Here is a 226482-nt window from a genome sequence, read left to right on the forward strand (position 1 = left end):
GCAGGCGCAGTCATCACCTCGCTCACTTTGCGTTTCAACACGGCCGCACCGTCCCGCGCGATTTGATGGACGAGGTCGCGTTCGGAAAAGATGCCCAGCACTTGCCCGTCACCGACGACAGGGACGCAGCCGATCCGCCGTTCGGACAATAATTGAACCACGGAAAGAACGCTGTCGTCGGGCCGGACCTGAGTGACTTCGCGTCCTTTGCCCTGCAGAATCGCGGTGATCGTCATGCCCCGTCTCCTTGCCGTTCAGACATTATGTGTCAGTCCCTTGATGATCCCACTTTCGTTCCCCAAAGAAAAGAGATGAGAGATAAACAGGGCCTCGATGATCCTCTGATTGCCGCAACCGCATGGGGACGGTTCCGCCGCATCATGTTGTGGATGGCAGTCGGTGGCGCGCTGTGCGTCGGCGTCGCGCTTGTCTGCTTGCGGATATGGGCTGGACCGATGCCCTTCCACATGATCCTTGCCACCATCATCGGGGTTTGGTTGACCTTCATGCTGGGGACCGGATTGATGGCGCTCGTGTTCCTGTCGAGCGGGACAGGACACGACGATCAGGTCATGGACCCGCTGAAAGACGAGGTATCGATCGATGACTGAAAAAAGGGGTGAACTGGTTCTGCGGGTGGTTCCCGGCATCACCCAGATCAACACCAACGGCCATATTTTTGGCGGATGGATATTGAGCCAGATGGATATCGCGGGCGGCATCGTGGCGGGCCGACTGGCCGAAGGCGCAGTGGCGACCGTCGCGATCGATGGGATGAAATTCATATCACCGATGCTGCTGGGCGATATTGTGACGGTCTATGCGCATGAGGAGCGCCGGGGGCGGACTTCGATGGGCATTCGTGTCGATGTGGTGGCGACGCGCGGGGCGGATCAGCAGCAGTTCGACCTTACCAGCGGCCTCTTCACCTTCGTCGCGCTGGACGACCAGCATCGGCCCCGGATTTTGCCCACGCGCTGAATTGCCACTGGTCGAATATGAAAAAGGGAGCGGCGCTAACGCCACTCCCTTTATTTCTATCCCGCCGCCTTTCTCAAGCAGCAGCTTAGATCATTCCGCCGCTTCGGCAGCCGGGCGCGCGCGGCGAGTGCGCTTGCGCGGCGCTTCCTCTGCGGCGGGCTCGCTGTCATTGTCGGCGCGCGCGATCGATGGCGGCAGGACGGAAAGATCCAGTCCTTCGCTGCCCTCCGACTTCGCTGTATCGGCCTTGCGGGGACGGCCCCGGCGGGCGCGGGGCGCTTCAGGCGCTGCCGCAGCTTCCGCTTCGGGCTGAGGCGCGGGCGAACGCTCCACCACAGGCGCGGGAGCTTCCGGCGCTTCCATTTCCTGTCGTTCGGCTGCTTCATAGGCAGGGCGGTCCCGGCGCGGCCGATCCCGACGATTCCGGTCGCGATTATCCTGCTGATCACGCGGCTGATCCCGGCGACGATCGCCTTCATAGCCACGCTCGAAATGCTGCTGCTGCTGCGGCTCGCCACGATTATCATCGCCCGCATATTCCGGAGCGTCGAAATCATCGCCTTCATAATCGACATTGTCTTCCGGTCGGCGGTAGCGCTGCTGCTGCTCCTCCTGCCGGGCGCGATTGTCGGCCAGCACGCGGAAATAATGATCGGCAAACTGCAGATAATATTCCGCATTAACCCGGTCGCCCGCCATCTGGGCGTCACGAGCCATATTCTTGTATTTTTCCAGAAGCTGGACCGCGTTGCCGCGTGCGCGGTTGTCAATCCGGTTGCCGCTATCGCCACCGCCCCGGTTACCGCCGCTGGGACGTCCGTTATTGTTGTTCCGGCCGCGATTCCGGCGACCGGCCTGCCTGTTGTTGATCAAGAGCTGGTCCTTGCGTTCACTTTGCCATAATTCACTGAAAACATTGGTCAGTCGCTATCCTAAAGCACGGCCTGCTTATCAGGCCGGGTAGGGCTCCGCCGGACAGGGGCTGCGCGATAGCCCTTGCCCTTACGCTGCCAGAGGCGCCTGCGCAGCAGCGCCGTCGTGACTTTGAAGGAGCGGGAAAACGGCCTTTTCTCGGCTAAGCCCCACAGAGCAGATCCTCAGGATAATGCCGTCCCTGCTCCTCATGTAGTGTCTTTGGCGGGATAAACCAAGCAAATTTCACTTGCCCCCGAGCAATTCCGGCGCGTGCGGTTCGCAGGCTGATCAGCACGAGGATCAGGAGCGCTCAAAGCTATGGAGAAGGAGTAACGATCAGGCAACGGTCATGTCCCGCCATATCCTTACGCACGGCCACGCCAAGTCCCTGTTCATGAAGCAGGGCGGACACGCTTTTTCTCTGGTCATGACCGATCTCGATCGCCGCCACGCCGCCTTCGGCCAGCAGCCGGACGATCATGGGCGCGATACGCCGATAGTCGTCCAGGCCGTCGACACCGGCGAAGAGGGCGCTTGCAGGTTCATGCAACACATCGCCCGCAAGGTCGGCGTTGCTTTCAATATAGGGCGGGTTGGCCAGAATGAGGTCGAACCGATCAGCTATCCCCTCAGCCCAGTCGCCCAGTTGAAAGGCCGCGCGCCCGGCAAGCCCGAGATGTTCGGCATTGGCCCGGGCAACGGCGAGCGCGGCGGTGGAGCTATCCACGCCGATGCCCGTCGCCTGCGGCCAGTGATCCAAGGCCGCGAGCAGCAGCGCGCCCGATCCGGTGCCAAGGTCCAGGACGCGTGCCGGTGCGCGGCCTTGGAAATGGTCAATCGCGGCCTCGATCAGCGTTTCGGTGTCTGGGCGCGGGATTAGTACATCGGGCGTCACCCGCAGGCTGATCGTCCAGAAATCGCGCACTCCGGTGATGTAGGCGATGGGTTCGCCTTCAATCCGTCGATCAATCAGCGCGCCAAAGCCGGAAGGCACCGTGAGGTCTTGCTGGCGAAGTAGCAATTCATTGCGACTGATGCCCAGCGCATGGGCGAGGAGCAGTTCCGCGTCGAGACGCCCTGTATCACTGACATTTTGGAGCCGGGCAGCCGCATCGCGAAGCGCCTGGGCGATGCTCACCCGATGCCGTCCAGTTGAGCGAGGCGCGCGGCCTCATCCTCGGCGATCAACGCGTCGATGATTTCAGCGAGCCCCGGCCCTTCCAATATTTCCGGCAGCCGGTGCAAGGTCAGGTTGATGCGGTGATCCGTCACGCGGCCCTGCGGGAAATTATAGGTGCGAATGCGTTCGGACCTGTCGCCTGACCCGACCATCGCCTTGCGCGCACCCGCTTGCTCGCTCTGCGTTCGTTCCCGCTCCGCTTCGTAAAGCCGGGCGCGGAGAACCTGCATGGCCTTGGCCTTGTTCTTGTGCTGCGATCGTTCGTCCTGCTGCGTCACCACGATGCCGCTCGGCAAGTGCGTGATACGCACGGCGCTGTCGGTCGTGTTCACATGCTGCCCGCCTGCGCCCGATGCCCGGTAGATGTCGATCTTGAGGTCGCCGTCGGCGATCTGCACATCGACCTCCTCTGGTTCAGGCAGCACCGCGACGGTCGCGGCAGAGGTGTGGATACGCCCACCGCTTTCGGTGACGGGCACGCGCTGCACGCGATGGACGCCGCTTTCGAACTTGAGCTTGGCAAAAACGCCGATGCCGTTGATGCTGGCGACGACTTCCTTGAAGCCGCCGACTTCAGCGGCATTGGCGGAGATCATCTCCATCTTCCAGCCCTGTGCATCAGCATAGCGCTGATACATGCGGAAAAGGTCACCGGCGAAGAGCGCGGCCTCATCGCCACCCGTTCCAGCGCGGATTTCCAGCATGGCCGGGCGCGCGTCGGCGGCGTCGCGGGGAAGCAGTTGAAGTGCCAGGGCGCGTTCGGCATCCGGCAGCTGACTCTTGATCAGCTGCATTTCCTCCTGCGCCATCTCGCGCATCGCGGCATCCGCCTCGGCACCATCGCCGCCCGCCATATATTCGAGCGCCTGAAGCTCCTGCCGAAGCCGCCGCACCTCATGGGCGGCGCGGGCTACCGGCTCGATCTCGGCATATTCCTTGGACAGCCGCACGAACTCCTCGGGCGCGAGGTCGGCGCGCGTCATCGACGCCTGCACCTCGTCCCGGCGCGCCTCGATCTGCGCGATGCGTTCGGCGGAGATTTGCATCAAAGAGCCGTCAGCTTCCCGACTAGATCGGCCAGCGGCACGGCCTGCTGTTCACCCGAACGCAGGTCGCGCAAACCCGCTTCGCCACGAACCAGTTCATCGTCGCCGATGATGACCGCCCAAGCGGCACCCGAAGCATTGGCGCGTTGCATCCGCTTCTTCATATTCCCCCGAAAACCCATGTCGCACATAATCCCGGCGCGGCGAAGATCAGCGACCAGGCCAATCGCCTTCGCTTCTGCCGCCTCGCCCAGCGGGATCATGACCACTGCGGGCGCGGAAGGTTCCGGCGCATCGATCAGCATCGCAAGCCTCTCTATCCCCGCAGCCCAGCCGACGGCCGGGGTCGAGGGACCACCGAGATTTTCGATCAGCCCGTCATAGCGGCCTCCGCCCAGCACGGTGCCCTGCGCGCCGAGCCGGTCGGTGATGAATTCGAAAGCGGTGTGACGGTAATAATCGAGGCCGCGTACCAGACGGGCATCGCGTTCCCACGCCACGCCCGCCGCATCAAGGCCCGCCGTCACCTTGCCGAAGAAGTCGCGCGCTTCATCGGTCAGATAAGCGTCGATATCCGGCGCGCTGTCCGCCACGGGGCGGTCGCGCGGGTCCTTGCTGTCGAGGATGCGTAGCGGGTTGCGATGCAGACGGTCGAGACTGTCCTCCGACAGCTGATCGCGATGCGCCTCGAAATGGGCGACCAGCGCGGCGCGCCACGCGTCACGGCTGGCCGCGTCCCCCAGCGTATTGAGGTTCAGAGTGACGCCATCGGATACGCCAAGCTCGCGCAGCAACTGGTCGGCAAAGACCAGCAATTCGACATCCGCGCCCGGCTCGCCCGCGCCGATGATCTCGGCATCCAATTGGTGAAACTGGCGGAAACGGCCCTTTTGGGGGCGCTCATAGCGGAAGAGCGGTCCGTGGGTTGCCACTTTGAGCGGCGAATATTGTTGCCAGCCTTCGGTAACATAGGCGCGTGCGATGCCGGCGGTGAACTCGGGACGCAGGGTTATACTGTCGCCGCCACGATCGTCGAACGTGTACATTTCCTTGGAAACGACGTCGGTGCTTTCGCCAAGCGACCGGGCGAACACCGCCGTTGCTTCGAAGACCGGCACTTCGACGCGATGAAAGCCATAGAGCCTGCGGACCCGTTCAAAGGTCGCGACCACATGGGCGAAACGTTCCTGGAACGCTTCCGCCGTGCCCCCCAGCATGTCTTGCGTGCCGCGCACCGGGCGCGGGGTTTCAATTTTCGCCATGGGGATGCGCCTTTAACGGCAAAGAAGGCTCAAGGAAACGCGCTTTTTTTGTCAGATAATTTCGTCGCTGTTCTTCGCGGTGGACGCATAGATTTTGGTTCGTCATGCTGAGTTCATGAGGCAATTCCTGCCACGTCTTTCACGGAGACAGCCATGATCCGCAGCCTTGCTGCCGCTTTCCTGCTTTCCACAGCCATCATCACCCCGCTCGCCGCTCAGGATGCCGTAAGGTCAAGGCCCGCTGCCCTGCCGGTGAATGACGCCAGCCCCGCGCCGCGCGACATCCCCTACCCCGGCGGCACCATAAGGCTGGAGGTGGACGCGACCGACACGACTCAACGAATCCTCCGGGTGAAGGAGCATATCCCCGTCGCGTCGAGCGGCCCAATGACCCTGCTGGTGCCCGAATGGCTGCCGGGCAACCATGCGCCGCGTGGCCAGATCGAGAAGATCAGCGGCCTCACCTTCACCGCCGATGGCAAGCCGGTCGGCTGGAAGCGCGATCCACTCAACGTCTACGGATTCGTCGTCGACGTACCGCAGGGCACGCGAGAAATCACCGCTTCCTTCCAGTTTCTGTCGGCCACGCAGTCCAGTCAGGGGCGCGTCGTCGTCACGCCCAAGATGCTGAATATCCAGTGGGAGTCGGTTTCGCTCTATCCCGCAGGCTATTATACTAGGCAGATTCCGGTTCAGGCCACGGTGACCTATCCCGATGGCTGGCAGGCGGCCACCGCGCTGCGCGGGCGGAAGACCGGATCGACCGTCGCTTATGAAACGATCGACTATGAAGCATTGCAGGATTCGCCGGTATTCGCCGGGCGTTATTTCAAGCCGGTGGACCTGGGCCATAACGTTACGCTGAATATCGTCGCCGATGATGCCGACGAGCTGGAGGCCAAGCCAGACCAGATCGCCAGGCACAAGAAGCTGGTCGATGAAGCGGGCGCCCTCTTCGGCACCTATCATTTCGATCATTATGACTTCCTGTTCGCCATCACCGACGAGATGGGCGGCATAGGCCTGGAACATCACCGATCTTCTGAGAATCAGGTCGAGCCGGGCTATTTCAAAAAATGGGGGGATGGCGAGGCGCTGCTCGATCGCAACCTTTTGCCCCATGAGTTCACCCATAGCTGGGACGGCAAGTTCCGCCGCCCGGACCTGCTGTGGACGCCCGACTTCAACGTGCCGATGCAGGACAATCTGCTGTGGGTCTATGAAGGGCAGACGCAATTTTGGGGCTATGTGCTGGGCGCGCGGTCGGGCCTGTTTTCCAAACAGGAGACGCTGGACGCCTATGCTCATATCGCGGCCAAGCTCGACACGACGCGCGGGCGCGAGTGGCGGCCGATGGAGGATACCACCCACGATCCGATCATTTCCGCTCGCCGTCCCAAGGGCTGGACGAGCTGGCAGCGGTCGGAGGACTATTATAATGAAGGGCTGATGATCTGGCTGGAAGCGGACGCGATCATCCGCAGGCAGACGCGCGGGGCAAAGGGCCTCGACGATTTCGCCAAGGCTTTCTTTGGCATAAACCCCGGCGATTGGGGTCAGGTCGTCTATAATCGCGACGATGTCATCAAGACGCTGAACGGGGTTGCGCCCTATGACTGGGCCGGATTCTTCGCGCGATATGTCGATAGCACGACGCGCGAGACGCCCAAGGGCGGCTTTGCCATGGGCGGCTACAAGCTGGTCTATGGCGACACGCCAAACGCCTTCACCAAGGCCGCCGAGGGCAAGAATATCGACCAGAGCTTCGGCGTTGGCCTGATCGTCAAGGGCGACGGCGAAGTCTCCAACGTCGTCTGGGACAGCGCCGCGTTCAAGGCGGGGCTGGCGGTAGGCACGAAGATCGTCGCGATCAACGGGGACGAATATTCGGGCGAGGTGTTCAAGGCAGCGCTGAAGGCCGCCAAGCCGATGCAGATCATCGTCAAGCAGGACAGATATTACCGCACTTTGACGCTCGCTTATTCCGGCGGCCTGCGCTATCCGCGCCTCGAAAAATCAGGAGAGGGTGAAGGCAGCCTCGATCGGCTGCTCAAACCAAGGACATAATCACCCGCAACGCCAATTTGCATCAAAAGGCTTGAAGTCCATGAATATCGAACTGATCCCGGTTGGGGACGATCCGCCCAACAGCCTGAACGTCATCATCGAAGTGCCGATTGGCGGCGAACCCGTGAAATATGAATTCGACAAGGCGTCGGGCGCGCTGTTCGTCGATCGCATCCTGCATACTCCGATGCGTTATCCGGCCAATTACGGCTTCGTGCCGCACACCCTGTCGCCTGATGGCGATCCGCTGGACGCGCTGGTCATCGCCCGCTCGCCCTTCGTGCCCGGGTCGGTCGTGCGCGCTCGTCCGATCGCCGTGCTCAATCTGGAAGATGAAGCGGGTGGCGACGAAAAGCTGGTCTGCGTTCCCGACAACAAGACCTTCCCCTATTATAGCGACGTCGATGAAAAGGACGACCTGCCCGGCATCGTGATGGAGCAGATCGAGCATTTCTTCACCCACTATAAGGATCTGGAAAAGCAGAAGTGGGTGCGCATCGGCACATGGGGCGGCGCGGAAGATGCGCGCCGCATCACGCTGGAAGCAATCGAGCGCTATCAGGCTGACAAGAAGGCCGCGTAAGCGCCGTCGAGAGAAATAAGGGGCCGCGCGGGAGATATCCTGCGCGGCCCTTTTTGTTTGGTTTATTCCGTCATGCCAGCGAACGCTGGTATCTCAGGATAGGGTGCGCAAGCAGGCCCGAGATCCCAGGTTTCGCTGGGATGACGGCACCCGGCGGAGAATGCTCCCCCTAAATCAGCCGGTCCGCCTCCAGCGCCGCCGCCAGCGAATCGCGCCCGCGCGGCAGACGGGCGTGGAGCCGTGCATCAGCCTCGGCCAGCCGCTCGACCCCGATCGTCAGCTGCTCCTCAGGCAGCGTGAAGGGCAGGCGCAGGAAGCGCTCGAACGCGCCGCTAACACCAAAACGCGGACCCGGCGCAACCCGCACACCATGACTTTCGGCGATCGCGGCCAAGGCAGTCGCTTCGGCGCGCGGTAGCTCGGCCCAGAGCGAAAGCCCGCCCGCAGGCGATTCGACACGCCAGTGCGGCAGATGCCTGTCGATCTCGCCGATCAGATGATCCCGACGGGACCGCAGCAGGTCTGCCCGCGGTCCCAACCCCTCATCGCTGTCGATCAACTGTGCGACGGCAAGCTGCTCCACCACCGGACTGGCCATATCCATTGTCGTGCGCAGGCGGCCGAGCGCCGCGATCGTCTGCGGATCGGCGCGAATCCAACCGACGCGCAGTCCGCCCCAGAAGATCTTGCTCGCCGATCCCATGGTGATGACATGACGCCCCGACGGGTCATGAATCGCCACCGGTGGCGGGGCGGGAAAGTCGAGCCCCATCGCCACCATGGTTTCATCGATAATCAGTGGCGTGTGCGTACGCGTGGCCGCTGCGACCAAGGCGCGCCGTGTCGCGGGGTCCATGCTGCGGCCGGTCGGATTGTGAAAATCCGCGATGACATAGGCAAAGCGCGGGCTTGTCTGGCGGAACGCCGCCTCCATGGCGTCAATGTCCCAACCTTGCGCGGGAAGGCCAACGGGCACCGGAACGACATGCGCGCGCTGCAACGCCTGAATGACATTATGATAGGTCGGATGATCGATCACGGCCCGGTCGCCCGGCCCCGTCAGCCATTGCAGCAACAAGGCAAAGCCCTGCTGTGCGCCGTTGGTGACGATGATCTGGTCTGGACTGGTGGGGCAGCCGCGCCGTTCGAACTGCGCGGCGATCGCGCGGCGCAACGGCGGCAGGCCGAGCGGATCATAGCCGAGGTCGCCCAGAAAGGCCGGCAAGGCTTCAACCGCCGCCTGGCAGGCGCGCCCTACCCCCGGCGCGGCGGGCAGTGCGGCATGAGTCCAGTTGAGGATGTTCCCGCCAATGGGCAGGTCCAATTCAGGCGGTTCGGGATGTATCCGGCCGGGCGGCAGACGCGTGACGCTGCCCGAACCCTGACGGCTTTCCAGATAGCCCTCATCGCGCAACCGGTCGAACGCAGCCGCGATCGTTGTCCGGCTGAGGCCCAGCGCGGCGGCCAGTTCCCGTTCGCCCGGCAGTCGCACGTTCAGCCCTACCCGGCCATCCAGCACCAGCATCCGCAGTGCATCGGCCAGTTGGCGATAGGCGGGTTCGGCGCTCTCGGCGACCCGCCAAGCACCCAGCAGTCGAAGCAGCGAGGGCGAACGAAGAGCAGAATTGGACATGGACGCGACTCTTTCCGATCAGAAACAGAAGTCCACTTAGAAACCACAGGCTATTTTGTAAAAGGCCAATATATTCAGTGCATCAACCGGCCACCAACCGGATCGACGCGCTCGACACCCAGCCGCTAAGGCACGGCCCGGCATAGGCTTGCTTCCGCTCAACCGGCTCGGACAGGCCGCAATCGGTCGGCGGCTGCGGCACGACGACCACCCCAAGCCACTTTTGGTCCAGACTGCGGGTGCATACGAGGGCTCTCGCCCCTTCCGCCAGACGTCCGACCTCCTGCGCCTCGGCAAAAGGCGCAGCACGGATCGCCAGGCCCTGAGCGCCGACGCGCACCGCCTGCCCCATGGCGGCACAGGCATCCAGTCGCGGGCCATCCTCGCCAATGGTGACAGGGCGTGTGATCTTCGCTCCCAACTGGGTTTCGGGCATGTCATCGCGCGGTGCTCCGGCGATGGAGCTGTTGGGCAACTGCTCCAGCACATCACTGCTATCGGAACAGGCGCCAAGCATCAGAAACAGGGGGATGATAGCGCGCATGCGCCCCTGATAGACCGGCCCATCCTCAAGCGGAAGTCGGCATGTTTCGCTTTAGTTTCTTTGGGGCTTTCCCTATATGCTCAGGCATGAGCGAGGAAAGTCAAAACAGCCCCAACACCAACGCCTATGGCGCCGACAGCATCAAGGTCCTGAAAGGCCTGGACGCCGTGCGCAAACGGCCCGGCATGTATATCGGCGATACCGATGATGGCTCGGGCTTGCACCATATGGTGTTCGAGGTCAGCGACAACGCGATCGACGAGGCGCTGGCCGGACATTGCGACCGCATCCTGATCACGCTCAATCCCGATGGGTCGGTCAGTGTCGAAGACAATGGCCGCGGTATCCCTACCGACATTCACAAGGAAGAAGGCGTGTCTGCGGCCGAGGTCATCATGACCCAGTTGCACGCGGGCGGTAAGTTCGAGAACACATCCGACGACAATGCCTACAAGGTGTCGGGCGGCCTGCACGGCGTTGGCGTGTCGGTCGTGAACGCGCTCAGCGAATATCTGGACCTCAACATCTGGCGGGACGGCAAGGAGCATTATATGCGCTTTGCCTATGGCGATGCCGTCGCACCGCTCAAGGTCATTGGGGACGCTCCCGAAGGCAAGAAGGGCACGAAGGTCACCTTCCTTCCCTCGACCGAAAAGGCCCCCGGCGACGGCGGCACCTTCAAGAACCATACCGAGTTCGACTTTGAAAAGCTGGAGCATCGCTACCGCGAACTGGCCTTCCTGAACTCCGGCGTGCGGTTGTTCCTGGCCGATGCCCGGCATGAGGAGAAGAAGGAAGTCGAACTATTTTATGAGGGCGGCATCGCGGCCTTCGTGAAATATCTTGATCGCAACAAGACGCCGCTGATGCCCGATCCGATCGCGATTTCGGGCAGCCGCGACGACGTGACCATCGACGTCGCGCTGGAGTGGAACGATTCTTATTATGAGAACGTCCTCTGTTTCACGAACAACATCCCGCAGCGTGACGGCGGCACGCACCTTGCGGCCTTCCGCGCGGCGCTGACACGAACCCTCAACAATTATGCCGACAAATCCGGCATGTTGAAGAAGGAGAAGGTGTCCCTGACCGGCGAGGACATGCGCGAAGGCCTGACCGCGATCGTGTCGGTGAAGCTGCCCGATCCCAAATTCTCGTCCCAGACCAAGGACAAGCTGGTCTCCTCCGAAGTCCGTCAGCCGCTCGAAAGCCTGATGGCCGACAAGATGGCGGAATGGCTGGAAGAGAATCCGGGCCACGGCAAGATGATCATCCAGAAGGTGATCGACGCCGCCGCCGCCCGTGAAGCTGCGAAGAAGGCGCGCGAACTGACCCGGCGCAAGGGTGTGATGGACATCGCCTCCCTGCCGGGCAAGCTGGCCGACTGTCAGGAACGCGACCCCGCCAAGTCTGAACTCTTCCTGGTCGAGGGCGATTCGGCAGGCGGTTCGGCCAAGCAGGGGCGCAACCGGCATAATCAGGCGATCCTGCCTTTGAAGGGCAAGATCCTGAACGTCGAGCGCGCGCGCTTCGACCGGATGCTGTCGTCCAAGGAAGTCGGCACGCTCATTCAGGCGATGGGCACCGGCATCCGCGACGATTTCAACCTGGAAAAGCTGCGCTACCACAAGATCGTCATCATGACCGACGCTGACGTCGATGGCGCGCATATCCGCACGCTGCTGCTGACCTTCTTCTACCGCCAGATGCCGCAGATCATTGATGCCGGGCACCTCTACATCGCCCAGCCGCCGCTCTACAAAGCGACCCGGGGCCGTTCAGAAGTTTACCTGAAGAATGAAGCGGCGCTGGAGCAGTATCTGGTCGACAATGGCGTTGATTCCATGGCGCTGGAAACGACCGGCGGCATGCGTTCGGGCGAAGACCTGCGTTCGCTGATCGAGCATGGCCGCCGGATGCGCGCAGTGATGCGCTATGTGCCGCGCCGCTACAATCCCGCCATCATCGAGGCGCTGGCCATCAACGGCGCGCTTGATCCTGAACTCGGCCATGACGCGCAGGCGGAACGACTGACGGCGACTGTCAAGTGGATGGACGCGCAGGATGACGAGGGCCGCTGGAGTGGCCGTATCGCCGAAGAAGGCGGCTTCCATTTCGAGCGACTCTGGCGCGGCGTGACCGATCACCACATGATCGAACATGGCTTCATCGGCTCCGCCGAAGCGCGCAAGCTACACTCCATCGCTGCCGAGGAAGCCGACAGCTATCGCACCACCAGCCGACTGGTCACCGCAAAGGCGGCCGCTGCCGCCGAAGAGGCGGGGGAAGACGATTTGCCGGTGGTATCCAAGGGCGCGGTCGTCGTCACCCGGCCCAGCGAATTGCTGGAAGCGGTGCTGACGGCAGGTCGCAAGGGCCTCGCCATTCAGCGTTACAAGGGGCTTGGCGAGATGAATGCCGAGCAGTTGTGGGAAACCACGCTGGACCCCGACAACCGCTCGATGCTGCGCGTCGAGGTTGAGCAGGCGGACGTTGCCGACGAGATTTTCACCCGTCTGATGGGCGATGTAGTCGAACCCCGGCGCGAGTTCATTCAGGACAATGCGCTGAACGTCGCCAATCTGGACGTCTGATCCTGGTAGAGTGAAGCGGCTCTTACAGCCGCTTCAACTTATCAGCCTGACAGCAGTCAACGACCATTTGGACGCTCCACCCGGGGGGTCGCATGTGTTCGTGATCGTTGCGTTTCCGCTGAAGGACAGGCGTAGCGCAACCATCTGGAAGCAGGTGAGCGACATGCCCGATGTGCCGTTGAACGTCAGCGTATCGTTCGGGAAATAGAAGGCGCCACTGAGGGTCGAATTGGAATTGCCGTTGACCTGGCAGCACTGATTGCTCGCCGCCGCCCTGCTGTCCCGATAGATGGTGATGCCGCTATAGGTGCCGCTGGTGGATTGAGAAAGATCGACCTCCGCTCCACCGTTGATATCCATCGTCGCGAAACTGTTCGCGTTATTGGGCGTCGTGCTGGTCAGCACGAAAGTGCAGCCCATGCAGGTAAGATGGCCCTGAGCGCCAACTTGCAGGCCCGCATTATTCGCCCCATTGGCCAGGTAGTAGACGCCCGGCTTCAGCGTCAGGGTGCCTTGGACATTGATCGTTCCATAGCAGCCCGGTGCATAAGGACTTCCGCTGCTGCTATCGACAGTCGCCCCCGAAGAGACATTAATGACATTCCAATTGCTGCCGCTCTTGCACTTCCCATTGGATACATCGCTGGTGCTCGGGTCCAGATTGGTACCCGCGAAGGGATCGGTCAGCGCTGCATGATTGGGCATGAGCATGGTGCCAGCGGCATAGGCGGTGGATGACGGGATGCCGCCCATCGCGACGATCGGCGAAACCTTCACGGTCGGCTGGCCGTTCACGTTCACCGCATTGCTGCTGATCGAATTGGTGCCCGCGCCGCATCCCAGATCGAGTGTCGAGTTGCCCGCAAAGGTGATCCCGGTGTTGTTGCCACTCTCCTTGGCAAGGAAACATACCTTGCCATCGGAAACGACCGCCGCCCGGGCCTCAGCGGCCACGGTGGACGTAGACATGCCAAACAGGGCCATCAAGGCCGTGGGCTGAGTGCTGGCCAAACGGACATACATTGCCGAGGTGTAAGTGGTGCCACCACTGGTAGTATAAGCCCCCGGCGTGATCGTAGACGTGGCTCCGGGGACAAGAGCATTCTGTGTCAGCGCCTTGTTCGCCTGAGCGGTCGCCGCGCTATTGCCCTGGCTCTGATAGAGCGAATAGGCGCCTGCCATCGCCGCGGAGTCGGCCTCCCGCTGCAATTCCCGCTTCACATGCGAAAGCTGCATGGTGTGGACACCAAGCCCCGCCGCGCCGATCATGACGGGAAGCGCCAGCGCCGTCAGCATGAGCGCATTGCCCCGGGCGTCAGACCAAAGCGTGCGAAGACGGGACAAGCAATTGAGCAATGGCATCGTCAGCTCCTCGGCTTTAGCTCGTGACATAGGCTCTGCGCGTTTCGGACAGCGCGATCGTCTTGCTGCCGAGCAGGAAGTTGATGGTGACATTGTAGCCCATCGTTATGGTGACATAGTTGGGCTTCGAACTGGTCGTGAACGTGACGGTCGGCGCAACGATGTTGGCCGAGTTCATCCCGAACTGCTTTGACGCTATTCTTGCCTGTATGTCGGCCTCACTCGGCTTTGGCCACGTCGTTGCATAACGCGCGGCATCCTCGACGGTGCTCCTGAGCCCCGCCTGCGCATAGAAGAGTATCCCCAGCGCCGGAATCCCGATCAGCATTCCCAACAGGACTGGCGCTACCAGCGCGAATTCCAGCACACCGGCGCCACGGCAATCGCACGCAAGCTGATGGAGAAGGCGAAAAAGCCGTGTCATTGGATTCTCAGGACTCCGGTCGCGGAAATCGGCACGACGCCATTCGAGTTGGCCAGCATCTTCGCCAGCGAACCGAGCGCAAAGGATGGCGTGAAGGTCGTTGAAATCTGAATCTGCGTGTAGCGAGCGGTTTCGCCGGAGGCGCAGGGGTTGGCATTGGTGGTCCAGGTTGTCGCCGTGCCCCCGCACTCAAGTGTCTGGGTGACCGTCACGGCACTGGTCGGCACATTCGCCTGCGCTGCCGCCTGCGCCTGAATGTCGGTTGCGACAACGTCCGTGCCGCCCATCCATGACATCTCCAGACCGCGATTGACGGCTTGTTGGATTTTCATCTTAGCCGCGCCGTAACGGGCCGCATCGACCGTGCCCATGAGGATGATGGCCAGGAAAGGCGCAACCAGCGCCGTTTCAACAAGGGCGATGCCTGATGTCTCGGCCCTGAACCTGGCCAAAAGTGCCCGGAGAGACGCCCGATCGGCGGCAGACGTGGGACAACGCGGCGAATCAGCGCTCGCCTCGCTGCACGACAATCGGCCAAACATAGAAGGACGCATTGAAAATCCCCTTCGCTCGGGGATTTTCTACTCAACACATGCTGTTCATTTGCCTAAACAACATGGTTAATCATCTGCTAAGATGCTGTTTATGCTTCGGTATATATCCGAGGGTATATTAATTAACAGTAAAGAGGCGAGGGAAATATGAAGGCATGGCTGTTCGTTGCAGGCGCTCTTCTGCTCGCGGGTTGCGGCCGGAAAGAAGACATGGGTGAACATCGTGCGAAAGATACGCCAGTCGCGGAAACGCCCATTTTGAACCAGCAGGCGGATCATGACGAACCAGCAAATGTCGCCGACGCGCCAACCCCGCAACCTCCCCCGGAAAGAGTGAATACCGCACCGCTCAGCAACGAAACGCGCTATCGCGCTCTGGGAACCGAACCCTTTTGGGCGGTAACGGTCAAAGGCTCGGTTGCCACGCTGGAGCGCCCGGACAAGGCGCCCGTTCATTTCTCCGTCAACCGGACGGATGACGGTCGCGCCGTGCGGTATCTGGCGGACGGATTTTCGATGACCGTGACGGACGGACCATGCAACGACGGCATGAGCGATGCGCATTGGGCCGATCGCGTCGCGCTGTCTTTTGGCGAAGGAACTTTGAAGGGCTGCGGCGGAGTGCGCGAAGACTTCTAATCCGTCCGCATCGCCTCTGCCACCAGCGCTTCGGCCTCCATCAGCAGGGCATCTTCTGCCGCCGCCTGCGCGACCTGTTCGCGGCCGATCAGGATCAGCACCGGCACCGCCAGCGGGCTTACCCGGTCCAGATCAATATGCAGCATCGTTGCCGAAGCGCGATCGATCAGGTCGCCCAGCCGCCCGACATCCGTCATGCGCGCGCGGGCGTCGGCCCAGGCAGCCTTCAACAGCAAATGATCCGGCTGATATTTGCGCAGAACGTCATAGATGAGGTCGGTCGAGAAAGTGACCTGTCGCCCGGTCTTTCGCTTGCCGGGATGCTGACGTTCGATCAGGCCCGCGATGACGGCGACGTCCCGGAACGCGCGTTTCAACAGGCTCGATTGTTCGACCCACTCAACAAATTCATGATCCAGAATGTCGGCGGAAAACAGGCTCTGCGGGTCCGTCACGGGTTTCAGCCCGTAGACGGCGAGCGCATAGTCATTGGATACGAAACCAAGCGGCATCAAACCCTGCGCATCCATCCGGCGGGTGAGCAGCATGCCGAGCGACTGATGCGCATTCCATCCTTCAAAGCTGTAGCAGATCAGATAATGCCGCCCTTCATGCGGGAAGGTTTCAATCAGCAGTTGCCCCGGCTCAGGCAGGGCTGAGCGATATTTCTGCACCTCCAACCACTCCCGCACATCGTCGGGAAAGCGGTGCCATTCTTCCGGCTCGGCCAGGAAGTGCCGCACCCGATCGGCGAGCCGCGTGGACATTGCCATGCGCGTGCCACCCCAGGCGGGCACCCGCGCCTGCTTCGACGTCGCGCGCACCACCAGGTCGGTGACATCCATCCGCACCACCTCCAGCGCGAGGCCGGAAAAGAAGAAACTGTCGCCCGGCCGCAGCGTAGCGGCAAAGCCCTCCTCCACCGTCCCGAGCTTGCGGCCGTTAGCGAACCGGACGTCCAGCACCGGCTGGTCGACGATGATCCCGGCATTCATACGATGCTGCTGAATGAAGCGCGGGTGCGACACGCGCCATATCCCGTCCGCATCATGGGTCAGCCGCTTGAACCGGTCATAAGCGCGCAGGGCATAGCCGCCCCCTTCGATGAAGTGCAGGACGTTGGCGAAGCCCTCATCGGTGAGCGCGCTATAAGGCGTCGCCGATCGGATTTCCTCCAGCAACTCTTGTTCCGCGAACGGCGCGGCGCAGGCGAGCGCCATCACATGCTGGGCCAGAACGTCAAGGCTGCCGGTACGAAAGTCATCGGCATCCCGCTCCCCCGCCTCCACCGCGTCAAGCGCAGCCCGCGCCTCTAGATATTCAAAGCGGTTGCCGGGAATGATGATGGCTTCGCTCGGTTGGTCCAGCCGGTGATTGGCGCGACCGATGCGCTGGAGCAGGCGGGACGATCCCTTGGGCGCGCCCATCTGGATCACGCAATCGACATTGCCCCAATCAACGCCCAGGTCGAGGCTCGCGGTCGCGACGAGCGCGCGAAGCCTGCCATCGGCCATCGCATTTTCCACCTTGCGCCGGGCCTCCACCGACAGGCTTCCATGATGGATGCCGATGGGCAGGTTCGCCTCATTCGCGGTCCACAATTCCTGGAAGATCAGCTCGGCAAGCCCCCGCGTGTTGCAGAAGACCAGCGTCGTCTGCCGCCGCTCGATTTCGGCCATGACCTGCTTGGCGGCATATTTGCCGGAATGGCCTGACCAGGGGATGCGCCCTTCCGGGATCAGGATCGTGACCTCGGGATCAGCGCCCTGCTCCCCCATGACCGGCGTCACACTGTTGATGTCACCGTCAGGCGCAAGCCAGGCCCGATAGGCGTCGACATCCGCCACGGTCGCGGATAGCGCGACGCGGCGCAGTCCGGGATTGATCCTCTGCAACCGCGCGAGCGACAGGCTGAGCAGATCGCCGCGCTTCTGGGTGGCGAAGGCGTGGACCTCATCAATGATCACCGTCCTCAACTGCGCGAACATCAGGAAGCTGTCGGGATAGCTCAAGAGCAGCGATAGCGATTCAGGCGTGGTCAGCAGTATCTGCGGCGGCCGCGCCCGCTGCCGCGCCTTGCGATCCGAAGGCGTGTCGCCGGTGCGCGTCTCGACCCGGATCGGCAGGCCCATCTCCTCGATCGGGGTAAGCAGATTGCGCCGCACATCGACCGCCAACGCCTTGAGTGGCGATACATAGAGGGTGTGCAGCCCCTCGGCCGGTTCTTCGATGAGGTCGGCAAGCGTCGGCAGGAACCCCGCCAATGTCTTGCCCGCGCCCGTTGGCGCGACGAGCAGGGCATGATCCCCTGCCCTTGCGGCTGCCAGCATGTCCATCTGATGACGACGCGGCGACCATCCGCGCGCGGTGAACCATTGCTCCAGCGGTTCGGGAAGGCGTTGGTTCATAGCGATAGATGTAGGAACGCGCGCAGCCCCTGTCACGATCCCCGCGCGATGTCATGGCGATAACATAATTGCCGGAATGGCTGATCTCTTTCCCCTCGAAAGGCGTTACACTCCTGGCATCATAAAGAGGCGGCAAAGGCCGCAAACGCAGGAGAAACAGCGATGACCGGCGAGACAGAGGCCGACCTTTCCGGGGCCGAGCCCCCGCGCAAGCGCCGACGCGCCAAGCCAGCCATTATGGAAATCGGTGGACGCAAGCTGAAGCCCGCGACGCTGATGATGGGCCATGGCTACGACCCGATGCTGTCGGAAGGATCGCTCAAGCCGCCCATATTCCTCACCTCCACCTTCGCTTTCGAAAGCGCCGCCGCAGGCAAGCGGCATTTTGAAGGCGTCACCGGGATCAGGCCCGGCGGCGCGGAAGGGCTGGTCTATTCCCGCTTCAACGGCCCCAATCAGGAAATTGCCGAAGACCGGCTGGCCGTGTGGGAAGAAGCGGAAGACGCCCTGCTGTTTTCCAGCGGCATGTCGGCAATCGCGACCACGCTGCTCGCCCTCGTCCAGCCCGGCGATGTGATCGTCCATTCCGCGCCGCTTTATGCCGCGACCGAATCGCTGATCGGCCGCATTCTCGGCAAGTTCGGGGTGCAATGGCTCGATTTCCCGGCCGGTTCTACGGAGGAGGAAATCAGCGCGGTTATCGAACGGGCAAAATCGCTCGGCCGCGTCGCGCTCATCTATCTGGAGAGCCCGGCCAACCCCACCAATGTGCTCGTGGATGTGGAGGCGGTCGTGGCCCGCCGTGACCATCTCTTCGCCGGAGAGGCGCATTTGCCTCCGGTTGCGATCGACAACACCTTCCTCGGCCCGCTCTGGCACCACCCGCTGGCCCATGGCGCGGACCTCGTCATCTACAGCCTCACCAAATATGCGGGCGGCCATAGCGACCTTGTGGCGGGCGGGGTTCTGGGGCCAAAAGACCTCATCAACACCATCCGGCTGATGCGCAATACGATCGGCACGATCCTCGACCCGCACAGCGCCTGGATGCTCCTGCGCAGTCTCGAAACCCTAGAACTGCGGATGAGCCGGGCTGGCGAAAATGCGGCGAAGGTCTGCGCCTGGCTGAAAGACCAGCCGCAGGTGGAAAAGGTCGTCTATCTTGGCTTCCCCGAAACGGAACGTCAGGCGGACATCTACAACCGCCACTGCACAGGTGCGGGATCGACCTTCTCGCTTTATCTTAAGGGTGGCGAGGCTGAGGCTTTTGCCTTCCTCGATGCGCTGAAGATCGCCAAGCTGGCCGTCAGCCTTGGCGGCACGGAGACGCTCGCCAGCCACCCGGCAGCGATGACGCACCTGTCCGTGCCCGCCGAGCGCAAGAAGGCTCTGGCGATCACCGACAATATGGTGCGCATCTCGATCGGCTGCGAGGATGCCGATGACCTGATCGCAGACTTCGCGCAGGCGCTGCAGGCCGTGGGATGAGCGGCAGTCGACCTTTAGTCCTGGTCGGGCAGCCACTGCTGGCGCCGTTGCTGAAAGTCCTTTCACCCTTCTACGACGCCCGGCCGCTGTGGGAGGAGGAGGCCCAGCGGCAAGCCGATGCCAAGGCCATAGTTTGGGCTGGCGAATTCCCGCTTTCCGTTGCGCTGCTCGACGCCATGCCGCAGCTCCGCCTCATCGCCTGCTTCACCGTCGGCTATGACGGCATCGATCTGGAGGAAGCGGAAAGGCGCGGCATAGCCGTCACGCATGGCGCGGATGCCAATGCGGAGGACGTCGCGGATCACGCCATCGGCCTGATGCTCGCGCATCGCCGCGCGATCGTCGAAGGCGACCGGCAATTGCGCGCGGGCCTTTGGACAGCAGAATCGGACCGGCTTACCCGTTCCATGAATCAGGCCCGGCTTGGCATCGTCGGCATGGGGCATATCGGGCAGGCTGTCGCCCGGCGAGCGGAAGCGATGCGAATGCAGATCGGCTGGTGGGGTCCGCGTGACAAGCCCGGCTTGCCCTGGCCGCGATCCGAAAGCCTAAAGGCTCTGGCCCAGGACAGCGACATATTGCTGGTCGCCGCCCGCGCCGACAGCAGCAATCGCGGGATCATTAGTGCCGACGTCATGGATGCACTCGGCCGCGACGGGCTGCTCGTCAATGTCGCGCGCGGGCAATTGGTGGATGAGGAGGCCTTGAGGCGGGCTTTGCGTCAGGGAACACTGGGCGGAGCGGCGCTGGATGTGTTCCAGCAGGAACCCACCCCCGCCGACCTCTGGAAGGATGTGCCCAACTGCGTCTTGACGCCACATATCGGCGGCGCCACGCAGCAAGCGGTCGCGCGCATGGCCGCGATGGTGTTGGCGAATCTGGAAGCCTTCTTTGCCGGAAAAGCTGTACCCAACCGGGTCGGTTTTCACTGACCCTGCACCTAAGCCCAGTCCACCCGCGTCCACCCGCGCTTCGCCGCCAGTCTGGCGAGCGGCTTATGCGGATTGGAAGCGAAAGGCATGTCGGCGAATTCCAGCATTGGCGCATCGGACACATGGTCGGAATAAGCCCGGATCTGCGCATGGTCACGGTCGATCGCTTCCGCCGCCATCCACGCCTTGATCATCCGCAGCTTGCCGGTGTCGTAGCAATTCTCGCCCGCAATCTTCGCGCGCACATAACGCAGGTCCTGGCTCAAATGGTCGGTCGCGATCACCGCGTCAAACCCCAGCCTGCGGGCGATCGGCTCCACATAAAGGCGGTAGGATGCGGTGGCGAGCACCAGCCGGTATCCATCGGCCCTGTCCCGTGCGATCTGGTCGAGGGCGCCCGCGCGGACATTGGTCGCAACGACCTTGGCCGCATAGCTTTCGACATGCGGCATCAGCCTGGCGCGCTCGACATTGAAACCGATCATCAGCGCCTGATTCAGCTCCTTCAGCCGCTGCCGACTGATGAGCCTCATCACATAGGCGAGCATCAGCAGGATGACGCAGGGCAGCAGCACCAGCCGCCATGGGGCCAGGCCTTTGGAAACATGTATCAGGAAGCCCGTATAGGTGCCCGAAAAGGTCACTGTGCGGTCCATATCGTATATTGCCAGACGGTGCGTCATGCCGTTTCCGAAACTTTTGCGCCTTGCTATCGTTCTACCGTGCGGATGGGCCGTTTCGGCTTGCCGTGCAACCGATAATGGACCACTAAACCGCCTTGATGAACAAAGCCGCCGATCTTGCCGAAGAAACGCGCGATGGCGGTGCTGTCATTCGGCTTCTCGGGCATTTTTCCATTGCCTGCCTGGGCGATCTGCCCGCCCGCCTCGACGCGGTGTCGGGGCCGGTCGCTGCCATCGACCTGTCCGGCATCGACCATATGGACACGATCGGCGCCTGGACGGTCCACCGTACCGCGAAAAGACTGAGTTGCGAGCTAACTGGCGGCAATGAAGATGCCCGGCGCCTGATCGAGGCCGTGGGCAAGCTGGACGAGCCGGTCAACATCAGGCCCGACTATGTTCCCCCGTTACAGCGCGTGGTCGGCCAGATCGGCGAAGCGGTGGTCAATTCCTTCACCACGCTTCTCGGCCTCCTCGGCTTTTTCGGCGCGACCTTGGTCGCAAGCTGGAACGTTATCCGGCATCCCAGCAAGTTCCGCGTCAACGCCGTGGTGCAGAGGTTCGAGGTCGTCGGCGTCTCCGCGCTCGGCATCATCGGCCTCATGAGCTTCCTGATCGGGATCGTCATAGCCCAGCAGGGATCGGTGCAGTTGCGCCAGTTCGGCATGGAGATGCTGACGATCAACCTCGTCGGCCGCCTGACCTTCCGCGAACTCGGTGTACTGATGACGGCGATCATGGTCGCGGGCCGATCCGGCTCAGCCTTCGCCGCGCAGCTCGGCACCATGAAGCTGACCGAGGAAGTGGACGCGATGCGCACCATCGGCGTGTCGCCCATGGAGGCGCTGGTCCTCCCCCGGACGCTGGCGGTTGTCATCATGATGCCGCTGCTCGGCTTCTATTCCTCCATCGTCGCGGTAATCGGCGGCGGGTTCCTGTGCGCCGTCTCGCTGGACATCCCGCCGATCACCTTCATTCAGCGCTTGCGAGAGGTGGTGCCGATCACAGACCTTTGGGTTGGCCTGCTAAAGGCTCCCGTCTTTGGTATCATCATCGCGCTTTCCGGCTGCTTCCAGGGGATGCAGGTGAAGGGTAATGCGGAGGAAGTCGGGCTGCGAACCACGGCTGCCGTTGTCCAGGCGATCTTTTTGGTGATTGTGATCGATGCGTTTTTCGCTGTCTTCTTCACTTGGCTAGGGTGGAACTGATGGCCGAGGAAGAAGAAGCGGCCGCCGAAGAGGCGCGCGTCGACAATGCCGTCGCAAAAAGCGAGATCGCCATCTCCGTCAGGGGCCTTAAGAACAGCTTCGGCGATCAGGTCGTGCATGAAAATCTCGACCTCGACGTGCGTAAGGGCGAGATATTGGGCGTCGTCGGCGGCTCGGGCACCGGCAAGTCGGTATTGATGCGCTCGATCATCGGCCTCCAGACACCTGACGAAGGCGAAATCCACGTATTTGGCGAATCGATGATCGGCCGCCTGGATGACGAGGCGCTGGCCATCCGCAAGCGCTGGGGCGTGTTGTTCCAAGGCGGCGCGCTCTTCTCCACCCTTACGGTGGCTGAAAATGTCGAGGTGCCGATCCGCGAATATTATCCCAATATCGGGCCGCAACTGCGCGACGAGATCGCCGCCTACAAGATCCGGCTGACGGGTCTCCCCGCCGAAGCTGGTCCCAAATATCCCGCCGAGCTTTCAGGCGGCATGAAGAAGCGGGCGGGCCTAGCCCGCGCGCTGGCGCTCGACCCCGATCTGCTGTTTCTTGACGAACCGACTGCCGGGCTCGATCCGATCGGCGCAGCCGCTTTCGACGATCAGACGCGCAAGCTTCAACGGACGCTTGGCCTCACCGTCTTCCTCATTACACATGACCTCGACACGTTATATTCCATCTGCGACCGCGTGGCTGTGCTGGCGGACAGAAAGGTCATCGCGGTCGGCACCATTGATGAGCTATTGGCGACCGATCACCCCTGGATTCAGGAATATTTCAACGGTCCTCGCGGCCGCGCCGCGACGGCGGCCGTGACCCGCGAACGGGAAAAGACGGCGGCACAGCCATCGGACGGAAGGCGATAATATAATGGAAACCCGCTCCAACCATGTGCTGGTGGGCACGGTCACATTGCTGCTGCTGGCGGCGATCATGGTCACCGCCTTCTGGTTCTCTCGCCTCTCCGAAGGCGACAACATGGAATATGACATCTTCTTCAAACAGTCGGTGAACGGCCTCGCCAAGGGGTCGAGCGTCAATTATTCCGGCGTTCCTTCCGGACAGGTCGAAAAGATCGAGCTGTGGAAACGTGACCCCAGCTTCGTAAAGGTGCGCATCTCCGTGAAGGAAGGCACGCCCGTTCTTCAAGGCACCACCGCCACCATCGCGGGCGTTGGCTTCACCGGCGTCAGCGAGATCGTGCTGGACGGCGCCGTAAAGGGCGCGCCGCCCATCGGCTGCCCCGAGGAAAATCCCCTGTCCGCTTGTCCTGACGGCATCCCGGTCATTCCGACCAAGCCAGGGGCGCTTGGCGAACTGTTGAACAATGCGCCGCAACTGCTGGAGCGGCTCTCGACCCTGACAGAGCGCCTGACCGAACTGCTGAACGACAAGAACCAGCAATCGATCGCGGGCATCCTCGCCAATGTTGAGCGCGTGTCGGGCGCCCTCGCCGATCGCAGCCCGGAAATTGCAGCCACCCTTGCCGAAGCGCGTATCGCGGTCCAGCGCACGGGCATAGCGGCGGAACAGATCGGCAAGCTCGCCGCCACCACCGACTCAATGCTGACCGACGAAGGCAAGCCGCTGATGGCCGATTTGCGCAAGAGCGTGCAGTCCGCCACCCGCAGCATCGAAACGCTCGACAAGACGATCGCCGAAGCGCAGCCGGGCGTGCGCGCGTTCAGCAACCAGACCATGCCGGAAGTCAATCAACTGGTGCGCGACCTGCGTGAAATGTCCCGATCGTTCCGCGGCGTTGCCGAAAAACTGGATCAACAAGGTGCGGGGTCGATCGTTGGATCGCCCAAACTGCCCGATTACAAGCGATGAGAGGGACCGCGATGACGTTCCACAAGAAACCTGCCGCCCTTCCCATCATGCTGGCGCTCGCCGCGACGCTGTCAGGCTGCGTTTCCTTCGGCGGGAAGCCGCCCGAACGGCTGCTGTCACTCGACGCGGCGCAGAAGGTCACTCCTGGCACGCTCCGCAGCGCGACCGCGGGGACAACCATCACGGTTGCCGATCCGGAGGCGCCCAAGCTCCTCGACACCGTACGCGTTCCGGTGCGCACGTCGCCCACATCGATCGCCTATGTCACCAAGGTGCAGTGGGCCGACACGCCGCGTCACCTGTTCCAGAAGCTGCTGTCCGAAACCATCGCCGCCAGCAGCAACCGTATCGTGCTAGATCCCGGTCAATATTCGGCAGATGCGGGCCAGCGCCTGATGGGTGACTTGGTCGATTTCGGCCTGGATGAAGCAAGCAACAGCGCGGTGGTCACCTATGACGCCATCCTCGCGGGACCGGGCGGCACCGCGATCGCGCGCCAGCGGTTCACGGCGAGCGCTCCCATAGGCGGCAAGATCGATGCGACGACCATCGGCGCTCCACTCAACAGCGCCGCGAACAAAGTGGCTACCGACGTCGCGGCATGGCTTGCGGCCAGCGGGCGCTAAGCGACGATAGGCCATGCCGAACCTGTATCGGCATGGCGCATGTCGCCTTATTCCAGGCTCTTGCTCACCTGCTCGGTAACGTCCTTCGACAGGCCCGGCTGACCCAAGACCCTCTGTAACTCGCCCCGCATCAGGGCAGCCCTGCCCTCATCGAAGCGCCGCCACCGCCCCAGCGGCGGCACCAGCCGCGCGGCGGTCTGCGGATTGAGCTTGTCGAGCGCGATGATGCAGTCGGCAACAAGCCGATAGCCCTTGCCCGATCGGTGATGAAACGCCCACTGGTTACCGGCGAACGCGCCAAAAAGCGAACGGACCCGGTTGGGATTGGCGAGGGTGAAATCCGGATGCCGCCCCAATTCCTCCACCAGATCGACGGTATCAGGGTGGGAAGCAAAAGCCTGCGTCTGGAACCATTTGTCCAGCGTCAGCGGATCATCCCTGTAGCGGTTATAGAAGATGTCGAGCGCCGCCTCCCGCTCGTCACTGCGGCCGTTGGCAAGGGTCGCGAGAGCCGATTGCCGCTCCGTCATGTTATCGGCTTCGTCAAATTGGGAGAAGGCCAGCGCCGCCCCATCCGTCGCGCCTGAAGCGACCAGATAGACCAGGGCGCCGTTGCGCAGCTTGCGCGCGCCCTTCGCCGCCGAGGACAGCGAAAAGCCGTTCGCCCTGTTTCGCGCGTGCACGTCGCGCCATAGGTGCTCCAACTCGCGGCCGATCCGGCGCTGCAACGCATCGCGAGCCTCATGGATGGCATCCGGATCGACCTGGATCATTTGGTCGCCCAGGTAGGCCTCGCTCGGCAGTCGAATGGCTTCCGCGATGAACGCCCCATCAAGATGCGGGGCGGTGACGGTATCCCGGATCGCCGTGATGATTGCCGCCGCATCCAATGCCTGCCCCGCGACATGGCCAACCAAGGCATTGACCATCAGCTGCTGCATCGCTTCATAGCGGGCGAAGGGATCGTCATCATGCGCGGACAGGAAAGCCAGATCGGCCTGGCTCCTGTCTGTTTCGACGATCACCGGCGCTGAGAAGCCACGATTGATGGACAGAATGGGCGCAGCAACACAGTTCTTGAAGGTGAAGCGCTGCTGCTTCTCCGTCAGGATCAACAGCGTCTCGCCCGAACTTCCGCCGCTGCCGCGATCGAACAAGGCTGTCCGAAGCGGGAGGGCGAACGGAAGCTTTTCCGGCTGGCCCGGCGTCGGCGGCGTGCTTTGCTCCAACAGCAGCTCAGCGGTCTGGGTAACGGGGTCATGCGTCAGGCTCGCCCGGACATGCGGCGTTCCGGCCTGCTCATACCAGCGGCGGAACTGGGTAAGGTCCGCCCCGCCCCCCTCTTCCATCGCCCGGACGAAATCCTCGCAAGTCGCCGCCTCGCCATCGTGCCGCTCGAAATAGAGGTCCGTCGCGGTGCGGAAGCGATCCGGCCCCAGCATCAGCGCGATCATCCTAATCAGTTCAGCGCCCTTGTTGTAGATGGTCGCGGTATAGAAGTTACTGATTTCCATATAGGATTCCGGCCTGACCGGATGGGCAAGCGGACCTCCATCTTCCTGAAACTGCGCCGCGCGCAGCACCCGCACGTCCTCGATGCGCTTGACAGCCTCGCTACCCATGTCCGCCGAAAAGTTCTGATCGCGAAAGACGGTGAAACCCTCCTTCAACGACAACTGGAACCAGTCCCGGCAGGTGACGCGATTTCCTGACCAGTTGTGGAAATATTCATGCGCCACCACCCCTTCGACGCCGTCATAATCGGCATCCGTCGCGGTCTCGGGATCGGCCAGAATGTAGCGCGAATTGAATATGTTAAGGCCCTTATTCTCCATCGCGCCGAAGTTGAAGTCCGCCACGGCGACGATGTTGAAGACGTCCAGGTCATATTCGCGACCATAGACGCGCTCATCCCACGCCATGCTGTTCTTCAACGCCTGCATGGCATGGCCCGTGCGCGGTAGATCAGCTTCCTTCACCCAGATGCCCAGCTTCACCTCGCGCCCACTCATCGTCACGAAGCTGTCGCTGTTGCAGGCAAGGTCGCCCGCAACCAGCGCGAAGAGATAGCAGGGTTTGGGGTACGGATCGGTCCATCGTGCCCAATGCCGCCCGCTGGAAAGTTCGCCCCGCCCGACCGGATCACCGTTGGAAAGCAGGATCGGATAGCGCGCCTTGTCCGCCTCCATTCGAACGGAATAGCGGGAGAGGATGTCCGGTCGATCCGGGAAGAAGGTGATCCGACGAAATCCTTCCGCCTCACATTGGGTGCAAAGCAGCCCGCCGCTGGCATAAAGGCCCATCAGCTTGCTGTTATGCTCAGGAGCAAGCTCCACCAGCGTTTCCACCTGATGAACCCCGCCCGAAAGCGGGATAATCAAGGCGCCGCCATCCGTCTTCCACTCGCCCGAGCCGAGGGCGTGGCCGTCCACCTTTACTTCGACGGGCGTCAGTTCATCTCCGTCCAGCCTCAGCGCGCGATCATGCGCACCATTGCGGCTAACGTTCAGCCTTGCCCTTACCGTCGTGCGCGCGGGGTCCAAAAGGAAGTCCAGCTCAATCTCGGGGACGAGCCAGTCGGGCGGCCTATAGTCCTGACGTCGAACGACAATGGGCGCGGAAGCATTTGCAGATTGTATGTCAGCCATCGCGGCAATCTAAAGCATTTTCCAGACAGGTGGTATCACCCGCTGGCCCGGAAAATGCGGAAAACGAGAGTTAAACCGAGCATTTTCGAGGCAGGGCGGCGGCGTCACCCGCTGACTCAGACAGCGCCGCAATTAAACCCATGCAGTTTTGATCGGGTCATGCTCTGGGCAAGACCCTCGTCAGATGCCAGTGGCGCGCGGCGGATCATGCCACGCTTGCCTGTTCAGATACGCTCGCCGGACAGGCGCTGGCACAGCATGTCGAGCTGGTCGAGCGTCGAATAACGCAACGACAGCGTGCCGCCCGCGCCCTCCCCATGTCCAATGTCCACTTTGACGCCAAGAATATCGGCAAGATGCTGTTCGAGCGCCGCGATATCGGGATCCTTGCTGACCAGTCCCGACGAGGCCCGGCCTCGCGGCGCGGCCCTGTCCCCCTTTTTCGACCGGCGCACCAGGTCTTCGGTATCGCGCACCGACAGGCCCTTGGCCTCCACGGTCTTCGCGAGCGTCTCACAATCCGGCGCACCGATCAGCGCCCGGGCGTGCCCCATGGACAGTTTCTGCTCAACGACTTGTTGCTGCACAGAGGCAGGAAGATCGAGCAGCCGGATAAGATTGGCGATATGGCTGCGCGATTTGCCAACGATCCGTCCCAGCGCTTCCTGGCTGTGATTAAAGTCCGCGATCAGCTTGCGATAGGCTTCCGCCTCTTCGATCGGGTTCAGGTCTTCGCGCTGGATATTCTCGACCAGCGCGATTTCCAGCGTTTCGGCTTCGTCAAAATCGCGGACGATAGCCGGGATGCGGTGCAATTGCGCACGCTGCGCCGCCCGCCAACGTCGTTCCCCCGCAACGATCTGAAATCCGCCGCCATGGGGGCGCACGATGATCGGCTGGATAACGCCACGCTTGCCGATGCTGTCCGCCAGCTCGGCCAAGGCACCTTCGTCAAAATGACGGCGAGGCTGCTCCGGATGCGGCTGGATCAAAGCGACTTCGATGCTCTGAATAGCCTTGGTCGAAGCGGAAACGGCCTGTGGTGCGACCGGCTCTTCTCTCGTTACGTCGCCCAGCAGCGCTGAAAGGCCCCGTCCCAGTCCATGGGGACGCTTGATAACCTTCAGCTTTTCATCATTCTCGTTGCTCAAGCCGCAACCTCCTGTGGGGGCAGACGCGAAATCAGTTCACGGGCGAGGCGCATATAGGCCTCCGAACCAGAACAGCGGAAGTCGTAGATGAGCGCCGGAACGCCATGGCTTGGCGCTTCTGAAAGCCGAACGTTCCGCGGAATAACCGTCGAGAACACCAAGTCGCCCAGACAGGCCCGCACATCGTCCGCGACCTGATCTGTGAGGCGATTACGCCGATCATACATGGTCAGCGCCACACCCATGATCGAAAGCCCCGGATTGAAACGGCCGCGAATGCGCTCCACCGTCTGCAATAGCTGAGAAAGGCCTTCCAGCGCGAAGAATTCACACTGAAGCGGAACGAGCAGGGATTGGGCAGCCACCATCGCATTGATGGTCAAAAGGCCGAGTGAAGGCGGGCAATCGATAAGGCAGATATCCCACCTACCCCCCTGCGCTTCGCTGAGCACCCGCTCCAGTCGGTGGGTCCGTTCCTCATATTCGATCAATTCGATCTCGGCCCCCGACAAATCCTGCGTAGCCGCGATGATATCGAGTTTCGGCACACGGGTCGGGAGGATCGCGTCTTCAATAGCGCAATTCCCGACGAGCAAGTCGTAGCTCGACCAGGTACGATCGGATTGATGGACCCCCAATCCTGTTGAAGCATTCCCTTGTGGATCAAGGTCGATCAACAACACTCTCAGGCCAGTAGCGGCAAGCCCAGTTGCCAAGTTGATCGCAGTTGTGGTCTTCCCCACCCCACCTTTTTGATTCGCAATGGCGATACGGATCATTTGCGACCTTTCTTGCCCCTTGGCGCTACCGACTGCGCTATGATGATTGCGCTTTCCGGGTCGGTGATGCTGCGTTCCACGTGAAACACACCTTGCCACGAGGATCGCGCCGCCTCCAGTTCATTCTGCGCATTACGCCCCTTTGGCAACACCCAAAGGGTTCGATTATCGGACAAATGGAGCGCCGAGGGGAAGAGGCGCTCCAATGGCGCATAAGCGCGCGCACTGATTACCACCGCCGCCCTTGAGGAAGCACCTTCCACCCGCCCGCCGTAAACTTGGGCATTCTTGATGCCGACACTGTCGATCACCTCATTCAGGAAATCTATTCTCTTACGCCGCGATTCTATCATCAGCACGGGCCGGTCGCTCAAGATGGCGATCACTATTGCAGGCAAACCCGCTCCCGATCCGAGGTCGATCCAAAGACCCTCACCCGCGCTATCGGCCAATGTGAGAAGCTGAGCCGAATCCGCAATATGCCTCGCCCAGACATGATCACGCGTGGACTCTGCAATCAAATTCTGCTGATCCATCTCGGACAGCAAGATTTGCACATAGCCGTCCAGCTTCTCCCATGTTTCACGTGAAACGGGGAAATGCTGCTCCAGCCATGCCTTCGCTTCATCCTCCGTCATGCGGCTTGACGCCGAACATGTACCAGCAACGCCGCCAAAGCCGCTGGAGTAATGCCCCGAATGCGGCCCGCAGCCGCCAGCGTATCGGGGCGAGCCTTATCAAGCCTCTCGATCATCTCGCTCGACAGTCCACCGATTGCCCCGAAGTCAAAGTCGGCCGGGATCGACACCCGCTCGTCGCGACGCAAGGCAGCAATCTCTGCCGCTTGGCGTTCGAGATACGGAGCGTAATGGGCGTCCTCCAGGATTTCGTCTCGCACACTCTCGTCCACTGATGTGAGCGACGGCGCCAAAGCGAACAGCAATTCCCGCTGGACTTCCGGAAACCGCGCCCATTCAAACAACGTTCTTCGCGAGCCATCCTGCCGGACATTCGCACCCGCGCGGGCAAGCTGAGTGGCGCTCACCTGCTGCCCCAGCGCCTCATCCACACTGGCGCGCTGCGAAGCCCGCCGATCATAATGAGCGAGCCGATCCTCGCCCAATATGCCATGCACCCGACCAACGTCTGCCAGCCTACTCACGGCATTGTCCGCTCGAAGCCGCAATCGATACTCCGCCCGCGCAGTCAGCATGCGGTACGGCTCAGTCACGCCTTGCAGCACCAGGTCATCGACCATGACGCCGATATAACTGCTCGCCCGATCGAGGATCATCGGCGCATCACCCTTGGCACGCGCCGCCGCATTCACACCGGCAACCAGCCCTTGCGCCGCCGCTTCCTCATATCCCGTGGTGCCATTTATCTGTCCCGCGCAGAAGAGGCCGGGCACGTCTCGCATCTCCAGACTGTGGTCCAATGCGCGCGGATCGATATAATCATATTCGACCGCATAGCCCGGCACCACAATCTCGGCACACTCCAGCCCCACCATCGACCTGACCATCTGCTCCTGCACATCGGCAGGCAGGGAGGTACTGATCCCATTGGGATAAACCAAATGGCTTCCCAGCCCTTCCGGCTCCAGAAAGATCTGATGTCCGTCACGATCACCGAAGCGGATCACCTTGTCCTCGATCGAAGGGCAGTATCGAGGACCGCGCCCCTCGATCGCCCCGCTGAACAATGGCGAGCGCCCCAGCCCCTCACGGATGATCGCGTGGGTCCCCTCATTGGTACGCGTGATCGCGCAGCTCAACTGAGGAAGCTGCCGCCCTGCAGAGATGGCGGACATGGTCCAATCGCCACCGTCAGACGGCTGCTCCTCCAGCACCCCCCAATTTATCGATCGCCCATCCAGCCTCGGCGGGGTCCCCGTCTTCAGCCGCGCGATTGGCAGGCCCAGCCCACGAATCTGAACACCCAGTACCGTTGCCGCCCGCTCCCCGGTTCGACCGCCCGTCAGAGTCTCCTCGCCCCGGAATAATTTGCCGCCCAGAAATGTGCCCGTTGCCAACACGATGGCTGGCGCGGACAAGCGGCGTCCGTCTGCCAGCTCCATCCCATCAACCTCGCCATTCTTCAGCAGCAGCGCCGCAGCCTCACCCTCGATGATTTCGATCCCGCGCTGCGCATCGATCATGCGGTGAATGGCGGCCCGGTAATGTGATCGATCGGCCTGCACGCGCGGCCCCTGAACGGCGGCGCCTTTGCTGCTGTTCAACATCCGATAATGTATCGCGGCGGCATCGGCGGCACGCGCTATCAAGCCATCCAGCGCATCAACCTCGCGCACCAAATGACCTTTGCCTAAACCCCCGATCGCCGGGTTGCACGACATCGCCCCCACCGTTGCTTTTTCGAAGGTGAGAAGCGCGACCCGCGCACCCTTGCGAGCAGCCGCAGCCGCAGCCTCACACCCGGCATGGCCGCCGCCCACCACTATCACGTCAAAAGCTGTCTGCATGCCGCGCCCTTATCAGAATTGGGGCCTCGCGGTCAAAACTGTTCCACGTGGAACAGCGGTCATTTGCCGATGCAAAATCCTGCAAAGAGCCGGTCGAGCATATGCTCGGTGCTTGCCCGCCCCGTCAGCGCATCGATCGCCGCACGCGCATGCCGAAGCTCTTCCGCGACAATGAGAAGGTCTGACTGCGGCAAGGCGTTTTCCAAATGACCGACGAGCAGCGCAACACCCTCCCGCTGCCTTTCATGCAGGGCATATTGACTCTCTCCGGGCAGCAACGCCGCCGCTCGCTCCAGAAGCAATGCGACGAGAGCTTCCATTCCCTCGCCCGTGACCGCCGATATGGGTAGCCCTCTGGTCACCGCGTACCGGTCACATTGGGCAGCAACAATCATTGCGTCGGCGCGCGGTGCTTCATCCGGATCGCCAAGCCACAAAATGATGTCGGCACTGTCCAGCGCCGCGCGAGCCCGGTCCATGCCGATCGCCTCAATAACGTCCGATGCCCCGTCTCTCAGACCGGCGGTATCGGTAAACAGAAAAGCCGTGCCGCCGAGCGCTGCGGGCACTTCTATGCGGTCGCGCGTCGTACCCGCCACATCGGACACAATCGCCGCCTCCCGCCCCACCAGCGCATTCAAAAGCGTCGACTTCCCCGCATTGGGCGGCCCAGCCAGCACCACCCGGATACCATCCCGCAAACGCTCGGCCGAAGGCGCACTTAGCGCCGACCGCACCTCATCAATGAGCGCAGCTATACCGGAGCCGATACGTTCCTCGGCCCCATGTTCAGGCACATCATCCTCATCGGAAAAATCGAGCGCTGCCTCTGCCATGGCGGAAAGATCAAGCAAGCTCCCTTGCCACTGCTCCAGCCGACGAGAAAAATGCCCCTCGGACATAAGCAGAGCCGCGCGCCGTTGCTGCTGGGTTTCGGCGGCGAGAAGATCGGCCAGCCCCTCCACCTCATTGAGATCCATGCGCCCATTCATGAAGGCCCGGCGGGTAAACTCACCCGGCTGGGCCTGCCGCACGCCTTCAAAGGACCTGAGCGCATCCTCCAGCCCCGCAATCACGGCCCGCCCGCCATGGCAATGCAGCTCCGCCAGGTCTTCGCCGGTCGCAGTGCCGGGGCGAGGAAACCAGAGAATGAGCGCACGATCGAGAGGAGCGCCGTTGCGCGGGTCTTTCAGCAAAGCCAGCCGCGCTCGCCGGGGTTCGGGAAGATGTCCCGCAAGCCCCTGCAAGGCGGCAGCAGCAGCAGGGCCACTTATCCGAATGACCCCAATCCCTGCCGGTGGCGCACCACTCGACAGGGCGAAAATCGTATCTGCCATTAACGGATCAGGACTTGTCGCCATTCTTCCCAGCAACGCCAGAAAGGCCGATGTCCATCATCTGCCGGAACAGGCGCATCCCCGCGTCCCCCAGAGGAGAAAAGCTCTTGAACATCGTTTCCATCTGTTCGGCGCTGGCGATGCCGTCAAAGCTGTCCAGCATGGTTTTCACATATTTGTCGTGAATGGGTGTGACATCGGGCAGGCCCAGAAAGGCCCGCGCCTCGGTTGGGGTGCAATCTACGTCGACCGTTACTTTCATCCTGCGCACCTTCAATTGCCAGCGATCGTCGTCATGCCGCAACATGGCCCCTGAACGCAAATAATTTGGGCACAGCAGCGTTGGCGGTTCTGCAAAAGCCGCTTATCCTCAAACACAGTGCAGCGAACGAAAGGACATCCGCCATGGGATCATTTACGCCGATTTCGACCCTTGAGGGCGATGCGCAATTCGACACCTATGTCGCTCGACCCGACGGAACCCCGCGCGGGGCGATTATCGTCATTCAGGAAATCTTCGGCGTGAATGAAGGCATTCGCCGCAAATGCGACAATTGGGCCACCCAAGGATATCTGGCGGTTTCTCCCGACTTGTTCTGGCGCGACACCGCGCATGTCGAACTGGATGCAGACGTTCCGGAACAATTTCAGGCGGCAATCGGCCACATGCAAAAGCTGGATCAGGACCTCGCCATCTACGACATTGAATCAGCGATCAAATTCGCTCGGGCCGAACTGAGTGGCACAGGCAAGGTCGGCGTGGTCGGCTATTGCCTTGGCGGGCGACTGACCTTCATGGCCGCCTGCCGGACGGATGGCGACGCCTTTGTCGGCTATTATGGCGTGGGCATCGACAATCTTCTGGGCGAGCAGCATGCGATCGGCAAACCCGTCCTACTGCACATCCCCACCGCTGACGGATTCGTGCCGCCGGAAGTCCAGAAGACGATGCATGACGGCCTGAAGGACAATCGCCATGTAACCCTTCACGATTATGAGGGGCTGGACCATGGCTTCGCCGCTGAAATGGGCGCGCGCCGGGTCGAGGATGCCGCGCAACTGGCCGATCAGCGCACGGCCGACTTCTTCGCCACGCATCTCTGACCGACGCGCCGCCCATGACACGAGCTTGGCGCATGATCGTCCGCGCGACCGGTGGTCCGGAGGTGATCGAGCGGGAGTATTTCGATCCCGCGCCTCCGGCCGAGGGTGAGGTGCTGATCGCTCAAGATGCAATCGGCTTGAACTTCATCGACACCTATCATCGGTCGGGCCTCTACGAAGCATCGCTCCCCCTCACCCTCGGAGTCGAAGGCGCGGGCTATGTCGCGGCCTTGGGACCGGGTGTCAGCGGGCTGGCGATCGGCGATAAGGCAGGCTCGGCGGGCGGCATGGGCGCCTATGCCACCCATCGCACGGTCGCCGCCGACCGCGTCATAAGGATTCCAGACGAAATCGGCACGGATGAAGCCGCCGCGATGATGCTGAAGGGCATGACCGCCTGCTTCCTTGCGGAGGATATATTGCCGCTGCGGCAGGGTCAGGTCGCTCTCGTCCATGCAGCCGCGGGTGGCGTAGGTTCCGTGCTGGTGCCTTGGCTTCGGGACAAGGGCGTCGTGGTCATCGCCCATAGCGGTTCAGCAGAAAAGGCCGCAACCGTGCAAGCGGATCACAGCCTACACTGCCCGTTACCGGACCTCGCCGACCGGGTGCGCGCCCTGACGGAAGGTCATGGCGTGGACGTCGTCTATGATGGCGTGGGGAAGGATAGCTGGAGCGCTTCGCTTGGCTCGCTCAGGCGGCGCGGCATGATGGTGAGCTATGGCAATGCGTCTGGCCCAGTACCGCCGGTCAGCCTGCTGGAACTCAGTCGCGCTGGGTCCCTCTATGTGACCCGCCCCACCCTGTTCGACTATATCGTGAAGCAGGAGGAACTGAAACATGTCAGTGACCGCCTGTTCGATCGCATGTTGAGGGGCGTCGTTCGCGCCCATATCGGCCAGCGTTTCGCCCTTTCGGAGGCTGCTGACGCCCACCGCGCGCTGGAAGGGCGACAGACCGTCGGTAGCACCATCCTGGTGCCATAGGCGCGCTGAAGAAGTCTGAAACGGGTTGAGCAGGTGACGGGCTCAAGCCCGCCCCTGCTCGCCTCAATCACACAAAGAGGGTCAGAATGCCGACCTGATGGTCGATAATACCCTCATAGATCATCTTGACGGCGACATAGATGATGACGGCCAGACCCAGATAAGCGATCCACCGGAAACGCTCGATATATTTGGCGATGATGTTCGCCGCGATACCCATCAGGGCAACCGACAGGATAAGCCCGATAATCAGGATGCCAGGGTGATCGCGCGCCGCACCCGCGACGGCCAGCACATTGTCCAGGCTCATCGACACGTCGGCAACGGCGACAGCCCAAGCGGCGGCTGCGAAGCTCTTGGCGGGACGCAGCCCCGATATGTCATCGTCGCTGGGATCGTCCGGCGTGTCCGCACCCCGCTTCGGGTGCAGTTCGCGCCACATCTTCCAGCTGACCCACAGCAGCAGCAGGCCACCAGCCAGGATCAGGCCGACGATCTGCATCAACTGCGTCACGACCAGGGCAAAACCGATACGCAGCACCAATGCGGCGATGATACCGATCATGATGACGCGCTGACGCTGCTGCACCGGCAGGCCCGCCGCCAATGCGCCGACGACGATGGCATTGTCGCCCGCCAGCAGGATGTCGATCATCAGCACCTGGCCAAAGGCCGACAAGGCGGCCGGAGAACCGATATTGCTGAAATCGTTGACGATATGCCCCCAAATATCGGCGGGCGAACCCATACCCTGCGCGGCGGCAGCGGCAGTCGTAAGAAGGTCGATCATAACGGCCTGATATAACTCCGCTTACTGGTTCATCGAATCGAAGAAATCTTCGTTGGTCTTGGAATCCTTCATCTTGTCGAGCAGGAATTCCATCGCATCGACCGTGCCCATCTGCATCAGGATACGGCGCAGCACCCACATCTTGGAAAGCTTGGCCTTGTCGACCAGCAGCTCTTCCTTGCGGGTGCCCGACTTGCCGACGTCCAGCGCCGGGAAGATGCGCTTGTCCGCGACCTTGCGGTCCAGCACGATTTCCGAGTTGCCGGTGCCCTTGAACTCTTCGAAGATGACTTCGTCCATGCGGCTGCCAGTGTCGATCAGGGCCGTCGCGATGATGGAGAGCGAGCCGCCCTCTTCGATGTTGCGCGCCGCACCGAAGAAGCGCTTGGGACGCTGAAGCGCATTGGCGTCAACGCCGCCCGTCAGCACCTTGCCCGACGAGGGCACGACGGTATTGTAGGCACGACCGAGGCGGGTGATCGAATCAAGCAGGATCACCACATCCTTCTTATGTTCCACGAGGCGCTTGGCCTTTTCGAGCACCATTTCGGCGACCTGCACGTGGCGCTGCGCGGGTTCGTCGAAGGTTGAGGACACGACCTCGCCCTTCACGCTGCGCTGCATGTCGGTGACTTCTTCCGGACGCTCGTCGATCAACAGGACGATCAGGAAGACTTCGGGATGATTGTCGGTGATCGCCTTGGCGATGTTCTGGAGCAGGACGGTCTTACCGGTGCGCGGCGGCGCGACGATCAGGGCGCGCTGGCCCTTGCCCTGCGGCGAGACGATGTCGATGACGCGGGCCGACTTGTCCTTGACCGTCGGGTCGAGCGTATCGAGCACCAGCTTCTGGGTCGGATAGAGCGGCGTCAGGTTGTCGAAGTTGACGCGATGCCGGACGACATCCGGGTCATCGAAGTTGACGGAGATAAGCTTCGTCAGCGCGAAATAACGCTCGCCATCCTTGGGCGCGCGGATTTCGCCTTCCACCGTATCACCCGTGCGCAGGCCGAACTTGCGGACCTGATTGGGCGACACATAGATGTCGTCGGGACCGGCAAGGAAGTTCGCTTCGGGCGAACGCAGGAAGCCGAAGCCATCGGCCAGCACCTCGATCGTGCCCTCACCCATGATCTGCTCGCCATTTTCCGCCTCAGCCTTGAGGATCGCGAACATCAGGTCCTGTTTGCGCAGGGTCGATGCGCCTTCGACGCCCAGTTCTTCCGCCGTGGTGACCAGGTCGGCGGGTGATTTCTTCTTGAGGTCTTTAAGGTGCATTCGACTTGAGTCCGATGACGAGAGATGAAGATTGGAAATACAAAAAAGGAGAGTCGCCCGGTATGGAAAACACGGGACTCCGGCGCTGGACGGCCGGGATAGACCGTCCGCGTTTAGCGATCAGCCCCCCCCAAAGTCAAGGTGTCGCTTGGCTCTGCCTTGCTGGAAATGCTGGCTCCCGCCGCCTTCATCGGCAAATGGTGCAGCAGTTGCGGCAATGGACGGGCCTTGGCGATCCATGCTATGACTTGGCGCTCTAGCTGAAGAGGCGAAGGGCATGAGAAGGCCTTATCTCGTCCCTGCAATGGCCATCCTGATGATGTGCCCGCCCGCCGCGGGTCAGCCGGTCCCTGCGGCCGATCCGCCCGCCGTGGTCCGCACCCTCTCAACCAGTGACGACCGCGTCTCCATCCCCATCCACATCGATGGACGCGGCCCCTGGAACTTCATCGTCGATACCGGATCGCAGCGCACCGTCATCTCCCGTGATCTTGCCGATCAGCTCGCCCTCCCCCCCCGACGTCACGTCACCATCGTCAGCATGGCGGGCCGCCAGGAAACGCGCACCGTCGCCGTTCCGCGGCTCGGCTATGGCGCGGAAACGGTCGATGACATCGAAGCGCCCGTGCTGGAGGGGGACCATCTCGGCGCGGCTGGGCTGCTCGGGCTCGACAGCCTGCATGCCAAGCGCCTCCTCCTGAATTTCCGCACCGGCCGAATGGAAATCGGCGCCAGCCGTCCCTCATGGCGGGACCCCAACGCCATCATCGTCGAGGCACGGCGCCGCAAGGGGCAGCTGATCCTGCTGCATTCCGACGCCAACGGGTTGAAGGTCAACATCATCCTCGACACCGGCACGCATCTAAGCGTTGGCAATCTCGCCCTGCGCGACAAACTGATCCGCAAGAAACGCGCCCCGGCAATGAGCGAGATCAGCCTGATCAGTGTGACGGGCGAAACCCTTACGGGTCAACTGGGGCGCATCAGCAGGATCCGCATGGGACCCATTGCCTTGACCGACCTGCCAGTCATGTTCGCCGATGCCCAGCCATTCAGCGAACTTGGGCTGCAGGATAAGCCGACCCTGCTACTGGGCATTCAGGCCCTCAGAATGTTCGATCGCGTCGCCATCGACTTCGGCCGGGGCAAGGTGGATTTCCTGATGCCGGACGCCAGCGCGCTTGATCCTCGGCGCTTTGCCGGAGCGCCCCGTCAAGCCGGTTAGAGCACTTTAGAGCCTCCTACCCTTATCTCCATCACTCAACTCCGTTCGGGCTGAGCTTGTCGAAGCCCTCTTCTTTCTAAAGGGAAGTAGAACCCTCGGCAGGCTCAGGGCGAACGGTAACAGGGGGAGTGCCGATTTAGGGATCGACACCCTAGCGCGGCGAAGTCCGCTGCCTGTCGCGGCCGAGCACCTGATCAATCCATTGCTGGTCCAGCTTTGGCGGCGCCGTCCGGGCAGGAGGCGCTTGGTCGACCGACTGATCGTCCTGCTGGGGCTCCTGATCCTGCTGCTGTTGCTGGGGGTCCTGACTGATCGGCAATCCATTTTCATCGACCATCATGCCCCCGCCCGTTCCATTATCGGGCTGGCCATAATAGGCCTCGTCGTCGGGCTCCAACTGCCATTCGGGCAGCGTTACCTGCGTCTCGAACTGCTCGACGGGGCGGCGCGACACGGCGACCTTCATATAGTCGGCAAAGGCGTGCGCGGGCGCGCGGCCACCCTGCAAAACACCCACCGGCCGCGCATCGTCCCTACCCATCCATACGCCGGTGGTGATCCCGCTGGAAAAGCCCAGGAACCAGCCATCCTTGTTGCTGCTGGTGGTGCCCGTCTTGCCCGCTACTGGCCGACCAATCTGCGCCGCCTTGCCCGTGCCCGTGCTGACCGCCGTCTGCATCAGGTCGGTCATCCCCGCAGCTACCCAGGGCGCAACCAGTACCCGGCTGGTATCATCCTGATGCTGGTAGAGCATCCGCCCATCGGCCGTTGTCACCTTGGTGATGCCATAGGGCGTCACCGCCACGCCCTTGCGCGCGATCGAGGCAAAGGCGCGCGTCATGTCGATCAGGCGCACGTCGGACGTGCCCAGCACCATTGAGGGATGCGTATTAATCGGCGTCGTCACGCCAAAGCGCCGCGCCATGTCCGCCACGGTCGGAAAGCCCACCTCAACGCCCAGCTGCGCCGCAACCGTGTTGATGGAGTAAGCGAAGGCCGTCCGAACATCGATGTCGCCGGAATAGCGACCGCTGCTATTGCGCGGGCTCCATCCGTTGATCGTCACCGGCTTGTCCGTAACGCCGGTATCCGGCGTATATCCCGCCTCCAGCGCCGCCATATAGACGAAGATCTTCCAGGCCGAACCCGGCTGTCGCGTGGCGGTCGTCGCGCGGTTATAATTGGACGTCACATAGTCGAGTCCGCCGACCATCGCCCGCACCGCCCCATCGCGATCGAGCGACACCAACGCGCCCTGCGCACCCCCCGGCACATTCGCCTGGATCGCCGCCGTCGCCGCCTTCTGCATACCCAGATCGATGGTAGTATAGACTTCCAGCGGCTCATTGGGCTCATCCACCAGCACATCAAGCTGCGGCAGTGCCCAGTCGGTGAAGTAACGCACGCTGTTTTGCGGAGGCTCCGGCGCCATCTTGACGTCGTTCAGGTCGATACTCGCCCGCTGCGCCGCGCTGATCGCGCCATTTTCCTGCATCAGTTCCAACACGACGCCCGCACGGCCGATCGCCGCTTCGGCATCGGCGGTGGGCGAATAGCTCGATGGCGCCTTCACCAGCCCCGCGATGATCGCCGCTTCCGGCAGGCTGAGCGCGGCGGCGGGATGACCGAAGAATTTGCGGCTGGCGGCGTCGATGCCATAGGCGCCGCCGCCGAAATACACCTTGTTGAGGTACAGCTCCAAAATCTGCCGCTTGGAAAATTTCCGCTCCAGCGCCAGGGCCAGGATCATCTCCCGTACCTTGCGGCCCCAACTATAGCTGTTGTTGAGGAAGATGTTGCGCGTCACCTGCTGGGTGATGGTCGACGCACCCTGCCAGCGGCGGCCCTTGCCCCGATTCTCCAGCGCCACCCAGGTCGCGCGCGCCATGCCGATCGGATCGACGCCGGGATGCAGGTAAAAGCGCCTGTCCTCCGTGGAAACCATCGCATCGACCATAACCGTCGGGATCTGGTCATAGGACAGCCAGCGGCCAAAGCTCGGCCCCAAGGACACGATCACGCTGCCGTCGGCGGCATGGACGCGGATCATTTGCCCGTTGGGCGACGATTTCAGCGATTCATAATCAGGCAGCGACTGGTAGGCGATCACCACAGCCACGACGATCGCGAACAAAGCGCCCACCGTCGCGACCAGTCCGAACTTGATGCCCCGGATCAGCCACCGCTTCGCGCCCCCGGGCGTGTCCTTGCTCTTGCCTGCTCGTGCCATCTACATCGCCCGGATACGCGCTAAGGGATCAAGCCACCAGCGCAAAACAGGCACTGACAACCTTGTGATCTTGGTTCTCAAGAGGAGCGACGCTTTACCGGCGATGAATGATTATTCAACCTCGTCGCGCGGCTTGAAGTCCAGCGACGCACTGTTCATGCAATAGCGCAGGCCGTTGACGCCCGGACCATCGGGAAAGACATGGCCCAAATGCCCTTCGCACTTCGCGCAACGCACTTCGGTGCGGATCATGCCGTGGCTGCTGTCGCGAATCTCCTCCACCGCGTCGATGTCGACCGGTGCGGTAAAGCTGGGCCAGCCAGAACCGCTGTCATATTTTTCCTCGGCATCGAACAACTCTGCCCCACAACCGGCGCAAAAATAGACGCCGTCAGCCTTGTTGCTGTTATATTTGCCGGTAAAGGCCCGCTCCGTCCCCGCCTCTCGCAACACATGAAATTGTTCGGAAGAAAGGCGCTCGCGCCATTCGGCGTCGGTCAGGTTGAGCTTGTCCATGGCCGCAATATGGCGAGGGCCTTTCCTGCGATCAAGCGCTTAGCGCTCCCGTGCCGCCTGCCGCGCAATGGCTAGCAGTTCATGGCGCACCATCAGGTCGCCAAGCCCCCTGCCCGACCGGCTCGCCCGCTCCGCCTGCGCCAGCCGCTGGATCACCCGCGCTATGCCATGCGCGTCCCACAGCCGCACCTGCCGGGTGACGACGCCCTTTTCCTTCCAGAATACCTGTCTGCCCGCAGCTTCGACGGCTCCCTCCAGCCGTCCGCTGTCATCGAAAGACGAGCGAATATTGGCGAGCAGCATCGCACGGGTCAGAAGCGGACGCAGCACCGCCGCCATCGCGGTCCCTGTTTCAGCCAGACGCCCCAGTTCCCGATGCATGGCGCGCAAATCGCCTCCCAGCACGGCATTGACCAGCGGCGCCGCGTCCGAATCAGGATTGTCGGCGGACAGGGCGTCCAGCGCTTCCGCCGTCGCCTCGGCTGGCCGATCCGGCGCGGCGTCGAGATAGAGGATCAGCTTCTCGATCTCACCGCCCATCAACGCGCGGTCACCATTGGCAAGGTCCACAATCCGCTTCGCCAACTCGGCGGGCAGGCGCAGTCCCCCTTCGCGCGCGATCGCGACGGCAATCTGCTCCGCCTCCCGCGCATCCGGCTGATAGGAGGCGAACGCCATGGCCAGCGGACTGTCGAGCGCCAGTTTCAGCAGCTTGGACGTACCCTTCAGCGCCCCTGCGGTAGCGATAACCGGGTTGCCTGCCGCCAGCGCTTCGAACAATGCCGTCACCGCCGGCAGCGACTCCTCGCCCATGCCGTTGACGCGTATCCAGCGCCGGTCACCGAACATGGAAAAGGACGCGGCCTCATCCGCCAGCCGGGCCGGATCGTCCCGCAATGTCGGCCCATCCAGATCGACGCGCTCCGCCTCCGGCCCCATCGCGCGTTCAAGCCGCTTGCCCAGCGCCGCGCTCCCCGCCTCATCGGGGCCGTAGAGCAGGAAGAAACGGATATCGGCCGGGGGTGCGTCGAGCGCCTTTTCAATCTGGCCGCGATTGGCCTTCAACGCTGCTGGTCCCTCACCGCGAACAGCGCGAGCCGGGAGACGATCTGGTCCGCAATCGTCTGCGACAGCCGTTCCAGCGCGGTATCTTCCGCCGCGATGGTCGCATATTCGCTGGACGTGACGTCGATGCCCGCGTCCGATCCCGCCGTATCGTCGATCACCTGCGCGCCGGTGGCCGCATCGATCAACTGATAGCGCGCCCGCAACGTCCGCCGTTCGCGCGTAATCGCCTGGTCGGCGCGCAAGCCAAAACCGCTGATCTGGTCATCCAGCTTCACCACCAGCTTATAGCTCGGCCCCGCGCCGCTCATTGCGGACAGGCGGTCGTTGAGCGCATTACGCACCAACCAGCCGCCCTTCCCTTCGATCGGCGCAACCTCGACATTGCCCAGCTTCTGCGCGACCGCGCCATGACTGCCGCCACTATAGACGGGACGCAGACCACAAGCGGAGAGGATGACGGTGGCAGCAAGCAGGGGCAAAATGCGCTTCATGGGACACTCTCTACCCGTTCGGGCTGAGCCTGTCGAAGCCCTGTTCTTCTTTTGAAGAAAAGAGAGCCCTTCGACAAGCTCAGGGCGAACGGTTCGTTGTTAAATGACTAGGTTGACCAGCCTGTCAGGCACCACGATTACCTTCTTCGGGGTCGCGCCATCCAGCGTCCGCGCCACATTGGGCGCGGCAAGGGCGAGCCGTTCCAGCTCATCCTTGCTCGTCCCCTTGGGCACGGTGATGGTATCGCGCAGCTTGCCCATGACCTGGCAGGCGATCGTCACCTCATCCTCGACCAGCAGCGCCGGATCGACCTGCGGCCAGGCTGCGTCGGCAATCAAGCCTTCCTCACCCATGTCGGCCCAAGCTTCCTCCGCCAGATGCGGTGTCATCGGCGCGACCAGCAATGCCAGCGCCCGGATCGCCCCGCTCCGGCTGGCGGAGGGCTCCGCCTTCTCCACTGCATTGGTCAGTTCGTAGATTTTCGCCACCGCCTTGTTAAAGGACAGGGCCTCGATATCCTTGGCGATGCCGTCGATCGTCTGGTGCAGCTTGCGGTCCAGCGCCCTATCTTCACCCTCGGCCGCCTTGTCCGCCGCTCCAAACAGCCTCCAAAGCCGGTTGATGAAGCGCCAGCTGCCCTCAATGCCGCTTTCGGTCCAGGGCAGGTCGCGCTCGGGCGGGCTGTCGGACAGCATGAACCAGCGCACCGCGTCCGCGCCATATTGGGCGATGATGTCATCGGGATCGACGACATTCTTCTTGGACTTGGACATCTTTTCGACGCGGCCCACCGTGACCGGGCCACCGCCATCGACCATGACGATCTTTTCACCCTGCCGCGCCACGTCCTGCGGAGCGAGCCATGTGCCTTCAGGTGACTTGTAGGTCTCGTGCGTCACCATCCCCTGCGTGAACAGGCCGGTGAACGGCTCCGCAAAGCCCAGCTGCCCCATATGCTGGAGCGCTCGCGTCCAGAACCGCGCATAAAGCAGGTGCAGGATCGCATGTTCCACGCCGCCGATATATTGCCCCACCGGCAGCCACTTCTCGACCGTTTCCCGATCGAACGGCTTGTCCTTGGGCTGGCTGGCGAAGCGGATGAAATACCAGCTGGAGTCCGCAAATGTATCCAGCGTGTCCGTCTCGCGCCGCGCCGCCTTGCCGCACTTGGGGCAATCGACATGCTTCCATGTCGGATGGCGGTCGAGCGGATTGCCCGGAATGTCGAAGCTGACATCCTCCGGCAGCACCACCGGCAGCTGATCCTTGGGCACGCCCACGACCCCGCAATCCTCGCAATGGATCACCGGGATCGGCGTCCCCCAGTAGCGCTGGCGCGACACGCCCCAGTCACGCAGACGGAACACGGTCGTGCCGTTGCCCCAGCCTTCGCCCTCGGCACGGCGGATCACCTCAGCCTTCGCATCCTCGACGCTCATGCCGTTGAGGAAGTCCGAATTCACGAGGCGGCCCGGCCCGGCATAGGCCTCGTCGCCAATGCCCTTGTCCTCATCACCCTCGGCCGCGACCACGCGCTCGACCGGCAGCATATATTTGCGCGCGAAGTCGAGGTCGCGCTGGTCATGCCCCGGCACCGCCATAACGGCGCCCGTGCCATATTCCATCAGCACGAAATTCGCGACGAACAACGGCAGCTTACGGCCAGTAAAGGGATGGATCACCGATCGCCCGGTGTCATACCCCTTCTTCTCCTGCGTCTCGATCTCCGCAGCGGCAGTGCCGCTATGACGGCATTCCTCAGCGAACGCAGCCAGACCCGCATCCTTCGCCTCCAGCGCCAAAGCGATCGGATGATCCGCCGCAATCGCCGCAAAGCTCGCGCCGAAGATCGTATCGGGCCGGGTCGAAAAGACCTCCAGCTCCCCGATGCCATCGACGGCCTCGTCGAGCTTGAACCGGAACTGCAAACCGACCGACTTGCCGATCCAGTTCTCCTGCATCAGCCGCACCTTTTCGGGCCACTGATCCAGCGTCTTCAACCCACTCAGCAGGTCATCGGCAAATTGCGTGATCTTGAGGAACCACTGGCTGAGCTTGCGCTTCTCGACCAGCGCACCGGATCGCCAGCCCTTGCCGTCGATCACCTGCTCATTGGCCAGCACGGTCATATCGACCGGGTCCCAGTTGACCGCGCTTTCCTTCCGGTAAACCAGCCCCGCTTCCAGCATATCGAGGAACAGCGCCTGTTCTTGCCCATAATAATCCGGCTCACAGGTGGCGAGTTCGCGGCTCCAATCCAGCGCAAAGCCCAGCTTCTTCAGCTGCGCCCGCATCGTCGCGATATTGGAGCGGGTCCAGTCGCCCGGATGCACCTTCTTTTCCATCGCCGCATTCTCGGCGGGCATGCCAAAAGCGTCCCAACCCATCGGATGCAGCACTTCATGCCCCGTCATCCGACGGAACCGCGCCAGCACGTCGCCCATCGAATAGTTGCGGACATGACCGATATGGATGCGCCCGGACGGATAGGGGAACATCTCCAGCACATAGGAACGCGGCTTGTCGCTCGTATCCGACGCCTTGAACGTCTGCTTCTCGTCCCAAACGGCCTGCCAGCGGGCATCGGCCTCAAGCGGGTTGAAGCGCCTTTGCATCTGTTCACGTCCCCAAAATGCATGCGGGCTGAGCTCTTCCAAGCCCAGCCCCTTTGTTGTTCAAGAAATTGGATGAAAGGAAGGGCTTAGCCTGCAATCGCCATGCGGCGCAGGTCGCGCGCCTTGGTCAGGATGATCTCTTCCAGCTTCTGCACGGTCGCCGCCTGCACCGGCGCATCGACCCACTGGCCGCCCTGATTGACCTGGCGGCTGGCCGCGACGCGCAGCGCATCGGCGCGCAGGTCCTGGTCCAGGATCGACACGGTCAGCTTCATCCGTTCATTGGGCGTGTTCGGATTGGCGTACCAGTCCGTCACGATCACTCCACCGTTGGAATCGGTCTGCACCATCGGCATGAAGGACAGCGTGTCCAGCGTCGCGCGCCACAGATAGCTGTTGACGCCGATCGTCGTCACCTTGGACGCGGCCAGATCGGCCTTGGGACGTTCCTTGGCCCCGCCGCCGCAGGCAGCGAGCGGCAAAAGCGCGGCCAGCAGCAGACCGGCGGAAATAGAAGCGGGTAGGCGGCGGACCATCAGGGCATGTCCCATATTGAATAAAAACGCCCCGCTTCTATAGAGAAGCCGTCGCAATGGGCAAGGGGGCCGTGGCAGCAGTTGCAACGCTTGGCCGCCAGCCGCGTTTTGGCCTCTGTGTGTTCCGTGCAACAGCCCGGACAAAAAGGTCATGACGTACTACCCATCGCGGCCCGACGGGTGTACAAGTTTTGAAAATAAGTCGGTGGGGAAGAGATTCGCGTTATGCGCATGAATAGGGGATATTTGGCATTGGCAAGCGCGGCAGTTGCCGTCGCTGGCTTTATGCTGTCTCCTGCTATCGGCGCCGCGACCGATCTTGCCCGGCTACGCGCCGACGTGCCGGTGTCGCTTGGCGCTCTGGGCAGCATTTCCTCCTTCACCCCGACGACCAAGGACCCGCGCCTGGCTGCTGCCTATGCCCGGATCGCAGCGTCGGCTGGCCGTCAGAATTTCCGCTTCACCCCCACCAGCGGCTCGCTCAGCGGGCAGCGCTCGGTGACGGTGATGGTCCGCGCCGCCGATCTCAACGATCGCGTCACGGTCAGCCGCACGATCGACCCGGTCGGCATCGCCCCCGTCGCCTTCAGCCTGAACAATGCGCATAACTGGCGCAAATTCGCCCTGCCCGAAGCTGTCGGCCGCAAGGAACTGGACCCGGTTTCGATCGAGCAGATGGCTGGCGCAAAGAATTTCTCGCTGGATCAGGGAAACAAGAATCGTTTCAGCACCAAGGTGATGATCGAGAGCCGCCGCGATCCGGGCACGGCCGTGCGCAACCCGAATGCGGACAAGGATTATTCGCTGGACCTCGCCAGCTCCTATTCGCTGACGCGCAACCTGAACGTCACCGCTGGTCTACGCTACAACAACAGCGTGATCGGCCGCCTGACCCCGATGACCGACGAGCGGCAGGATAATCAGGCCGTCTATCTGGGCACCGTGTTCAAGTTCTGATCTCGGTGAGCTGAAACTTCGGCTTCTTTAATCGGTATCCGGGTTGAGGTCATTTGGCCGCACGGCTGTAATTGCTTTCCATCTATATCTGACGCCACTCCCTCGTCATCCTAGCGGACGCTGGGATCTCGTTAGGCTTGGTCGAACACTCGACACAAAAGCGCGGCGTTCACGCATGGATGACAGCTGATGACGATATCTTGCCATGGAACTTAGCTAATCGTTCACCCAAAGCAGTCGTTGTCTCGCCGTCGGCTGACAAGTAGGCTGGCTCAATGACGTACGATCTGAGTCCAAGGTTGCGAACGGTCAGCGGCAAATTTTTCCGGTCTGTTCTCGCAAATCGGGTAGATGACGTCCTTACGCCCCCCAGGTCCGAGAGCGCAGGACGCTACCATCGTCCGGGCCAAGCGGTGCTCTACATGAGTCCGCAACTGGAATGGGCAATGATCGCGGTTTCGGGCTACATCCGAGAAGATGGACAGCCCCGTGTCGTGGTCCCATTGATCGTGGGCGAGGCCCATGTGCTCGATCAGCACGATGAACATGCCTGTCGCCTCCTCGGCATTGATCGCGATTTATCGAATGCACAGTGGCGACAGGCCTTGGAGGCCGAACAGGAGCCTCCATCGTGGCGTAACGCGGATAAAGCGCGTGCGGCAGGCGCAGATGGCATAATTGATCGTTCGCGAATGATCTCGGGCGGATGGCACGTGAACCTATTTCGGTGGAATGAACTTGGCGGCCCATCGGTGTCAGTGACCGGAGAGCCAATTCCAATTCACCTATCATGCGACGGGCCGAAATGGGGCTTGTAGTCGGCGGCAAGCGACCAAATCTGACCTTAAAATCCTCCCTACGCGAAGCGTGGGGAGGGGGACCGCCGCGCAGCGGTGGTGGAGGGGAATGGCACGACCTGCGCATTTTCCCTCCACAAGCCCATAGCTGCCATACCCAGATTAGCCGCTATCACCCCACTACCGATCCCCCGTCAGACCATCAATCGCCGCCCACCCCAAAGCACCCAGTCCTTTCAACATCCGCCGATGCCCCGCGCGAACACCGCCCAAAGCAACCACCGGCATCCCCGCCCTATGCGCCAACGCCGCGAATCCCACCCGTCCCAGCACCCTTCCCCCCGGATGCGACCGCGTCGCAAAGAGCGGCGACAGGAAGATAAGATCCGCCCCCGCCCGCTCCGCTGCCCGCAACTCCCGCGCATCGTGAACGGCCATGCTGCGCAACAAAGGTCGGGCAATCCACCCGGCCCCTCGCCCATGCCAACCATCAGCGCCCCAGGCCGCAGCCTCCCGCGCCGATCCCGCCAACAGCAGCTTCAAGCGCCGCCGCCGTGCGACCTCCGCCACCCGGTCGAATAGCGCCCGCCGTTCACGCGGCCCCGTGCGATAGTGCCGGAACAGGATTCCCCCCCGCCCCTTCGGCAACCGCGCGGCACTTGCCAGCAGCACTGCGGACGGAACGCGCTCATCCGTCACCAACCAGATGGAGTGCATATTTTTAGCGTAGCGACCTGTCATCGCCCTCGCCTATAGCAGCCCCCATGACGACCGACAGCATCGAAGCCGCGAACCGCCTGAACGCCGTGCGCGAAACCATGGGCCGCGCCGCTAGCCTCACTGGCCGCACCGCCGATGACATCACCCTCATCGCTGTGTCCAAGACACAGGATGCTGCCGCCATCCAGCCGCTGATCGCCGCCGGGCAGCGCGTCTTTGGCGAGAACCGGGTTCAGGAAGCGCAAACCAAATGGCCTGCCCTCCGCGAGCAAACGCCGGACATCGCCCTGCACCTCGTCGGCCAGCTTCAATCCAACAAGGCCGGCGACGCCGTCGCCCTGTTCGACGCCATTCATTCGCTTGATCGCCCTTCCCTGCTCACCGCGCTCGCCAAGGCGATGGACGCGGCGGGCAAGCGCGTCCCCTGCTTCATTCAGGTCAATATCGGCGCGGAAGAGCAGAAAGGCGGCTGCCCGATCGCTGAAACCCCAGCGCTGATCCGCGCCGCACGCGACGCCGATGTCCCGGTCGCAGGCCTGATGTGTGTCCCGCCCGCAGACGTAGAACCCGCGCCCTATTTCGCGTTACTGGCAAAGATCGCCCGTGATGAAGGTATCGATCAGCTTTCCATGGGCATGTCAGGCGATTTCGAAACCGCCATCATGCTGGGCGCAACCCACATTCGCGTGGGCACAGCCTTGTTCGGAGAAAGACCCTCTCCCGCCCGCCCTGTTCCGACGAGCGGGAGAGGCATGATCAGAAACTCCCGCGAAGCGTGATGCCGTAGGTGCGGGGTTCAGCCAGATAGGCCGAGATCAACTGGTTTGCCATCGGCGCGCCCAGAGCAAACTGGCCGGTCGTCGATGTTGACGGGCTGCTCGATTGCAACGGGCTGCTGAAGGCCACTTGGGTATAATCCTGGTTGAAGATATTCTGGCCCCAGAATTCCACCGCCCAGCGCTGCTGCGGCCCACGGATGCCGACACGTGCATTGAACACCGCATAACCATCCTGCCGCTTTTCGGGGAACAGGTCCGACCCGGTGTTAAAGTCGCTCGTCATGCGCCCGTCGATGTAGAACAGCGCCGAAAGCCCGGTAGAGCCAATCTCCGGCGTCCATGAAGCGCTGACCGTGGTAACCACTTCAGGCGCCTGACTGTTGATCGATCCCGGCAGCAGGAACAGCGCCGGATCAAGCGGCACCGATCCATCGCCGCTGCCCACCAACCGGTTGGCGAACTTCGCCCGCGCGTAGGTCAAACCACCCGCCACGCGGACGTTGCGCACTGGCGACGCCGTCAGCTCCAGCTCGACACCCTGGCTGATCAGGCCCGGCCCCACATCGCCGCTGTCGCAGGTGCGGCCCGCGACAAGCGAACCGTCGCACCCATTGATATTCTGAACCACGAAGCTGGTGCCGTTGAAGGTGTTCAACTGGAAATTCTTGAACTCCTGCCGGAACGCCGCGATGTTCACGCTCCACTTGGGCTGGCTGTATTTCAGGCCCACTTCGAACGCATCGACCTTCTCCGCAGCGAAGCGCAGGCTGGTCACATCCGCATTGCTACGGGGCGAAAAGACAGCAGGCACCGGGTTGAGGCCTGTCGATCCCAGTTGGAAGCGGTCAAGATTATAACCGCCCGCCTTATAACCCTTCGAATAGCTGCCATAGATCAGCATCTCGTCCAAAGGCTTCCACGACAGCACGGCCGCACCCGAAAACTCGCCATTGCTGATCTTGTCATTGAGGTTCAGCGCATTGAGCCCGGTCGAACCGTTGCCCAGACAACCCAGCGTCAGGATGCCCTGCGCCAACGCGGCTGCGCTCCCCAGCGCAGGCGTGGTAGCGATCTCGAACAGATCGTTCAGCGCTCCCGGATTGCGCGTCTGCAACGCTGCGCAGGTCCCATTATTATTGTTGAAATCTGCCGAGAAACGCTTGCTCTCATGCGTGTAGCGCAGGCCCAGGGTCAGATCGAGCTGCTTGGTGATGTGGATGATGTTGTGGGTGAAGAGCGCCCAATTCTCGCTCTTCTGATGGTAGAGCGAGGCAACATCGCCGGTGCCGCCGGGAATCGCCGCCAAGGCGCGCAGCCCGTTCCCAAGGCCAGTTGAAAGTGCGCCCGCTGCGCCTGCTCCGATAGCGGGGGTCAAGCCAGCATTCAGCTGGGCCTGCGTCCCGGTGATCAGCGCCTGTGTCGCCAGACCACTGCCACACGCTGCCAATTGCTGCGCCGTCAGGTTGCTGTTGACCCCTGCCCCCGCCATCAGGCGGCACGCGGCAAAGCGGCCATAGTCGTCGCCGAAGACGATATTGTCCTCCAGCGTCAGCTTCTCATGCGCATAATAGCCGCCGACCAACCAGTCGAGCACCTCGCCAAAGGCCGAACCCTGCGCGCGCAACTCCTGTGTGAAAGTGCGGAACTGGCGGTAGGTGTTGGGATCGCGATACAGCAGGTCCGCCCCGCTATAATCATAATCGCCATAATCCTGGCTCTTATAATCGCGATAGGCGGTGATGCTGGTCAGCTTCGCGCCGCCCAGATCATAATTGACCTCACCCGACAGGCCCCAATCCTTGACCTTGCTCACATATTCGCGCCCGGGCGTGATCGTCAGTTCGCGGTCATAGGGATCGGCCGCGAACACGCTGCCCTGTCCGGCAAGGATCGCCGCGATGCGGTTGAACGGCGCGGTGCTGTATCCGCCACCGGCGACCGGCCGCCGCTCGCGCGTTTCGATATAGGCCGCGCCGCAGCAGCTTTCATCGCGATTGGTATAATCGCCGATCAAGCGGATCGACAGCGCATCATTGGGCTCGAACAGCGCCTGTCCGCGCACGAAATAGCGATCGCGATCGTTGGTTTCGCCAACCTTGTTGCCGCTCGTGTCCACCAGGTCGTAAAAGCCGTCTCGCTTCGACCACACGCCATCCAGGCTTAGCGCCAGCTTGTCGGAAACCGGCCCGGTGATACGTCCCGCCAGCCGCCAATAATCATAATTGCCGTAGGTTATCTCGGCCTTGCCGCCCAGTTTGAATTCGGGCGCCTTGCTGATGACGTTGATCATACCCGCCGAAGCGTTGCGTCCGAACAGCGTCCCTTGCGGTCCGCGTAGCACTTCGACCCGCTCGATCTCGCCAAGTTCGTTAAGCCCCGCACCCGTGCGGGAACGGTAGACGCCATCGATGAACAGCGCGACCGAGCTTTCAAGGCCCGGATTGTCACCCACCGTGCCGATGCCGCGAACACGGGCGGACGCATTGGCTTCCGACCCGGTCGATGACACCAGCAGCGATGGCGCCAGCTGGTTGAGCGCCCGGATGTCGCTCGCGCCGCTATTCTGCATTGCCTGTGCGGAAACAGCCGATACCGCGATGGGCACGTCGGACAGAGGGCTGGGGCGGCGCGTCGCGGTGACGATGATGATGCCATCATCGTCCGCCACGCCGTTCTGCGGTTGTGCTTCCTGCGCCTGGGCATGGGACACCGACCCGGCCAGCGCTATCATGCCAGCGGACAACAGCCAGAGATTTTTCTTATTCATGGGACCCTTTCCTCTCCTTCAGCGCATGATTTTCTCATGTCGACTTTAGGAGCGCGATTATGCGGACACAGCAGACTGAAGGCAAGGCAACCGAGCCTTTCCAACCCTTTGCGTCCGGCGTTTGACCTTATTACCGGCTTCTGTGTCTTAGCAGCAACAGCTTAACGCCAGGTTTCCGTAGCGTTTCTAGCCAAGCGGAAAGCGCAGCATCCTGTCCGCGACCGGCACCATCGCCATGGCGCCGGGACCCACCGCGCGGCGGATTTCTCCATGGCTTGCATCCAGTCCACCGGTGAGCGCGCCCAAGGCTGGCAGGATCAACTTGGATGATGATCCCACAAAGCAGCGCCGCGACACCCTTCGCCCCCGCACCGACAGCCGCAGCTTCGGGTGAAAATGCCCCGAAATCTCAGGCCGCGGATCGACCGGATCAGCCTCATGCCGCAGCCAGATGCCATCGACCTCGGCCTCTGCCATTCGCCGACCGCCTGGTGTCGCATCCATGCCCGCATCGTGATTACCGGTAATCCACAGCCAATCGAGCCGCGCCGTCAGCGCCTCAAGTCGTTCACGCGCCCTCACCGGCAGCCGCGCCGCCCCATCCGCATCGTGGAAGCTGTCACCCAGCGACCAGACGGCCTTTGCCCCCGTCCGCGCCACCAGCGCCTCGATCACGTCCAGCGTTGCCTGGCTATCATGCGGCGGCAGGAACTGGCCGAACCGGCTGAACCAGCTCGCCTTCTCGAAATGCAGGTCCGCGACCAGCAACGCCGATCGCGCGGGCCAGAACAGCGCCGCTTCAGGCAAAGCCAGAAACTCGTGACCCGCGAACGAAAAGGGAACCATGGCCCGCCTATGCGCGCTCGCGCCCGCCCTTTCAAGAGGGCTGCGAAGTCGCTATGGCGCCCGCCATGGCTCCGCCCTTCACCATTGCCGCGCTGTACCGCTTCGCCGCCTTTCCCGATCCGGAAGCACTTGCGGCACAGCTGCGCGATCTCTGCGCGCAGCTTGGCACTTGCGGCACGCTGATCCTCGCGCGCGAAGGCATCAACGGCACGGTCGCGGGCAGCGAGCAGGCGATCGAGGCCCTCCTCACCCATCTCCGCACGCTTCCGGGCTGCGCCGATCTGGATGTCAAATTCGCCACGGCGGACGAAGCCCCCTTCGCCCGCATGAAGGTCAAGGTGAAGGCGGAGATCGTGACCCTGGGCGCAGGCGATCTCGACCCCGCCTCCCAAGCCGGGCGTTATCTCGACCCGGCCGAATGGAACGCACTGATCGCCGATCCCGACACGATCGTCATAGACACGCGCAATGCCTATGAAGTCGCCGTTGGCAGCTTCGACCGCGCGATCGATCCCGGCACGCGATCCTTCCGCGAATTTCCGGCATGGTTCGACCGCTTCGCCGAGCAGCTGCGGGAAGAAGGCCGCGAACCCCGCATCGCCATGTTCTGCACCGGCGGCATCCGCTGCGAAAAATCGACGGCGCTGGTGCGCTCACGCGGGTTTGAGCATGTCTATCATCTGCGCGGCGGAATCCTGCGTTATCTGGAGGAAATGCCGGAAGAACAAAGCCGCTGGCAGGGCGACTGCTACGTCTTTGACGAGCGGGTGTCAGTCGGCCACGGCCTCGCCCCCGGCAATCATGTCATCTGCCGCGACTGCGGCCTCGCCCATCAACCTGATGCCGCGCATGAGTGCCCGGCGGGTGACGCCGCACTCTAAACTATATAGCGGTGCAGCCCCGCCCCATGCTCCCTTAACCAGGCACGGGCAGGCTTGGGGTCCTCCCCCAATATCCGCGCATGGGCCGCATGGAATGCCGGACTGTGATCCATGTGCAGCAAATGAGCGAGCTCATGCGCCACCGTCGCCCGCCGAACATGCGGCGGGCACAGGATCAGCCGCCAGCTGTAGCGGATCGCCCCGCTCGACGCGCAACTCGCCCAGCGACTGCGCGGATCGCCGATGCCAACCGAAGCCACGATCAAGTCATGATCGCCCGCCATCGCATGGCTCTCCTCTTCCAGCACCGCCCTCGCCCGCGCCTTCAGCCAGCGCAGCACACGCGGCCCGACCGACTCGCGCACGCCCCCCAGCATCAGCCGATCGCCCTCGATCCGCACGGTGCGCGACGCATCCGCCATCCAGCAGATCAGCACCTCCCGCCCTTCGAGCGGAAAGCATATCCCATCCTCCAACCGCACCGTTGCAGGCCGCGCCGCCATCTGCGACCGCACCCAGCCCTCATGCCCCTGCGCCCATCCGAGCGCGCGATTGAGATTGGCCCGCATCGGCAGCGACAGCCGCAACTCCCCGCGCGCATGATCCAGTGACAGGCGGTAGGCCTTCGCCCGCGCCGAACGGCGGATTCGAACCGGAACGGCAATGCCGTCGATAGTGATGCTGTTGTCAGAGTTCCCGGTCGACAAGATGATTTTCCCAATCGCCCGCGTCCGCCTCAGCGATCGTCCAGCCGCGCACCGACTCCTTCGCGCGATGCACCGCCTCGCGATCGCCGCTGATCAGATAGTGCCAGGACGGCAACGGCTTGCCCTCACCCCGTAGCCGATAGGCGCAGGTCCGCGGAAGCCAGCTGATCGTCTTCACCTTTTGCGGGGTCAGCCGAACGCAATCGGGCACGAAACGCCGCCGTTCGCTGTAATTGCTGCACTGTCCGCTATGCCGGTCGAGCAAGCGGCAGGCGACGTTGGTCGGATAGACGCGGCCCGTATCCTCATCCTCCGCCTTGTGCAGACAGCATTTGCCGCAACCATCGCACAGTGCTTCCCACTCCGCGCGGTCCAGCTTGTCGAGGGGCTTTTCCCAGAAGTTCAAACCGTCACTTGACCCATTTTTCCAGGAAGGCGCGCACATCATCCGCCGTGCCTTCCTGCTTGTCCGCCGTTCCCGGATCGTCCACCGGCACCAGCGCCACAGGCTGACCATCCGGGCCGAAAAGATAGGGCGTGCGGCTATGGCTTACCAGATAGCCGCTCGCCCCTTGCGCCTTTTCCTTGCTGGCGATGACGACGAAATCCTTCTCCACCTTCGCGATTTCCTCGGGCGTGCCCGTGAGCCCAATCAGCTTGGGGTGAAATGCCGCCACATAAGTCTTCAGAACCGCAGGCGTGTCACGCTCCGGATCGACGCTGATGAAGATCGGCTGCACCGTCGCCGCCCGCTTCGCATCCGCCTTCTCGAACTGCGAAAAGCCCTGCATGATATGCTGCAAATCCAGCGGACAGACGTCAGGACAATAGCTGTAGCCGAAATAGACCAGCCGGTACTTGCCCTTGAAATCGTCCCACCGCACCTTCTTCCCATCCTGGTCGGTCAGGGTGAAGGGCGCGCCGATCCGCGCCCCGGCGAGATCGCCGCGCGTCCCTTCCATCTCGCTTGATGCATTGCCGCCAGCACCCATATTGCAGGCGGCCAGCAGGGCGGTGAAGGGCAGGATGAGGGAACGGATCGCTTTGTTCATGGTGCCGCCAGCCATGCCCTGCTATGGGCGCTATTGCAAATGCCAACGGGGCTTAAGGACGATGATGAAGGCTTTTCCGGCTTGGATAGGCGCGGCTCGCGCGGCGGCTCTGGCGCTGACATTGCTCTCGCCAGTCGCGGCGCAGGCGCAATTTTCGGACAGCTATAATTTCCTGAAGGCGGTCAAGGACGCCGACGGGCAGAAGGTCACCGACCTCATCCAGAAGCCAGGATCGACCGTCATCAACAGCCGCGACGTCACCAGCGGCGAAACCGCGCTGCACCTCGTCATCGCCCGTCGTGACAATACATGGCTCTCCTTCCTGCTCGCCAAGGGTGCCAATCCCAACCTTGCCGACAATCGTGGCAATACCCCGCTCATGAACGCGGTACAGGCGCGGTTTGAGGACGGCGTCCGCACCCTGCTCGCCGGTGGGGCGCAGATCGACAAGACGAATGGCAGCGGCGAAACCCCGCTGATCCGCGCGGTGCAGATACGGGACATCGGACTCGTCCGCCTGCTTGTTGCGCAAGGGGCTAATGCGGACAAGCGCGACACCATCGCTGGCATGTCCGCGCGCGACTATGCGGAACGGGATGCGCGCACCTCCGGAATTGTCGAGGTGTTGGCGGCATCGAAGCCAAAGGCCGCGCCTTCGGGGCCGGTTCAGGGTCCAACCTTCTAGGACGACCGGGTTAGACGCCTTCCTTGCGCCTGCTTTCGGGAATTGTGCCCCATATCGCGCTTACCTAACCCCGTTCGGGCTGTCCGAACGAGTCACTTGCCTCGTTCGAATGTCGAAGCCCTTTCCGTGTTCTGAAAAGAAGGGGAGCCCTTCGACAAGCTCACGGCGAACGGAGCGCTTTTCATTGGAGGCACGACGCTCCAGTCTCACGTCAAGCATGCCACGCCTTGTCTCACGCCCTCCGCCTTCCCATCTCCTCTATATCATCCCAAGCCCGGAGAGGCCGGTTATGGAGCGCAAGAACGACATCGAGAAAGCCTGGGAACAGGCCCTCGGCAATATCTTCCAGCCCTATACGCATGCACCGCATGAAACGAAGAAGGCGCTGGAGTCATTTCATACCGGACTGAACAACAGCAGCTATGACATACGCCGCCACATGGCGCGGACAGCAGCGCGGCAGGGATCGACGGCGCTCCACCGATTCCTGGCCGATGAATATTGGGGTACGCGCCCCCGCTGACGCCTCATGGTGGATGTCCTTACGTCACCATCCCAGTTCGGCGGCATGATCGGGATCGGCCAATGCAGTCAGCCGCCGCGCCGCCCGCCGTGCAAAGCGCAGGGTCTCCGCTTTCCGTCGTGCCGCCGCGAGCGGTTCCACGGGCGCAGGCCGCAGCAATTCGGCATCATATTGATCCGCGACGATCAGGCCCGTGCGCGCTGGCCATAAAGCCTCGCTGTCGAATAACGACAGGTCAAAGCCGGAAGGCACCGCCCAGAAGAAGCGATCGCAATAATCGAGATAGTCCGGCCATTTCATGTCACCCAGCAGGTCGGCGCGGCTGCACTTGATCTCGACAATGCTGATCCGCCCCGCGCTGTCCAGCGCCATGATGTCGGCGCGGCGCCCATTGGGCAGCGGCACTTCCAATATCCCGCTCATGTCATGGCGAAAAAACAGCCGCAGCGTGCCACGCGCCACGGCCAGCGCCGTGCCATCGGTCAGGGGAGAGCAGTCCCGATCAGGGGCGGGCATGGAAGAAACCGGACTCATGCCCATATCTTAGAACAAGAAGGGAACAAAAGAAAAGGCCGATTCAGTTTCCTGAACCGGCCCGCTGTCCTTGTGATGTGCGACCCGAGGATCAGCGATAGAAAATATGATTGTCGATCGAGGCCAGTTGGCGCTTGCCCCAGCTCGGCGACACGCGGCGGGCATGGAAAAACAGGGCGCCTTCGGCCTTGCTGTTCCAGCTGTCCTGCATTGCGATCTGCGCGATCGCGACAGCATTGCGCCAGCTTTCGCTGGCCATCGGGATTGCCGGCATACCACGGCCACGGACGAAGCTGAATTGGCCCGGCTGATAGACGACGCCGCACAGGCTGCTGGCGAAACGGCCCGACTTCACGCGATTGATGATGACGCGGGCAACGGCCAGCTGGCCTTCCAGGCTCTCGCCCTTCGATTCGAAATATACCGCGCCAGCCAGGCATTTCATGTCGCTGTCCAGGTCTTCGGCTGCACCCTGTGCATCGACCAGAGCGGACAGATTGTCGGCACGCACATCGGCGCTATTGGAAAGATCGGCCAGCGGCTGGGCGACTTCGCGCGGCGCGGCAAAAATAACAGCGGGCTTGGAAGCCGCCGGAGCTGCATTCAGCTCTTGATTCCCGGCAAGGGATACGACCGAAGGAGCGACTTCGCTAGCGCTCGACATGTCGGCCGCCGTAACCGCGACGGTGGCGGTCAGGGCAAATGCCGCGGCAGTCGCGGCCTTCAAACGAAAACTCATTACAACTCAGAAACATGCGGTTCTTGGCCAGGGACGTCGGGAAAAACCCCATCACATAATCGACGTCAGGCCGCCCCCCGTCTGCGTGTTTACCTCGCCCGCCCCCCACGGGCGAATTTGGCAACCTGCGCGTTAAGCGTTGGGTGGGGCCAGTGCCTTTCCATCCGTTCAGAGTCAACGATCAACAGATCGTTTCAGCGGCGAACCGTTCCGCATCCGCGATATCGAGTTCCACGACCCACAGATCGGGGTCTGATCTGCGACGCCTCGCTATATATTGATTGAGGGACTCGGTTCCCTCATCCGGCGCCGGTCCGCAACGCTCCAACCTATATCCACCGGCAAAGTCGGAAACCCGTTCGAACAGGCCCATAGCCTGCCCTCTTTCAGCGGTTTCGATAAGGATTGCGCCGCTAATCTCGTCACCCTTGACCAGTACCGTGGCAAAGCCCCCTGCCCCGGCCGCGCGCCTTACCAGCACGCCGACCAGCATCGCGCTGGTCAGCCGGTCAGCCGGCATAGCCCGGCAGCGAAGACAGCGGGAATTGCGACCGCATGAAGGTGCCCGTTCCCCGGCCTACCTCTTCGCCGTCCATGTCGATCAGGCTCGCTTCGGCGACGAACACCCGCCGCTTGCCGCTGATCCACCGCCCTTCGGCTCGGATGCGGCCCGGCCCGATCGGGCGGGTGAACAGCAGGTTGAAGGCGGTTGTCAGCAGGAATCGATCGCTGACAAGGCTGTTCGCCGCATAAAAGGCGGCATCGTCCATCATCTTGAAATAGACGGTGCCGTGGACGGCGCCAGCCGCGTGGAACTGTTCTTCATCGACATCGAATTCGATGATCGACCGGCCCGCCGCGGGAATCGTCAGCTCCGACCGGAACATCCGATTGATCGGCGCGGAACGATAGAGATTCTCCAGCGCACGGAAATGCGCCGCCTCGCCGCTCGGCGCGCCATCCATTTCAGGCGGCGTCACGCGCTTCGCCACCGGCCAGCAGCGCGTGCAGCGCCTCGGCCGACTTCGCCCCGCGCAGCCGGGCGACATGCCCCTCATCGCGCAGATAGCGCGACACGCGGGCCAGCGTTTTCAGATGTTCCGCGCCGCTATCGACCGGCGACAGCAGGGCGAAGACAATGTCGACCGGCGCATCATCGACCGCGTCGAAGGCAATCGGGGGATTGAGCAGGGCGACGACGCCCCTCATCCGGTCCAGACCGGGAATCTTCGCATGCGGGATGGCGACTCCGCCGCCAAAGCCGGTCGACCCCAGTCGCTCGCGCTCGAAAAGCGCTTCCGATACCGCGTTCGCGTCCAGACCATAGGCGGACGCCGCCAGTTGCGCGATTTTCTGGAACAGCGGCTTCTTGCCGTTTGTGGAGACCTCTGTGGCAAGTGCCTGCGGCGCGACGATGTCGTTGAAATGAACCATGACCAACCTGGAACAGCCGGCATGCGCGCTGCCCCTTAAAAACCGCGCTTGTCCGGGGATATAAAGCCCGGCCCCATAGGCTGCCTGCCGCTCTGGGTCAATGGCAGCCGGGGCCGGACCCCAGTGTCAGGCACCTGTCAGGCGCGCGCTTCCAACCGCGGTTCCACCCAGCCAATCGTCCCGTCGTGGCGGCGATAGACCATGTTATAGGCGGCCGTTCCGGCATTTAGGAACAGCAGCGCATTGGTGTTGCGCAGGTCCAGCATCATCACCGCATCGGACACGCTGGCTTCAGGAATATCGACCCGCGTTTCCGCCACGATCAGCGGCGCGTCGGCCGGTTCCTCCTCCTCCGGCGACGAAGCAAAGATGGTATAGCCCGCGCCGTCCATGCCGTTCAGCTCATATCCATTTGACCGCTGAGCCTCCGCCGCAATGGCTTGGGGGTGGCGGTCCTTCAGGCGGCGCATGTACCGCCGCAGCTGCCGTTCGATCTTTTCCGCGGCCTGGTCGAAAGCCGGATGCGCTTCCTGCGCTTCACCGGACCCTTTCAGGATCAGGCCGGTCATCACATGGCAGACGATATCGCAATGGAAGGCGCCGTGCGGCGCGGGCCGGAACGTGACATGAGCGGAAATCGTGCGCGAAAAATATTTCTCGGCCATGGCCTCCAGCCGGGTCGCGACATGCTCCTTTAGAGCGTCGCCCGTATCGACCTGATGCCCAGAAACACGAATATCCATATGCCTTCTCCTTGTTCTTGCCGGGCTGCAGGAGGCAGTCCGGGTGGGTGAAGCGTGAAGGGCAGTATGTCAGCCAGCCTTCAAGCCTCCTCCAGCCAGAGCGGCTTTTCCAGCGTCGCGACAAACGCTGCATGCCTCTCCAGCTCCATCGCGCTGGCCATGAAAACCCGCGCGGGACGAACAGGGCGAACCGCGATACCGCTCGCAAGTTCCACCCGAATGGCGTCTTTATCCTCCTCCTGTGCAAGACCAAGGCCGATCTGACGGCCGCCGGTCAGTTCGATATAAAGCTGCGCCAGCAATTCAGCGTCCAGCAAAGCGCCGTGCTTGATGCGATGGCTGCGATCGATGCCATAGCGTGTGCAGAGCGCATCCAGGCTGTGCTTGGCGCCCGGATGCATCTGTCGCGCGATCGCGACCGTATCAATCATCCGGTGCATGCCGACTTCCGGCAGGCCGCACAGTTTCAGCTCATGGTTGAGGAAGCCGAAATCGAACCGCGCGTTGTGCGCGACAAGCTGGCTGTCCTCCAGAAAGTCCAGCAACTCCTCCACTCCATGAGCGAAAAGCGGCTTGTCCTTCAGGAATATGTCCGACAGCCCATGTATCGCCTCGGCGGCGGCGGGCATCGCCCGCTGGGGATTATAATAAGCATGGAAGGTGCGGCCCGAAGGCACCCGGTTCACGAGTTCGATACAACCGATTTCCACGAGCCGGTCGCCCGATACAGGGTCAAATCCAGTCGTTTCGGTGTCGAAAATAATCTCGCGCATGGACCTCTTCACACCGACTCTGCCGGGTTTTTCCTTATCGACCTGTCTTTGATCCAAGGCAAGCCGCCAAGCGCCTCACCTGTACCCGCGTGGCGGCAAATGTGGTGCCTGTATAGATGATATAGTCCGCCCGCCGCCGTTTTTCAGCATCGGGCGTCTGCAAGTGCAGGATTCTGCGAAATTTCGCCGCCGTCATGCCCTTGCGCGCCAACACGCGTTTGCGTTGCTTCCAGGCGGGCGCCGTCACGACGATGACTCCCGACAGCGTCCGCTCCATATGGCCTTCAAACAGCAAGGGGATATCCAGCACGACGAAGGCGCGCGATCGATGGCGGCGCAGGAAAGCCTTCCGCTCTTCCTTGACCGCCGGATGGACGATCGCCTCCAATGCCTTCAATTCCTGGGGATGCCCAAACACCGCCGCGCCGAGATTCCCCCGATCCACGCCCTCTGGCCCCGTCGTTCCCGGAAAGCGCGCCTCGATCGCGGGCAGCAGCCTGCCGCCGGGTCCCTGCAACCGATGCACCTCGGCGTCCGCGTCGAACAAGGGCACGCCTTCTTGGCCAAACATGGCGGCGACGGCCGACTTCCCCATGCCGATAGATCCGGTCAGCCCATAGACTTTCATGGCCTTCAGGCCGCCAGCAGCAGCGCGCGCAATTCATCGTCCCGGTCGCGCGGCGCTTGCGCATCGAAGAAAATATCAAACGCCAGCGCGGCCTGCCCGATCAGCATCTCCAACCCATCCAACGCCTTCAAACCCCGCGCCCGTGCTGCCTTGAGCAGCCCAGTCTCCAGCGGCGCATAAACGATGTCATAAACCGTCGCATCGCAGGCCAGCGGCGATAGATCGAGATCAAGCACCGGCTGCCCCACCATGCCGAGCGAACTGGTGTTGACCAGCAGATCGGCCGCCGGAAGCAGATCACCCATGCCGATCACCCGTCCCTTGACCTTCGCCCGGTCGAGCAAGGCCTGCCCCTTGGCCGCATCGCGCACCATGACGGTGATGTCCTCCACCCCCAGGCTCGTCAGCGCAAACAGAATCGCTCGCGCCGCACCGCCCGCGCCGACCAGTACGGCGCTTCTCCCCGTCCACTTGTCGCGCAGCAGCGGCTGGAGGAATCCGCCCGCATCGGTATTGGTGCCGATCAGCGGCCCGCCGGTCTCGCTGGCGATCGTGTTCATCGCCCCGATCCGCTCCCGAACGCCGCCCGGATCATCGGTATAATCCAACACCGCGATCTTGTGCGGAATGGTGACATTGCATCCCAGCCAATCGGGATCAGCCCGCCTCTCCAGAAAATAGGCGGCCAGACCCTCGGCCGTCACATGAGTCTTGCGATATTCCGCCTCGATCCCCAGGCAATCGAGCCAGAAATTGTGGATCAGCGGCGATTTGCTGTGCGCGATCGGATCGCCGATCACTTCTGCATAAGGGAGCTTGTCGGTCATGCTGGCAGAACGCCCCGGACGCGTAGAAAGTCAAGCAGCGGCAGCAACGGCAGCCCCTGAATCGCGAACTGGCTGCCCTCAACCTTGCTGAACAGTTGCACACCCGGTCCCTCGATCCGGTAATTGCCGACGCACCATCGGCAATGCTCCCATTCTTCGTCCAGATACTTAGCTATGAAACTATCTGACAGGGTCCGCACCGTCATCCTCACCCGCTCGACATGCCGCCAGATCGGCTCGCCGTTCAGGGCAATCACCGCTGCGCTGTGCAAATGATGCACCCGCCCCGACAACGACCGCAAGATTTGCTCCGCATCAGCGCGGTCCACCGCCTTGTCGATCATGCTGCCATCATCCAGGCTCAGCGTCTGGTCGCAGCCCAATATCAACCCGCCCGGCACCCGGCGCGACACCCGCAATGCCTTCAATTCCGCCAGCGCATCGGCCAAAGCGCGCGCATCCAGTCCATCACCGCGCAGCGCTTCCTTCGCCGCCTCTTCATCCACACCGGGCGACATAGCCTCGAACGGCACCCCCGCCGCCTGCAACAGCGCCCTGCGGCTCGCGCTTTGCGACGCCAGCACGATCATAGGTCACTCCCTTCCGCCAATACGCGGTCGTTGAACAGATTGATGATAGCCGCCGCCGCTTCCTCGATCGACCGGCGCGTCATGTCGATCACCGGCCAGCCATTGTCGGCAAACATCCGCCGGGCAAAAGCCAATTCCTCCTGCACCTTATCCAGATCGACATAGCTGGTTTCCGGCGCCTGATTTAAAGACAGCAGGCGATTACGGCGGATCTGCACCAGCCGCTCGGGACTCACCGTCAGACCCACCACCATCGGATGCTTCAACCCATAGAGGCTGCGCGGCGGCGGCGATTGCACCACCAGCGGAATATTCGCCGTCTTGTATCCGCGATTGGCGAGATAGATGGAGGTCGGCGTTTTGGAAGCGCGTGACACGCCCGCCAGAACGATGTCGGCCTCTTCCCAATTTTCATGCCCCACGCCATCATCATGGGCGATGGTGAACTGGATCGCCTCGATCCGCGCGAAATAGGCTTCGTCTAGGATATGTTTGCGCCCGGGCCGATTGCGCGTTTCCTGCCCCAATATGTTGGAAAGCGCGTCCGTCACGCTGTCCAGCGCCGCAACATGCGGCAGGCCGAGCGCCCGGCAGCGCGTTTCCAGCCGCCGCCGCAACTGATGATTGGACAAAGTGAACAGCACCAACCCCGGATTGGCCGAAATCTCCTCCATGATCCGGTCAAGATGGACATCGGACCGCACCATCGGCCAGAAATGGCGCACAGCTTCCACATTTTCGAACGCGCCGATCGCCGCCTTGGCGATATTTTCCAGCGTCTCGCCCGTGGAGTCAGACAGCAAATGCAGATGGATACGCGACATGACGCATATCTCTGTGGGGAGCCTGTGGATAAAGCAAGGGATAGGTTGCGGGCAAAACTACCCCTTTTGGATAGTACCCATTGGCCGGAATCTTATCCACATGCCCCCAACAGGCCGTCATTTTCATCCACAGCCTGTGGATAGCGTGAATGACCCACACTGACTCGGTCTCGAATCCTTGACGCCAGAGAGTCAAGCTGTTGGCAAATCCGGGCGCTGCGCATAAACCCCGCTACCAACTGACCTACTATCTCCATCATCCTTTTAATAATCTAAATAAGAGAGTTTATGACGGGACCAGATACCGGCCTTTCCGCTGGGCCTTCCAAGCCGCTGCTTTCCGTCCTGAAGGGGGAATGTCTTAGCCCGCCGCCCATGTGGCTGATGCGTCAGGCGGGCCGCTATCTGCCCGAATATCGGGCGCTGCGGGCTCAAAAGGGCGGATTCCTCGAACTCGTCTATGACAGTCCGGCCGCCGCCGAAGTCACTCTTCAGCCGCTGCGCCGTTTCGGCTTCGACGGTGCGATCCTCTTTTCCGACATTCTGATCGTGCCCTATGCGATGGGTCAGGACCTTTGGTTTGAAACGGGGGAGGGGCCGCGCCTAGCGCCGATCCTCAACGAGACGGACCTCTCCGCGCTTAAACCTGATCTCAGCCGCTATGAGGCTGTCTATGAGACCGTTCGGCAGGTGAAGGCGGCGCTTGACCCGTCTGTCACCTTCCTCGGCTTTGCAGGCAGCCCGTGGACCATCTCGACCTATATGGTGGCCGGGCAGGGCAGCAAGGATCAGGGCGCAGCCCGCCGCCTCGCTTACCAAGACCCCGAACGCTTCGGCGCGATCATCGACGCGATCATTGAATCTACCGTCACCTATCTTTCGGGCCAGATCGAGGCAGGAGTCGAAGCCGTGCAGCTGTTCGACAGCTGGGCAGGCAGCCTCGCGCCGCTCCAGTTCGAACGCTGGGTAATCGAACCCAATCGCCGGATCGTGGAAAAGCTCAAAAGCCTGCATCCCAATATCCCCGTCATCGGCTTTCCCAAGGGCGCGGGCGCCAAACTCGCCGATTATGCGGCGGGCACGGGCGTCGATGCGATCGGCGTGGATGAAACCATCGATCCGCACTGGGCCAACCGCGTCCTGCCACAGGGCTTGCCGGTACAGGGCAATCTCGATCCGCTGGCGCTGATCGCGGGGGGCAGGGCGGTCGAGCAATCGATCGACAATATCCGCGCTGCCTTTGCGGGCCGGCCCCATATCCTGAACCTGGGCCATGGCATCCTGCCCGACACGCCCATCGCCCATGTCGAAGCGTTGATCGCCTATGTCCGGCAAGGAAAGCAGAGCTGATGCCCTATCTCGGTGCCGCCTATCTGTGGGTGAAGGCCGCCCATGTGATCTTCGTCATCTTCCTGATGGCGGGATTGTTCATGATGCCGCGCTTCTTCGTCTATCACCACCAATGTGCCGTGGGATCAGACGAGGACCGCAAATGGATCGACCGCGAACGACGCCTGCTCAAGATCATCCTCAATCCCTCGCTGATCCTCGTCTGGGTCTTCGGGCTCATGCTGATGGTCGAGATCGGCGCCTGGCATTTTGGCTGGTTCCACCTGAAACTGCTCTTCGTCCTTGGCCTCTCCGCCTATCATGGCTGGATCGCAGGCTATGCGAAGAAACTCGCCAGGGGTGAGCGTCCCTTGCCGGAGGGGAAGCTCCGCCTCATCAACGAAGTCCCCGGCATCGCCGCTGCGGTGATCGTCGTCGCAGTGATCGTCAAACCCTTCTGAAGAAAACCCCAACGCCGTCATCCCAGCGAAAGCTGGGATCTCATGAGGCCGGACGGACCGGGATAGAAAGCTCAACCACAATATCGCCGACCAGCCCGGTCTGCTGCCACCCCTAACTTAATTCGCATGTCGATCGACATATTGCGGCAATCAAAGTCGACGCTAATTTCCTCGCCAATTAATAAGGGGAGAAGGGTCGTGAGCAGCTTCGTTCTGCGCGCATTGCGTGCATTCAGTCACCGTCGCCATGTTCGCCAGCGTCTTGAACAGATCAGGCATGAAAATGCGGGCTCAGGCGCCAGCAGATTCAATCTGATTATGTAGTTGGGGCAGCTCGGGCGGATCGACCGCGATATTGTCGATCAGCCGCGTCCGCCCCAATTTCGCCGCGCCCAGCAACCGGGCCGGACGTTCCAGCACATTCATCGGCTCCAGCGTCACCGCATCGCACAGCGTCACATAATCAATGGGATCAAAGCCATGCGCGGCCAGCATCGCGATCGCCTTGGCAAGCGCGGACTCAACCGTCGCGCCCTTCTCCATCTGCCGCGCCGCTTCACCCAGCGCGCGGGGCAGGGCGAGCGCGTCCTTGCGTTCATCCTCGGTCAGATAGGCGTTGCGCGATGACAGGGCGAGGCCATCCTCGGCCCGCTGCGTCGGCACGCCGATGATCTCGACGCGCATGTCGAGGTCACGCACCATCTGCCGGATAGTCGCGAGCTGCTGATAATCCTTCTCCCCGAACAGCGCGACATCGGGCTGCACCTGGTTGAACAGCTTGGTGACCACCGTCGCCACCCCGTCGAAATGCCCGGGCCGCGCTGCGCCATCGAGGCCTTCAGTCACTCCCGAGACAGAAATATTGGTGGCATAGCCCGCCGGATACATGACCTCGGCCGTCGGCGCCCACAACGCATCGACTCCCGCCGCCTGCAACATCTGCGCATCCTTGGCTTCCCGGCGCGGATAAGCGTCCAGATCCTCATTGACCCCGAACTGTCGCGGATTGACGAAGATCGACACGACCACATGCCCGGCATGCCGCCGCGCTTCCTCGACCAGCGCCATATGCCCTTCATGCAGAGCGCCCATGGTCGGCACCAGCGCGACAGGCCGCCCATCGCTTTTCATCGCATCGATGGCGGTTCGCAGGGAAGGAAGGTCACGCAGGGTTTGCACGGGACGAGGGGCTCCGATATGGCAGGGGCACGGGGACTATCCTGCTAAAGGCACGACCCGGCAAGTGGGTCAAGAATCGTTGCGGCAATAAACGGGGTTATCAATGGGTCCGAACACCCAAACGCATCATATCGTCTTCGCCAATGAAAAGGGCGGGACCGGCAAGTCGACCACCGCCGTGCACACCGCGATCGCCTTGACCGCGCTCGGCTACAAGGTCGGCATGATCGACCTCGATCCGCGTCAGCGCACCGTCACGCGCTACATGGAAAATCGCGCGGAAACGGCCCGCCGCCGGAACATCGACCTGCCCGCGCCCGATTTCGCCGTGCTGAAGGGCGACACGGTCGAGGCGCTGGAGGAAGAATCCGCCGCCGTCGCCGATGGCAAGGATTTCCTGGTCGTCGACACCCCCGGCCGCGATGACCTGTTCGCCCGCCACATGGCCGCCCGCGCCAACACGCTGGTGACGCCGATGAACGACAGCTTCGTCGATTTCGACCTCATCGGCCAGGTGGACGCGGAAACCTTCAAGGTCCGCCGCCTGTCCTTCTATTCCGAACTCATCTTCGAGGCGCGCAAGACCCGCGCGAAGGCCGATGGCGTCTCGATCGACTGGGTCGTGCTGCGCAACCGCGTCCAGCATCATGATGCCCGCAACAAGAAGCGCGTCGGCGATGCTCTCATGGAGCTGTCCCGCCGCGTCGGCTTCCGCGTGATCCCCGGCCTGTCAGAACGAGTCATCTTCCGCGAACTCTTCCCGTCCGGCTTGACCCTGCTCGACAAGGGCCATCTGGGCGACCTTGGCGTCAGCCACATCGCCGCCCGCCAGGAACTGCGTGAGATGGTGTCCGGCCTCGCCCTCCCCGCCCGTGAGGAAAATTCGCCGGTCGATCTTCTCGGCGCGGCCTGATGGGCCTTTTCGCCTTCCTTCTTCTCGGGCTGGCCGCCTGGCTCATCTGGACGGGACGATTGCAGCGCATGAGTGTGAAGGATGGCATGGTGCTCGGCGGCGCGCTGGTCGGCGCGGTCATGGCGGCCAAGGGCAAACCGCTAGCCGGAGCGCCCCTGCTCCTCGGCGCGGCACTCTTCTTCCTGTCCCAATCGCAGCAGAAGAAAAGGCGATCCGCCACTCCGCCCAAGGCGCCCCCCGAAGCCCCCAGCATAGCAAGAGCGCGCGCCCTGCTCGGCGTACCCGAAGATGCCGATGAGACCATGATCCGTTCAGCCCACCGGCGACTCATCGCCTCGGTCCATCCCGATCGCGGCGGCACCGAAGCGCTGGCAGCGGAAATCAACGCAGCCCGCGACCTGCTACTCGCCGAGCCCGAGAAAAAAGAGGCCACCCGCCGCCGCTAGGGCTGTAGAATAGGACCCATGGCCCACCACTTCCATCCCTCGCTGCTGCGCGAATATGACATGCGCGGCATCGTCGGCAAAACCTTGGGAGAGGAAGACGCCTACGCGCTTGGCCGCAGCTTCGGCACGATCGTCAGGCGCAAAGGGGGATCATCGGTCGCGGTCGGCTATGACGGCCGACTCAGCTCACCGATGCTGGAATCGGCCGTGGTCGATGGCCTTGCCGACAGCGGCACCAACGCGCTGCGCATCGGCCTCGGGCCCACCCCAATGCTCTATTATGCCGAAGCGACGCTCGATGTTGATGGCGCCATCCAGATAACCGGCAGCCATAATCCCGCCGATCACAATGGCTTCAAGCTGGTACTTGCGCATGAAGCCTTTTTTGGCGCCGACATCGCCGGTCTGGGCGCCATGGCTGCTGCGGGCGATTGGGAACAAGGAAGCGGCAGCTGCTCCACCATCGACATCATGGACCGCTATGTCGCCCGCCTGATGGAAGGGTTCGACGGCGCTGCCTGCCGCATCGGCTGGGACGCGGGCAATGGTGCCGCAGGCCCCGTCGTGGACAAGCTCGTCCAGCTGCTCCCGGGTGAGCATCACACGCTTTTCACCGAAATAGACGGCAATTTCCCTCATCATCACCCCGACCCGACAATCGAGGCGAATCTGCATGACCTGCGCGCCCTTGTCCTCGCCAACAACCTCCATTTCGGACTGGCTTTCGATGGGGATGGCGACCGGATCGGCGTGGTCGACGGGCAGGGGCGCACCATCTGGGGCGATCAACTGCTTTCTTTGTTCGTGGAACCAGTGCTGATCGACCGGCCCGGCGCCACCATAGTCGCCGACGTGAAATCCAGCCAGGCGCTGTTCGATCGCGTGGCGGCGCTGGGCGGCACGCCGCTGATGTGGAAAACCGGCCACAGCCTCATCAAATCGAAGATGAAGGAAATCGGCAGCCCGCTGGGTGGTGAGATGACCGGCCACATCGTCTTCGCCGATGATTATTACGGCTTTGACGATGGCCTTTACGCCGCCGTGCGCCTGATCCGGCTGGTCAGCCGCCTCGGCAAGAGCGTGACCGCCCTTCATGACGCGCTACCGCTGCTGGTAAACACGCCTGAATTGCGGTTTCCGGTCGATGAAGACCAAAAATTCGCGATGGTCGCAGAGATAGTTTCGCACTTGCGGGCGGAAGGCGCGAGCGTCAACGCCATCGACGGTGCCCGGGTCACAACCGAAGATGGCTGGTGGCTATTGCGCGCATCCAACACGCAGGCGGAACTGGTGGCCAGAATCGAATCCACGAATCAGCAGGGCCTTGATCGCCTGCGGGCCGATCTTTTCCGCCATTTGTCCGAATCGGTGCCCGATTTCGCCGCTTGAGGCGGATCGCCACAGCCGATTCTTCCCAAATCATTGCCGAACGCCTTCCCCATTTCCGCTACGGAAATCCCCCCAAATGTTGACAGTTGCAATAAACGCAACCGTATACTTGTCTTTCGCAGTTGCGAAAGAAAGCGTCGGCCCGCAAAGAGGACGGGCCTTTCAGGCATCCTCTCCTAAAACTTTCCAAGCCGTCCTTCGGGGCGGCTTTTTTTTCGCCTGGCGCACAGGCTGCCCGAACCGGAAATTAACCATATCGCAGCCATAGCGCGGGATGATAATGCGTGCCCGACGCCGCAACGGGATTTCAAAGGGGAATTGCATGTTTTCAAGCCGCCGCATTGCCACCACTTTCCTGTCTGCGGGCTTTCTGGCGCTTCCCATGCCCGCGCTCGCCGGCGGCTTCTATCTTCAGGAACAATCGCCCAAGGAAACGGGCAGGGCTTTGTCCGGTGCCGGTGCGGCGGCGGATGACCCGTCGGCCATCTATTTCAATCCTGCCGCGATCACCGAACTTCCCGGCGTGCAATTGTCCGCTGGCGCCGTAGCGCTTTTCGCCACCGCTCAGCAATCGAACCAGGGCAGCAATCGCACCGTGCCGGGCTTTCCGGGTGTCACTGTGCCGATCACCGGCAATTCGGGCGGCAATCCGTTTGACAAGGTCATTCCCGTGCCCAGCTTCTATGTCACGGGTCAGGTCACCGACCGGCTGTGGCTCGGCGCGGGCGTCAACGCGCCCTTCGGCCTGAAGCTGGATTATGACCCAGGCTTCTTTGGTCGCTATGAATCGCTCCACACCGACCTCAAGGCTTATAATGTCCAGGCGTCCGCCGCCTATAAGCTCGACGATCATTTCTCCATCGGCGGCGGCGTGGACGTCCAATATGTGAAGGTTACGCTGACCAACGCCCTGCCGCAACTTTCGCCGCTGATCACGACCGATGGCCTCGCCCGGGTGACAGGCAAGGATTGGACGCTGGGCTGGAATGCGGGCCTTTTCTATACCGACGGCGACACGAATGTCGGCATCTCCTATCGCTCCGGCATGGGCCATCATCTGACCGGCACGCAGACGATTTCGGGCCTCCAAAGTCTGCTGGCGCCGCAAAATGGCAGCAGCGACGCCACCGCGCCGCTTGAACTGCCCGACATCGTGACCGTCGGATTCATGCATCGGCTGACGCCCAGCCTTCGCGCCATGATCAGCGCACGCTGGTATAATTGGTCGGTCTTCAAATCGATCGCGATCACGGCGGCTGGCCGCACCTCGGTCAAGGAACTGGATTACAAGGACAGCTACAGCGTCAGCCTAGGCGGCGAATATGACGTTAGCCCCGCGCTCACCTTGCGCGCGGGCACGATGTTCGATCGCTCGCCCACCAATCCTCAGCATCTGACGACGCGGGTGCCCGATGGCGATCGCGCCTGGCTGTCGGCCGGGGCGACCTACAATATCTCGCCCGCCATCGGCCTCAACCTCAGCTACGCGCATAATTTCGTGGAAAAGGCGAATATCATCCGCCCCGAAACCTATTATGCCGGGACTGCGGCGGCGACCACCGTCACCACCCTGTCCCGGACCAGCGGCAATGCGGACCAGATCGCCGCATCAGTGACGGCGCGCTTCTAACTTGGCTCGTGAATCACTATAGGGGCTCCATCAGCACGGAGCCCCTAGTTCATGTCCGACCATAATCCCGGCCTGCGTCCCTGGCGCGACATCGCCCGTCGCCCATGCCGCCAGATCATGGTGGGCAATGTGCCCGTCGGTGGCGGCGCGCCCGTCACCGTGCAGACGATGACCAACACGCCGACCTTCGATGTCAAAGCGACGATCGACCAGATCCGCCGCTGCGAGGAAGTGGGCGTGGACATCATCCGCGTGTCCTGCCCGGATGAGGAATCGACCGCCGCGCTGAAGCAGATCGTGCGCGCCGCCCGCGTGCCGATCGTCGCCGACATCCATTTCCACTATAAACGCGCGCTCGAAGCCGCCGACGCGGGCGCCGCTTGCCTGCGCATCAACCCCGGCAACATCGGCTCGGAAGCGCGCGTCAAGGAAGTGGTCGACGCCGCCAAGTCCAATGGCTGCGCCATCCGCATCGGCGTCAATGCAGGCTCCCTTGAAAAGGACCTGCTCGAAAAATATGGCGAACCCTGCCCGGAAGCGCTGGTCGAAAGCGCGCTCGACCATATCAAGCTGCTCCAGGATCAGGATTTCCACGAATATAAGGTCGCGGTGAAGGCCAGCGACGTCTTCCTTGCCGTCGCCGCCTATATGCAGCTGGCCGAAGCCGTGGATTGCCCGCTCCACCTTGGCATCACCGAAGCGGGCGGCCTGATCGGCGGCACCGTCAAAAGCGCCATTGGCATTGGCAATCTCCTCTGGGCCGGGGTCGGCGACACCATCCGCGTCTCCCTCTCCGCCGAACCGGAAGAGGAAGTGCGCGTCGGCTATGAAATCCTCAAATCCCTCGGCATCCGCACGCGCGGGGTAAAGGTCATCTCCTGCCCCAGCTGCGCGCGTCAGGGCTTCGACGTCATCCGCACGGTGCAGGCGCTGGAGGAACGGCTTCAGCATATCCACACGCCCTTGTCGCTCTCCGTTCTCGGCTGCGTCGTCAACGGCCCCGGCGAAGCGCGGGAGACCGACATCGGCCTCACCGGCGGCGGCGCTGGAAAACATATGGTCTATCTCTCCGGCCTCACCGACCACACCATCCAGGACGAAGGTATGATCGACCATATCGTCGGGCTGGTGGAAGCCAAGGCGGCAGAGATCGAAGCCGCCAAGCTCGAAGCGGAAACAACCGACGCAGGCCGGGCGGAAGCGGCGGAGTAGGGCAGGGGGCGTCCCGCCACACCCCGCACGCTCGCTGCCGTCCCCTCCACGGGTGAATCAGGGCTCTTCCCTCCACCCCACCCCGTTCGGGCTGAGCCGGTCGAAGCCCTTTCCTTCTTCTATTTCCCCGCTCGAAAGTGCCGAGCGCCTTGACCGTCACCCCTATGCTATGACCATGACCCAGCCCCGCTCCCTCGCCATCCCCTTCGCGGTCTGCTGCGCCGCCGTCCTGCTCTTCGCCATCATGGACGCGGCGATGAAGGGGTTGAGCCTTTCCATCGGCCTCTTCAACGCCTTGTTCTGGCGCGCCCTCGCGGGAACGCTGCTCGGCCTTGCGATCATGCTGCCGGGCCGCCATCGCTGGCCGGGCAGGGCGGCCCTGCGCCTGCATATTCTGCGCGGCTGTGTCGTCACGCTGATGGCCAGCCTCTTTTTCTTCGCGCTGATGCGCATGCCGCTCGCCGAAGCCATAGCGCTGTCCTTCATCGCGCCGCTCATCGCCCTCTATCTCGCCGCGCTGCTGCTGGGCGAACGGATCGGCCAGCGCGCCATCAGCGCCTCTCTCCTCGGACTCGTCGGCGTCGCGGTGATCCTGTCGGGCCGGATGCAGGACAGCTATGATTGGGACGCCCTGCTGGGTGCCGCCGCCGTGCTGATTTCGGCGGTCCTCTTCGCCTGGAACCTCATCATCCAGCGCCAGCAGGCTCAGCTTGCCTCCCCGGTCGAGGTCGCCTTCTTCCAGCACTGCGTCATGCTCATCCTTTTTGGCCTGTGCGCGGCCGCCGCATGGGTCGCGCCTGATCTGGTGCCGCTGCGCCTTGACCTGCCCCGGCCGGATTCCGCGCTCCTCATCGTCGCCTGCGCGGCCTTCGCCTTCACCTCGCTCGCCGCCTTCGCCTGGGCCTATGCGCGGGCAGAGGCGCAGCATCTCATCCCGGTGGAATATACCGCCTTCATCTGGGCAGCGATCATCGGCTGGCTCGCCTTCGGGGAACGGCTGACCCTCACCACCCTCGCGGGCGCGGCGCTGATCGTCGCCGGATGCCTCATCGCCCTGCGCGCCGCGCCCGCCGCGCAAATGCATGAAGGAATCGCATAGCGTTCCGATTCACCTGCAAAATCCGTTCTTCTCGCCACTTTCTTCATGACTTTCCCACGACCAGCCGAACCGCCGGACTCTTGACGCGGACTCCCCGCTCGGCGCATTGTGCCGGAACGGAACATTTGGGGGACATTTGAAAGCCATGGCTGTCAGCCGCGGAGCCAAGCGCACGCCGGAATGGCGCGAAATGCTGAAACGCAGCCTCATCCGCAGCGGCGCGCTCATCAGCGCGATCGCGCTGATGCTGGCGACCCTGTTCCTTGCGCTCGCGCTGCTCAGCTTCCGCCTGAGCGACCCGTCAATGATGACCGTCGCCGACAATCAGGTCCAAAATATCATGGGCTGGCCCGGCGCCTGGATCTCCGCCTTCCTCTTCACCCTGCTCGGCGTGCCCGTCGCGCTTGTCCTTCCGCTGCTTGCAATCACCGCCCGTCGGCTTTGGGGTGATCAGGACATGACCGGGTGGAAAGGGCAGTTTGGCAAATGCTTCCTCGGTATCATCCTCATCGGCATCGCGCTGGCGATGTTCCAGCCTGACTCGCTGATCGATCTGCCTTCGGGCTGGGGCGGCCTCATCGGCCTGGCCACCGCTAACGGCGTACGCAGCCTGACGTCCGCCGCGCCAGCTGCCCAAGGCTGGATCACCGGCATTCTCGTGGTGCTGATGCTGCTCGCCGGTTTCTTCACCTGGTATCGCAGCCTTGCGCTGGAAAAGCCGATCCTCGCCCTGCGCCGTCCCACCTTGCCGCGTCTCAGCCTTCCCAAACCGGCCCTCGCTTTCGCGGGCGGCGGGAGCGTTACTGCCGACGCGCAAGATGACGACGACGAAGCGGCAGAACGCGTCATCGCTCCCCGCCGCGCCGTGTCCAACGAGCCGAAGCCGCCGATCACCATCCAGACTCCGAAACCCGCGCCCGCCCAGCGACAGATGGCGCCAGTGTCGCAGGATGACCTGTTCGGCCACAGTTCGCTGCCCTCGGCCGACCTGCTCAATCCGATCCCGGCTAGTCAGGCGCAGAAGATCGACAAGGCCGCGCTCGAACGTAACGCCCGCCTGCTCGAATCCGTGCTCGACGACTTCCATGTGAAGGGAAACATCGTCGAAGTACGCCCCGGCCCGGTCGTCACGATGTACGAACTGGAGCCCGCCCCCGGCATCAAGGCGAGCCGCGTCATTGCTCTGGCCGACGACATCGCCCGCAACATGTCGGCTCTATCCGCCCGCGTCGCGACCATTCCCGGCCGGACGGTCATCGGCATCGAACTGCCCAACGCCAACCGGGAGGGCGTTTCCTTCCGCGAACTGATAACCTCCGAACAGTTCGTGCAGGATGCGACTCTGCCGATCATCCTGGGCAAGAATATCTCAGGCGAGCCGATCATCGCCGATTTAGCTCCGATGCCCCACCTGCTCATTGCGGGCACGACCGGCTCGGGTAAATCCGTCGGCCTCAACGCCATGATCCTGTCGTTGCTCTACCGCATGACGCCGGACCAGCTGCGCCTGATCATGATCGATCCCAAGATGCTGGAACTGTCGACCTATGACGACATCCCGCATCTGTTGTCCCCGGTCGTGACCGAGCCTGCGAAGGCGATCCGCGCCCTCAAATGGGCGGTGGAGCAGATGGAGGACCGCTATCGCATGATGGCGTCCATCTCCGTCCGCAACCTCGCCAACTATAATGAGAAGGTTCGGGCAGCGAAAGCCAAGGGCAAGCCGCTCGGCCGCCGGGTGCAGACGGGCTATGACCCGGAAACCGGCAAGCCCATCTATGAGGAAGAACAGCTCGACTTCCAGCCGCTGCCACAGATCGTGGTGGTGGTGGACGAACTCGCCGACCTGATGATGACGGCTGGCAAGGAAGTCGAGTTCCTGATCCAGCGCCTGGCGCAAAAGGCGCGCGCGGCGGGCATCCACCTGATCCTCGCGACGCAGCGCCCATCCGTTGATGTCATCACCGGCGTCATCAAGGCGAACCTTCCGACCCGGATCAGCTTCTTCGTCACTTCCAAGATCGACAGCCGAACGATCCTGGGTGAGCAGGGTGCCGAACAGCTGCTGGGCAAAGGCGATATGCTCTACATGCACGGCGGCAAGGGCCTGATGCGCGTCCATGGTCCCTTCGTGTCCGATGACGAGGTGCGCGTGGTCGCCGACCACTGGCGGGCACAAGGGCAGCCGGATTATATCTCGGCCGTGACCGAAGAACCGGAAGAAGGCAGCTTCGCGCTAGACGGCGTGGATCTGGGCGACGACAGCCCCGATGCGCAGCTGTTCCGCAAGGCATGTCAGCTGGTGTTTGAAAATCAGAAGGCTTCGACCAGTTGGCTGCAGCGTCAGCTCCGCGTTGGCTATAATTCGGCCGCGCGCCTCATTGAGCGGATGGAAGAAGAAGGGCTGGTCGGCCCTCCGAACCATGTCGGCCGACGTGAGGTATTGCGCGACGAAAATGGCAATCCGCTATGACTGTTGCGTCAAACGCAATCGAGCCGGACCTGTATGCATTTGCGAAAAGGATCAGCGCCGTTCAATAAGAGCGGGCCTTTCAGGCATCCTCTCCTAAAACTTTCCGGCTGGTCTTCGGACCAGCCTTTTTTTTGTTCGCCGGGCGAGCTACCCCACGGCTGCAAAGCGGCCCATGCAGGGTTCGGAGATCAGGAACGCATCAGTTCACAATGGGTTCAACGCCTGATCGCTACTCCTTGACCTCTCAACAAAGCGGAGAAGAATGCATGAAGCGCTTGTTTGCGCCACTCGCCCTGGCCCTGGCCGCCGCACCGTTGTTCGTTCCTGCCGCGCCTGTTGCCGCGCAGCAGTCGCCGGACGGCATGGACCGGGTAAATGCCTATATTCGCGGAGTCACCACGATGACGGCCGATTTCGTGCAGACCGACCGCGCCAGTCAAACCCTGACGGGCAAACTGACGATCAAGCAGCCCGGCAAGGTGCGGTTTCAGTATCAAAAGGGTGTACCGCTGCTGATCGTCGGCGACGGCAAGGCCTTGACCATGATCGACTATGAAGTCCGGCAGGTACAGCGCTGGCCCATCGGCAGCTCGCCCTTGGGCGCCTTGCTCGATCCGAAAAAGGACCTGTCCCGCTTTGGCAAGTTGATCCAGACCGGGGATCCGAAGGTGATCAGCGTTCAGGCACGCGATCCCAAGCGGCCGGAATTCGGGACCATCACGATGATCTTTGAACGGGATCCTGCCGGGCCGGCAGGTCTTCAGCTTTACGGATGGGTAGCGCTCGATTCTCAGAATAACCGCACTAGCGTGCGCTTGTCGAACCAGCGTTATGGCGTCCCGGTTGCGAATTCCGCCTTTCGTTGGACAGACCCGCGCCCGAAGGGTCGCGTAGCCGGGGGGTGAAACGGGCCTGGCGTGAGATGGATGGTGCTCACCTGAATCTTGTTCATCTTCGGCTCATATCCGGAACCCTAATAAGAACTCCACGGCGCGAGACGAAGTCCGGGATTTCCCCCCTGTTACTCGGAACGCAGCTCCCGCCGCAAAGCGCTTCAAGGGCGCGATCGAGACCCCCGTTCCATGCCCCCGGAGCGGGGGTCTTACTTTGCCAGCGGCAGGTCGGCGCAGAGCCAAGCTTGCGAAGCCGTTCGCAGGCCCTTAGGGGATCAGCATGCCGAAAACACTGAGCATCGCATCCTGGAACATCAACAGCGTCCGCGCCCGGATAGACATCGTCGAACGTTTCCTGACCGAAGAGGCGCCTGACCTTCTTTGCCTTCAGGAGACGAAGGTGGTGAATGACATATTCCCCACCGACATGTTCCGGCGTCTGGGCTATGTTCATCAGGTGCTGAATGGCCAGCGCATGCATCATGGCGTGGCGATCATGAGTAAAGTGCCCATTCATGAGGATGACCGGTTCGATTGGCAGGCCAATGGCGAAGCGCGTCATGTCGGCGTCCGTTTGGACAACGGCGTGCGGATAGAAAATGTCTATGTCCCTGCCGGAGGCGATATTCCCGACCGGACAGTCAATCCGAAGTTCGGTCAGAAGCTCGATTTCATTGAGCGCATGATCGAATGGTCCTCCCAGCTTGAGGACAAGCCGACGATCCTCACTGGCGATTTCAACATCGCGCCCATGGAATGCGATGTGTGGAGCCATAAGCAGCTGCTCAATGTCGTCAGCCATACGGCGATCGAATGCGAACTGCTGGCCCGGTTGCAGGAATCGAACAATTGGATCGATATCGGCCGCCAGTTCTTTCCCGCTCCGGAGCGGCTTTATACCTGGTGGAGCTATCGCGCGCGGGATTGGGCGGAATCGGATCGTGGGCGGCGGCTGGACCATATGTGGATGACGCAGGATGTCGCGGCAAAGGCGATCGGGCACCGTGTTGTCGAACCGGCGCGCAGCTGGACCAAGCCATCGGATCATGTCCCGATCATCACGGAGTTCGCCTTCTGATGGACCGTCTGCCATGAACGGGCGCGCCGCCGCCCGCGCGATTGACGCTCTGCGCCGTGGTTGGGCGGTTACCGTTCGTGCGACTGACGGCGCCATACGCGTCATGGCGGTCGAGGGCGCGGATGCGGTGACGCTGAAGACTTTCGATCCAACGGGCAAAGCCGACATATTGATAGCAGCTGCCCGTGGCGAGACGTTGAAGCTCGCCAACCAACTGGCAGCGGCTGATCCCGACATGCCCGTGCTGATCGCCCGCGCGCCGTGGATCGATGGCGATGTTGCTACCGCGATCGCCGACCCGGTACTGGACCTCTCATCACCGCTGAAGGGACCGTTTGCGGCCAAACCCCTTGCCGCGCCGCTGGCGGCAAAGGCGACGCTCAAGCTCGCCCGGCTGGCGGGTATCCTGCCTGCTTTCTTTTTGGGATCGGAGGGAGAGAGCGAGGCCGAGGTCAGTGCCGATGACATCGACGCTTATGACGACGCCGCTCACCTTGCCATAGCGACGCGCGCGCGGCTGCCGGTGTCAGCCTGCGAGACCGCCGAGATCATTGCCTTTCGCAGTCCGGATGAGCCACGGGAGCATGTCGCCCTGATCGTCGGGACGCGGGATTCCTCGCCGCCGGTCATCAGGCTGCACAGCGAATGCCTGACCGGGGACGTGCTGGGCAGCCTAAAATGCGATTGCGGGCCTCAATTGCATGAGGCGCTGCACCGGATCGCCGACTCCCGCTGGGGCGTGTTGCTTTATCTTCGGCAGGAAGGCCGGGGGATTGGCCTCATCAACAAATTGCGCGCCTATGCCTTGCAGGATCAGGGTTTCGACACCGTCGATGCGAATGTCCGCCTTGGCTTTGCCATTGACGCGCGTGATTTCTCGGTCGCGGCGCGCATGCTCAAGCTGCTGGGCATCCAAGAGGTGCGGCTGCTCACCAACAATCCCAAGAAGGTGGAGGGGCTTGAAGGCGCGGGTATCAAGGTGGCTGAACGCCTGCCCATCATACTGCCCGCCAACCCGCACAATGAACAATATCTGGCGACCAAACGCGATCGTACCGGGCACCAGCTGTGACCACAATTCGCGTGGACAGCGCCGCCGGGCGGTTGCGGTTAGGCACGCTGGACATCCCATGCACGCTGGGCCGGGGCGGCGTGTGCGCGGCGACCGATAAGCGGGAGGGAGACGGCTGCACGCCGCTAGGGGCCTGGCCGCTGCGGGGCGTTCTGCTGCGGCCGGGAAGGGCGGAGCCTGCCGCAATCCGGCTTCCATGGCGGTGGGTGAGGGAAGGTGATGGCTGGTCCGACGACCCTGCCGATCCCGCCTACAACCGGCCGGTCCATCTGCCACGGCGCTTTTCGGCGGAATCGCTCCTGCGCGGCGATGATGCCTATGATGTGATCGTCGTGCTGGGACATAATGACGCGCCGCCTGTGCCAGGGCAGGGCAGTGCGATCTTCCTCCACCTGTCCGAAGGGCGTCCTACGGCGGGCTGTATTGCTATCGACCGTGGCGACATGTTGAAACTGCTGCCGCTGCTGGCTGCCGGCGACGTTGTGGAGATAGTTTAGGCTCAGGCCTGCTCAAGAGCCTCATCGACCTGATCGCCAGCAGCTTCAAGCAGCCGCCGCTCCAGCGTCTGGATGCGTGCCTTGCTCTCGATCTTGCCGCCCAAAAGGTCGGTCACGTAAAACGTATCGACCGCGCGTTCGCCATAGGTGGCGACATGGGCGCTGTGCACAGTGACCTTCGACTGGAACAACGCGTTGGCAAGGCTGAAGAGCAGGGCGGGGCGGTCTCGAGCATTTACCTCGATCACCGTGAACCGATTGGACGCCTTGTTGTCGATCAGCACATTGGGTTCGATCCGGAACGCTTCGGCGCGGGTGCGGGGCAGGGGGCGCGCTTCCAGCTTCGTGATCATGCGATGACGATTCGCCAGCGAATCCTCGATCGCATTGCGGATACGGGTCAGCTGTTCCGGGCTATGGAAAGCGCCGCCCAAAGGGTCCTGCACCAGGAAGTTGTCGATGGCGACGCCGTCGCGCGTGGTGTGGATACGCGCATCGATGATATTGCCGCCCGCCAGATGGATCGCTCCGGCAATCCGGTAGAATAGGCCCGGATGGTCAGCGGCATAGACGGTGACAAGCGTGGCGCCGCGCTGCGGATAATATTGCGCGGCAATCGACAGCGGCGAATCGGCTGACGCCAGGATATGCTGCGCGTTGTGGATCAGGATGTCCTCAGGCTCGGCGATCCAGTAGGATTCGGGCAGACGCTTGCTGAGCTTCTGGAAGTCGGCCTTCGACAAGCCGAGCGCCTTGCGCAGTGATTCCTGCTTGGCGGTGACGCGTTCGCCACGCCCCTTTTGCTTGTGGCCAAGCCGCAGCACTTCCTCGGCAGCCTCATAAAGGTCGCCCAGCAGTTGTCGTTTCCAGCTATTCCACACGCCGGGACCCACGGCGCGGATGTCCACGACGGTGAGGCAGAGCAGCAGGCGAAGCCGCTCGGGGCTCTGCACCACCTCGACGAAATCCAGGATCGTCTTGTAATCGGCCAGATCACGCTTGAACGCCGTGGCCGACATCAGCAGGTGATGGCGCACCAGCCAGGCGACGGTTTCCGTTTCGGCCGGCGTCAGGCCAAGGCGCGGGCAGAGATGGTCGGCTACCTCGGCGCCAAGTACGCTATGGTCGCCGCCACGGCCCTTTGCGATGTCGTGCAGCAGAACCGCGACATAGAGCACCCGGCGCGACAGCAATTTGCCCATGATCTCGGTGGACAACGGGTGGTCTTCTACCAGAGCGCCCTTTTCCACGCGGGCCAGAAGCCCGACTGCGCGGATGGTATGCTCGTCCACCGTATAATGGTGATACATATCGAACTGCATCTGCGCCACAACGCGGCGGAAATCGGGAATGAACCGGCCAAACACCGTCGATTCATTCATCCAGCGCAGCACCGTTTCCGGATCACGGGGCGAAGTCAGCACATCCATGAAAGCGGCGTTGGCGCGAGCATCGCGGCGGATTTTTGCCGTGATCAGACCTGCGTCCCGGCTGGCGGTGCGCATGGCGCTTGGGTGGATGCCCAATTCATGACGATCGGCTACCGCGAAAATTTCGAGCAACCGCACCGGGTCCTGCTGGAAAAAGTCGTCGCTTGGCAGCGCGAGCCGACCACGGTCGAGCACGAACCCGTCCAGCTTCTTTGGCCGACGGAATATGGACGGAATATAGCGCCGCCCCTTCGCCGCCATCTGGTCGTCCAGATGCGCCAGGAACACCGCGGTCAGGTCGCCCACGATTTTCGCGTTCAGGAAATAATAGCGCATGAAGCGCTCCACGCCAGAGCGGCCCTGCCGCCCCGTAAAGTGCATGCGCGTGGCGGTTTCCAGCTGTAGATCGAACGTCAGGCGATCTTCCGCTCGCCCCGTGATCATGTGCAGGTGGCATCGGACGGCCCAAAGAAAATCCTCGGCCTTCTGAAACTGCCGCAGTTCCAGATCGGTCAACAGGCCCACATCCACCAGTTCGGCGACGGACTTCACCCGATTCACATATTTGCCAATCCAGAACAGCGTGTGGAGGTCGCGCAGCCCCCCTTTGCCTTCCTTGACATTGGGTTCAACGACATACCGGCTATCGCCCATGCGCTTGTGCCGATCGTCCCGCTCCACCAGCTTTTCGGTGACGAAAGCGCGCGCCGTCCCCTGCATCACTTCAGCATCGAACCGCTTGGCGGTGTCCTCGTACAGCGCCCGGTCGCCCCAGACATAACGCGCTTCGAGCAGTGCCGTGCGCACTGTTAGATCCGCCTTGGCCATGCGCATGGTCTCATCGATCGATCGGCTCGAATGCCCGACCTTTAGGCCCAAGTCCCAGAGCGAATAGAGCATGGATTCGATGACCTGCTCGGTCCACCCGGTGGGCTTCCATGGCGTGATGAAGGCGATATCGACATCGCTATGCGGCGCCATCTCGCCACGGCCATAGCCGCCTACGGCCATCAAGGTGATGCGCTCGCCCGTACTGCGATTGCTGGCAGGATATAGATGATGCGTCGTCGCATCGTAGAGCAGGCGCAGGATCTGGTCGATCAGGAACGCAAAGGCGGTAACGGCCTCGCGCCCGCGCGTGGGTTTGGCCTCCAACCGCTTCGCGACATCGACGCGTCCGGCATCGAGCGCCGTCTTCAGTTCGCGAACCACCAACCCCCGCAGTTTTGCTGGGTCACCCCTATGCTCCTGCGCCAGCGTGTTGATGCTGTCGGAAATCGCGCGCCGGTCGATGATGGAGCGGCGAGAGCCAAGGGAGGGAAACTGCATGACCATGGGCGCAGTCTAGTGTCAGCTGCTGGCCGCGGCCAGTTGTTTCAAGCGATAAAGCTGTTCCAGCGCCTCGCGCGGAGAAAGCGCATCGGCATCGATCATGTCGAGCGCGGCGCGCAGGGCATCGACCGCTTCCTCTTCCTGCGCCGCAGCGGCGGCGAAGAGGGGAAGGTCGTCTAGGCCCGCCGCGATGCCGCCGGTCTTTGCCCGGCCCGCTTCCAGTCTGGTCAGAACATCCTTGGCACGCTTGAGAACGGCCGGGGGCAGCCCGGCAAGGCGCGCAACGGCGAGTCCGTAGCTACGGTCGGCTGGCCCTTCCGCGACCTCATGAAGCAAGATGAGATCGCCTTTCCACTCGCGGGCACGCACATGATGCAGGGATAGCGACGACAGAGTCTCCGCCAGCCGTGTCAGTTCATGATAGTGCGTCGCGAACAGGCACCGGCAGCGGTTGACCTCATGCACCGCTTCGACGACCGCCCAGGCGAGGGCCAGACCGTCATAGGTGGATGTGCCGCGCCCAACTTCATCCAGAATGACGAAGCTGCGTTCCGTCGCCTGTGAGAGGATAGCGGCGGTTTCCACCATTTCGACCATGAAGGTCGATCGCCCGCGCGCAAGGTTGTCCGATGCCCCCACACGACTGAACAACCGATCGACCAATGTCAGCGTCGCCGATTGAGCAGGGACATAGCTGCCAGCCTGCGCGAGAATTACGATCAGCGCATTCTGCCGCAGGAAGGTGGATTTGCCGCCCATATTGGGGCCGGTGACCAGCCAGAGCCGATCTTCGGCAACCAGGCAGCAATCGTTGGCGACGAAGGGCTGCCCTTCCTTCCGCAGCGCGTCCTCGACAACCGGATGTCGGCCGCCGATAATCTCAAGGCATGGTTCGCCGCCCTCCGGGGGCAGGAAATGCGGCCGCTGCCAGCCTCCTTCGGCCGCGCGCTCCGCCAGCGCCGCTGCGACGTCCAGCCGGGCCAGCGCGTCAGCGGCCAGCGCTATCTCTGCCTTGCGAGCCAGGGCGGCTTCGACAAGATCCTCCAGATGCGCGGCCTCGGCTACCAGCGCATGGGCACCCGCCTGCGCCACCCGCCCCGCCTGTTCATGCAGGTCGACCGAATTGAATCGCACCACGCCCGCCAGCGTCTGGCGATGCGTGAAGCCGCTGTCTGGCTGCATCAACGGATCGGCGGCGCGTGCGGGCACTTCGACATGATAGCCAAGCACGCCGTTATGCCGGATTTTCAGCGACGCGATGCCGGTGCGCTCGCGATAACTAGCCTCCAGAGCAGCGATCGCCCGCCGTCCGTCGCCTGCCATCCGCCGCAGCTCGTCCAGAGCCGGATCGTAGCCGTCGGCAATATATCCGCCATTGGCCGTCTCGGTCGGCGGACTGGGGACCAGCGCCCGCGAAAGGCTGTCCACCAATGCCCCATGGCCATCGAGGGCTGGCAGCAGTTGCTGGAGCAGCGGTGGCTGATCAGGCAATCGCCCAAGTCTTTCGCGGAGCATTCGCGCTTCGTTGAGCCCGTCGCGCAGCTGTCCCAGATCGCGTGGACTGCCCCGGCCCACGGCGATGCGTCCGAGTGCTCGCCCTACGTCGGGCAGAGCCCTCAACGCGGCACGCAACTGGTCGCGTAGTAGCGGGTCATCATGGAGGAGCTGGACCAGACCCAGCCGGGCCTCGATCAGCCCTTGATCCATCAACGGCGCCGACAGGTCCTGCGCCAGCAGCCGGGCGCCTGCGCCCGTGACCGTCCGATCCACCGCCCCCAACAGGCTGCCCGCGCGCGCGCCGCTCATCGTCGCGCTGATCTCCAAACTTTCCCGGGTGGCCGCGTCGATCGCCACATGGGCGCCGCTCGCCTTGCGAACGGGGGGCGCCAGAAAGGGCAGGGTGCCCTTGCCCGCATGATCGAGATAGGAGACCAGTCCGCCCATCGCGGCCAGCTCCGCCCGGCTGAACTGGCCGAATCCGTCGAGGGTAGCCACGCCAAACAGCCGCTTGAGCGCTGACTCGGCCCGATTGCTGGAAAATGCCGCACGATCGAACGGATGCGCCTCGGGCAGATCGAGGGCGAGCCCGTCGGGCACGACGATTTCGCTCGGCCGCAGCCGCGCCAGTTCGGCGGGCAGGTCGCTTGTCCGCAGCGTCAGCGTTTCGAAACGCCCGGTGGAAATGTCGGCTGCGGCTATCCCAATTTCGCCTGCGCCGTCGCCGCCCGTCTGGGCCAGCGCCACCAACATGTTGTCGCGCCTGGAATCGAGCAGCGTCTCCTCGGTCAGCGTGCCCGCCGTGACATAGCGCACGATGGCGCGGGCCACGAGCGCCTTGCTGCCGCGCGCCTTAGCCTCCGCGGGCGTTTCGGTCTGTTCGGCGATGGCGACCCGATGCCCCGCCTTGATCAGCCGGGCCAGATAATTTTCCGCGCTATGCACGGGCACGCCGCACATGGGAATCGGCGCGCCGCCATGTTCGCCCCGGCTGGTGAGCGCGATGTCCAGCGTCGCTGCGGCGGCCTTTGCGTCGTCGAAGAACAGCTCGAAGAAGTCGCCCATGCGGTAGAAGAGCAGGCAATCCTTCGCCTCAGCCTTCAACGCCAGATATTGCGCCATCATCGGCGTCGGCTGGGTCGCGGCGTTTTCCTTGGGTCTGTGCATGACCGTCAGGCGATAGCCGCAAGCGGCAGTTCAGGAAAGGGCGTGAAAAAACGTACCGCTCGCGCTTGCCGACAGGTCGGGCTTGCCGCTAGGGCCTGTTTACTAGGTAAAGAGGGGCGGATGCGTCATGGCTGATAAGTCGAGTGTGGAATTTTCCGAGCGCGAGGCGCTGTTCTTCCATTCGACTGGCAGGCCGGGCAAGATCGAAATCATCGCGTCGAAACCGATGGCGACGCAGCGTGACCTCAGCCTTGCCTATTCGCCGGGCGTCGCCGTGCCGGTGCGCGCCATCGCCGCCGATCCGCAGGCCGCCTACGACTATACGGCCAAAGGCAATCTGGTCGCGGTCATTTCCAACGGCACGGCTATCCTTGGCCTTGGCAATCTGGGCGCTCTTGCATCGAAGCCGGTGATGGAAGGCAAGGCAGTGCTCTTCAAGCGCTTCGCCGACGTGGACTCGATCGATATCGAGCTTAAGACCGAGGACGTCGATAAGTTCATCGATGCGGTGGAACTGATGGAGCCGAGCTTTGGCGGCATCAACCTTGAAGATATCAAGGCGCCGGAATGCTTCATCATCGAACAGACGCTGAAAGAGCGGATGAACATCCCGGTTTTCCACGACGACCAGCATGGGACGGCGATCATCGCCGCCGCTGGCGTCATCAATGCGGCGATGCTGACCGGGCGCGACCTTAAGGACATGAAGGTCGTGGTGAATGGCGCAGGCGCGGCCTCCATTTCTTGCACCGAACTGATCAAGGCGATCGGCGTCTCACACGATAATGTCATCATGTGCGACAGCAAGGGCGTGATCTACCAGGGCCGTACCGAGGGTATGAACCAGTGGAAGTCGGCGCATGCGGTGAAGACCGACGCCCGCACGCTGGGCGAAGCGATCAAGGGCGCTGACGTGTTCCTCGGCTTGTCCGTTGCCGGAGCGGTATCGCAGGACATGGTGAAGGCGATGGCGGAAAAGCCGATCATCTTCGCCATGGCCAATCCCGACCCGGAAATCGCGCCTCCCGAGGTTCTAGAAGTTCGCCCGGATGCGATCGTCGCTACGGGCCGGTCGGATTATCCCAACCAGGTCAACAATGTGCTGGGCTTCCCTTTCATTTTCCGGGGCGCTCTAGACGTGCGCGCAACGGGCATCAACGAACCGATGAAAGTGGCGGCGGCGCACGCCATCGCTGAACTGGCGCGGGAACAGGTGCCGGAGGAAGTCGCCAAGGCTTACGGCCGTTCGCACAGCTTCGGTCCCGATTATATCATCCCGGCGCCGTTCGACCCGCGTCTGATGGAGGTTGTTCCGGTAGCGGTCGCGCAGGCGGCGATGGAAAGCGGAGTCGCGCAAAAACCGATTGCCGACATGGCGGCCTATCGCCAGTCGCTCAAAGGCCGGTTGAACCCGACGACGTCGGTCCTCACCATGGCCTATGAGGTCGCCAAGGCCAATCCCAAGCGCGTCGTGTTCGCCGAAGCGGAGGAGGAAGTGGTGCTGCGCGCCGCCATCCAGTTCCGTGATCTTGGCTACGGCATTCCCGTTCTCGTCGGCCGAAACGAAGTCTATGACAAGCTGAAGGCGCTTGGCGTCCGCGATCCTGAAAGTTTCGAACTGCATAACAGCGTCAATTCGCCTCTGGTCCCCGAGATGGTGGATACGCTCTACAGCCGCTTGCAGCGGCGCGGTCATCTGCGGCGCGATTGCGAACGCATGGTCAATCGCGATCGCAATATCTTCGGCACCCTGCTTGTCAGCATGGGCCATGCCGATGCGATGATCACAGGCGTGACGCGGCCCTTCGCCCAGACTCTGCGCGAGGTGAAGCGCGTCATGGACCCGGTGGTGGGGCGCACTGCCTTTGGCATCCATATCATGGTGTCGAAGGACAAGACGGTGTTCCTGGCCGACACCACCGTCAATGAACGGCCCTCCGCCAGCGAGCTGGCCGACATCGCCGAGGGCACTGTCGCGGTCGCACGGCGCATGGGTCATGACCCGCGCGTCGCCTTCCTGTCCTATTCCAACTTCGGCAACCCGCCAGGCGGCCATCTGGAAAATGTCCGCGATGCGCTGAAGGTTCTCGATGGCCGTGACGTCGATTTCGAATATGAGGGGGAAATGACGGCGGATGCGGCGCTTAATCCCGCCGTCATGAAAAATTATCCCTTCAGCCGCCTGTCCGGCCCGGCCAACATCCTGGTCATGCCCGGCCTGCAATCAGCCAACATCTCGGCGAAACTGTTGCGCGAACTGGGCGGCACGACGATGATCGGCCCGATGCTCGTGGGCATGGAGAAGTCCGTGCAGATCGCGACCATGTCTTCAAATGCGTCCGAACTGCTCACACTGGCGGTACTCGCTTCGGCAGGGGTGGCCCTCTAAGGCAGGGACGGGCTAGCCCCGCCGCCAGAGCGCGAGCTCTTCCGGCCGATCGATATCGAGTTCCAGTCCGGGTCGTTGCACGCTGCGAAAAAGCAGGCCGAGCCTGTCCGCTTCGGCCTCATGCGCGGCAAAACTGCCCTCTCCATAATGGAAGCGGAACTCGGCCGCGCCGGGGAGGGGTAGTAAGAGCGCGTTGGTGCCCGTGCCCGCATGATCGGGCGCGACCGCGATGCTATCCCTCGGCAGGTTCAGCAGTGCCGTCACATCATCAGGCCCGATCAAAGGAAGGTCCGCCGACAATATCAACAGCCGGTCGACCCCTTCCCCGATCGCCGCGTCTCGCGCACTCATCAGGGCTGCGTTCAAGCCGCGTCCCGGGTCAGCAAGTAGCGGAATATCCTCTGCCAGATCATGCCGCGACGGCCCCAGCAATAAAACCTGCTCCCGCCCTGCAACGGTTTGAGCGGCGGAAACGGTCTGGCGCAGCATCGTCGCCACCAGCCTTCGCCTCTCATCCTCGCCAAGCACAGGGGATAGCCGCGTCTTGCACAATTGCGGCGCCTTGACTGGGATGACGATCCAGCAGCGCACGGTTCAGCTGGCGATCCGGTCCGCCAGCGCCAGGGCGGCGCGCGCAACTCTTTCCCGGTCCTCCAGCGTCTTCATCAGCGTGTCGCAAACGTCGTGTGGGATCGAAATGTCAGAGGCGTCGTCGCGTTCGTCGATCAGAAGCCCGTCGATCACATCGGCATAATGGGCCGCGATGCTTTTATTGGTCACGGTCAGGCCCAACTCCTGCATCAACTTGGCGGTGGGTCCCTTGACCGCCTGGCCCCCGACGATCGGCGACACCGCAACAACCGGCGCGCGAGCGGAGACCAATGCTTCCCGGATGCCAGGCACCGCAAGGATCGGATCGACGCTCAGCCAGGGGTTGGAAGGCGCTATCACAATGGCCCGTGTGTCAGGGGCGGTGATCGCTTCGATCACGCCTGCCGCCGGTATAGCGCGCTCTGCGCCTTCGAAACGAATGGCCCGCACCTCTGGCGCGCAGCGGCGTTCGACGAAATAGCGCTGGAAGGGCATGTCGCCTTCGCTGGTGTTGAGATGCGTCGCAACCGGGTCATCGCTCATCGGCAGGATGGTAAGGTCCAGCCCCCATGCAGCAGCGAAGCGGGCCGTAATCGCGCTCAGCGTCTCTCCCCGCTCCAGCAGATGAGATCGCAGCACATGCAGCGCCAGGTCGCCATCGCCCAGCAGAAACCAATCTTCGCCGCCCAAGGATTTGAGGGCGTCCATGAAGCTCCAGCTCTCGCCTTCCCGGCCCCACCCCTGTGCTGCATTGGCCTTACCGGACAGGGTGTAGAGAAGGGTGTCGATGTCAGGAGAGATGGTGAGCCCGAAGTGCCGGAAATCGTCGCCCGTATTCACGATGGCGGTAATCTGTTCTGGCGGGCAAATGCGCATGAGGCCCAGCACCAGCTTGGCGCCGCCCACGCCACCAGTCAGCGCCACGATACGGCTCATCGAAACAGATCCTCCTCCAGCGGCCGGACAAGCGCCGTTGCAGGCGCATCACCCATGGGTAACCGCAATCCACGCATCAGCACGGCTGGAATGCCTTCAGCCCCTTCGCCTGTGACCAATGCGGCGGCGGTCGCAATCTGGTCAGCCAAGGCGATCTGCGTCACTTCCAGGCGGCGGCCATCCCTGTCCCTGTCTCCCCTTCGGTCGATCAGCGCAGGCAAACGTGCCGCGCCTATGGCAACGCCGACCACCCCGTAGCGCCATGGCCGCCCGAAGCTGTCGGATATCACCACCGCAGGCGCGATCCCGCCGTCGGTAAGGGCATGGCTGATCGCGGCAGCTGAGCGATCAGGATCGAGGGGCAACAGCAACGCCCGTTCCGGGCCGCCCGGGCCGATATTCGACCGGTCTATGCCGCTATTGGCCATGACATGGCCCAGCCTGTGACGAGTGATCAATATGTGGGGCACGGCACGGACGACGGCGACGCTTTCCCGCAGCACAAGCTCGACAAGGCGCGGGTCCTTTTTGGTGATTGTCGCCAGTTCCAGAGCCTCCGGCGTCGGCTCGACCTGGGCAAGATCGACCATGCGACCTTCCGCCTTGGACAATATCTTCTGCGTGATGACCAGCACGTCGCCGTCCAGCAACGGCCAGAGCCCTGCCACTTTCAAAGCGTCTCTCAACAGCGCGGCCAAATCGTCACCGGCACAAATTTCAGCCATGCCGGTCAGCGGGTGAATCGAGATCATAAGGCGCTGTAGCGCGCGACTGGTCCGGTGGGTAGCCGCCCTGTCGCCATAATCAGGGCGGCGTTACGGCTCCTTAACATGGATGGGGTAGGGGCTTTGGCAATGACTGCCCTGCTGATCACCGTGGACACAGAATTATCGTCACTGCTTCACGAGCGGGGAATAAGCCTGGAGGATAATATCCGCCTGTCCATCTGGGCGGAGTCTCGGGGCCAAGCCTATGGCATCGGCTGGCAGATGGCGGAGCTGGAAAGGCATGGCCTCAAAGGCGTGTTCTTCGTCGATCCGATGCCCGCGCTGGTTTATGGAACCGAGTTTTTGAAGCCCATCGTCACCTCAATCGTGGACCGGGGGCACGAGGTGCAACTGCACGTTCACAGCGAATGGCTCCGCTGGGCGCGCCACTCCCCTGTCCAAGGGAGGCTGGGCCGCAATATCGGTGACTTCTCAATGAATGATCAGATTACTTTGCTGCGCTTGGGCAGGCAATGGCTGGAGGAAGCCGGAGCGCCTGTGCCCATGGCCTTTCGAGCAGGCAATTTCGGTGCCAATGACGATACGCTGCGCGCCCTCGCTCATGTCGGCGTGACGTGGGACAGCAGCGTAAACCCCGCCTATCATCGCTATGGTTGCCGCATCAGCGGCGCGCGCGATCAGGTCGCTCCCACGAGCAGCTTCGATGTCTGTGAGCTTCCCGTTTCGGGCATCACCGACCGGCCCGGCAGCTTTCGCCCTGCGCAAATCTGCGCGATGTCGACGAAAGAGATGCGCACCGGGCTGCATCACGCGGTGCGCGAGCGGCACGCCGCGTTCGTCGTCGTCACGCACAGCTTCGAAATGCTGACCCGCGACCGCCAACGTCCCAATCATGCAGTGATGCGTCGGTTCACCGCTCTCTGCCGGGAGGCCGCGAAGCTGACGGGCCTTAGTGTCTGCGGCTTACATGACCTGCCGCCCAGCCTGGAGACAAAGGCGAACTCCTCGCACAGCCGCGTCCCGCCCAACCGTCTTCGCACCACCAGCCGGATGGTTCAGCAGCTATGGGCCAGCTGGCGCTACGAACGCCGCTTCATACCGTCCTGAACAGCGGCGGCGGAGGGATTTTACGGAAAGGTGGCGGAGACGGAGTCCGCTAAACTGCTGTCCGATAGAGTTCCGATTCCTCCAAAATATCGGCTAAAATAGCGGCATTTAGCAAAGGCGTAGGTAACGAGTGTCCGCATGTGTCCCATTGCGTTCCCCTAAAACCGCGCTATTAATGGGGAGCGTTTAGGGGAACGCCTGCCACTTCCGCCAATCCGGCAAGGCTCTAGCAGGTTCGGTTCCCTGATATGGAGCCACAATGCCTAAGAAGCTCAGCAATGCGCTTACTCCGTTGGCGGTGAAGAACGCCAAGCCGGGGAGCCATGTCGACGGCGGCGGATTGCGGTTGCTGGTGAAGGACAGCGGAGCGAAGTCGTGGGTCTATCGCTTCATGCTCAATGGCAAGACGCGAGACATTGGCCTTGGCCCTGCGGCTGGCGCGGATGCCATCGCGTTGTCGACTGCTCGCGATTTGGCATCGGCATTGCGGCTCAAGGTGAAGGCTGGGACCGACCCCCTTGAGGAGCGCCAGCGGGAAGCCGCTGAGGCTCTTGCGGCGGCTCAGGCGGCACAAGTGGCCGGAATGAGCTTCAAGGCTGTGGCGGAAACCTATATCGCCACGAACGAGGGAAGCTGGCGGAACGACAAGCACCGGCAGCAATGGAAGAATACGCTGGCCAGCTATGTCTATCCGGTGATCGGGGATTTGCCCATTGCCGAGGTTGGCACCGCTCATGTCCTGAAAATCCTGGAGCCGATCTGGAAGGACAAAGCCGAGACTGCCAGCCGGGTGCGCGGACGCATGGAAACTATCCTCGATGCCGCGAAGGCGCGGGGATACCGCGAAGGTGAAAATCCTGCCCGTTGGCGCGGTCATATCGCGCAAATCCTGCCCGCCCGGTCCCGGCTCACGCGCGGCCATCACAAGGCCATGCCTTACGAGGCGATCCCTCCTTTCGTGGGCGCATTGCACAACCGGGAAGCCGTCGCGGCCTTGGCTCTGGAATTTACGATCCTGACCGCCGCCCGCACCGGGGAAGTGATTGGCGCGCAATGGGATGAGGTCGATCTGGGCAAGGCGATCTGGACCATCCCGGCCAGCCGCATGAAGGCGGGCAAGGAACACCGCGTGCCCCTCTCGCCCCGTGCGGTGGAGATTTTGGAGGTCACGCAAGCACTCGGCAAGGAATGGCTGTTCCCGGCGATCAAGGGCGGGGCAATGTCGGGCATGGCCATGACCATGCTGCTGCGCCGGATGAAAGTTGACGTGACCGTGCACGGTTTCCGTTCAGGCTTCCGGGATTGGTCCGCCGAATGCACGGGCTATGCCCATGAGGTTGCTGAAATGGCCTTGGCGCATACCATCGAAAACAAGGTGGAGCGGGCCTATCGGCGCGGCGACCTGTTCGACAAGCGGCGGCGGCTCATGACTGATTGGGCGACCTATTGCGCCAGCGGCGGCGCGGCTGGTGGCAATGTCACTCCTATCCGCAAGGCCGAAGCCGGATAAAATTCACCGGGCATTCTGTCCAATGAAAGCGGGCCAGCATCGGGGACCATCCCTTTGCCGGCCCTAACCACACCGATCCCAAGGAGATCATCATGGCTGCTGTTAAACTAAAGGCGGAATCTGCCCACGCCAATCCCGCTGGTTCCATCAACACCGACGAGCTTGAAAGCGCGATCTGCGACATGGAGGTCGCGCTGGCCCTCACGGCGGCGATTGATAATTTTCTTGACCAAATTCGTGCCTGGACGCGGAATAATGATCTGCCCAGCGAGGCACAGAATGCGCAAGTTCTGCTGAGTGAACTGACCGACCGCCTACACAAAGCTGACAAGAGCTTGTTCAACGCGCTGCACCAGATGAGGGGGCAGGCTGCATAATGGGCGTCCATGCGAAATTCCGCCCTACCTTGCCCAGCCGCGAGACAATTGAGGATGAGATTGAGCGCCTGATTGCGTTGCTTGATGCCCTCGACGGCGACCCCGATCTGGAGGAGTGCAGCGACCGGGAGGAGGACGATTGCGATGACCCCGCGTGGCTTGAAAGGACCAATCAAACCGGAGCGCCTTGCCCGGCAGATATGCGGTGGGGCTATAGAGATCGCGAGGATGATGAAATGGACGAGGCATACTACGGGCTTTGTCGGCACTCCGGCGTCGATCAGTGCGCGCCGGTCAGTGAAACAAATCCGGTGCTGATCTAGGCACAGGGCGGCGGGGTAAATGCTGGGATTGCCCCTGCTACCTACTGACAAAACTGACAAAACCGGCATAACCTACTGCGGGGATAGGACGGCCATCCGACAAGCGCGCTTCCCACGCGCTTCCCCGCTTCATCTTTGGGATCCGCTTGGGAGGCGGCATGGATGATAAGTCACCTTTTCGGAGGCCGACCGAGGCCGAGCTTGCGGAGGCGACGCGGCTAACCCGGCGGGATCGCTATATGCGCCAGCGGCCATCCGGGCGACGTGTCGCCGCTTTGGACAAGCTGCACTCCCAGCTAGTCGATGATGCCGAGCTATACGAAAGCGACGATTTGCAAGATCAACGCGACGCCGTTGCCCATGCATTACTTGCCATTGCTGATTATTTGACCGCCCAAGGCTTCGCTAATGCAACGCTTGCCCCCCTAATGCGCCCCGTCGCGGCATTAGCAGAGCGGGAAAACAATTCGTTAGACCTGATGTTTGCGCAACGGGCGCGGGGCGGGCGGCCCAAAGCCACACTTGCAGACCATGAACGGACCGGCATCCTAGCAGCCATGGCAGAGGGCTGGCTACGCGTCCATGAAGGCGACGATAGACCACAACCCGATAAGCTGGCCGACGCTGCCCGACAAATGAAAGGCCGATGGTTCGGAACCGTTACACGCGCGCAATTGGAGACTGCGCGCGAAGTGGTTAGCCAAGAAGCAAAGGATCATCCGGCGGTAAGCCACGCGCGGTTAGCGTATGGCTGGTTTGTTAGCGCGGCAGAAAAGTTCGGCGCTGGTAATGCTTTCCCGATCATGGTGCGGATGTTCAACGACCAAAAGTTGCCATTCGGCGGGGGCGAAGGAGGAATCTCGAAAACCCCCGGTGTTTCTCCGACCAAGGAAAGCTGACCCCTGTCCCACATCGTTCGGCGCAATCCAGCGCCAGCCTTGTGGGAACATTTGTCATGCAGTCCATCAAGCACGATCCCCCGAAGATCGCTTACAGCATTCGGGAAGCCTGCCGAGCGTCCAGCTTGGGCAGGACCACAATCTATAATCACATTTCGGCTGGCCGCCTGCGCGCTGTTCGCGTCGGCGGCAGGACGATCATTCCAGCCGAGGCGCTGCATGCGCTGATCGCGGGGGAGGTGTAAGCCATGCCCCGCAAAGAAAACCCGACCGCAAAGGGCCGGGCTTCCCGCGTTTCGTTTGGCGACTGGACGCAGGATGCTCTTACCCTTTCCGCCTATCGCGCTCAACATCTGATCGGCACTTTCGGCCTCCGTCCTGAAACTGCGGCCATGCTGGCTGCAATCGCATTCGGGGGGCACGCACATGGCTGATCGCTACCCCGATATTCCCGGCGCTAAAGGGTCGGACGGCACCAGCCAGGACGCAGCCGATGAGATCGCGCAGCGCGTGCCCTACCTTCGCCGCGTGGCGATGCGCTCGCTGGCCAAGCTGGGGGAGGCAACCGTGCTGGAGGCTGTCGCCTTTGCCGAGGTGGCACGCGAAAGCCTGCAACCCCGTTTCAGCGAGCTTCGCGCCATGGGCCTTGTCGAGCCGACCGGCGCGCGTCGCCGCAATCCTTCCGGCAAGGCCGCTGCGGTGCTGCGCCTGACCGAAAAGGGAAGGGCGGCGCTATGATCGACATTCATGCAGTCCGCCGGGACAACCCCCTGCAAGCCATCGCGGGCGCACAAGTCCAGCTGCACCGGAGCGGCAATGAGTGGAAGGGGTGCTGCCCCTTTCATGCCGATCGTTCGCCCAGCTTCACCATCTTTGCCGATGGCGAGCGGTTCCATTGCTTCGGCTGCGGCGCATCCGGGGACGTGCTGGATTATGTGATGCACCTTTATGGGCTGGGCATGGTCGACGCCGCCCAGCGCCTTGGCGCTGGCGATCTGCCTAAGGCCGATCTGCCCAAGCTGCCGCCAGCCGATAGGGCAAACCGGAATGCGGAGGCGTTGGCGATATGGGAAAGGGCTATTCCCGCCGCTGGGACGCTCGCTGAGTCCTATCTGGATTGCCGGGGCATCCTTCCGCCGTTCCCGTCCGATATTCGTTTCTCACGGCTTCCCTATGGCAAATCGAATCCCTTGCCGTGCCTGGTGGCTGCGGTGCGCGATGTTCCAGGCGAAGTCATCGGCATTCAGCGCATTTATCTGCGCGGGGACGGCAAGGGGAAAGCCGATCTGCCCAAGTCCAAGCTGTCCCTGGGCACGGTGGCGGGTGGCGCTATCCGCCTGGGCGAGTTGGACCCTTCCGGCATGGTGACTGTCTGCGAAGGCCCAGAGGACGGCCTTTCGCTGCTTTCCATGATCGGCGGCCCGGTATGGGTGGCGGCTGGCGCAAGCATGTTACCGGCCATGCGCTTCCCGCCCTGCGTTCGATCCGTTGTCATCGGCGCGGATAACGATGCGGCAGGGGAACAGGCTGCGCGCAAGGCTGCCCAAGCCTTCGCAATGCGCGGGCTTTCCGTCCGCATCATCTATCCGGCGGCAGGCTTCAAAGACTTCAACGATGAACTAAGGGGGGAGCGATAATGGCGACCAACCCGACGCTGCAAGAGCGGCTGGCGCAAGCGCAGCCACTGGACATTTGGCCGGACCCGATCCCGCTTCGTGATGAACTGCCATCCGTCCTGCCCATGAATCCAGCCCTGCTGCCCAGCCAGTTGCGCGGCTGGGTGCAGGACATTGCCGAGCGGATGAACTGCCCGCCCGATCTTGTGGCGATCCCCGCCATGGTTTCGGCTGGCGCGCTGATCGGCAGGCGAATCGGCATTCGCCCGCAAAGGCGCACTGATTGGCTGGAGGTGGGCAATCTGTGGGGCTGTGTCGTCGCGCGCCCCGGCAGTATGAAAAGCCCAGCGGCAAGCGAGGCACTGTCTCCGATAAGGCGGCTGGAGGTTAAGGCGGCGGCGGATAATGAGGCGGCACTGGCCGAGTTTAAGGCCGCCGAATCGCTCTACAAGCTGGAGCGGGAAGGTGCCGAAAAGAACGCGCGGCAATCGCTCAAGCAGGATGGACGCGGCGCTGCCATGGCGGTGCTACAGGCCGTGACGGAGCCACAATCCCCCGCGATGCGGCGGCATCTCACCAGCGATGCAACGGCGGAGAAGCTGGGCGAGATATGCGCGGCTAATCCGAACGGCATCATGGTTCACCGTGACGAACTGCTGTCTCTGTTTGCCGACCTGGACAACCCGGAAAAAACATCGGCGCGCGGCTTCTTCCTGACAGGATGGGGCGGGCTGGAGGGCTACACCTTCGACCGCATCATGCGCGGCACTGTCCGCATTCCAGCGGTCAATCTGTCGGTATTCGGAACGACGCAGCCCAGCCGGATCGCGGGATATGTGCGCGATAGCCTCAACCGCTTCGATGATGGCATGGTGCAGCGCCTCCAGTTGCTTGCATGGCCCGACTTTTCGGGCGACTTCCGCGAAGCTGATCGCTTCCCTGATAGTGACGCGCGGCGGCTGGCGCATGAATGCTATGGCGATCTTGCCAGCCTCGATGTGCGCGAGCTTGGCGCGCAAAGGGATGAGTTCGACGGCCCGCATGGTGTTCCCTATCTCCGGTTTGCCGATGATGCCCAGGAGATGTTTGGCGCGTGGCGGGAGGAACTGGAGCGCGCCTTGCGGGGCGATGACATGGCCCCGGCGATGATCGCCCATCTGTCGAAATATCGCGGGCTAGTCCCACGGCTGGCGCTGGTCTGCCATCTCGCCAACAATGGCTTTGGCCCCGTATCGGCGGCGGCGACCCGGCAGGCTATGGGCTGGGCGGAATATCTCGAATCCCATGCACGGCGTGCTTATGCGTCGCTGTCGGTCGATAATGCCGAGGCGGCGCGCTCGATCTGGCGGCGGGTGAAAAGGGGCGATCTGACAGGCCCGTTCACTGCGCGGGATATTCAGCGCAAAGGCTGGTCGGGCCTTAACGACAAGCAACGGATAGCTGCCGGGCTGGAGGCGCTGCTTGATGCGGACTGGATCGGCGCGCGGGACGCCAGCGTGGGCGAGCGAGGCGGGCGACCGTCGACCATCTATGTTGCGAATCCCAAGGCAATGCTGGGCTGAATGCCCCCGCGACGAACTGACAAAACTGACAGAAGGAGGTTTCGTCGGTTTTGTCGGTGACCCCCAAGCGCATTTTCACGAAATGAGGTGATCCATGACGAAGCAGAAGGCCAAGGCGAAGGAACAGGCCATAACGATTGCCGTTCCCGAATCAGGCACGCCGGAGGAAGCCAAGGCGACGCTGGCTAAAGGCATTCCGGGCTGGGATGAACTGACCAAGGAGCAGCAAAGCGAACTGGCAGAGATCGCCGTGGCTCAGCGCAAGGAGCGCCAGCCGGTTAAGGTGACGCTCACGCGCAATTCCGGCGGCGGCATATCCATTAACATGGCCGGGAAGTGTGAGGCGCTTGGCGCGCTCAAGCTGCAAAAGGCATTCTCAGCCGTGTCGATGGATCCCGTGAACGCGCGGGCCAGCGAGTTGCTGAACTATCTGGGTTCGGTGAATGCCGACAACGACGGGCGCTACAATGCCGCCCTTTCATTCATCGAAAGCATGGAGCCGCAAAGCCAGGCCGAGGCGCTGCTACTGGTGCAAATGTATGTGACCCATGACGCGGCCATTCGTGCGCTTACCCAGCTTGGCAAATCCGAATGGGTGCCCACGACACAGATGTTCGGGAACCTCGCCACAAAGCTGCTGCGCACCTCTCAGGGGCAGATGGAAACGCTGGCTCGCATGCGCCGGGGCGGTGAACAGGTTGTGCGGCATGTCCACGTCGACAATCGCGGCGGCCAAGCGGTCATTGCCGAGAACATCAACACCGGGGGGCAAGGAAACAGGAAAAATGACGATCAATCCCATACAACCGGAGCGGCTGGCATCGGCCCCGCGCTGCTTGGCGCGGACCCGTTCGGGAACGGAGTGCCAGTCCCCAGCCGTGAAGGGGCGGAAACGATGCCGCATGCACGGCGGGACGAATCCGGGCGCACCTAGGGGAAACAGGAATGCCCGGAAGCATGGCGGGCGATCAGCCGAGACAATCGCGGCGGTTCGCTACCTCAAGGGGATCGCGCGGCTGGTGCGGAAAGAATGAAAGGGTAGGGCGAATCGGATAGGCGATGCCGAAAGCCAACCCCTAGATGGTTGCCGATCTAGCCCTAATGTCCTCCATGAGCACGATTAGCTGAGAAGGCCAAACGGCCCCCTTGTCGGTCGCCTTGGCTAACATTTCGCCGATGTGCTTTGTTGAAGCCGGACTTCCAGCGAGGGCAGCATAGGCGTCCAACATAGCGCCGATTATTCCGTCGATCTTGGCATGATGGACTCTGACTTTCGGATAATAAAACGGGAAGGCGATCAACGACCATGCCGTGCCCAGTAGAGTCAGGGCGAGGATGGTCCCGCCAACCCAGTTCATTACCGTGGCACCGTCACCTATCCAAAAGCAGAAGGCAGCGATCGCGCCGCCGACCAAGACGCTGAGGACATTGTTAAGTAGCCAGCCGAGGAGGAGGGGCAGCTTCTTTTTCAGTATTGGCTGCATCTCGTCCGCAAAGGCGAACATTTCCGAGGCCATGAGCATGTCGACAAGAATGCGGTCAAGCACAGGCACGCGATACGGCAGGTCCAGGTAGGTTGCGGCGGCATCCTGCGTTTCATTGACCGTGATGTAGGGCGTTAGGCGCTTCTTGCCTGCCAGCCTGACGCGGCCTTGGTGATACCAGTAGGTTTTCTTGGCATCCGCTTGATCTTCGTCGAGCAGCTTCCAGCCGTCCTCATTGACGGCGCGCATGATCATCTCGACGACCGCAATGCCTCTGTCGAACCGCCAATACTGCTCGCCGGGTTGGGTCTTACGCACCTCAGTGGCCACAGCTTCGATCAGCCGCCGGTAACCCGCATCCTTCTTTAGCGGGTGCCGATTGATCGCATTGCGAAGCTCCGTTGCCTCGTCCTGATCCCAAGTCGCCGCGTCGTCGTCATCGATCATCACATACCCCCTGGAGCGATCTCAAATCCATTCGGTTAAGATGCGGCTGCCGTAGGGTATCGAGTGCATGGTAGGAGTTGAAGCCGTCAATAACGATGGCGCTCCATGCTGCCCTGCTGACGAAAAATTTGTCCTCCCGCGTGCAAGAGAGTCCAAACTAAGCGGACGCGCCATTGGGGAGCGGTTTGGGGAACGGAGCCTTGATCTGGGAAATTATCCAACAAAATCAAGGAAAGGTGGCGGAGACGGAGGGATTCGAACCCTCGGTGCCGAATTCTCAGCACGACGGTTTAGCAAACCGTTGGTTTCAGCCACTCACCCACGTCTCCAAACATGGCCTGAACACCCGCTTGGGGCGGGACAGCGGCTAGGCGAGAAGCGCTATAACGGTGGCTTTCGCGCAAGGCAACGGGTGTATGCCATGAAATTCTTACAAACTTGTCCGCAGGATTCGTTCCAGCCCAGAATCGACTCGGGTCGCCGTTCGTTCATTGTCGTTTCAGCTTGCTTTCCGATAATCTGATAGTTGGTCGAAGAGCGGAAAATTCGGGGAGTAGCGGGCATGATCGGGATTTTAAGGCGTGCGGCGGCTCGCAATGTGCGGCGGGGTGCGATGGCATTTGCCGCCGCGGGCATGGCGTTCAGTCCAATTGTTGCGACTGCGCAGGTGCGCACGGTCGATCCCAATACCGCGATCGACGCGGACCTCGCGCCCGTTCCGCCCGCGAACAGCACCCCCACCGACCCCGGCGTCGACCACAGCGTTCCGCCCCCCAGCAATACGGCGCCGGATTATGCCCCGCCTGCGGCGAACAGCACCGCCACCGGCGCGCCGGTAACGTCCAACTCGCCCCCCGCCGCCTTGAGCCCGAGCGAATCCTATCAGGAAGATGACCTGATCGGGGCGGCCGAGGGCGTCTTTGGCAAGGGGGCCGAGGGGCTTGCCGGCATGATCGAGAAGATCCTGAAGGATCAGGGACGTCCCAACGCCTATATTGCCGGTCGGGAAGCATCCGGCGCCTTTGTCGTTGGCTTGCGCTATGGATCCGGCACGCTCAACCATAAGGTGGAAGGCAAGCGGGAGGTGTATTGGACCGGGCCATCCATCGGCTTCGATGTGGGCGGCAATGCGTCCAACACCTTCGTCCTGGTCTATAATCTCTACGACACGCAGGACCTTTATCACCGCTTCCCCGCTGCCGAAGGCACGGCCTATCTCGTCGGTGGCTTCACAGCCAGCTACCTGCGTTGGGGCAGCGTCGTGCTGATCCCGATCCGCCTGGGCGTGGGTTATCGGCTGGGCATCAATGCTGGCTACATGAAGTTCACGGAAAAGCGGAACTGGCTGCCCTTCTGATCTGGTTTAAAGGACAAAGCTGAGCTGCTGGCCTCCCTCGACCGGCTCTTCGGCGTCGAGATTATGCACCCCAAGACCCAGCAGCCGAGCCCCCATGGGTAGCGGCAGCTGGGCGAGTAGCAGGGCACGCGCCGTTTCCGCCAGCAAGTCGGGCGACCGTACTGGGGCGCCCATGCTTTTCGACCGGGTGATGATTCGGAAATCGGCAAATTTGATTTTCAGGACGATGGTGCGGCCATAGGCGCCGCTATTCTCGATCCTTCCCCAGAGGCTTTGCGAGATACGGTCTATTTCTGTGACCAGCGCGTCCTGCGTTATCAGGTCGTCGAAAAATGTGTCCTCAACGCTGACGGACTTCCTTTCCTGCCGCTCGTGGACCGGCCGATCGTCTTCACCGCGCGCGGCACGATAATAGAAGGGAGCGGCGCTGCCGAAATGCTGCTGAAGGAAAGGCAGGTCGCGGGCGCGAAGGTCGGCGCCGGTTTCAATCCCCAACGCCTGCATCCGCCGTGCCGTCACCGGCCCCACGCCATGGATGCGTCGCACAGGCATCTCCGCCATGAAGCCTGCTCCTTCGCCGGGTCGCACGACGCAAATGCCGTCCGGCTTGTTCTGATCTGAAGCGAGTTTGGCTATCAGCTTGTTGTAGGATACGCCCGCCGAGGCGGTGAGGCCCGTTTCTTCGTGGATCATGCGCCGGATTTCCTGGGCGATGACCGTTGCGGAGGCCAGGCCCGGCTTGTTCACCGTGACATCGAGATAAGCCTCATCAAGCGACAGCGGCTGAATGATGTCGGTGAAGCGGGCGAAAATCTCCCGCACATGAGCCGAAACGGCGCGATAGACCTCGAACCGAGGCTTCACGAACAGAAGGTCCGGACAGAGCCGCCGCGCCCGCGCGCCGGGCATGGCCGATTTCACGCCAAATGTGCGAGCCTCATAGCTGGCGGTGGCAACGACCCCTCGCGGGCCGCCGCCGCCCACGGCGATCGGCTTGCCCCGCAAGGTTGGGTCGTCGCGCTGTTCGACCGACGCATAAAAGGCATCCATGTCGATATGGATGATCTTGCGCGGCCCGGAATCCATGGCAGGGGTTTATGCCACAGCAAGAACGAAAGCAAAACGCGGAAGGCGTCGTCAGGTCAGGACTTCTTGTCCTTCAAAGACTGGAGGACAGCGAAAGGACTGGCCTGTTCTTCCGAAAGGACGCCCGCTTCCCGCAAATAGGAGTCTGCGTCGGCAGAACGGGGATAGGGCGCCATGGCCAAGGCCATAGTTTCGGCGACCGCTTCCCCCATGTCGATTGTCTGCCCATCAAAGCCGATGATGTCGCAATCCTCCGAATCGATCTCCATCTCTTCGTCATCGCCTTCATCGCCGCGCTCCGCGACGAAGCGCAGCAGGAATTCGGTGTCGATCTTCTCGGGCACGGCCACGCCGGTAGCGACGCAGGGCTGGGCCAGTTCCGCCCGCACGCGCCCGCGTGCTTCGATGCCGCTATCATTTTCGCTCAGCGTATAATCGGCTTCAAGGCGGCTGAGCGAAAGCAGATGGAAACGCTTCGCCAGTGCTTCCCGCTCGTTGGCGTCGGCGGTGATCGTCACTCCTTGCGCATGCCGCACGATCTGATCAGCGCGCACCGGGCGAGAGAATTCGGGTGCAGGGTTGCTCATCCAATATCTCCGGTCAGCAATGCGTCCAGCGGCAACGCGGAAAGCCGAACCCAGCGCGATCGCAAGCGAGATTCGACATGATTGATCGCACCATCACCCGGCGTCGCGCGACGATACAGGTTGCGCTCCAGCGCTTCCCGCAGCTCCGCCTCGCCCAGTAGTGCAGCTTTATAGGCTGACAGTCTGCCGCCCAGCGCGCTCACCATCCGGCCGATATGCTTGCCCACCACGACGTCGCCCACGCCTTCCTGACGCAGCTGGCCGTCCATGTCATCGACGAATAATTCCGTCAGCCAAACGCTCTCCTGCGCGGCGCCGATCGCTTCCATCCGCATCAGCACCTGCGCGAGGATGGCGACGATCATGTCGAACCGGCCGTCCATGGTGTCGGGGACCTGGCCTTCCATATACCAGTGCGGCTGACGCCCCTCGTGGACGATGGCCTGATAGAGCAGCTGCATCGCTTCCTTGGGATCGGTTCGCGCGAACAGGCGCTGGAATAGGTTTGGCATGTCGAAGCAGTTTCCTGGCTGAGCTGAGCGGAGGCCCCCTTGCCGGGGGTCGCGCATTTCCATATTGATCGGCGGGCCGCGCGATGCAATGGCGGCTTTGGTTTTCGCGTTTTCCCGGGGCCTGTCCCGGCAGGAGAAGTTCATGCGTCAGTTCAGCCGACATCTGTTGCTCGCCGTCGGCCTTGGCGCGCTGGTCTTCGGCACATCCGCCTGCACCCGCATCCGGACGCATCAGGGCTATCAGGTGGACAAGCTGTTGGTCGATTCGATCCAGCCGGGCATCGACAACCGTGCCTCCGTTGAAGGAACGCTGGGCCGACCCAGCTTCACCGCGCAATTCGGTGATCAGGACTGGTATTATGTGTCGCGCGACATGCGGGCGCTTGCCTTCTCCAATCCCAAGCCCGTGGCCCAGACCGTGTTGCATGTCCGTTTCGACCCGGCGGGCAATGTGACTGCCGTGGATCGCATGGGGCTTGAGCAGGTCGCCAAGATATCGCCTGCGGGCGACAAGACGCCGACCCTTGGCCGTCATCGCAGCCTGTTCGACGAGATTTTCGGGAACATCGGCACGGTGGGAGCCGATGGCATGGGCGGCGGCGGTGGCGGCAGCAATACCGGCGGTGGCGGTCCTAACGGTTCCTGAAGACAGGATAGCAAGACTGTCCGGGGTCAACGCTCCCTTTTAGCGGAAGCCTTATTACCGGATTCCCCCTGGCGGCTGTGGCAAGAAAGCCCCGCCTTCGCGAGTCTCGAGCAGGCTTGCGCGCCAGCAGCGGCGACATCAAAAAATTCCGGCGATCCAAGTCATTGGACTCGTTTGGAAACATGGTTAATTTTCCGCGTTAACAAATAGAGACTCGCAACGGCGACGGCTCAGGCATATGCTTGATCAGTGTCGTCGGCCGTAAGACTAAAGTAGTATATCTCGCTCTGCACGTACGGCATACTACATAAGGTTAAAGTCAGAATATAACGCATTAACAGTTCGTTAGCGAATTCTGACACTAACCCCAAATTTCCGCGAGCAGTTCAGGACTCTTGTCGCGCAAATATGCTAGTCATAACTTATTGAAACGAAAAGAAAGGGTCGCACTGCAGGCATTTGGAAACTGGTCTTTCACGCTTCGTTTGGGGCCTGCTAACGAAGGTGGAAGGGATCATGAGGGGAATACCCAATGGCTTACCCAGTCAATGTGCGTCTGTTGTGCGGTAATGCAATTGTTAGAGAAGGGCTGAGCCGGATTCTCACTGAACGAGATTTCCGGGTTAACCAATATCCCAATATTGCCGCTGCACTCCAGAAGGCGGAGGTGCCGGAAGAAGATACCGGACCGTCGCTGCTCCTGGTCGATAATGGAACCGAAGAACTTGATGCGGACAGCGTCGCCGTCCTTCAACGGCGATTTCCCTGTTCCTATCTGGTGGTTCTGTCCGACCGGTTCGATTTCCAGACGATGCTGAAGGCCTTCCGGCTTGGTGCAATGGGTTATATCATCAAGGAAATCAGCTGCGACCGCCTGGTGGCGACGCTGCATCTGGTGGCGATGGGCGAACGGGTGCTCCCACCGCAACTCGCCGATGAATTGCAGTCGCGACCGACACTCACGGACGCGCTGGAGGTTGAACGGCCAGTCGATGCCGCCAGCCTGTCGGATCGCGAGCTGGAAATTCTGCGCTGGTTAATCATGGGGTGCCCCAACAAGGTGATCTCCAAGAGAATGGAAATCAGCGAGGCGACGGTGAAGGTCCATGTGAAGGCGGTGCTGCGCAAGCTGCGCGTCAAGAACCGCACCCAGGCTGCGATCTGGGCAGCCAATCATGGAATGCGTGGACGGGTGCCGGAGGTAGAGCCGGTAGTGCCAGTGGAGGTGACGATCCCCCATCCCGCGCAGCTGCCGCCGCTTGAAATGGCTGCCATGCCGCTTAGCCGTGCCTGAACTGGATCGTCGCCCGAAAAGGGCTGCGGTCACCCCCTCATAAATTCTGAATGATGCTCCTGCGCGCAAACGCAGGAGCCTCAGAAGCCCAAGGCAGGGCAGGCTTCGGCCTGTTGAACAACAGCAAAAGCTGCTATGCTGACCCCGTCCAAGACTCAAGGCGGGAGAGGTCCCATGGCCACGCGCTGGACCATCAAGGGCAAGGAATTTGTCCACTGCAATTGCGCCTATGGTTGTCCCTGCCAGTTCAATGCGTTGCCGACGCATGGCCATTGTCAGGCCGTTGCGGCGATCGACATCGAACAGGGTCATCATGATGACACCGACCTGTCGGGCTTACGCATCGGCCTGATCGTCGCCTGGCCGGGGCCGATCCATGAAGGCATGGGCGAAGCCGTTCCGATCGTCGATGAGCGGGCGGACCCGACGCAGAGAGAAGCGTTGCTGCGCATCATGAGCGGGCTGGACACTGTGCCTGGCGCCACCTTCTTCCAGGTTTTTGCCACGACCTACACCAAGGTGCACGATCCCGTATTCGCGCCCATCGACCTACGGGTGGACATTGACGGCCGATCCGCCCGGCTGAATGTTCCCGGCTGGATCGACGCGCGTGGCGAACCGATCGTCAATCCGGTGACGGGAGAAGCGCATCGCGCGCGCATCAACCTGCCCCAGGGTTTTGAATATGATGTGTGCGAGGTCGGTCGCGGTTGGGCGAAAACCCAGGGGCCGGTCGATGTGCAGCTCAGCGATTCCCATGCGCAGTTCGCCGAGCTTCACCTGACCGAGAGTGGCGTTGTCCATTAGGCCGGTGCCACCACCAGACGGCACCCCTTCTGTTGTCCATCAGCTATTGTCGCGAAACAACCTGATCGTCGGAGCGGCGCTGCTGCTGCTGGTGATGATGGCCTGGATGTGGCTCATTTCCACGCCGGACGCCTCAATGGGGGACATGGCGGGGGAAGGAATGGCGGACATGCCGATGGGCGCGATGCCCATGGCCATCCAGCCCTTGTCGCCCAGCTATTTTCTCGCCGCCTTCGCCATGTGGTCGATCATGATGGTCGCCATGATGCTTCCTTCCGCCGCGCCCATGATATTGCTGCATGCGCGGATTGATCGAGCGACCAGTGACTATGCGCGTTTGCTGCACAGCCTTATGGTCATGGGCTCTTATCTGCTCATATGGACAGGTTTTTCAGCGATCGCGGCTGGCGCACAGGCCCTGCTGTTGCATGGTGGCTATTTGTCAGCCGCGACGCTGTCTCTGGGTGGCCGCATGGGCGCTGCTGGCCTGTTGCTGGTGGCGGCTCTCTATGAATTGACGCCCGCCAAGCATCGTTGCCTGGAAAACTGCCAGTCGCCGCTCATCTTCATTCATCGCTACTGGCGCCCCGGTGCAGGTGGCGCGTTCCAGATCGGCATGCGGCATGGACTTTATTGTCTGGGCTGCTGCTGGGCGCTGATGCTGCTGCTGTTTGTGGGCGGCGTCATGAATCTCGCCTTGATCGCATTTTTCACATGCCTGGTCGCCGCCCAGAAGATGGCGCCGCCGCGCTGGCGGTTGGACCGGTGGACCGCTGCATTCCTGTTTTTCGCGGCACTGTTTGTCGCGCTTCGCTGACGCGGGGTGAGCCGCGCGGCAACCGGGGCCGGACCGGAGCAACCGCTGCGTCGTGCGGCAGTTGCTCCGATGCCGGACTGTCAGCCGATGGTTTCTTCGAAGATAGCCATCGTACGTTCGAACCGAGCGAACAGCTCGTCAAGCTCTTCGGCGGTGATGATAAGCGGCGGGCAGAAGACGATCGTATCGCCTAGCGCCCGTACGATCAGGCCCTGCGTCAGCCCGATTTCGACCAAGCGCGACCCGGCCTTTACTGCGGGGTCGAAGCTGGTCCGGTTTTCAGGATCGGCATAAAGCTCGATAGCGCCGACCAGGCCGACCCCACGCACTTCGCCCACATATTTGCGGCCTTCATAGCTGCGCAGCGCCTTCGAGAATTGCGGCATCAACGACTGCACGTGGCCGACGACATTATCTTCTTCGTAGATTTTGAGCGTTTCCAGCGCGATGGCGCAGCTCACCGGATGGCCCGAATAGGTGAAGCCGTGGCCGAAGGTGCCGATGGTGCCGCTGTTCCGGGCGATCGGCGCATAGACCTTCTCATTCACCATCACGGCGGAGATCGGTGCATAACCAGATGACAGCCCCTTCGCCGTGGTGAGGATATCGGGCTTCATGCCGAAAGTGGTCGAACCGAACATCTCCCCCGTCCGGCCGTAGCCGCACACCACTTCGTCCGCGACGAGAAGCACGTCATATTTCGCCAGTACCTTCTGGACCTTTTCGAAATAGGTAGCCGGCGGCGTAAGCACCCCGCCCGCACCCATGACTGGTTCGGCGAAGAAGGCGGCGACCGTCTCCGGACCTTCTTCCAGAATGAGCTTTTCAAGATTGTCGGCGAGGCGAGTCGCGAAATCCTCTTCGCTTTCGCCCGGTTCGGCGTAGCGGAAGTAATGCGGGCAATCGGTATGCAGAATATTATGGATGGGCAGGTCGAAATCGCGATGATTGGTGACAAGCCCGCTCAGGCTGGCCGACGCCACGGTAACGCCGTGATAGGCGTTGCGCCGGGCGATGATCTTCTTCTTCTCCGGCTTGCCGATGGCATTATGATAATACCAGATCAGCTTCACAGCAGAGTCGTTTGCTTCAGATCCGCTGTTGGCGAAGAACACCTTCGACATCGGCACGGGCGCGATCGACAGCAGCTTGTTGGCCAGCGCGATCACGGCTGGATTGGAACGGCCGGTGAAGGTGTGATAATAGGGTAATCCACGCAGCGCTTCGCTGCCCGCCTTGGCCAGACGCTCGTTGCTGAAGCCCAGAGAGGCGCACCACAGCGCTGATACAGCTTCAAGATAGCGGTTCCCCCGATCATCTTCCACGAAGACGCCGTCGCCCTTTGTTATAACGAGGGGACCGACCTCAGGATGGGTCGCCAAATTCGTGAAGGAGTGGAGGTGAGCTGCAATATCAGCTGCAGCATTTTCTCTGGGATCGTACATTATCTTCGTGCTTCCGATCTTTTAGAAACTGACATTTCGGCCGTCCCGGAGATGGATATGCGCCCGACGACCATTACGCGCAGAATGTGGGGATCGACTTACCCTCATCCGTGCAGGGAAGTAGCGTGCCCGCCGGATGCATAAGAATTTTGTGGACACTTATCAACACATGATCATGGGACGGGGCGGTTTGTCTGATATTTCCGTCGATTGAAGGCGGCGAACAAGTCCAGATAGAGTGATTTTCCAGCTTTTCCCCGACCGGGATGCTGAATTGGGTCAATCCATCCATATATGCGATTCTTAGGCCCAATGATGGAGGGTAGTTGGAGCTGCCATGACCCGACGCGTGCCCTTCCAAGGCTTTGCGCCGCCCATACGTCCCCAGTCACCTCTTCGGCGAGCGATCACCGCCGCCTACCGGCGGGAAGAGCCCGCGTGCATCGCGCCGCTGCTGGAAGCCGCGACTCTTGAGCCATCGGATCGCGAAGCGATCAGAAAACTCGCCCGCCTGCTCGTGACCACGCTCCGCGCCAACCACAGGGGCAACGGCGTGGAAGGGCTGATCCAGGAATATTCACTTTCCAGTGAAGAGGGCGTGGCGCTGATGTGCCTCGCCGAAGCCTTGCTGCGTATCCCCGATCAGACGACACGCGACGCATTGATCCGCGACAAGCTTTCTGAGGGCGATTGGGGATCGCATCTGGGCGGTGGCAAATCACTGTTCGTCAACGCCGCGACATGGGGCCTGGTCGTGACCGGTAAGCTGGTCGGCAGCGTCGATGATGATGGGCTGGGCGCCGCGCTGACCCGGCTGGTGGCGCGCGCGGGGGAGCCGGTGATCCGTCGCGGTGTCGATCTCGCCATGCGGATGATGGGCGAACAGTTCGTCACGGGCGAGACGATCGAGCAGGCATTGAAGCGAGCTCGCAGGCTGGAAGCGAAGGGCTTCCGCTACAGCTACGACATGCTGGGTGAGGCGGCGACGACCGGGGCCGATGCCGACCGCTATCATGCCGATTATGAGCGTGCCATTCACGCGATCGGAAAGGAGGCGCGCGGACGCGGCGTGTATGAAGGCCCCGGCATCTCGATCAAGCTTTCGGCGCTGCATCCCCGCTATGCCCGCTCTCAGGCGGATCGGGTGATGGGGGAATTGCTGCCCCGCGTGCGGCAACTGGCTCTGCTCGCCAAAAGCTATGATATCGGCCTCAACATCGATGCCGAGGAAATGGACCGGCTCGAACTCTCCCTTGACCTTCTCGAAAGTCTGGCGACAGACGCGGAATTGGCAGGATGGGATGGCCTGGGGTTCGTCATTCAAGCCTATGGCAAGCGCTGCCCCTTCGTCATCGACTGGATCATCGATCTTGCCCGGCGTGCAGGACGCCGCATGATGGTCCGTCTGGTGAAGGGCGCCTATTGGGACGCGGAGATCAAGCGCGCCCAGGTGGACGGCCTTGCCGACTTCCCGGTCTACACGCGCAAGGCGCACACCGATGTCGCCTATATCGCTTGCGCAAAAAAGCTGCTTGCGGCCCCCGATGCGATCTTTCCGCAATTTGCGACCCATAATGCGCAGACCCTCGCGACCATTTACCGCATTGCCGGGCCGGATTTCAGCGTCGGCCAATATGAATTTCAGTGCCTGCACGGCATGGGAGAGCCGCTATACGAACAGGTCGTGGGCAAGGAAAATCTCGACCGCCCGTGCCGCATCTATGCGCCGGTTGGCACGCATGAGACGCTGCTAGCCTATCTGGTCCGCCGCTTGCTTGAGAATGGCGCCAACTCTTCCTTCGTCCATCGTATCGCGGACCCGACGGTTTCGGTCGAGGATCTGATCGCTGATCCGGCCGAGGTGGTCCGTGCCATGCCCCATCCCGGCGCGAAGCATGACCTGATCGTCCTGCCGACCGATCTGTATCCCGACCGCCGCAATTCAACGGGCTTCGACCTTAGCGATGAAGGCACGCTCGCCGCCCTGTCGCAGGCCCTTCGCGATAGCGCCGCGATCGAGTGGAGGGCGGCGCCGACCTTCGGTTCAGGGGAGGCGCGCGCCATACGTAATCCAGCCGATCATCGGGACAGGGTCGGCACGGTGGTGGAACTGGCGACCGAGGATGCCGCTGCCCTCATGTCCCGTGCCGCGACAGCCGATTGGGGTAGCAGGCCGGTGGAGGAGCGCGCAGCCATTCTAGAACGCGCCGCCGACGCGATGCAGGCGCGCATGCCCATCCTGCTCGGCCTGTTGATCCGCGAAGCCGGAAAATCTCTTTCCAACGCGATCGCGGAGGTTCGCGAGGCGGTCGATTTCCTCCGCTATTATGCGGCGCAAGCACGGGCCAATATCGGCGCCGGGCAGGAGCCTCTGGGACCGATCCTGTGCATCAGTCCGTGGAATTTTCCCCTCGCGATCTTCACCGGTCAGGTCGCCGCCGCTCTGGTTGCAGGCAATCCGGTGCTGGCAAAACCCGCAGTCCAAACGCCACTGATCGCGGCGGAGGCCGTGCGCTTGCTGCATGAGGCGGGCGTGCCCCGGCATGCTCTTCAATTGGCGCCCGGCGATGGTGCCTTGGGCAGCGCTCTGGTGGCGGCGCCGGAAACCGCCGGCGTCATGTTCACAGGATCGACCGCCGTCGCGCGACTGATTCAGGGCCAACTTGCCAAGAGGCTTTCACCCGCAGGCCGCCCTATTCCGTTTGTCGCTGAAACGGGCGGGCAGAACGCGATGATCGTCGACTCGTCCGCTCTGGCCGAACAGGTGGTAGCGGACGTGCTGGTCTCCGCATTCGACAGCGCGGGTCAGCGCTGTTCCGCGCTGCGCATACTCTGTCTGCAGGATGAGGTGGCGGATCGCATTCTCCTGATGCTCAAGGGCGCGTTACGGGAAATGCGCGTTGGCAGCACCGATGCGCTGAGGATGGACATCGGCCCGGTGATCACGCAGGCAGCAAAGAGGACGATCGATCAGCACATCGCCAGAATGCGCGAGCGCGGAAAACGGGTTGATCAACTCACCCTGCCTGCCGAGGCGGCACACGGCACCTTCGTTGCGCCAACGATTATCGAGATCGATGATATAGGCGAACTGGAGCAGGAGGTTTTCGGCCCGGTCCTGCATGTCGTGCGTTTTCGCCGGGAGCGGTTGGGCGCGCTGATCGATTCGATCAACGCCACCGGCTATGGGCTGACCTTCGGCCTTCACACCCGGCTCGATGAGACCATCTCTTATGTCACATCGCGGGTGAGGGCGGGCAACCTTTACGTGAACCGCAACATGATCGGCGCAGTTGTCGGCGTCCAGCCGTTCGGGGGCTGTGGGCTCTCTGGAACGGGACCCAAGGCTGGTGGGCCGCTTTATCTTAATCGGCTGGTGACGCGCCCATCCGCTTTCGGATGGAAGTCGCGGCATCCGGCTTCACCCATCCATGATTTCGCGAACTGGCTGGAAGCAAAGGGCGAAATGGGCAGCGCAGCGAAAGCGCGCAACTATGCCGCCGCCTCTGCTTTGGGAGCGGAACGCGCGCTCGCCGGACCAGTCGGGGAACGTAATCTTTACACCCTGCATCCCCGTGGTCAGGTGTTGATGATACCGCAGAGCCGGGATGGCTTGTTCGAACAGATGGCCGCCATCCTTGCGACCGGGAACCGGGGCGTGGTTGCGGAGGCGCTTCCCGACGATTTGCCCCCAAATGTCGCCGCTGCATTCGCTGGCCTGCCTGACGGGCCTTATGCAGTTGCGCTGGTGGAAGGAGACGAGGCAGCCGTTGCCCGAGCCCTGGCGGAAGTCACAGCGATGCCGGGGCCTATCATTTCCGTTCATGCAGCTGAGCCGGACCAGCCCCTTGCCTATCATTGCGATTGGTTGCTTGAAGAGGTGTCGATCTCCATCAACACGACCGCTGCTGGAGGTAATGCCAGCCTGATGATGATCGGATAAGCGCCAACGCCGACGCTTCCATAGCCGATCCCTTCACGGATTGCGCTACAGCAGCTTCAACCGGATGTTGCGGAATTCCACCTTCATCGGCGGACCTACGTGCGCCTGCATCCCGATTTCGCCCTTGCGCCGACGATCCGCCGACTCATCGATCGCGGCCGCCATCAATTGGCCGTTCAACAGATGATAGATGGCCGGACCCTTGGCGATGATATGGGCTTCGTTCCATTCAGCTTTGATCGCTGCTTTCAGAGGACCGGGCTCACCAATGGAACCAATTATTTGCGACGGCGGTGACGTTGTTCGCGCAAACTGACCACGGCGGGCGATAAAGCCGCGCCCCCGTTCCTCGTAGACCATGGCCGTGAAGAGATTCCGGCCGTCGATATCAAACTGTAGCCCCGACATGGCGAAGCGATTGGTAGGCGTGATCGCGTCTTTGACAACGGTGCTGCGGTAATTGACGCCGCTATTGCCTTCAGGGGTGATCCGATACTCCGCCTTCAATTCGAAATCCTCGGGCCTCCCGCCTTCCCAGATCAGGAAAGTGTTGCTCCGAAGCAGTGTGTCCGGCGTCACTTCGCCAACTATGCAGCCGTCTTCCACGCGCCAGTATCGCGGATCACCGCGCCAGCCCGCCAGAGTGTGACCGTCAAACAAGGATCTGAACCCCGGCCCGTCGCCGTCAACCGGCCGGGGCATCAGGGGCATGGCTTTTGGCGCAGGTGCCTCTGGCCGTTGCGCCGCTACGGCCAAGTGCGGGAACAGCGTCAACGTGGTCGCTCCGGCGATGAACGTCCGACGTCCGGTCCTTTGATCCATGCTGCTTTCCAATGTCGATACGCTGGTTCGACGATTAACAGCATGGTCGCGAAAAGTCCTGCTTGGTCAAGCCGGGTACCGCCCGCACCGCCGGAAGGATCATCAAAAGCGATATATTACTGGAGATTATAATTGGATTTCGCGGGACAGCGTCCGGCAATTTTCTGTCGAAAGCGCTGTAAAATCAGTCGCTCGCTTGGCGCCTTTAGCGTCCAAAAATGGTGCCCAGAAGAGGACTCGAACCTCCACGACCTTGCGATCGCCAGCACCTGAAGCTGGTGCGTCTACCAATTCCGCCATCTGGGCACGGGGTAGGACGGCGCGATTAGCCGTTGGTCCTCACACTGTCAATTCCGTGGCGGGCATTATTTTTCTTCCTTTCTGGTTTTCTGCGCGTCAGCGTCTATTGCATCAGGCAGGACGCATTGATCGCCAGTGGAGACAGCCGATAGCCCCCTTCCAAGCCGCGCCGCTCGCGCTGTTCGCCCGTCCCGATGGGGTCCGGCTCGCCTACCGGCATCGCGCGGGTGCCGGGCCGACCATGGTCTTTCTGCCGGGCTACATGTCCGACATGGAAGGGGGCAAGGCGGTGGCCATCGATACCTGGGCGGCGGAGACGGGACGGGCCATGTTGCGGCTCGACTATGGCGGCAACGGCGCCAGCGAAGGCCGTTTTGAGGATGGCACGCTCGCCAGCTGGCGCGACGACGCGCTGCTGCTGGTCGATGCCTTGACGGAAGGGCCGTTGCTGCTGGTGGGGTCGTCCATGGGGGGCTGGATTGCCCTGCTCATCGCGCTGGCTCGCCCTGACCGCGTTGTCGGGCTGGTCGGCATCGCGGCCGCGCCGGATTTCACCGAATGGGGCTTTAGCGACGCAGACAAGGCTTTGCTGGCCACCCAGGGGCGGCTGACCGAACCCACGCCCTATGGCGATCAGCCGCTGGTGACGACGCTTGCCTTCTGGCAGTCGGGGCAGGCGCTGCGCCTGTTGAACGGTCCTGTCGCCATCGATTGCCCTGTGCGGCTGCTCCAAGGGCAGGAGGACCGGGACGTCCCTTGGCAGTCCGCGCTGCGGCTGGCCCAGCGCCTGCATTCATATGACGTGCAGACGCTGCTGATTAAGGATGGCGACCATCGCCTGTCGCGCGATGGCGACATTGCATTGCTGATCCGCACTCTCGGCAGTCTTTTGGACAATCTTTGATGAGCTTTTTCCTCCCGCTGCTGCTGTTGACGCCGCAAGCCTATGATCCGGAAATTGAGGCGGTGATGAACCGGCCCAAGAAGGAGGCGCAGGCGCCCGCACCAAGCCCCGCTGCTGACGGTCGCATTCCCGTTCCGGAAAAATATGCCAAGCCTTTCCAGGCCTGTCTCGACGAGGCGCTTCAATCGCCTGAGCAGGGCGTCGCGTTCGCGCAGAAATGGCGGCTGGAAGGGGGCAGCTTCTACGCGCGCCATTGCATGGGTTTCGCCTATGCCCGGGCGGAGCGGTGGGCGCCCGCGATTGTGTCTTTTGAACAAGCTGCTGATGAGGCCGAGCGCAGCGGTGAAATGGCGCAGAGCGCGCGCTTATGGGCGCAGGCCGGTAATGCCGCGCTGGCGGCGGGCGATCCCGCCAAGGCGCGCACCAGTTTCGACGCGGCACTGGCGCGCGGCCTGCCCGACGGCGTGGAAAAAGGCGAAACCCATCTCGATCGCGCCCGCGCCCTCGTCGCGCTGGGTGAGGTCAAGGAAGCGCGCGATTCGCTCGATGTGGCTCTGGCGCAGGTGCCGCAGGACCCGCTGGCGTGGCTGCTCTCGGCCACGCTCGCCCGCCGCGCGGGGGAGTTGAAGCTGGCGCAGGCGCATATCGCGCGGGCGGTGCAGCTCTCTCCCGATGACGCGTCGGTGGCTTTGGAGGAGGGTAATATCGCTGTCCTGACCGATCATGCCGACATCGCTCGATCGGCCTGGCAAAGAGCAGTCAAGCTCGCGCCGCAATCGTCGGCGGGCAAGGCGGCTGCCGATAATCTCACCCGGCTGCCGCCCGCCTGAACCCGCCTATTTAAGGTAGAAGTCGACCGTCGTGACGACGCGGACCTTCTTGTAGGGCGTGTCGCTCGATCCGTCCGCCTCTCCATCGCGTGGATCGATGGAAAAATAGCCTTGGGTGGCGCTCTTGATGCCGCCGACGCTTGCCCCGCTGTCGCGCGCGAATTGTTCGGCTGCGGCGCGGGCATCGCGGGTCGCGGCGGCCACCATGGGCGGCTTGACGTCGTTGAGCTTTGTGAAGCTGTAGCGCATGCCGGAACCTTCCTGGAGCGTGACGCCCCGCCGGACGAGGTCGAACTGCTGCGCGACTGCTTTCTGAGCGCGTGCGATGTCGGTCGTGCGCAACAACATACGTTGAGTGATAGTGATCGTGTTGACGCCGTTGTTGATATATTGATTGACGCCCGCGCCCGTAGGGGTCAGCGTCTCCGGCTTGAAGCCGAGGCTCGTGAAATAGGCCCTCAGCTCTCGCGTATTATTGTCTATCTCGGCTCGCACGGCGGGCAGGTCGAAACCGGTCGCGGCATAGCTGATCGACCAGGTCGCAAGGTCGGCCGTAACATTCCGCTCGGCCAGACCCCTGACCGTGACGGATCGGTCCGCAGCCTTTGCGCGCTTCAGCCCGTCACCCAGCAGATAGCCGCCGCTGACCAGCCCCAGCGCCAGCAACCCGGCACAGCCCAGCAGCACCTTGTCGCGATACTCGATTGCCATTCGCGTCTCCTCTTCCATCCACGCCTGCGCCGCCCTATCTTGAGATCATTCCTGCCATTGCCGAGATGAACCGTTGCTTGATAGCGACGAACGGAGCGACCGCTTGACCAAATATCTGCATACCATGATCCGCGTGACTGACGTTGACCGCACGGTCGCCTTCTTCAAGCTGTTGGGGCTTGAGGAGCAGAAACGCTTCGACAATGAAAATGGGCGCTACACGCTCGTGTTCCTCGCCGCGCCGGGGGATGAGGATGCTCAGGTGGAGCTGACCTACAACTGGCCACCGGAAGATGGCAGGCCAGCGGAAAGCTATGGCGAAGGTCGGAATTTCGGCCATCTCGCCTATCGCGTCGATAATATCTATGACGTGTGCCAGCGGCTGATGGATGCGGGCGTGACCATCAACCGCCCCCCGCGCGACGGCCACATGGCCTTTGTCCGCACGCCCGACAATATCTCGATAGAATTGTTGCAGGATGGCTATCTCGATCCTGCCGAACCTTGGGCGTCGATGCCCAATACCGGCGTCTGGTAAGCCCATGTTGAGCGTTGTCCGAATCCCGGTGCTGTCCGATAATTATGTCTGGCTGCTGCACGATGATGCCAGTGGCGAGACCGTGGTGGTCGACCCGGCGGTGGCGGACCCTGTGCTGGCGGCGGCGGCCGAGCGGGGCTGGACCATCAGCCAGATCTGGAACACGCATTGGCATGGCGATCATGTGGGCGGCAACGCGGCGATAAAGGCGGCGACCGGCTGCCGGATCACCGGGCCGACCGCAGAGGCGGCCAAGATCGGCACGCTCGACCGCCCAGTGGGGGAAGGGGATGAGGTTCGCATCGGCGATCATGTCGCCACCGTGATGGAGGTGCCCGCCCATACGGCGGGGCATATCGCCTATCATCTGGCTGGCGATCACATCATCTTTGTCGGCGATACGTTGTTCGCCATGGGTTGTGGGCGGCTGTTCGAAGGGACGGCGGATCAGATGTTCGCCAACATGGTTCGGCTCGCAGCGTTGCCGGATGACACGATGGTCTATTGCGCCCATGAATATACGCAGGGCAATGGCCGTTTTGGCCTGACGATCGAGCCGGACAATGAAGCACTCGCCGACCGCATGGTGCAGGTCGATGCTGCCCGTGCACGCGGCGAGGCCACGGTGCCCACGACCATCGGACTGGAGCGCGCGACCAACATCTTCATGCGCGCGAGCGACGCGGATGAGCTGGCTCGCCGCCGCAAGGCCAAGGATACCGCCTGACGGTTCGGGCGTTACGCCGACGTCTCCATTTATGGAGAGATGTACAGGAGGATTGCCATGCGTGCATCGATATGTCTGGTGCCACTGATGCTGGCAGCGTGCGCAGGCGGTAGCGAGCTCCCGCGCCTTACGGAGAAGCAAGCGGCCCGGCTTGAGGCTGCACTGGAAGGCAAGGTCGCGGGCGAGCCAGTCAACTGCGTGAGCCGCTATCCGGGCTCCAGCCTCACCGCTGTCAGCGAAAGCGTGTTGCTGTACCGGGTGAGTGGGCGGCTGATCTATCGCAACGACCTGATCGGCAGTTGCACCGGGTTGGGGAGGGGCGACACCCTCATCATCAAGCCGACAGGTTCGCAATATTGCCGGGGCGATCTCGCGCGGAGCGCCGATCTGGTCACCGGGTCGATCACCGGCGGTTGCGCGCTGGGGTCATTCACGCCCTATCGCACCCCCGGCCGCTGACGGTCAGCCCTTGTAGAGCGCGTTCAGCCGTTCCTGATAGCGCGCCTTGATGACGTGGCGGCGGATTTTCATGGACGGCGTCATCTCGCCATTTTCGATGGTGAAGGGTTCGTCCGCCAGGATGATGCGCCGGACCCGTTCGGTGACGGACAATTCCTCGTTCACCCGATCGACCGCCGCCCTTAATGCTGCCTGATAGGCGGCGTTGGATGCGGTGTCGTCCGCATCAACGCTGTGCGCCGCCGCCCATTCGCGTGTCCACTCTGCATCGGGCACCAGCAACCCGACCAGATGTGGCCGTCGGTCGCCATAGACCATGGCCTGACCGATCTCCGGCTGTAGCGTCAGTATGCCTTCGACCTTCTGCGGCGACACATTATCGCCCTTGTCATTGACGATCAGGTCCTTCTTGCGATCGGTGATGCGGATGCGCCCCTTGGCGTCGATCTCGCCAATGTCTCCGGTGTGCAGCCACCCGTCCTTCAGCGCCTTTTCGGTTTCGGCGGCATTGCGCCAATAGCCCTGCATCACCAGTTCGCCGCGCACCAATATTTCGCCATCCTCGGCGATCCTGACCTCCACCCCGTCGAGCGGCGGGCCGACCGTGTCCATCGCGATACCCGCGCGCGGCCGGTTGCAGCTGACCACTGGCCCCGCCTCCGTCTGACCATAGCCCTGCAACAGCGTCAGCCCCATCGCGTCGAAAAACAGGCCGACATCCGGATTGAGCGGCGCGCCGCCCGATACCAGTGCCTTCATCCGCCCGCCAAAGCGCTTGGCGATCTTGGGCTTCAGCGTCCGGTTCAGCAGCAGCTTGATCGGCAGGTCGGCGATCGATATGTTACCGTTCTGCTCCTTCGCGGCGATCCGCAGCGCTTGCGCCAGCAGCCAGGCGGGGAACTTGCCCTGCTTCTCGATCGACTTGATGATCCGGGCGCGCAGCACTTCGAACAGGCGGGGCACGACGACCATGATCGTCGGGCGCGCTTCCTCTATGTTGCTGGCGAGCTTTTCCAGCCCTTCCGCATAATAGATCTGCCCGCCCAGCATGATTGGCAGAAACTGGCCGCCGCTATGTTCATAGGCGTGGCTGAGCGGCAGGAAGGACAGGAAAACTTCATCCCCCCAGCCGAAATCCTCCGCGACCAGCCTGCCCGCGCCTTCGATATTGCACAGTATCGCGCCGTGATGCTGCATGACGCCGCGTGGCGCACCACCTGTGCCGCTGGTATAGATGATGCAGGCGAGGTCATCCCGTCCGGCCGTCTGTTCGGCGGCGCAGGCGTCGGGATCAGCGATGCGGGACGCGACCATGTCGGCCCACAGATGACAGGACAGATCGCCCTGCGCGCCCCGGAGCGGCTCCATTCCGATGATGAAACTTGCTTGCGATCGCAACACGGCGGGCATCAGCGTCTGCGCCAGCTTGGCCGTCGACACGATCACCGCGCGGGCGCCGCTGTCCGTCAGGATATGCTGATGATCGCGGGTGGTGTTGGTGGTGTAAGTCGGCACCGTCACGCATCCCGCCGCCATGATGGCAAGGTCGGCGATGCAGAATTCGGGGCGGTTCTCACTCACCAACATGACCGGGTCGCCCGGCTTCAGCCCTTGCACCTTGAGCGCGGCGGCAAGTCCCGCCACCTGCAAGGCCACCTCGGTCCAGCTGAGCGATTGCCAGCCGCCGACCGTCTTGCGCCACAGGAAGGGAAGGTCGCCCATTTCCTTCGCCCGGGCGAAGAACATGGTCACCAGATTGGGATACTGTTCGATCGCCCGCAAAGCAGCGCAACTCCTTGATTCAAGAGCGCGTCCGATGCGCGCATCCACTCCTTGCCGACGCTATAGCCGCGCCTTGCCGTAGCGGTCACGCATTTTTCAGTCGAACAGACCGTCCTGCAGCCCGGCGGGCGGATTGAGCCCCAGATGCTTCCAGCCTGGCCCATTCAGGCAACGCCCGCGTGCAGTGCGGGCGATCAAGCCAAGCTGGATCAGATAAGGCTCGATCACCTCTTCGATCGTGTCGCGCGGCTCCGACAGACCGGCCGCTAGTGTCTCAACACCTACTGGCCCGCCGCGATAAATGTCGGCGATCATCATCAGGTAACGGCGATCCATCAGGTCGAGGCCCAGCTGATCGACCTCCAGCCGCCTCAGCGCCGCGTCCGCCGCCTTGGCATCCACCGCTTCGACGCCCGCGACATTCGCAAAGTCGCGCACCCGCCGCAGCAGCCGCCCCGCGATGCGAGGCGTTCCGCGCGACCGCCGGGCAATCTCGATCGCCCCGTCGGACGTGATGCCAAGGTCCAGCAACCGCGCCGCGCGCCGCACCACCAGCTCCAGTTCCTCGACGGTATAGAATTGCAGCCGCACCGGAATGCCGAAGCGATCTCGCAGCGGCGTCGTCAGCAGGCCCTGCCGCGTCGTTGCGCCGACCAGGGTAAAGCGGGGCAGGTCTATCCGCACCGACCGGGCCGACGGACCCTCGCCGATCATCAGGTCCAGCGCGCGGTCCTCCATCGCGGGATAGAGCACTTCTTCGACCGCCGGGTTGAGCCGGTGGATCTCATCTACGAACAGCACGTCGCCTTCGTCCAGATTGGTGAGCAGCGCCGCCAGATCCCCGGATTTGGCGATCACAGGCCCTGACGTCGCGCGGAAGCCGACGCCCATTTCCTTTGCCACGATCTGCGCCAATGTCGTCTTGCCGAGGCCCGGCGGGCCGAAGAACAGGACATGATCCAACGCATCGCCACGCTGCTTTGCCGCTTCGATAAAGACCCGCAAATTGCCGCGCGCCGCTTCCTGCCCGATGAACTCGGTCAGGGATTTGGGCCGCAGGGCGGCATCCACATCCTCCGCCCGGCGCGTGGAGGCGATCAACCGTTCCTCGCTCACTTGGCCGCCTTCCGCAGCGCCAGCCGCACCAGCGCATCCAGGGTCGCGCTATCGCCCAACTCTTCCTCCGCAGCAGCGACGGCGCCGCTCGCCTCGGCAGGCTTGAAGCCGAGATTCTGCAGGGCGGAAATCGCATCCGCTCCCAATCCTCCAGCCATGACGGGCGCGATGCCCGCGCCCAGCACGCCGCCCGCGCCGGGCGCCGCGCCGATCTTGTCCTTCAATTCGTTGACGATCCGCAGCGCCAGCTTCGGCCCCACGCCATTGGCGCGCGCCACCATCGCCTTGTCCCCGGTCGCCACCGCGCGATGCAGTTCGGCCGGTTCGAGCGCCGACAAGATCGCCAGCGCCACGCGCGATCCCACGCCCTGCACGCCGATCAGCAGGCGGAACCAGTCGCGTTCCTCGCCGCGTGCAAAGCCGACCAGCCGGATCGAATCCTCCGACACCAGCATTTCGGTATGCACCGTCACCGCTTCGCCTACCGGCCCCAGCGCCGACAAGGTGCGCGATGATGCGCCGACGAGATAGCCCACGCCCCCCACGTCGATGATCGCATGGTCGGTGCCCGTGCTATCCAGCCGCCCTTTGAGTTTCGCGATCATGCCCCACACCCTTTGGTCATGATCTGTTCTTTACAGCCTCTTGAGCGCAGCGCCAGTCAAAAGCGCGCCTGCCTTGGCACCAATTCCCCCGCCGGACGTAGTGCAGCCCGATCCCTAGTCTATCAGGAACCCATTGATGTCGATGCAAGCGCCCTTGCTCTCACCCCAGGACTTCGCCTGTCCCGCCATCCGCCTGTCCGGTCCCGTCGACCAGTCCATGTATCTCTACTTCAAGGACGCGCTGGCGGCGGCGCCTTCCGACGGGCTGGTGGTGACGGAAATTTCGACGCTTGGCGGGGACCCCGAAATCGCGCGGATGATGGGGGAGGATATCCGATTCCATTCGGAACTCAGCGCCGCGCGGCGGCTGGTGTTTTTGGGAAAGACCGCCGTCTATTCGGCGGGGGCGACCTTCATGGGCTTTTTCGCCAAGGAAAATCGCTACCTCACGCGTGGCACGCGGGTGATGATCCATGAACGGCTGATCACCAAGGACATCCACCTTCAAGGCCCGCTGTCCACCTGCATCGCACCGCTAAGGGCCGCCCTGAACGAGATAGAGGCGTCGATCGCCATCCAGAATGAAGGCTTTTCCAACCTGATCCTGGGCTCCAGCATCTCGCTCGACGAAGTGCTGAAGCGGGCACCGGAAAACTGGTATCTCGAAGCGAATGAAGCCGCGGCGCTGGGTCTGGTGGCGGCGGTGCTCTGACGCCGCTTGCCAGCCCCGTCATTTTGCGGCTTTCTGGACGGATGAAGTCTTCTTCCTCCCGGTCCCCGGTTTTTCCTTGGCGTTACGGCATGTTCCTGGCGTTGTTGGCGACTGCCCTGCCGTTCGGCTGGGTGATGCCCTGGCATCAGGCGGTGATGGCAGGGTTCGACTGCGCCTCTCTTGCGTTCATCGCCGCAGCCGCACCGCTTCTGAAAGCCGACCCCGATCGCATGCGCCGGATCGCGCAGGAAAATGATGCCAACCGCCGACTGATGCTGCTCTTGACCGGCATTGTCTCGCTGGTGGTGCTGGTCGCGGTGGGAGCAGCCGTCAGCCAGCATGGCGGCCCCAACGCAGCGGCCGTCGCGCTGTTGCTTATGACGCTGGCGCTTGCCTGGCTCTTTTCCAACCTAGTCTATGCGATGCATTATGCGCATCTCTTCTACCTCGCCGATCCGCGCGGGAAGGATCAGCAGGGCATCGACTTCCCCGGCACGAAGGAGCCCGGTTACAGCGATTTTCTTTATTTCGCCTTCACCCTCGGCATGACCTTCCAGACGTCCGATGTCACGGTGACCGGCACATCCATGCGTCAGGTGGTGACCGCGCATTGCCTCGCGGCGTTCCTGTTCAACCTTGGTATTCTGGCCTTTACCATCAATGTGCTGGGCGGCGTCTGAGGCGGCTTCACGGCTTGCTTACCATTTCCCGGCATAAGCCGGATATGTCTTCCGCTACCGATCCTTGTCCCCCCTCTGCCGTCAGCCATGGCGTAGGCTTCGCCGGACTGGCCGGTCTCGCCCTTTGGGCTATGGTGGCGCGGCATTATGGGATGAATGGCCCCAATGCGGGCTTCTCGGCGGTAATCGCCTGCGGGCTGCCGATGATCTTGTGGTCGCTGCTGGTGGACAAGGTCCATCGCAATCCATCGACCGGTATCGACTGGAAGGCACCCCCCCGGCCATGGCGCGCCGTCCTCGACATCAGCCTCGTCAAGATCGCTGGCCTCTGGGCGACATGGCTGGCGATCGCGATCTTCTACTGCTTGGCCCGCTGGTACTGGAGCGGAAATTATCATTATTCCATGAACCTGTTCATGGACGCGGCCCCTTGGCTTGTGCTGTTCTCGTTTCCCTATGTCGTCTGGCTGGACCGGCGGCTGGTCGAACCCCGCGATGCCACCCATGCCTTTGGCCAATGGGTCATTGGCGGAGCAGCGGGCGCAGCCGACATGGCGCAGGTCGCCAATCATGCCCGCGCATGGGCGGTCAAAGGCTTCTTCCTTGCCTTCATGCTCTCCATCGTGCCTGGCAATTTTGCCAGCGTGGTGGACTGGCGGTTGGATCATGCCTTCGCCAATCCAGTGAACCTTGCCGCCTTCCTGATCGCGGTCATGTTCATGATCGATGTCTGCATGGCGACGGTCGGTTATTTGCTGACATGCAAGCCGCTCGATTCCCACATACGCTCGGCCAATCCGCTGCTGACCGGTTGGGTGGCGGCGCTGATCTGCTACCCGCCGTTCGTGCTGATGGGGTCGGGGGGACCGCTCGACTATCATGCAGGCGGATCTGAATGGGACGTCTGGACGCAGGGGCATACGACCTTGCAATGGATATTGGGCAGCTGGCTCGTCCTGCTAACCGCCATCTATGCTTGGGCGACGGTGGTTTTCGGCATCCGCTTTTCCAACCTCACCCATCGCGGTATCCTGACCCACGGCCCGTATCGCTGGACGCGGCACCCCGCTTACCTGTCGAAGAATCTCTTCTGGTGGTTTTCGGCGCTGCCATTCCTCACGGTATCGGGCAGCCTCACCGACATGGTGCGCAACTGCGCGATGCTGGCGGCGACCAACGCCGTCTATTATTGGCGCGCCCGGACGGAAGAGGCCCACCTTTCCACTGATCCTGCCTATCGCGACTACAGCGAATGGATGGAGCGCAACGCACCTGTCCCACGCTTCTTCGCCTGGGCAACGGGCCGCCGACGCAAGGGGCAACCGGCCCTGACGCCAGCGGAATAGGTTAGAAGCTTTCCTCGGCGTAGACGCGGGAAAGATCGCCCGCCCACTCGCCATGATAGCGCGCGAGCAAGTCTTCGGCATGCGTCCGCCCAGCCGCGACGATCTCGTCCAGCGGTGCCAGATAGGCGGTTTCATTGTCGCCGATATCGTTCAGCCGTGCCCGTGCCCTCAGCCCGCTGCGGCTGATATCCAGCACCTGCGCCGCGATGTCGCGCAGCTTGCGCCCGCCCGGTAACGGTGCGTCCAGCGCCAGCTTTGGCGCGGCGTCGCGCAACGTCTGGCGGTCCTCCATGGTCCAGTCCTTCACCAGATCCCACGCCGCATCCAGCGCGCCCTGATCATAGAGAAGGCCAACCCAGAAAGCGGGGAGGGCGGTGATGCGATCGGCCCGTCCGCCATCGGCCCCGCGCATTTCGAGGAAGCTCTTCAGCCGCACTTCAGGGAAGGCGGTGGACAGATGATCTTCCCAATCCTTCTCGGTCGGCTTCTCACCGGGCAAAACGGAAAGCTTGCCCTCCAGGAAGTCGCGGAAGCTGAGGCCAGCCGCATCGATGTAGCGGCCGTCGCGATAGACGAAGTACATCGGCACATCGAGCGCATAGTCGGCGTACCGCTCATAGCCAAAGCCGTCCTCGAACACGAAGGGCAGCATGCCCGTGCGGTGCGGGTCGGTGTCCGACCAGATATGGCTGCGATAGGACAGGAAGCCGTTGGGGTTGCCTTCGGTGAAGGGCGAATTGGCGAACAGCGCGGTTGCGAGAGGTTGCAGGGCCAGGCCAACGCGGAATTTCTGCACCATGTCCGCCTCGCTGCCATAGTCGAGGTTCGTCTGAATGGTGCAGGTTCGCAGCATCATGTCGAGGCCCATCGTGCCTACGCGCGGCATGTGCCGCAGCATGATGTCATAGCGCCCCTTAGGCATCACGGGCAGCTCGGCCCGAGTCTTGTCCGGCCACATGCCCAGGCCCAGGAAGCCCAGACCCAACATGTCGCCCACATATTTGACCTGTTCCAGATGCCGCGCCGTCTCCGCGCAGGTCTGGTGCAGATTTTCCAACGGCGCACCGGACAGTTCCAGTTGACCCGCCGGTTCCAGGCTGACCGTCCCCTCGGCACTCGACAGGGCGATGATGTTATCGCCCTCGAACACCGGGCTCCAGCCATAGCGGGTCAGCCCGATCAGCAGCGTGTGGATGCCGCCCTGCTCGCTGTAGGACGGCGCATGATGATCAGCTCTTGAATAGACGAACTTCTCGTGCTCGGTGCCGATACGCCAGCGGTCCTTGGGCTTGGCGCCCTTGGAAAAGGCCACGATCAGCTGGTCGCGGCTTTCGATGACGGGATCGTTGCCCCCTGAGTCGGTTCTCGTGCTCATGCCCCGCCTTAGCCTGTCCCCCTTGCGCGTCAATCGACAGCGCGCGGAGGACAAATAGGTTGCGTCCACCGGGGCTGCAATCCCATTTCGGATTGCAACTGGAACAGCTATCCTATCGCCAGTCGCCGTTCAGCGTCATCCACGCCGACGTCGCGGCGATCGCCGCTGTCTCCGCGCGCAGGATTCGAGGGCCAAGGGACACGGGCACGGCCCTAGCCACAGCGCGGATCGCCTCCCGTTCTGCCGGGTCGAAGCCGCCCTCCGGTCCGATCAGGAACGCCGCAGGGCCTTTATGCGCGCGCAGCGTCTCGCTCAAAGGCTCACCCCCGCTTTCATCGGCGAAAAACAGCCAGCGATCCTCCGGCCAATCGCGCAGCAGCGCGTCCAGCTTCACCATGCCGCCGAGGTCAGGAAGCGCGGTGCGCCCGCACTGCTCGGCCGCCTCGACCAGATGGGCGTGCAGCCGGTCGAGATTGAGTTTGTCCACCACCGCCCGGCGGGTCAGCACCGGTTGCAGCTTCGCGACTCCCAGCTCGCACGCTTTTTCTGCGATCAGGTCGACGCGGCCTTTCTTGATCGGCGCGCAGCATAGCCAGAAGTCTGGCACCTGCTCCGGTGCCTTGGTCTGGCTGACGCATTCCAGCACCAGATCGCGCTTGCGCATGTCCCGCACCCGCGCGGCCCATTCGCCGGACCTGCCGTCGAACAGCAGGACGATGTCGTCGGGCTTCACCCGCATGACGCTGATCAGATAATGGGCCGGGTTGCCATCGACCGGCACGGCCACGCCGTCGCCCAACTGCGTCTCGACATGCAGGCGCGGCGCGCTTTGCGGCGGCCAGGCAGGGGTTGCGGTCATATGCCAATGCTCCGTTCGGGCTGAGCTTGTCGAAGCCCTTTACTTCTCTAAAGAGGAAGAACGGCCCTTCGACAAGCGAGCGTGACGTTGATTGACAGTATAGTCCCAGACAGCGAGGCCCAAGGCCTGCTCGCGCGCCTGCCGGAAACCCCCCGCGCGCTTGCGCTGCTGGCTCGGCTCGATCGTCCGATCGGCTGGTGGCTGCTCTTCTGGCCGGGCGCCTGGGCGGTGGTTCTGGCGGGCGGGGCAGGGGAGCGCTGGCCTCTGATCCTTTGGCTGTTGCTCGGCAGCATCGCGATGCGGGGCGCCGGTTGCGTGTTCAACGACATCGTCGATCGCGATCTTGACCGGAAAGTCGCCCGCACCGCCGCCCGGCCGCTCGCGAGCGGTGCCCTCTCCCTGCGTACTGCATGGGCGTGGCTGATCCTGCTCTGCCTCGTCGGCCTCGCGGTCCTCCTGCAATTGCGCCCTTATGCGCAGATCGTGTCGCTCGGCAGTCTCGCGCTCGTCGCCGCCTATCCGTTTATGAAGCGGATCACCGGTTGGCCGCAGCTTTGGCTTGGCCTTGTTTTCTCCTGGGCGGCGCTGGTCGGCTGGAGCGAGGTCGCAGGGGCGCTTACCCTGCCGGGGCTATTGCTTTACGCAGGCACCATCTTCTGGGTCGTGGGTTATGATACCATCTATGCGTTGCAGGACCGGGAGGATGATGCGTTGATCGGTATCGGGTCGAGCGCCTTGTCGATGGGCCGTCATGTGCGCGGCGGCGTAACGCTCTGCTACCTGCTGGCACTTTCCCTCTGGGCCGCCGCCCTTTGGCAGGTGCGGCCGCAATGGCTCGCTCTCGCCGCCCTGCTGCCGATGGCGGTTCAACTTTTCTGGCAGGTGGGAACGCTCAAGGAGGATGGAGCCGATCCGCTCACCAAGTTCCGTTCCAACCGTTTCGCGGGGCTCCTGATGTTTCTTGCCTGCCTCGTCGTGGGGAGTGCATGAGCATGCCGCAAGAGGGTGAGGATTGCTGGCGCATCGCCCGCGCCGCAAAAGCCAGCGTCATCATCGACGCGGATTGCTATTTTCGCCACGCGCGCGCCGCCATGCTCAAGGCGAAGCGTCGGATCATGCTCATCGGCTGGGACTTCGACGCGGCGATCAGTCTGATCCGCGAGGATGAGGTCAAGGACGGAGCCCCGGTCATCATCGGCGACTTCATCAGCTGGCTTGTCGCGCAGAAGCCTGACCTCGAAATCTTCCTCCTGCGTTGGGACATCGGCGCGATGAAGTCGATGGTGCAGCCTGCCAACCTCTTCACCACCGTCAAATGGATGGCGCACAAGCGCATACAGGTGAAGCTGGACAGCCATCATCCGCCAGCGGCTTCGCACCATCAGAAGATCGTCGTGATCGATGATTGTTTCGCCTTTTGCGGCGGCATCGACATGACCAGCGATCGATGGGACACGCGCCATCATCGCGATGAGGACCCCGGCCGCCGCCATCCGGACGGTTCCGCCTATGGGCCATGGCATGACGCGACCACGGCCTTACAGGGCGATGTCGCGATGGTGCTGGGCGACCATGCCCGCGCCCGTTGGAAGGGGGCTGGCGGCGGCGATCTGGAGCCGATCTTCGGCGAGCATGATTGCTGGCCCGACGCGCTGCCGGTGCAGTTCGAAAATGTCGATATAGCCATTTCCCGCTCTGCGCCGGAAATGGACGACCAGCAGCCGTTGCGAGAGATTGAGCGACTCTATCTCAACCAGATCGCGTCGGCGAAGCGGACCATCTATGCCGAAAGCCAGTATTTCGCCTCCCGCCGCATTGCGGAGGCAATCGCCGCGCGGCTGGGTGATCCCGATGGGCCGGATATCGTCATCATCAATCCGGAACAGGCCGATGGCTGGCTGGAACAGCAGGCGATGGATACCGCCCGCGCGCGCCTGTACGAGGCCCTGCGCGCCCGCGACACATACGGTAAGCTGCGCATCTACCATCCCTTTACCGTGCGTGGTGAGCCCATCTACGTCCATGCCAAGATCATGATCGTGGATGATCGAACCGTGCGCGTGGGCTCGTCCAACATGAACAACCGCTCGATGCGGCTCGATACCGAGTGCGACGTGACGATCGACGGGGCACTGCCAGTCAATGCGGGGCACGAAACGACCATCCTAGGCATCCGTGATGACCTGATCGCCGAACATCTGGACCTGCCCGTCGAGCGGGTGGCGGCCGTCATCGCCGAGCGCGGGCTGATTGCCGCGATTGAGCAACTGCGCGACAAGCCCGGCCGCACCCTGCGTCCCTATGTGACGCCGAATCTCAACGACGTGCAGGCGTGGCTGGCCGACAATGAAGTGCTGGACCCCGAAGGGCCTGAGGAGATGTTCGAGCCGGTTGCCGACCGCAGCCTGTTCCGCCGCATGCGCAAGAAGCGCTGAAGCGCCGCCGCTTTCCTATTCCGCCGCCAGCAGCGCTTCCGCGCCGCCCAGATTGACGGAAACGAGGCGGCTTACCCCGCGCTCCACCATAGTCACGCCGAACAGCCGGTGCATGCGCGCCATCGTCACCGCATTATGGCTGACGATCAGATATCGCGTGTCGGTCTGCCCGACCATGACATCGAGAAGGTCGCAGAAACGCTCCACATTGGCATCGTCCAGCGGCGCGTCGACCTCATCCAGGACGCAGATCGGCGCCGGGTTGGTCAGGAACAGGCCAAAGATCAGCGCTACCGCCGTCAACGCCTGCTCGCCCCCCGAAAGCAGCGTCAGCGCAGCCAGCTTCTTGCCCGGCGGCTGCGCCATGATCTCCAGCCCCGCCTCCAGCGGATCGTCGCTGTCGATCAGTTCCAGATGCGCCTGCCCGCCATTGAACAGCGTCGTGAACAGCCGCCGGAAATGCCCATCGACCGCCTCGAACGCCGCCAACAGCCGCTGCCGCCCTTCGCGATTGAGGCTGCCGATCGATCCGCGCAGCCGGTTGATCGCCTGGCTTAGCTCCTCGCTCTCGGCCCGGCTGGTCGCTTGGGTCGTTTCCAGCTCCTCCAGCTCCTGCGCCGCCACCAGATTGACCGGCCCGATCCGCTCGCGCTCGGTGGCAAGGCGGTCATGTTCACCCTGTTCGCTCTGCGCGATCCTTATGTCGGCACTGGCAAAGCCCAGCTTCTCGGGCAGCACGGGGGGCGGGCATTCAAAGCGTTCACCCGACAGGCGATTGGTCTCGACACGCTTCTCTTCCGCTGCCTCGGCTCGCGCCGCAGCGGTCGCTCGCCGTTCGCGCGCCTGCGCCAGCGCCTCGCCCGTCTGCGCGGCCCGCTCCTCGGCGACCCGCAGCGCCGCCTCGGCCTCGCTTTCCGCTCGCCGCGCCGCTTCCGCTGCGTCGGCCAGTCCTGCACCCTGCTCGGACAGGGCCGCGATCGCCGTTGCCAGCATGTCGGGCTGCTGCGCCAGTCCATCGCGCTCGGATGCGATCGCCTCGCCGCGCCCCACCATGGCGGCGATCCGCTTCGCCGCCTCGCCCGCCCGTGCGCGCCAGCCCTTGGCTTCCGCGTCAGCCGCAGCCATGCGTTCACGATCGCTCGCCAAAGCGCGGTCGGCCAGGGCCTGATCCGCCTGCAATTGGCTCACAGCCATGCGCGCCTTTTCGCTCGCCTGCGACAACGATGCCACCAGCGTCCGCGTCCCGGCCCCGTCCGGCACCGCCGCGCGGGCTACGTCCACCTTGTCATGCTCGGCCCGGGCAGCGCCCAGATCAGCGCGTGCTTCGGCAAGTCTTTCCTCGATCGCCTCACGCCGCCCGGAAAGCCGCTCCAGCGCCGTAGCCGCTTCGTCGGCAGCACGAAGCGCGGCGCGCAACCGCTGGTCGGCCGCGCCAAGCTGCGTCCTCGCAGCCCCCAGTGCCTCGGCCGCCGCCCGTTCTTCACCAGCCGCGCTATCCTGCGCGGCGCGTGCCGCCTCGACCTCCGCTTCGGCCGCCGGTCGTGCCGCCCCGATCGCTTCCAGCCGATTGAGCCGGATTAGCCGCTCCGCCGCCGCCGCGCCGCCCTCGGCCGCGACATAGCCGTCCCAGCGCCGCAACTGACCATCCTTGGTCACCAGCCGCTGTCCCACCGCCAGCGCCTGTCCATCATCCGTCTCGGCGACCGCGATTTGCGCCATTCGCCGCGCCAGTTCCGTCGGCGCGCACACATGATCTGCCAGCGCAGCACATCCGGTGGGCAGGGCCGGATCGCTGTCAAGCGCCGCCGCCCCAGTCCAACGCCGCGTGCCCTGCGCGCCCACTGGCGCCTCCAGATCATCGCCCAGCGCGGCGGCCAGCGCCCGCTCAAACCCCGGCGCGGCCTTCAACTGGTCCAGCGCCCGTTCGGGCCCGCTTCCGCTCTCGACCGCCCGCTTGAGCGCCGCCGCCTCGCTATCCAGCGCTGCCAGTCCCGCGCGTGCAGACGACACCGCCGTTTCAGCCGCCGCACGCGCCTCGGCCGCCGCCTGCCGCGCCGTTTCCGCCTGTCCGATCGCCGCCTCGGCCGCATCGCGCTCCGATCCAGCCGTCGTCTGTGCCGCCAGCGCCTCGCTTCGTTTCGCCTCCAGCGGCGCCGCATCGGGCAGGGCGCCCGCTTCCGCTTCCAGCCGCGTGGCTTCCCGCTCCGCCCGTTCCAGACGGCTCCGCGCCGACGCCAACGCCGCCTCGGCCACGCGCAATTCGGCCTGCTCGCCCGCCTGCCGCGCCATCGCCTTGGCGAGGTCCAGCTCGGCATCGCGCGCAGCATCCTCTGCCCGCGCTATCCGCCCGGCAAAGTCAGGCCGCATCGCCTCAGTCTCGGCAGTCCGTTCCTTCAGGACAGAAATCTCGGCCGTAAGCCGGGCAATCGCCTCGGCCGCATCGTTGGCCAGCGTGCCTTCACGTGCCCGGTCCTCTTCCAGCCGCTCGGCCTGTTGCGCCAGATCATGCAGCCGCCGCACCACCCCATCGCGCTCAGTCCTAAGCGCCGCGAGCCGATGCCCCGCCTCATTCGCCTCGTCTCGCGCGGCCTGTGCCCCCACCCGCCGCCGGGCGAGCGCATCCACTGCCGCATTGGCATGAACCGCCGCCGCCGCCTGCGCCTCCTGCGCGGCGCTGACGGCGCTTTCGGCCTCCACCGCTTCCTTGCGCGCGGCATCGGCACTCGCCGCCGCCTCGCGCCAGCGGGCGAAGATCACGCGCCCTTCGGCGACCCTGATCTGCTCGGACAGCTTGATATAGCGTTCGGCCGCCTTGGCCTGCCGCCGCAGGCTGCTGGCCCGCGCTTCCATGTCGGTCAGTATCTCGTCCAGCCGCATCAGATTGGCCTCGGCGGCGCGCAGCTTCTGCTCGGCATCCTTGCGCCGGACGTGCAGCCCGGAAATCCCTGCCGCTTCCTCCAGCATCGCGCGCCGTTCCTGCGGCCGCGCGGCGATGACGGCGGCGATCCGCCCCTGGCTCACCAGCGCCGGGCTGTGCGGCCCCGTCGCGGCGTCGGCGAAGACCAGCGCGACATCCTTCGCCCGCACGTCGCGGCCATTGGCCCTATAGGCGCTGCCCGCCCCGCGCTCGATGCGGCGAGTAACTTCCAGTTCGCCGTCCGCGCCCACTTCGACAGCGTTGAACAGCTCACCCTGTTCCTGCACCGTTTGCAGCGACACTTCGGCAAAGTCCCGTTGCGGCCGGGTGGATGTGCCCGCGAAGATCACATCTTCCATGCCGCCGCCGCGCATCGACTTGGCGCTGGATTCGCCCATCACCCAGCGGATCGCTTCCAGCAGGTTGGACTTGCCGCAGCCATTTGGCCCGACAATCCCGGTCAGGCCGGGCTCGATGCGCAGCTCCGTCGGATCGACGAAGCTTTTGAAACCGGAAAGCTTGAGGCGCTTTATCTGCATGGCCACCCGCCGGACCAATTGCCGGGGCAGCGTGATGCTGCCCCGCCTTCAGCGGGCAAACTCATCGCAAATGTCCACCCCCCTCGAGCCAATCAGATACCCGCTTCCTTGAGCTTGGGCTGCAATGTCGCCCAGGTTGCGACATTGTCGATCTTCACATCATTCAGGATGAAGGTCGGCGTGCCCTCGATCTTATATTGATTGTTCGCCGCCTCGACGCCCTTGGCCAGCTTTTCGGCGGCGGCGGTATCGGCCAGGCACTGCTTGGCCTTATCCTCGGCAATCCCACGCTGCTTGGCGAAGTCGACCAGCCCCACGGCGGCGGCCAGATTGCCGAAACGCTGCGCAGGCGGTGCGCTCATCAACGCCTGATATTTGGCGTCGCCCAGCGACTGCGCCTTTTCGAACATGGCATTCTGGTTGGCGAAGAACTGCTCGCTCAGCGGATAGAAGACGTCCTTGCCGCCGCAACGGGCCAGCAGCGACGTGGAAATGTCGATCGGGTCGCGCACGAAGTTGCGGAACTCGAAGCTCATCTTTCCGGTGTCCACGATCTTGCGGATCTCCTCCGAAGCCTCCGCCGAAAAATCGCGGCAATGGCTGCAGGTATAGGACCCATATTCGATCAGCTTCACCTTTGCCTGCGGGTTGCCCATGACGAATCCGCCTTCGGGGGTCTGCGTCACTGTGGCGGACCAGCTGGTCCCGGCAGGGGCAGCAACAGCAGCGACCGGTTCTGCGGACGAGTTGCTGGCCGCGTCCTTTTTCCCGCAGGCGGAAAGGGACAGCGAGAGGGCGATAAGGGCAAGTCCGGTAATGGCTTTCACTGTGTGCAGGCTCCGTTGCTCGGGCATCAGGATCAGGGGTTTAGTTTACTGCGCGGCGGCGGGCAATGCATCGCGCAAGCTGGCCCAGCTCGACCCGTCCACGCGCGTCCCGTTGACGGTGAAGCCCGGCGTGCCGCCAATCTTCACCTTGTTCCATGCTTCGTCGGTCATCGCCAATATCTGCTTCATCGCCGCTGGATTGGCGATGCAGGCGTCAAGCTGCGCAGGCGTGAACCCGCGCTTGCCCATCAATGTGTAAAGCCCCGTATTGCGGCCGATGTCGCGCAACAGGGCGATCTGTTCGGACGGCTTGGCGGCGCCACGGTCATAGGCCTGCAACTGCTGCATCCAGGCGTCCTGATTTGCAAACAGCGCCTCATGATTGCCAAAGAAGCGTTTAGGCCCGCCGCATCGCGCCAGCAGCGCCGCCGTCAGGTCATATTTGTCCCGCACCGCATTGCGCGCTTCCACGCTCACCTTGCCGCCCTTCACATAGTCGGCTTTCAGCGGCGCGCTCGCCTCACCCACGAAATGGGCGCAGTGTGAACAGGTATAGCTCACATATTCGACCAGCTTGGTCGGCGCGGCCGGGTTGCCCATCACATGTCCCCCAATGGGCGACAACGCAACCCGTGTCGTCCAGTTGACGGCGGGCGCGGCGATCAGCGCGCCGGGGAGGGTGATCAACGCGAAGAGGCCAAGGATTAGCAAGCGCGATTTCGTCATGCGTTCTTCCAGTGAAGCGCCGCCCCTGTACGGCAATTGAATGATTCAGCTGATTTTCGGCAAACCATTGGAATTGACAAGCCCTTGGGCCAGCGATTCCAGAACGGCGCGCAATTCCGGGTCGCCAATGTCACGCAGCGAATCGCCAAGTTCCACCGGCACCGGTCTCAAATTGCGCGGGGGCGGGCGCCGTTCCGGCGTCGATCCGCGCACTTCGCCCTGCTTCATCGAGACCTTCGTCACGGCGGCATAGCCAAAGAAACGGTTCACCCGATCGATGATGTCGGGGAGTACATGCTGGATCATCGGCGCATGGCCGCTCATCACCGTCAGTTGCAGCGTCCCGCCTGCTTTCTTGCCCACCGGAAAGCGGATCGATTCGGGCGCGGAAATCTCCGCATAATGCTGCCCCACAATCTCGGCCCAGCGCGTGACGATGCTCGACTGGACAAAGCCGAACTTGCGGAAAGCGGCAGCGCCGATCTGCGGCATCAGGTCGGCAATCTGGCGCGGACCGCCGACGCGAGGCCGCTCCGCTGCCGCTTGCGCACGGCTTTTCAATTTGGGTGTCGCGGGCCGTTCCGTCATGCCCCGCTTAATGGCATAGGGCGGCCATGGACGTCGAGCGGAACCTCATGAAAATCGCAGCAGATCTGCTCGGACATTATGACGTCCATGCCCGTCGCCTGCCCTGGCGTGCCCCGCCGGGCGCCAACGCGGCGGACCCCTATCGCGTCTGGCTGTCCGAAGTCATGCTTCAGCAGACGACGGTCGCCGCCGTCGGCCCCTATTTCGCGAAGTTCACCGATCGTTGGCCATCGGTAGAGGCGCTCGCTGGAGCCGAGGATGCCGACGTCATGGCGGCATGGGCGGGCCTTGGCTATTATGCCCGTGCCCGCAACCTGCTCGCCTGCGCCCGCGCGGTGACGGATCAGCATGGCGGCATTTTCCCGGACAATGAAGAAGGCCTGCGCGCCCTCCCGGGCGTCGGCGCCTATACCGCTGCCGCCGTCGCCGCCATCGCCTTTGGCCGCCGCGCCGTAGTGGTGGACGCCAATGTGGAGCGCGTCGTCGCCCGCCTGTTCGCCATCGACACGCCGCTGCCCGCTGCCCGACCAGCCATCCGCGCCGCTGCGGACGGCATTACCCCCGATGCCCGCGCTGGCGATTTCGCGCAGGCGATGATGGACCTTGGCGCGACCATCTGCACATCTCGCAACCCCGCCTGCGGCATCTGCCCGTTGCGGCAGGACTGCGCAGCCTTCCGCACGGCCGATCCCGCCGCCTTTCCGGTCAAGGCCGCGAAGAAGGCGAAGCCGCACCGCCTCGGCCATAGCTGGTGGATCGAGCGGGCGGACGGTCATGTCTGGCTCGTCCGCCGCCCGGCCAAGGGCCTGCTCGGCGGCATGCGCGCCCTTCCTTCCTCCCATTGGAGCGGGGCGCCCGACGCCACCCCGCCGATTGCCGCGACCTGGAAGGCGCTGCCGGAACCCGTTGTCCATGTCTTCACCCATTTCTCGCTGGCCTTGACGGTTCATGTCGCCCATGTGGCAGAGGAAAGCATGCCAACGGGTGAGGGCGAATGGTGGCCGCTCCCCCGCATCGGGGAGGCGGGCCTGCCCACCCTGTTCCGCCGCGCCGCCGAGGCAGCAATGAAGGCCAAGCAGCAATGAAGGAGAGCGAATCTCATGTCCCCTGACCAGCTTGGCTATGCTGGCGGCCGCCTCGATCGCGCCGATCATATCCGGATGAAGCCGGACCTTGTGGCGCAGGCGCTTGCCTCGCCCGATGCCCGCTGTCTCGTCCTCGACGGCCTTGATCCGGTCACGCAGGACGGCCATCTCCTCATGGAGCCGCTGTCTGCCGACGCCCGGGTGGAGGAGCATCTGCTGCTCGGCATCGACGAAGCGCAGCGCCCGATCTTCGCCCGCCTTATCGAGGAAAGCGGCACGAACTTCGTCCCCAGCGCCCGCAGCCGCGCCATCGTTACCGAAGTGCCCGCCGACGAAGTCGCGCTCTATGGCGCGGCGCGCAGCCTCGTCCACTGGCATGGCCGCCATCCTTTTTGCTCGGTCTGCGGATCGCCCACTCGGCCGGAAAAGGCGGGCTGGGCGCGCCGCTGCGGCTCTTGCGATGCGGAACATTTCCCCCGCGTCGATCCGGTCGTCATCATGCTCGCCGAACATGACGGCCGGGTGCTGGTCGGACGGCAGCATAGCTGGCCGCAGGGCTTCTACTCCGCGCTCGCCGGTTTCGTGGAGCCGGGCGAAACCATCGAGGAAGCCGTTATGCGCGAGATCAAGGAAGAGGCGGGCGTCACCGTCCATTCCGTCCGCTATGTGATGAGCCAGCCCTGGCCCTTCCCCTCATCGCTTATGATCGCTTGCATCGCGCAGGCTGACGATGATGCGCTGACGCTGGATGAAACAGAGATTCAGCATGCCCTCTGGTGCAACGCAGCCGGAGTCCAAGCGGCGCTGGCAGGGGATGCAGACGCGCCCTTCACCTCGCCTCCTCCAATGGCCGTTGCCCACCATCTCCTCAAACACTGGGCCGATGCGCAGGTTGCCCAGCCGGGTTCAAGCGCGTAAGGCCCATGGCCTGACGCCTCACCCCTCAGCAGGAACGCCCCGCACCCATGCTCAGCCTTGAAGAAGCCCAGTCCCGCGCGCAGGATCTGGTGACGGCGGCTCGCAGGGCCGGGGCGGACGCGGCCGACGCCATCTATGCCTGCAATGCCTCGACCACGGTCGCGGTGCGCCTTGGCGCGCTGGAGGATGTGGAGCGATCGGAAGGCGAGGAAATCGGCCTGCGTGTCTTCGTCGGTCAGCGCTCCGCCAGCATCGCCGCGTCGGACATGAATCCCGCGACCTTGAGCACGCTGGTCGATCGTTCGATCGCCATGGCGCGGGAGGCACCGGAAGATCCCTATGCGGGCCTCGCGCCTGAAGACAGGTTGCTGCGCGGCACCTTGCCCGCACTAGACCTTGCCGATCCGAGCGAGCCTGAACCCGCGAAACTGCGCGAGCGCGCCCTCGCTGTCGAGGAAGCCGCTCGCGCCATCGCAGGCGTCACCAACAGCGAAGGCGGCGGCGCATCCAACGGCCGCAGCCAGGTCGCGCTCGCCACCAGCCACGGTTTTGCCGGTGCCTATGCGGGCACTAGTCATTCGACCTGGGCCAGCGTCCTTGCGGGCACCGGCGCGGACATGCAGCGGGACCATGCCAGCCACAGCGTCCGCCATCTGGTTGATCTCGATGATGCCGCGACGATCGGCACCCGCGCGGGGGAGCGCGCCGTTGCCCGCCTCAACCCCGCCAAACTCGAAAGCGGCGTCCTTCCCATCCTGTTCGACCCGCGCATCGGCTCCAGCCTGCTCGGCCATCTGATCGGTGGTATCGTCGGCCCCGCCATCGCCCGGCGATCGAGCTTCCTGCTCGATTCCCTCGGGGAGAAGCTGTTCGACAGCGCCATCACCATCATCGACGATCCGCTCCGTCCGCGCGGAATGCGCTCGCGCCCCTTCGACGGTGAGGGACTGCCGGTCGCCCGCCGCGCCCTGATCGATGCGGGCGTGCTGACCGGCTGGCTGATGGAAAGCGCTTCCGCCCGCCAGCTCGGCCTCCAGCCCACCGGCCATGCCAGCCGGGGCGGCAGCGGCGCGCCCGGCGCAGGCGTCACCAATGTGCATATGGAACCGGGTGACATCTCTCCCGCCGCGCTGATGGCGGACATAAAGCGCGGCCTTTATGTCACCGAACTGATCGGCATGGGCGTGAACGGCGTCACCGGCGACTATAGCCGCGGCGCGGCTGGCTTCCTGATCGAAGATGGCGTGATCACCCGCCCGGTTTCGGAAATCACCATCGCCAGCCATTTGAAGGACATGTTCCGCGCCCTCGTTCCCGCGAACGACCTTGTATTCCGCTATGGCATGAACGTGCCCACGATCCGCATTGACGGGATGACCGTTGCCGGGGGCTGAGATCGATCTGCGCGCGCTCGTCGGCGCGGTATCGGACGCGGCCGACCGAGCGCTTACCCTCTGGGCGGGCGGCCAGACGCAGGTGCGCCAATGGGAAAAGGTCCCCGGCCATCCTGTGTGCGAGGCGGACCTCGAAATTGACGAGATGCTCCGCCAGAGCCTCAGCGTCATCGACCCCACCGCCGGATGGCTGTCGGAAGAAACCGCCGACACCGTCCATCGCCTCGACCTTGCCCGTGTCTGGGTGGTCGATCCGATCGACGGCACCCGTGACTATCTGCGGGGTCGTCCGGGCTGGTCCGTGTCGGTCGCGCTGGTTGAACATGGCGCGGTGCGCATCGGCATCCTCGCCGCGCCTGCCCGCAACGAATTGTGGATCGCGCGCGCAGGGGAGGGCGCCACCCGCAACGGCCGCACGCTTTCCGCAGGGTCCCGCATGATCCTGCCCGGCGCCCGTGTCCCCGCCGATCAACTCCCCCGCTACGACCGCGACCTCGTCACAGTCCACAAACCCAACAGCATCGCGCTGCGCATGGCGATGGTCGCCGCCGATGAGGCCGACCTTGTCGCCACCGTCCGCTGGGGCAATGAATGGGATGTCGCCGCCGCCGCCCTGATCGCGCAGGAAGCGGGGGCGACCGTCACCGACGCGCTCGGCGTCCCCCTGTCCTTCAACCGCCCGGATCCCACCGCCTTCGGCCTGCTATGCACAGCCCCCGGCATCCACGAAGCAGCGACCCAGCGCCTCGCCCCCCGCGCCCGCGAATTGCTGCGCGATCAGAGCATCGTCCGTTAAACTACGCCCCGTTCGGGCTCAGGGAGAACCGGTTTAAAACGGCGTTCCCGGATCGCAGCGTTTCACCACCCCCGCAGGCAACGCTTCACGCAGCCGTTGGCGCACCACCCGTGCCCAGATATGATAGCCCGCCGGGTTCATATGGACGCCATCGGGCCGGTAATTATCGCCCGTCCTGCCATTGATCAGCAGCGGCGAGGTAATATCGACATAATAGGCCTGCCGCATCCAGGGCAGGAGCCGCTGGGCCGCTGCATTATACAATTGCTGCGCCGGGAAGTGAGTCCAGCGGCCAGGGCTCGGCTTCATCGACAGCACCAGCACCGGCACATCGCCCATTATCTGGCGGCGCAGTTCCAGAAAGGCCGCCAGGTTGCGCACCACTGTCCGCACTGGCACGTCGCGCGCAATGTCATTTTCGCCAGCGTAGAGGATGATAGCGGCGGGCCTTGCCTCGCCCCGCACATTGGCGAAGCGCGGTACGATTTCGCCAAAGCCCGTATCGTCAATGCCGCGATTATAGGTGGCCCACGGCGCCATGTCCCGCTCAAGGCTGGTCCAGCGATGGATTGAGGAACTGCCGATGAACCAGAGCGCGCAGCCTTCCGCCCGGGGGGGCGCGTCGGGCAGACCGGCGCTCGCATCGCGATAATGCTGAAAAGCAGCCCAGCCGCCGAAGATCAGGCAGAAGACGGCCACCGCCATCACCGCCTTTGCAGCCCGCGACTTTTCCAGCCGCTCAAGAGCGCCCATCCCCATCGAAAGTTATAGGTAGAGTATTTTTCGTGCCTGAAAAGCAGGAAAATAATCTGTGTTAACTAAGCGGCAAGGGTCGTGACGGCATCGTTCCGACTGGGGTGTGCGGGAAATGTCGTGACGAAGAATCCATCGATCGACCTGGCCAAGGGCGTGCTCATGCTGCTCGTCATGGCTGGTCATGCCATGGAACTGGTCGGCGCTCATGGTCTTATTCTGTGGGTAGGATCGGGCTTTCGTATGCCGTTGATGCTTGGCATTTCCGGCTACCTCCTCAACGTCACCCGCATTCGCGGCGGTAGTTTTACCGAACTGCTATCCCGTTATGGACGGCGCATGCTGCTGCCATGGTTGGTCGCGACCATTATCTATCTGATTTCCAGCCAATGGCTCATGTCATGGACCACGCTTTTTGACGTGCTGCTCCGACCGCCTTTCCATCTCTGGTACGTTCCGGTCCTTTTCTTTCTCATCCTTATGACCTGGATGTTGCCCTTCTCGCCACTGATACTGCTCGCCCTCAGCGCGCCTTGCAGTCTGGCCGTCATGTATGCGTTCGGGCTGGGTCATGGTCCGATCTTCGACGGTCTCTTCGCGCCCGATAGCCGCTTTCTGCGCTACTCAGTCTATTTCTTCTTTGGGATGACGCTTGCGCAGACTGCTTTGCCGCGCCGTTTCCTGGCTCCCACCCTGCTTCTCTGCGGTCTGGGCCTAGCCTGGTGGTCGGGGCTTTATCGCAGCGGTTGGGAACTGGCTTATGTTCCCGCACGCCTGCTGATGTGCCTCGGTCTCATCGCGCTGCTGCCGCTCACGACGGCAGTCAGGCTTGAAGTGCTTCCTTTAAACGCGATTGGCCGCAACAGCCTGTTTTTCTACCTTTGGCACCCGCTGCTGATGGGATCGATGATCCTTACCGGGATCGGTCCCTCCGCAACGCTGGCGCTTTCCATTTTGCTGCTGGCTATCGGCAGCCGCTTTACCGCGTATAACGGGCTTGCTGCGCTGCTCTTGGGAGCGAGCCCAGTGAAGCAGCGCACCCAACAGGCTGCTCCCACACCCGCACTCGCTACGCCCTAAAGCCTGCCGTATTTTGCCTCGAACCCGGCAGTGTCGCCAGCCGCCAGATATTTCGCCTGATCAACCCATTGGTCGCGCACCGGGCGACCCTTGAAATTGCCGAGCTTCGTATCGATCGCCGCGATGTCGGCTTCGCTCCAATTGGCGATTTGCGCATAGCGGGTCACGCCCAGTTCGATCAGCAGCTGGTTGAGCTTGGGACCGACCCCCTTCAACCTCAGCAGATTGTCATGCGCGTCCGATGTGGGCGCTACTGCCGGAGCAGCGGCCACCGGCTGTGATACCGGCGCGACTACAGGCTGAGGCTCAGCCGCGATTGTCGTGGGTGCAACGGTCACCGGCTCTGCGGCGGCGGGCGCTACCGGCGGTTCTTGCCATTCCACAACGGGGGCACGCTCGGGCGGGGCGTTGTCGATGGGCGTCTTGCGCCCCGACAGTAGGAACACGACGCCGATCAGGACCAGCAAGCCGATCAACAACCACAGGCCATAGTCCATGAAAAATTCCTGCATCACGCTCCCTCCCGTTTTTCAGGCTCTTATCTAAGGGCGCTGGCGCACGATCGGCAAGAGCCTGCGTTGGATGCCTTCAGCGCCCCTCGCGCTCCACTTCGCGCCAGCCAATGTCGCGACGGCAAAATCCGGTCGGAAAGTCGATGGCATCCACCGCCCGATAGGCCGCTGCCTGCGCCTCGCCCACGCTGCTGCCGCTCGCCGTGACGTTCAGCACTCGTCCGCCATTGGCGACCAGCACGCCATCCTTGTACGCCGTTCCTGCATGGAAAACCCGCGCGCCACCAGCTTCCGCCGCTTCGATGCCGCCGATCGCGCCGCCCTTTTCCGGCGTGCCCGGATAGCCGTTCGCCGCCATCACTACCGTCAATGCGGTGCGGTCGGCCAGCTTTACCGGCCCCTGCTCCGCCAGCCGTTCCTGCGCCACCGCCAGCAGCAGTTCGACCAGATCGCCGTCGAAGCGCATCATCAGAACCTGGCATTCCGGATCGCCGAAACGCGCGTTATATTCGATCAGCTTCGGCCCCTCATCGGTCAGCATCAGTCCCGCATAAAGCACGCCCGAATAAGGCGTCCCCTCGGCGGCCAACGTTTCAACGGTCGGCCGGATGATCTTCTCGATCACTTCAGCTTCCAACTCGGGCGTCAGCACCCGCGCCGGGCTATAAGCGCCCATCCCGCCGGTATTGGGGCCGGTATCGCCGTCACCCACCCGCTTATGGTCCTGCGCGGAGCCGAAGGGCAGGATGGCGCTGCCGTCGGTCAGAGCGAAGAAGCTCGCCTCCTCGCCCGTCATAAACTCTTCCAAGACTACTTCCGCGCCCGCCGCGCCAAATGCGCCGGAGAACATGTCCTCGATCGCTTCGACGGCCTGATCGCGCGTCTCCGCAATAATCACGCCCTTGCCAGCCGCCAAGCCATCGGCCTTGATCACCACCGGCAGGCCGAAGTCGCCAAGCGCCGCGATCGCACCATCCTTGCTGTGGGTGCGCTCATAGGCGGCGGTCGGAATGTGCGCGCGCTTGCACAAATCCTTGGTGAAGCCCTTGGACCCTTCCAGTTGCGCGGCCTTCTTGCCCGGCCCGAACACCGGATAGCCCTTGACCCGCAGATTGTCGGCCAGCCCATCGACCAGCGGCGCTTCCGGCCCGATCACCACCAGCCCGATCGCATGGCGCAGGCAGAAATCGACCACCGCGCGATGATCCGTGGCATCCAGGTCGACCAACGTCGCATGCTGGGCTATGCCGGGATTACCGGGCGCTGCATAAAGGGTCGTGAGGCTGGGCGATTGCGCCAGCTTCCAGGCCAAAGCATGTTCGCGGCCGCCGCTGCCCAACAAAAGGATGTTCATTTCGCCCATGTCCCCGGAATATGAAGCTGGTTTGGATGCATCGGGCCGCCTGTTAGCCGAGGAACGGGCGGGGGACAACGCGCCGCCGCTTTCGGTGAGCGAATTGTCGGCCATATTGAAGCGCACGGTCGAGGATCGCTTCGGCCATGTCCGCTTGCGCGGCGAGATTTCCGGCTTCAAGCGCGCTGCGTCGGGCCACCTCTATCTGTGCCTGAAGGATGACAATGCCGTCATCGACGGGGTGATGTGGAAGGGCGGGGCGCAGCGCCTGCCCTTCGCGCCGCAGGACGGGGTGGAGGTGATCGCCACCGGGAAGCTCACCACCTATCCCGGCCGCTCCAAATATCAGATCGTGATCGAGCGGATGGAGCTGGCGGGCGAGGGCGCGCTGATGGCGCTGCTCGAAAAGCTTAAAGCAAAGCTTGCGGCCGAGGGACTGTTCGACCGCTCCGCCAAACGCCCGCTCCCCTTCATGCCGCGCACCATCGGCGTCGTGACGTCGCCCACCGGCGCAGTCATTCGGGACATCCTCCACCGTCTGGAGGACCGCTGTCCCACCAATGTCCTGCTCTGGCCGGTGCTGGTGCAAGGGCAGGGGGCGGCAGAGCAAGTCGCCCGCGCCGTGCGCGGCTTTTCGGCCATGCAGCCTGGCGGCCCGCTGCCTCGTCCCGACCTCGTCATCGTCGCGCGCGGCGGTGGATCGGTTGAGGATCTTTGGAGCTTCAACGAGGAAATCGTCGTCCGGGCTGTGGCGGAATGTTCGATCCCGGTCATCTCCGCCGTCGGCCATGAAACCGACACCACACTCTGCGACTATGCCGCCGACATGCGCGCGCCTACGCCGACCGCCGCAGCCGAAATGGCGGTGCCGGTGCGCGCCGATCTGATGGCGATGCTGACCGAACAGGGCCTGCGCATGAACCGTGCGGTGCGTCGCGGTGCCGCGCAGGCGCGCGAGCGGCTGGAGGTGCAGGCCCGGCTCATGCCCACCCCCGACATGCTGCTTGCTCCCCAGCGGCAGCGGCTCGACCAGCTGTCCGGCGATCTTGGCAATGGTCTGCGCCACCGCGTCGCCGACGCGCGCGCGCATCTGGGGCAAGCCGGCGGCGCGCTCCGTCCCGCGCTCCTGCACCAGCATTTGAGCCGGGCGAAGGAACGGCTCGACCGTCAGCGCCTGCGCCCCGATTATCTGACCCGCGTTTTTCACGACCGCGCCACCGCCTTCGACCGCCTGTCGCGCCTTTTTGTCTCGGTCAATCCCGACCTGCCGCTCAAGCGCGGCTTCGCCCGCGTCATGGCGGGGGACCGCCTCGTCAGGACGGTCGATGAAGCCCGTGCGGCAGGCACGGTCTCACTTCATTTCGACGATGGCGCGGTCGCGGCGACGGTGGAAAGCGGCCCGTCATCGCCAGCCCTTGAGAAGGCGCCGCCGCAAGCTATATCCCCATCATCCCGCCCTTCCCGCAAATCGCAGGAGGGCGGCGAAACCCGCCAGCAGGACCTGTTCTCTTGATGTGCATGAATGTGAAAAAGGCCGCCTGATCCCATGCTGATGTCCAACCGCGATCGTCCGGCTCGCCTGCACTATATGGCCTACAGCTTCCGCGTGCTTCAGGCGGGCGATCATGTCGTTTGCGCCGTCACGGGCCAGCAGATCGCGCTCGACGACCTTCGCTATTGGAGCATCGCCCGGCAGGAACCCTATGCCAGCGCCGAAGCCTCGGCCCAGGCGGAGATGAAGGCGCGCGGCCTGCGATGAAATGCTGGGCAGCCGCGCTTCTGCTGATGACAGGCAGTGTGGGCGCGGCGAGCAATCCGGTTCCCGTTCCCGCCATCGGCATCACCCTTCAGGGCACCGCGCAGCAGGGCGGCACGCTCATCGGCACCGCGCCGCCCGCCACGGCGGAATTGCGCCTCGATAATCAACTCGTCCGCGTCGATCCCGATGGCCGCTTCCTCATCGCCTTCGACCGTGACGCCGGGCCGCAGGCGCGCCTCACCGCCCGCCTCTCCGATGGCCGCACAATCAGCCAGACCATCAGCATCGCCTCACGCGCCTGGCGGATAGAGCGCCTCAATACGCCGCTCCGCCCGGTGCGCGACAATGAAGCCTTCCTCGCGCTTCGCCGCCCGGAACTGGCACAGATCGCCACCGCCCGCGCGCAGGAAACCGGCGCCCAAGGCTGGCGCCAGCGCTTCCTCTGGCCGCGCGTCGGGCGCATCTCCGGCCTATTCGGATCGCAGCGCGTCTATCAAGGCGTACCCGGCGCCTATCATGGCGGCATCGATATCGCCGGGGCGACCGGCGATCCCGTTCTGGCGCCTGCTGACGGCGTGGTGACGCTGGCGGCCGATCACCCGTTTACGCTCGAGGGAAATCTGCTGATGATCGACCATGGCCATGGCCTCACCAGCGCCTTCCTTCACCTCTCCCGCATCGACGTGCAGCTTGGCCAAGCCGTCCGCCAAGGTCAGCGCATCGGCGCGGTTGGTGCGACCGGCCGCGCGACAGGTCCGCATCTTCACTGGGGTTTGCGCTGGAATGAAGCGCGGATCGACCCGCTTCTGCTCACCGGACCAATGCCAGCAAACTGAACTGAGATGCATTTGCGCAACTTAGTGTAACCTGTGGCAATGACAGAGCATCAAAGTTCCGCCTGCCATAAATGACTGCAAATAAAGTTGTTAAACGAACGTAAAACCGCGCTTATCGCCTATGTGGCAAATTTACGACAGTGAAACAGCAAAGTGCGCTCCGCTCCCTAGCATTGCTTTACACGCATAAAACGACTGCGCAGACTATCGCACAGCACGGATGAAGAGGGGTTTGCTGTCGGGCTCCTAACGCCCCTCTCCATGCGTCGGAAACTAGGCGCAGGTTCGCTTGCGTCGCTCCAGAGCAAGGGACTGGACTGTGAAGAAAATCTCGAACAATGCGTGGCTGCGCAATAGCGCAGCGCTGCAGGCGCTCGCATGCGCGGGCGCCGGTTTCGCGGCGCTCGCCGCTCCTGCCTTTGCGCAGGACACTCCGGCTGGCACCGTGGCCGAAGAACCTCAAGCGACCATCGTGGTCACCGGCTCCATCCTGCGGCAGGACGTGAACAACACGCCTTCGCCGATATCAGTCCTGACGTCCGAATCGCTTGAACAGCGCGGCATCCAGACCACGCAGGAAGCACTTCAGCGCATATCGTCCAACAATGGCGCTGCGCTCACCAACAGCTTTTCGGCGAACGGAGCCTTCGCGGCGGGTGCATCGGCCGTATCGCTGCGCGGCCTCACCACCAGTTCCACGCTGGTCCTTTTCGATGGCCAGCGCGCCGCTTATTATCCGCTGGCGGATGACGCGACGCGCAACTTCGTCGATCTGAACACCATTCCGGACGACATCGTCGATCGTGTCGAAGTGCTGCGCGACGGCGCCTCATCGACCTACGGTGCGGACGCCATCGCGGGCGTCATCAACGTCATCACGAAAAAGCAGTTCAAGGGCATTGGAGGGCGCATTGAAGGCGGCCTCACCGAGCGCGGCGATGGCGAAAACTATCGTATCAGCCTTACCGCAGGCACCGGCGACCTCGGCCGCGACGGCTACAACATCTACGCCAGCGGCTTCTGGTATCGCCAGAACGCCCTCTACAACCGCGACCGGCCTTACCCGTATAACTCGCAGGATCAGTCGGGCATCTGCCGCGACGGGGTCTGCGGGCCTCAGGTTGGTCCCAATGGCGGCTCGATCAATCCGTCGAGCACTGGCTATGTTGGCTGGGCCGATGCGACCTCCTCAAGCGATCGCCGCTCCTTCGCGACCACCTTCTTCGTTGCTCCCACCGATTCTCTTAGCGCGCTCGATGATCCGCTCGGGCGCTACCAGTTTCTCAACCCGGCAGCAGGTTGTATCGCAGGCGAAACGCCCTATACGCTCACTCCGGCCGAGCTTGCCGATACCGACCAGAACGCCTTCGCCCCCAACACTGTTTGCCAAGGCGATCTGGTGCGCCAATATGGCGTTATCTCGCCCCGTATCGAACGTTTCGGCGGCGCGCTGAAGGCGACTGTCGCGGTCACCGACGATATCGAAGCGTCCTTCACTGCCAATTATTTGCAAAGCAAGGTAAGTTATAGCGGTGAACCGGCGACTATCCGTGCCAATGGCCCGGCAGGCATCGCGTTTCCCCGGTTCAGTACCTATAATAACGGCCTACCCAACGCTCCGGGCTCTTTCGCCCTGGCGCTGCCGGTCTATGTCTGCCCGCTGGTCAATGGTGTCCCGCAGGCTACCTGCGATGCCAGCAACGGTACGCTCAATCCGAACAACCCTTTCGCGGCACAGGGCCAACTGGCGCGCATCCTTGGCCGCATTCCCAATCTACAGGAATATAATGAGACGCTGAGCCGCACCTATCGCGGCGCCTTCTCCATTTCGGGTCCGATCACCGACAATTGGAACTTCGCGGCGGACATCGTCGGCATGCGCACCGACCTCACCCGCACGTCGAAGGGCTATGTCTACATTCAGCGGCTACTGAACGTCGTTTCCGATGGCAGCTATAATTTCGTCGACCCCCTGTCGAACAGCCAGTCGGTACTGGATTATCTGTCGCCGGATAACATCACCAAGTCGACATCAGAGCTTTATGCGGCGCAGGTGAGCTTCAACGGCACGCTGTTCGAACTGCCTGCGGGTCCGGTGCAACTTGGTTTTGGCGGCCAGATCAGGCTTGAGGCAATCAATGCTCCCAGCGCCAATGATGACTTTGCCGGGCCTACCGAGCGCTATTTCGTCCTGAACGCCTTCGGCACGAAGGGCGAGCGCGTTGTTCGATCCGGCTTCGTTGAACTGAGTGTGCCCGCATTCGAGGGCTTCGAAATCAATGGCTCGGGACGTTACGACAATTATAATAGCGGTCAGGATGCGTTCTCTCCCAAGCTGGGCTTCCGCTACAAGCCGATCGATGCGCTGACGCTGCGCGGCACCTGGTCGAAGGGGTTCCGCATACCCAGCTTTGCTGAAGCGAACGCGCTTCCGACGACGGGCTTCGTCAACAACACGGCGTCGACCTTCCCTGAATCCTATTTGGCGCAATTTGGCTGTACCCGGGACACCTTCACCAGTTGCCCGACCTATCTCAGCTCCAGCAGCTATGGTCAGACTCAGTTGGCGAGCCCCGATCTTAAGCCCGAAAAATCGACCAGCTGGACGGCGGGCGTGATCTTTGAACCGACCCGCAACATCCGCCTCAGCCTAGATTATTATAATATCAAGAAGACCGGCGCCATCATCCCCGCTCCGTTCGGGCCAGCCCTGGCGGCCTATTATACCGGTCAGGCCATTCCGGCGGGCTACAATATCATCCAGGATTCGCCCGATCCGCAGAATCCCACCGCGCTGCCGCGCGTCGCCTATGTCCAGGCGCCGCTCATCAATGCGACAACCATTCGTTCGGAAGGTCTGGATTTTGCCGCCTCGGGCCGGTTCGATTTTGGCGATGTCCGCTTCACCAGTTCGCTGGAGGCGACCTACATCATCAATCTCGACACGACCTTCGCTGACGGCAGTCGCGAAAGCTATGAAGGCACAATAGGCAATTACAGCCTGACGGCCGGTTCGGGCACACCCGAATGGCACGGTAGCTGGACGAACACGCTGGAATGGAACAAGTTGACGGTGTCCGCCACCGCCGAATTTTTCGGCGGATACAACCTTTCGGCTGAAGATGTGGAAGGCCCCGGCGCATCGGGTGGTTGCGGTCTGCTCTCGCCCCGCTTCGTCAAGTGCAACGTCGCCGACTATATCACCGTCGATCTCACCACCAGCTACAAGCTCAACGACAATTTCACGGTCTATCTGAACGTGCTCAATGTCTTTGACGATCTGCCGCCGATCGATCCGGTTACCTATGGCGCCAACAACTACAACCCGGTTCAGGGTGGCACCGGCATCTACGGCCGCGCCTACCGGCTGGGCGTGAAGGCCAACTTCTGATCTGAAGTCGTAACGCCAGGAAAAGGAAGGGGCGCGTCCGAAAGGATGCGCCCCTTTTTTGATGTAGCCCTCCCCTGAAGGGGAGGGCGATGAACATCACCCCACATTCAACTGCAAGGCCCCATCGCCCTCATCCACGTGCACGGTAGCGCCATCCGGCACCTCGCCGCGCAGAATCAGGTCCGCCAGCGGGTCCTGCAAATATCTCTGCACCGCCCGCTTCAACGGCCGCGCGCCATAGACCGGGTCATAACCGACCCGTCCCAACCAAGCCCGCGCGCCATCTGTCAGGTCCAGCTTTACCTTGCGGTCCTTAAGCAGCTTGCCGATGCGCGCGACCTGAATATCCACGATCGGCGCCATGTGGCTCGCACCCAGCCGGTGGAACAGGATCACTTCATCAAGGCGGTTGAGGAACTCCGGCCTGAAATGGCCTCGCACGATGTCCATCACCTGATCCTCGACCTTCTCGACAGGCTCATCATCGGCCAGCGAAGCGATGAACTGGCTGCCCAGGTTCGACGTCAGCACGATGATCGTGTTGGTGAAGTCCACTGTCCGGCCCTGCCCATCGGTCAGGCGGCCATCGTCCAGCACCTGCAACAGCACGTTAAACACGTCGCTGTGCGCCTTCTCGACCTCATCGAACAGCACGACCTGATAGGGCCGCCGCCGCACCGCTTCGGTCAAGACGCCACCTTCCTCATAGCCGACATAGCCCGGAGGCGCGCCGATCAGCCGGGCGACCGAATGCTTCTCCATGAACTCGCTCATGTCGATCCGCACCATCGCGCTGTCGTCGTCGAACAGGAATCCGGCGAGCGCCTTGGTCAGCTCCGTCTTGCCGACGCCCGTGGGGCCAAGAAACAGGAACGACCCAAGCGGCCGGTTTGGGTCCTGCAAGCCCGCGCGGGAGCGGCGCACGGCGGTCGATACGGCCTTCACCGCGTCGGCCTGGCCGATCACCCGCTTGCCCAGCATTTCCTCCATGGCGAGCAGCTTTTCACGCTCGCCCTCCATCATCTTGTCGACAGGAATGCCGGTCCAGCGCGACACGACCGAGGCAATGTCCTCCGGCGTCACTTCCTCGCGCAGCATCGCGCCTTCAGTAGCGCCCTCGGCCTCCGCAATCTTGCGCTCCAGATCGGGAATGCGCCCATAGGCCAGCTCGCCAGCCTTGGCGAGATCGCCCGCCCGCTGCGCCTGTTCCAGTTCCACGCGAGCTGCCTCCAGCTGTTCCTTCAGCTTGCTGTCGCCCGCGATCTTGTCCTTCTCCGCCTGCCAGCGCTGCGTCAACGCAGCGGACTGCTCCTCAAGGTTCGCGAGGTCCTCCTCCAGCGCGTCCAGGCGATCCTTGGACGCCTTGTCCGTCTCCTTCTTCAGCGCCTCGCGCTCGATCTTCAGCTGGATGATCCGCCGGTCGAGATTTTCGATCTCCTCTGGCTTACTCTCCACCTCCATCCGTAGACGGCTCGCCGCCTCGTCCATCAGGTCTATGGCCTTGTCCGGCAGGAAGCGGTCGGTGATGTAGCGGTTGGAGAGCGTCGCCGCCGACACCAGCGCGCCGTCAGTGATCCTCACGCCATGGTGCAGCTCATATTTTTCTTTGAGGCCGCGCAGGATGGAGATGGTGTCCTCCACGGTCGGCTCGCCCACGAACACCGGCTGGAACCGCCGCTGGAGCGCGGGGTCCTTCTCGACATATTTGCGATATTCATCGAGCGTCGTCGCGCCGATGCAGTGCAACTCGCCGCGAGCGAGGGCTGGCTTCAACAGATTGCCCGCGTCCATCGCGCCCTCAGACTTGCCCGCGCCGATCAGCGTGTGCATCTCGTCGATGAACAGGACGACCTGCCCTTCGGCGCCCTTCACTTCGTCCAGAACGCCCTTCAGACGCTCCTCGAACTCCCCGCGATATTTCGCGCCCGCGATCAGCGATCCCATGTCGAGCGCCATGAGCGTGCGGTCCTTGAGCGTATCGGGCACGTCGCCATTGGCGATGCGCAGCGCTAGGCCCTCCGCAATTGCGGTCTTGCCCACGCCCGGGTCGCCGATCAGCACCGGATTATTCTTGGTCCGCCGCGCCAAAATCTGGATCGTCCGCCGGATTTCCTCGTCGCGCCCGATCACCGGGTCCAGCTTGCCCTCGCGAGCCGCTTCGGTGAGGTCGCGGGCGAACTTCTTCAGCGCATCGTAGCGATCCTCCGCGCCTGCCGTGTCGGCCGTGCGCCCGCCACGCAGATCGTTGATCGCGCTATTCAGCGCCTCCGCCTTCAGTCCCGCCGCCGCCAGAGCCTTGCCCGCCGCGCTCGTGGTCGCAAGGCAAAGCGCCAGCAGCAGCCGCTCAACCGTGACAAAGCTGTCCCCGGCCTTCGCCGCCACCTGCTCGGCGCTGTCCAGCACCCGCACCGCGTCATTGTCGAGGCCCGGCGTCTGCTGCGCCCCGCTGCCCGACACCGCAGGCACCTTGGCCAGCGCCGCATCGGTTTCCCGCAGCGCGACAGCGGGATCGCCGCCCGCCGCCTTGATCAGGCCGGAAGCCATGCCCTGATTATCTTCCAGCAGCGCCTTCAGCAGATGCTCCGGACTGATCCGCTGATGGCTCATGCGGATCGCGACGGTTTGCGCCGATTGCAGGAAGCCCTTGGCGCGGTCAGTGAATTTTTCGAGGTTCATAGGAAGCCCTTCGTGAAACTGGTCACGATGTAATGTTGCATAAAAGCCACACAAGAGGCGCTACGCAATTATCCTTAGCATCGCTCGCCCACCCGGCGCAAACCTCCCCATTTTAGAGGAAGATAAGCCTTCGATCCTGACGCGCGTTCATCCAATGCATATTGCGCCGTCCCCATGCGCCGCTATGCTGCGGCCAGCCATTGCCGCCTCCCCGGCGATGATCTCCAGCTTCGATGAGGGCGCCCATGATTTTTTCCTCCACCTCGCGTCGCCTGGCTCTGTCGCTTGGCCTGTCTTCAATAAGCCTGTCGATCATCGCCCTTCCAGTCCCCGTCGCGCTTGCTGCCCCAGCGGCTCAGACGGCTCCAGCCCCGCTTTCCAGCCTCGTTTCCGCCGTCGATATTCCCTATGAGCAGTTCACGCTGAAAAACGGCCTGCGCGTCATCGTCCATACCGATCGCAAGGCTCCCGTGGTGGCGGTGTCGGTCTGGTATCATGTCGGCTCACGCTTCGAGCCTGCGGGCAAGACGGGCTTTGCTCATCTGTTCGAACATCTGATGTTCTATGGTTCGGAAAATGCCGATGGGCCATTCTTTGGACGGCTGGAGGATATCGGCGCGACCGACTGGAACGGCACGACCTGGTTCGATCGCACCAATTATTTCGAAACGGTGCCGACCGGCGCGCTCGACCGGGCATTGTTCCTCGAATCCGACCGCATGGGTCACCTGCTCGGCGCGGTGACGCAAACCAAGCTCGATGCGCAGCGCAGCGTCGTGCAGAATGAAAAGCGGATGGGCGAGAATGAGCCATACGGTCTGGTCGAATATGCCCAGCTTGCCGCCATGCTGCCCGAAGGCCATCCCTATCGCCACTCGACCATCGGATCGATGGCGGACCTGAATGCAGCCAGCCTTGCCGACGTGCAGAACTGGTTCAAGACCCATTATGGCCCTAACAACGCCGTGCTCGTGCTGGCGGGCGATATTGACCTGGCGACTGCGCGGGCGAAGGCCGAAAAATGGTTCGGCAACATCCCGACCGGTCCCGCGCCCAAGGATGTGGACGCCACCGTGCCGACGCTCGACAGGCAAGTCGACAAGCTGATGCACGACAATGTCGCGGCGACCCGCCTCTACCGCAATTGGATCGTGCCGGGTGTCAATTCGGATGACCTGCCCCAACTCGATCTGGCGATGTCGGTGTTCGGCGGTCTCAAATCCTCCCGCCTCGACAATATATTGGTGCGCGACGAGAAAGTGGCCGTCGGCGTCAAGGCCAGCATCCAGCCGTTCGAAAAGCTGTCGATCGCGGAAATCACCGTTGACGTGAAGCCGGGGCAGGACGCCGACGCCGTCGGCAGGCGGCTCGACCAATTGCTGGCCGACTATCTGGCCAAGGGTCCCACCGCCGACGAAGTTCAACGCGCCGCGACTCAGCAACTGTCGGGCACGATCGGCGGTCTGGAAAAGGTCGGCGGCTTCAGCGGCAAGGCGGTGACCCTGGCGGAAGGCGCGGTCTATTCCGACGATCCGGGCAAATATAAGAAGGACCTCGCCCTGTACGCCGCCGCCACGCCGCAGTCGGTGGGCGACGCCGCCCGCAAATGGCTCGGGCGTCCGGCATTCCGGCTGACGGTGGCGCCCGGTGAACGGACGGCGGAGGATAATGCGCTCGCGGGCAACGCCACGCACCACCCCGCCTATTTCCGCGATCCCAAAAAGCCCGCGCCGGTAGCCGCCACGCCTCCGCCACCCACACGGGTCGCCGAACCGCCAATCGAGCCGGTCAAGGATCTGGATTTTCCCGCTGTCGAGGAAGCGCGGCTCAAGAACGGCATTCCGGTCGTTTTCGCCCGGCGCGCGACCGTCCCGGTGGTGCGGGTGTCGGTGTCCTTCGACGCGGGCAACGCAGCCGACGACAAGGCAAAACTGGGCACGGCCGCGCTGACCACGGCCCTGCTGGATGAAGGAACGAAAACGCGCAGTTCGGTGCAGATTGCGGAAGAACAGGAACGGCTGGGCGCGTCGATCGGCGCGAGCAACGGCATGGATAGCACCAATGTCGGCCTCTATGCGCTCAAGCCAAATCTCGATGCGTCGCTCGGCCTGCTCGCCGACGTCATTCGCAACCCCGCCTTCGCTCCAGCAGAGGTGGAGCGCATCCGGGGCCAGCTGCTGACCCGCATCGCTGCCGAAAAGACCGAGCCGATGCCGATCGCCCAGCGCCTGCTGCCGCCGTTGCTTTATGGCACGGCACATCCCTACGGCATCCCCTTCACCGGATCGGGCACGGCCAGCGGCGTCAAGGCGGCGACCCGCGCTGACCTTGCCGCCTTCCATGACAAATGGATGCGGCCTGACAATGCCACCATCTTCGTGACCGGCGACGCCAGCCTGGCCGAAATCATGCCGCTGCTCGAAAAGCGCTTCGGCGACTGGAGGGCGCCTGCCGTGGCCAAGGGCAAGAAGCTGTTCCGCATGGACCGGATGGCGCGCCCGGCGCGGATCATCCTGGTCGACAAGCCGCAAAGCCCGCAATCGATGATCCTGGCGGGCCTGTTGACGGGCAAGCAGGGCACCGACAACCCATTGACGCTGCAGACCGCCAACGAAGTGCTGGGCGGCAGCTCCACCTCGCGGCTGATCATGGACCTGCGTGAAACGAAAGGCTGGGCCTATTCCGCTGGCACCGCGTTGCCCGGCGTCAAGGAAACCATCCCGCTGCTCGTCTATGCTCCCGTCCAGACCGACAAGACTGGCGCGTCCATCGCCGCCGCGCGTCAGGACATTGTCGATTTCCTGACCGCCAAGGGCACGACAGAGGCCGAACGCAACCAGACCATCAACAGCCAGATCCTGTCGCTGCCGGGCAGCTTCGAAACATCGTCGGACCTGATGGGGGCGATGATGCGCAACCGCCTGCTCGGCCGTCCGGACGATTTTTATGAAACGCTGCCGGGCCTCTACCGCGCGATGACCGCCGCCGACCTTGACAAGGCCGCGCGAGAGGCGATCGATCCCGCGCAGCTGATCTGGGTCGTCGTGGGCGATGCGAAGCTCGTCCGACCACAGCTTGACGCGCTGGGCCTGCCCGTCGAAATGGGAACCCTTGCCGATTGATGGCTGCTTTGAGGAGATGAAGTGATGGCGAATGTCGATGGCGCTTATGACTGCGTGGCAAAGACGCCGCTGGGCGATCAGAAGGGCGTGTTCACCGTCATCAGCAACGGCACCAGCTTCCACGGCACCTTCGCGGGTATGATGGGGTCGCTGGACGTCGCCGAGGGCAAGGTCGATGGCGACAAGCTCAACTGGAAGATGAATATGACCATGCCCATGCCCATCACGATGGAATGCGAAGCCGTCGTGGAAGGCGATGCGATCAACGGCACGATGCAACTGGGCGCGTTCGGGGCGGCGGGCTTTTCCGGCACGCGGCGCGCTTAAGCAGGCGTTTCCGCCAATGACCGGCCGCGCCACTCGGGGATTATCCTGATGCCTAGTTCCGGCATCACGCAGGGGCTGGTGCAGCAGTTCCCGCTGGTCGCGCGCGGCTGGCGGCAACTGGCTGATGAAGCGTTGGCGGAATTGCGGGTGTCCTCCAGCGCGGGCTGGTGCCTGGTGCACCTCGCCCGGCTGGGTCCCGACGTGCGGCAGGCCGACCTTGCCGATCAGCTGGGCATTACCCAGCCCTCGCTGGTGCGGACGCTGGACGGGCTGGCGGCGATGGGATTGATCGAGCGCCTGCCGCATCCGGAAGACAAGCGATCGAACCGGGTGGAGTTCACCGATGCAGGTCGCGACCTTGCCGCACGGATCGAAGCACGGCTCGACGACCTGTCGCAACAGCTGTTCGAAGGCGTCCCCGAAGCTGCCGTCGAGATCACCGTCAATATGATGCAACTCCTTACTCGCCGCATCGCTGAACGGCGCAAACAGGCTTAGGGCCGATCGACATTCGTGGGCGCTCCAAAGCGGAGTCGCTACCCTAAGCGCCTGCCGTAAGCAGCGAGAGGAGCGGAACGCCCGTTGCCCACATCCTCACATAGAAAAGCCCGCCGGTCGGAAAACCGGCGGGCTTCCTAAAGCCTGGTGCGACCCGAAGGCTTTTTAATATTGAACAGTCACCGTCACAGCGCGGCGGTTCTGTGCCCAGGCGGCTTCATCCGAACCCAGCGCAGCGGGGCGTTCCTTGCCATAGCTGACCGTGTTGATCCGGCTGGGGTCGATGCCGAGTGACGCGAGATAGTTTTTCGCGGCATTGGCGCGGCGATCGCCGAGCGCGATATTATAGTCGCGGGTGCCGCGCTCGTCGGCATGGCCTTCGATCGTGACGCGGACATTGGGGTTCTGCTGAAGCCAGGCGGCCTGGCTCTGCAAAGTCTGCTGATCCTGCGCATCGACATCATATTGGTCGGTGTCGAAGAAGATGCGGTCGGATGAGACCGACGCGACGAAATCCTCCTGGCTGCCCTTGACCGGGCCAGTGGTCGTGCCGGTCCCGGTGCCGGTCTGCGCACTGGTATCGGTCGCGGGCGGGGGCGGCAGGTCCTTGGGCGCCTTCTTGCCGCAGGCGGCGAGCGCCAGCACGGACACGGCGATCAAAAGGGGGCGGTTGAGTTTCATGGGAGGCTCCTCAAAAAGTCCATGCGGTCGTTACGCTTGCGCGATGATGTGGTTCCCTATCAGGGCAGCAGCGGACCCCATGAAGGGTCGGAGCCGCTTAGGGGCGTGGGGATGCGGCGTTCGTTGACGCCGGTCAGGTCGACTTGCCAGACCTGGCTGGTGCCTTCGCGCCCGGCGGTGGTGCGGAAAAATTGCAGGACGCGGCCGTTGGGCGACCAGGTGGGCTGCTCATCCTGCCAGCCATTGGTGAGGATGCGTTCATTGCCGCCGTCCGGGGTCATGACGGCGATCTTGAAGTCGCCCGAAATCTTGGTGAAGGCGATCAGGTCGCCGCGCGGGCTCCATTCGGGCGTCGCATAGCGGCCCCCGCCGTGGCTGATGCGGCGCTGGGCGGAGCCGTCGGCGTTCATGACATAGACCTGCTGGCTGCCCGAACGGTCGCTTTCAAAGACGATGCGGGTGCCGTCGGGCGAATAGCTGCCGCCGACATCGATGCCCGGAGCGGTGGTGAGGCGGACGGGCTGCCCGCCCTGCGCCGACACGCGATAGATGTCGGTATTGCCCGCGACCGCCATCGAAAAGAGGATGTTGCGGCCATCGGGCGACCAGCGCGGAGCAAAAGTGGCATTGTTGCTTTCGGTGACGAGGCGCTGACGGCCGGTGCCGATGTCATAGACATAGATGCGCACCCGGCTGCCCAGATAGCTCACATAGACTATCGATTTGTAATCGGGCGAAAAGCGCGGGGTGAGCGCAATCGACTGGCCGTTGGTGATGAAGCGGTGGTTGGCGCCATCGCTATCCATGATGGCAAGGCGCTTGGTGCGGTTCCCTTTGGGGCCGCTCTCCGCGATATAGGCGATGCGGCTGTCGAAGAAGGGGCTTTCGCCCGACAGGCGCGCATAGATGGCGTCTGCGCATTTATGCGCGGCGCGGCGCCAGTCGCGGGGGGCGACGACATAACCCTGGCGGGTGAGCTCCTGCTTGAGCGCCACGTCATAGAGATAGCAGCCGACGGTGATGTCCGCTTCCCCGCCCGTGGTGCGGACGAAGCCCTGCACCAGCGCCTGATAGGCGCCCCATTTGTCATAGGCGGGATTCGTGACTTCCGGAAAGCCGATGGCGGGGATGCCGCCGGGGCCGGAAGGGTCGAACAGGCCCGAGCCCTTGAGGTCCGAGGCGATTACTTCCGCAATCTTGCGGCCCAATTCGCTGGACGAACCGGCCGGGGTAGACACCTCCGCCTGCGGGGGCAAAGCGGGCACGACGATCTTGAGGTTGCTGTCGATGTCGCCGGTCACATCGACCGACAACTGGGCCATCGCAGGGCTGGCAAAGGCTGCGCAAAGGGCGAGTAGTGCGGTTATTCCAAAGCTTCTCATCGCGCTTTCCTTGCGTAGACTCTCAACGGCTTGAGCCATTTCCACTGTTCATAATATTCGTCCGGCAGCCCCTGGAAAGGGGACGCCTGCATGACCGCCTGCACGGCGCGTTCCTTGTAGATGGAGACCTGCGGCTTGTTGCTGGCCGTCTGGCCCTGCACATCGATCACTTCGGGCCTGCCGATCACCCGGCCGTTGCGGTCGATCTTCACCTCCAGGAATGCCACCAACTGCTCGACATCCGCGCCGGAAGGGAGCTTCAGATGCCGATAGATCTGATCGCCGATCAGGCGATCAAGCGCAGCCTTCTGGACGGGACCCATGGTCGCAGCGGGCGGCGGCGCGGCCCTGCGCGGAGCGTCGGCTTCGGTGTCGATGCCCTTCAGGAAATCCTTGCCGAGCAGCGACCCCTTGGGCTTTTCCGCCTTGCCCTGACCGGACGCGCGGGCAGGGGCATTGGGCTTGGCCTTTGCGGCAGGCTTTTGCGCGGCCTTGGCCGGGGCCGGCGCGGCGGCGGGCTTCGCTTTGGCGGGCGTCGGCTTGGCCGCTGGCCGTGTAGGCGCGGGCCTTGGCTTCGGCTTTGGCTGGGGCTTTGCCACGTCCTTCTTTGCCGGTGCCGGGGCCGGTTCGGGCTTGGCGGGTGTCGGCTCCGGCTCCGGCACAGGCGCGGGTTCAGGAACGGGCGCCGGTGCCGCATCCTCGGTCGGGCCTACTTCCGGCGCGATGCTGGGCGGCGGCGGCTGGGTCGAGATTTGCGGCGCGGCGGATTGCAGTGCGGCCTCGTCCACCAGACTGACGTCCATCGGCGGCGAATTTAGTTTGAGCGGATTGGGGGTGGCGAGAAAGCCAACCGACAGCAAGCCGAACAGCAGGACATGTCCCGCCGTCGCCACGCCAAGGCCGATTTTCTCCGCACGTTCCATCCCCGAGTCCTATGGTCCCTATTCTGAACCGCCGCTGACGGCGCCGGATGAGATTGGGGCATCGTCACCGCCGGTGCTGACCAGCGCGACCTTGTTCAGCCCGGCGCGGTTGAGTTCACCCATCACGCGCATGACCCGGCCATAGTCGAGGCCAGTGTCGGCGCGCAGGAAGATTTGCGGCGGCTCGGCCTTGCCTGCGTTGGCGGACATGATCTCGGCCAGGCGGTCGGGCAGGTCAGCATCGCTGATCTGGGTCTCGTCGATGTAGAGGCCGCCGTCGCGGTCGATGGATACGACGGTCGGCTTCTGATCTTGATCGAGCCCCTTGGCGCGGGTTTCCGGAAGATTCACAGGAACGCCGGTGACGAGCAGCGGCGCGGTCACCATGAAGATGATGAGCAGCACCAGCATGACGTCGACCAGAGGGGTGACGTTGATGTCCGCCATCGGCGCGCGGCCCCGGCCACGGCGGTGAGAGGGTGGGCCGGACATGGCCATTTACACGACCTCCGTCATGCCAGCGAAAGCTGGCATCTCAGGAGGGATAGGGCCGGGCGTGAGGCACGAGATCCCAGCTTCCGCTGGGATGACGAAATGGGGTGGGATGACGGTGAGGGGTGCCATCACCGCTGCGCCTCCAACTCCCGGCTGAGCGTCGAATAAAAGCCGTCCGCAAAGCGGGTGAGCTTGGATTCCATGCGGTTGATGCCGTGGCTGAAGCGGTTGTAGGCGATGACGGCCGGGATCGCCGCGAACAGGCCGATCGCCGTGGCGAAGAGCGCTTCGGCAATGCCGGGCGCGACGACGGCGAGCGAGCTGTTCTGTTCCTTCGCGATGGCGGTGAAGGCGCGCATGATACCCCACACGGTGCCGAACAGGCCGACAAAGGGCGCAACCGAGCCGATCGTCGCAAGGATGTTCAGGCGATCGGACAGGCGATCGACCTCTGCCGCGATCATGCTGGACATAGCCGTCGACAGCCGGTCGCGCGTACCGTCGCGGTCGATGACCTTCTGCGCGGTGGAGCGGCGCCATTCGGTGACGCCTGCGGCCATCACCTTGGCAGCGGGGAAGTCGGATGACTTGCCGCGCGCCTCATAGAAGCGGTCGATATCTTCCGCTTTCCAGAAATCATCCTCGAACGCGCTGCTGTGGCGGCTGGCCTTGCGCAGGGTGAAGGTGAAGCCGATGATCATCGCCCAGGTCCAGATGCTGGCGAGCACGAGGCCCAGCATCACCACCTTCACGACAATGTCGGCCTGCAGGAACAGGGCGAGCGGCGAAATGGTCGCAGCTTGGGTGGCGGCGCCGACAGCGGCGCCGACGTCGGGCATCGAAAGGCTCATGGGTTGATGTCTTCCCCTCTCATCAAACGGCTGAAAATGTCGATCCAGGGCTTGGGTTGCCGCGTGGGACGGCCCTGGCTGGTCAGGAAGGCGACAGAGACTTCGCCGTCCGTCAGTATTTCATCGCCGCACCTGACTCTTTGCTGAATGGTGCAGGCGACGGGGCGAATGGCGGTCACGCGGCTTTCGACCAGCAGATCATCGTCAAGCCGGGCCGGGCGCTTATAGGCGATTTGGAGGCTGGTGACGGCATAGACGCCGGTGCCATCTTCCTGCGCGGCGCGCTGATCGATCCCGGCCACGCGCAGCATGTCGGATCGCGCGCGCTCCATATAACGTAGATAATTGGCGTGATAGACGAGCCCGGACAGGTCCGTATCCTCAAAATAGACACGCAAGGGAAAGTGATGCACGGCGGCAATGAACCTTCCGGTTGCCGGCTCGGGCATGGACGCTGAAACGGACATGCGCGGCCTTTTAACCATCAAGCAGGCGGCAGGCAAAGCCGGAAATGAACAGGGCCGAAGCGGCCTGCCGGGCGACGGGGGCTATCCGTCCCACAAACGCGGCGTGCTAGCCCTGATTAACACAGCAGCCGTTGTGATGGATGCTCAAAAGCGCTGGCCCCCTGCTTCCCATGGCGCTAGTGGGCGGCAAATTATTTTTGCGAGGACATTAGCATGACCGACATTCAGACCGTGGGCGTCATCGGCGCTGGTCAGATGGGCGCGGGGATCGTGCAGGTCAGCGCGCAGGCTGGCTATGATGTGATCCTGTGCGACGTCGATCTGGCGCGCGCGCAAAAGGGGCTTCAGGGCATTTCAAAGCAGCTTGCTCGCGCGGTCGAAAAGGGCAAGTTGAGCCAGGAAGATTCCGAAGCCGCCTTCGCCCGCATCCGGCCGAGCGGTGACCTGGCTCCGCTGGCCGAAGCTCAACTGGTGATCGAAGCCGCGACCGAGCGGGAAGAGATAAAGCGCAGCATCTTCACCAATGTGAGCGCGGTGATCACGCCCGGCACGATCCTGGCGACCAATACGTCGTCCATCCCCATCACTCGTTTGGCGCAGGTGGTGCCCGATCCGGCGCTGTTCGTGGGCATCCACTTCTTCAACCCCGTACAGGTCATGGCGCTGATCGAGTTGATCCGCGGGCTGGCGACGTCCGACGAGACGGTCGCGACGATCGAAGCCTATACCAAGCGGCTGGGCAAGCACGTCGTGCAGGCGTTCGATTCCCCCGGTTTCGTCGTCAATCGCATCCTGCTGCCGATGATCAACGAATCCATCTTTGCGTTGGGCGAAGGGGTTTCCAACATTCGCGACATCGACACGGGCGTGCGGCTGGGGCTGAACCATCCCATGGGTCCGCTGACGCTGGCGGATTTCGTTGGGCTGGACACCTGCCTCGAGATTCTGAACGTGTTGCGGTCGACGACCGGGGATTCCAAATATCGCCCCGCGCCGCTGCTGGTGAAATATGTCGAGGCTGGCTGGCTGGGACGCAAGACCGGCAGGGGCTTTTATGACTATTCGGGGCCGGAGCCTGTCCCGACCCGCTAAGTGAGGGACTTCGACATTTGAACGAGACAAGCGGCTCGTTCAAACAGCCTGAACGGCGGTAGGCTAGAGAGGGCGCTCAGCACCCAAGCCATGTTTCCTCAAACAATGGCGAAGCTGGTCATAGCTTAGGCCAAGAGCCTTGGCGGTTGCGCGTTGGTTGTAGCGGTGGTGTTCCAGCGTTGCGTGCACGATTGCGGCCTCATGCGCGTCCACGGCTGCGCGCAGGTCGCTGACGTTGGTGAAGCCGGTTGCGGGGGCGGGCTTGGGTTCCTCTGCACTGGCGTTGAGCAGCGGCGCCTGCGGCTTCCATGGCGAGGCAAAGGGGTCAAAGATGATCCGGCCGACCGGATCTGAGGGATCTTCCCAGCGATAGACGGCCCGCTCCACGACATTGCGCAGTTCGCGGACATTGCCGGGCCAGCCATGCGCTTCCAGTGCAGCGAGGCAGTCGGGCGTGAAGCCATGCCATTCGGGCCGTCCCAGTTCGGCGGCCATGCGGCGGCCGAAATGATCCGCGAGCACGGCCACATCGCCCTCGCGAACCCGAAGCGGTGGCAGGGTGATGACTTCGAAACTGAGCCGGTCGAGCAGGTCCGCGCGGAAGCGGCCCGTTTCGGCCAGCAGGGGCAGGTCTTCGTTGGTGGCCGCGATGATGCGGACGTCCACCGTCATTGGCCGGGATGCGCCGATGCGGGTGACTTCGCCATATTCGATGACGCGCAGCAGCCGTTCCTGCGCGGCCATCGAGAGTGTCGCCAGTTCATCGAGAAAGAGCGTGCCGCCATCAGCTTCCTCGAACCGGCCGGCGCGGGCGCGGGTGGCGCCGGTGAAGGCGCCCTGTTCATGGCCGAACAGTTCGGCCTCGATCAGCGTTTCGGGAAGCGCGGCGCAGTTCATGACGATGAGCGGCTCGCCCCAGCGCGGGGAGAGGCGATGGAGTCGCTCGGCGACCAGTTCCTTGCCCGTGCCACGCTCGCCAACAACCAGGATCGGGCGATCGAGTTCGGCGGCGCGTCCTGCCTGCTCGACTGCGTCAAGGAAAGGCAGCGACTGGCCGATGAACTGGCTGTTTCGTTCCATGACCATATTATGGTGAAAATCACCACTTATTGGCAAGATTAATTGGAGCTGGAGGGAGTCAACGCAGGAAATTCCGGCTTTTCACGAATTGGCACGGCTCCTGCAAAGAAGGCGGGCAAAGCCGCTGAACGAAGGATTGCAGTTCCGATGGGTATCTTTTCTCGCACGCGCGACATCATTGCCGCCAATGTCACAGACCTGCTCGACCGGGCCGAAGACCCCGCGAAGATGATCCGCATGATCATCCTGGAAATGGAGGAAACGCTGGTCGAAGTGCGTGCGTCCGCCGCGCGGACCATTGCTGATCAGAAGGAGATGCGCCGCCATATCGGCAAGCTGCAGGGCTTGCAGGACAGCTGGACCGAGAAGGCGCAGCTGGCGCTGAGCAAGGATCGCGAGGACCTGGCCAAGGCGGCGCTGGTGGAAAAGCAGAAGGCGGCCGACATGGCGGAGAAGCTCTCCCATGAAATCGAGGTGCTGGACGAGGCGCTGAAGGCTTCGGAAGAGGATATCGCCAAGCTGCAAGGGAAGCTGCGCGAGGCGCGGAGCCGGCAGAACAGTCTGGTAACGCGGATGGAAAGCGCGCAAAATCGTGCGCGCATGCGCGAAGCCTATGCCGGGGAAAAGGTGAATGAGGCCTTCGCCCGCTTCGACATATTGGAGCGCCGGGTCGACATGGCCGAAGGGCGTGCGGATGCGCTGAATCTCGGCCAGGGTCAGAAGACTCTGGAGGAGGAAATTGCCGAGTTGCAGTCGACCGAGAAGGTCGATGCCGAACTCGCCGCGATGAAAGCCAGCATGAACAGGACAGCTTGAACAGGGGAGCGTGACGCATGGAGGATGTGTTTTTACCGATCATGATCTGCGGCATGCTGTTCATCGGCATGCCCTGGCTGATCCTGCACTATACGACCAAGTGGAAGCAGGCGCCCAAGATCACCGATGAGGATGAGCGGTTGCTGGACGAAATGCACCTGCTCGCGCGGCGGTTGGAAGACCGGCTGCAGACGGTCGAGCGGATCGTCGCCGCCGACAATCCCGATTTTCGTCCGTCGCGCTCCGCGCTCGACGACGCTTATGATCTCGACGGCCAGGATATCGGCAGGAGGAACTGACATGGCTGCGCGCCGTACGAAATTCTACCTCGACAAGCAGAATGGCAAATGGATGGGCGTGTGCTCAGGCATCGCCGACTATGCGGGCATCGACGTGACGTGGGTCCGCGTCGGCGCGGTGCTGGTGACGCTGATGGGCGCCTTTCCCTGGTCGCTGATCGCCTATTTCGCCGCTGCTTATTTCGCCGAGAACAAGCCGCTGGGCCTTTATGCCGACCGGGATGACGAGAAATTTTGGCAAGGCGTGCGGACCAATCCGGCGCGGTCGGCACGGGACGTGCGATCGAAGTTTCGCGACATCGACCGGCGTCTGGCGGATATCGAGACATTCTACACCAGCCGCAACACGAGGCTGGCGGACGAGATCGACAGCCTGCGTTGAGCAAGGCGTTCGGAGGACGGCATGCAGGAGCTGGCTTTTACGCTGACCATCGCGGCGAGCTGCATTATCGCACTGTTGATCGTCGCGGCGGCCACTTTGCGCGGCTGGAACGGCTGGCTGGCACTGAAGCGTGCGGAGCTGGCGCGGCCGGACGTTGACGCTGTGCCGCCCTCGGCCAGCGCGCGCATCGAGGTCGCCGACCTCAAGGAACGTATCCGCAAGCTGGAAGCGATCGCGGCGGGCGTCGATCTGTAAGGAAAGCGGCTTTCGCGGGCCGCTTTTCTGCCTATATGCGGGATATGACCGATGTGCCTGCCCTTGCCGATCTTCAGGAAGAATATGAATTTCTGGACGCGGATGACCGTTACCGACTGCTGATCGACCTTGGGCGCGCGCTGGAGGCGATGCCCGACGCGCTCAAGACCGATGCGACGCTGGTGCGAGGCTGTTCGGCGGCGGTGTGGGTCTACCCGACGGTGCGCGACGATGGGCGGCTGCATTTCCTGGCGGACAGCAATGCTGCGATCACCAAGGGGATCATCGCGCTGGTTCTGCTGACCGTGCAGGATCAGGCGCCCGCCGAGATTGGCGCTGCGGACATCGAAGGCGCGCTGGCGCCGTTCGACCTCAAGAATCAGCTCAGCTCCAACCGGACACAGGGCATCCCCAACATGATCGCGCTCATCCGCCAGACCGCCCAGCGATACAGCTAGGCGGGAAACCTGCGGACATCCGGGCGTTCTCCTTGCGTGAGCGAAACGGAAGTTGAGGAGATGCGCGATGCGGAGCCTATGGGCGCTGGCGGCGATCAGCCTGCTGGCGGGCTGTTCGGGCAGCGATAAGGAAGCGCCGACCCAGCGCGAGCAGATCGGCCAAACGTGGAAATATGAGGGCGGCGAAGGCGGCAAGCCCAAGGTTGCTTATATCGGCAGCGCGAACAGCGTGCAGACCATGACGGCAGAAGATACGTTCTCGGTGCTGCTGGTGCAGCCGATGCCGGAAGGTGGCACGGACGTGACCGTTAAACTGGTGGGCGCGCCTTTCAGCTGCGACCTGTCCGACTGTCGCGTCACGGCGGTGACCGATGATGGCAAGAGCCATGATTGGCGCGGGCGGATGACGGAAAATAAGGACGGGATAGAGGTGCTACCGGCCGCGAAGGCCGATGAGGCGATCAAGGAAACGAAGCTGTTGAAGGTTAACCTCGTGGTTGGCCCGAAGGATAAGGCATTTCCGTTTGAGTTTAAGGTCGCGGGATTGGATTTGAAGGGGTGAAGGCCGCCGTCGTGAACAGTCGTCATCCCAGCGAAAGCTGGGATCTCGTGCGGGTGCGCTCATAGGCCTGAGATCCCGGCTTTCGCTGGGATGACGGGAGGTAGGTGGACGGTTATTCCTGAAGCGAAACCCCGGGGCTTCTAGGATCGGCCGCGCCCCGCCAGTGCCCGTCGGGCGCGCGCTCCGCCGCATTTGCTTTCAACCCCATCGGAGCGATCGTGACCTTGTGGCCCCAGGCTTCGAGCGGCGCCTTCATCGCTTCGAGCGGCGTCCCCTGCTCCAGCACAAGGCCGTTGGCGTCGAAGAACTCCAAGCCCAGCGCGATGGCATCCTGCGCGGACAAGCCCCAGTCGAAATGGGCGATCAGCGCCTTTATTACCTGCATGATAATCGTCCGCCCGCCCGCCGCGCCGACGGTGAAGACCGGCGTTCCTTTCCCGTCATAGACGATCGTCGGTGACATGGAGGACAGCGGCCGCTTGCCCGGTTCTACCCGGTTGGCGACAGGCGCGCCGTTCTTTTCGGGCGTGAAGCTGAAATCGGTCAGTTCATTGTTGAGGATGACGCCATCGGCGATCAGCTGACTGCCGAAGAAGCTTTCGATGGTGGATGTCCAGGCGGCGATATCGCCATCCCGGTCGATCGCCACGAAATGGCTGGTGCCGCTTTCCGGCTGGGGCAGCGCCGCAGTCCGGGCCTCCGCACCCGGCGGGCTGCCCGGACGATAGTCGTTGAGGGTGCGGCCCAGCGCGATGAGCGCTGATCGCTTCTTGAGATAGGCCGGGTCGATTAGCCCCGCGATCGGCACGGACACGAATTCGGGATCGCCCAGCCATGTGTCGCGATCGGCATAGGCGAGGCGCATGGCTTCACCGATGACATGCCAGGAACGGGGATCATCCTTCCCCCATTGGGCCAGTGGGAAGCGTTCGACCATCCCCAAGATTTGCAGGACGGTGATCCCGCCTGACGAAACCGGACCCATGCCGCAGATGCTGTAGCCGCGATACGGGCCGCAGACCGGCTTGCGCGCCTTCACCTGATAGGAGGCGATATCGGCCTCCGTCATGGGCACAGGATTTTTGGGCGCGTTGGTGACTGTGCTGGCGATCGCCCGTGCCGTCTCGCCCTTGTAGAAGGCGTCTGGCCCTTCCGCCGCAATCCGCCGAAACAGGGCGGCAAGCGGATGGTTTTTAAGGGTCGTGCCGATGGGCGCGGGGGCGCCATCTATCCAGAAGAACTTCTGAATCTCGGGAAAGTCGGCCCATATGGGGGTGACCGCCTTCATCGCCGTGTCGAGCCGCTGGCGCAGCTCAAAGCCATCCTCAGCCAAGCGGATCGCAGGCGCAAATAATGCCGCCCACGGAAGCTTCCCCCATTTGCGATGCGCTTCCCAAGCGAGCCGGAGGTTGCCGGGCACGCCTACGGAATACCCGCCGGGCCAGGCCGACCTGAAGGCGAGTGGCTGACCGTCCGCACCGATGAAACGGTCGGGCCGGGCCGCTGCCGGTGCGGTTTCGCGCCCGTCGATCGACTCCAGCACCCCCGTTTCGCCATCATGATGCATCAGGAAGCCGCCGCCGCCGATTCCGCTATTATGCGGTTCGACCACATTGAGGGCGAGCATCATGGCGATCGCGGCGTCGGTCGCGCTGCCGCCCTGGCGAAGCATCTCCTGCCCCGCCGCCGCCGCGCGCGGATCGGCGGCGGAAACCGTGGCATTGAGTGAGACAGGCTCGCGCGCTGCCACGGGGGCGGCATATAGAAAAGCGAGTATTATAGGGGCCAGCAGGCCAGTGAGGCGAGGCGTCATGCCCCGCACCCTATCGTCCGACCGGGCCGCCGCAAGCCCCTGAGATCAACCATCGAGATCAGCTGTCGATGCCGATGACCTCACTGATATGCGTGAAGCCATCCCGCGCCATCAGCTTTTTCAGCCCCGCATTGATGCGCCGGGCGAAATACGGCCCTTCATAAACAAGCGCGCTGTACAGCTGAATCAGGCTCGCCCCCGCGCGGAGCCGGGCATAGGCCTGTTCCGCGTTGCCGATGCCGCCAACGCCGATCAAGGGCAGGCGCGCGCCCAATATCCGGCGGAAGTCACACAGCCGCTGAAGCGACAGATCGGTGAGCGGCGCGCCTGACAATCCCCCACTTTCATTGGCATGAACCGACCGGAGCGGGGGCCGCGAAATCGTGGTGTTGGACACGATCAATGCGTCCACCCCATGATCGAGGCAAGCGGCGGCGATATCCTCGACATCCTCGGGCTCCAGATCGGGCGCGACCTTCAGGAAGACGGGCGGCAGATGACCCCCGTCCCGGCCCCCGTTCACGCCACGCGCGGCCATGACGGCGCCCAGCAACTGATCTAGCGCTGCCCTGTCCTGCAAGGCGCGCAGTCCCGGCGTATTGGGGGATGAGATGTTGACCGTCAGATAATCGGCAAGCGGCGCCATGCAGGTCACGCCGGTGACATAATCGGCGATGCGATCGGTCGCGTCCTTGTTCGCGCCGATATTGATGCCGACGATCGGCGCTGGCCCATCGCCAGCAGGACGGCGGCGCTTGGCGACCCGCTCGGCCGCCGCGGCCAGGCCGCCATTGTTGAAACCCATGCGGTTGATGACGGCGCGATCTTCGACAAGCCGGAACAGTCTAGGCTTGGGATTACCCGCCTGCGGCATCGGGGTGAGCGTTCCGAGTTCGGTGAACCCAAAGCCCAGACCATGCATCTTGTGCGCGACCAGCCCTTCCTTGTCATATCCGGCAGCCAGTCCGACTGGATTAGGAAAGCGGATGCCCGCCACCGTCTGGGCCAGCGCGGCGTCCGGTGCGGGTGGAGGGGAAACGGGCATCAAGCGGAGCAGCATGACCGAAAAATGATGCGCGCGTTCTGCATCGAGCGCGAAGAAAAGCGGGCGGACAAGGCGATAGGACATGGGGCGCCTATGCCATTGCGGCAGGCCGGCGTCGAGTCGCTGTGGCAAAGGGGCAACAGGTGGCCCACAACAATAAATTCTGCTGCGAAATCATTCATTTTAGTCCTGATTCAACCCACGAGATGTCCGATCCATCCAATCAACCGAGTCCGATTCGGACTTATGAAAGTGCTGCGACCCGAAGGCTCTTGGCCATTATTGGCTGACGAGACCTTTTACTGGCCCGGCGGGTAGAACCGCCGGGTCATTTTTTTCGAAGCCTTTCGGAAAAATCGTTTGTTTCCTCAGTATCGCTCTTGCGCGGGCGCGAAGAAGCATCATAGTGCGCTGGTGGGGTGAATATGGGGCCGCATCGCGACAGTGCATCCGGGGGGGTGCCAAATGGCAGGGAAAAGGACGGAGACCCGTCGCTTTCCTATATGGTGGAAGCGGCTCAAGGTCCGGTTCGATTAAGCTATTTCGCGCCGCCCGAACATCTGCGGGCCTATTTCGGCTCGGTTTACCTCTTCACCGAAAGCGCTGACCGCTATCTGGATGTGACACGTGCCGACGTTCCCCAGTTGCGGTTCATGGTGCAAGGGACAGGAAGCTACCATTTCCACGATGGAACGGTGGAGGCCACACCGGATATATGCCTGCTAGGCCCGACCCTCGGCGCGACCCGGTTTGAACTGGATGGACCCGCCTGCGTCGTGGGCGTGTCGTTGCTCCCGGCCGGGTGGGTCAGCCTGGACGGCGGCGACGCCAACGCGCTTGCCGATCGTGTACGGGACATGGCCCCTGAGAAAAAGGGAGCGATGGCCGCGCTTCGGGCCAGCCTGGCGACCATGCGTGACCCGGAGGCCATAGCTGCCCATTGCTGGTCGGTTCTGGGACAATTGGTGAAACCCTTGCCCATTTCGACCTGGCAATTGCTGGAATCCATAGATGCATGGCTGATGGGGGAAGGATCGCCCCGAATTGAAGCGCTGGTGGAGCGAACGGGGTTGTCACCGCGCCAACTCGCCCGGCTGACCAATCGCTATTATGGCTGCCCGCCCAAGCTGCTGGCGCGGAAATATCGGGCGCTGCGATGCAGTGCGCGCATCGCGCTGGACCAGCATAGCTGGCAGGAATTATGCGAGGATGGCCGCTTCTACGACCAGTCGCACTTCATCCGCGAGATCAAGCATTTCATCGGCTTGACCCCGCACCAGTTGCAGACCGAACCGACGGCCGTGGCACAGCTTACCCTGCTGCGGCGCTCGCTGGGTGCGGACGTGGCGGTGCTGAACCGTTTCAGCTGAGACGAGCGGACTCATAGAAATGGCTTGATTCCACGCGCCCGCGCGACCACATGCGCAATCGGATTGATTCGATCCGATTTGAGAATGGTTCGCAACCGGGACGCTTGCCAACGATGAGACTTTCGAGTTTCGCAGATTATGCCGTGGTGCTGATGTCCGCCGCTGCGCGCCATTGCGGAGCGGCAAAGATGAATGCGACCACGCTTGCCAGCGAAACCGGCATCCCGCTGCCCACCGCGCAAAAGCTGGTGAGCCGTCTCTCGGCTGCGGGGCTGCTGGAATCAAGTCGCGGAACGGGCGGCGGCGTGCGGCTCGCGCGACCTGCGGCGGCGATCACCTTGGTGGATGTCGTGGAAGCGGTGGAAGGGCCGATCGCCATGACCGCCTGCGCCGAACAGGGCGCCCATGATTGCACGCTGGAACATGGCTGCCGCGTGCGCCCGCACATGAATCTAGCGAACAATGCGATACGATCCGCCTTGGCCGGGGTGACGATCGCCAGTTTGACCCGAGAATTGGCCTGACACGAGAAATGGCATGACCGAAGAGACGATCACTGTTCAGGGTTTTTCTGGCCGCAATCTGGAAGCGCATGAGGCCGCCGAGCGTGCCTCTGCCTATGAACATGGCTGGTCATCGGCCATCGAGCAGGACTTCGCGCCCAAGGGCCTGAATGAGGATACCGTCCGCTTCATCTCCGCCAAGAAGAAGGAGCCGGAATGGCTGCTGGACTGGCGGCTGAAAGCCTTCGCCATGTGGCAGAAGATGGAGTCGCCGGACTGGGCCAAGCTCAACATTCCGCCGATCGACTATCAGGACGCCTATTATTACGCCGAGCCGAAAAAGAAGGCAGAGCTGGACTCGCTGGATCAGGTCGATCCCGAAATCCTCGCCACCTATCAGAAGCTGGGCATCCCCATCGCCGAGCAGGAGATGCTGGCGGGGGTGAAGGGTAGCCGGAAGGTCGCGGTCGACGCGGTGTTCGATTCCGTGTCGGTCGCCACCACCTTCCGCAAGGAGCTGGAGGAAGCGGGCGTCATCTTCCGTTCGATCAGCGAAGCGGTGCGCGAATATCCCGACCTCGTGAAGAAGTGGCTGGGGAAGGTCGTGCCGATGCACGACAATTATTTCTCCACGCTCAATTGCGCGGTCTTTTCCGACGGCACCTTCGTCTACATCCCCAAGGGCGTGCGCTGCCCGATGGAGCTTTCCACCTATTTCCGCATCAACGCGGAGAATACCGGCCAGTTCGAGCGCACACTGATCGTCGCGGACGAGGGGAGCTATGTCTCCTATCTCGAAGGCTGCACGGCACCGATGCGGGACGAAAATCAGCTGCACGCCGCCGTGGTCGAACTGGTCGCGCTGGACGATGCGGAGATCAAATATTCGACCGTCCAGAACTGGTATCCTGGCGACGAGAACGGCAAGGGCGGCATCTATAATTTCGTGACCAAGCGGGCGCTCTGCCAAGGTCGCAACAGCAAGGTCAGCTGGACGCAGGTAGAAACCGGTTCCGCCATCACCTGGAAGTATCCCAGCTGCGTGCTGAACGGCGAGAATAGCGTCGGCGAATTCTACTCGGTGGCGCTGACCAACAATATGCAGCAGGCCGACACCGGCACCAAGATGATCCACAATGGCAAGGGGTCGCGCTCCACCATCGTGTCGAAGGGCATCAGCGCGGGCCGCTCGAACAACACCTATCGCGGCCTCGTCCGCGTGGCTCCCGGCGCGGAGGGCGTGCGCAACTTCACCCAGTGCGACAGCCTGCTGCTCGGCGACCAGTGCGGCGCGCACACCGTGCCCTATATCGAGGTGCGCAACCCCTCGGCGCAGATCGAGCATGAGGCGACGACCAGCAAGATCAGCGACGACCAGCTCTTCTACGCAATGCAGCGCGGACTGGATCAGGAAAGCGCCGTCTCGTTGATCGTGAACGGCTTCGCTAAAGAGGTGCTGCAACAGCTGCCGATGGAGTTCGCCGTCGAGGCGCAGAAGCTGTTGGGGATTTCGTTGGAGGGTTCGGTCGGTTGAGGCACAACCCCACCCCAACCCCTCCCCGGAAGGGGAGCGGCTTGAGCGTCAGCGATGAAGCACGCCGCCTGAACTCCCCTCCCCTTCAGGGGAGGGGCCGGGGGTGGGGGCTGTCGGATGGGCATCTCGCTCAGTTGGATGGCTTCGCCCGCGAGCTGCGTCGTGAGCCGACAGAGCCTGAAAAGCGTCTTTGGGCGAAACTCTCTCGGTCTCAACTCGGCGATCACAAATTCCGTCGGCAGGCTGTGATCGGCCCATTCATCGCTGATTTCCTTTGCCCGCAGGATCGCTGGCACAGCCCCCACCCCAACCCCTCCCCTGAAGGGAAGGGGATTTCAGAGGAAGCCCACTCTTGAGCGACGAAGACGATATCCAGGATGCCCTCGCCGATTTCGCGGAGGACGTGAGCAATGGCCAGTCATGGACCGCCGCGATCCGCATCCTGACGGAGGATTATGAGCTGGAAGAGGGCGAGCTTCAGGCCCGCGCCGCCAAGGATTTCGGCGACCTCGACGCCTATCAGGCCGAATGCCGCGCCGCGCTGGAGAAGGGCGACGTCGCTTTCACCGAGAAGCTGAGGACCGATAAGGCCTTCCACAAGGCGAAAGCGCCCAACCTCGCCCGCATGGGGCCGGTGACGGAGTTCGTGACCGGGCTGCTGGAAAAGGGTTCGCCCGAGCCTGGCGCCGACTGGTGGCCCTATATGCCGATCAAGCGCCACATCGACACGCTGTTCCCCGCGCCGGGCGATGTGCGCGACATGGCCTTCTGGACCGCGCGGACGCTTCAGCGCGCGCATAAGGGATAACCAATGCTGACGATTGAGAACCTGACCAACGAAATCGACGGCAAGGCGATCCTGAAGGGCCTGTCGCTCTCCATCAAGGCGGGCGAGATCCACGCGATCATGGGGCCGAACGGCGCGGGGAAATCCACGCTGGCCTACACGCTCGGCGGCCGTCCAAACTATGAAGTGACCGGCGGCACGGCGTCTCTGGACGGTGTGAACTTGTTCAGCATGGACCCCCATGAGCGCGCCGCTGCTGGGCTGTTCCTGGGCTTCCAGTATCCCGTCGAAATCCCCGGCGTGTCCAACCTCCAATTCCTGCGCGAGAGCCTCAATTCGCAGCGCCGCGCGCGCGGAGAGAAGGAACTGAACGGCGGCGAGTTCATCAAGCTCGCCAAGGAAAAGGCAGCGCTGCTCGGCCTCGACATGGAGATGCTGAAGCGTCCGGTGAATGTCGGCTTTTCCGGCGGCGAGAAGAAGCGCGCGGAAATGGTGCAGATGGGCATCCTCGATCCCAAGCTGGCGATCTTGGACGAAACCGACTCCGGCCTTGACATCGACGCGCTCAAGATCGTGGGCGCGGGCATCAATGCCATCATGCGCAAGCCCGACAAGGCGGTGCTGCTGATCACCCACTATCAGCGCCTGCTCGATTATGTGAAGCCGGACTATGTCCATGTTCTGGCTGGCGGACGGATCGTGAAGTCAGGCGGCCCCGAACTCGCGCTGGAACTCGAGCGCGAAGGCTATGCGGAGGTGGTTGCGGCGTGACGACGCTCACCCTTCCCACGCGCAAGGCGGAAGAATGGCGCTACAGCGATCTGGAAGCTGTCGCCTCGATCTGGCCGACGCCCGCGCCGACGCGAATCGATGTCGCGACCGGACAAACCTCTCGCCACCATCTGCTGCAGGACGCAAGCGAGGGCGCGGCGGCGGTGCATGATTATGTCATCACCATCGCCGACGGCGCGCGGTGCGATTTTCATGTGCTGAACATCGGCGGCAAGCTGGGCCGCGTGACCTTCGCGGTGACGCTGGGCAAGGGGAGCCATTTCGAACTGAACGGCGCGATCATCGGGGGCGGGGATCAGGTGCTGGAGATCATCACCAAGGTTACCCATGCCGAGCCGGACGCGACCAGCGGGCAGACGATCCGCTCGATCCTCGGCCAGCGCGCAACGGGCAGCTATCTCGGCTCCATCAACGTCGCGCGCGATGCGCAGCGGACGGATGCCTTCCAGTCGGTGAAGGCCATGCTGCTCGACCGCACCGCTACGGCCAATGCCAAGCCGGAACTCGAAATCTACGCCGACGACGTGAAATGCGCACATGGCGCGACCGTGGGTGAACTGGATCGTCAGGCGCTGTTCTACATGGCTAGCCGGGGCATGGACCCGGCCACCGCCAAGACGCTGCTGCTGAAGGCCTTCGTCGCTGGCGTGTTCGACGACGTGGCCGATGAGGCGGTCAAGGACAGCCTCGAAGCCGCTGCGATCGCCAAGCTGGAGACGCTGGTATGACCGACCAGACTCAACAGCCGAACGGAGGTTTGCAGTTGCGGGATGACTTCCCCGGTGTCGGCAGCTGGCACTATCTGGACAGCGCCGCCACCGCGCAGAAGCCCAATGCCGTCATCGACGCCATCGCCCGCGCCTATGGCCCCGATTACGCGACCGTCCATCGGGGCGTCTATGAACGCTCCGCGAACATGACGCTCGCCTATGAAGCCGCCCGCCGCAAGGTCGCGCAGTTCATCGGCGCGGCATCCGATAGCGAGATCGTCTACGTCCGTGGCGCGACTGAGGGCATCAACCTCGTCGCGCACAGCTGGGCCGGAACGCAGCTAAAGGCAGGCGACCGCATCCTGCTGTCGATGCTCGAGCATCACAGCAACATCGTGCCTTGGCAGATCGTGGCTGAGAAGGTTGGCGCGCAGATCGATGTCGTGCCGCTGACTGCCGACGGGAAGATCGACCTCGAGGCCATGCAGGCGATGATCACGCCTGCACACAAGCTGGTCGCGCTTGCCCATGTATCTAACGTGCTGGGCAGCGTGCTTGATGTTCGCCGCGCCGCCGACATCGCGCATGGCGTAGGCGCGAAGATATTGGTCGACGGTTGCCAGGCCGTGCCCCGCCTTGCCGTGGATGTGCAGGCGCTCGATTGCGATTTCTACGTCTTTTCCGCGCACAAGCTTTACGGCCCGACCGGCATTGGCGTGCTGTGGGGCCGCAAGGAACTGCTCGACGCCATGCCGCCCTATCAGGGTGGCGGGTCGATGATCGACAAGGTGACCTTCGAAAAGACCACCTACGCCCCTGCACCGACCCGGTTCGAGGCGGGGACGCCGCATATCACCGGTGTCGTCGGCCTGTCCGCCGCTATCGACTATGTGCAGGCGATCGGGCTCGACGCGATCCATGCCCATGAATGCATGCTGGTGGCCAAGGCGCGGGTGGCGCTGGAGAGCCTGAACAGCGTGCGCGTTTTTGGCCCGGAGGACAGCGCGGGCATCCTCTCCTTCGAAGTCGAGGGGGTGCATCCGCACGATGTCGGCACCATATTGGACGAAACGGGTGTCGCGATCCGCGCCGGGCATCATTGCGCCCAGCCGCTGATGCGCCATCTGGGCGTCGAAGCGACGGCCCGGGCCAGTTTCGGCATTTATAGCGATGAGGGCGATGTCTATGCCCTCGTCAAGGGCATAGAGCGAGTGAGGAAGATCTTCGCCAATGACTGAGGCAAATTCCGGGGAACGGCAGATTCTGGTGGAAGAGGTGGATGCCGTGGACGCACCGCCCAAGGCGCGTGTGGAGGAGACCGCAGCGGATGCCGCCCCGCGCCAGCGCGACTATCTGGACGGCTTCCTCGCACAGAAGCCCGCGCAAACGCCTGTCGGTGAGCCGGGCGGCAGTCTCTATGATGGCGTCATCGATGCGCTGAAGGAAATTTACGACCCGGAAATCCCGGTCAACATTTATGACCTCGGCCTGATTTACGGCGTCGATGTCACCGAGGACGGCCATGTGGTCGTCACGATGACGCTCACCACGCCGCATTGCCCGGTGGCCGAATCCATGCCGGGTGAAGTCGAACTGCGCGTCGGCGCGGTGCCGGGCGTGGGCGATGCGCAGGTTAATCTGGTCTGGGACCCGCCATGGGACCCGCAGAAGATGAGCGACGAAGCCAAGCTCGAACTAGGGATGCTCTAACCATCTCCCCTCCCGCAGGCGGGAGGGGATCAAGGGGTGGGCGCGAGCGCAGCGAGCTTCGCGCGGAACCCTGACCCTCCCGCCAGCGGGAGGGGAGGAGAACGAAGAATGACCGAGACGACCACCAAGACCCGTGCCCGGCCCGCCGCTGTCATCCTGACGCCGAATGCGGAGGCGCGCATCGCCGACCTGATGCGCCAGGCGCCCGAGGGAGCGATCGGCGTCAAGCTGTCGACGCCGCGCCGGGGCTGCTCGGGCCTCGCCTATTCAGTCGATTATGTGACCGAGGAAGCGAAGTTCGACGAAAAGATCGAAACGCCCGGCGGCACCTTCTACATTGACGGCGCGTCGGTTCTGTATCTCGTCGGATCGACGATGGACTGGGTGGAGGATGACTTCACCGCAGGGTTCGTCTTCAACAATCCCAATGCCAAGGGCAGCTGCGGCTGCGGCGAAAGCTTCACGGTCTAGTTCGGGAGGGACCCCGCGATCCCCCACATGCTGATCCTTGGCATGGGCTACACCGCCTCCCGCCTTGCCGCCCGACTGCGCGGCGAGGGGTGGGAGGTGACAGGCGTGCGCCGGATCTCCGATTGCGAGGCAATAGCCTTCGATGACGACGATGCCGTTCGCGCCAGCATCGCCCAGGCGACCCACATCCTCTCTTCCGTCCCTCCGGAAGGCGAGGCCGACCCTGTGCTCACCCGCTATGGCGCGTCGATCGCTGCTGCCCCGGCCCTCTGGAGCGGCTATCTGTCCTCGACCGGCGTTTACGGCGATGCTGCGGGCGCCTGGGTGGACGAAGCGAGCCCAATCGGCTCGGGCCGCCGCGCGGCGCGAGTGCAAGCGGACAGCGACTGGCGCGCGCTTCGCGAGGACATGCGCTGTTTCCGCCTGCCAGGCATCTACGGCCCCGGCCGTTCCGCGATCGAGCGTGTACGCGAGGGCAAGGCGCACCGGATCGACCTGCCCGATCAGATTTTCAGCCGCGCCCATGTCGATGATATCGTGAGCGGCATCATCGCCTCCTTCGACGGGCCGCCGGGCACCTATAATCTGGCCGACGACCTGCCCTGCGCGCAAAACCGGCTGATCGAGGCGGCCTGCGTAATGCTGGGCGCACCGCTGCCGCCGCTGCTGACGCTGGAGGAGGCCCATCTGTCGCCCATGGCGCTATCCTTCTATGCGGAAAATCGGCGGGTGGCGAACGGCCGGGCCAAGCGGCAGCTGGGCTGGGCGCCGCGCTACCCCACCTATCGCGAAGGCCTTGCCGCCTGCCTTGCCGGGGCCGCATGACTCAGGTCGCCGCATCGCTTACGCGGTGTTAACCAAAGCGCCCCATGGATGGTCCCACAGCTTACGCCAAGGACTTCTCGCCATGGAACGGATCGACCGCAACTTCGCCGCGCTCAGCCAGCGCATGAGCCGCCTGGCGATGCCCGAAGCCGCCAATCCCGCGCCGCAATCGCTCGCCAGCCTGATCGACAGGGTAAATGCGGCGAAGCGTCATTATGAGCCGCGGGTTCGCCGTTAAGTCGCCTTCGCCCGCAGCGCGATCACCATGCCAGCCACCGCCAGCACTGCGCCTGCGACACTCAACATCGACCAGCGATAATCCTCGAACAGCGTGGAAATCAGCATGGCGATAACGGGAATGAGCACGCTGCTATAGGCTGCCCGCCCCGGCCCCACCCGCTGAATAAGCTGGAAATAAAGCGGGAAAGTCACCACCGAGCCCGCAACGCCCAGCCAGGCTATGCCAAACAGATAGCCCGCGCGCCACTCGATCACTGGCGGTCCCACGGTCGTCCAAGCATAGATAGCATCGACCACGCTGCCGATCAGCATTCCCCAGGTGAGCACCGCCGCCATCGGCAAGCGTCGGGCGATCTGCATTCCCTGCATGACATTCGCCGTGGACGCGCTGAGCAATCCCGCGACGCTGAGCGCGATGCCGACCAGCACGGCTTCAGCAGACACCGGGGCAGCGCGATATTCGCGCAGCAGCAGCAACATGATCCCCGCAATCGCCACCAGCGACCCCAGGACGAAGGCGCGGCTGACTGGCTGACGAAAGGCGAACCACGCAAGGACGCTGTTGGGGATCAGCAGCAGCGCATAGACCGTCGCGACGACGCCGGAGGTCAGATAATGTTCTGCCCGATAGACGAAGTTGAAGTTGAGCACGAACTGCGCCACGCCCAATGCGCCTGCAAAGGCGATCCCCGCCGGTGAAAGACGGAGGGACACTCGTCGGATCATCGCGAACAGCGCCATGCCCGCCGCGCCCAGCAGGAAGCGATAGCAGACCGACCAGCTCGGCGGCACCGCGCCCAGCTGATCGCGAATGACGATCCAGGTCGAACTCCAGATCAGCGTGACGAGCAGGAAGGGCAGGATGACGCCGCCCCGCGCCTCCGACGATCCGCTCATGAGAGAGCCTTAAGAGCATCGGCGAGTGGCTGGACCGCTGCGGCATCCTGGGCCCAGTTGGTAACGAGGCGCGCAGCCCCTTCGCCCCAGTCGTAAAAATCGAAGCCTTGCGCGCGCAGGCTAGCAGCTTCGGCAGGAGAGAGGCGGATGAACAACTCATTGGCCTCCACGGCGTGGAGCAGTCGATCCGGCACAGCCCCCGCCAATGCGGCAGCGGCGGCATTGGCGGCGCGGGCGTTGGTCAGCCACAGCTCATCCTCCAGCATCGCCAATATCTGCGCCGCCAGATACCGTCCTTTGGACAGCAGATGCCCGCCGCGCTTGCGCCATCGTGCTGCTTCGGCCGCGCGCGCATCCGCCTGTGGCCCGAAGAAGAGCAGCGCTTCGCCCACCATGCCGCCATTCTTGACGCAGCCGAAGGTCAGCACATCGACACCAGCCCGCCACGACAGATCACCCGGATGGCAACCCAGATGCGCCACGGCATTGGCAAAGCGGGCGCCGTCCATGTGCAGGCCAAGATCATGACCCCGCGCCACATCCCCGATCACGGCGACCTCTTCCGGCGTATAGACGCGGCCATATTCGCTCGCCTGAGTGATGCTGATCGCACAGGCCGGAATCTGGTGCACGTCCGGACGGATCGCCTGCAATCGTTCGACCAGCGTGTCAGGCGAAAGCTTCGCGCCATCTCCCGGCAAACCCATCAGGCTGGCACCGTGGGTGTAAAAGGCGGGCGCGCCACATTCATCGACCATGATGTGCGACTCTTCATGGCAGAGGATGCCGCCATAGGGCGGGCAGAGGCAGGCAAGCGCTATGCTGTTCGCCGCCGTGCCGGTCGCCACCCACAGCGCCCGAACCGGGGCGCCGAACAGGTCCGAAAAGGCGCCATCCATCCGCGCGCTCCACGCGTCGCCATCATAGCCGTGGTCAGCCAGATCAGCCGCCGCCATCGCAGCCATTACCTGCGGGCAGACCGGGGTCGCATTGTCCGAAAAGAAGTGCATGGTTGAGGGCATAAGCGCGCCGCAGCCCGCCGCCAAGATGCCAGCAGGTGGCGAGCGGCCCTTTCGAAACCGGAACAAATTGGTCAGCAATCATGACCCATTGTTTCGGCCAGCCGTTTGTGACATAGGCGGCCGGTCCTACTAGAGGAGCATTGATCATGGACGTCCAGCAGAAGTCGCGCTTTACCGTCAACCCGAGCAGCAAGGCTGTGGCGGCTGACCAGCGCGCGGTAATGCTGGAGGACCCCGGCTTTGGCCGCCTGTTCACCGATCATATGGTGACGATCCGCTATACCGAGGGGCAGGGGTGGCACAGCCATGCCGTCGGACCGCGTGAGCCGTTCCAACTCGATCCTGCCTGCGCCGTTCTGCACTATGCGCAGGAAATCTTCGAAGGCATGAAGGCCTACCGGCTTGAGGATGGCAGCATCGCCATGTTCCGCCCGGAAGAAAATGCCCGCCGCTTCGCCGAATCGGCGGAACGCATGGCGATGCCTGTCCTGCCCGAAGACATTTTCCTGGAGGCTGTCGAGGAACTGGTGAAGATCGACGCCGCGTGGATACCCACCGGCGAAGGCAGCCTCTATCTGCGCCCCTTCATGTTCGCGAGCGAGAGCTTCCTGGGCGTGCGGCCCGCTGCGGAATATATCTTCTGCGTCATCGCCTCGCCCGCAGGGGCCTATTTCAAGGGCGGCAAGAAGGCCGTCACGCTCTGGGTGTCGGAACATTTTACCCGCGCGGCGAAGGGCGGCACGGGCGCTGCCAAATGCGGCGGCAATTATGCCGCGAGCCTGGTGGCCCAGTCCGAAGCGACGAAGCATGGCTGCGATCAGGTCGTCTTCCTCGACGCCGCCGAGCATAAGTGGGTCGAGGAACTGGGCGGCATGAACGTCTTCTTCGTGATGGATGACGGGTCGATCGTCACCCCGCCGCTGTCGGGCACGATCCTGCCCGGCATCACTCGCAACAGCATCATCACCCTCGCCCGCGCCAAGGGGCATGAGGTGCGCGAAGAACCCTATAGCTTTGCGCAGTGGCGCGACGATGGGGCCAGCGGCAAGCTGCGCGAGGCGTTCGCCTGCGGCACCGCTGCGGTCGTGACGGCGATCGGCACGGTGAAGAGCGTCGATGGCGACTTCACCATCGGCAATGGCGACGGCGGCATCGTGACCGAAGCCCTGCGCGCCGAGCTGACCGGTATCCAGCGCGGGACGGTGGCGGACCCTGCTGGTTGGGTGCGCAAGCTTTAAGGCAGCGAACCGCTCACTCCCGAACGGGGGATGTGGATAGATTATTCGCGCAGAGGCGCAGAGATCGCAGAGAGGGAAAAAACCTCTGCGTCCTCTGCGCCTCTGCGCGAACCAATGTGACTCAGCACTCTTTGATCGGGGTTTGTCACGCTTCCCAATCGGCCGCCAAGCGCCTAGATAGCTTGCATGCAACGTTTTGATGTCGTCATCTTGGGCGGGGGCCTTGTCGGGCTGACCCTGGGCATCGCGCTTTCCGGTCATGGGGTGCGCTGCGCCGTCATCGATCCTGCTGATCCGGTCGAAACCAGCGCCGTCGGTTTCGACGGGCGCGTCTCGGCCATTTCCTCGACCAGCCATGCGATGCTGTCCGCGATCGGTGTGGCCGCATTGCTGGAAGGGAAGGGCTGTCCCATCGACCGCATCTGGGTCAGCGACGGGCTGGAGCCCGGTGCGCTCGACTTCGCGCCCGATGCTGACGATGGGGTCATGGGGATCATGTTCCCCAATCGCGACCTGCGCGTCGCCCTGGCTCAGGCAGCGGAGAAAGCGGAAAACCTCACGCGTTTCCAGCCAGACCGCGCCATCCATGTCGATCGCAATGCCGATGGCGTCAGCCTGACGCTCGCCAGTGGACAAGTCCTCCACGGCGCGCTTCTGGTGGCGGCCGAGGGCCGGAACAGCCCAACGCGCGAAGCAGCGGGCATCCGCACCACGCGCTGGCAATATAAGCATACTGCCATGGTGACGGCGATCGATCATGAGGTGCCGCACGCCAACACGGCCTACGAGATTTTCTATCCCGGCGGCCCTTTCGCGCTGCTGCCGATGTTGCCGGGCACGCGATCGGCGATCGTGTGGACCGTGCCGACCGAGCAGGCGCCGGTGATGCTGAAATTGTCCGAGCGGGCATGGCTCGCCGAAGCACAGAAGCGCATGGGCGGTTTCCTGGGCGAAATATCGCTGGCCGGGCCGCGTTCCAGCTACCCGCTGGGCTTCCACCATGCCGCGCGGATCACCGACACTCGGCTGGCGCTGGTCGGTGACAGTGCGCACGCGATCCATCCGATTGCCGGGCAGGGCCTGAACCTCGGCTTCCGCGACGTCGCCGCGCTGGTGGAGGTCCTTGTCGATGGCATGCGCCTCGGCCTTGATCCGGGCGACGCCCAGCTGATGGCGCGCTACCAGCGTTGGCGCGGGCTGGACGCGATGTCCGTCAGCGTCGCCATGGACGGTCTCGTCCGGCTGTTCGATGTACCCGGCCGCATTCCTTCAGCCGTCCGCCGCTTCGGCCTCGCCGCCGTACAGCGCACACCGATGCTCAAGAACCGCTTCATGGCGGAGGCACGCGGCGAATCCGGCGCGCTGCCCAAGCTGCTGATCGGGGAACTCGTCTAAGTTTTTCCGTCATGCCAGCAAAAGCTGGCGTCTCGCTTAGACCCCAGCTTTCGCTGGGGTGACGACGACGAACTTACCCCCACATCCGCCGCATCACGTCATCCTTCAGGATGAAGTGATGGCGCAGCGCCGCCGCGACATGCAGGACGAGGAGCGCGATCCAGGCGAAGGCGAATATCTCATGCGCTTCTGCGGAAAAGCCAACGATCGCGTCATCCTTCGTCACCGCAAATTTCGGTACATCGAACAGGAAGAACCAGTTGAGCGGCCATTTCCCCGCCGAGCTCATGATCCAGCCGGTGAGGGGCACCAGCAGCATGAAGGCATAGAAGGTGTAGTGCGTAACCTTCGCGGCCAGCCTTTCCCAGGCGGGCAAACCCTCAGGCAAAGGCGTTTGCCGATGGGTCAGACGCCAGACCAGCCGAAGGATCGCCAGCGCCAACACGGTGAGGCCAACCGATTTATGCACCGGCATTACCTGCCAATCGCGCGGCAGGGAGTCATGCGCCAGTCCCAGCCACAGATTGAATAGTATCAGGATCGCCATGACCCAATGCAACGTGCGGGCAACCAGGCTGTATCGTTCCACCGGCGTCTCCTGATCCTTGGCGCTTTATCCGTGACGGTTGGCGACCAGATTATCCACCACCGAAGGATCGGCAAGGGTGCTTGTGTCGCCCAGAGCCTGCGCCGACACCTCGCCTTCCGCGATCTTGCGCAGGATGCGGCGCATGATCTTGCCGGAGCGGGTCTTGGGCAGGCCGGGCGCGAACTGGATGACGTCGGGCGTGGCGATCGGGCCGATCTCGGTGCGGACCCAGGCGATCAGCGTCTTGCGCAGATCCTCGCTCGGCTCCTCGCCGCTGTTCAGCGTGACATAGGCGTAGATGCCTTGGCCCTTGATGTCATGGGGCATGCCAACCACAGCCGCTTCGGCGACCGCTTCGTGCAGCACCAGCGCGCTTTCGACCTCGGCCGTGCCCATGCGGTGGCCGGACACGTTGATCACATCATCGACGCGGCCGGTGATCCAATAATATCCGTCGGCATCGCGGCGCGCGCCGTCGCCGGTCGTATATTTGCCGGGGAATGTGGTGAAATAGGTCTGGAAAAAGCGCTCATGATCGCCCCAGACGGTGCGCATCTGACCCGGCCAGCTTCCGGCGATGACCAGATTGCCCTCCGCCGCTCCTTCCTGCACCTTCCCCTCGCTATCTACGATCTGCGGGATCACGCCCGGCATCGGCAGCGTTGCCGAACCCGGCTTCAGGTCAGTGGCCCCCGGCATCGGCGCGATCATCGCCGCGCCAGTCTCGGTCTGCCACCAGGTATCGATGATCGGGCAGCGATCCTCGCCCACGACATGATGATACCAGCGCCACGCCTCGGGGTTGATCGGCTCCCCCACGGTGCCGAGCAGACGTAGCGACTTGCGGCTGGTCGAGTGGACGAAGGCATCGCCCTCCTTCATCAACGCGCGGAGGGCCGTGGGCGCGGTGAAGATCGTCTGAACCCGATGCCGGTCCACGACTTCCCAGATGCGGCTGGGCGTCGGATAGTTGGGTACGCCCTCATACATCAGCGTCGTCGCGCCGTTCGCCAGCGGGCCATAAACGATATAGCTGTGTCCCGTGACCCAACCGATGTCGGCGGCGCACCAGTATATGTCACCTGGGCGATAATCGAAGCAAAGCTCATGGGTAAGGCTGGCCCACAGCAGATAGCCGCCAGTCGTGTGCAGCACGCCCTTTGGCTTGCCGGTCGAACCCGAGGTGTAGAGGATGAACAGCGGGTCTTCCGCATTCATCGGCTCGGGCGAGCAGTCGGCTGAGACCTTCGCGGCTTCCTCATGCAGCCACAGGTCGCGGCCTTCCTGCATGGCGATGGCGCTGCCGGTCGCCTGCACCACCACGACCTTTTTGACGCTCGGGCAATCCTTGAGCGCGGCATCGACATTGGCCTTGAGCGGGACTTGTCTGCCCGCGCGGCGGCCTTCGTCGGCGGTTATGACGATGTTGGAATCGCAATCGATGATCCGTCCCGCCAGCGCCTCGGGCGAGAAGCCGCCAAAGACGACCGAGTGGATCGCGCCGATCCGCGCGCAGGCGAGCAAGGCAAATGCCGCCTCCGGGATCATGGGCAGATAGACGGTGACGCGGTCGCCCTTCTTCGTGCCCGCAGATTTCAGCAAATTGGCGAAGCGGCAGACTTGCTCATGGACCTCAGCATAGGTGTAGCGGCGGGGCTCGGCATCCGGCGCGTCCGGTTCCCAGATGATCGCCGTCTGATCGCCCCGCTCGGCAAGATGTCGGTCGATGCAGTTCGCGCTGACGTTAATCACGCCATCGGCGAACCACTTCACGCCGAAATCCGCTTCGTTGAAGCTGCTCTCGTCGGTTTTGCTGGGGAATGTCAGCCAATCCAGGCGCTTTGCGCGCTCCAGCCAGTAGGATGCCGGCTCGTTGATCGACCGCTGATAATCTGCCTCACGCCCATCCCGGTCGAGCAGCGCCGAAGCGGCCCATTCCTTGGATACCGGGAAAAAATCGTCAGACATCGAGTATCCTTTCCTGTGCGTTGCCTGCCCCTCTAGAGGGTAGAGGCGATCATCGGAAGCCCGGATCGTTCCGCTGCCGCCAAAGTTTCCACCATTTTCGCCGCGCATTAAAGCAAGGGCCACCCAATTTGCCGCTTTTCGCAGGCGCCGCCTCCGCTTAACAGGAAGCCATGTGGCAGCTCTTCCAATTCCCGCTTTGTCCCTTCTCCCGCAAGGTGCGCCTGCTGCTCGGCGAAAAGGGGATAGGCTATGACCTTGTGCGCGAATCGCCTTGGGAAGCGCGCGACGAGTTTCTGGATCTCAACCCCGCCGGGACGACGCCCGTCATGGTCGATCAGGAAAAGGGATCGACGCTGATCGACAGCCAGGCGATCTGCGAATATTTCGAGGAGACTGTGGAAAAGTTTCCGCTGATCTCCGGCACGGCTGCGGGCCGGGCGGAGGTGCGGCGGCTCGTCGCCTTTTTCGACCAGAATTTCTACGGCGACGTCGTCGGCCCGCTGCTGCATGAGCGGATGAAGAAACGGCTGATCGAACGCGCGCCACCCGATGCGCGGGTGCTGCGCGAGGCGATGAAGCGCGCCAATGTCCATATGGATTATATGGATTATCTGCTCGATCACCGCAGCTGGATGGCGGGTGGCACGATGAGCCTTGCCGACATCGCGGCGGCCGCGCACCTTTCAGTCGCGGACTATCTGGGCGGCATAGACTGGGCCGGGCATGAGACGGTGAAGCGCTGGTATGCAGGCTTCAAATCGCGCCCGTCCTTCCGGCCCCTGCTGTCGGAGCGGATGGAGGTCATCACCCCGCCGCCCCATTATGAAAAGCCGGATTTCTAAGCTGAGGCTAAGGAAAATCGGCTCGTCATCCCGGGCTTGACCCGGGATCCTGCTTTTCTTCCGTTCGCGCGCTGAATGAAGCGGGACCCCGGATCAAGTCCGGGGCGACGACAGTAAAGCGAGACGTCATGGACGTTCATTCGCCCTCAACCGCGAGATAGACGCGGTTCCGGCCATGCTCCTTCGCTAGATACAACGCCCGGTCGGCCGCCTTCAGCGCCGCGCGCGGATCGTCATGGGCCAGCACATTGGCAACGCCCGCCGAAAAGCTGACCCGCTCCATGCGCTCGCCATTGGTGCGGTTGACCAGGCTGCGCGTGGCAAGGTCCCGCCGGACATCGTCCACCGCTTCGCACGCTTCCGCCGCCGTTTTGCCACGAAACAGCATGACGAATTCCTCGCCGCCGTGACGCGCGACATGGCACTGGTCGTTGCTCGCCTTGGCCAGCAGCCCCGCGACGAACTTCAGCACCCGGTCGCCCGTGTCATGGCCGTGCGTATCGTTGATCACCTTGAAATGATCGATATCGCAGAAGGCGACGGCCAGCGGCTGGCCTTCCTTCCGGGCCATCGCCACCTCTTCTCGCAATGTGCTTTCAAAAGCGCGCCGGTTGGGCAGGCCCGTCAGATGGTCATGCTCTGCCGCCCGCCGCGCATTGGCGAGGCTGGAGCGCAGCGCATGGTTCTGCTTCTGGTTCTGGCGTAGCTGCCCTTCGACCTGACGGGTCTTTTCGACCATGGACCGCGTAAGGGCTACCAGCCGCGCGAGGACGGGTTCATTTTTCGCGCCAGCGGCAAGGCCCTTCACTTCTTCCTGCAGCGCCGCGCCATAATCCTTCGCGGAATTGCGCGATTCGGTCATCAGGCCGGTAAATTCGGACAGATTCTCCTCGACCTTCGCCAGCATCGTGGACAGCGCCTCGGGCGTCACCTCGTCCCCGCGCTGCTCCGCCACGATTTCTTCGACCCAGCTGTTGCTGATCTTGCCACGCTCCGCCAGCACTGCCCTGATCGCCTTTTCCACGCCGATCTGCGACCCGGTCAGATAATCATGCGCGACGCCGAAATTCAGCGGTGTGAGGTCAAGATCGTGCGCGAACAGGAAATTGCCGATCTCGTCATACAGCTTGCGCCGCCGATTGATCTCGCGATGCGCGGTGCTGCCAGAACGGGCGCGCTGGGGTTCGGCTTCGTCCGTCTCTTCCTCTGCGTCCGGTTTGCCCGACAGGCCGCGAGCCCATCGAGTCAGACGATCGGCCAGGCCGTGCTGCGGGTTTGCGGATGATGATGCCCCAGTCATGCCGGTAATAACGGATCGAACTGACTAAGGTTAAGAGCGCGGGAGTCAAAAAACGCCCAGCCGCCGATCCACCGACAATATTGGCGTCGATCAGATGTCCGCCGCGATCAGCCAGTCACGGAAAATGCGCACCGCGCGTGTCTGCAAGGCGCGGGGCCGACAGACGAAATAATAGCGATAGGGGCTTTCCACCCGCGTTTCGGGGAACAGGCGAACGAGGCGTGCGTCGTCCGCTTCCTTGAAGTGGCTCGCATGCATCACCGCGACGCCCAGGCCCTGCGCCGCCGCCTCCAGCATCAACTGGCCCGAATCATAATTGTCGATCGCCAGCGGCTGCAGGTCCGGCAACCCCACCGCTTCCTTCCACGCCTCGAACGAAAGGTTCATGTCGCGATGAAGCAGGATGGTGTGCTCCGCCAGGTCCGCGGGAGTCGCGATCTTCTGCGGCGATTCGAGCAGCGCCTTGCGGCCGATCAGATAAACTTCGTCATGATCCAGCTCATGGGCATAGAGCGCCGGGTCGATATCCTTCGCAAGCACGATGGCGGCGTCTAGCCCTTCGCCCAGTCGGGCCACCGCATGCGGCGTCGTTTCGATGTCGATGTGCAATTGCGGATGCTTCTGCCGCAACGCGCCCAGATGGGGGAACAGCCGCTGCGTCGCGAACAGCGGCATCACCGCGAGGCGCAGGCGAAGCTGGTTGCCGCCGCTCTGGATATTCTCCAGCGCCTGGCTCAGCGAATCCAGCGCAGGCGCGATGTCGTCGAGCAGCTTCTGGCCATCGGCATTGATTTCCAGCGCCTGATGCTTGCGGTCGAACAGAGGGCGGCCGATGAATCGTTCCAGCGCCTGAACGCGGCGGCTGAGCGCGGGCGTGGACAGTGCCAGTTCTTCAGCCGCAGCCTTGACCGAGCCAAGACGGGCTACCTGAACAAAGGCCTCTAGGGCGGTAAGGGGCGGCAGTCTGCGCATAATCGATCTGTAGCTAAGCCATAACTCTGTTGCGACGCGTCATCGGTACGCTTCGAAGGTTGAGCGGCCTATCCCAAGTCATCCTCTTTTCACCAGCATGAAAAAGCGTCAACCGGTAAGATGCAAATTTTGCAACTGTGTCGTTCTTTTCGCAATTGCAAAATATCATGCTGCACCGCACATAGGAAAGGCCTTTCAGGCATCCTCTCCTAAAACTTTTCGGGCTGGCCTTCGGGTCGGCCCTTTTTTTGTCCCGGCCTGTCATGATCGCTGGCCCCTTTCCTTGGCGACTGGCGTTTCCTATCTCGTTACGCAGTGACAAGAATGGGGATGGCAATGGCCGAACAGGAAAGCGCGGAACGCCGAATTCAGGTAGCAAATGCGCGACCCGAAGACGCAGGACGCGGGCTTGCGCGCATTCCGCTGGCGGTGATGGCGGAACTTCATCTGTCCGAGGGCGACGTGATCGAGATCGCGGGGAAGCGGTCGACGCCTGCTCGCGTGGTCCGCCCTTACAAGGAAGATGAGGGGCTCGATGTCCTTCGTCTCGACGGGTTGCAGCGCGCCAATGCGGGGGTCGGATCGGGCGATTTCGTGCATATAACCAAGATCGAGCCTCGCCCCGCGCAACGGGTTGTGTTCGCGCCTGCACAAAATAATCTGCGACTTCAGGGCAATCCGGAAGCGCTGAAGCGTGTTTTCTTCCAGCGTCCGCTCGCGGCTGGCGACATCGTTGCAACGGCAGGCCAACAGCAGGTCCCGCCGAACGACATGCCCCCGCAGCTACGCCAGATGCTCGCCGCGCCCGCCTATGCGCTTCAGGAAATCAGGCTGGTGGTGGTGTCCACGACGCCCAAGGGGTACGTGCAGATCGACGCCGATACCGAGATCGACCTGCGCGCCGAATATGAGGAGCCCAAGGAGTCCCGGCGCGCCGATGTCACCTATGACGATGTTGGCGGCATGGCTGAAGCGATCGACCAACTGCGCGAAATGGTGGAGTTGCCGCTCCGCTACCCTGAATTGTTCGAACGGCTGGGCGTCGACCCGCCCAAGGGCGTGCTGCTCCATGGCCCGCCGGGAACGGGCAAGACGCGCCTCGCCCGCGCCGTCGCCAATGAATCGGAGGCTGAGTTCTTCCTGATCAACGGGCCGGAGATCATGGGTTCGGCCTATGGCGAATCGGAAAAGCAGCTGCGCGAGATATTCGAGGCAGCGGCCAAGTCCTCGCCCTCGATCCTGTTCATAGACGAGATCGATTCGATCGCGCCCAAACGCGGCAGCGTGACCGGCGAGACCGAAAAGCGGCTTGTCGCACAATTGCTAACGCTGATGGACGGGCTGGAGCCGCGCACCAATCTGGTCGTCATCGCCGCCACCAACAGGCCCGAGGCGATTGACGAGGCACTGCGCCGCCCCGGCCGCTTCGACCGCGAGATCATCGTCGGCGTACCCGACGAGCGTGGGCGTCGTGAGATCATGGGCATCCACACCCGTGGCATGCCGCTGGCCGAGGGCGTCGATCTCGGCGAACTCGCCCGCATGACCTATGGCTTTGTCGGCGCGGACCTGGCGGCGCTCACGCGGGAGGCGGCGATAGAGACGGTGCGCCGTTTCATGCCGCGCCTAAATTTGGAGGAAGGGATCATCCCGCCCGACGTGCTTGAGGAATTGTCCGTCACGCGCGAAGACTTCATGGCGGCGATCAAGCGGGTGCAGCCTTCGGCCATGCGTGAGGTGATGGTGCAGGCGCCGAATATCGGCTGGTCCGATATCGGCGGTCTGGACGAAGCGCAGATGCGGCTGAAGGAAGGGGTCGAGCTTCCGCTCAAGGACCCGGACGCCTTCCGCCGGATCGGCATCCGTCCGGCGAAGGGCTTCCTGCTCTACGGTCCTCCCGGCACCGGCAAGACTCTGCTGGCCAAGGCGGTCGCACGAGAGGCGCAGGCGAACTTCATCGCGACCAAGTCCAGCGACCTGCTGTCCAAATGGTATGGCGAAAGCGAACAGCAGATTGCGCGCCTGTTCGCCCGCGCGCGACAGGTGGCGCCTACGGTTATCTTCATCGATGAGCTGGACAGCCTCGTCCCCGCCCGTGGCGGCGGCCTTGGCGAACCAGCGGTGACGGAGCGGGTGGTGAACACGATCCTCTCCGAGATGGATGGGCTGGAAGAACTGCAATCGGTCATCGTCATCGGCGCGACCAACCGGCCGACGCTGATCGACCCGGCGCTGCTGCGGCCGGGCCGCTTCGACGAGCTCATCTATGTCCCGGTGCCCGACAAGGCAGGGCGCAGGCGCATCCTGACGATCCATACCGGCAAGATGCCGCTGGGTGAGGATGTCGATCTCGATGATCTGGCGGAACGGACGGAGCGGTTCACCGGCGCGGATCTGGAAGATCTGGTCCGCCGCGCCGGTCTGATTGCGCTGCGCCAATCCCTGTCGGTGGAGCGGGTCGAGCAGGCGCATTTCAATGAGGCGCTTGAGGAAACCCGCGCGTCGGTGACGCCGGAAATGGAGCATGAATATGAAAAGATTCAGTCCCAGCTGAAACAGAGCGCCATGCGGGTCGATCCCATCGGCTTTGTGACGCCGGGGATGCTCCGATCCCGCGAATCGCAGTCTTAACAAGGGCTCGCGGTTTGCGGATTGAACCCATCCGCAGTCCGCGCGTTCGCTTACCCAGGGTCGGGCTTTATGCCCGGCAGCATGCAAAGCGGCTTGCCAGGCTTGCCGATTTTTGCAAGGCCCAGACGTGAAGGCAAACAGGCGAGTATTGATGGCCTCCATTCCCTTGAAGAAAAAAGCAGATCCGGCGTCATTCCTGGGTCAGTGGAGCATGTTTTTCCGCCAGTTCGTGAAGCATCCCGGGATGATCGGTTCCGTGATCCCCTCTTCGGCTGCACTGGTGAACAGCATGCTGGACCGGGTGGATTGGCAGCATACGCGCCTGTTCGTGGAATATGGGCCGGGCGTCGGCACCTTCACCCGCCCGATCCTGGAGCGCATGCACCCGGACGCGAAACTGGTGGCGATTGATCTTAACCTTGACTTCGTCGCATGGCTCGAAGCGCAGATCGACGATCCCCGCCTGCGGGTCGTACATGGGTCGGCGGCGGATGTGCGCCGCTTCATTGTTGAGGCCGGACACCGGCAGGCTGATTATATCCTCTCGGGGATCCCCTTCTCCACCCTGCCGGATGGCGTCGGCGAACTCATCTGCGCGGAAACGCAGCGCGCGCTGCGATCCGGCGGTGAATTTCTGGTCTATCAATATTCGGCATATGTCCGTCGGTTGCTTGCCGGGCAATTCAACGAGATCGCCGAGCGGGTCGAATGGCGCAACATTCCGCCATGCCGCACCTTCCGCGCGCTGAAGGCGGAAAGTCTGGCACAGGCTGCCTGAAATATCATCCTACCCCGTTCGCCCTGAGCCTGTCGAAGGGCCTTTCTTCTCTTCAAATTAGGTGGAGGGCTTCCACAAGCCCCGTCCGGGGTATTGGTTGGATCGCGAGATAAGCGTCATAATGCTATAGCGGAGCCAAAGGCCACCCAGTGCATTTCGTCCCACGACGCTTTCATGCTAAGGGCGCGGGCGAAAGGCTCGACCAGATGAATGACCTGACCCAGACTCCCGAAATGCTGATTGCCTCAATGGGCGCGCGCGCCCGCGCCGCTGCCGCAACGCTGGCCAGCGCAAGCGACGCGCAGAAGATCGAGGCCCTGCGCCGCGCCGCGCAGGCGCTTCGGGATCAGGCGCCGCAAATCCTTGCAGCAAACGCGCGCGATATGGAAAACGCCGCCGCTAATGGCCTTTCGCCAGCCATGCTCGACCGTCTGCGACTTGACGAAGCCCGCGTGGCGGCAACGGCCGCTGGCGTCGATCAGGTCGCCAGCCTCGACAATCCACTCGGCAGCGTCATCGACAAGCAGGTCCGGCCCAACGGCATGGAGCTTTCGCGCGTCCGCGTACCCTTGGGCGTGATCGGCATCATCTATGAAAGCCGCCCCAATGTGACCGCCGACGCGGCCGCGCTGTGCCTGCGCGCGGGCAACGCCGTCATCCTGCGTGGTGGCAGCGAGGCGAAGGAGAGCAATCGCGCCATCCACGCCGCCATGGCCGAAGGGATCGCCGCCGCTGGCCTGCCCGCCGACGCGGTGCAGCTTGTGCCCACGACAGATCGCGCCGCCGTCGGCGCTTTGCTCAAGGCGTCTGACTTCATCGACCTCATCGTTCCGCGCGGCGGCAAGAGCCTGGTCGCCCGCGTGCAGGAAGAGGCGCGCGTGCCCGTGCTCGCGCATCTCGACGGCATCAACCACAGCTATGTCGATGGCGCGGCTGATCCGGACATGGCGGCCAAGCTGATCGTCAACGCCAAGATGCGCCGGACGGGCATCTGCGGCGCGACCGAGACAGTGCTGATCGACAAGGCTTTCGGAGCCACGCCCGCCATCGTGAAAGCGTTACTCGACGCCAAGTGCGAAGTGCGCGGCGACGCGGCGGTGCAGGCGATGGACGCCCGCGTCATCGCTGCGTCGGACGAGGATTGGGACACCGAATATCTCGACGCGATCGTCTCCGTGCGGTTGGTTGATGGGCTGGACGAAGCGCTCGCTCATATTGCCGCTCACGCCAGCCATCACACCGACGCGATCATTACCGAAGACGCGGCGAAGGCAGAGCGCTTCCTTAACGCCGTCGACAGCGCGATCGTCATGTGGAACGCCTCCACTCAATTCGCTGACGGCGGCGAGTTCGGCCTTGGCGCGGAGATCGGCATCTCAACCGGCCGCCTCCACGCGCGCGGCCCGGTAGCGTTGGAAGGTCTAACCACCTACAAATGGCTGGTGCGCGGGACGGGCCAGACGCGGCCTTGATATAGGGGACGACCTTTCACCGTTCGGGCTGAGCCTGTCGAAGCCCTTCACTTTTCTCAAAAGAAGTGGAGCCGTTGGCTTCGCCGGCCTTCGGCTCGACAAGCTCAGGGCGAACGGGGATGAGAGAGGCGTACTCAGCCCTTCACCACCTCATCGATAGTCTTAAGCTTCGCCAGCAGCGGCCCCATCCACTCCAGCGGCAGCATGACCGGCCCATCCGAAGGCGCTCGATCCGGATCATCATGCGCCTCGGCAAACACCGCCGCAACGCCCGCCGCAACCGCACTGCGCGCCAGCACCGGTGCAAACTCCCTCTGTCCACCCGAAGCTGACCCTAGCCCACCCGGCTGCTGCACCGAATGGGTGGCATCGAACACCACCGGATAGCCGGTCTCACCCATCACCGGCAGCGACCGCATATCGCTGACCAATGTATTGTAGCCAAAGCTCGCGCCGCGCTCGGTCAGCAATATCCGCTCATTGCCGGTGGAAGCGACCTTCTGCGCCACCGCCGCCATGTCCCAGGGCGCAAGGAACTGCCCCTTCTTCACATTCACCACAGCGCCCGTCCGCCCCGCCGCCAGCAAGAGGTCGGTCTGGCGACACAGGAATGCCGGGATTTGCAAAATATCCACCGCCTGCGCCGCCGCCTCCACTTGCCCCGCCTCATGCACATCGGTCAGTACCGGACAGCCCAACTGCGCCTTCACCTCAGCCAGTATGGCCAGCCCTGCATCGATCCCCACGCCACGTTGACCCGACACCGAAGTCCGGTTCGCCTTGTCAAAGGAGGATTTGAAGATGAGCGGCACGCCCGCCTTGTGCGCGACCTCCGCCAGCCTCTCTGCCATCATCATCACATGATCGCGGCTCTCAATCTGACAGGGGCCGGAAATCAGGACGAAGGGCAGATCATTGCCGATCGTCACCGACCCGATCGAAACATGGCGTTGCTGTGTCATGCCGCTCACTTCGGCGCTTTCGCAAAACGGCGCAAGAGCTGTCCCCGCCATAGCCCCTTGCCCGGATGATAGTTCCAGCAGAACCAGCCGAACACAAGGCAGGCGAGCAGCGCAGGCAGCGCCATCGGATCGCCATTGCCCCGCATATGCCGGTAAAAGGCCAAATCCGCCCGCCACCGGTCCCGCTCGCTGCCGCCGCCATTGATGCCATAGGCATTGTCATGTTTCCGGCAGCCGATGTTTCGGTTGTATTTGCGGTGATCTATGAAATAGCAGTAATCGCGTTCGGGTGTCGTCATGGCCCGATGTGGAACAGGGCCGTGCAAAAGTTCAAGCGTAAAGTCTTCTACCTTGGCGGTTTCGATCCGCGCGGGGTGCGTTTTTATCACCAACTCTATCGGGAGCAGGCGGAGCGCTATGCGCGCCTCTCGGGCGAGCAGGTGGAGGTGAGCGCGCGTCGGTCAGGCCCGGCCTCGTCCGCCATCTGGACCGTCACCAACCATAGCGCAGGGGTCGAAACCGACTATGAATTCCTCCGCTGGGAGGATCTGGTCGGCAAGGTATGGATCCGCAATCCGCTGCTTCTCGCATGGCGATCAATCGCCACTTACACCGCCCACGCCCGCCACATGCAGTTCCTGCGGATGCGGAAGCTGCGCCCCGGCCCGGTCATCACCATCCTCTACCCGCCGCTGCTCGCCATCCTGATCCCGCTCGCGGTGGCGCTAATCCCCGCCTCGCTGCTGTCGCTGATCATGCCGTTCTGGGCGGCAGCGCTGATCGGCATCGGTATCAGCGCACTACTCTCCGGCCGATTGCTTAACAAACTAATCATCCCCTGGCTGCTGCGCTTCATGTATTACAACCACAACGTCGCCGCGCGCGGTCCCGGCGAGGAAATGGACGCCCGCCTCGATCAGTTCGCCGCCCGCATCGCGCAGGAGATCGATGGACCGTGGGACGAAGTCATCTTCGCCTCCCACAGCAACGGCACCATATACGCCATGAGCGTCCTTCGCCGCATCCTGGAGCTGCGCGGGGGCAGGCCGTTGCCGGATAACTTCACCGCCCTGACGCTGGGCCAAGTCGTCCCCATCATCGCCCTGCGCAAGGACGCGCGCTGGTATCATGCCGACCTGAAGGCGCTGGACGAGGGGCAGTTCCGCCTCGTCGATTTCTCCGCACCCCCCGATGGCGCCGCCTATCATGATGTGCACCCCATTCGCCTCGTATCGGATCGCTGCGCCGCCCGAGTCGATCTACTCTCGCCGCGCTTCCACCTCTTCTACGACCCGGAAAATTATAACAGCGGCTGGTCGAACAAATATGAAGCGCATTTCGACTATCTGCGCGTCGGCGATCGCCTATCTCCCGTCGACTATGTCAGCCTGACCGCAGGCCGCCGCACGATTGATCAAGCCATCGCCGCATTCAGGGCTATCCCGTGACCGAACCCTTCACGCCTCCCTATCCACAACCGCCCCGGACCAAGCGCGGCCTGATGAAGCGCTTCCTGCGCGGCTGGCACAGCTGGATTCATGTGCTGTTCGAAAAAAGCTACACGATGAAGCTGGGCGAAATCCGCATGCCCGGCCAGATCATGTATATCGCGAACGAACTGCCGCTGGTGGACAAGATACTGCGCGGCGGCACCGCCTTCCCCAAGCATCGCGAACTGGTCCGCAACCTCTCGCCCCTGATCGGCAACAGCGTTTTTTCCGCCAATGGCGAGGATTGGGAAAGCCAGCGCGCGATGGTGAACCCGGCCTTCGCCCACACAGCGCTGCACAGGTCCATGCCGCTGATGGTCGCCGCCGCCAACGATCTGCTCGCTCGCATCGATGCCGCCGACCGTACAAAGCCGGTCGATATCGACCCGATGATGACCCATGTCGCGGCCGACATCATCTTCCGCACGCTCTTTTCCCAAGCGCTGGACGAGCATCGCTCCAACATCATCCACAACGCCTTCGGCAAGTTCCAGCGCTACGCCCACAGCGCATCGATGCTGCGCCTCTATGGCTTTCCCGCGCGCTGGTTCGAACAGCGATCGCTCAAGCCCGCCAAGGCGATCCACGACGTGTTCCGCCCGATTGTCGAAGCCCGCTATCAGGGCTTTCATGAGCGCGGCGAGGCCCCGCACAAGGACATTCTCCAGTCGCTGATCGAGGCGAAGCATCCCGAAACCGGCGATCCCTTCACCTTGCAACAGGTGATGGATCAGGTCTCGACCGTCTTCCTCGCGGGCCATGAAACATCGGCCAGCACCATGACCTGGGCGCTCTATATGCTGGCCGAATGCGCCCATATCCAGAATGCCGCGCGCGCCGAAGTCGTGGCGCTGGCGGACCAGGAGGCGCTCACCGCCGCAATGCTCAAGGACATGGGCCACGTCCGCAACATCTTCCGCGAAACGTTGCGCCTCTATCCCCCCGTCGCCTTCTTGCCCAGAGAAGTGCCTTGCCCCATGCCGATGCGCGACAAGAATCTTGAGGAGGGAGCGATGCTGGTCGTCGCGCCCTGGCTCACCCAGCGGAACAAGGATAATTGGGGCTGCCCGCACAGCTTCGATCCCGATCGCTTCGACGACCCCGCCAATGCCGAGATGGTGAAACAGGCCTGGTTCCCCTTCGGCCGAGGCCCCCGCGTCTGCGTCGGCGCAGGCTTCGCCCAGCAGGAGGTGATGACGGTGATCGCCAGCGTCCTGCGCCGCTACCGCCTGTCCGTGCCGGAAGGATTCAAGCCGGAGCCGATCAGCCGCCTGACGATAAGGCCGAGGACGGGCATGAGGTTGGTGTTCAGAACCTAATTATTCCCCTCCCGCAGGCGGGAGGGGTTAGGGGTGGGCGCGAGCGAAGCGAGCTTCATCGCCAGCGCCCTAAAGTAAGCAGATGTTGCGCAGGCCCACCCCCGGGCCCTCCCGCTTGCGGGAGGGGAGCAGAAACCGCCTCAACCCCTAACCCGCCCCACCATCACCTGTCCTGCCGCGCGCTCCCGCACATAGCGCCGCTTCAACACCACGCTCGCCACCAGCAACGGCACGCCAACCATCACGCAAATCGCCCCCAACATCGGCGGCCACAGCCCGAACAGGCTATGCACATCCAGCGCCGACGGCGTCAGCACCAGCAGGAAACCGGCGGTCAACAGCCACAGCCCCCACCGCCTCGGCCGCACAGCCACCATGCGCATTTCATGCCGGTGCGCTTTGCGCCCTTCCTTGGTGGACAGATCATGATGCTTCATCGCCTGCCATAAAAGCGGCAAAGCGCCCCTTATGTCCAGCGCAATGGGCTGGCGTCGCCTGCACATTTCCGCTATCGCCACCCAATCCCCGGGGGACCGCTCACAAGCGGTTGAGAGGCGGCTGATGTGGCTGCGACCCGTTGAACCTGATCCGGATGAGACCGGCGTAGGGAGGGAGGGCTTGTCACAGGCATGTCCGCGTCCTCCTTCCGCCCAGCGAAGAAGAAGAGGAGGACGGAGCTGCCATGGACACCATCTCCATCCTCACCCTGCGCCTGTCCGAAGCCATCGGCCTGTACATGATCGTCGTCGGCATCGGCGGGCTGATCGCACCGTCCCGCTGGCGCGCGATGATGGACGATCTGGAACGCTCGCCCGGCCTCGTCATGACGCTCGGCTTCCCCCTCTTCGTCGTCGGCACAGCTCTCGTCCTCGTCCACAGCATCTGGACCGATCCGCTGGCCGTCATCGTCAGCCTGATCGGCTATGTTGCACTGATAGAGGGCGCCCTGCTGCTCGCCATCCCTGCGCCGCTCATCAGGATCGGCCGCTGGTCCCTCAACTTCACTCGCGCCTGGGCCGCTGTCAGCATCGTCCTGGGCATCCTCCTCTTCCTCGCGGGCCTCACCGGCCGCGCAACCGTCATCGCCTGAAAGGAACCACCACCATGGCCGACATTCCCGCCCGCACCGAAATGCGAGTCACCACCGGCCCCATTCGGGGTAGCCGTAAAATCCATGTCGGCCCGCTCAAGGTCGCCATGCGCGAGATTGACCTGGAACCCGGCAGCGGCGAGCCGCCCGTTCGCGTCTACGATACCTCCGGCCCCTACACCGATCCCAATGCGCGCATCGACATCATGGCGGGCCTGCCCACGCTGCGCCGCGACTGGATCGTTGGTCGGGGCGATGTGGAAGAATATGACGCCCGCGCCATCCAGCCGGAAGATAATGGCCTCAAAGGCCCCGACCGCAGCGGCGGCGTCCAGCCTTTCCCCCATGTCGTGAAGCGCCCACTGCGGGCCAAGCCCGGCATGAACGTCTCCCAGATGCATTATGCCCGTCGCGGCATCATCACGCCGGAGATGGAATATGTCGCCGAGCGGGAGAATCTGGGCCGTGCACGTCTCGCCGAATATGTCCGCGACGGGCAGGACTGGGGCGCGGAAATCCCCGATTATGTGACGCCGGAGTTCGTCCGCGACGAGGTCGCCCGTGGCCGCGCCATCATCCCCAACAACATCAACCACCCTGAAACCGAGCCGATGGCGATCGGCCGCAACTTCCTGGTGAAGATCAACGCCAATATCGGCAATTCGGCGGTCGCCTCCGACGTGGCGAGCGAAGTCGACAAGCTGGTCTGGTCGATCCGCTGGGGCGCGGACACGGTGATGGACCTCTCGACCGGCCGCAACATCCACGACACCCGCGAATGGATCATGCGCAATTCGCCGGTGCCGATCGGCACAGTGCCCATCTATCAGGCGCTGGAAAAGGTCGGCGGCATTGCCGAGGAACTGACCTGGGAGATCTTCCGCGACACGCTGATCGAGCAGGCCGAGCAGGGCGTCGACTATTTCACCATCCATGCGGGCGTGCGCCTCGCCTACATCCCGATGACCGCCAAGCGCGTCACCGGCATCGTCTCGCGCGGCGGGTCGATCATGGCGAAATGGTGCCTCAGCCATCATAAGGAAAGCTTCCTCTACGAGCATTTCGATGAGATCACCGAAATCTGCAAAGCCTATGACATCGCCTATTCGCTGGGCGACGGCCTGCGCCCCGGATCGATCGCCGATGCCAATGACGAAGCGCAGTTCAGCGAACTCTACACGCTGGGCGAACTCACCAAGCGCGCCTGGGAACAGGATGTGCAGGTGATGATCGAAGGGCCGGGCCATGTGCCCATGCACAAGATCAAGCAGAATATGGACAAGCAGCTTGAGGCGTGCGGCGAAGCCCCCTTCTACACATTGGGGCCGCTAACCACCGACATCGCGCCGGGCTACGACCATATCACCAGCGGTATCGGCGCCGCGATGATCGGTTGGTACGGCACGGCCATGCTCTGCTACGTCACGCCCAAGGAGCATCTGGGATTGCCCGACCGCGATGACGTGAAGGTCGGCGTCGTCACCTACAAGCTCGCCGCCCACGCTGCCGATCTGGCGAAGGGCCACCCCGCCGCCAAGGTCCGCGACGACGCGCTCTCCCGCGCCCGCTTCGAATTCCGCTGGCGCGACCAGTTCAACCTGTCGCTCGATCCTGACACGGCGGAGAAATATCACGACCAGACCCTGCCCGCCGAGGGCGCGAAGACCGCGCATTTCTGCTCCATGTGCGGCCCCAAATTCTGCTCGATGAAGATCACGCAGGAGGTTCGCGACTTCGCAGCGAAGCAGAACCAACCCGCCGACTCATTCATCGCGGCCGAAGATGCGGAAAAAGGAATGGCCGAAATGAGCGAGACGTTCAAAAACAAGGGGGGTGAGATTTACCTGCCAGCTTCGGAATAATCCAACCAAGCTCCTGAAATATCATAGGCTGTAGAGGGCGGGCGGGGTTATACCTTCTGATATACCCCGCCATAGCAGTGCGGTCGGCCCGACCTAGATGGTAGCCTCCCTCAACCCTGAAAAAGAGGAGGCTACCCTTGGCTGAGGAACCCACCATTTTGGCTGCGACCGAAGACCGGCGCCGCTTTCTGAAAACCTGCGGCCGCTTCGCTGCGACCGTTCCCCCAGCGATGACGATCATGTTGTCGACCTCCCTGTCGTCACAGGCAATCGCGGCATCGGGCGGCGGCGGCGGCGGCGGCCCCAAGGGCAATAATGGTGTCGGCAACGGCCCCGATCCCCAGCCCCCGGGCAACCCGCCGATCAATGACGGCCCTGGCACCAGCCCCGGCAATCCGGGCAACAAGGGCGGCAAACACTGAACGCCAAGGTTCAGCTGATTGATGGCGAATGGGCGGAGCGCCCTGACGGGGCGGAATTGATGCTGCGCCTTACACCCGGGACTTCGATGACCTTCATCGGCGATCAGCCGGTGATCGTTTCGCAGTCCCGGCACGCCATTTATGAACTGAACCAGATAGCAGGCTATATCGGATGTCGCCTCGAGGACGGCGTGTCCCTGTCGCAACTCGCGCAGGAAGTCGCCGACCGGGGCGTCGATCAGGTCGCGTCCATGCTCGACACGGTACTGGCGGAATGGTCCCACTCCGGGCTGGTCCACGCCACTGTCCGACCGCCCGCATCCGCGCCCCTCCTGACGCAATCCATATCGCTCGGCAGTCGCGCCCTCACGCTGCGCTATCATGACGAGGCGCTGGTACGGCATGTGGCGCCGCTTTTCGCCCATCTTCAAATGGACACGGCCTCAACGCCGCCCTCCACCATCTATCATCTCTGGCAAAGCAACGGGCTTTGCCTCTTCAGCCGTGATGCGGGCGATGCCTCCGTCCTGCAACTCCCTCAGGCCGCCACCCTGGTCAAGGCGCGGATCATCCAGGACATCATCGATGATCCCCGCTGGAACCTGGCGCTGCATGCAGCCTGCGTCAGCCGCAACGGAAAGGCGCTCCTGCTGACCGGACCGCCGGGGGCGGGGAAGACGACCCTGACCTCGTGGCTGGTCGGCAGCGGCTTTGCCTATCACGGCGATGACATCAGCATGCTGGGACCCGACGGCCATGTGCTGGGCCTTCCCTTTCTGCCAACCGTAAAATCGGGCGCCTGGCCGATGATGGCCGCGCGCTATCCGGGGCAACTCCAGCCGCTGATCCACTGGCGGCCCGATGGGCGGCGGGTGCGTTACCTCGCCTTGTCGCCGCCTTCGGGGCAAGCGCCCCTGCCGGTTGGCTGGATCTTGAAGCTGCGGCGGACGAAGGGCGCGCCCGCGCGCCTGATCCCGCAACATCCCACGGCACTGGTCAAGCATCTGCTATCCGAAGCCGCCTCATGCAGCGGAGAGGCCAGCCGCCCCGCTATCGACAGCCTGATCCGCGCCGTCGGCGGCGCCCGGACCTACGAACTGGAATATGACGATCTGGATGAAGCGGCCGCGCTGCTGGGAGCATTTTGTGATCCGGCTTGATCACCTCAATGGCCTCTTGTCCTGCCTGCGCGGCCAAACACCCTCGCATGCCGATTGGCCCCGCATCATTGCCCTCGCCAACAAAACCTTGTGCAGCCCCGCCGTGGCCGCGCGGCTTAGAAAAGCCGGACGCTTTCCCGCGCTGCCATCGGACGTCGCGACATTTTTCGCCGAGATGGAAAAACGTAATGGCGACCGTAACGATCGTATCATGGCGCAACTGGACGAAGCTGCCGCGACCATGAACGCGGCCGGTGTGTTGCCGATCCTGCTGAAGGGCACGGCATGGCTGGCCCATGCGCCACCGGACGAGCGTGCCGCCCGGATGCTGGCGGACATCGACCTGATGGTGCCCGCCGATCGTTTCCTGCCCATGATCGATCAACTGCGTGGCATTGGCTACTGCCCCGATATGCCCGATCCCCAGCCCGGCGTGCCCGTTGTCCTCTCGCGCCCGCAGGATACGGCGACGATCGACCTTCACTCCGATTATGGCAGCATCAACACGCTCTCCTATAGCTTTGATGACCTGGCGCAAAATGCCGCCCTGCTGGAACTGGCGGGCGGGATCGTCCTGCTGCCATCTCCGGTCGCGTGCACCGCGATATTGCTGCTGCATGACCAGTTGAAGGGCAGGGACTATCTGCGCGGTCGGATCGACCTGCGCCATCTGCTGGACATGCAATCCTTCGCCAGCCGTTTCCAGCAGGATGATTGGGATGAGCTGAACCGGCATTTCCAGTCCGGCTATGCGCGCAACGCGATGCGCACCCAATTGCTCACGGCGCGCAAGTTGCTTGGCATGGAAGTGCCACGCGCCCTGACGCGGGGAATCCGCGCGCGGCTCCAATATATACGGCGCCTGGCCCAGTTGCGTTGGCCGGGTCTGGCGCCCTTTCTGACCTTCCTGTCGCTCCTCGATCCCAGTTATATCCTTGCCCGCCGCGCCGCCCGAAGGACGCTGCTCGATGGCGAGCCGATCGCGGCCTCCGGACTGCCCAGGCGTGAAAGCCTGGAACGGCTGTTCATCCGCAACGAACTGGGGAAAATATAGGAAAGGCCCTGCTGTCCTTTCACCATTTGGACGTACTCCCTCCGCCACAGCCCCCAGAACCGTCAATTGGACTAAGAGGGGGGCACCCTGATCAGAAGGGAGGAGGGCTGCCAATGGGACAAGCCATTTCACGCAGGACATTTTCCTTCGGATCGGCGGCAGCCCTGCTTTCGGCGCCAACCATAAGCCAAGGCCAGGCAACATCCCTATCCAGCATAACCCTTATTAAGGGCGGCATCCCCCGCCCGCTGGTCATACCGGATCAGCCGCTAGATTGCGTGGTCTATGCCGCGCGGGAACTCGCCGCGCATCTCGCGAAGGCCACCGGCACGCTGCCCCAGATCATCCCGGAACACGTAGCGTGGGGGCAAAGCAGGTCAGGAGGTTTCTTCTTTCTGGGTGATACCGCCATTGCACGCGCATCGATCGATCTCAGCAGCCTCGCCCCTGAAGCCTGCGTCCTTCGCACGATTGGAGGAAATTTCTGTGTAGCGGGGCGCGATGGCCCTGGCGACCCGCTGGACCCCGATGTCACCGCAGGCACGCTGTTTGGCGTTTATCATTTTCTGCAAAACTACATGAAGGTCCGCTGGCTTTGGCCCGGAGATCTGGGGACTATGGTGCCGAAAACGGCATCCCTCATCGTGCCGAGCCTCGACGAGGTCGTCACTCCCCATTTGATGCAGCGTCATGTTCGCCTGTTCAAGCCGGCCAAGATTGACCGTCCCGAACTCGGCTTTTCCACCACGGCGGGGGCGGACTACCGTGCGGAGGAGCGCATATTCATCAGACGCCACCGGATGGGCCGCCGCCAGCACATTGGCTATGGCCATGCCTTTGGCGACTGGTGGGCCAAGTATGGCGATCAGCACCCCGAATGGTTCCAGCTCGTCGATGGACGGCGCGGGCCGGTAAAGCCGGGCGCCCGCTTTTCGATGTCGATCGCCGACCCCGGTCTACACCAACAGATCGTCACCCTCTGGCGCGAGAAGGGCGGCGTCAGACGAGGGGCAAGCTTCATCAACGCGGTCGAAAATGACATGCCCGGGCTCTGCGAATGCGCGCTTTGTCGCGCTCTCGATAGCCCTCCACCGCCCGACTATCTGACATTCATTCCACCCCAATCGAAAATGGCCCGCCATCCTTTCGTGACGGATCGGTATGCGCGCTCCTGGCTCGAAATCCAGCGCCTCGCGGCGCGGGATAATCCCGACGTCACGGTCGTGGGCTACGCCTATTTCAACTATTTCGCGCCGCCGACCTCTGGCGTGCGGCTGAACAAGAACATCCTCGTCGGCTTCTGTCCCTCGTCATGGTTCTACCCGCGCGCGGCGGCGGTGCAGGAGTGGATGAAGGAGCAGTGGCGCGGCTGGGCAAACACTGGTGCGCGCATCTTTCTGCGCACGAACCATTTCCTCGATGGCTATTGCATGCCGTTCATCTTCGCCCACCAGTTTGCGGACGAATTCCGGAACGCGGCCACAAACGGCCTGGTGGGCACCGATTTTGATTCCCTCACCGGGCAATGGGCGACCCAAGGCCCGACGCTCTACCTGCTGATGCGTATTCAGTCTCAGCCGGACGCAGATGCCAATGCGTTGCTGGCGGAATATTATGCCTGCTTCGGCCCCGCCGCTGCGGACGTGAGGGCCTATTTCGAGCATTGGGAAAACTACACGATGAACCTCAGCGGAAGGCTGGAGCCGACCTTCGCCCAATTGAAGGCGTCGCGCTGGAAAAGCTGGGCCAGGGCAGCGGCCATCGTCTATCCGGAAGGAAGCTTTGCAGCCGGGCAAAAACTTCTGTCCAGAGCCGCGCAATCTGCGGCGCATGATCCGCAAGCGGCTGAGCGGGTGAACTTCCTGCAACTGGGGCTGGAACATGCGCGGCTCTGCTGCCGGGCGGCTAGTGAGCGCAGTGCGGGCGGGGTGCAGAAGTCCGAAGCGGCCGGGCAGGCGGCCGATGCCCTTATCCAGTTCCGGCGGAAGCACGAACGCCTGTGGATCGCAAATTTCGATCATTGCGCCTGGGTCGAGGGTGAGAGCTGGAATTGACCTGTGCGAATGTGCGTGAAGGCGCTGCTTTACAATGCATGCGGCGGCAATTAGCCCAGAGCCGTGATGAAGCTCTTCGTGCCCGTCGCTGCCCTTTTTACGCTTCTGGCGAATGGGGCGGCGGCGCGGGACTATTGTCCCGATCGCCCCGGCTTGGACACGCCGCCCTGTACCCTTGAACCGGGCGCGTTATCGGTGGAAACATCGGCCGTCGACTGGACGCATGACCCATCGCCGGACTCGGTAAGCGATACCATTTTGTTGGGCGACGTCGCACTGCGCTATGGCATCGCGGAGCATGCCGAGCTGCGCCTGGGCTGGACCGCCGCCGGCATCGTCCGCACCCGCGATCGCCGAACCGGCGACGTCCAACGGCAATCAGGCTCAGGCGACGTCAGCATCGGGATCAAGCGCAACCTGATCGACCCCGATGGACACGATCTGTCGGTCGCTCTTCTGCCCTGGATCAGCGTACCGACGGGCGGCAGTGCGATTGGCGTGGGTGATGGGGGCGGCGGTGTGCAACTTCCCATCAACGTGCCCGTGGCGGAGAAGCTTTCCCTGCTGCTCACGCCGGAGATAGACGCAGCCGTGGACAGCGACCGAAAGGGGCGGCATCTGGCCTATGGTTCGGCGGGTGGCATCAATTTCTCCGCTAGTCCGGTGTTCAACCTTGCCGTTGAGGGTGCCGTGATGCGCGACGATGATGCAGGGAGAATGAGCACGCAGGCCGTCGCGAGCCTTTCCGCCGCACTGATGGTTGGCAAGGCTGCTCAGGTCGATATCGGCTCCGAATTCGGTCTCAATCACGACACGCCTGAAAGGCGCATCTATGTCGGTCTCGCCCGGCGCTTTTGATAGAGGACGCCATGGAAGTCGAACTGAATGCAGAGGCGAAGGACAAGCGGCTTAATCGCATGGTCGCGATCACGGTCGTCATCTTCTCCATCTTCACGGGCCTGTGCAACATCAAGGATGGCAACATAGTCCAGGCCATGCAGCAGGCTCAGTCCAACGCAGTAGACAGCTGGAATGAATATCAGGCGGCCAAGACAAAATTGCATATCAGCCAGACCAGCCGCAGTCAGATTGTCCTTCTGGCCGACACGCCTCATCGGCAGGCGCTGTCGAAACGCACCGTCGATGCGCTTGATGCCAGCATCGCGAAATATATCCGGGAAGTGCCTGTTTTGGCTCGGCAAGCAAGAGCCGATTCCGCCTTTTATGATGGCCTCAACGTCCATGACGACCAATTCGACGCGAGCGAGGCAATGATTTCCACCGCCATATCACTCGCCGCCGTCGCCGCGCTGGTGGAAAGCGCCTGGCTGCTCGGCGTCGGCTGGATGTTCGGCGCGTTCGGAATGTTCCTGGGCCTGTGCGGCTTTGCCGGTTGGGCGTTTCACCCGGACATACTCAGCCATTTCCTTGGCTGATCCCGCGCCGATCCGGCTCTCAGTTCATCAGGCTCGCATAGCGCGCGGGTGGGATCGGCAAGGTGAATCGGGCGACAGTGCCCGACAGAATAACCAGCGCAATCACCAGCGCGGCCCACCTTTTCCCGCGAACGGCTTCGTCGCGTCGCCACAGGATGATCCAGCCTAGCGCCGTCGCCAGCATCGCCCAGAGATGATAACGAAGGTCGGACGATATGCTGAGCAGGATGAAGCTCGCTTCCTGAAAGAGCGTCGAAACGAAGAGGGCCGTTGCGAGTTCGCGCTGCGCTCCCTCGGGCCGACACCAGCAGTTCCACAACCCCCACAATGCCGCGACGACCCAGAAGATCGGCCACGCCACAGGCGCTTCGGTCAGCAATCCAGCCACCCCCTGCCACCGCGTCGCCATGAACGAGGGATTGGGGAAACCCAGGTCATTGGGCTCTGATCGGGCGGGCGGTGCGGCCAGCGGCCAATGCAGGGGCACCAGCCAGCGCTCTGTCGAATTCAGATGGCCAAGCCGGTGCGCGATATAGGCGTAGGGATGCGCAATGACAGCCTTGGCAAACTGCCCATAAAGCTGACCGAGGGGCATCTTGTCCCATGGCCGGATTGCGGACGCGCAAAAGGCGTTTTCACCCAGCGGATCCCAGAACAGCGGCTTGACGCAATGATGCGCCGCGAGCGTCCGGATTGCTTGAGCAGAGATGCCTGTCGCCGGGTCGCCCGTCCGAACGGCAATAGCTGCAAGATCATATATGGGCTGGCTGCTGCGCACCCCACTGTCCCGCGCACCCAGCAGGCTGTGGTTGATCGGTTGGGAAAGGAGCAGGACCACGGGAATGGCGGCGATCATCGCGGCGAGGCGGAAAAATTCGTTCCGGGGACGCGGCACCAGCAGAAACGCCAGCGGGACGGTCGAGAATGCGCCGTTCGCGCGAACCAGCGTGGCATAGATCAGGCACAGGATGACGATGACGAAGGCAAATGGCGGGATGGGCCGGTCGCGCAGGCGGAACGTGGCAATCAGGCCAAGGGGAAGGGTTAGCGCGCCCACGAGCTGACTGTCCTTGACCACGATGGCGAGCCAGCCGAGCAGAAGCGGTGTCGCGCCCATGGCGAGCAGGGCGACGGTCTTTCGCTGGCCAAGTGCCCGGCCGAGCAGCCCGATCCCGATCCAGTAACCGGCCATTTGAATTATGAACATCGGCGCGGTGCTTGGTCGGGCGAAGGACAGCACGGCCCAGAGGCGAGCCATGATGGGAGGATGCCAGTCGTCGTAACTCTGGCTCAAAACCTGCCGATATTGAACGATCGAGTCATATTCGGCGATCCCCGGCCAGAAAAGCAGCAGGGACGCGAGGAGTAGGGCGCAGGCGGCGAGGATCGGCCAATGGGATGAGGCCGAAGTCACCTGCTGCGACCCTGCGGTGGTGGGCATGTCCTGTGCTTCCATCATCTGGGCATGTGCCGGAGGATTTGGGCCACCAGAAATGGCGCGTTGCGTTCGAAATGATGCCCGCCGGGCACCGTGACGACCGTTGCTATGCCCCGTGGGATGTCAGGACAGGCGCTGTCGGTTTCCAGATTGCCCCGGATGCATAGCATCGGCACGCCGCGCAGCCGCGTTATGGCGGGAATGGTCGGGTAGGCGCCTGTCGAACTCATGTTCAGCCAGTTGCTCAGATGGAACTGGAAATCCGCCGTTCCGCTGAGGCCGAGCAACGCCATTCCCTTCACTTGCGATCGCACGGGCCGGGCCAGATGCCCCGCAATATAGGGCAATACATCCGCACCAAAGCTGTAGCCGACCAGCAAGACCTTGGGGCGATCCCAATGTTGCGAATAGCTCCGGATGATGGAGGCGAGATCGGCGGCGGCACCGGCCGGGGTGCGTTCGCTCCAGAAATAAGACAGGCTATCCACTCCCACGACCCGTACCCCTGCCTTTGCGAGTTCCGCGGCAACACCCTTGTCCAGGCCGACCCATCCGCCGTCCCCGGAATAGATCACCGCCATCCTGTCGGTGCGCCGCGCGGCGGGATCGTCAACGATGGTGATCGGCAGGTTCGCAGGCATTGGCACAAGATTTTGCGAAGATCCTGGCGCGGCATACCGGGCCGCAAGGAATGGCTTCACTTGCGCCGCGAGTTGCGCATCGAGACTGAAATGCGGATCAAGCCCGACCGCCGTGGCGCCACGATATTGTGCGAAGTCAGCGGCCTGCGCATCTGCGCCATTCCTATTCAAACTGATCCAGGGGGAAGCCAGACGGACCACGGGGGCGATCGTCCGGCCAGCGTGAGAGTATGTGCGGGCCGTTAGCGAGAGCATGGCCGACTTGCACCAATGGGTCCGGCCCGGCAGAAATGGACGAAACCCAGCCGTGACCACCGCGCGATAGGCCCCATCCGGTCCCGTGACGAGCGTGGCATAGGCGAACGTGGCTCCCAGCCCTCGCCCCACCAGCACTGGTTTCATATACATGGGCACGCCGAGCCGGTGCTGAATTTCGCGCGCCAGCGGAACGATGGCATAGTTCGGATTGATGCAGGTCTTCTGCAAATCGAGCGCGTGCAGGAAGACGGGGGTCGAAATGCCGGTGACCAGCGAGCCTCGGCCGTCAGTCGATCGGCGAGCGTGCGGTCATCCTTCGTCCAACCCCTTGCATCAGATAGCAGGATGACCAGCCCTCGCGGCGACGTCTTGCTCCGGAACACTGCCACCCTTCCCAACAGGGCCGAGAAATGAGCCCAGTCCGATCGAACCGACGTTGTTGGCGAAGGCCGATGGATCACGGCCGCCGCTCGTCCGAAATCCGTCAGGATCAGGGGTGAAGCGACCAGAAACAACAAGAGTCGGCCAGCGCCCGATCGGCTAATTTTTTCTGACCGCGTCTCCATCTTATCGCCATCCAGCCGCCCGCCACCATCGGTAGCGCTTCGCCGCAGCCTGAGCAATGTGGCGACTGTCCCATCCATAGCCCTTGCTACGCCCACTGCCAAAGCCCGCTTGAAGCCCAGGCTGTGACCCAAGGAATCTCAGCGCGGGGAATCGGCCGGAAAGAAGGGCGCGGATCTGTTGTTCAATCCTACCTCAAGCCTCGCGGGGAGGGGGGGCATCCATCCGCAAACGGCGCAGAGCAGCACGGCATCATGCGGGGCGCCCCCAAGGGGGTGAATTCTGCCTGCTGTGAAGACTGTTTGGTGCAGTGGGCAGTCTGGAGCGAACGCGTCTCTTCCCTGCTTTTCCCTGATGTCGCCCCAAATTCCGGTTCTGCTTCTGGAAGGAATGAGCGAGGCCGACCGCAAGGCCTATGTCATTGCCGTCAACAGGCTGGCGGAGCTCGCTGGCTGGGACCGCGAGCTGCTGGCCTGGAGCTGGGCGATCTGTCAGCGCTGGTGCCAGACTTCGACTTTGACGCCATCGGCTTTGAAATCGCGAAGGTTGAAGCGCTGCTGAACGAGGCGAATCCGAAGGAGGTAACCGAAGACGCCGTTGAGGAGCCGGAGCGGAAGGCTCCGCCTGTCACGCGCAAGGGGGGATATCCCACCTGCCGAAGCCGAAGAGCAATATTATGCCGTGCTGGACGACGTATTCATGGCTGCGTAACTTAAACCAAATAGCCTCCGGCAAACCCGCATCAGTTCAATCACCCTTTCCCATCGGTTCCGATTGCGGCGCCTGTGGCGTGCGAGCCAATCGTTATAGGGCGCCCAGTGATTTGGCTCAGATGGCAAAGATCTTCATCAGCGCCTTGTCGTCGCGCACCAGGGGATGATTGAGCAGGATTTCCACCTGGCGGAAGCCGCGCTGTTCGGTGAGCGAAATAACGCGACACAGTTTTTCGAACTCGTCGTCGCTGTCGATCACCTTCTGCGTGTCGAGGTCATCAATGCTGGTGCGGAATATGATTTCCACGAAGCGATCGATGTGGAGCGGCATCGTGCCTCCGTAGTTCGAACCAACGACGAAACATGAGATAATGCGTGCGTTCGTCGGCACGATGCTTTCGACCGCAGAGATACACCGCCGCGAACGAATACGGCGGGTGGCTGACGTTACCTTGCATGTTGCAACGCCGCACCTACCCGCTGCACCCCAGGCATCGTCGGCCACTTCGAATTCAGATACTCGACCTGACCAGTTCTTAATCTATATCAATATTAATGGGAATTTTGAAGACGGGTTGTGTGGAAGTACAATATTAAAATCGTAATAACTCAGCAATGGAATGTTAATCTATAATAAAATGTTATTGAAGAAACGGGGGAACTTTCATTTATCATCATCGTTTCCCGATATAGCTCCCTGCCAGGGAGGAAAAAAGGGATCAATATATGGATTTGAAAAAATTTGGGCATTCCGCTCGTCGGAATGCTACGTCTTCGCGCGCACTTTTGGGTGCGACTGGCCTTGCAGGTTCGCTCGGAATTTTGATGTTGGCCTTGCCTAATACCGCGCTGGCTCAGAATGAATGCGGCGCGCTGCCTGGGGCCGGTGGTCTGGTTTCCTGTCCTGCATCCGGCAATCCCTATCCGGCCGGCATCACCTACCTTCCCACGGCCGGCCTAACGGTTGTTCTCCCGGCCGACGTTTCCATTCAGACGGCTACGCCTGCAACCCCCGGTGTTCAGATGGTCGGCGCGGGTGATCTGGCAGTCGACGGCAGCGGCGCGTCAATCGCGACCAGCGGCGCGCTTTCCAATGGCGTGACGGTTTCCAGCCTGGGCGGTTCGGCAGACGTGGGACTTGCATCGGTCTCCACGACCGGTGCGGGATCGACGGCGGTCTCCGCCCTATCAGACACCGGGACTGCCAGCGTGATAACGACCGGCAACGTCACCTCCACCGGCCGCGGCGGAGCTGGCCTTTCGGCGGTGTCGGGAACGGGCGATGCATTCGTAACCGCAAACAATGTCAGCACCGTCGCTGCGCTGCCTGCGGACACGGCGACTAGCCGCAGCGCCATTTTCGCGCAGGGCGCGAACGCAGCGGTAATTTCCACCGGCACGGTGACGACGGCGGGTCGTGCTTCCTTGGGTGGAGTCGCCGATGCCATCTCCGTCACGGGGACGGCGGGTAATGCCAGCGCAGTCGTGAATAATGTCGCGGCCAGCGGCGACACGTCGCGCGCGATCGCGGTGACGGCCAGCAACAATGCCAGTGCTACGGTGAATGGGCTGGTTTCGGCTTCAGGCCTCGGCGCAGATGCGTTGGCGGTCACGGGCGGAAATCTCGCGCTGGTCACTGTGGGGCCGAATGGTCGCTTATCAGCGGCTGACGGCAACCTCATCACGCTAACGTCGGTCAATGGCAGCACCCTGTCCAACTCCGGCACGATCGGTTCCAATCCCAATGGTTTGGCGGTCCAGGCGCTTGGCGGTCCGGCAACGATCAACAACAGCGGTTCCTTGTCCAGCGACATTGTCCTGACTGCCGGCAACGATACGGTGAACAACAGCGGCACATTCGTCGTTGGCCCCAACCCCGATTTCGGAGCGGGAACCGACGCCTTCGTCAACACTGGCGTGGTCAGCCTTGGCGCGGGCGCTACGGTGGCGGGTGCATCGACATTCACGGCTCTGGAGAGCTTTTCGAACGCCGGCCTGATCGATCTGCGCAACGGTGTAGTGGGCGATAGCCTCACGCTTCCGGGCACCTTTTCGGGCACGGGCGCAAGCCAGTTGGGCGTCGATGTGCGGGCTGGCGGCAGCGATCGTCTGATCCTGGGTGGCGCTGCCACGGGGACAACGACCGTGCTGCTTGATACGCCGTCCCTTACCGCACCCATCTTCACCTCGGGCGCCGTCATCGTTCAGGCGGGTGCCCCGTCCGCGGCGTCGGCTTTTCAGTTGAACCGGGGCTTCCAGAATGCAGGCCTCGTTCGATATGAAGTCGCTTATGACCCGGCTACCCTGTCCTACAGCGTCACGGGCGGACCAAGCGACGCGGCGTTCCGCACGCTCAATTATGTGGATGGCGCCCGCAGCCTGTGGATGAAGTCCGCAGACGTGGTCACCGCGCAACTGCGGTCGCGCCGCGACTCACTCTGGGCCCATGGCGATGCTGCGAACTCCGGCAAGTTCTGGCTACAGATGCACGGATCGGTTGAGGATCGCGGTGGAAGGCGGACGGTGTCCAGCTTTGGGCAGAGCCGTGTCATCAACACAGGCTATAAGCAGGATTATTACGGGGGACAGGCCGGCTTCGACTTCGGTGGTGGCGTTGGTGAAAAGGGTGGCTTCGCCCTCGGTGTGACCGGCGGCTATATAAACTCCTCGCAAAACTTCGCTGCTTCGCCGGACAGGATCACCTTCAACGCGGTTAATGCCGGTGTCTATGGCAGCTTCACCTCGGGCAACATATTTGCAAACGTCCTCGGCAAATATGATCATTATTGGGCCAACGCCAACAGCCCGACCGGCGGCTTCAAACAGAAATTCAATGGCTCCGTCTATGGTGTACGTGGCGAGGTCGGTCTGCGGTTCGGCAGCGACGCCTTCTTCATCGAGCCTGCCGCAAGCCTGTCCTACACGCGCTCGGACATCGACAACTTCTCGGTCCTTGGCACCACTGCGGACTTTAACGAGGACGATGGCCTGCGGGGCCGCATCGGTGGGCGTGTCGGCGGACAGGTGCACATTGGGGACACGGCCGTGCTGGCACCCTATATAGGAGCCAACTATGTCCACGAGTTCAAGGGACGGGACGAGGTAAGCTTTAGCAACGGCGTGCAGACGGTCGCCTTCACCAATGACCGCATGAGGGATTATGGTGAAGCGGTTCTGGGCGTCACCATTGGCCAGACGAGCGGCATTTCCGGCTTCTTGGAGGCCAACTATGTGCGCACTTTCAGCAACGGCGGTGGCTCCAACAGCCTTGAAGGCGCTGGCGGACGGGCGGGCTTGCGCATCCGCTTCTGAATGCACGGGTGCCGCGGTCGATCCGGCCGCGGCACCTGATAGCGGACAGGATCGGAAGACACCTTTGGCCGGATTTTCATTCTAATGGGCCGGTCGGGGACGCGACGCTGGCCAGACCATGGGCCTCTAAGGAGTGGCTCCTGGGCAGACTGGGCAGCTGAAAGCTGCCCTATGTGTTTTGCCCCACGAGGCACCCACCCGTTTCGGTCACTTAGCCATCAACTTTGCATTCTCTTAAGCAGACACTCGACGTGGCCAGAACAACGCTCACAGGGAAGATGGCAATGAACAGCCGATAAAAAAATGCGGAGCATGTCACACGGCCATCCTCTGCCTCGTCATGACGGTATCCAACAGCGATGAAAGGATCCGACACATGAATGACCGCGCTGATGTCTACGCCGCTGGCGGGCCTCTTTTCAAAGCCTGGTACGATCTGTCGATGCAGGTGGAGAAATCCGGTCTCGAAAAAAGCCTGCTGGAACTGGTCAAGATCCGTGTCTCCCAGATCAACGGCTGCGCCAACTGCCTCAACATGCACACGTCCGATGCACGCAAAGCGGGCGAGACGGAGCAGCGCATCTATTTGCTCGGTGCGTGGGCGGAGGCGCCATGCTACAGCGCCCGCGAACGGGCAGCTCTCGGCTGGACCGACTGTCTAACGGAAGTTGCCACGAAGCGGGCACCTGACCATGTTTATGCTGAGCTGGCGTCGGAGTTCAGCGCGGAGGAGCAAGTGCAACTGACGCTGGCGATCAATATCATCAACGGCTGGAACCGTCTGGCTGTCGGCTTCCGTCTCTACGATCCCGCGCTCGGCTGGCCGTCGTGACCGACGATAGCGTGACCAGCTTCGACGCGCAACGAGCCGCCTTGCTGCGCGTCGCCTATCGCATGCTCGGCTCGATGGCCGATGCGGAGGACATGCTGCAGGAAGCATTCATCCGCTGGGCCAGAACCGACAGGCAAGCTGTGCGCGTCCCCGCCGCTTTTCTCCGCCGCATGGTGACACGCCTCTGCCTCGACCACCTCAAGTCCGCACGGGTGCGGCGGGAAGACTATATCGGGCCCTGGCTCCCCGACCCGATCGTGGAGGCGGAACCGCTGGATGATGTCACCCTCCCCCTCATGCTTGCGCTTGAGCGCCTTTCCCCACTCGAACGAGCGGCATTCCTGCTTCACGACCTGTTCGGTGAGAGCTTCGATGATATAGCCCGGTCCGTCGGCCGAGACGCTGCCGCCTGCCGCCAGCTTGCAGCCCGTGCGCGGGAGCATGTACGCAGCGAACGAACGCGATTTCCTGTCGAACGCGACCATGGACTGGCGATCGTTGAAGCCTTTTACGAAGCATCCCGGGCTGGTGACGCCGCAAAGCTCGGCTCACTGCTCGCCGACGATGTGCGCTTCCATTCCGATGGGGGCGGCAGACGTCCAGCCGCAGGCCGTATTCTCGATGGCGCCGTTGAGGTTTTGCGCGGACTATCCGCGATTTTTCGCCTGCGGCGCGGTCATCCTGAGTTGGTCAAGCAGGCTTTCGTGAATGGTCTGCCCGGCTTTGTCACGCGCGAGGCAGATGGCATATTGCAGACGACAGCTCTGCTCATTGAAAACGACCATGTGAAAGCGATCTATGTCATGCGGAACCCCGACAAGCTCCGGCACGTGGAAAAACTGATCCACTAATCGCTGCAGACATATCATGTACCGAACGGCGATCGACTACAGACGTTGGCGCGATGGAATCAATCCACGGAAAGGTCGTTATTCAGCAGATAGATCACACGAGATTTGCCCTACGCTGCGGTGCCCGCAAGCCCCTTTTACCAGAATTAATTCGTCGCCGAAGGAGCTGAGGAGCGCCTCAGGCTTTGTGCGGCGAAGCACTCGTAAAGCAAAGACTTCCCATGAAGATCGCGATCTCGACCGAGCTCAACTACTACGTGCCTGAAAAGGCCGATCTGCTGCTGCAGCTGGAGGCGGCGATCATCCCTGAACAGCGGGTGCTCGACGCGTACATCCAGCTGCCGCCAACGGAACACTTTGCACGTATCGCGGGGCACGACACGATTGGCGACCGAATCTGGCTGCGCACCCAGGGTCAGCTGACTGTGCGATACGACGCCATGGTCGAGATCAACCGGCTGACGGCCGACATTGCCCAGTTCGACGCGGTGCCCCCGCACCGTTTGCCGGGTGAGGTAATCGAGTACATCCTGCCCTCTCGCTACTGCGCCTCGGACGAGTTTCAGCCGATCGTTTCGGACCTGTTCGGTGACACCATCGGCGGGCAGCGCGTGGCTGCGATACGTGATTGGATCGCGGCGAATCTGACTTACGAGGCGGGCAGCTCGACCGCAGCAACCGGTGCCATGGACACCTACCATTCGCGTGATGGTGTCTGCCGCGACTTCGCGCACCTGATGATCAGCATGACAAGGGCGAGCGCCATCCCTGCGCGCTTCTGCAGCGTTTACGGCATCGGCGTGGAACCGCAAGACTTCCACGCTGTGGCCGAAGTCTTCCTCGACAACACCTGGTACATGATAGATCCGACGGGCATGTCTAGGCCCGACACGATGGCGAAGATCGGCGTCGGCCGCGATGCCGCCGACGTGTCATTCCTTACCAGCTACGGCAGTGTCGAGATGCAAAGCCAATCGCTTCAGGTAACCCCGGTGACCTAAAGACCGTCCGGGTCAATTCTGCGAGGATGGTTTGTCCAAACCCCCACCGGAATTGATACGCGTTCTTCCATCTATTCGCGCTTCAGGCCGGCCGCACGGCGACGCGGACGTCTGGCGCATCAAATGGGAACGACGGTCTACCCCATGAGCTCTCAGGGGCTTCCGACCCATCCCGGTTGTTCAGCCGCTAATTTTCCGTTCTCAACTGCGGTCGGTCTGCTTCTTCATTCTGCATGCCCAAGACTGGCCGATTTCGGACTGACGCGTTCGGAGCGGAGATGTAGGGATCGCGGCCGTTCATATGGCTCTGACTGTCGCCCCTAGTCGCCGTTGGCATCGACTGTGAAAATCATCGTTTTACCTCGTGACGCAGGATCCCATCCTGCCAATAACGCCGCCCGCACGCCCCGTGCGGCAATCGTGTCGTTGATGTGGGAACGCCCTTTCGGCAATCCTTTCATCAGGCGCTTGGGCGTAGGAAATTCCAGTATGGCCTCGCGCGGCATGTCTTGCTGACGCAACGAGACAGTCATGCCCTTCCAGCCATCACCAGAGGATAGCTGGGGCTCGCTCAGCAGTTCCCAGTCATATTTGAATCCGTCGATTTCGACTGTGCCGCCATGGCTGCGGATATTGGACATGGTTCGCCCCTAGCATGCAGATGTCGGTACTTCACCCCCTTCACTGATAGTGCAGCGTCTTCCCGAACCCCTCATTCGCCTTGGTCATCTTGGCCAGCTTCCTGAGGTGACTGCGAACATGCCGCTCGAACCGTATATCGTCATGGATGCTCGTCGCCGGATATTCGTCCTGGCCGATCAGTTCCTTAAGGCGACTGGCGAACGCGGCCTGCTTTTGGGGGCAATCGCCATGCCTGAGCGCGCGACAAACCCACTCCTCGGCAGCGGCCTTGTCATAGTCGTCGCGCGCCTCATAACCGCGCCGGTCCGCCGCCGCCTGATCCAGCCTTGACGCCTCAATCCGGCGTTCCAGCCACATGCGGACCTGTTCTCCGTCCCATGGTTTCAATGAATCCGTCATCGCTGTTTCCCATTCCAGTTCTCGGCAAGGCGCGGATTGATGTACTTGCCCGTATAATGCAGCAGTGCGCATCGCTATAGCCGACAGACAATCAGGCGGTTAAATCGACCCATGGCCCGCAAGCGTTCGAAATACGATCCCTATGACCATCTCCCACAGGAAGATGAGGCCCCTGAAGCCCCCGTGCCCTGTTGGCTGTGCGGCCGACCAACCGGCAAGACCATCGTCTGGCATCACCCCATACCCAAGAGCCGCGGCGGGCGCGATGTCGTGCCGATGCACTCCATTTGCCAGCAGACGCTGATTGCCAACTTCACCAATTCCGAACTTCAACGCCACGGGATGGAGGTGGCGGGCCTGTTGGAAAATCACAACGTGCGCAAATTCGTCGACTGGGTGGCGAAGAAGGATCCGGACTTCACGGCGACCATCGCGAAGAAGCAACGCTGATCGGGCGGACTGTCGGCGCTACAGTCCCTCGTTCGATAACAGGAGTCATGACCTCCTGGACCCAGGGAATGGAAGAGCGGTGGTCAGAAAGCGGCAGTGCGGATCAGACCGAAGGAATCGCATTCGCATCGCGCAATCCCGCGACCTTGAGATCAAGAAGGTTTTTTGCTAGCGGCTCTGGCTTCAACGGCAAATACGACGTGCCTTTGCAACACGCGGTGCGTCATCTAAATCGAATGTTCAAGGATAAACATTGCCTTCCTATAAAGCTCCCTCGTTCCAAGACCGTATTGCCGCAGCAGGATCGGCCAAGCAAAAGGCCTTGGATGCACTGAAAGCCAAGCCGCCCATCGACGAGGCAGTTATGGCGGAACGGCGCCGAGCGCGCGAAGCGCAGGATCAAGCAATTGCAATCGAGCGGGCGGCCAAGGCTGAAGCCGCTGCTTTAGCCAAAGCTCAAAAGGCGGAACGCAGAGCGGCCGAGCAGGCGGCGGAAGCTGAAAAACAAGCCGCCGCTGAGGCTGCGGCAGCACTCAAGGCCGCCAGGCTGACGCCCCCCAGCGCTGCTGAAATGAAAGCCGCTCGGGATGCTCGCTACGCTGCGCGCAAAGCTCGAAATAAATAGCTGATGCCGCCCTCCTACAGGAGGGCTGCGAGGATGCCCGACGCGCACCGTCCAGGGCGAGTTGCTCAGGGCAACGTGCCGACACGCAGCATCCACGCTAATTCTGGAGAACAGTATGGCCGATTTGTATCAGAAGGCATTGGAGTCGGAACGCCGAAGCCTGTGGGCCGAATGCAGGCTGAAAGGCCTTGCAAAGGATACTCCGGAGCGCATCCGTATAGCGGAACTGGACGAATTGCTTGCGAAGCATAAAGCCAAGAAAGGCGGCGGATCTGCTCCGTCCGGCCCTGAGGCGGAAATTCCATGAACGGTTACATCAAATTCGAGACGCCCGATGGCGATGTCCTCGCGATTAATGCAGACCGTGTCAGCTTTGTTCGACGTTACAGAGGAACTGATCAAGCCAGCGCCATTAATTTCGAAAAGGGGCATTACATCGTCGTCAGGGGCGACCTCGATGCAGTAATGGAAGCGCTCGCCGAGGCGTAATTCGCTGAGTTCGACCCTTTGTAGCCGTTCGGCCGCCAAATTTCCGGCCCTAGCTGCAGACCAGCCGCTTTTTCAACTCCTGCATTCTGGGATGGCCGTTTGCTGACTGGCGACTTTCCGGGCAGCGGGAGCCGGAAGCTGCCGCTTCGCCGCGACCATCGTACGGTGCAACAAAATCGGCAATAGGGTTGCGGAGATAAATTCTAGATCAGGTTGAAAACTACGCAGCCTGAGCAGATGCGAGGATGGCATCTCTGACCCACGTGCCCAAAAACCACGCCGGCAAACCCTGCAGAACTGCGCCATTCCTCAGGCGCAGCATGCCCGAAGGCGAAAATTAGTTACCTTGTCAAACTGAATGGTGCGGTCGAGAAGACTCGAACTTCCACGGCCTTTCGGCCACAACGACCTCAACGTTGCGCGTCTACCAATTCCGCCACGACCGCACATCTGAAGGGAAACCGGCGGTGCCGGTGCCTTGGTAGGAGGCGGCCCTTAGCAAAGGCCTTGGACCCATGCAACAACCGATCTTCATGTGCGTTTCTTTTGCCGGGTGTTGGCGATGATTCAGGCGAGCGCGGAAGAGGAGAAGGTCGCATGTCCCCCCGTTTCTGGTTGTTCGGCCTGGCGAGCGCGGGGGCCGCGTTGGTCAGTGGGCTAGGCCTTGGCCTCTACGCGACGACGCCGCCACGGCTGTCCTTCACCGATGTGCAATCCTCCTCCTATCCCGCGTCACCCATCTCGGTCACGCAATCGGAAAGCAGCACCGATCTCGCCGGGCCTGAGGAGATCAACTGCAAGGGGTGCGGCCCGACCCTCGCAGACCGGCAAATGGCAAGCATGACTGCGGGCTGGAGCGGCTATGATGATCCGGTTGTGCAGCATTATGAAGCGCAGGATCAGCAAGCCGACGATTGGCAACCGCTTGAGGATGCCCCGCCATCGCCGATGCACAGACTGCCAGCCAACATAGACCGGTTTGCGAACGGTGACGATGCGCAGCCGCAGCCGACGCAACTGGCGCAAGGCAATGGCGCGAAATTCGATTCTGCGCCTGCCGTTTCACCCGTTCCCTATTAGGCAAAGCAGCGCAGCGGCCCGACGCACTGGCTGACCCAAGCAAAAGGGGAGGAAAGCGCTCTGCCTTTCCTCCCCCTCATCCTATTCCGCAGCCACCACCTCGGCGCTTGCATCGCTCAAAGGATGGGTCAGCCGGTGCACCATCTCCTTGGGGCAAACCTGCCAGAAATGACGCCGCCAGCGATCCCAATCATCCAGGATCGTGTTCGACCATTTGCTGTCGGTCGTGACCGCATGCTCGGCGATCAGCGCCTTTAGCTGCGCTTCCCAATGGGCGCTTTCCAGCCGCTGCCAGATGATGTTTTCCGGATTGGCGCGCCGTTCGAAGCTGCCGTCCTCGTCCAGGATGAAGGCCATGCCGCCGGTCATACCCGCGCCGAAGTTCGCGCCGGTCTTGCCCAGGATCACCGCCGTGCCGCCGGTCATATATTCGCAGCCATTGGCGCCGCACCCTTCGACCACGACCTGCGCGCCCGAGTTGCGGACGGCGAAGCGTTCACCCGCCTGTCCCGCCGCGAACAGCTTGCCCGCGGTCGCGCCGTAGAGGACGGTGTTGCCGATGATCGTGTTGTCCTTGCTCGTCAGCGGCGAGGAAACCGTCGTGCGCACGACGATGGTGCCGCCCGACAGGCCCTTGCCCACATAATCATTAGCATCGCCAAAGACTTCCAGCGTGATGCCCTTGCACAGGAACGCGCCCAGCGACTGACCGGCCGACCCCCGCAGCCGCACGGTCAGGTGCCCGTCCGCTAGGGCAGACATGCCGAACCGCTCGGTCACCGCCGCCGACAGACGGGTGCCAACCGCACGATGCGTGTTGCGCACCGTATAGGTCAGCTGCATCTTCTCGCCCCGCTCGAACACGGCCTTGGCATCGCGCATCATCTGCGCGTCCAGGCTGTCGGGCACCTCGTTGCGCCATGCGGTGAGGCTGAAGCGCCGCTGGTCATCAGGCGCGTCCACCTTGGCCAGGATGGGGTTCAAATCGAGGTCGTCGAGATGCTCGGCACCGCGATTAACCTGCTTCAGCAGTTCCGTGCGCCCGATCACTTCGTCCAGGCTGCGATAGCCCAGCCGCGCCAGCACTTCGCGCACTTCCTCGGCGATGAAGGTCATGAGGTTGATGACCTTCTCCGGCGTACCGGTGAACTTCTCGCGCAGCTTCTCATCCTGCACGCACACGCCCACGGGGCAGGTGTTGCTGTGGCACTGGCGCACCATGATGCAGCCCATCGCCACTAGCGACAGCGTACCGATGCCGAACTCCTCCGCGCCCAGGATCGCCGCGATCACGATGTCGCGCCCGGTCTTGAGGCCCCCGTCCGTGCGAAGCTTCACCCGATGGCGCAGGCCATTGAGTGTCAGCACCTGATTGGCTTCGGACAGCCCCATTTCCCAAGGCGTGCCCGCATATTTGATCGACGTCTGCGGCGAAGCACCGGTGCCGCCGACATGGCCCGCGATCAGAATGACGTCGGCATGCGCCTTCGCAACACCAGCGGCAACCGTACCGATACCGGCCTGGCTGACCAGCTTGACGCACACGCGCGCGCGCGGGTTGATCTGCTTGCAGTCGTAGATGAGCTGCGCGAGATCCTCGATCGAATAGATGTCATGATGCGGCGGCGGCGAGATCAGCGTCACGCCGGGCGTCGAATGGCGCAGCTTCGCGATGAACTCGGTCACCTTGAAACCGGGCAGCTGGCCGCCTTCGCCGGGCTTGGCGCCCTGTGCGACCTTGATCTCGATCTCCTCGGCAGACCCCAGATATTCGGCATGAACGCCAAAGCGGCCGGACGCGATCTGCTTGATCACGCTGTTCGCATTGTCGCCATTCTCATAGGGTTTGAAGCGGGCCGCATCCTCGCCGCCTTCGCCCGACACGGCCTTGGCGCCGATGCGATTCATCGCGATCGCCAGCGTCTCATGCGCTTCCGGCGACAGCGCGCCCAGCGACATGCCCGGCGTCACGAAGCGCTTGCGGATTTCCGTCGTCGCTTCGACCTCGTCGATCGGCACTGCCTCCCGCGCGAAGTTGAACTCCAGCAGGTCGCGCAGATAGACCGGCGGCAAATCCCGCACGCCGCGCGAGAATTGCAGATAAGTCGAATAGCTGTCCGTCCCGACCGCCGTCTGCAACAGGTGCATCAGCTGCGCGGAATAAGCGTGGCTCTCCCCGCCATTGCGCTGGCGATAAAAGCCGCCGACCGGCAGGCGCACGACCGCGCTGTCATAGGCCGCCTCATGCCGCAGCACGGCATTATGATGCAGCGACGCATAGCCTTCGCCCGAAATCTTCGCGGGCATGCCGGGGAACAGGTCGTTGACCAGCGCGCGGGACAGGCCAACCGCCTCGAAATTATAGCCGCCGCGATAGCTGCTGATGACGGCAATGCCCATCTTGGACATGATCTTCAGCAGGCCTTCATTGATGGCGACGCGGAACCGTTCGAAGCAGGCTTCCAGCGTCAAGTCGCCGAACAGGCCCCTCGCATGGCGATCCGCAATGCTCGCTTCGGCAAGATAGGCGTTCACCGTGGTCGCGCCGACGCCGATCAGCACCGCGAAATAATGGGTGTCGAGCGCTTCGGCGCACCGCACGTTGATCGACGCGTAGCTGCGCAGCCCCTTGCGGACCAGATGCGTGTGCACTGCCGCCGCCGCCAGCACGCCCGCTATCGCCACCTTGTCGGCATTGACATGCTCGTCGGTCAGGAAGATTTCGGTGCAGCCTTCGCGCACAGCCTGCTCCGCTTCCTCCCTGATGCGGGTGATCGCGGAGCGCAACTGTTCCTGCCCGCCTTCCGCCGGGAAGGTGCAGTCAATTTCCGCGACCGCCGGGCCGAAATGCGCCTTCAACCGCGCCCATTCGGACGAGACCAGAACGGGCGATTCCAGCACCAGCACATGGCTGTTCTGCGTATCCTGCTCCAGGATATTGTGCAGGTTGGAAAAGCGCGTGCGCAGGCTCATCACATGCCGCTCGCGCAAGCTGTCGATCGGCGGGTTGGTGACCTGGCTGAAATTCTGGCGGAAGAAATGGCTGACCGTGCGCGGCTTGTCGGAAATGACGGCCAGCGGCGTGTCATCACCCATCGATCCGACGGCTTCCTTCGCATCCTCGACCATCGGGGCGAGGATCAGCTCCATATCCTCCAGCGTCAGGTTTGCGGCAACCTGGCGGCGCGTCAGCTCGGCCTTGTCCCAGGCGGGCAGGGCGCTGGCGGTCTGTGGCAGATCGCCGACCTTCATGAAGTCCTTGATCAGCTCGGCATAGGGCCTCTCGCCCGCAATCTGGTCCTTGATCGCGCGGTCGTCGTAGATTGCGCCTTCCTGCAGATCGACGGCGATCATCTGCCCCGGCCCCATGCGGCCCTTCTTGACGATGGTGGTTTCGGGGACGACGACCATGCCGGTCTCCGACCCCACGATCAGCAGATTGTCGCCGGTCAGCGTGTAGCGCAGCGGCCGCAGCGCATTGCGGTCGACGCCCGCCACGACCCAACGGCCATCGGTCATCGCCAGCGCGGCGGGGCCGTCCCACGGCTCCATCACGGAGGCGAGATATTCATACATGTCGACATGGCTCTGCGGCGTTTCGCCCGCAGCCGCCTGCCACGCCTCCGGCACCAGCATCAGCTTGGCCGTCGGCGCATCGCGGCCAGACCGGCAGATCGCCTCGAACACGGCGTCGAGCGCGGCGGTATCCGACGCGCCAGCCGGGATCACCGGCTTGATGTCCTCCGAATGATCGCCGAAGGCCAGCGAAGCCATCTTGATCTCGTGGCTCTTCATCCAATTCTTGTTGCCGCGAATGGTGTTGATCTCACCATTATGCGCGAGCGTGCGGAACGGCTGGGCCAGCCACCATTGCGGGAAGGTGTTGGTCGAATAACGCTGGTGGAAGATCGCGACCCGGCTCTCGAACCGCTCGTCCCGCAGGTCTGGATAAAAGACCGACAGCGATTCCGCGAGGAACAGGCCCTTATAGATGATCGACCGGCACGACAGGCTACAGATGTAGAAATCCTGTATCTGCGCGGCGATGACCTTCTTCTCGATCCGGCGACGGATGAGGTAGAGGTCCTTCTCAAACTCGACCTGATCGCGCTCTTCGGGCATCGGCCCGGCGATCATGATCTGCTCGATCTCGGGACGGGTGCGCTGCGCCTTCTCGCCAATGACGGACACATCGACGGGCACCTGACGCCAGCCATAGATGGTGTAGCCCGCTTCGATGATCTCGGATTCAACGATCGTGCGGCAAGTCTCCTGCGCGCTCAAATCCGTGCGCGGCAGGAAGATCATGCCGACAGCCAGCCGGTTGGGCAGGGGCTTATGCCCCGAATCTGCGATCGCATCGTCAAAGAAGCGCACCGGCAGATCGACATGGATGCCCGCGCCATCGCCGGTCTTGCCATCGGCATCGACCGCGCCACGGTGCCACACGGCCTTCAGCGCATCGATCGCCGAAGCGACCACGCGGCGGCTCGCCCGGCCATCCGTCGCGGCGACAAGGCCGACGCCGCAGGCATCGCCTTCAAATTCTGGGCGGTACATGCCTTCACGCGCGAGGCGGATGCGTTCGCTTTCCGTGGTCATGATGAACTTCCCTTGATCTTCTGTGACGCGGCCCACTCTTCGACCGCTTGTTTGATTTTGGCCTCCAGAGCAGGCTGATGCTCGCTGGATGCCTTAAGGCCGATCTGCGCCAGTCGCGGCATCATCTGTGGCATGACACTTTGCGCCTTGCGCATCACAGGATCAGTTTGGAGGACGGCTAAGCGTTGTAACTCTGCTGCACTGAAATAATCCGCATAGATCTGCGCCGCGTCATCGAGCGCCGTCCGCTTCATATCAGCAAGCATCGCTACCAGTTCCTCGTTCACGACACGGCGTAATGTCTGTTTCAGATCGGCGGGCATGGTGATGCCCAACTTCGATTCTTGCTGGACGACATTATGTTCGAAAGCAGTAGTAGCCATCGCCAGACCCGTCTGTTCCATCTGCCGCTCAAAGTCGGTGGCCACCAGCAGGTCGCGCGCAGCCGCGAGGGCGGCCAGCCGGTCGCCGGTTTGGGCGCTCGCTGGTGCGACTGCAAAGGCCAGGGCCAGGGGGATAGCAATCAGCCTCATGCCGCTTGTCTCTCGCCGACCGCAGCCTTGGCCTTCGCCTTCAGATAACGGTGCATATGCTCGGTCACATCACGGCCGTCGCGGATCGCCCATACGACCAGCGAAGCGCCCCGCACGATGTCGCCAGCGGCGAACACGCCGTCCATCGACGTCATCATCGTCTTGTGATCGACACGCAGCGTGCCCCAGCGGGTGACCGACAGATCCTCCGCGCCGAACAGCCTCGGCAACTCTTCGGGATCATAGCCTAGCGCCTTGATGACGAGATCAGCGTCCAACGTGTGTTCGGTGCCCGGATCGGCCTCCGGCGCGCGGCGGCCCGAAGCGTCGGGCTGGCCGAGGCGCATCTTCGTCACCTTGACGCCGGTGACATGTTCCGTGCCCTCGAACGCGATCGGCGCGGAAAGCCAGACGAACTCGACGCCTTCCTCCTCCGCATTCTGAACCTCGCGTTGCGAGCCCGGCATATTCTCCCGGTCGCGGCGGTAGAGGCACTTCACCGAAGTCGCACCCTGACGCACGGCCGTGCGGACGCAGTCCATCGCCGTGTCACCGCCCCCGATGACGACCACCTTCTTGCCATTGGCATGCAGCGATCCGTCCTCATGCTCCGGCACTGCGTCACCGAACCCGGCCTTGTTGGAAGCGATGAGGAAGTCGAGCGCCTTGACCACGCCCGGCGCGCCGACCCCCGGCGCCTTGATGTCGCGCGGCTTGTAGACGCCGGTGGCGATCAGGATGGCGTCATGGCGGCTGCGCAACTCTTCCATCGACGCATCGCGGCCGACCTCAAAGCCTTCATGGAAGACAATGCCGCCGCCCTTCAGACGCTGGACGCGGCGCATGACCACATCCTTTTCCAGCTTGAAGCCGGGGATGCCATAGGTCAGCAGCCCGCCCGCGCGGTCGTGCCGGTCATAGACATGCACCTCATAGCCCGCCACGCGCAGATATTCGGCGGTTGTGAGCCCCGCCGGACCCGCCCCGATCACGCCCACCGACTGACCCAGCGGCTTGCCAGGAACCAGCGGCTCAACCCAGCCTTCTTTCCAGGCGGTGTCGGTGATGAACTTTTCAACAGAGCCGATCGTGACCGCGCCATGGCCTGAAAATTCGATGACGCAATTGCCTTCGCACAGCCGGTCCTGCGGACAGATGCGGCCGCAGATCTCCGGCATCGTGCTGGTGAGATTGCTCAGCTCATAGGCTTCGCGCAGCCGCCCTTCGGCGGTCAGGCGCAGCCAGTCCGGGATATGGTTGTGCAGCGGGCAGTGGGTCGAGCAATAAGGCACGCCACATTGCGAGCAACGCGCCGCCTGCTCTTCCGCTCGCTCCAGCAGGAAGCTGCTGCTGATTTCCAGGAAATCGTCGGCCCGATCATCGGCCGAACGCTTCTCGGGATAGGCTTGGCCCGTTCCCACGAATTTCAGCATCGGATTGTCAGCCATGATGAGTCCCTAATCTGTTCAGGGACCACATAGCAGAAAAACCGCCAAAGTCACGCGGATTCGCGCACAAAGGTCATGTTACCTGACCTAAACTGACACTATTTCCAACACGTCTGATCGAAAGCGCGATCAATAAGGCTGAATATAGGACCGATCCGGATCTACCTCAACCACAACCATATGAGCGCGCCCGTCCCAGCGATGATCCGATACCAGGCAAAGGGGACAAAACCCTGGCGAGAAACCAAGCCGACGAACCACCGGATAACCAGCAGCGCGACGATGAAAGACACGACAAAACCCAAGGCGATGCTGCCCCAGCCCACCGTGGCGGAGGTCACGTCGCTACCCTTTTTCAGCAGCTCCAGCGTCGACGCGCCCAGCATCGTCGGGATAGCCAGAAAGAAGCTGAACTCCGCCGCCGTCCGCCGCTCGACGCCCAGCGCCAGCGCGCCCATGATTGTCGCGCCCGACCGGCTAACCCCCGGGATCATGGAAATGCACTGGATGAACCCGATGCCGATCACTCGCGCCAATGGGATGTCGGCAATGCCGTGAAAGCGGTTATCCTTCGCCATCCGCTCGATCGCCAATATGGCGATGCCGCCGATGATCAGCGCCCAGGCAACCACCTGAGGCGCACCCAGCAGCACTTCGATATAATCATGCATCGCCAGCCCGACCACGACGGACGGCAGAAAGGCGACCAGCAGGTTGCGCAGAAACCGCCAGCTCATGGGTTCCTTGCGCAGCAGCCCCATAGCCACCGCCCAAAACGTCCGCCAGTACAGCACCACCACCGCCAAAATCGCGCCCAGCTGGATGATGACGTTGAACATCGCCCAGGTCGCCGCGTCATAACCCAGCAGCTCGCTCGCCAATATCAGGTGCCCGGTGGAGGACACGGGCAGGAATTCGGTCAGCCCCTCGACGATGCCAAGCAGGATGACCGTCAGAAAATGGAGGTCCATGGGCGGCTCTGGTCCTTGAGCTGGAAAGGGAAATCCGCGCGGAACCCGGCGGAGGAAAGATCGCGCTTATTGTGCAGATGCGGGAAGCGCGTGCAATGCACGGCAACGCTCATCGCCGCGCCATCCCGTCATTCCATCGACAGTCGGACAGGCGGCGATGGCGCGCGCGCTCAGGTCAGGCCTTGACGCGTCCGGCGAAGCGGCCATGGCGGCGGTAGCGGACCAACCAGCTGTCGGCGATCGCCTCCATCGGCGTGGGTGACACGCCCAACTCAGCAAGACCCGGCTTGCCCGCCGACACGATATTGTCCTTCTGCAACATCGCATATTGGTCCCGCGTGATCGGCGCGCCCGGCAGCCAGCCAAAGCTCGCGATGGTCGATGCGATCGGCGCAGGCACCGCGATCAGGCTGCGATTGCGACCAATGGCCTTGGCGATCCAGCTGTTCAGCTCCATCATGCTGAGCTGTCGCGGACCGCCCAATTCGAAGGTCTTGCCGCCATGAAGGCCGGGGTCGGCCGCTGCATTGACGACCGCCTGCGCGACGTCGGCGACATAGACCGGTTGGAACTTCGTGTCGGCCCCGATGACCGGAACCACCGGCAGGCGGCTGATCAGCTCAGCGAAGCGGTTAAGGAACTGGTCTTCCGGCCCGAAGATGATCGACGGACGAATGATGGTCGCGGCAGGGAAAGCTGCCCGAACCGCCACCTCGCCCGCAGCCTTGGACCGTCCATAGGCGGAAGGGCTCTCCGCATCCGCGCCGATGGCCGAGACATGAACCAGCGCCTTGACCCCGGCTTCCGCCGCGGCCTTCGCTACATTGGCCGCGCCGTCATGATGCGATCCTTCCAGGTCGCCGCTCAGCACGCCGACCAGATTGATGACGATATCGCTCCCCGCAATCGCCCGAGCGACGCTCTGCGCATTCCGAATATCGGCCGCGACAAGTTGCTTCTGCCCCAGCGCACCCAGAGGCTGGATGCGAAAGGCGCTCGCCAGGTCGCGCTGGGCTATGCGCACCCGCGCGCCGCGTTCCATCAGGGCCTGGGCGACCTGTCGGCCAAGGAAGCCGCCGCCGCCGAACACCGTAACCAGATTGTCCTTCATCACGCGTTCCATGCCTGTCCTGCTTGGGGAAAATGACTTAGCTCCCCTTGCAACAGCCGCCGCCCGCTGACAACAGCCGGGCGGCGGTCCCTGTTCCTTTTTTAACCGATCCAGCCTTGCAGGTCCGCGATCATCCACAGCCCAAGGCCCAGGAACAGCAGCGCCGCGCCGATCTGCAACGCGCGCATCGGCACCTTCTTCGCCAGCGCTTCGCCAAACAGCACCGCAGGCACATTGGCGATCATCATGCCCAGCGTCGTGCCCGCCGTCACCGCCAGCACATTGTCGAACTGCGCGCCCAGCGCCACGGTGGCGACCTGCGTCTTGTCGCCCATCTCCACCAGGAAGAAGGCGATCAGCGTCGTCACGAAAACCCCCGCCTTCGACGGCGCCTTCAGCGGCTCGTCCTCATCGATCTTGTCGGGGATTAGCGTCCATCCCGCCATCGCGATGAAGCTCGCCGCCACGGCATAGCGGAACCATGGCTGCGTCAGCACGCCCGCGATCGAATGACCGACCAGCGCCGCGAGGAAATGATTGGCCATGGTGGCGAACAGGATGCCGAGTATGATCGGCACCGGCTTCCTGAAACGGGTGGCGAGCAGCATGGCCAGCAACTGCGTCTTGTCGCCCATCTCGGCGAGCGCGACCAGTGCGGTGGAGGTGAAGAGAGCGTCCATCGATAACAATCCGGGGCCGGGCGTAGGGTTGAAGACGCAATGCCACCGCCTCCTCCCGCCCGGCCGGACAGGGAAGAGCCGATGCCATTGGTCTCGCCCGATACGGCCCGCTCAAGGCGTTCGCCTTGGCTTCCCGTATCCCGCATGCCACGGCCTCTCGGCCAAATATGTTGACATACGGCCCGTCCGACCAAGCGAACGGCTGGCTACTCCCCAGATGACCGCCCGCCTTTAGGAGAGATTGGTGGTGTATGCAATGGAGCGAAGGGCAGGGGAGGGCTTCACATCATCGCCGCTTTCAAAAGGCCGCCCAGCCCAGCGAGCGCGGCGACGGTCAGAGCGACCACCCACGCCGTAACAGTCCGGGGTTTGTCTTGATCTTCCTGCCTTTCCGCGAGGCTGGAGCCCGCCAGCGCCTGGTGATGCGCATAATCCAGAAATTCGTCGAGATTGCTCCACCCGTTGCGGTTCGCATC

General features: G+C 62.8%; 220 protein-coding genes, 3 tRNA genes and 2 riboswitches (2 of these 225 cut by a window edge). Of the genes, 120 read left to right on the forward strand and 103 right to left on the reverse strand.

Annotation, left to right across the window (positions count from 1 at the left end; translation table 11 throughout):
- Positions 1–236: the 5' portion of a CBS domain-containing protein gene (locus ACZ51H_RS10995; RefSeq protein WP_464801835.1), read on the reverse strand. It extends 193 nt beyond the left edge of the window; 236 of the gene's 429 nt are visible here — the first part of the coding sequence; the start codon lies at positions 234–236; its stop codon lies beyond the left edge, outside the window.
- 75 nt (positions 237–311) lie between these two features.
- On the opposite strand from ACZ51H_RS10995, the gene ACZ51H_RS11000 reads away from it, so the two are divergent.
- A complete protein-coding gene (locus ACZ51H_RS11000; protein WP_464801836.1) occupies positions 312–611 on the forward strand; it encodes a hypothetical protein in 300 nt (99 codons plus the stop codon).
- Positions 604–981: an acyl-CoA thioesterase gene (locus tag ACZ51H_RS11005; RefSeq protein ID WP_464801837.1), complete on the forward strand. Its 378-nt coding sequence runs from the start codon at positions 604–606 to the stop codon at positions 979–981. Before ACZ51H_RS11000 ends, ACZ51H_RS11005 begins: the two co-directional genes overlap by 8 nt.
- Positions 982–1071: 90 nt before the next feature.
- On the opposite strand, the gene ACZ51H_RS11010 is transcribed toward ACZ51H_RS11005, so the two are convergent.
- The 4 genes from ACZ51H_RS11010 to hisS all read right to left on the reverse strand — a co-directional run bounded on the left by ACZ51H_RS11010 (position 1072) and on the right by hisS (position 5384).
- Positions 1072–1854, reverse strand: coding sequence for a DUF4167 domain-containing protein (locus tag ACZ51H_RS11010; RefSeq protein ID WP_464801838.1), 783 nt, complete (start codon positions 1852–1854; stop codon positions 1072–1074).
- 358 nt (positions 1855–2212) lie between these two features.
- Positions 2213–3034, reverse strand: coding sequence for a peptide chain release factor N(5)-glutamine methyltransferase (prmC, locus tag ACZ51H_RS11015; protein WP_464801839.1), 822 nt, complete (start codon positions 3032–3034; stop codon positions 2213–2215).
- Positions 3031–4122 carry a peptide chain release factor 1 gene (gene prfA, locus ACZ51H_RS11020; protein ID WP_449474483.1) on the reverse strand — a complete coding sequence of 364 codons (1092 nt, stop codon included), beginning with the start codon at positions 4120–4122 and terminating at the stop codon, positions 3031–3033. The genes prmC and prfA overlap by 4 nt, the downstream gene beginning before the upstream one ends.
- The gene (gene hisS, locus ACZ51H_RS11025) at positions 4122–5384 is read right to left on the reverse strand and encodes a histidine--tRNA ligase (RefSeq protein WP_464801840.1); all 1263 of its coding nucleotides are present in this window, start codon (positions 5382–5384) and stop codon (positions 4122–4124) included. Before hisS ends, prfA begins: the two co-directional genes overlap by 1 nt.
- 153 nt (positions 5385–5537) lie before the next feature.
- On the opposite strand from hisS, the gene ACZ51H_RS11030 reads away from it, so the two are divergent.
- Together ACZ51H_RS11030 and ppa are read left to right on the forward strand one after the other, a co-directional pair.
- Positions 5538–7451, forward strand: a complete 1914-nt coding sequence (locus ACZ51H_RS11030; protein ID WP_464801841.1) for a M61 family metallopeptidase — start codon at positions 5538–5540, stop codon at positions 7449–7451.
- A 40-nt stretch (positions 7452–7491) separates the two neighbouring features.
- Entirely contained in the window at positions 7492–8034 is a 543-nt protein-coding gene (gene ppa, locus ACZ51H_RS11035; protein WP_449474486.1) for an inorganic diphosphatase, read from the forward strand.
- A 169-nt stretch (positions 8035–8203) separates the two neighbouring features.
- Here the strand turns inward: ppa and yczR are convergent, their stop codons facing one another.
- On the reverse strand, positions 8204–9667 hold the full coding sequence (gene yczR, locus ACZ51H_RS11040; RefSeq protein ID WP_464801842.1) for a MocR-like transcription factor YczR: 1464 nt from the start codon (positions 9665–9667) through the stop codon (positions 8204–8206).
- An 82-nt stretch (positions 9668–9749) separates the two neighbouring features.
- A complete protein-coding gene (locus tag ACZ51H_RS11045) occupies positions 9750–10211 on the reverse strand; it encodes a hypothetical protein (RefSeq protein WP_464801843.1) in 462 nt (153 codons plus the stop codon).
- An 86-nt stretch (positions 10212–10297) separates the two neighbouring features.
- On the opposite strand from ACZ51H_RS11045, the gene gyrB reads away from it, so the two are divergent.
- Complete coding sequence (gene gyrB / locus ACZ51H_RS11050; protein WP_464801844.1) at positions 10298–12805, forward strand: DNA topoisomerase (ATP-hydrolyzing) subunit B; 2508 nt, start codon at positions 10298–10300, stop codon at positions 12803–12805.
- Positions 12806–12838: 33 nt separating this feature from the next.
- Here gyrB and ACZ51H_RS11055 read toward each other — a convergent pair whose 3' ends face one another.
- Genes ACZ51H_RS11055 through ACZ51H_RS11065 form a run of 3 tightly spaced genes read right to left on the reverse strand, consistent with a single transcriptional unit; the run spans position 12839 to position 15043 of the window.
- Complete coding sequence (locus ACZ51H_RS11055; RefSeq protein WP_464801845.1) at positions 12839–14167, reverse strand: pilus assembly protein TadG-related protein; 1329 nt, start codon at positions 14165–14167, stop codon at positions 12839–12841.
- A 16-nt stretch (positions 14168–14183) separates the two neighbouring features.
- The gene (locus ACZ51H_RS11060; protein ID WP_449474491.1) at positions 14184–14591 is read right to left on the reverse strand and encodes a TadE/TadG family type IV pilus assembly protein; all 408 of its coding nucleotides are present in this window, start codon (positions 14589–14591) and stop codon (positions 14184–14186) included.
- Positions 14588–15043, reverse strand: coding sequence for a TadE/TadG family type IV pilus assembly protein (locus tag ACZ51H_RS11065; protein WP_449474492.1), 456 nt, complete (start codon positions 15041–15043; stop codon positions 14588–14590). Before ACZ51H_RS11065 ends, ACZ51H_RS11060 begins: the two co-directional genes overlap by 4 nt.
- A 249-nt stretch (positions 15044–15292) precedes the next feature.
- Here ACZ51H_RS11065 and ACZ51H_RS11070 point away from each other — a divergent pair, with 249 nt between their 5' ends.
- Positions 15293–15784, forward strand: coding sequence for a membrane-like protein (locus ACZ51H_RS11070; protein WP_464801846.1), 492 nt, complete (start codon positions 15293–15295; stop codon positions 15782–15784).
- On the opposite strand, the gene ACZ51H_RS11075 is transcribed toward ACZ51H_RS11070, so the two are convergent.
- Positions 15781–18192: a ligase-associated DNA damage response DEXH box helicase gene (locus tag ACZ51H_RS11075; RefSeq protein WP_464801847.1), complete on the reverse strand. Its 2412-nt coding sequence runs from the start codon at positions 18190–18192 to the stop codon at positions 15781–15783. The genes ACZ51H_RS11070 and ACZ51H_RS11075 overlap by 4 nt on opposite strands.
- Positions 18193–18354: 162 nt before the next feature.
- On the opposite strand from ACZ51H_RS11075, the gene ACZ51H_RS11080 reads away from it, so the two are divergent.
- Together ACZ51H_RS11080 and ACZ51H_RS11085 are read left to right on the forward strand one after the other, a co-directional pair.
- Positions 18355–19680, forward strand: a complete 1326-nt coding sequence (locus tag ACZ51H_RS11080) for a cystathionine gamma-synthase family protein (protein ID WP_449474495.1) — start codon at positions 18355–18357, stop codon at positions 19678–19680.
- The gene (locus tag ACZ51H_RS11085) at positions 19677–20612 is read left to right on the forward strand and encodes a 2-hydroxyacid dehydrogenase (protein ID WP_464801848.1); all 936 of its coding nucleotides are present in this window, start codon (positions 19677–19679) and stop codon (positions 20610–20612) included. Before ACZ51H_RS11080 ends, ACZ51H_RS11085 begins: the two co-directional genes overlap by 4 nt.
- Positions 20613–20620: 8 nt before the next feature.
- Here ACZ51H_RS11085 and ACZ51H_RS11090 read toward each other — a convergent pair whose 3' ends face one another.
- The gene (locus ACZ51H_RS11090; protein ID WP_464801849.1) at positions 20621–21295 is read right to left on the reverse strand and encodes an HAD family hydrolase; all 675 of its coding nucleotides are present in this window, start codon (positions 21293–21295) and stop codon (positions 20621–20623) included.
- Positions 21296–21393: 98 nt separating this feature from the next.
- Between ACZ51H_RS11090 and ACZ51H_RS11095 the strand changes: the two genes are divergently transcribed.
- The 4 genes from ACZ51H_RS11095 to ACZ51H_RS11110 are packed head-to-tail and all read left to right on the forward strand — an operon-like array spanning position 21394 to position 24968.
- Positions 21394–22503, forward strand: coding sequence for an MlaE family lipid ABC transporter permease subunit (locus ACZ51H_RS11095; RefSeq protein WP_464801850.1), 1110 nt, complete (start codon positions 21394–21396; stop codon positions 22501–22503).
- Entirely contained in the window at positions 22503–23375 is an 873-nt protein-coding gene (locus ACZ51H_RS11100) for an ABC transporter ATP-binding protein (RefSeq protein WP_464801851.1), read from the forward strand. Before ACZ51H_RS11095 ends, ACZ51H_RS11100 begins: the two co-directional genes overlap by 1 nt.
- A gap of 4 nt (positions 23376–23379) precedes the next feature.
- Complete coding sequence (locus ACZ51H_RS11105) at positions 23380–24342, forward strand: MlaD family protein (protein WP_464801852.1); 963 nt, start codon at positions 23380–23382, stop codon at positions 24340–24342.
- 11 nt (positions 24343–24353) lie between these two features.
- Positions 24354–24968, forward strand: coding sequence for an ABC-type transport auxiliary lipoprotein family protein (locus ACZ51H_RS11110; RefSeq protein WP_464771542.1), 615 nt, complete (start codon positions 24354–24356; stop codon positions 24966–24968).
- A 47-nt stretch (positions 24969–25015) separates the two neighbouring features.
- Here ACZ51H_RS11110 and pepN read toward each other — a convergent pair whose 3' ends face one another.
- From pepN to ACZ51H_RS11145, 7 genes are all read right to left on the reverse strand, one after another.
- Positions 25016–27616, reverse strand: coding sequence for an aminopeptidase N (gene pepN / locus ACZ51H_RS11115; RefSeq protein WP_464801853.1), 2601 nt, complete (start codon positions 27614–27616; stop codon positions 25016–25018).
- A 224-nt stretch (positions 27617–27840) separates the two neighbouring features.
- Positions 27841–28767 (reverse strand): ParB/RepB/Spo0J family partition protein, encoded by a 927-nt coding sequence (locus tag ACZ51H_RS11120; RefSeq protein WP_449474502.1) that lies wholly within the window; start codon positions 28765–28767, stop codon positions 27841–27843.
- Positions 28764–29546, reverse strand: a complete 783-nt coding sequence (locus tag ACZ51H_RS11125; protein WP_464801854.1) for a ParA family protein — start codon at positions 29544–29546, stop codon at positions 28764–28766. Before ACZ51H_RS11125 ends, ACZ51H_RS11120 begins: the two co-directional genes overlap by 4 nt.
- Complete coding sequence (gene rsmG / locus ACZ51H_RS11130) at positions 29543–30184, reverse strand: 16S rRNA (guanine(527)-N(7))-methyltransferase RsmG (RefSeq protein ID WP_464801855.1); 642 nt, start codon at positions 30182–30184, stop codon at positions 29543–29545. The genes ACZ51H_RS11125 and rsmG overlap by 4 nt, the downstream gene beginning before the upstream one ends.
- Positions 30181–32031: a tRNA uridine-5-carboxymethylaminomethyl(34) synthesis enzyme MnmG gene (gene mnmG, locus ACZ51H_RS11135; protein WP_464801856.1), complete on the reverse strand. Its 1851-nt coding sequence runs from the start codon at positions 32029–32031 to the stop codon at positions 30181–30183. The genes rsmG and mnmG overlap by 4 nt, the downstream gene beginning before the upstream one ends.
- A gap of 59 nt (positions 32032–32090) precedes the next feature.
- Entirely contained in the window at positions 32091–33368 is a 1278-nt protein-coding gene (gene mnmE / locus ACZ51H_RS11140) for a tRNA uridine-5-carboxymethylaminomethyl(34) synthesis GTPase MnmE (protein ID WP_464801857.1), read from the reverse strand.
- Between the two features lie 7 nt (positions 33369–33375).
- On the reverse strand, positions 33376–33630 hold the full coding sequence (locus ACZ51H_RS11145; RefSeq protein ID WP_196226641.1) for a DUF6489 family protein: 255 nt from the start codon (positions 33628–33630) through the stop codon (positions 33376–33378).
- A 143-nt stretch (positions 33631–33773) separates the two neighbouring features.
- Here ACZ51H_RS11145 and ACZ51H_RS11150 point away from each other — a divergent pair, with 143 nt between their 5' ends.
- A complete protein-coding gene (locus ACZ51H_RS11150) occupies positions 33774–34472 on the forward strand; it encodes a dienelactone hydrolase family protein (protein ID WP_460987043.1) in 699 nt (232 codons plus the stop codon).
- 14 nt (positions 34473–34486) lie between these two features.
- Positions 34487–35455, forward strand: a complete 969-nt coding sequence (locus ACZ51H_RS11155; RefSeq protein ID WP_464801858.1) for a quinone oxidoreductase family protein — start codon at positions 34487–34489, stop codon at positions 35453–35455.
- Between the two features lie 67 nt (positions 35456–35522).
- On the opposite strand, the gene ACZ51H_RS11160 is transcribed toward ACZ51H_RS11155, so the two are convergent.
- Positions 35523–36245, reverse strand: coding sequence for a YjbE family putative metal transport protein (locus ACZ51H_RS11160; protein WP_449474509.1), 723 nt, complete (start codon positions 36243–36245; stop codon positions 35523–35525).
- Positions 36246–36266: 21 nt separating this feature from the next.
- Positions 36267–37523, reverse strand: a complete 1257-nt coding sequence (gene rho / locus ACZ51H_RS11165) for a transcription termination factor Rho (RefSeq protein WP_449474510.1) — start codon at positions 37521–37523, stop codon at positions 36267–36269.
- Positions 37524–37827: 304 nt separating this feature from the next.
- On the opposite strand from rho, the gene ACZ51H_RS11170 reads away from it, so the two are divergent.
- On the forward strand, positions 37828–38748 hold the full coding sequence (locus ACZ51H_RS11170) for a retroviral-like aspartic protease family protein (RefSeq protein ID WP_464802890.1): 921 nt from the start codon (positions 37828–37830) through the stop codon (positions 38746–38748).
- Between the two features lie 151 nt (positions 38749–38899).
- On the opposite strand, the gene ACZ51H_RS11175 is transcribed toward ACZ51H_RS11170, so the two are convergent.
- The 6 genes from ACZ51H_RS11175 to ACZ51H_RS11200 all read right to left on the reverse strand — a co-directional run bounded on the left by ACZ51H_RS11175 (position 38900) and on the right by ACZ51H_RS11200 (position 46205).
- On the reverse strand, positions 38900–40978 hold the full coding sequence (locus ACZ51H_RS11175; protein ID WP_464801859.1) for a transglycosylase domain-containing protein: 2079 nt from the start codon (positions 40976–40978) through the stop codon (positions 38900–38902).
- A gap of 111 nt (positions 40979–41089) precedes the next feature.
- The gene (gene msrB, locus ACZ51H_RS11180) at positions 41090–41494 is read right to left on the reverse strand and encodes a peptide-methionine (R)-S-oxide reductase MsrB (protein ID WP_449474513.1); all 405 of its coding nucleotides are present in this window, start codon (positions 41492–41494) and stop codon (positions 41090–41092) included.
- 39 nt (positions 41495–41533) lie between these two features.
- A complete protein-coding gene (gene holA / locus ACZ51H_RS11185) occupies positions 41534–42559 on the reverse strand; it encodes a DNA polymerase III subunit delta (protein WP_464801860.1) in 1026 nt (341 codons plus the stop codon).
- A complete protein-coding gene (gene lptE, locus ACZ51H_RS11190) occupies positions 42556–43053 on the reverse strand; it encodes an LPS assembly lipoprotein LptE (RefSeq protein WP_464801861.1) in 498 nt (165 codons plus the stop codon). Before lptE ends, holA begins: the two co-directional genes overlap by 4 nt.
- A 99-nt stretch (positions 43054–43152) precedes the next feature.
- A complete protein-coding gene (gene leuS, locus ACZ51H_RS11195) occupies positions 43153–45669 on the reverse strand; it encodes a leucine--tRNA ligase (protein ID WP_464801862.1) in 2517 nt (838 codons plus the stop codon).
- An 86-nt stretch (positions 45670–45755) separates the two neighbouring features.
- Positions 45756–46205 carry a DUF3576 domain-containing protein gene (locus ACZ51H_RS11200; RefSeq protein ID WP_460987049.1) on the reverse strand — a complete coding sequence of 150 codons (450 nt, stop codon included), beginning with the start codon at positions 46203–46205 and terminating at the stop codon, positions 45756–45758.
- 225 nt (positions 46206–46430) lie between these two features.
- Here ACZ51H_RS11200 and ACZ51H_RS11205 point away from each other — a divergent pair, with 225 nt between their 5' ends.
- Entirely contained in the window at positions 46431–47162 is a 732-nt protein-coding gene (locus ACZ51H_RS11205) for a hypothetical protein (protein WP_464801863.1), read from the forward strand.
- 422 nt (positions 47163–47584) lie between these two features.
- Positions 47585–47980 (forward strand): RES domain-containing protein, encoded by a 396-nt coding sequence (locus ACZ51H_RS11210; RefSeq protein ID WP_464801864.1) that lies wholly within the window; start codon positions 47585–47587, stop codon positions 47978–47980.
- A 159-nt stretch (positions 47981–48139) separates the two neighbouring features.
- Here ACZ51H_RS11210 and ACZ51H_RS11215 read toward each other — a convergent pair whose 3' ends face one another.
- Positions 48140–48700: a thiamine phosphate synthase gene (locus ACZ51H_RS11215; RefSeq protein ID WP_464801865.1), complete on the reverse strand. Its 561-nt coding sequence runs from the start codon at positions 48698–48700 to the stop codon at positions 48140–48142.
- 23 nt (positions 48701–48723) lie between these two features.
- On the opposite strand from ACZ51H_RS11215, the gene ACZ51H_RS11220 reads away from it, so the two are divergent.
- Entirely contained in the window at positions 48724–49458 is a 735-nt protein-coding gene (locus ACZ51H_RS11220) for a YggS family pyridoxal phosphate-dependent enzyme (RefSeq protein WP_464801866.1), read from the forward strand.
- Here ACZ51H_RS11220 and ACZ51H_RS11225 read toward each other — a convergent pair.
- Positions 49436–52225 (reverse strand): TonB-dependent receptor, encoded by a 2790-nt coding sequence (locus ACZ51H_RS11225; RefSeq protein ID WP_464801867.1) that lies wholly within the window; start codon positions 52223–52225, stop codon positions 49436–49438. The genes ACZ51H_RS11220 and ACZ51H_RS11225 overlap by 23 nt on opposite strands.
- Before the next feature lie 186 nt (positions 52226–52411).
- Positions 52412–53071, reverse strand: a complete 660-nt coding sequence (pdeM, locus tag ACZ51H_RS11230; RefSeq protein ID WP_449474521.1) for a ligase-associated DNA damage response endonuclease PdeM — start codon at positions 53069–53071, stop codon at positions 52412–52414.
- Positions 53072–53136: 65 nt separating this feature from the next.
- Here pdeM and trhO point away from each other — a divergent pair, with 65 nt between their 5' ends.
- Positions 53137–53952: an oxygen-dependent tRNA uridine(34) hydroxylase TrhO gene (trhO, locus tag ACZ51H_RS11235; RefSeq protein ID WP_464801868.1), complete on the forward strand. Its 816-nt coding sequence runs from the start codon at positions 53137–53139 to the stop codon at positions 53950–53952.
- Here trhO and ACZ51H_RS11240 read toward each other — a convergent pair.
- From ACZ51H_RS11240 to ACZ51H_RS11250, 3 genes are read right to left on the reverse strand one after another with little or no spacing between them, the layout of a single operon-like run.
- The gene (locus ACZ51H_RS11240; protein WP_464801869.1) at positions 53949–54659 is read right to left on the reverse strand and encodes a M48 family metallopeptidase; all 711 of its coding nucleotides are present in this window, start codon (positions 54657–54659) and stop codon (positions 53949–53951) included. The two genes, trhO and ACZ51H_RS11240, sit on opposite strands and share 4 nt — an antisense overlap.
- A complete protein-coding gene (locus ACZ51H_RS11245; RefSeq protein WP_230463201.1) occupies positions 54640–55065 on the reverse strand; it encodes a YcgN family cysteine cluster protein in 426 nt (141 codons plus the stop codon). The genes ACZ51H_RS11240 and ACZ51H_RS11245 overlap by 20 nt, the downstream gene beginning before the upstream one ends.
- A gap of 4 nt (positions 55066–55069) precedes the next feature.
- The gene (locus ACZ51H_RS11250; protein ID WP_464801870.1) at positions 55070–55726 is read right to left on the reverse strand and encodes an SCO family protein; all 657 of its coding nucleotides are present in this window, start codon (positions 55724–55726) and stop codon (positions 55070–55072) included.
- Positions 55727–55772: 46 nt separating this feature from the next.
- Here ACZ51H_RS11250 and ACZ51H_RS11255 point away from each other — a divergent pair, with 46 nt between their 5' ends.
- Positions 55773–56396, forward strand: coding sequence for an ankyrin repeat domain-containing protein (locus ACZ51H_RS11255; RefSeq protein WP_464801871.1), 624 nt, complete (start codon positions 55773–55775; stop codon positions 56394–56396).
- Positions 56397–56685: 289 nt separating this feature from the next.
- Complete coding sequence (locus ACZ51H_RS11260) at positions 56686–56919, forward strand: hypothetical protein (protein WP_449474527.1); 234 nt, start codon at positions 56686–56688, stop codon at positions 56917–56919.
- A gap of 24 nt (positions 56920–56943) precedes the next feature.
- On the opposite strand, the gene ACZ51H_RS11265 is transcribed toward ACZ51H_RS11260, so the two are convergent.
- The 11 genes from ACZ51H_RS11265 to ACZ51H_RS11315 all read right to left on the reverse strand — a co-directional run bounded on the left by ACZ51H_RS11265 (position 56944) and on the right by ACZ51H_RS11315 (position 64011).
- Positions 56944–57453 (reverse strand): MmcB family DNA repair protein, encoded by a 510-nt coding sequence (locus tag ACZ51H_RS11265; protein WP_449474528.1) that lies wholly within the window; start codon positions 57451–57453, stop codon positions 56944–56946.
- 91 nt (positions 57454–57544) lie between these two features.
- Positions 57545–58192 (reverse strand): cell wall hydrolase, encoded by a 648-nt coding sequence (locus ACZ51H_RS11270; RefSeq protein WP_449474529.1) that lies wholly within the window; start codon positions 58190–58192, stop codon positions 57545–57547.
- A gap of 181 nt (positions 58193–58373) precedes the next feature.
- Entirely contained in the window at positions 58374–58712 is a 339-nt protein-coding gene (locus tag ACZ51H_RS11275; RefSeq protein ID WP_464793976.1) for a DUF1491 family protein, read from the reverse strand.
- Positions 58702–59157: a PaaI family thioesterase gene (locus ACZ51H_RS11280; RefSeq protein ID WP_464802891.1), complete on the reverse strand. Its 456-nt coding sequence runs from the start codon at positions 59155–59157 to the stop codon at positions 58702–58704. Before ACZ51H_RS11280 ends, ACZ51H_RS11275 begins: the two co-directional genes overlap by 11 nt.
- A gap of 1 nt (position 59158) precedes the next feature.
- Positions 59159–59626, reverse strand: a complete 468-nt coding sequence (locus ACZ51H_RS11285; RefSeq protein ID WP_464801872.1) for a PTS sugar transporter subunit IIA — start codon at positions 59624–59626, stop codon at positions 59159–59161.
- Between the two features lie 137 nt (positions 59627–59763).
- Positions 59764–60369, reverse strand: coding sequence for a ribosome hibernation-promoting factor, HPF/YfiA family (hpf, locus tag ACZ51H_RS11290; RefSeq protein ID WP_464801873.1), 606 nt, complete (start codon positions 60367–60369; stop codon positions 59764–59766).
- 80 nt (positions 60370–60449) lie between these two features.
- A complete protein-coding gene (gene dnaQ / locus ACZ51H_RS11295; protein ID WP_464801874.1) occupies positions 60450–61142 on the reverse strand; it encodes a DNA polymerase III subunit epsilon in 693 nt (230 codons plus the stop codon).
- 34 nt (positions 61143–61176) lie between these two features.
- The gene (gene coaE, locus ACZ51H_RS11300; protein ID WP_464801875.1) at positions 61177–61770 is read right to left on the reverse strand and encodes a dephospho-CoA kinase; all 594 of its coding nucleotides are present in this window, start codon (positions 61768–61770) and stop codon (positions 61177–61179) included.
- Positions 61771–61775: 5 nt separating this feature from the next.
- On the reverse strand, positions 61776–62597 hold the full coding sequence (locus ACZ51H_RS11305) for a shikimate dehydrogenase family protein (protein WP_464801876.1): 822 nt from the start codon (positions 62595–62597) through the stop codon (positions 61776–61778).
- A complete protein-coding gene (locus ACZ51H_RS11310) occupies positions 62594–63187 on the reverse strand; it encodes a Maf family protein (RefSeq protein ID WP_449474537.1) in 594 nt (197 codons plus the stop codon). The genes ACZ51H_RS11305 and ACZ51H_RS11310 overlap by 4 nt, the downstream gene beginning before the upstream one ends.
- On the reverse strand, positions 63184–64011 hold the full coding sequence (locus ACZ51H_RS11315; protein WP_196224922.1) for a pyruvate, water dikinase regulatory protein: 828 nt from the start codon (positions 64009–64011) through the stop codon (positions 63184–63186). Before ACZ51H_RS11315 ends, ACZ51H_RS11310 begins: the two co-directional genes overlap by 4 nt.
- A 288-nt stretch (positions 64012–64299) precedes the next feature.
- Between ACZ51H_RS11315 and hemE the strand changes: the two genes are divergently transcribed.
- Both hemE and ACZ51H_RS11325 read left to right on the forward strand, forming a co-directional pair.
- Positions 64300–65361 (forward strand): uroporphyrinogen decarboxylase, encoded by a 1062-nt coding sequence (gene hemE, locus ACZ51H_RS11320; protein WP_464801877.1) that lies wholly within the window; start codon positions 64300–64302, stop codon positions 65359–65361.
- Positions 65361–65801 carry a CopD family protein gene (locus ACZ51H_RS11325; protein ID WP_460987066.1) on the forward strand — a complete coding sequence of 147 codons (441 nt, stop codon included), beginning with the start codon at positions 65361–65363 and terminating at the stop codon, positions 65799–65801. The genes hemE and ACZ51H_RS11325 overlap by 1 nt, the downstream gene beginning before the upstream one ends.
- A 291-nt stretch (positions 65802–66092) precedes the next feature.
- Here ACZ51H_RS11325 and panC read toward each other — a convergent pair whose 3' ends face one another.
- Complete coding sequence (gene panC, locus ACZ51H_RS11330; protein WP_464801878.1) at positions 66093–66980, reverse strand: pantoate--beta-alanine ligase; 888 nt, start codon at positions 66978–66980, stop codon at positions 66093–66095.
- 103 nt (positions 66981–67083) lie between these two features.
- On the opposite strand from panC, the gene ACZ51H_RS11335 reads away from it, so the two are divergent.
- The 11 genes from ACZ51H_RS11335 (at position 67084) to ACZ51H_RS11385 (ending at position 79682) form a co-directional block, all read left to right on the forward strand.
- Complete coding sequence (locus ACZ51H_RS11335) at positions 67084–67893, forward strand: division plane positioning ATPase MipZ (protein WP_464801879.1); 810 nt, start codon at positions 67084–67086, stop codon at positions 67891–67893.
- Positions 67893–68339 (forward strand): J domain-containing protein, encoded by a 447-nt coding sequence (locus ACZ51H_RS11340; RefSeq protein ID WP_464801880.1) that lies wholly within the window; start codon positions 67893–67895, stop codon positions 68337–68339. Before ACZ51H_RS11335 ends, ACZ51H_RS11340 begins: the two co-directional genes overlap by 1 nt.
- Positions 68340–68357: 18 nt before the next feature.
- Positions 68358–69728 (forward strand): phosphoglucomutase/phosphomannomutase PgmG, encoded by a 1371-nt coding sequence (gene pgmG, locus ACZ51H_RS11345; RefSeq protein WP_464801881.1) that lies wholly within the window; start codon positions 68358–68360, stop codon positions 69726–69728.
- Positions 69729–70050: 322 nt separating this feature from the next.
- The gene (locus ACZ51H_RS11350; protein WP_464793986.1) at positions 70051–71358 is read left to right on the forward strand and encodes an OmpP1/FadL family transporter; all 1308 of its coding nucleotides are present in this window, start codon (positions 70051–70053) and stop codon (positions 71356–71358) included.
- A 51-nt stretch (positions 71359–71409) separates the two neighbouring features.
- A complete protein-coding gene (gene ispG / locus ACZ51H_RS11355; RefSeq protein WP_464801882.1) occupies positions 71410–72570 on the forward strand; it encodes a flavodoxin-dependent (E)-4-hydroxy-3-methylbut-2-enyl-diphosphate synthase in 1161 nt (386 codons plus the stop codon).
- 175 nt (positions 72571–72745) lie between these two features.
- Positions 72746–73669, forward strand: coding sequence for a DMT family transporter (locus ACZ51H_RS11360; RefSeq protein ID WP_464801883.1), 924 nt, complete (start codon positions 72746–72748; stop codon positions 73667–73669).
- Between the two features lie 145 nt (positions 73670–73814).
- Positions 73815–76142 carry an FtsK/SpoIIIE family DNA translocase gene (locus tag ACZ51H_RS11365; RefSeq protein WP_464801884.1) on the forward strand — a complete coding sequence of 776 codons (2328 nt, stop codon included), beginning with the start codon at positions 73815–73817 and terminating at the stop codon, positions 76140–76142.
- A gap of 266 nt (positions 76143–76408) precedes the next feature.
- Positions 76409–77047, forward strand: coding sequence for a LolA family protein (locus tag ACZ51H_RS11370; RefSeq protein ID WP_464801885.1), 639 nt, complete (start codon positions 76409–76411; stop codon positions 77045–77047).
- A 268-nt stretch (positions 77048–77315) separates the two neighbouring features.
- Positions 77316–78113 (forward strand): exodeoxyribonuclease III, encoded by a 798-nt coding sequence (locus tag ACZ51H_RS11375; RefSeq protein ID WP_464801886.1) that lies wholly within the window; start codon positions 77316–77318, stop codon positions 78111–78113.
- A gap of 13 nt (positions 78114–78126) precedes the next feature.
- Complete coding sequence (gene ribA, locus ACZ51H_RS11380; protein WP_464801887.1) at positions 78127–79185, forward strand: GTP cyclohydrolase II; 1059 nt, start codon at positions 78127–78129, stop codon at positions 79183–79185.
- Positions 79182–79682, forward strand: coding sequence for a L,D-transpeptidase family protein (locus tag ACZ51H_RS11385; RefSeq protein WP_464801888.1), 501 nt, complete (start codon positions 79182–79184; stop codon positions 79680–79682). The genes ribA and ACZ51H_RS11385 overlap by 4 nt, the downstream gene beginning before the upstream one ends.
- A 2-nt stretch (positions 79683–79684) precedes the next feature.
- Here ACZ51H_RS11385 and ACZ51H_RS11390 read toward each other — a convergent pair whose 3' ends face one another.
- Together ACZ51H_RS11390 and mutS are read right to left on the reverse strand one after the other, a co-directional pair.
- Positions 79685–82447: a [protein-PII] uridylyltransferase gene (locus ACZ51H_RS11390; protein ID WP_464801889.1), complete on the reverse strand. Its 2763-nt coding sequence runs from the start codon at positions 82445–82447 to the stop codon at positions 79685–79687.
- A gap of 15 nt (positions 82448–82462) precedes the next feature.
- The gene (gene mutS, locus ACZ51H_RS11395) at positions 82463–85108 is read right to left on the reverse strand and encodes a DNA mismatch repair protein MutS (protein WP_464801890.1); all 2646 of its coding nucleotides are present in this window, start codon (positions 85106–85108) and stop codon (positions 82463–82465) included.
- Positions 85109–85235: 127 nt separating this feature from the next.
- Between mutS and ACZ51H_RS11400 the strand changes: the two genes are divergently transcribed.
- A complete protein-coding gene (locus tag ACZ51H_RS11400; protein ID WP_464771578.1) occupies positions 85236–87497 on the forward strand; it encodes an NADP-dependent malic enzyme in 2262 nt (753 codons plus the stop codon).
- A gap of 12 nt (positions 87498–87509) precedes the next feature.
- Here the strand turns inward: ACZ51H_RS11400 and cofC are convergent, their stop codons facing one another.
- Genes cofC through cofE form a run of 3 tightly spaced genes read right to left on the reverse strand, consistent with a single transcriptional unit; the run spans position 87510 to position 89776 of the window.
- Positions 87510–88049: a 2-phospho-L-lactate guanylyltransferase gene (gene cofC / locus ACZ51H_RS11405; protein WP_464801891.1), complete on the reverse strand. Its 540-nt coding sequence runs from the start codon at positions 88047–88049 to the stop codon at positions 87510–87512.
- Positions 88050–88091: 42 nt separating this feature from the next.
- Positions 88092–89024: a 2-phospho-L-lactate transferase gene (cofD, locus tag ACZ51H_RS11410; protein WP_464801892.1), complete on the reverse strand. Its 933-nt coding sequence runs from the start codon at positions 89022–89024 to the stop codon at positions 88092–88094.
- On the reverse strand, positions 89021–89776 hold the full coding sequence (gene cofE / locus ACZ51H_RS11415; protein WP_464801893.1) for a coenzyme F420-0:L-glutamate ligase: 756 nt from the start codon (positions 89774–89776) through the stop codon (positions 89021–89023). Before cofE ends, cofD begins: the two co-directional genes overlap by 4 nt.
- Before the next feature lie 102 nt (positions 89777–89878).
- Here cofE and ACZ51H_RS11420 point away from each other — a divergent pair, with 102 nt between their 5' ends.
- From ACZ51H_RS11420 to ACZ51H_RS11475, 12 genes are all read left to right on the forward strand, one after another.
- Complete coding sequence (locus tag ACZ51H_RS11420) at positions 89879–90859, forward strand: polysaccharide deacetylase family protein (RefSeq protein ID WP_464801894.1); 981 nt, start codon at positions 89879–89881, stop codon at positions 90857–90859.
- A 259-nt stretch (positions 90860–91118) separates the two neighbouring features.
- Positions 91119–92369 carry a tyrosine-type recombinase/integrase gene (locus tag ACZ51H_RS11425; protein ID WP_464801895.1) on the forward strand — a complete coding sequence of 417 codons (1251 nt, stop codon included), beginning with the start codon at positions 91119–91121 and terminating at the stop codon, positions 92367–92369.
- 92 nt (positions 92370–92461) lie between these two features.
- A complete protein-coding gene (locus tag ACZ51H_RS11430) occupies positions 92462–92746 on the forward strand; it encodes a hypothetical protein (RefSeq protein WP_464801896.1) in 285 nt (94 codons plus the stop codon).
- A complete protein-coding gene (locus ACZ51H_RS11435; RefSeq protein WP_464801897.1) occupies positions 92746–93069 on the forward strand; it encodes a hypothetical protein in 324 nt (107 codons plus the stop codon). The genes ACZ51H_RS11430 and ACZ51H_RS11435 overlap by 1 nt, the downstream gene beginning before the upstream one ends.
- A 158-nt stretch (positions 93070–93227) precedes the next feature.
- Positions 93228–93968: a hypothetical protein gene (locus tag ACZ51H_RS11440; RefSeq protein ID WP_464801898.1), complete on the forward strand. Its 741-nt coding sequence runs from the start codon at positions 93228–93230 to the stop codon at positions 93966–93968.
- Positions 93969–94024: 56 nt separating this feature from the next.
- Entirely contained in the window at positions 94025–94213 is a 189-nt protein-coding gene (locus ACZ51H_RS11445; protein WP_464801899.1) for a helix-turn-helix domain-containing protein, read from the forward strand.
- Positions 94214–94216: 3 nt separating this feature from the next.
- Entirely contained in the window at positions 94217–94402 is a 186-nt protein-coding gene (locus ACZ51H_RS11450; RefSeq protein WP_464801900.1) for a hypothetical protein, read from the forward strand.
- Complete coding sequence (locus ACZ51H_RS11455) at positions 94395–94706, forward strand: hypothetical protein (RefSeq protein WP_464801901.1); 312 nt, start codon at positions 94395–94397, stop codon at positions 94704–94706. The genes ACZ51H_RS11450 and ACZ51H_RS11455 overlap by 8 nt, the downstream gene beginning before the upstream one ends.
- Positions 94703–95605, forward strand: a complete 903-nt coding sequence (locus ACZ51H_RS11460) for a DUF7146 domain-containing protein (protein WP_464801902.1) — start codon at positions 94703–94705, stop codon at positions 95603–95605. The genes ACZ51H_RS11455 and ACZ51H_RS11460 overlap by 4 nt, the downstream gene beginning before the upstream one ends.
- Positions 95605–97146: a YfjI family protein gene (locus ACZ51H_RS11465; protein WP_464801903.1), complete on the forward strand. Its 1542-nt coding sequence runs from the start codon at positions 95605–95607 to the stop codon at positions 97144–97146. Before ACZ51H_RS11460 ends, ACZ51H_RS11465 begins: the two co-directional genes overlap by 1 nt.
- Positions 97147–97240: 94 nt before the next feature.
- Positions 97241–98080 carry a hypothetical protein gene (locus ACZ51H_RS11470; RefSeq protein ID WP_464801904.1) on the forward strand — a complete coding sequence of 280 codons (840 nt, stop codon included), beginning with the start codon at positions 97241–97243 and terminating at the stop codon, positions 98078–98080.
- Positions 98025–98180: a hypothetical protein gene (locus ACZ51H_RS11475; protein WP_464801905.1), complete on the forward strand. Its 156-nt coding sequence runs from the start codon at positions 98025–98027 to the stop codon at positions 98178–98180. The genes ACZ51H_RS11470 and ACZ51H_RS11475 overlap by 56 nt, the downstream gene beginning before the upstream one ends.
- Positions 98181–98222: 42 nt before the next feature.
- On the opposite strand, the gene ACZ51H_RS11480 is transcribed toward ACZ51H_RS11475, so the two are convergent.
- Positions 98223–99077, reverse strand: a complete 855-nt coding sequence (locus tag ACZ51H_RS11480; protein WP_464801906.1) for a hypothetical protein — start codon at positions 99075–99077, stop codon at positions 98223–98225.
- Positions 99078–99314: 237 nt separating this feature from the next.
- A tRNA-Ser gene (locus tag ACZ51H_RS11485) sits at positions 99315–99406 on the reverse strand.
- A gap of 233 nt (positions 99407–99639) precedes the next feature.
- On the opposite strand from ACZ51H_RS11485, the gene ACZ51H_RS11490 reads away from it, so the two are divergent.
- Positions 99640–100434 (forward strand): DUF1134 domain-containing protein, encoded by a 795-nt coding sequence (locus tag ACZ51H_RS11490; RefSeq protein ID WP_460987081.1) that lies wholly within the window; start codon positions 99640–99642, stop codon positions 100432–100434.
- Between the two features lie 6 nt (positions 100435–100440).
- Here ACZ51H_RS11490 and dinB read toward each other — a convergent pair whose 3' ends face one another.
- The 3 genes from dinB to ACZ51H_RS11505 are packed head-to-tail and all read right to left on the reverse strand — an operon-like array spanning position 100441 to position 102619.
- Positions 100441–101520: a DNA polymerase IV gene (gene dinB / locus ACZ51H_RS11495; RefSeq protein WP_464771591.1), complete on the reverse strand. Its 1080-nt coding sequence runs from the start codon at positions 101518–101520 to the stop codon at positions 100441–100443.
- A gap of 56 nt (positions 101521–101576) precedes the next feature.
- Complete coding sequence (locus ACZ51H_RS11500) at positions 101577–102107, reverse strand: YceD family protein (protein WP_449470539.1); 531 nt, start codon at positions 102105–102107, stop codon at positions 101577–101579.
- Complete coding sequence (locus ACZ51H_RS11505) at positions 102104–102619, reverse strand: ubiquinol-cytochrome C chaperone family protein (RefSeq protein WP_464801907.1); 516 nt, start codon at positions 102617–102619, stop codon at positions 102104–102106. The genes ACZ51H_RS11500 and ACZ51H_RS11505 overlap by 4 nt, the downstream gene beginning before the upstream one ends.
- An 88-nt stretch (positions 102620–102707) precedes the next feature.
- On the opposite strand from ACZ51H_RS11505, the gene ACZ51H_RS11510 reads away from it, so the two are divergent.
- The 4 genes from ACZ51H_RS11510 (at position 102708) to ACZ51H_RS11525 (ending at position 106183) form a co-directional block, all read left to right on the forward strand.
- On the forward strand, positions 102708–103265 hold the full coding sequence (locus tag ACZ51H_RS11510) for an outer membrane protein assembly factor BamE (protein ID WP_464801908.1): 558 nt from the start codon (positions 102708–102710) through the stop codon (positions 103263–103265).
- 532 nt (positions 103266–103797) lie between these two features.
- A complete protein-coding gene (locus ACZ51H_RS11515; protein ID WP_449470543.1) occupies positions 103798–104559 on the forward strand; it encodes a LuxR C-terminal-related transcriptional regulator in 762 nt (253 codons plus the stop codon).
- 174 nt (positions 104560–104733) lie between these two features.
- Positions 104734–105366: a DUF1326 domain-containing protein gene (locus ACZ51H_RS11520; RefSeq protein ID WP_460987085.1), complete on the forward strand. Its 633-nt coding sequence runs from the start codon at positions 104734–104736 to the stop codon at positions 105364–105366.
- Complete coding sequence (locus ACZ51H_RS11525) at positions 105356–106183, forward strand: DUF2182 domain-containing protein (RefSeq protein WP_464801909.1); 828 nt, start codon at positions 105356–105358, stop codon at positions 106181–106183. Before ACZ51H_RS11520 ends, ACZ51H_RS11525 begins: the two co-directional genes overlap by 11 nt.
- A gap of 80 nt (positions 106184–106263) precedes the next feature.
- Here ACZ51H_RS11525 and ACZ51H_RS11530 read toward each other — a convergent pair whose 3' ends face one another.
- Positions 106264–107628 carry an aspartate aminotransferase family protein gene (locus ACZ51H_RS11530; protein WP_449470547.1) on the reverse strand — a complete coding sequence of 455 codons (1365 nt, stop codon included), beginning with the start codon at positions 107626–107628 and terminating at the stop codon, positions 106264–106266.
- Between the two features lie 337 nt (positions 107629–107965).
- Here ACZ51H_RS11530 and putA point away from each other — a divergent pair, with 337 nt between their 5' ends.
- The gene (putA, locus tag ACZ51H_RS11535) at positions 107966–111571 is read left to right on the forward strand and encodes a trifunctional transcriptional regulator/proline dehydrogenase/L-glutamate gamma-semialdehyde dehydrogenase (RefSeq protein WP_464801910.1); all 3606 of its coding nucleotides are present in this window, start codon (positions 107966–107968) and stop codon (positions 111569–111571) included.
- 45 nt (positions 111572–111616) lie between these two features.
- Here putA and ACZ51H_RS11540 read toward each other — a convergent pair whose 3' ends face one another.
- Positions 111617–112393 (reverse strand): 3-keto-disaccharide hydrolase, encoded by a 777-nt coding sequence (locus ACZ51H_RS11540; protein WP_464801911.1) that lies wholly within the window; start codon positions 112391–112393, stop codon positions 111617–111619.
- Between the two features lie 219 nt (positions 112394–112612).
- Positions 112613–112699: transfer RNA gene (locus tag ACZ51H_RS11545), tRNA-Leu, on the reverse strand.
- A gap of 142 nt (positions 112700–112841) precedes the next feature.
- Here ACZ51H_RS11545 and ACZ51H_RS11550 point away from each other — a divergent pair.
- Positions 112842–113597 carry an alpha/beta fold hydrolase gene (locus ACZ51H_RS11550; protein ID WP_464802892.1) on the forward strand — a complete coding sequence of 252 codons (756 nt, stop codon included), beginning with the start codon at positions 112842–112844 and terminating at the stop codon, positions 113595–113597.
- Entirely contained in the window at positions 113597–114427 is an 831-nt protein-coding gene (locus tag ACZ51H_RS11555; RefSeq protein ID WP_464801912.1) for a tetratricopeptide repeat protein, read from the forward strand. The genes ACZ51H_RS11550 and ACZ51H_RS11555 overlap by 1 nt, the downstream gene beginning before the upstream one ends.
- Positions 114428–114433: 6 nt before the next feature.
- Here ACZ51H_RS11555 and ACZ51H_RS11560 read toward each other — a convergent pair whose 3' ends face one another.
- Positions 114434–115138 (reverse strand): SIMPL domain-containing protein, encoded by a 705-nt coding sequence (locus ACZ51H_RS11560; protein WP_464801913.1) that lies wholly within the window; start codon positions 115136–115138, stop codon positions 114434–114436.
- Between the two features lie 103 nt (positions 115139–115241).
- Here ACZ51H_RS11560 and ACZ51H_RS11565 point away from each other — a divergent pair, with 103 nt between their 5' ends.
- The 3 genes from ACZ51H_RS11565 to ACZ51H_RS11575 are packed head-to-tail and all read left to right on the forward strand — an operon-like array spanning position 115242 to position 116862.
- On the forward strand, positions 115242–115676 hold the full coding sequence (locus ACZ51H_RS11565) for a VOC family protein (protein WP_464794005.1): 435 nt from the start codon (positions 115242–115244) through the stop codon (positions 115674–115676).
- A gap of 4 nt (positions 115677–115680) precedes the next feature.
- Positions 115681–116403 (forward strand): hydroxyacylglutathione hydrolase, encoded by a 723-nt coding sequence (gloB, locus tag ACZ51H_RS11570; RefSeq protein ID WP_464794006.1) that lies wholly within the window; start codon positions 115681–115683, stop codon positions 116401–116403.
- A 57-nt stretch (positions 116404–116460) separates the two neighbouring features.
- The gene (locus tag ACZ51H_RS11575) at positions 116461–116862 is read left to right on the forward strand and encodes a hypothetical protein (RefSeq protein ID WP_464801914.1); all 402 of its coding nucleotides are present in this window, start codon (positions 116461–116463) and stop codon (positions 116860–116862) included.
- A 3-nt stretch (positions 116863–116865) separates the two neighbouring features.
- On the opposite strand, the gene ACZ51H_RS11580 is transcribed toward ACZ51H_RS11575, so the two are convergent.
- From ACZ51H_RS11580 to ruvA, 3 genes are all read right to left on the reverse strand, one after another.
- Positions 116866–118608 (reverse strand): AMP-dependent synthetase/ligase, encoded by a 1743-nt coding sequence (locus ACZ51H_RS11580; protein WP_464802893.1) that lies wholly within the window; start codon positions 118606–118608, stop codon positions 116866–116868.
- 132 nt (positions 118609–118740) lie between these two features.
- Complete coding sequence (gene ruvB / locus ACZ51H_RS11585; protein WP_464801915.1) at positions 118741–119760, reverse strand: Holliday junction branch migration DNA helicase RuvB; 1020 nt, start codon at positions 119758–119760, stop codon at positions 118741–118743.
- Entirely contained in the window at positions 119757–120365 is a 609-nt protein-coding gene (ruvA, locus tag ACZ51H_RS11590; RefSeq protein WP_464801916.1) for a Holliday junction branch migration protein RuvA, read from the reverse strand. The genes ruvB and ruvA overlap by 4 nt, the downstream gene beginning before the upstream one ends.
- Before the next feature lie 136 nt (positions 120366–120501).
- Here ruvA and ACZ51H_RS11595 point away from each other — a divergent pair, with 136 nt between their 5' ends.
- From ACZ51H_RS11595 to ACZ51H_RS11605, 3 genes are read left to right on the forward strand one after another with little or no spacing between them, the layout of a single operon-like run.
- The gene (locus ACZ51H_RS11595; RefSeq protein WP_464801917.1) at positions 120502–121077 is read left to right on the forward strand and encodes a peptidase S14; all 576 of its coding nucleotides are present in this window, start codon (positions 120502–120504) and stop codon (positions 121075–121077) included.
- 41 nt (positions 121078–121118) lie between these two features.
- Positions 121119–121757 (forward strand): DUF1345 domain-containing protein, encoded by a 639-nt coding sequence (locus tag ACZ51H_RS11600; RefSeq protein WP_464801918.1) that lies wholly within the window; start codon positions 121119–121121, stop codon positions 121755–121757.
- Positions 121758–121801: 44 nt separating this feature from the next.
- On the forward strand, positions 121802–123103 hold the full coding sequence (locus tag ACZ51H_RS11605) for a methyltransferase family protein (RefSeq protein ID WP_464801919.1): 1302 nt from the start codon (positions 121802–121804) through the stop codon (positions 123101–123103).
- A gap of 1 nt (position 123104) precedes the next feature.
- Here ACZ51H_RS11605 and ACZ51H_RS11610 read toward each other — a convergent pair whose 3' ends face one another.
- Together ACZ51H_RS11610 and ACZ51H_RS11615 are read right to left on the reverse strand one after the other, a co-directional pair.
- Positions 123105–124478 carry a glutamate--cysteine ligase gene (locus ACZ51H_RS11610; RefSeq protein WP_464801920.1) on the reverse strand — a complete coding sequence of 458 codons (1374 nt, stop codon included), beginning with the start codon at positions 124476–124478 and terminating at the stop codon, positions 123105–123107.
- Positions 124479–124590: 112 nt separating this feature from the next.
- Positions 124591–125337, reverse strand: a complete 747-nt coding sequence (locus ACZ51H_RS11615) for a 16S rRNA (uracil(1498)-N(3))-methyltransferase (protein WP_464801921.1) — start codon at positions 125335–125337, stop codon at positions 124591–124593.
- Positions 125338–125424: 87 nt separating this feature from the next.
- On the opposite strand from ACZ51H_RS11615, the gene ubiA reads away from it, so the two are divergent.
- Both ubiA and ACZ51H_RS11625 read left to right on the forward strand, forming a co-directional pair.
- A complete protein-coding gene (ubiA, locus tag ACZ51H_RS11620) occupies positions 125425–126327 on the forward strand; it encodes a 4-hydroxybenzoate octaprenyltransferase (RefSeq protein ID WP_464801922.1) in 903 nt (300 codons plus the stop codon).
- The gene (locus ACZ51H_RS11625) at positions 126324–127772 is read left to right on the forward strand and encodes a phospholipase D-like domain-containing protein (protein ID WP_449470645.1); all 1449 of its coding nucleotides are present in this window, start codon (positions 126324–126326) and stop codon (positions 127770–127772) included. Before ubiA ends, ACZ51H_RS11625 begins: the two co-directional genes overlap by 4 nt.
- 15 nt (positions 127773–127787) lie before the next feature.
- Here ACZ51H_RS11625 and smc read toward each other — a convergent pair whose 3' ends face one another.
- The 4 genes from smc to ACZ51H_RS11645 form a co-directional block, all read right to left on the reverse strand.
- Entirely contained in the window at positions 127788–131228 is a 3441-nt protein-coding gene (gene smc / locus ACZ51H_RS11630; RefSeq protein ID WP_464801923.1) for a chromosome segregation protein SMC, read from the reverse strand.
- A 92-nt stretch (positions 131229–131320) separates the two neighbouring features.
- Positions 131321–132055 carry a thioredoxin domain-containing protein gene (locus ACZ51H_RS11635; RefSeq protein ID WP_449470648.1) on the reverse strand — a complete coding sequence of 245 codons (735 nt, stop codon included), beginning with the start codon at positions 132053–132055 and terminating at the stop codon, positions 131321–131323.
- Positions 132056–132100: 45 nt separating this feature from the next.
- Positions 132101–132781, reverse strand: coding sequence for a thioredoxin domain-containing protein (locus tag ACZ51H_RS11640; RefSeq protein ID WP_464801924.1), 681 nt, complete (start codon positions 132779–132781; stop codon positions 132101–132103).
- A 45-nt stretch (positions 132782–132826) separates the two neighbouring features.
- Positions 132827–133369 (reverse strand): DUF721 domain-containing protein, encoded by a 543-nt coding sequence (locus ACZ51H_RS11645; RefSeq protein WP_464801925.1) that lies wholly within the window; start codon positions 133367–133369, stop codon positions 132827–132829.
- A 26-nt stretch (positions 133370–133395) separates the two neighbouring features.
- Here ACZ51H_RS11645 and mutY point away from each other — a divergent pair, with 26 nt between their 5' ends.
- From mutY to ACZ51H_RS11665, 4 genes are read left to right on the forward strand one after another with little or no spacing between them, the layout of a single operon-like run.
- Positions 133396–134454 carry an A/G-specific adenine glycosylase gene (gene mutY, locus ACZ51H_RS11650; protein ID WP_464801926.1) on the forward strand — a complete coding sequence of 353 codons (1059 nt, stop codon included), beginning with the start codon at positions 133396–133398 and terminating at the stop codon, positions 134452–134454.
- A 15-nt stretch (positions 134455–134469) separates the two neighbouring features.
- Positions 134470–135372, forward strand: coding sequence for an NAD(+) diphosphatase (gene nudC / locus ACZ51H_RS11655; protein ID WP_464801927.1), 903 nt, complete (start codon positions 134470–134472; stop codon positions 135370–135372).
- Between the two features lie 47 nt (positions 135373–135419).
- On the forward strand, positions 135420–136766 hold the full coding sequence (locus ACZ51H_RS11660) for a TldD/PmbA family protein (RefSeq protein ID WP_464801928.1): 1347 nt from the start codon (positions 135420–135422) through the stop codon (positions 136764–136766).
- A complete protein-coding gene (locus ACZ51H_RS11665) occupies positions 136753–137562 on the forward strand; it encodes an inositol monophosphatase family protein (protein WP_464801929.1) in 810 nt (269 codons plus the stop codon). The genes ACZ51H_RS11660 and ACZ51H_RS11665 overlap by 14 nt, the downstream gene beginning before the upstream one ends.
- 33 nt (positions 137563–137595) lie before the next feature.
- Here the strand turns inward: ACZ51H_RS11665 and ACZ51H_RS11670 are convergent, their stop codons facing one another.
- Complete coding sequence (locus tag ACZ51H_RS11670; RefSeq protein WP_464801930.1) at positions 137596–138315, reverse strand: GDSL-type esterase/lipase family protein; 720 nt, start codon at positions 138313–138315, stop codon at positions 137596–137598.
- Between the two features lie 120 nt (positions 138316–138435).
- On the opposite strand from ACZ51H_RS11670, the gene ACZ51H_RS11675 reads away from it, so the two are divergent.
- The gene (locus tag ACZ51H_RS11675; RefSeq protein ID WP_460987108.1) at positions 138436–139395 is read left to right on the forward strand and encodes an acyltransferase family protein; all 960 of its coding nucleotides are present in this window, start codon (positions 138436–138438) and stop codon (positions 139393–139395) included.
- Here the strand turns inward: ACZ51H_RS11675 and ACZ51H_RS11680 are convergent.
- Both ACZ51H_RS11680 and purD read right to left on the reverse strand, forming a co-directional pair.
- Positions 139392–139907: a hypothetical protein gene (locus ACZ51H_RS11680; RefSeq protein ID WP_464801931.1), complete on the reverse strand. Its 516-nt coding sequence runs from the start codon at positions 139905–139907 to the stop codon at positions 139392–139394. The genes ACZ51H_RS11675 and ACZ51H_RS11680 overlap by 4 nt on opposite strands.
- Positions 139908–139983: 76 nt before the next feature.
- Positions 139984–141261, reverse strand: coding sequence for a phosphoribosylamine--glycine ligase (purD, locus tag ACZ51H_RS11685; RefSeq protein ID WP_464801932.1), 1278 nt, complete (start codon positions 141259–141261; stop codon positions 139984–139986).
- Positions 141262–141268: 7 nt separating this feature from the next.
- On the opposite strand from purD, the gene xseA reads away from it, so the two are divergent.
- The 4 genes from xseA (at position 141269) to ACZ51H_RS11705 (ending at position 147247) form a co-directional block, all read left to right on the forward strand.
- Positions 141269–142774: an exodeoxyribonuclease VII large subunit gene (gene xseA, locus ACZ51H_RS11690; protein WP_464801933.1), complete on the forward strand. Its 1506-nt coding sequence runs from the start codon at positions 141269–141271 to the stop codon at positions 142772–142774.
- Positions 142775–142807: 33 nt separating this feature from the next.
- The gene (locus ACZ51H_RS11695) at positions 142808–143020 is read left to right on the forward strand and encodes a DUF2093 domain-containing protein (protein WP_464801934.1); all 213 of its coding nucleotides are present in this window, start codon (positions 142808–142810) and stop codon (positions 143018–143020) included.
- Complete coding sequence (locus ACZ51H_RS11700) at positions 143017–143856, forward strand: M23 family metallopeptidase (RefSeq protein ID WP_464801935.1); 840 nt, start codon at positions 143017–143019, stop codon at positions 143854–143856. The genes ACZ51H_RS11695 and ACZ51H_RS11700 overlap by 4 nt, the downstream gene beginning before the upstream one ends.
- A gap of 319 nt (positions 143857–144175) precedes the next feature.
- Complete coding sequence (locus ACZ51H_RS11705) at positions 144176–147247, forward strand: TonB-dependent receptor plug domain-containing protein (RefSeq protein ID WP_464801936.1); 3072 nt, start codon at positions 144176–144178, stop codon at positions 147245–147247.
- Positions 147248–147343: 96 nt separating this feature from the next.
- On the opposite strand, the gene clpB is transcribed toward ACZ51H_RS11705, so the two are convergent.
- Positions 147344–149923, reverse strand: coding sequence for an ATP-dependent chaperone ClpB (clpB, locus tag ACZ51H_RS11710; RefSeq protein WP_464801937.1), 2580 nt, complete (start codon positions 149921–149923; stop codon positions 147344–147346).
- Between the two features lie 245 nt (positions 149924–150168).
- On the opposite strand from clpB, the gene ACZ51H_RS11715 reads away from it, so the two are divergent.
- Genes ACZ51H_RS11715 through ACZ51H_RS11725 form a run of 3 tightly spaced genes read left to right on the forward strand, consistent with a single transcriptional unit; the run spans position 150169 to position 153870 of the window.
- On the forward strand, positions 150169–153045 hold the full coding sequence (locus tag ACZ51H_RS11715) for a M16 family metallopeptidase (RefSeq protein ID WP_464801938.1): 2877 nt from the start codon (positions 150169–150171) through the stop codon (positions 153043–153045).
- A 24-nt stretch (positions 153046–153069) separates the two neighbouring features.
- Positions 153070–153372, forward strand: a complete 303-nt coding sequence (locus ACZ51H_RS11720; RefSeq protein WP_464801939.1) for a hypothetical protein — start codon at positions 153070–153072, stop codon at positions 153370–153372.
- 48 nt (positions 153373–153420) lie between these two features.
- Entirely contained in the window at positions 153421–153870 is a 450-nt protein-coding gene (locus ACZ51H_RS11725; RefSeq protein WP_464801940.1) for a MarR family winged helix-turn-helix transcriptional regulator, read from the forward strand.
- Between the two features lie 165 nt (positions 153871–154035).
- Here ACZ51H_RS11725 and pal read toward each other — a convergent pair whose 3' ends face one another.
- The 6 genes from pal to ACZ51H_RS11755 form a co-directional block, all read right to left on the reverse strand.
- Positions 154036–154551: a peptidoglycan-associated lipoprotein Pal gene (pal, locus tag ACZ51H_RS11730; RefSeq protein ID WP_449470672.1), complete on the reverse strand. Its 516-nt coding sequence runs from the start codon at positions 154549–154551 to the stop codon at positions 154036–154038.
- Positions 154552–154610: 59 nt separating this feature from the next.
- The gene (gene tolB / locus ACZ51H_RS11735; protein ID WP_464801941.1) at positions 154611–155933 is read right to left on the reverse strand and encodes a Tol-Pal system beta propeller repeat protein TolB; all 1323 of its coding nucleotides are present in this window, start codon (positions 155931–155933) and stop codon (positions 154611–154613) included.
- Positions 155930–156856, reverse strand: a complete 927-nt coding sequence (locus tag ACZ51H_RS11740) for a cell envelope biogenesis protein TolA (RefSeq protein WP_464801942.1) — start codon at positions 156854–156856, stop codon at positions 155930–155932. Before ACZ51H_RS11740 ends, tolB begins: the two co-directional genes overlap by 4 nt.
- A gap of 18 nt (positions 156857–156874) precedes the next feature.
- Positions 156875–157354, reverse strand: coding sequence for a protein TolR (gene tolR / locus ACZ51H_RS11745; RefSeq protein WP_460987120.1), 480 nt, complete (start codon positions 157352–157354; stop codon positions 156875–156877).
- Between the two features lie 125 nt (positions 157355–157479).
- The gene (gene tolQ / locus ACZ51H_RS11750) at positions 157480–158202 is read right to left on the reverse strand and encodes a protein TolQ (protein WP_449470678.1); all 723 of its coding nucleotides are present in this window, start codon (positions 158200–158202) and stop codon (positions 157480–157482) included.
- Complete coding sequence (locus ACZ51H_RS11755; protein ID WP_449470679.1) at positions 158199–158669, reverse strand: YbgC/FadM family acyl-CoA thioesterase; 471 nt, start codon at positions 158667–158669, stop codon at positions 158199–158201. The genes tolQ and ACZ51H_RS11755 overlap by 4 nt, the downstream gene beginning before the upstream one ends.
- A 213-nt stretch (positions 158670–158882) precedes the next feature.
- On the opposite strand from ACZ51H_RS11755, the gene ACZ51H_RS11760 reads away from it, so the two are divergent.
- On the forward strand, positions 158883–159761 hold the full coding sequence (locus tag ACZ51H_RS11760; protein ID WP_464801943.1) for a 3-hydroxybutyryl-CoA dehydrogenase: 879 nt from the start codon (positions 158883–158885) through the stop codon (positions 159759–159761).
- Between the two features lie 63 nt (positions 159762–159824).
- Here the strand turns inward: ACZ51H_RS11760 and pspF are convergent, their stop codons facing one another.
- Positions 159825–160841, reverse strand: a complete 1017-nt coding sequence (gene pspF, locus ACZ51H_RS11765) for a phage shock protein operon transcriptional activator (RefSeq protein WP_464802894.1) — start codon at positions 160839–160841, stop codon at positions 159825–159827.
- Positions 160842–160988: 147 nt separating this feature from the next.
- On the opposite strand from pspF, the gene pspA reads away from it, so the two are divergent.
- The 6 genes from pspA (at position 160989) to ACZ51H_RS11795 (ending at position 163613) form a co-directional block, all read left to right on the forward strand.
- On the forward strand, positions 160989–161657 hold the full coding sequence (pspA, locus tag ACZ51H_RS11770) for a phage shock protein PspA (RefSeq protein WP_464801944.1): 669 nt from the start codon (positions 160989–160991) through the stop codon (positions 161655–161657).
- 17 nt (positions 161658–161674) lie between these two features.
- Positions 161675–161956 (forward strand): envelope stress response membrane protein PspB, encoded by a 282-nt coding sequence (gene pspB / locus ACZ51H_RS11775; RefSeq protein WP_460987125.1) that lies wholly within the window; start codon positions 161675–161677, stop codon positions 161954–161956.
- A 1-nt stretch (position 161957) separates the two neighbouring features.
- On the forward strand, positions 161958–162338 hold the full coding sequence (gene pspC / locus ACZ51H_RS11780) for an envelope stress response membrane protein PspC (RefSeq protein ID WP_449470685.1): 381 nt from the start codon (positions 161958–161960) through the stop codon (positions 162336–162338).
- A gap of 21 nt (positions 162339–162359) precedes the next feature.
- On the forward strand, positions 162360–162593 hold the full coding sequence (locus ACZ51H_RS11785) for a hypothetical protein (RefSeq protein ID WP_449470687.1): 234 nt from the start codon (positions 162360–162362) through the stop codon (positions 162591–162593).
- A 35-nt stretch (positions 162594–162628) separates the two neighbouring features.
- On the forward strand, positions 162629–163051 hold the full coding sequence (locus ACZ51H_RS11790) for a SufE family protein (RefSeq protein ID WP_464801945.1): 423 nt from the start codon (positions 162629–162631) through the stop codon (positions 163049–163051).
- 67 nt (positions 163052–163118) lie between these two features.
- On the forward strand, positions 163119–163613 hold the full coding sequence (locus ACZ51H_RS11795; RefSeq protein ID WP_464801946.1) for a hypothetical protein: 495 nt from the start codon (positions 163119–163121) through the stop codon (positions 163611–163613).
- Positions 163614–163725: 112 nt separating this feature from the next.
- On the opposite strand, the gene ggt is transcribed toward ACZ51H_RS11795, so the two are convergent.
- Both ggt and ACZ51H_RS11805 read right to left on the reverse strand, forming a co-directional pair.
- Positions 163726–165426 (reverse strand): gamma-glutamyltransferase, encoded by a 1701-nt coding sequence (ggt, locus tag ACZ51H_RS11800; RefSeq protein ID WP_464801947.1) that lies wholly within the window; start codon positions 165424–165426, stop codon positions 163726–163728.
- Positions 165427–165484: 58 nt separating this feature from the next.
- Positions 165485–166555 carry a quinone-dependent dihydroorotate dehydrogenase gene (locus tag ACZ51H_RS11805; RefSeq protein ID WP_464801948.1) on the reverse strand — a complete coding sequence of 357 codons (1071 nt, stop codon included), beginning with the start codon at positions 166553–166555 and terminating at the stop codon, positions 165485–165487.
- A gap of 341 nt (positions 166556–166896) precedes the next feature.
- Here ACZ51H_RS11805 and ACZ51H_RS11810 point away from each other — a divergent pair, with 341 nt between their 5' ends.
- The 12 genes from ACZ51H_RS11810 to ACZ51H_RS11865 all read left to right on the forward strand — a co-directional run bounded on the left by ACZ51H_RS11810 (position 166897) and on the right by ACZ51H_RS11865 (position 175411).
- Complete coding sequence (locus ACZ51H_RS11810; RefSeq protein WP_449470693.1) at positions 166897–167841, forward strand: helix-turn-helix domain-containing protein; 945 nt, start codon at positions 166897–166899, stop codon at positions 167839–167841.
- A 113-nt stretch (positions 167842–167954) separates the two neighbouring features.
- Positions 167955–168365 (forward strand): RrF2 family transcriptional regulator, encoded by a 411-nt coding sequence (locus ACZ51H_RS11815; protein ID WP_464801949.1) that lies wholly within the window; start codon positions 167955–167957, stop codon positions 168363–168365.
- A gap of 13 nt (positions 168366–168378) precedes the next feature.
- Entirely contained in the window at positions 168379–169878 is a 1500-nt protein-coding gene (gene sufB / locus ACZ51H_RS11820) for a Fe-S cluster assembly protein SufB (RefSeq protein ID WP_464801950.1), read from the forward strand.
- Positions 169879–170012: 134 nt separating this feature from the next.
- Positions 170013–170234 carry an endonuclease domain-containing protein gene (locus ACZ51H_RS11825; protein ID WP_464802895.1) on the forward strand — a complete coding sequence of 74 codons (222 nt, stop codon included), beginning with the start codon at positions 170013–170015 and terminating at the stop codon, positions 170232–170234.
- Positions 170231–170686: a hypothetical protein gene (locus ACZ51H_RS11830; protein ID WP_464794037.1), complete on the forward strand. Its 456-nt coding sequence runs from the start codon at positions 170231–170233 to the stop codon at positions 170684–170686. Before ACZ51H_RS11825 ends, ACZ51H_RS11830 begins: the two co-directional genes overlap by 4 nt.
- Positions 170687–170689: 3 nt before the next feature.
- Positions 170690–171436, forward strand: coding sequence for a Fe-S cluster assembly ATPase SufC (sufC, locus tag ACZ51H_RS11835; protein WP_196225023.1), 747 nt, complete (start codon positions 170690–170692; stop codon positions 171434–171436).
- The gene (locus tag ACZ51H_RS11840; protein WP_464801951.1) at positions 171433–172185 is read left to right on the forward strand and encodes a SufD family Fe-S cluster assembly protein; all 753 of its coding nucleotides are present in this window, start codon (positions 171433–171435) and stop codon (positions 172183–172185) included. The genes sufC and ACZ51H_RS11840 overlap by 4 nt, the downstream gene beginning before the upstream one ends.
- Complete coding sequence (locus ACZ51H_RS11845) at positions 172182–173405, forward strand: cysteine desulfurase (RefSeq protein WP_464801952.1); 1224 nt, start codon at positions 172182–172184, stop codon at positions 173403–173405. The genes ACZ51H_RS11840 and ACZ51H_RS11845 overlap by 4 nt, the downstream gene beginning before the upstream one ends.
- Positions 173398–173877 (forward strand): SUF system Fe-S cluster assembly protein, encoded by a 480-nt coding sequence (locus ACZ51H_RS11850; RefSeq protein WP_460987134.1) that lies wholly within the window; start codon positions 173398–173400, stop codon positions 173875–173877. The genes ACZ51H_RS11845 and ACZ51H_RS11850 overlap by 8 nt, the downstream gene beginning before the upstream one ends.
- A gap of 108 nt (positions 173878–173985) precedes the next feature.
- The gene (locus tag ACZ51H_RS11855) at positions 173986–174348 is read left to right on the forward strand and encodes a HesB/IscA family protein (RefSeq protein WP_196225027.1); all 363 of its coding nucleotides are present in this window, start codon (positions 173986–173988) and stop codon (positions 174346–174348) included.
- A gap of 18 nt (positions 174349–174366) precedes the next feature.
- Positions 174367–175173, forward strand: a complete 807-nt coding sequence (locus ACZ51H_RS11860; RefSeq protein ID WP_464802896.1) for a Rossmann-fold NAD(P)-binding domain-containing protein — start codon at positions 174367–174369, stop codon at positions 175171–175173.
- Positions 175174–175255: 82 nt separating this feature from the next.
- Positions 175256–175411 (forward strand): hypothetical protein, encoded by a 156-nt coding sequence (locus ACZ51H_RS11865; protein WP_449470708.1) that lies wholly within the window; start codon positions 175256–175258, stop codon positions 175409–175411.
- Here ACZ51H_RS11865 and ACZ51H_RS11870 read toward each other — a convergent pair.
- Both ACZ51H_RS11870 and ACZ51H_RS11875 read right to left on the reverse strand, forming a co-directional pair.
- Entirely contained in the window at positions 175408–176310 is a 903-nt protein-coding gene (locus ACZ51H_RS11870) for a DMT family transporter (RefSeq protein ID WP_464801953.1), read from the reverse strand. The genes ACZ51H_RS11865 and ACZ51H_RS11870 overlap by 4 nt on opposite strands.
- Complete coding sequence (locus ACZ51H_RS11875) at positions 176307–177320, reverse strand: threonine aldolase family protein (protein ID WP_464802897.1); 1014 nt, start codon at positions 177318–177320, stop codon at positions 176307–176309. Before ACZ51H_RS11875 ends, ACZ51H_RS11870 begins: the two co-directional genes overlap by 4 nt.
- Positions 177321–177478: 158 nt before the next feature.
- Here ACZ51H_RS11875 and ACZ51H_RS11880 point away from each other — a divergent pair, with 158 nt between their 5' ends.
- A complete protein-coding gene (locus tag ACZ51H_RS11880; protein WP_464771630.1) occupies positions 177479–178570 on the forward strand; it encodes a branched-chain amino acid aminotransferase in 1092 nt (363 codons plus the stop codon).
- A 186-nt stretch (positions 178571–178756) separates the two neighbouring features.
- The gene (locus ACZ51H_RS11885; protein WP_464771631.1) at positions 178757–179965 is read left to right on the forward strand and encodes an FAD-dependent monooxygenase; all 1209 of its coding nucleotides are present in this window, start codon (positions 178757–178759) and stop codon (positions 179963–179965) included.
- 73 nt (positions 179966–180038) lie between these two features.
- On the opposite strand, the gene ACZ51H_RS11890 is transcribed toward ACZ51H_RS11885, so the two are convergent.
- Both ACZ51H_RS11890 and acs read right to left on the reverse strand, forming a co-directional pair.
- Positions 180039–180554, reverse strand: coding sequence for a cytochrome b (locus tag ACZ51H_RS11890; RefSeq protein WP_449470716.1), 516 nt, complete (start codon positions 180552–180554; stop codon positions 180039–180041).
- A gap of 24 nt (positions 180555–180578) precedes the next feature.
- Complete coding sequence (acs, locus tag ACZ51H_RS11895; protein WP_464771632.1) at positions 180579–182522, reverse strand: acetate--CoA ligase; 1944 nt, start codon at positions 182520–182522, stop codon at positions 180579–180581.
- A 170-nt stretch (positions 182523–182692) separates the two neighbouring features.
- Here acs and ACZ51H_RS11900 point away from each other — a divergent pair, with 170 nt between their 5' ends.
- Positions 182693–183364, forward strand: coding sequence for a glutathione S-transferase family protein (locus ACZ51H_RS11900; protein ID WP_196225035.1), 672 nt, complete (start codon positions 182693–182695; stop codon positions 183362–183364).
- A gap of 136 nt (positions 183365–183500) precedes the next feature.
- Here the strand turns inward: ACZ51H_RS11900 and ACZ51H_RS11905 are convergent, their stop codons facing one another.
- A complete protein-coding gene (locus ACZ51H_RS11905) occupies positions 183501–184664 on the reverse strand; it encodes a GGDEF domain-containing protein (protein WP_464801954.1) in 1164 nt (387 codons plus the stop codon).
- Positions 184665–184754: 90 nt separating this feature from the next.
- Positions 184755–185636 carry a LysR substrate-binding domain-containing protein gene (locus ACZ51H_RS11910; RefSeq protein WP_449470721.1) on the reverse strand — a complete coding sequence of 294 codons (882 nt, stop codon included), beginning with the start codon at positions 185634–185636 and terminating at the stop codon, positions 184755–184757.
- A gap of 336 nt (positions 185637–185972) precedes the next feature.
- Here ACZ51H_RS11910 and ACZ51H_RS11915 point away from each other — a divergent pair, with 336 nt between their 5' ends.
- From ACZ51H_RS11915 to ACZ51H_RS11925, 3 genes are all read left to right on the forward strand, one after another.
- Entirely contained in the window at positions 185973–188267 is a 2295-nt protein-coding gene (locus tag ACZ51H_RS11915; RefSeq protein ID WP_464801955.1) for a CDC48 family AAA ATPase, read from the forward strand.
- A gap of 151 nt (positions 188268–188418) precedes the next feature.
- Complete coding sequence (locus ACZ51H_RS11920) at positions 188419–189045, forward strand: class I SAM-dependent methyltransferase (protein WP_464801956.1); 627 nt, start codon at positions 188419–188421, stop codon at positions 189043–189045.
- A gap of 206 nt (positions 189046–189251) precedes the next feature.
- Positions 189252–190517 (forward strand): glutamate-5-semialdehyde dehydrogenase, encoded by a 1266-nt coding sequence (locus ACZ51H_RS11925; protein ID WP_464801957.1) that lies wholly within the window; start codon positions 189252–189254, stop codon positions 190515–190517.
- A gap of 134 nt (positions 190518–190651) precedes the next feature.
- Here the strand turns inward: ACZ51H_RS11925 and kdsA are convergent, their stop codons facing one another.
- Both kdsA and ACZ51H_RS11935 read right to left on the reverse strand, forming a co-directional pair.
- On the reverse strand, positions 190652–191479 hold the full coding sequence (gene kdsA / locus ACZ51H_RS11930) for a 3-deoxy-8-phosphooctulonate synthase (RefSeq protein WP_464801958.1): 828 nt from the start codon (positions 191477–191479) through the stop codon (positions 190652–190654).
- A gap of 5 nt (positions 191480–191484) precedes the next feature.
- Positions 191485–191778 (reverse strand): hypothetical protein, encoded by a 294-nt coding sequence (locus ACZ51H_RS11935; RefSeq protein WP_449470727.1) that lies wholly within the window; start codon positions 191776–191778, stop codon positions 191485–191487.
- 21 nt (positions 191779–191799) lie between these two features.
- Between ACZ51H_RS11935 and ACZ51H_RS11940 the strand changes: the two genes are divergently transcribed.
- Both ACZ51H_RS11940 and ACZ51H_RS11945 read left to right on the forward strand, forming a co-directional pair.
- Positions 191800–192927: a tudor domain-containing protein gene (locus tag ACZ51H_RS11940; RefSeq protein WP_464801959.1), complete on the forward strand. Its 1128-nt coding sequence runs from the start codon at positions 191800–191802 to the stop codon at positions 192925–192927.
- On the forward strand, positions 192924–194288 hold the full coding sequence (locus ACZ51H_RS11945) for a cytochrome P450 (protein ID WP_464801960.1): 1365 nt from the start codon (positions 192924–192926) through the stop codon (positions 194286–194288). The genes ACZ51H_RS11940 and ACZ51H_RS11945 overlap by 4 nt, the downstream gene beginning before the upstream one ends.
- Before the next feature lie 140 nt (positions 194289–194428).
- Here ACZ51H_RS11945 and ACZ51H_RS11950 read toward each other — a convergent pair whose 3' ends face one another.
- Positions 194429–194725, reverse strand: coding sequence for a hypothetical protein (locus ACZ51H_RS11950; RefSeq protein ID WP_464802898.1), 297 nt, complete (start codon positions 194723–194725; stop codon positions 194429–194431).
- 79 nt (positions 194726–194804) lie between these two features.
- Positions 194805–194915: riboswitch (TPP riboswitch) on the forward strand.
- A gap of 55 nt (positions 194916–194970) precedes the next feature.
- Here ACZ51H_RS11950 and ACZ51H_RS11955 point away from each other — a divergent pair.
- The 8 genes from ACZ51H_RS11955 (at position 194971) to ACZ51H_RS11990 (ending at position 203366) form a co-directional block, all read left to right on the forward strand.
- Positions 194971–195378, forward strand: a complete 408-nt coding sequence (locus ACZ51H_RS11955; protein WP_464801961.1) for a DUF2065 family protein — start codon at positions 194971–194973, stop codon at positions 195376–195378.
- A 14-nt stretch (positions 195379–195392) separates the two neighbouring features.
- A complete protein-coding gene (gene thiC, locus ACZ51H_RS11960) occupies positions 195393–197240 on the forward strand; it encodes a phosphomethylpyrimidine synthase ThiC (RefSeq protein ID WP_464801962.1) in 1848 nt (615 codons plus the stop codon).
- A gap of 137 nt (positions 197241–197377) precedes the next feature.
- Positions 197378–197662: a hypothetical protein gene (locus ACZ51H_RS11965; RefSeq protein WP_464801963.1), complete on the forward strand. Its 285-nt coding sequence runs from the start codon at positions 197378–197380 to the stop codon at positions 197660–197662.
- Between the two features lie 59 nt (positions 197663–197721).
- Positions 197722–198822 (forward strand): hypothetical protein, encoded by a 1101-nt coding sequence (locus tag ACZ51H_RS11970; RefSeq protein ID WP_464801964.1) that lies wholly within the window; start codon positions 197722–197724, stop codon positions 198820–198822.
- Entirely contained in the window at positions 198809–199876 is a 1068-nt protein-coding gene (locus tag ACZ51H_RS11975; protein ID WP_464801965.1) for a nucleotidyltransferase family protein, read from the forward strand. The genes ACZ51H_RS11970 and ACZ51H_RS11975 overlap by 14 nt, the downstream gene beginning before the upstream one ends.
- A 113-nt stretch (positions 199877–199989) precedes the next feature.
- Positions 199990–201930, forward strand: coding sequence for a DUF4838 domain-containing protein (locus ACZ51H_RS11980; protein ID WP_464801966.1), 1941 nt, complete (start codon positions 199990–199992; stop codon positions 201928–201930).
- Positions 201931–201996: 66 nt separating this feature from the next.
- Positions 201997–202788: a transporter gene (locus ACZ51H_RS11985; RefSeq protein ID WP_464801967.1), complete on the forward strand. Its 792-nt coding sequence runs from the start codon at positions 201997–201999 to the stop codon at positions 202786–202788.
- 11 nt (positions 202789–202799) lie between these two features.
- Positions 202800–203366 carry a DUF4337 domain-containing protein gene (locus tag ACZ51H_RS11990; protein WP_464801968.1) on the forward strand — a complete coding sequence of 189 codons (567 nt, stop codon included), beginning with the start codon at positions 202800–202802 and terminating at the stop codon, positions 203364–203366.
- Between the two features lie 19 nt (positions 203367–203385).
- Here the strand turns inward: ACZ51H_RS11990 and ACZ51H_RS11995 are convergent, their stop codons facing one another.
- Together ACZ51H_RS11995 and ACZ51H_RS12000 are read right to left on the reverse strand one after the other, a co-directional pair.
- A complete protein-coding gene (locus ACZ51H_RS11995) occupies positions 203386–204807 on the reverse strand; it encodes a hypothetical protein (protein ID WP_464801969.1) in 1422 nt (473 codons plus the stop codon).
- A 14-nt stretch (positions 204808–204821) separates the two neighbouring features.
- Positions 204822–205931, reverse strand: coding sequence for an AcvB/VirJ family lysyl-phosphatidylglycerol hydrolase (locus ACZ51H_RS12000; RefSeq protein WP_464801970.1), 1110 nt, complete (start codon positions 205929–205931; stop codon positions 204822–204824).
- 726 nt (positions 205932–206657) lie between these two features.
- Between ACZ51H_RS12000 and ACZ51H_RS12005 the strand changes: the two genes are divergently transcribed.
- Entirely contained in the window at positions 206658–206828 is a 171-nt protein-coding gene (locus ACZ51H_RS12005; protein WP_464801971.1) for a hypothetical protein, read from the forward strand.
- Positions 206829–207095: 267 nt separating this feature from the next.
- Here ACZ51H_RS12005 and ACZ51H_RS12010 read toward each other — a convergent pair whose 3' ends face one another.
- Positions 207096–207485, reverse strand: coding sequence for a hypothetical protein (locus ACZ51H_RS12010; protein WP_449470746.1), 390 nt, complete (start codon positions 207483–207485; stop codon positions 207096–207098).
- Positions 207486–207805: 320 nt separating this feature from the next.
- On the opposite strand from ACZ51H_RS12010, the gene ACZ51H_RS12015 reads away from it, so the two are divergent.
- The 4 genes from ACZ51H_RS12015 to ACZ51H_RS12030 all read left to right on the forward strand — a co-directional run bounded on the left by ACZ51H_RS12015 (position 207806) and on the right by ACZ51H_RS12030 (position 212976).
- Entirely contained in the window at positions 207806–210292 is a 2487-nt protein-coding gene (locus tag ACZ51H_RS12015) for an autotransporter domain-containing protein (protein ID WP_464801972.1), read from the forward strand.
- Positions 210293–210668: 376 nt separating this feature from the next.
- Positions 210669–211124 (forward strand): carboxymuconolactone decarboxylase family protein, encoded by a 456-nt coding sequence (locus tag ACZ51H_RS12020; RefSeq protein WP_464801973.1) that lies wholly within the window; start codon positions 210669–210671, stop codon positions 211122–211124.
- The gene (locus ACZ51H_RS12025) at positions 211121–211975 is read left to right on the forward strand and encodes a sigma-70 family RNA polymerase sigma factor (RefSeq protein WP_464801974.1); all 855 of its coding nucleotides are present in this window, start codon (positions 211121–211123) and stop codon (positions 211973–211975) included. The genes ACZ51H_RS12020 and ACZ51H_RS12025 overlap by 4 nt, the downstream gene beginning before the upstream one ends.
- A 221-nt stretch (positions 211976–212196) precedes the next feature.
- Positions 212197–212976, forward strand: a complete 780-nt coding sequence (locus ACZ51H_RS12030; protein ID WP_464801975.1) for a transglutaminase-like domain-containing protein — start codon at positions 212197–212199, stop codon at positions 212974–212976.
- 320 nt (positions 212977–213296) lie between these two features.
- On the opposite strand, the gene ACZ51H_RS12035 is transcribed toward ACZ51H_RS12030, so the two are convergent.
- Both ACZ51H_RS12035 and ACZ51H_RS12040 read right to left on the reverse strand, forming a co-directional pair.
- Positions 213297–213617 carry a hypothetical protein gene (locus ACZ51H_RS12035; protein WP_449470751.1) on the reverse strand — a complete coding sequence of 107 codons (321 nt, stop codon included), beginning with the start codon at positions 213615–213617 and terminating at the stop codon, positions 213297–213299.
- A 40-nt stretch (positions 213618–213657) separates the two neighbouring features.
- Positions 213658–214017 (reverse strand): hypothetical protein, encoded by a 360-nt coding sequence (locus ACZ51H_RS12040; RefSeq protein ID WP_464794068.1) that lies wholly within the window; start codon positions 214015–214017, stop codon positions 213658–213660.
- A 111-nt stretch (positions 214018–214128) separates the two neighbouring features.
- Here ACZ51H_RS12040 and ACZ51H_RS12045 point away from each other — a divergent pair, with 111 nt between their 5' ends.
- From ACZ51H_RS12045 to ACZ51H_RS12060, 4 genes are all read left to right on the forward strand, one after another.
- Positions 214129–214467, forward strand: coding sequence for a hypothetical protein (locus ACZ51H_RS12045; RefSeq protein WP_449470754.1), 339 nt, complete (start codon positions 214129–214131; stop codon positions 214465–214467).
- Between the two features lie 253 nt (positions 214468–214720).
- The gene (locus ACZ51H_RS12050) at positions 214721–215092 is read left to right on the forward strand and encodes a DUF6481 family protein (protein ID WP_449470756.1); all 372 of its coding nucleotides are present in this window, start codon (positions 214721–214723) and stop codon (positions 215090–215092) included.
- Positions 215093–215207: 115 nt separating this feature from the next.
- Complete coding sequence (locus ACZ51H_RS12055; RefSeq protein ID WP_449470757.1) at positions 215208–215399, forward strand: hypothetical protein; 192 nt, start codon at positions 215208–215210, stop codon at positions 215397–215399.
- On the forward strand, positions 215396–215581 hold the full coding sequence (locus ACZ51H_RS12060) for a hypothetical protein (protein ID WP_449470759.1): 186 nt from the start codon (positions 215396–215398) through the stop codon (positions 215579–215581). Before ACZ51H_RS12055 ends, ACZ51H_RS12060 begins: the two co-directional genes overlap by 4 nt.
- Positions 215582–215940: 359 nt before the next feature.
- Here the strand turns inward: ACZ51H_RS12060 and ACZ51H_RS12065 are convergent.
- Positions 215941–216027, reverse strand: a tRNA-Leu gene (locus tag ACZ51H_RS12065).
- A gap of 151 nt (positions 216028–216178) precedes the next feature.
- On the opposite strand from ACZ51H_RS12065, the gene ACZ51H_RS12070 reads away from it, so the two are divergent.
- On the forward strand, positions 216179–216661 hold the full coding sequence (locus ACZ51H_RS12070) for a hypothetical protein (protein ID WP_464801976.1): 483 nt from the start codon (positions 216179–216181) through the stop codon (positions 216659–216661).
- Between the two features lie 81 nt (positions 216662–216742).
- Here ACZ51H_RS12070 and gltB read toward each other — a convergent pair whose 3' ends face one another.
- The 7 genes from gltB to ACZ51H_RS12105 all read right to left on the reverse strand — a co-directional run.
- Complete coding sequence (gene gltB, locus ACZ51H_RS12075) at positions 216743–221263, reverse strand: glutamate synthase large subunit (RefSeq protein ID WP_464801977.1); 4521 nt, start codon at positions 221261–221263, stop codon at positions 216743–216745.
- Complete coding sequence (locus tag ACZ51H_RS12080; RefSeq protein ID WP_460987164.1) at positions 221260–221796, reverse strand: DUF2059 domain-containing protein; 537 nt, start codon at positions 221794–221796, stop codon at positions 221260–221262. The genes gltB and ACZ51H_RS12080 overlap by 4 nt, the downstream gene beginning before the upstream one ends.
- Complete coding sequence (locus tag ACZ51H_RS12085; RefSeq protein WP_464801978.1) at positions 221793–223244, reverse strand: NAD(P)-dependent oxidoreductase; 1452 nt, start codon at positions 223242–223244, stop codon at positions 221793–221795. The genes ACZ51H_RS12080 and ACZ51H_RS12085 overlap by 4 nt, the downstream gene beginning before the upstream one ends.
- A 161-nt stretch (positions 223245–223405) precedes the next feature.
- The gene (locus ACZ51H_RS12090; RefSeq protein ID WP_449470765.1) at positions 223406–224215 is read right to left on the reverse strand and encodes an undecaprenyl-diphosphate phosphatase; all 810 of its coding nucleotides are present in this window, start codon (positions 224213–224215) and stop codon (positions 223406–223408) included.
- A 175-nt stretch (positions 224216–224390) separates the two neighbouring features.
- The gene (locus tag ACZ51H_RS12095) at positions 224391–225338 is read right to left on the reverse strand and encodes a complex I NDUFA9 subunit family protein (RefSeq protein ID WP_464801979.1); all 948 of its coding nucleotides are present in this window, start codon (positions 225336–225338) and stop codon (positions 224391–224393) included.
- 89 nt (positions 225339–225427) lie between these two features.
- A complete protein-coding gene (locus ACZ51H_RS12100) occupies positions 225428–226006 on the reverse strand; it encodes a TMEM165/GDT1 family protein (RefSeq protein ID WP_464801980.1) in 579 nt (192 codons plus the stop codon).
- Positions 226007–226105: 99 nt separating this feature from the next.
- Positions 226106–226234, reverse strand: a riboswitch (yybP-ykoY riboswitch).
- Positions 226235–226287: 53 nt separating this feature from the next.
- On the reverse strand, positions 226288–226482 hold the 3' portion of the coding sequence (locus ACZ51H_RS12105; protein WP_464801981.1) for a pectate lyase family protein. Its footprint extends 1305 nt past the window's final position; the window shows 195 of its 1500 coding nt (coding positions 1306–1500); its start codon lies beyond the right edge, outside the window — the gene reads right to left on this strand; its stop codon occupies positions 226288–226290.

The organism is Sphingobium sp. TomMM15, assembly GCF_055397045.1.

What these genes read in the sequence shown, in the direction of transcription:
- ACZ51H_RS11305 (WP_464801876.1), bottom strand. Translation starts at nt 62,597, where the DNA reads ATGACCGACAAGCTCCCTTATGCAGAAGTGATCGGCGATCCGATCGCG.
- putA (WP_464801910.1), top strand. Translation starts at nt 107,966, where the DNA reads ATGACCCGACGCGTGCCCTTCCAAGGCTTTGCGCCGCCCATACGTCCC.
- ACZ51H_RS11060 (WP_449474491.1), bottom strand. Translation starts at nt 14,591, where the DNA reads ATGACACGGCTTTTTCGCCTTCTCCATCAGCTTGCGTGCGATTGCCGT.
- ACZ51H_RS11790 (WP_464801945.1), top strand. Translation starts at nt 162,629, where the DNA reads ATGCGGGATATGACCGATGTGCCTGCCCTTGCCGATCTTCAGGAAGAA.
- ACZ51H_RS11695 (WP_464801934.1), top strand. Translation starts at nt 142,808, where the DNA reads ATGCTGATGTCCAACCGCGATCGTCCGGCTCGCCTGCACTATATGGCC.
- ACZ51H_RS12060 (WP_449470759.1), top strand. Translation starts at nt 215,396, where the DNA reads ATGAACGGTTACATCAAATTCGAGACGCCCGATGGCGATGTCCTCGCG.
- pal (WP_449470672.1), bottom strand. Translation starts at nt 154,551, where the DNA reads ATGAAACTCAACCGCCCCCTTTTGATCGCCGTGTCCGTGCTGGCGCTC.
- ACZ51H_RS11435 (WP_464801897.1), top strand. Translation starts at nt 92,746, where the DNA reads ATGGGCGTCCATGCGAAATTCCGCCCTACCTTGCCCAGCCGCGAGACA.
- hpf (WP_464801873.1), bottom strand. Translation starts at nt 60,369, where the DNA reads ATGGATATTCGTGTTTCTGGGCATCAGGTCGATACGGGCGACGCTCTA.
- ACZ51H_RS11760 (WP_464801943.1), top strand. Translation starts at nt 158,883, where the DNA reads ATGACCGACATTCAGACCGTGGGCGTCATCGGCGCTGGTCAGATGGGC.
- ACZ51H_RS11310 (WP_449474537.1), bottom strand. Translation starts at nt 63,187, where the DNA reads ATGATCGTGCTGGCGTCGCAAAGCGCGAGCCGCAGGGCGCTGTTGCAG.
- ACZ51H_RS11850 (WP_460987134.1), top strand. Translation starts at nt 173,398, where the DNA reads ATGACTGAGGCAAATTCCGGGGAACGGCAGATTCTGGTGGAAGAGGTG.
- ACZ51H_RS11925 (WP_464801957.1), top strand. Translation starts at nt 189,252, where the DNA reads ATGAATGACCTGACCCAGACTCCCGAAATGCTGATTGCCTCAATGGGC.
- thiC (WP_464801962.1), top strand. Translation starts at nt 195,393, where the DNA reads ATGGCCGACATTCCCGCCCGCACCGAAATGCGAGTCACCACCGGCCCC.
- cofE (WP_464801893.1), bottom strand. Translation starts at nt 89,776, where the DNA reads ATGATCTCGATTCACCCGCTGACCGGCATGGCTGAAATTTGTGCCGGT.
- ACZ51H_RS11375 (WP_464801886.1), top strand. Translation starts at nt 77,316, where the DNA reads ATGCCGAAAACACTGAGCATCGCATCCTGGAACATCAACAGCGTCCGC.
- ACZ51H_RS11915 (WP_464801955.1), top strand. Translation starts at nt 185,973, where the DNA reads ATGGCCGAACAGGAAAGCGCGGAACGCCGAATTCAGGTAGCAAATGCG.
- ACZ51H_RS11000 (WP_464801836.1), top strand. Translation starts at nt 312, where the DNA reads ATGAGAGATAAACAGGGCCTCGATGATCCTCTGATTGCCGCAACCGCA.
- ACZ51H_RS11815 (WP_464801949.1), top strand. Translation starts at nt 167,955, where the DNA reads ATGAGACTTTCGAGTTTCGCAGATTATGCCGTGGTGCTGATGTCCGCC.
- prfA (WP_449474483.1), bottom strand. Translation starts at nt 4,122, where the DNA reads ATGCAAATCTCCGCCGAACGCATCGCGCAGATCGAGGCGCGCCGGGAC.
- ACZ51H_RS11335 (WP_464801879.1), top strand. Translation starts at nt 67,084, where the DNA reads ATGGGTCCGAACACCCAAACGCATCATATCGTCTTCGCCAATGAAAAG.
- ACZ51H_RS11500 (WP_449470539.1), bottom strand. Translation starts at nt 102,107, where the DNA reads ATGAGCAACCCTGCACCCGAATTCTCTCGCCCGGTGCGCGCTGATCAG.
- ACZ51H_RS11250 (WP_464801870.1), bottom strand. Translation starts at nt 55,726, where the DNA reads ATGGCTGGCGGCACCATGAACAAAGCGATCCGTTCCCTCATCCTGCCC.
- gltB (WP_464801977.1), bottom strand. Translation starts at nt 221,263, where the DNA reads ATGACCACGGAAAGCGAACGCATCCGCCTCGCGCGTGAAGGCATGTAC.
- dinB (WP_464771591.1), bottom strand. Translation starts at nt 101,520, where the DNA reads ATGGATTCCGGGCCGCGCAAGATCATCCATATCGACATGGATGCCTTT.
- ACZ51H_RS12015 (WP_464801972.1), top strand. Translation starts at nt 207,806, where the DNA reads ATGTTGGCCTTGCCTAATACCGCGCTGGCTCAGAATGAATGCGGCGCG.
- pepN (WP_464801853.1), bottom strand. Translation starts at nt 27,616, where the DNA reads ATGGCTGACATACAATCTGCAAATGCTTCCGCGCCCATTGTCGTTCGA.
- ACZ51H_RS11450 (WP_464801900.1), top strand. Translation starts at nt 94,217, where the DNA reads ATGCCCCGCAAAGAAAACCCGACCGCAAAGGGCCGGGCTTCCCGCGTT.
- ACZ51H_RS11280 (WP_464802891.1), bottom strand. Translation starts at nt 59,157, where the DNA reads ATGGATGGCGCGCCGAGCGGCGAGGCGGCGCATTTCCGTGCGCTGGAG.
- ACZ51H_RS11005 (WP_464801837.1), top strand. Translation starts at nt 604, where the DNA reads ATGACTGAAAAAAGGGGTGAACTGGTTCTGCGGGTGGTTCCCGGCATC.
- ACZ51H_RS11145 (WP_196226641.1), bottom strand. Translation starts at nt 33,630, where the DNA reads ATGAAAGTAACGGTCGACGTAGATTGCACCCCAACCGAGGCGCGGGCC.
- ACZ51H_RS11445 (WP_464801899.1), top strand. Translation starts at nt 94,025, where the DNA reads ATGCAGTCCATCAAGCACGATCCCCCGAAGATCGCTTACAGCATTCGG.
- lptE (WP_464801861.1), bottom strand. Translation starts at nt 43,053, where the DNA reads ATGAAGCGCATTTTGCCCCTGCTTGCTGCCACCGTCATCCTCTCCGCT.
- ACZ51H_RS11225 (WP_464801867.1), bottom strand. Translation starts at nt 52,225, where the DNA reads ATGAATAAGAAAAATCTCTGGCTGTTGTCCGCTGGCATGATAGCGCTG.
- ACZ51H_RS11365 (WP_464801884.1), top strand. Translation starts at nt 73,815, where the DNA reads ATGGCTGTCAGCCGCGGAGCCAAGCGCACGCCGGAATGGCGCGAAATG.
- ACZ51H_RS11285 (WP_464801872.1), bottom strand. Translation starts at nt 59,626, where the DNA reads ATGGTTCATTTCAACGACATCGTCGCGCCGCAGGCACTTGCCACAGAG.
- ACZ51H_RS11440 (WP_464801898.1), top strand. Translation starts at nt 93,228, where the DNA reads ATGGATGATAAGTCACCTTTTCGGAGGCCGACCGAGGCCGAGCTTGCG.
- sufC (WP_196225023.1), top strand. Translation starts at nt 170,690, where the DNA reads ATGCTGACGATTGAGAACCTGACCAACGAAATCGACGGCAAGGCGATC.
- ACZ51H_RS11725 (WP_464801940.1), top strand. Translation starts at nt 153,421, where the DNA reads ATGCCTAGTTCCGGCATCACGCAGGGGCTGGTGCAGCAGTTCCCGCTG.
- ACZ51H_RS12090 (WP_449470765.1), bottom strand. Translation starts at nt 224,215, where the DNA reads ATGGACCTCCATTTTCTGACGGTCATCCTGCTTGGCATCGTCGAGGGG.
- pdeM (WP_449474521.1), bottom strand. Translation starts at nt 53,071, where the DNA reads ATGGTTCCCTTTTCGTTCGCGGGTCACGAGTTTCTGGCTTTGCCTGAA.
- ggt (WP_464801947.1), bottom strand. Translation starts at nt 165,426, where the DNA reads ATGACGCCTCGCCTCACTGGCCTGCTGGCCCCTATAATACTCGCTTTT.
- pspC (WP_449470685.1), top strand. Translation starts at nt 161,958, where the DNA reads ATGGCTGCGCGCCGTACGAAATTCTACCTCGACAAGCAGAATGGCAAA.
- ACZ51H_RS11970 (WP_464801964.1), top strand. Translation starts at nt 197,722, where the DNA reads ATGCTGCGCCTTACACCCGGGACTTCGATGACCTTCATCGGCGATCAG.
- ACZ51H_RS11055 (WP_464801845.1), bottom strand. Translation starts at nt 14,167, where the DNA reads ATGCCATTGCTCAATTGCTTGTCCCGTCTTCGCACGCTTTGGTCTGAC.
- ACZ51H_RS11910 (WP_449470721.1), bottom strand. Translation starts at nt 185,636, where the DNA reads ATGCGCAGACTGCCGCCCCTTACCGCCCTAGAGGCCTTTGTTCAGGTA.
- ACZ51H_RS11595 (WP_464801917.1), top strand. Translation starts at nt 120,502, where the DNA reads ATGTCGATGCAAGCGCCCTTGCTCTCACCCCAGGACTTCGCCTGTCCC.
- nudC (WP_464801927.1), top strand. Translation starts at nt 134,470, where the DNA reads ATGTCCCCTGACCAGCTTGGCTATGCTGGCGGCCGCCTCGATCGCGCC.
- ACZ51H_RS12045 (WP_449470754.1), top strand. Translation starts at nt 214,129, where the DNA reads ATGGCCCGCAAGCGTTCGAAATACGATCCCTATGACCATCTCCCACAG.
- ACZ51H_RS11075 (WP_464801847.1), bottom strand. Translation starts at nt 18,192, where the DNA reads ATGAACCAACGCCTTCCCGAACCGCTGGAGCAATGGTTCACCGCGCGC.
- ACZ51H_RS11425 (WP_464801895.1), top strand. Translation starts at nt 91,119, where the DNA reads ATGCCTAAGAAGCTCAGCAATGCGCTTACTCCGTTGGCGGTGAAGAAC.
- ACZ51H_RS12095 (WP_464801979.1), bottom strand. Translation starts at nt 225,338, where the DNA reads ATGGAACGCGTGATGAAGGACAATCTGGTTACGGTGTTCGGCGGCGGC.
- tolR (WP_460987120.1), bottom strand. Translation starts at nt 157,354, where the DNA reads ATGGCCATGTCCGGCCCACCCTCTCACCGCCGTGGCCGGGGCCGCGCG.
- ACZ51H_RS11170 (WP_464802890.1), top strand. Translation starts at nt 37,828, where the DNA reads ATGGCCATCCTGATGATGTGCCCGCCCGCCGCGGGTCAGCCGGTCCCT.
- ACZ51H_RS11260 (WP_449474527.1), top strand. Translation starts at nt 56,686, where the DNA reads ATGGAGCGCAAGAACGACATCGAGAAAGCCTGGGAACAGGCCCTCGGC.
- leuS (WP_464801862.1), bottom strand. Translation starts at nt 45,669, where the DNA reads ATGCAAAGGCGCTTCAACCCGCTTGAGGCCGATGCCCGCTGGCAGGCC.
- ACZ51H_RS11460 (WP_464801902.1), top strand. Translation starts at nt 94,703, where the DNA reads ATGATCGACATTCATGCAGTCCGCCGGGACAACCCCCTGCAAGCCATC.
- cofD (WP_464801892.1), bottom strand. Translation starts at nt 89,024, where the DNA reads ATGAGCCGTATCGTGGCGCTGACTGGTGGCGTGGGCGGCGCCAAGCTG.
- ACZ51H_RS11480 (WP_464801906.1), bottom strand. Translation starts at nt 99,077, where the DNA reads ATGATCGATGACGACGACGCGGCGACTTGGGATCAGGACGAGGCAACG.
- ACZ51H_RS11980 (WP_464801966.1), top strand. Translation starts at nt 199,990, where the DNA reads ATGGGACAAGCCATTTCACGCAGGACATTTTCCTTCGGATCGGCGGCA.
- ACZ51H_RS11100 (WP_464801851.1), top strand. Translation starts at nt 22,503, where the DNA reads ATGGCCGAGGAAGAAGAAGCGGCCGCCGAAGAGGCGCGCGTCGACAAT.
- ACZ51H_RS11215 (WP_464801865.1), bottom strand. Translation starts at nt 48,700, where the DNA reads ATGACAGGTCGCTACGCTAAAAATATGCACTCCATCTGGTTGGTGACG.
- yczR (WP_464801842.1), bottom strand. Translation starts at nt 9,667, where the DNA reads ATGTCCAATTCTGCTCTTCGTTCGCCCTCGCTGCTTCGACTGCTGGGT.
- hisS (WP_464801840.1), bottom strand. Translation starts at nt 5,384, where the DNA reads ATGGCGAAAATTGAAACCCCGCGCCCGGTGCGCGGCACGCAAGACATG.
- ACZ51H_RS11805 (WP_464801948.1), bottom strand. Translation starts at nt 166,555, where the DNA reads ATGTCCTATCGCCTTGTCCGCCCGCTTTTCTTCGCGCTCGATGCAGAA.
- ACZ51H_RS11950 (WP_464802898.1), bottom strand. Translation starts at nt 194,725, where the DNA reads ATGAAGCATCATGATCTGTCCACCAAGGAAGGGCGCAAAGCGCACCGG.
- ACZ51H_RS11030 (WP_464801841.1), top strand. Translation starts at nt 5,538, where the DNA reads ATGATCCGCAGCCTTGCTGCCGCTTTCCTGCTTTCCACAGCCATCATC.
- ACZ51H_RS11085 (WP_464801848.1), top strand. Translation starts at nt 19,677, where the DNA reads ATGAGCGGCAGTCGACCTTTAGTCCTGGTCGGGCAGCCACTGCTGGCG.
- rsmG (WP_464801855.1), bottom strand. Translation starts at nt 30,184, where the DNA reads ATGACGGAGGATGAAGCGAAGGCATGGCTGGAGCAGCATTTCCCCGTT.
- ACZ51H_RS11510 (WP_464801908.1), top strand. Translation starts at nt 102,708, where the DNA reads ATGGCGGCTTTGGTTTTCGCGTTTTCCCGGGGCCTGTCCCGGCAGGAG.
- tolB (WP_464801941.1), bottom strand. Translation starts at nt 155,933, where the DNA reads ATGAGAAGCTTTGGAATAACCGCACTACTCGCCCTTTGCGCAGCCTTT.
- ACZ51H_RS12005 (WP_464801971.1), top strand. Translation starts at nt 206,658, where the DNA reads ATGAGCGAGGCCGACCGCAAGGCCTATGTCATTGCCGTCAACAGGCTG.
- ACZ51H_RS11340 (WP_464801880.1), top strand. Translation starts at nt 67,893, where the DNA reads ATGGGCCTTTTCGCCTTCCTTCTTCTCGGGCTGGCCGCCTGGCTCATC.
- ACZ51H_RS11360 (WP_464801883.1), top strand. Translation starts at nt 72,746, where the DNA reads ATGACCCAGCCCCGCTCCCTCGCCATCCCCTTCGCGGTCTGCTGCGCC.
- ACZ51H_RS11905 (WP_464801954.1), bottom strand. Translation starts at nt 184,664, where the DNA reads ATGACTGGGGCATCATCATCCGCAAACCCGCAGCACGGCCTGGCCGAT.
- ACZ51H_RS11605 (WP_464801919.1), top strand. Translation starts at nt 121,802, where the DNA reads ATGTCTTCCGCTACCGATCCTTGTCCCCCCTCTGCCGTCAGCCATGGC.
- ACZ51H_RS11255 (WP_464801871.1), top strand. Translation starts at nt 55,773, where the DNA reads ATGATGAAGGCTTTTCCGGCTTGGATAGGCGCGGCTCGCGCGGCGGCT.
- ACZ51H_RS11200 (WP_460987049.1), bottom strand. Translation starts at nt 46,205, where the DNA reads ATGGTCCGCCGCCTACCCGCTTCTATTTCCGCCGGTCTGCTGCTGGCC.
- ACZ51H_RS11875 (WP_464802897.1), bottom strand. Translation starts at nt 177,320, where the DNA reads ATGCACTTCTTTTCGGACAATGCGACCCCGGTCTGCCCGCAGGTAATG.
- clpB (WP_464801937.1), bottom strand. Translation starts at nt 149,923, where the DNA reads ATGAACCTCGAAAAATTCACTGACCGCGCCAAGGGCTTCCTGCAATCG.
- ACZ51H_RS11325 (WP_460987066.1), top strand. Translation starts at nt 65,361, where the DNA reads ATGCCCTATCTCGGTGCCGCCTATCTGTGGGTGAAGGCCGCCCATGTG.
- pspB (WP_460987125.1), top strand. Translation starts at nt 161,675, where the DNA reads ATGGAGGATGTGTTTTTACCGATCATGATCTGCGGCATGCTGTTCATC.
- ACZ51H_RS11990 (WP_464801968.1), top strand. Translation starts at nt 202,800, where the DNA reads ATGGAAGTCGAACTGAATGCAGAGGCGAAGGACAAGCGGCTTAATCGC.
- ACZ51H_RS11505 (WP_464801907.1), bottom strand. Translation starts at nt 102,619, where the DNA reads ATGCCAAACCTATTCCAGCGCCTGTTCGCGCGAACCGATCCCAAGGAA.
- ACZ51H_RS11520 (WP_460987085.1), top strand. Translation starts at nt 104,734, where the DNA reads ATGGCCACGCGCTGGACCATCAAGGGCAAGGAATTTGTCCACTGCAAT.
- ACZ51H_RS11720 (WP_464801939.1), top strand. Translation starts at nt 153,070, where the DNA reads ATGGCGAATGTCGATGGCGCTTATGACTGCGTGGCAAAGACGCCGCTG.
- ACZ51H_RS11555 (WP_464801912.1), top strand. Translation starts at nt 113,597, where the DNA reads ATGAGCTTTTTCCTCCCGCTGCTGCTGTTGACGCCGCAAGCCTATGAT.
- ribA (WP_464801887.1), top strand. Translation starts at nt 78,127, where the DNA reads ATGAACGGGCGCGCCGCCGCCCGCGCGATTGACGCTCTGCGCCGTGGT.
- ACZ51H_RS11110 (WP_464771542.1), top strand. Translation starts at nt 24,354, where the DNA reads ATGACGTTCCACAAGAAACCTGCCGCCCTTCCCATCATGCTGGCGCTC.
- ACZ51H_RS11935 (WP_449470727.1), bottom strand. Translation starts at nt 191,778, where the DNA reads ATGACGACACCCGAACGCGATTACTGCTATTTCATAGATCACCGCAAA.
- ACZ51H_RS11700 (WP_464801935.1), top strand. Translation starts at nt 143,017, where the DNA reads ATGAAATGCTGGGCAGCCGCGCTTCTGCTGATGACAGGCAGTGTGGGC.
- ACZ51H_RS11045 (WP_464801843.1), bottom strand. Translation starts at nt 10,211, where the DNA reads ATGCGCGCTATCATCCCCCTGTTTCTGATGCTTGGCGCCTGTTCCGAT.
- ACZ51H_RS11560 (WP_464801913.1), bottom strand. Translation starts at nt 115,138, where the DNA reads ATGGCAATCGAGTATCGCGACAAGGTGCTGCTGGGCTGTGCCGGGTTG.
- ACZ51H_RS12080 (WP_460987164.1), bottom strand. Translation starts at nt 221,796, where the DNA reads ATGAGGCTGATTGCTATCCCCCTGGCCCTGGCCTTTGCAGTCGCACCA.
- rho (WP_449474510.1), bottom strand. Translation starts at nt 37,523, where the DNA reads ATGCACCTTAAAGACCTCAAGAAGAAATCACCCGCCGACCTGGTCACC.
- ACZ51H_RS11095 (WP_464801850.1), top strand. Translation starts at nt 21,394, where the DNA reads ATGAACAAAGCCGCCGATCTTGCCGAAGAAACGCGCGATGGCGGTGCT.
- ACZ51H_RS11455 (WP_464801901.1), top strand. Translation starts at nt 94,395, where the DNA reads ATGGCTGATCGCTACCCCGATATTCCCGGCGCTAAAGGGTCGGACGGC.
- ACZ51H_RS11205 (WP_464801863.1), top strand. Translation starts at nt 46,431, where the DNA reads ATGCGCATGAATAGGGGATATTTGGCATTGGCAAGCGCGGCAGTTGCC.
- trhO (WP_464801868.1), top strand. Translation starts at nt 53,137, where the DNA reads ATGGCTCCGCCCTTCACCATTGCCGCGCTGTACCGCTTCGCCGCCTTT.
- tolQ (WP_449470678.1), bottom strand. Translation starts at nt 158,202, where the DNA reads ATGAGCCTTTCGATGCCCGACGTCGGCGCCGCTGTCGGCGCCGCCACC.
- mnmG (WP_464801856.1), bottom strand. Translation starts at nt 32,031, where the DNA reads ATGCAGACAGCTTTTGACGTGATAGTGGTGGGCGGCGGCCATGCCGGG.
- ACZ51H_RS12040 (WP_464794068.1), bottom strand. Translation starts at nt 214,017, where the DNA reads ATGACGGATTCATTGAAACCATGGGACGGAGAACAGGTCCGCATGTGG.
- ACZ51H_RS11530 (WP_449470547.1), bottom strand. Translation starts at nt 107,628, where the DNA reads ATGTACGATCCCAGAGAAAATGCTGCAGCTGATATTGCAGCTCACCTC.
- ACZ51H_RS11880 (WP_464771630.1), top strand. Translation starts at nt 177,479, where the DNA reads ATGGACGTCCAGCAGAAGTCGCGCTTTACCGTCAACCCGAGCAGCAAG.
- ACZ51H_RS11625 (WP_449470645.1), top strand. Translation starts at nt 126,324, where the DNA reads ATGAGCATGCCGCAAGAGGGTGAGGATTGCTGGCGCATCGCCCGCGCC.
- purD (WP_464801932.1), bottom strand. Translation starts at nt 141,261, where the DNA reads ATGAACATCCTTTTGTTGGGCAGCGGCGGCCGCGAACATGCTTTGGCC.
- ACZ51H_RS11600 (WP_464801918.1), top strand. Translation starts at nt 121,119, where the DNA reads ATGAAGTCTTCTTCCTCCCGGTCCCCGGTTTTTCCTTGGCGTTACGGC.
- ACZ51H_RS11275 (WP_464793976.1), bottom strand. Translation starts at nt 58,712, where the DNA reads ATGCCGGCTGACCGGCTGACCAGCGCGATGCTGGTCGGCGTGCTGGTA.
- msrB (WP_449474513.1), bottom strand. Translation starts at nt 41,494, where the DNA reads ATGGACAAGCTCAACCTGACCGACGCCGAATGGCGCGAGCGCCTTTCT.
- ACZ51H_RS11845 (WP_464801952.1), top strand. Translation starts at nt 172,182, where the DNA reads ATGACCGACCAGACTCAACAGCCGAACGGAGGTTTGCAGTTGCGGGAT.
- pspF (WP_464802894.1), bottom strand. Translation starts at nt 160,841, where the DNA reads ATGGAACGAAACAGCCAGTTCATCGGCCAGTCGCTGCCTTTCCTTGAC.
- ACZ51H_RS11610 (WP_464801920.1), bottom strand. Translation starts at nt 124,478, where the DNA reads ATGAGCACGAGAACCGACTCAGGGGGCAACGATCCCGTCATCGAAAGC.
- ACZ51H_RS11995 (WP_464801969.1), bottom strand. Translation starts at nt 204,807, where the DNA reads ATGCCCACCACCGCAGGGTCGCAGCAGGTGACTTCGGCCTCATCCCAT.
- ACZ51H_RS11350 (WP_464793986.1), top strand. Translation starts at nt 70,051, where the DNA reads ATGTTTTCAAGCCGCCGCATTGCCACCACTTTCCTGTCTGCGGGCTTT.
- ACZ51H_RS11865 (WP_449470708.1), top strand. Translation starts at nt 175,256, where the DNA reads ATGGAACGGATCGACCGCAACTTCGCCGCGCTCAGCCAGCGCATGAGC.
- ACZ51H_RS11660 (WP_464801928.1), top strand. Translation starts at nt 135,420, where the DNA reads ATGCTCAGCCTTGAAGAAGCCCAGTCCCGCGCGCAGGATCTGGTGACG.
- ACZ51H_RS11920 (WP_464801956.1), top strand. Translation starts at nt 188,419, where the DNA reads ATGGCCTCCATTCCCTTGAAGAAAAAAGCAGATCCGGCGTCATTCCTG.
- ACZ51H_RS11645 (WP_464801925.1), bottom strand. Translation starts at nt 133,369, where the DNA reads ATGACGGAACGGCCCGCGACACCCAAATTGAAAAGCCGTGCGCAAGCG.
- ACZ51H_RS11755 (WP_449470679.1), bottom strand. Translation starts at nt 158,669, where the DNA reads ATGTCCGTTTCAGCGTCCATGCCCGAGCCGGCAACCGGAAGGTTCATT.
- acs (WP_464771632.1), bottom strand. Translation starts at nt 182,522, where the DNA reads ATGTCTGACGATTTTTTCCCGGTATCCAAGGAATGGGCCGCTTCGGCG.
- ACZ51H_RS12020 (WP_464801973.1), top strand. Translation starts at nt 210,669, where the DNA reads ATGAATGACCGCGCTGATGTCTACGCCGCTGGCGGGCCTCTTTTCAAA.
- smc (WP_464801923.1), bottom strand. Translation starts at nt 131,228, where the DNA reads ATGCAGATAAAGCGCCTCAAGCTTTCCGGTTTCAAAAGCTTCGTCGAT.
- ACZ51H_RS11740 (WP_464801942.1), bottom strand. Translation starts at nt 156,856, where the DNA reads ATGGAACGTGCGGAGAAAATCGGCCTTGGCGTGGCGACGGCGGGACAT.
- ppa (WP_449474486.1), top strand. Translation starts at nt 7,492, where the DNA reads ATGAATATCGAACTGATCCCGGTTGGGGACGATCCGCCCAACAGCCTG.
- mutY (WP_464801926.1), top strand. Translation starts at nt 133,396, where the DNA reads ATGGACGTCGAGCGGAACCTCATGAAAATCGCAGCAGATCTGCTCGGA.
- ACZ51H_RS11580 (WP_464802893.1), bottom strand. Translation starts at nt 118,608, where the DNA reads ATGTTCTTCGCCCGGGCGAAGGAAATGGGCGACCTTCCCTTCCTGTGG.
- ACZ51H_RS11470 (WP_464801904.1), top strand. Translation starts at nt 97,241, where the DNA reads ATGACGAAGCAGAAGGCCAAGGCGAAGGAACAGGCCATAACGATTGCC.
- ACZ51H_RS12055 (WP_449470757.1), top strand. Translation starts at nt 215,208, where the DNA reads ATGGCCGATTTGTATCAGAAGGCATTGGAGTCGGAACGCCGAAGCCTG.
- ACZ51H_RS11490 (WP_460987081.1), top strand. Translation starts at nt 99,640, where the DNA reads ATGATCGGGATTTTAAGGCGTGCGGCGGCTCGCAATGTGCGGCGGGGT.
- ACZ51H_RS11680 (WP_464801931.1), bottom strand. Translation starts at nt 139,907, where the DNA reads ATGCAGGAATTTTTCATGGACTATGGCCTGTGGTTGTTGATCGGCTTG.
- ACZ51H_RS11210 (WP_464801864.1), top strand. Translation starts at nt 47,585, where the DNA reads ATGAGTCCGCAACTGGAATGGGCAATGATCGCGGTTTCGGGCTACATC.
- ACZ51H_RS11105 (WP_464801852.1), top strand. Translation starts at nt 23,380, where the DNA reads ATGGAAACCCGCTCCAACCATGTGCTGGTGGGCACGGTCACATTGCTG.
- ACZ51H_RS11175 (WP_464801859.1), bottom strand. Translation starts at nt 40,978, where the DNA reads ATGGCACGAGCAGGCAAGAGCAAGGACACGCCCGGGGGCGCGAAGCGG.
- ACZ51H_RS11855 (WP_196225027.1), top strand. Translation starts at nt 173,986, where the DNA reads ATGACCGAGACGACCACCAAGACCCGTGCCCGGCCCGCCGCTGTCATC.
- ACZ51H_RS11715 (WP_464801938.1), top strand. Translation starts at nt 150,169, where the DNA reads ATGATTTTTTCCTCCACCTCGCGTCGCCTGGCTCTGTCGCTTGGCCTG.
- ACZ51H_RS11795 (WP_464801946.1), top strand. Translation starts at nt 163,119, where the DNA reads ATGCGGAGCCTATGGGCGCTGGCGGCGATCAGCCTGCTGGCGGGCTGT.
- ACZ51H_RS11615 (WP_464801921.1), bottom strand. Translation starts at nt 125,337, where the DNA reads ATGACCGCAACCCCTGCCTGGCCGCCGCAAAGCGCGCCGCGCCTGCAT.
- pgmG (WP_464801881.1), top strand. Translation starts at nt 68,358, where the DNA reads ATGGCCCACCACTTCCATCCCTCGCTGCTGCGCGAATATGACATGCGC.
- ACZ51H_RS11985 (WP_464801967.1), top strand. Translation starts at nt 201,997, where the DNA reads ATGAAGCTCTTCGTGCCCGTCGCTGCCCTTTTTACGCTTCTGGCGAAT.
- ACZ51H_RS11785 (WP_449470687.1), top strand. Translation starts at nt 162,360, where the DNA reads ATGCAGGAGCTGGCTTTTACGCTGACCATCGCGGCGAGCTGCATTATC.
- ACZ51H_RS11885 (WP_464771631.1), top strand. Translation starts at nt 178,757, where the DNA reads ATGCAACGTTTTGATGTCGTCATCTTGGGCGGGGGCCTTGTCGGGCTG.
- ispG (WP_464801882.1), top strand. Translation starts at nt 71,410, where the DNA reads ATGTCCGACCATAATCCCGGCCTGCGTCCCTGGCGCGACATCGCCCGT.
- ACZ51H_RS11080 (WP_449474495.1), top strand. Translation starts at nt 18,355, where the DNA reads ATGACCGGCGAGACAGAGGCCGACCTTTCCGGGGCCGAGCCCCCGCGC.
- ACZ51H_RS11370 (WP_464801885.1), top strand. Translation starts at nt 76,409, where the DNA reads ATGAAGCGCTTGTTTGCGCCACTCGCCCTGGCCCTGGCCGCCGCACCG.
- ACZ51H_RS11160 (WP_449474509.1), bottom strand. Translation starts at nt 36,245, where the DNA reads ATGATCGACCTTCTTACGACTGCCGCTGCCGCCGCGCAGGGTATGGGT.
- ACZ51H_RS12035 (WP_449470751.1), bottom strand. Translation starts at nt 213,617, where the DNA reads ATGTCCAATATCCGCAGCCATGGCGGCACAGTCGAAATCGACGGATTC.
- ACZ51H_RS11900 (WP_196225035.1), top strand. Translation starts at nt 182,693, where the DNA reads ATGTGGCAGCTCTTCCAATTCCCGCTTTGTCCCTTCTCCCGCAAGGTG.
- ACZ51H_RS11810 (WP_449470693.1), top strand. Translation starts at nt 166,897, where the DNA reads ATGGGGCCGCATCGCGACAGTGCATCCGGGGGGGTGCCAAATGGCAGG.
- ACZ51H_RS12085 (WP_464801978.1), bottom strand. Translation starts at nt 223,244, where the DNA reads ATGGCTGACAATCCGATGCTGAAATTCGTGGGAACGGGCCAAGCCTAT.
- ruvA (WP_464801916.1), bottom strand. Translation starts at nt 120,365, where the DNA reads ATGATCGCGAAACTCAAAGGGCGGCTGGATAGCACGGGCACCGACCAT.
- ACZ51H_RS11070 (WP_464801846.1), top strand. Translation starts at nt 15,293, where the DNA reads ATGAAGGCATGGCTGTTCGTTGCAGGCGCTCTTCTGCTCGCGGGTTGC.
- ACZ51H_RS11465 (WP_464801903.1), top strand. Translation starts at nt 95,605, where the DNA reads ATGGCGACCAACCCGACGCTGCAAGAGCGGCTGGCGCAAGCGCAGCCA.
- xseA (WP_464801933.1), top strand. Translation starts at nt 141,269, where the DNA reads ATGTCCCCGGAATATGAAGCTGGTTTGGATGCATCGGGCCGCCTGTTA.
- hemE (WP_464801877.1), top strand. Translation starts at nt 64,300, where the DNA reads ATGACGGGACCAGATACCGGCCTTTCCGCTGGGCCTTCCAAGCCGCTG.
- ACZ51H_RS11090 (WP_464801849.1), bottom strand. Translation starts at nt 21,295, where the DNA reads ATGACGCACCGTCTGGCAATATACGATATGGACCGCACAGTGACCTTT.
- ACZ51H_RS11575 (WP_464801914.1), top strand. Translation starts at nt 116,461, where the DNA reads ATGCGTGCATCGATATGTCTGGTGCCACTGATGCTGGCAGCGTGCGCA.
- mnmE (WP_464801857.1), bottom strand. Translation starts at nt 33,368, where the DNA reads ATGGCAGATACGATTTTCGCCCTGTCGAGTGGTGCGCCACCGGCAGGG.
- ACZ51H_RS11515 (WP_449470543.1), top strand. Translation starts at nt 103,798, where the DNA reads ATGGCTTACCCAGTCAATGTGCGTCTGTTGTGCGGTAATGCAATTGTT.
- ACZ51H_RS11430 (WP_464801896.1), top strand. Translation starts at nt 92,462, where the DNA reads ATGGCTGCTGTTAAACTAAAGGCGGAATCTGCCCACGCCAATCCCGCT.
- sufB (WP_464801950.1), top strand. Translation starts at nt 168,379, where the DNA reads ATGACCGAAGAGACGATCACTGTTCAGGGTTTTTCTGGCCGCAATCTG.
- gyrB (WP_464801844.1), top strand. Translation starts at nt 10,298, where the DNA reads ATGAGCGAGGAAAGTCAAAACAGCCCCAACACCAACGCCTATGGCGCC.
- ACZ51H_RS11870 (WP_464801953.1), bottom strand. Translation starts at nt 176,310, where the DNA reads ATGAGCGGATCGTCGGAGGCGCGGGGCGGCGTCATCCTGCCCTTCCTG.
- ACZ51H_RS11220 (WP_464801866.1), top strand. Translation starts at nt 48,724, where the DNA reads ATGACGACCGACAGCATCGAAGCCGCGAACCGCCTGAACGCCGTGCGC.
- gloB (WP_464794006.1), top strand. Translation starts at nt 115,681, where the DNA reads ATGTTGAGCGTTGTCCGAATCCCGGTGCTGTCCGATAATTATGTCTGG.
- ACZ51H_RS11390 (WP_464801889.1), bottom strand. Translation starts at nt 82,447, where the DNA reads ATGGTCATGCAGTTTCCCTCCCTTGGCTCTCGCCGCTCCATCATCGAC.
- ACZ51H_RS12070 (WP_464801976.1), top strand. Translation starts at nt 216,179, where the DNA reads ATGTCCCCCCGTTTCTGGTTGTTCGGCCTGGCGAGCGCGGGGGCCGCG.
- ACZ51H_RS11270 (WP_449474529.1), bottom strand. Translation starts at nt 58,192, where the DNA reads ATGAGTTTTCGTTTGAAGGCCGCGACTGCCGCGGCATTTGCCCTGACC.
- ACZ51H_RS11315 (WP_196224922.1), bottom strand. Translation starts at nt 64,011, where the DNA reads ATGTCGCGTATCCATCTGCATTTGCTGTCTGACTCCACGGGCGAGACG.
- ACZ51H_RS11640 (WP_464801924.1), bottom strand. Translation starts at nt 132,781, where the DNA reads ATGACGAAATCGCGCTTGCTAATCCTTGGCCTCTTCGCGTTGATCACC.
- ACZ51H_RS11155 (WP_464801858.1), top strand. Translation starts at nt 34,487, where the DNA reads ATGACACGAGCTTGGCGCATGATCGTCCGCGCGACCGGTGGTCCGGAG.
- dnaQ (WP_464801874.1), bottom strand. Translation starts at nt 61,142, where the DNA reads ATGCGCGAGATTATTTTCGACACCGAAACGACTGGATTTGACCCTGTA.
- ACZ51H_RS11400 (WP_464771578.1), top strand. Translation starts at nt 85,236, where the DNA reads ATGGCTGATAAGTCGAGTGTGGAATTTTCCGAGCGCGAGGCGCTGTTC.
- ACZ51H_RS11670 (WP_464801930.1), bottom strand. Translation starts at nt 138,315, where the DNA reads ATGGGCGCTCTTGAGCGGCTGGAAAAGTCGCGGGCTGCAAAGGCGGTG.
- coaE (WP_464801875.1), bottom strand. Translation starts at nt 61,770, where the DNA reads ATGAAAGTCTATGGGCTGACCGGATCTATCGGCATGGGGAAGTCGGCC.
- pspA (WP_464801944.1), top strand. Translation starts at nt 160,989, where the DNA reads ATGGGTATCTTTTCTCGCACGCGCGACATCATTGCCGCCAATGTCACA.
- ACZ51H_RS11540 (WP_464801911.1), bottom strand. Translation starts at nt 112,393, where the DNA reads ATGGATCAAAGGACCGGACGTCGGACGTTCATCGCCGGAGCGACCACG.
- ACZ51H_RS12030 (WP_464801975.1), top strand. Translation starts at nt 212,197, where the DNA reads ATGAAGATCGCGATCTCGACCGAGCTCAACTACTACGTGCCTGAAAAG.
- ACZ51H_RS11150 (WP_460987043.1), top strand. Translation starts at nt 33,774, where the DNA reads ATGGGATCATTTACGCCGATTTCGACCCTTGAGGGCGATGCGCAATTC.
- ACZ51H_RS12100 (WP_464801980.1), bottom strand. Translation starts at nt 226,006, where the DNA reads ATGGACGCTCTCTTCACCTCCACCGCACTGGTCGCGCTCGCCGAGATG.
- mutS (WP_464801890.1), bottom strand. Translation starts at nt 85,108, where the DNA reads ATGCACAGACCCAAGGAAAACGCCGCGACCCAGCCGACGCCGATGATG.
- ACZ51H_RS11125 (WP_464801854.1), bottom strand. Translation starts at nt 29,546, where the DNA reads ATGATCCGTATCGCCATTGCGAATCAAAAAGGTGGGGTGGGGAAGACC.
- ACZ51H_RS11955 (WP_464801961.1), top strand. Translation starts at nt 194,971, where the DNA reads ATGGACACCATCTCCATCCTCACCCTGCGCCTGTCCGAAGCCATCGGC.
- kdsA (WP_464801958.1), bottom strand. Translation starts at nt 191,479, where the DNA reads ATGACACAGCAACGCCATGTTTCGATCGGGTCGGTGACGATCGGCAAT.
- ACZ51H_RS11420 (WP_464801894.1), top strand. Translation starts at nt 89,879, where the DNA reads ATGACTGCCCTGCTGATCACCGTGGACACAGAATTATCGTCACTGCTT.
- ACZ51H_RS11265 (WP_449474528.1), bottom strand. Translation starts at nt 57,453, where the DNA reads ATGAGTCCGGTTTCTTCCATGCCCGCCCCTGATCGGGACTGCTCTCCC.